The sequence below is a fragment of the Rhizorhapis suberifaciens genome (assembly GCF_014200045.1).
In the GTDB taxonomy this organism is placed as follows: Bacteria; Pseudomonadota; Alphaproteobacteria; order Sphingomonadales; family Sphingomonadaceae; genus Rhizorhapis; species Rhizorhapis suberifaciens.
Genome location: NZ_JACHOV010000002.1, coordinates 170450 through 393842, shown reverse-complemented (window position 1 = coordinate 393842; position 223393 = coordinate 170450). Strand labels below are relative to the sequence as shown.

Sequence of the window (223393 nt, the reverse complement as noted above, 5' to 3'; positions counted from 1 at the left end):
TGTGCTTTGCCCATGATCCACCTCCAAAGAGAAGGAATCACAAATCTCACGCCAGGGGAATCCCCAGCGATTCACATTTCCAATCCGACGCTCTAGGGCAAGATCATGCCCGATTAGCGCCTTATTCGCTTGCCAAAGGGGCACATCTGTTGGCAAGCATCCGCGCCAGCACCAAGGAACCTACGATATTATGAGCAACCGGCAGGACATTTTTGACAGCGTCGCGGCTCAGATCGAACCTTTCAACAAAAAAGGCATCGATTTGACCGAAGGCACCAGCTTTGCTGGCGATCTGGAGTGGGACAGCCTGACGGTCATGGATTTCGTCGCGGCAATCGAAGATGAGTTCGATATCATCATCACCATGAATATGCAGGCGGAAATCGAAACCGTCGGACAATTGGTCGACGCGGTGGCGAAGCTGAGGGGTTGATCAACTCCTCCTCCGTTCGTCCCGAGGCGAAGTCGAGGGACGCAATGCGAGGATGGGCTAAACATGTCTCGACTTCGCTCGACACGAGCGGGAAATTAGAAAACGGATATGACTGACCTTTTCTCCAAATTCGATCCTCTTATCGCCGAACGCGAAGCGCTGCTGGCCACAGGCGTACGCGATCCCTTCGCCATTGTGATGGACGAGGTGAAATCCCCGACCCTCGCGATTATCAAGGGCAAGGAAACGATTCTGCTCGGCACCTATAATTATATGGGCATGACCTTCGATCCCGATGTGATTCAGTCAGGGAAGGACGCGCTTGATAATTTCGGTTCGGGCACGACCGGCAGCCGCGTTCTCAACGGCACTTATCAGGGCCATAAGGAATGCGAAGAGGCGTTGAAGGAATTTTACGGCACCAGCCACGCCATGGTCTTTTCAACCGGTTATCAGGCCAATCTCGGCATGATCTCTACGCTCGCCGGCAAGGGCGACTATGTGGTGCTGGACGCTGATAGCCATGCGTCGATCTATGACGGCTGCTCGCTTGGCAATGCGGAGATCGTCCGTTTCCGCCATAACAGTGTCGAGGACCTCGACAAGCGCCTTGGCCGTCTTCCTGCCGAAGCGCAAAAGCTCGTCGTCCTGGAAGGCGTCTATTCGATGCTGGGCGACATTGCCCCCCTGCCCGCAATGGTCGCGGCGGTAAAGAAACACCCGAACACGATGATCCTTTGCGATGAAGCGCACGGCATGGGTTTTTTCGGTCCAAATGGCCGGGGCGTGTTCGAGGAACTGGGCTGTGAAGGCGACATTGACTTCGTCGTCGGCACCTTTTCCAAATCGGTCGGCACGGTCGGCGGCTTCTGTGTCTCCAACCATCCCAAGTTCGACGTGCTCCGCCTTGTCTGCAGGCCTTATGTATTCACCGCTTCGCTGCCACCCAGCGTCGTAGCGACCGCCGCGACGTCAATCCGCAAGCTGATGCATGCCGCTGACAAGCGGGCGCACCTTTGGGAAAACAGCCGCCGCCTTCATAAGGGTCTCACCGACCTTGGGTTCAAGCTCGGCACGGAAACGCCTCAATCCGCCATTATTGCGGTGATGCTGACCGATCAGACACAGGCCGTGGCCATGTGGCAGGCGCTGCTGGAGCTGGGCCTCTATGTCAACATGGCTCGCCCGCCTGCGACCCCCGCCGGCACCTTCCTCCTGCGTTGCTCCCTATGCGCGGAGCATTCGGGTGAGCAGGTCGGACAGATCATAGAGATGTTCGCAACCGCCGGGCGCTTAGTCGGGTGTATCAACTAGAGACTAATCGGTTCCGGCGTCAAAACGGTATCTTTGCACGAGTCATCGCATAGGCTATGTTGAAAGAAAATCGGAGGAGCGGCACATATTCATCGATGAGCCGAACGCGCGCCTACAAGCGCTGATCGCACGCTTCCTGCCATTGTTTTTCGCGGCAGGGCTTTCGCTTACCCTCGCAGCTCTGCTGTTTTTCGTATCTCAGGCCAGCAGGGAACGGGACAATGCCCTAACGTCTCAGCGGCATAGTTTTGTGGTGATGAACATCGCCCGCGCCCTGGATGCGACCATCTCCCGATCGGAATCCACCCTCGCCCGCTACGTGATCAGCACCGACAAGAATGTCGGCCGCGTCTATCAATCCGAATGGGGCAAGGCGGGACAGCAGCTGGAACTTCTGGCGCGCGAAACACGCAAGGACTCCTCGCAAAGGGCTCTCGTGGCGCAGCTCCGGGATGCCTATCTGCAGCGCGGGCAGGAACTGAACGACATTGCACTGCGCACCAGCTATGACCAGAAAATGGGCTCACTGGCACGCTTTCACCAAGCAGGTCGTGCCCAAAGCCTCGCGCGCATCAACTCCCTTTTAAAACAGGTTATCAAGGCCGAAGAGGCCGTGCTGGAAAAGCGCAGCCAAGCCGTCAGCGATACCGAGATCCGCTCTGAAGCTTTGTCGAGCACCTACCGCATCTTCGGCCTTATCATCCTGGTCGGCGCGCTTGGCATGGGCTGGGCCGCCAATGCCGCGCTCAGCGACCGTCGTCATGCCCGCCGTCTTGCCGAAGCGGAGTCGCTTCGCGCCGCCGATCTGGAAGACGCGGTCACATCGCGCACCCTTGAACTGAAGATCGCCAATGAGGAACTCCATCGCGAAGCCGGTGAACGCGCCGCCGCCGAAGAAAGCCTGCGGCAGATGCAGAAGATGGAGGCTGTCGGGCAGCTGACGGGCGGCATAGCCCATGATTTCAACAATATGCTCGCAGTCGTTGTGGGCGGCTTGGAACTCGCCCGGCGTAAGCTGCATCAGGATCCGGCCCATGCCGAACGCCACATCGCCAACGCGATGGAAGGGGCGAACCGGGCCTCTGCCCTGACCCGCCGCCTTTTGGCGTTCGCCCGGTCCGAACCGCTACTGCCGCAGGTCATCGACCCGGATAATCTCATTTGCGAAATGACCGAGCTTATCGACCGCACAATTGGCGATCAGATCAGGGTCGAAACCGCGCCGGGTACTCAGGGTTGGAAAATATGGGTTGACCGCCATCAGCTGGAAAACGCGATTCTCAATCTGGCTGTAAACGCCCGCGACGCCATGGATGGACGGGGCACGCTCACCATATCCACACGTCAAGCGCAGCTACATGAGGGCGAGATCGGCGAATGCCCTGCCGGCGACTATATCGTGCTGAGCGTCAGGGATACGGGCTGCGGCATGCCGCCAGAGGTGCTTTCGCGGGTATTCGAACCCTTCTTTACCACCAAGGCGGTGGGCAAGGGTACAGGACTTGGTCTCAGCCAACTTTTCGGTTTTGTGGGGCAATGCCGGGGAGAGATCCAGATCATATCGGCGGTCGGCGAAGGCACCGAAGTGCTGCTCTATCTACCGCGTCAACATGTCGTGGAGGAACGGACTGCTGACCTGGTGCAAAATGTGTCCGCCCTGGAACGGGTCGAACATGATGGCGAATCAACAATATTGGTGGTGGAAGACGACCCTCGCGTTCTTTCGGCGACGATCGATGCTCTCATCGATTTGGGCCATCAGCCGATCGCTTGCGATCACCCCTTGAAAGCCGCTGCGTTGCTGACAAGCCATCCCGAAATCCAGCTTATCATTTCGGACGTTCTGATGCCCGATATGACCGGGCCGGAGATGGTGGCCCTCCTCCGCAAATCGCATGCGTCAATGCCGGTTCTGTTCGTATCCGGCTTTGCCGGTGACATTGACGACGCCGCAATGTTCGATGGGTGCCAATTACTGCGCAAGCCCTATACCATCGCCGCGCTTTCAGCGGCCATCGGCCAGGCCCTTAAAGGCCCGGTCAGCGAACGGCGCCCCGAGACCACAGCCGCGGCAACAAGCTGACTGCTCCCAAAAGGGGCCAGCGACGCTGCCACGGCTTGATCCTTATGTCAGTGCCGGCGTGCCGATTTATCTTCCAGGCGAGATAATCGATGCCTCCCGCGAAAGTGAGACTCGCCTTGGCGAGCCGGAGCAGTGTCAGCCGCTTGCCCCGGCGCTGCAATCGACGCCAGAGTCGCGCATTGGCCGCTATTTCGGACTCCGTGTAGGATTGCTCGGGCGCCAGATTGGCCGCCTTTTGCACAGGAGTGGTAAAGCGGCGATAGCGCTCCTCATCGGCGTCTATGATAGAAGCGGAACGCCCCTTTCGCTCTGCCCGTAGCTCTGCATTATAGGTCAGGTCAAATCCGGTGCGCCAATAAGCAAGACCCTCTCCAACCGAGGACCTGACGGCTGGTGCAGCAAGCCTGAACAGAGTGGGAGCTGCCTGCGAGACTGCTTCGATAACGCTTGATCGCGCGGCCTCTTCTGCCACCCACACCAGCCGCGAGGGTTGGGCAAATCGTGCCCAGACCGAGACATTGTCGGCCTTCATGCTGTTCAACCTTGCAAAATCGGCTTCGCTCAACACGGCATATTTGGCGGCCAGTCCTTCATGAGCGAAAGGAAAGACATTGGGAGGGATCAGGCGGTTCGCGGCGGCCAACCAACGTTTGCGATAAGCCGACCGATAATCGGAAACGATCAGGTAGAAGTCGAGCATCAACCCTTCAAGCTGCTGCTGCCTAAGGCACGAACCATAGAAAAGGACCGCTCGCGCCGCGCCGGGATATTGGTCCGCGAGCGCCTTGGCCATCAGTTCGACAAGCGGATTGACCGGCTCGGCTAGCTCCGCTGCGACGAGCGCCGGAAGAGAGGGTTCACAGCTCTTCATGGCTGTTCAGCCTAGCACTGAAAGCATGAAATAGAAGCCTCAGGCGGCGAGGCGCAGGAAAGGCACCGGCGCGGTGGACGTCAGCACGATAGGATGTCCAGGATCCGCCTGGAACAGCTCCCCGTCCAGGATGACGCTGCTATGTTCGCCCTCAATGCGGATCATGTCGCCCCGCTCAAGATGGATGCCGGTCAGCTTCCGTTTTCCTAATTTGCCGGAAACGCTAGCGAAAAGCATCCGGAACAGCGCCGACAGGCTGTGATCCACGGCCATCAGCTTCATGCTGCCGACCGCCTCATTGCTCAACCCCGTGCGCGCGCCCAACAGCAGTCGTTCCAAAGTCGTGACGATCAGCAACGAAAAACGACCCCGCAATTGCCCCTCCCGAATAAGAGAGACTTTTATGGGCCTTGTCTTGGGCGGCATATATTTCCCACTAATCCCTAGCAGCAGCGAAAATATGACCGCCACCGCCGTCAGGAAGTGACTGAGCCCATTGGAAAGTCCCAAGGGATAGATATGGTGGCGACAATATAGGATATAGTCGGCAAGACCCGCTCCGCCCAGGAACATGCCCAGCACTGGCCGGCTTCCCGCTTGGCCGTCCGACAGCGAAATCAGTTCACGTGCCACTACATGGTCATCAAGGCCGGTTTTGGCGAGATCCACGATCCGGTCCAGCGCCTTCAGCGGATCGCCATAGGTGCCCAGGTCCAGGGCAATCAAATTGGTTTTTCCGTTAGGCAGCACTGCAATAGGCGGCACCTTGCCCTTGAAATGTTCGCCCTGATACAATTCGGTCAGCGCTGCCTGTACCGTACCGTCGCCGCCATTGATGACTATCACCGCGGGGTTGACGCGAGCTATAGTTTGCAGCGCGCGCCCGATCTGATCGACATGCTCCACCTCATAGTGGAAGATGTCGGGATGATTGACGCAATGGCTGCGCACACGTGGCAACATGGCACGGTTGCCTGTCGATTTGGGATTGGACAAAAGCGCTACGCAAACCATCGCGGCTGTGCCACCTATCTATATTGTTTCAGCGGCTGAAAAGAGAGCCCCTGAACATAATTCATGACTACCCGGATCGGCCGGGTTTCGTTGCCCACGGAAAACTGCGTCTTGCTCATGCTGGGCTTTTTCTTCATGACCAGATCGCTCAGACTGACATCGGGATTGCCCGAGAAGCCGCCGCCATCCTTTCGATCGCTCTTGCCATTCCCATTCGCGTCGTGCCGGACATAAACAGCATAATTGCCAGGCTTGGGAACAGGAACGCAGACATCTGCGACACCCGAGGAGGGAACTGGCACCTCGACTCGTTCCAGCCACTCACCCTTCTCAAGGAAAGTTCGGCTGTTGCTGGTATAAAGCTGCACCCGAATCTTGCCGGTCCGGCTTTTCAAACCTTCGACCTGAACGAGTACAGCGCTCGCGCCATTGTCGCACATGGCGGCATGCGGACCGATCGCGGCCGCTTCGGCGCCCAGGGGCAGAAACAAGGTGAAAGCGGCAGAAGCTGCCACTGCCACTGATTTCGCCGCAAATTTCAACATGACCAATAGACTCCTGGAAGCTATAGCCCGGCTGACGCTGCAAACCGGGCGGTCCTGTTTGCCCCGCCTAGCGATATGGATAGTATTTGCGGCCAAAACATGGTGACGGGACGACGAGATATTGAAAATGCTTAGCGCCACCGACCGCTATCTCGCTCGGCAGATCGCCTTGCCCCTTCTTGGGACATTGGTTATCGCCGCCATGTTGCTCGTCCTGGACAAGATGCTGCGCCTTTTCGATTTCGTGGCAGCGGAGGGCGGGCCGGTCAGCGTGGTGTGGCGCATGCTGGCCAATCTCATTCCGGAATATCTGTCGCTCGGCATCCCTATCGGGCTGATGCTTGGCATTTTACTGGCATTTCGGCGGCTGGCATTAACGTCCGAACTCGATGTTCTGCGTGCGGTGGGCCTCAGCTACGGACGGCTGCTCCGGGTGCCCTATATGTATGCCATCGCCCTTGCACTGGTGAATCTGGCAATTGTGGGCTTCGTGCAACCTTATGCCCGCTATGCCTATGAAGGGCTTCGCTTCGAATTGCGTTCAGGGGCATTGGGCGCATCGGTCAAGGTGGGCGAATTTACCAATCTGGGAAAGCGGATGACCCTCAGGATTGAGGAAAGCCGCGATAATGGCCGCGATCTCTACGGCATTTTCGTGCGAATCGAGGACAAGAGCGGTCAATCCCTTGCTGTCACCGCGGCTCAGGGCACTTTTCTCGCGACCGACGATCCGGACACGATTATTTTCCGACTGAAAAATGGCGTGCTGGTGCATGAATCGCCGAAATACAGGGCCCCACGCATCCTCAGCTTCAGCTCGCACGACCTGCCTATCGACCTGCCACAGATAGAGGCGTTCCGCGGCCGGGGCGATGCTGATCTTGAATTGACGATACCGGAGCTGGTAAAGGCTGGCAGCGACAGCAATCCCAGCGAAAAACTACGCAACGAAGCCCGCGCCAATTTCCACTTCCGACTGGTCGAGGTGGCAATGATGCTTCTGTTGCCGCTTGCGGCGATCGCCTTTGCAATCCCGCCAAAACGATCAACGTCCGCGCTGGGCGTCTTCCTCTCGATCGTTTTCATAGTGACGTATCACAAGATCAATGAATATGCAGAATCGCTGGGAGCACTTGGCATCATAAGTCCGTTCATCGCGCTGTGGGTGCCCTTTCTCCTGTTCAGCGGCCTTATATTCTGGATGTATCATGTAAGCGCCCATCGGCCAGGAGGACAGCCGATCGGCGCGCTTGAACGTGCCTTTGCAAAGAGCGGGAAGTGGATCGGCAAATGGTTCCGCTTTGGTCGCCGCAAACTCCATCAGGTGACCTGAGCTATGCAGTTGCAGTTCTTTCCATCCAAAACCATGGCCTTCTACATGGCCAAAATGTTCCTGCTCCGCACCTTTGCCGTCCTGGCGATGCTTGTGCTGGTTCTGCAAACGCTCGATCTGCTGGGCGAATCGGGGAAAATTTTGGCTTATCCCGGTAATGGGGATGCGGAGCTGTGGCGTTATATCGGCCTGCGCGTGCCACAAATCGTAGACCGTTTCCTGCCCTTTTCGGTATTGCTCGGCACTCTTATCACCCTCGCGACACTCAATCAGAACAGCGAGGTCATTTCGATGAAGGCGGCGGGTCTATCCGCGCATCAGGTGCTTGCGCCGCTCGTTCTTGCCAGCACGGCCGTGGCGGTCATCAGCTTTGCCTTTGATGAGCGAATCGTCGTGCGTGCCAATGCATCGCTCGACGCCTGGCAGCAGGTGGAATATGGCCCGATTCCTCGGGACAGCGGCGTGAAAACGAACGTGTGGGTACGTGATGGGGGGCAACTGATACAGGCTGGCACCGTGCAAGGACGCGGCACGAATACGCGCTTGGGCGATGTGCGCATCTTCACACGGACCGACAATGTCCTGGGCAGCATCACCAAGGCTCCGGGGGCGCATTATGCCGATGGAATGTGGCAGTTGGAAAACGCCGTGCGCTTCGACGTCGCTCGCGGCACGCAGGAAAGGATCGGTTCCGTACGCGTGGCTCCGGAAGTGCGCCCGGACCAGTTCACGCTGTCGAAAGTCGATCCAGACGGTCTTTCCTTCGGAGAACTGCGCGCCGCCATCAGCGATTTGAAGGACGCAGGAAGGCCTATTCAGTCGCTTGAGGCGAATCTGTGGCACAAGATTTCAGGTCCGCTTTCGGCCATGTTGATGCCGCTGCTGGGTGCGGTTGCGGCCTTTGGGCTCGCCCGATCAGGTAAGCTCTTCATCCGCGCGGTGCTTGGCATGGCGTTGGGCTTTGCCTATTTCGTCGCGGATAATTTCGCCCTCGCCATGGGCAACCTTGGCGCTTATCCGCCGTTGATGGCTGCATGGGCGCCTTTCATCCTCTTCCTGCTGGTGGGCGAAACCGTTCTCGTCCGGACCGAGGAGTAGCGGTTGAGGCGGACCGCACCTAAATATGGCGGTGAAAATGCGCGCTTGTCCTAAAACCGCCTTATTGCGGGATGATAGGCGACAGTTATAAGGAGCGTCCGCCACCCACGTGACGCGCAAAGACGGCAAAGAGGTTTTGACGTGAACACGGCTGACATGCAGCAACAGAGCTTCTGGAAGCGCTCGCATCATCTGGATCGCATGACTTTGCGGGAACTGGTCGTCGCCTATTTCCAATATCCGGCGATCATCGCATATTTGGGCCTGGCGGCTCTATCCGCGGCCGTTTGGGTCTATCGCCCTGCCCCCCTTGTTCCCACATTGGCGTCGGTGGCGATTGCGATCCTGCTCTACCCCCTGGCATGGTACACGCTGCATCGATGGGTGCTGCATAGCAACTGGATGTTCAAGCTTCCTCTCATGGCCGCGACCTGGAAGCGCATTCACTATGATCATCATCAGGATCCCAATCATCTGGAGGTGCTTTTCGGCGCGCTGCACACGACGCTGCCCACCATCGCCATCGCCACGGCGCCGATCGGCTATGCCATTGGCGGCATAGGCGGAGCCGCCATAGCTCTGTCCGCAGGACTCGTCACCACCTGTATCTACGAGTTCTGCCACTGCATCCAGCATCTCTCGTACAAGCCGAAGAACAAAACCCTCGCAGCGATGAAGGCGCGGCACATGGCCCATCACTTTCATGATGAAAAGGGCAATTACGGCATCACCAATTTCTTCTGGGATCGTCTGTTCGGCACCTTCTACGAACGGCATGAGCGGAAGGAAAAAAGCCCGACCGTCTTCAATCTCGGCTACACCGATGAGGTCGCGAAGCGTTATCCCTGGGTGAAGGATCTGTCCGGCGGGGTAGTGGCGACGGGTCATCCCCGGCAACGGGACCGGGACTGACGGCTTCTCATCGGCCCCGAGCTTTGTCCAAACCGCTTAAGTCAACAACAGAACAGAGCTTCGGCAGGCTCAGCCGCTTGGGGGTGCAAGGCCATGAAAACCAACAATATCACCGTCGCACCCGTTTCTTCCAAGACCGATCTCAAGGCTTTCGTCGAGCTTCCATGGGCTATTTACGCTATTGACCCAAATTGGGTGCCGCCGCTGAAGGACGAGGTGTACGGCCTCCTGACGCCCGGCAAAAACCCTTGGTTTGAACATGGCGAGGCGCAATATTTCCTTGCGCGCAGGGCAGGCGAAGTGACGGGCCGTATCTCTGCACATATCGACCATCTTGCCTTGCAGATGCCGCCTGAGCAGGGGATGGGACCGGGCACCGGCAATTGGGGCCTATTCGAAGCGAAGGATGCCGAGAGCGCCGCAGCACTCATCCAGGCGGCGGAGGATTGGTTGCGCGACAAGGGCATGACCCGGGCACTCGGCCCCTTGAGCATTTCAATCTGGGACGAACCTGGGCTGCTGATCAAGGGTCATGACCATCCGCCCACGGTCATGATGGGACATCATCGCGCGGAATATCAAGCCTGGATCGAGGCGGCGCAATACCAGCCCGCCAAACAGCTTCTGACTTATGATCTGGACATTACCCGCAACTTTCCGCCGCTCATCGAACGGGTCGTGCAATCGGGGGAAAAAAGCAGCCGCATCACTATTCGCCGTGTGAACAAGGCGCGCTTCGATGAGGAAGCGGCGATCATCATGCACATCCTCAATGATGCATGGTCGGATAATTGGGGTTTCATTCCACTGACCGACTCGGAGATCGCCTTTGCCGGCAAGAAGTTGAAACCCATCGTCTTTGAAGACCTGATCCGCATCGCCGAGGTGGAGGGAGAGCCCGTGGCCTTCATGATCACCCTGCCGGACCTGAACGAAGCGCTGACGCCGCTGAACGGCTCCCTCTTTCCTTTCGGTTGGGCGAAGCTGCTCTGGTGGCTGCGCGCACCAAAAGTCCGGACGATGCGTGTGCCGCTCATGGGTGTGGTAAAACGCCTGCAGGCATCCCGCCTGGCCAGCCAATTGGCCTTCATGATGATTGAATATATCCGTCGCGACGCCATAACCCGCTTCAATGCCACCCGAGGCGAAATCGGCTGGGTGCTGGACGACAATCAGGGTATGAACGCCATCGCTGATGCAATCGAGGCGAAGGTCAACAAGGTCTATCAGATCTACGACAAGGCGCTGTAGGAACGGCCTTTTCAACATTTTACCGCAGCACGCGTTCGCATCATCCTTGGCCAGTGCCGAATCCGCGTTTTACGACAACCGCATAGCTGGAGCACCACCTTGCGTTTCGATAGCGTTCCATAGCGCCTGAAGCTGAAGCGCTATGGGAGGTACGCTTTCGATATGGCAGACAATCGCACTGTTCTGGGCAAGCTGATAGAACTCGACAGTTTGCGCGGCTTAATGGCGTTGTGGGTTTATCTGACCCACTTCATGTTCCTCCTGGGCGTTGGCAAGTCGGGCATTGCTGGCCTCATCTCGAACGGCAGCATGGCGGTCAGCGTTTTCATGATCCTGAGCGGCTTTGCCATTGCAACGTCGCTGCTCGCCACGCCTCAGACCTATGGCCAATACATGGCGCGTCGTTTCTTCCGCATCTATCCTATTTATCTGGTCGGCCTGCTGTTGGGGTTGGTGACATCCTGGACCTATCCGGATCTGCTGCAATCGCTTGGCTGGGCCGCCGCTTCCGATATCACCCGCATCGCCGCGCGGACGGAGGGAGAATCGCAAGCCTTCTTGCCTCATCTTCTGGGACACCTCACACTGATGCACGGGGCGATACCGGACAATCTGCTCTACGGGTCAGGCCTCAGCTTCAACGGGCCGGCATGGAGCCTGTCCCTGGAAATGCAATTCTATATTGCCGCCCCACTTCTGCTTATGCTGTTAAAGGAGCCTGCGCGCCGGCCGCTTGCCTTTGGCGGAGTTGTGTTTCTGGCATTTGTTGGAAAGCAGCTGTTCACCCCTTATTTCCCACAGGTTCCGTCATTCCTGCCCATAGCGCTCATTTACTTCCTGTTGGGCATGCTGACGGCGCTTTACCTGCCAAAGCTGGCTGAACGGCCTCAGATTTCCCTGGCTTTAGGCGCAGTGCTGATCCTTTTGGCGGCGAGAAGCGGCCATATCCTCTTTGCCCTGCCGCTGGCGGTCTGGGTTGGTACGATCCTCATCTGCTCGCTTCAAGGATGGCCGATGCTAGTCCGCTTGCGAAAATTGATGGCCTGGCGGCCTTTCGTAGCGATGGGCGAAAGCTCCTATGGCTTCTATATCCTGCACTTACCGGTCATGATCGGATGGGGCGCGGTTCTGGAAGACCAGGGCTGGGGCAGCAGCCGGGCGCTATTCGCGCTCGGGCTGCTCCCCACCCTGCCAATCACGCTGATAGCGGCGCATTATTCCTACCGCTATTTCGAAGCGCCCATCAACGCCTGGGCCAAGAGACGCTTTCGCGGAGCCATGCTGCCGCCTGCCCTCACTCCTGTCAGTGGTCGCGCGCTGGAAGGGGCCTGAGGGCCAATCCTCCTGTAATCAAGCACTGGCCACTCATTCCGCTTACCCGCCAACAATTTCCCCACCATTGGGATGCAGGACCTGGCCACTCATATAGCTTGCATCCTTGCAAGCCAGGAACAGAAAGCTGGGCGCCACCTCATTGGGCTGACCTGGACGGCCCATGGGCGTACTTTCGCCGAAATGCTCCACCTTTTCCGGTGGAGCGCCACCGCAAGGATTGAGCGGGGTCCAGATCGGCCCCGGCGCGACGCCGTTCACGCGGATGCCTTTCTTTATCAGGTTTTCGGAGAGTGATCGGGTGAAGGCCGTTATTGCGCCCTTTGTCGAGGAATAATCCAGCAGCCCGCCCGAACCCTTATACATTGTAACCGATGTGCAGTTGATTATGGCCGCGCCGCTTTTCATATGGTCGAGCGCCGCCTGCACCATGAAGAACATGCTGAAAATGTTGGTCTGGAACGTGCGGCGAAGCTGTTCCTCTGTGATGTCTCGAATATCCTCGTCAGGATGTTGTTCTCCGGCGTTATTCACCAAAATGTCCAACCCACCCAGTTCCTTGACGGTTTCCTCGACAGCCGCCTTGCAAAATGCCTTGCTGCCCACGTCGCCGGCTATGGCGATGGCCTTGCGACCTTCGGCCTCGACGATCCGGCAGGTTTCACGCGCATCGGCATGCTCAGACAGATAGACGATGGCGATATCCGCGCCCTCCCTGGCATAAAGCGCCGCAACGGCGCGCCCGATCCCGCTGTCGCCACCGGTCACAATCGCGACCTTGTCCTGCAACCGTCCGGATCCGGGATATCGCGGTTGCCATTCTGGCTTAGGGGCAAGCTTCCGTTCTTCGCCGGGTAGGTCATCTTCATGAATCATGGGTTCGGTCTGGCTCATGAGATCGCATCCTTAATTAGCTGATATGTAAGGCAACGGTTCCCCCCTTGCCTCCGTTCCCAAGAGCCGCGCGGCCTGCGTCAGGCTGAGCTTTGAGGAGGACAATTTTCGGTGAGTTCCAGGAACGAGATCAGCCCGCGTTCGGCGGAACTCAGATATCTGCTGTTCCTGAACCGTTGCAATATCGGGCGGCCGCTCGGCATCGCCGCCGCTTCTATTATGCGTGGATGAACATAGGACTTTTTCGCGATGGGTGGCGTGTTGCCAAGGGCGTCCGCCACCGGTTGCAGCAGGCTTTTCAGTGGTACACGACCTTCGCCAGCGGCGGCGAGCTTTTCATAGGCGATGACGCTTGCCGTCCATGTCCTGAAATGCTTGGCTGAAAATCCGTCGCCCATGGCGGACCGGATATAATCATTCACTTCGGTAGAACTCACGGGCCGCACCTCGCCTACATGGTCCAGATAGGCGAAGAGATGTTGCCCCGGCAGGTCCTGGCACCGTCGAACGATCCGGGCGAGGGGCCGGTCATCGATGCTGATTTCATGCTTGCGGCCCGATTTCCCGACAAAGCGAAGACGAACCGTGGAACCATCGAGCCGCGCATGTCGTGTCCGGAGCGTGGTGGCCCCGAATGTGCCGCTCTGCCGGGTATAATTCTCATTGCCCACGCGGATACCGCTTTCGTCCAGAAGCCGCACCACGGCAGCAACCGCCTTGCGCCGGTCCATGCGAGGGCGCTTCAGATCTCGCTCTACCTGCCGCCGCAATTTGGGCAGCGCTCGTCCAAAGGCGGCGCAGCGGCCGAACTTGTCGGCATCCTGCTGCGCCCGGAAGTCGGGATGATAGCGATATTGCTTGCGTCCCTTGTCGTCATATCCGATCGCCTGAATGTGGCCATTGGGATCGGCGCAGAACCAGGCCCTCCCATAGGCCGGGGGCAGGCCGATCCTGTTCAATCGGTCGATTTCATCGCGGTCGGTGATCCGATTGCCCTTGTGGTCCCAATATCCCCAGCCCAGCCCTGCCCTTTTGCGGGTGATGCCGGGCATGCGATCGTCGGAAAAGCAGAGCATACCGCTCAATTTCCGCCTCCCGCCATTTCGGCGACCATGTCGGCGGCCCTGCGCAGATCTCCGACGAAGCGGCCATATTCCTGCCGTGCATCATCACGTTCCCGAATTCGCAACAAGAAACTTGGATGCACCGTGACCCATGCGAGCCCGCCATCGGGGAGCTTCTGCACCTCGCCCCGAACCTTGCCAATCGTAACAGGTTTACCCAAAAGCGCTCGCGCAGCGGTCGCGCCAAGCGCGATTGAAAGGGCTGGCCGCAAAATTGCGCGCTCCCGGTCGAGCCAGAACCTGCAGGCCTCAATTTCTCCAGCATCAGGTTTTGAATGCAGACGCCGCTTGCCCCGCTGTACGAACTTGAAATGTTTCACCGCATTGGTGACATAGATGCGGGTCCGGTCGATGCCTGCCTCCTCCAGCGCCCGGTCAAAAATCCCGCCCGCTGGGCCGACAAAGGGTCGGCCCGCCAGATCCTCCTGATCGCCCGGCTGTTCCCCCACAAACAGCAGTGGCGCGCGGAGCGGCCCTTCACCAAAGACCGTCTGAGTGGCGTAGCGATAGAGGTGACAGCGCGTGCAATGCGCGGATTCATTGCGCAGCGCCGTCCACTGCTCCTGCCTTTCTGTCACGCTTCCTCTCCGGTTGGCGGACTGCTGAGAGTTCACCTCTGCCAGCACGGCCGCAATATGCCATGTTAGCAAAAACAATTCGGCGGGCTCCTGGCTCCCCCGCCGTAGGGAACATAGCGGCGCATCCGGCTTTGAATGCTTATCCAAACCGTAATTTTCACGGCAAAGGAGATACCTCATGCCTGCGAAATCCAAGTCCCAGCAAATGGCGGCCGGTGCCGCCCTTTCCGCCAAGCGTGGCGACACGAAGAAGGGCGAACTGAAGGGCGCCTCTAAGTCCATGTACGATTCCATGAGCGAGAAAGAGCTGAAAAAAATGGCTTCCACCAAGCAGAAGGGAAAGCCGCAGCATGCATCCGACTGAGATTTGGCAGGAGCACCCCTAAATGGCCGCCCGTGCATATTGGCAGGGACAAATCAGGCTGGCGCTGGTCTCCATCCCGGTCGAAGTCTATTCCGCCACCAAAAGCGGGGCTAAGGTAAGCTTTCGCCAAATTCACGAGCCGTCCGGCAAACCGATCAAATATGAAAAGGTGGTTCCCGGCATCGGCCCCGTTGACGCCGATGAAATCCTTAAGGGCTTCGAATATGAAAAGGGCAGCTATGTCCTGCTGGATCCCGACGAGGTCGAAGCCGTCAAGCTGGAAAGCAAAAAGACATTGGAACTCACCCAGTTCGTCGATTCAAATGAAATCGACGTGCTTTATTATGAGACGCCCTATTACGTAGTTCCCGCCGATGACCTGGCTGAAGAAGCGTTCGTGGTGTTGCGTGAGGCTCTGCGCCGGACCAGGAAGGTTGGCCTTGGCCAACTGACGCTACGCGGGCGCGAATACATCGTCAGCCTGAAGCCATGCGGCCGTGGGCTGGTGATGGAAACATTGCGCTATGCAGATGAAGTCAACAAGGCCAATTCCTTTTTCCGCGACATCGGCGATAGCGAGCCAGATGAGGAGTTGCTGGAACTCGCCGAGGCCTTGATCGAGAAAAAGACGTCGCACTTCAATCCGGATGCCTTCAAGGACCATTATATCGACGCGCTGAAGGAACTTGTCGCCCGCAAGCTGAAGGCGAAAGGCGGCAAGGTAACCCCGGACGAAGAACCCGCGCGACCTAGCGGCTCGAACGTGATCGACCTGATGGCCGCCCTAAAAAAATCCATAGAAAAGCCCGAAGCTGCTGCTCCCGCCAAAAAGTCGGCCACCAGGAAACCAACAGCCGCCAAGCCAAAGGCGGTTCCGGCCAAACCCGCCGCAAAACCTGCAGCGAAGACCCGCAAGAGGGCCTAGCCGATGGCCACCACGGCGGATCCGCTTGCCCTCTACAACGCCAAGCGCGACTTTACGAAGACGGCCGAGCCTCGCGGCAAGCGTGGCGCGGCGAAGGGCAATAGCTTCATTGTACAGAAGCATGACGCCACCCGCCTCCACTGGGACCTCCGGCTGGAAATGAACGGCGTTTTGAAAAGCTGGGCGGTCACGCGCGGTCCCAGCCTCGACCCAGCCGACAAGCGCCTTGCCGTCCGAACCGAGGATCACCCGCTCGGATATGCCACTTTTGAAGGCATCATCCCGGAAAAGGAATATGGGGGCGGCACCGTGATGTTGTGGGACCGGGGCACCTGGGAGCCGGTCAAAGGCAAGAAGGCGAGCGACCTGGAAAAGGGCCATCTCCATTTCATCCTGCATGGCGAGCGCATGAAGGGGGAATGGCTTCTCATCAGGCTGAAGGGCAAGCCCGGTGAAAAGCGCGAAAACTGGCTGCTGCGCAAAGTGGAGGATGAATTTGCAGGCTCGGCGGACCTTCTGACGGGCCGCGCCCTTACCAGCGTCAAAACCGGTCGCACGATGCAGGAAATTGCCGCCAATGTGAAGGCAGCCTCTCCCATCAAGGCATCTACCAAAGGCAAGCGTTCCGCCGGTAAGCTGCCAAAGTTCCGCGCTCCCCAGCTGGCGACACTGGTCGATCACGTTCCACCTGGCAACCATTGGCTGCACGAGCTTAAATATGACGGCTACCGCTGCCTGCTGGCGATTGGCGGCGGGGAAGCGCGCGCCTATACACGCTCCGGTCTCGACTGGTCGGACAAATTTTTAGAGATTGTGACGGCCGCCAAGGGCACCGACGCCGGCACTGCCCTGATCGACGGTGAGATCATCTGGATGAACGCCGAAGGGAAGCCGGACTTTTCCGGTCTTCAATCTTCGTTGAAACAGGGCGGCAGGGGCCTTACCTTCTTCGCCTTCGATCTGCTGGAACTTGACGGAGAAGACCTGTCAAAGCAGCCGAATATTCTTCGCAAGGAACGCTTGCGCGGCATCTTGCCCCAGGATCGCAATTCACCCATTCAATATGCGGAGCATATCGTGGGCGAGGGTGAAAAGCTGTTTCGCGCCATGTGCGACGCCCAGCAAGAAGGTATCGTGTCCAAACGCGCCGACGCCCCCTATTCCGGTCGCCGCACAATGAGTTGGCTGAAGGTAAAATGCACTCTGCGGCAGGAATTCGTGATTGTGGGCTGGACGCCCAGTTCCGCCAAGGCCCGGCCCTTCTCATCTCTCCTGCTCGCTCAGCACGAATCAGGGGGGCTGATTTATAAAGGCCGCGTTGGAACCGGTTTCGATAGCGCGATGCTGGATGATCTGCGTGAGAAGATGGATAAGCTGGCCCGCGACAAGCCTGCGCTGGATGTTCCGGCGGCCGCGCGGCGGGGTGTTCGCTGGATCGAACCGAAGCTGGTGGCAGAGGTGGCCTTCGCGGAATTTACTGCCGACGGGGTGGTCCGGCACGGCAGCTTCCTTGGCCTTCGGAGCGACAAGCCCGCAAAAGAGGTCTCGCCTGAAATGCCTCTCCCCACGTCCGACCTTAGCTCTAGCCCGTCCAGCGTGAAGATCAGCAACCGCGATCGTGTCCTTTTCCCTGGCTCGGACATCACCAAAGGCGAACTTGCCGACTATTATGCGGCCGTTTCTGCCCTCATGCTCTCTGGAATGGCCAATCGCCCGATCAGCTTAGTTCGCTGCCCCCAGGGACGTGCCAAGAAATGCTTCTTTCAAAAACATGACGCGGGCAGCTTCGGTGACCATGTTCATCATGTCGATATCAAGGAAAAGGGCGGTCAGACAGAACCGTATCTCTGCGTCAGCGATGCAGACGGGATCGCCGCCTGCGTCCAGATGGGAACGATCGAATTCCACGGATGGGGATCGGTTGGAACGGACGTGGAAAAGCCTGACCGCATGGTGTTCGATCTCGATCCTGACGAAGGGCTGGATTTTGAATTGGTAAAAAAGGCTGCTCGCGACCTGCGACGTCACTTGTCGGACATGGGCCTTGTCACCTTCCCGATGCTGACCGGGGGCAAGGGCGTGCATGTCATCGTTCCGCTTGCTCCAGATGCCGAATGGCCGCTGGTCACGGACTTTTCAAGGCGGTTCGCCGTCGCCCTGTCGGAGGCGGAGCCGGAACGCTTCACGGCCACCATGTCAAAGGCCAAGCGCAAGGGCCGCATCTTCGTCGATTGGCTGCGCAATCAGCGGGGGTCCACAGCGATCATGCCCTACGCCGTCCGCGCGCGCGATCTGGCTCCGGTAGCCGCCCCGATCAGTTGGGAGGAACTTGGGGAAATCGACAAGGCCTCCCGCTTCACCATCCGCGATGTATCGACGTTGCTTGAACGGTCGCGCAGTCGTGCGCTTACCGGTTGGGGCATCGCCCGGCAGATACTTCCGGGCCATTGAACGGCGCCCGATTATAGGGTCGAGGGAACAAGCGCAATCGGCAGCATTTCTTATCACGCAACCCTATCATGACGAGGAGAGGCCAGATGAAAGTCATGGAATGCATGTCGCGCGATGTCCGCACTGTCGATGCAGAAGAACCGATACAGGAGGCCGCCACCGCTATGGCGGATATTGATTCAGGCATCCTGCCAGTGTCGAAAGATGAAAAGCTGGTGGGAATGATCACTGATCGGGATATCGCCATCCGTGCGATCGCTCGCGGCCGAGGTCCTTCGACTCCAGTTCAGGAGATCATGAGCAATGAGGTGCGTTATTGCTTTGAAGATGAGGATGTGGATGACGTCCTCGACAATATGGCGGACATACAGGTTCGGCGACTTCCGGTAGTCAATCGGGACAAAAGGCTGGTCGGCATCGTTTCACTAAGCGATCTCGCCACCAGCGCCGGTCCGGCGCATACAGGTGAGGCATTGGGCGAAATAGCCCGTCCCAGCACAATTCATTCTCAGTCTTGAAGCCCTGTTGCCTGACCAGCGGTCATTTGCAAAATACAAAGCCTGCTTCCCGCTTCGCATTATCGCGAGAAAGAAAAAAGCGGGAAGAGCGGCCAGTGCTCTTCCCGCTCGCAGGTGCGCAGAGCCTGCAAAAAAGCTACTCTGCTTGAACAGGAGCTTAGGAGCTTTCGCGGCAAAAGCGTGCGGAAAAAGAAGAATAATCGTTATGCACGTGAACGAGAGCTAGTCCCCGCCGCCGCCTATCCACCCTGCGCTGCAAAAGAATTGTCAGGGCCAAAATGCAGTTCTGGACGTTGCGCCATGGTCCGGCATACTAGTCTGCGCAGCCAAATGCTGAAGGGGTCGTTCTTCACGCGCCGATGGAAATATTGGCAGATCGGCACTCGGGGGATTTCAAAAGCCGTTTCCAGAATCTTGAGACCGAATGTTTCCTTGTAGGCATGGGCCACGCGGTGGGCAACAAGCGCAATATATTCGCTATTGGAACCAACGATGTGAGGCAAAATCAGATTATGATGAGTGGTCACCGCTATATTCCGCGTTATTCCCAACGCTTCCATCGCTTCGGCTAATCTGGGTTTCAGGAGCGGAGAAGGGATAGCGATAATCTCCTTTTGTTTGCTGAACTGATGCGCCGTTATCGGACCTTCCAACGGGCAATCATTGGACACGATTACGACAAAACGATGATCATATAGTTTTTGCTGCAGAATATTGGCGGACAGAGCGACGGGAGCGCTTAATACAAGGTCTAAAGTACCGCTGGCGAGTGCCTGCTCCAGCGCATCGCCGGTATATGGCCGACTATAGATGGTGCAATTGGGAGCTTTAACACGCAGCGCATCCAGTAAGGGAACCAGCGTCGCAAGTTCACCGGTATCCCATAAGCCCAAATTAATCTGACGGCGGGCGGTGGTCGGATCGAAGGGGACGGCGCGCAATAACGCCGTATCAGCGTGAGCGACGAAAGCTCCGACCGCCTCGCTCAATTCCAACGCTCTTTCGGTAGGGAGAACACCATCTTGCGTCTTCACGAACAGTTCGTCGCCGAAATAGGCGCGCAAACGGCCTAATGCATGACTAATGGCGCTTTGGCTGCGTCCCAGATCACGGGCCGCTCGAGAGACATTGCGATGCGTCAGTAGGGCGTTGAATACAATGAAAAGATTTAGATCCAGCCCGCGGTATTTTTCAATCATGACCCCCCTCTCGCCGGTACCGCTCGGCGGCTGCTTTTCGGCGCTCCGACCAGACCGCATAGATAGAATAACGCCGATGTCAGGATTTAATAGTGGCTTTCATTATGCGGGCCTTTACTATTGTATCAAATGATAGGGTTATGGAGAGTATGAATCGGATGGAACAGGTCCCGCCCAGCTCGAGCGGCTTCAGCGACAATCCCAACATCAATCTGGTTGAACGGGTTTATGATGAGGTACTGCGCCCTTTGGATAGTGGTGCCGTGGACCGCCTGTTCCTTCCCGACTACATCCAACACAGCCCGCTCGCACCCAGCGGCGCCCAAGCGCTGAAGGAATTTCTCGATTGGGCTAAGCGAACTTCACCACAGGCACAACATCTGGTGAAACGCATATTTGCCGACGGAGATTATGTCATTGCGCATGTGCATGTCGTCATCAACCCTGGCGATCGTGGCAACGCGGTGATCGATATCTTTCGCATTCAAAACGGCATGATTGCTGAACATTGGGATGTGTCCCAGCCGGTGCCCGCAACGTCCCTGAACGATAATGGCATGTTTTGAGGAGAGAATATGAAGATCATTATTACAGGCGCTTCGGGTCAATATGGGCGCTCGGCCGTTGAAAAGCTTGCCCAGCGTTTACCGGTCAGCGACCTCATCCTCATTAGCCGCAAGCCAGAAAGGCTCAGCCATTGGGCCGAGCGCGGCGCACAGATACGCTATGGCGACTTTGATCGCCCCGAAAGCCTGCCAGCGGCCTTTGAAGGAGGCGACCGGATGCTGCTGATCAGCGGTACGCGCGTCGGCAAGCGGGTTGCGCAGCACAAGGCCGCTATTGACGCCGCAGCGGCGGCGGGCGTGAAGCATATCGTCTATACCAGCTTTGTCGGCCTCAGCGACCACAATCCCGCTATCATTGTAAAGGACCATGGTCCGACAGAGGAACTTCTGCGGGCCAGCGGAATGGCATGGACCGCCCTGCGTGACGCGCATTATGCCGACGCGATGATCATTGCCATGGGGCCTAATTTCGTTCGCACCGGTCAATGGATCTCAAGTACGGCGGGAGGTCGCGAAACGCTGGTGTGGCGCGACGATTGCGTGGAGTGCGCAGTGGCCGTGCTAGCCGGCGACGGGCATGAAAACCGGATTTACAACATCACCGGGTCGGAGTTGCTGACATTCCGGGAAATTGCCCAAATGCTTTCAGAGGTGAGCGGGCGCACAGTGGAATATGTGGAGACCGACGACGATGGCATGTACGCCATGTTTGACGCGATGGGGATACCGCGTGAACCCGTGGATGACCAAATCGTCTCGGGAATTTCCTGGAATAGCGACGACATGGTCTCCTTTGAGGCGGCGATACGCGGCGGTCATCTAAGCATCATTTCCAACGACGTAGAGCGCCTGACCGGCCATAAGCCTCGCTCCGTGCGGCAGATGATCGAGGAGAACAGAGCTCTGCTACAGGCGGCTGCGCACCAGCCTGCGAGCATTTGAGCGGGCGGGCCTTCACCGGGGCGGTCCTGGTCTCCTCTCCCGCCCTCAGGTCAGCCTGTAATAATGCAGGCGATTGCCATCCTTCAGGCGCTCGCCCACGCCGATGATCACATGGCGCGTAAGCCAATCATATTCCCCTTTAGCCACTTCGAAAGTCGGGTGGCTGCGCAGATAATATTCTTCATGTGGGACGGGGGGGCCATCCTCAAACGCCCATTTACGAATGCGCGCCATTACATCCGGCTTTCGGCCCCATAAATAACCACGATTGGTGACCAGTATGGGGGTGCCGTTATGGGTTTCCAGCATGTACCGAGCATCGAACACGGCAGTGTCGTCTGGGCGGAAATATGCATAGTCTCCACCGGAATTGGGCACGGCGCGGCCGTTGAGCATGGGTCCCTCCACAGTACCCCCGTCGACATAGACGGCTGATCGCATACCGCCATCTGGATGTGGCAGGATCGTCTGCACCCGCGTGAATTGCAGCGTGACGGAAAAGACGAATTCCAGATGGGGTTTATCCACAGTCGATAAGATATCATTCATTGGCATTTCCTTATTCGGCGGAGGGCTCGCCGCGGCTTCGGTGACCGCGGTGAAAAGCCCGTGCGGCAATAGGCTAGCGGCACTGATGCCCGTCAGCACGGCGCGCCGATCGGTCAACATGTCTTCCCGGAGTTGGAATGCAGCAGCGAATCGAACCCGACGATGAGTGCTTTTGGAGCGGTCATGATCTCTTCCTCTGAAACATGGCATAAGCAATTACCTATCGCCCATGATAAGCAATTGGTTATCTCGGATCACCGCCGTGAACGATACCGCCTGCGCCAAAAACCGAGAATAAAGTTTTTACTTATCATCCGGCAGGCTTTGCCTTATCACCCCCCGCATGGCCAGCGTTACCCTCCGCCAACTGGAAATATTTGCCAGCATTGTGGAGCACGGCAGCTTTCGCGCCTGTGCACGGCAACTTGGCGTGTCCCAGGTCGCGATCAGCGATCATGTGCGCCAATTGGAAGAACGGCTCGGCCACCGTTTATTTGAGCGGGTGCGTGGCGGCTCATCGATCCTTTCTCCCGAGGGTGAGCGCGCTTTTCTGCACGCGTCAAAAGTCTTGCAGGCCAGGGACAAGCTTATCGAGGAGATGACGGGCAAGCGACAACCTACCCGCCGCCGAAAACTGGTGATCGCCGCCCACAGCTATATCTTCCGCTATTTTCAGGAAGCGCTGGCGCAATTCGAAGAAGACCACCCTGAAATCGGCATAGAACTCGATCTCGACACTTTCACGGCCGTTCCCCTTGCGGAAAAAATGCAAAGTCGCGCTGTTGATATAGGCTTCTTCTACGCCTTGGAGCCGCCTGCCGAGATGGAAACGATTCTTGTATGGCACGAACCGCTGGCCCTGTTCGTGTCGCAGGATCATATCCTTGCGCAGCAGGAACAGGTCACGGTCGACGACATGCTGAATTTCCCGGTGATCCGCCTCGGGCCGCGCAACCGGCTACGCCTCCTCATTGATCAAGCCATGGCACATGCAGGTCTTGGCCGCTGCTCGGTAGCGACGGAAACGGACAATTACGGCTTAAACCTCACCAATCTTCGAGGCGGACTTGGGTTTGCCTGCATGTTCGAATCATCCGCCGCCGATCTCATGAGCTTTGGGGGGCTCAAGCGTGTCGCATTCATGGGCGATCTTCCAGCCATCGAAGTGCACCGCGCCATCCGTCCGCCGTGGAACAGCGATCCTGTCGTAGCCAAGCTTTTAGCGGCTTTATGACCGACAATGAACGCCACCCCACTCAAGGATAAATACCCCGCAGCATATTTGCATCGCCCACGCGGCATAAGGCTTCAATCATTGCGGCTGTACGCATGTCCACGTTTTCGGCGGCTGCCCGTCGCTGCGTTCGAGCGAGAGCATCCGCCAGGATCGACCGCATACGTGCGTTTACTTCCTCAAGCGGCCACATCAGATTCTGCAAACCCTGCACCCATTCGAAATAAGATACGACGACACCGCCAGCATTAGCCAATATATCGGGCAGCACCACAATTCCCCGATCTTTCAAGATCTCGTCGGCCTCCAAGGTGGTGGGGCCATTGGCGCCTTCGGCCAGCACCCGGCAGTTGATTTTCCCTGCATTGTCTGCGGTAATCTGGTTCTGCAGGGCACAAGGTGCCAGAATCTCGCAATCCAGTTCCAACATCTCCTGCCTGGATATTTTCTCGCCCAACGGGCAGTTCCATAGCAGCCGGTGCTGTTGAACATGATCTTTCAATTTATCGAGCGGCAGTCCATTGGCGTCATACAGCGCTGCGCTCACATCGCTTATGGCAATAATCTTTGCGCCTGCTTTGGCCAGAAAAGTCGCTGCATGTGCGCCCACATTGCCAAAACCCTGTACGACGGCCCGTGCGCCCTGCAACCCGATATTCAATTGCGTACAAATATCTTCGATCAGGTAAACCAATCCCCTGCCGGTGGCCTCATATCGCCCCTGCGATCCGCCGAGCACGATCGGTTTTCCCGTTACCACGGAGGGCACTGAATGGCCGGCATGTTCGCTATAGGTGTCCATGATCCAAGCCATGATCTGCGCATCCGTGCCCATGTCCGGCGCCGGAATGTCTTTGTCGGGACCGATAATGTCGATGAACTGTGAGGTATAGCGGCGCGTCAATCGCTCCAATTCGCTCCAGCTCAGCATGGCGGGATCAACCCTGATGCCGCCCTTCGCGCCACCAAAGGGCAGCTTTGTGAGCGCGCATTTCCATGTCATCAACATCGCAAGCGCCGCCACTTCGCCCAGGTTCACCTCGCCATGATAACGGATGCCTCCTTTGGTGGGACCCATGGTCAGCACATGCTGGACTCGATAAGCAAACACCGTCTCTACATGGCCGCCGCCGTCGCGTTTTAACGGCAGAGCAGCTATTTGTGCCCGCTCGGGAAAAAGCAGCCGCTGGCGGATATTTTCATCGATCCCGGCTATATATGCGGCCTTCAAAAATTGCTGCTGGGCAAGGTGCAACATCGCTGACGACCACTCCGCGCCACGAGCGTGTTTGCGTTCCATCGCATAGTGAATGGACCTGAGCAGAGAAACACCATTTATGGAATCTTTCAGCAGATAGTCCTGCGCCCCACCCTCCACGGCTTTGGCCGCCAAAGTCACATCGTCCATCGCACTTTGAATGATGATGGGCGTTTCCAGCGCATGGGGTTGCAGTCGATAAAATGTATCGAGTGCCGTACTGTCCGGCAGCATCAAATCGAGCAGAATTATGTCAATGCCGCCTTTGCGAATCCGCTCTACCGCATCATTGAGATTCCCCGCGGTCTGCACGTCAAAAATGGGACGCTCCGACCGTCCGAGCAGCCGCTGGATCAACCTGACGTAGAGCGGGTTATCCTCCACCAGAAGAAGGGTGATGTGGTTGTTGGCCATGACGTTCGTCCTTTGCCCAATCGGGCGCATCATCCGCGCGGCTCTATAATTTTTTCTTCTCCCCCGCCCCCGCCTGCCCGATTAACTCCTTCAATACAGCCGTGAGTTGCGCGACTGTTTTGTCCAGCGCGGCAAAGCATTCCTCCGCATCTCGGAGGTCGCCTTCAGCCCCCATCACTTCCAGCCGCATGGCTTCGTCGACTGCATCTCCAACCGCGAAGATACGAGCGGAGCCTTTGATGTTGTGGGCTGCGCGATGCAAGGCGCCCGCGTCACCGCTATTAATGGCTTCGCGGGCCTGCTGCATCATGTCGGGACTGCTCTCGATGAACACTTTCGCCAGCTCGAGGAGCAAATCCTCACTGCCATCGACATTTTCGAGCGCTCGTTCCCAGTCCAGCTTGATCATGGCTCACGCCCTCCTTTCCTACTCATCCCCTTCTTTGTCGACTTCAGTTCGCAAAAGGTCCTCCCGATAGGCATTGAGGGCTGCGTAGAAATCCTCTGACCGAAGAGGCTTGGAAACATAACCATCCATTCCGGCGGCCAAACAACGTTCTCGATCGCCACGCATCGCATGAGCGGTCATCGCGATGATCGGTATATGCCGCCCGGTATCCTTCTCCCTCTGCCTGATGGCGGCTGTCGCCTGAAATCCGTCCATATTCGGCATCTGAACGTCCATCAGCACTAGGTCGAACGATCCATTGGCAAGCGCGGACACCGCTTCCGCCCCGTCCCCGACAACGGTAGCCTCATGACCCCGTCGTTCCAACAAACGCTGTGCAAGCCGCTGATTTACGGCATTATCCTCGGCTATCAGCACTTTGAGCGGCCGCGCATCCGCAACTAAATCTGGGGGCGTATCAACTCCGTCACTTGCAGTAACGCCCAGAACGGCAAAAATGGTCTCAAGCAATTCAGATTGCCGCACCGGTTTCAACATGAAGTGACTTACGCCTATCACCCCGGCACGCCTCACAATGTCATCCTTATGGGCGGAAGAGAGCATGATGATGGCAGGACTACCCAACTCCGGCGCCCCATGGATGGCCTCCGCTACCGCCAGCCCGTCCATGACGGGCATCAACATGTCGAGCAGCACCAATCGATAAGGCCTCCCCTCACCGGCCATTCTGTGTAGCGTCGCAAGCGCGTGCGCGCCACTTTCGGCCACATGCGGCCTCATGCCCCAGCCGCGCAGCATTTCTTCCAAAATGCGGCGGTTGGTTTCATTGTCGTCGATCACCAGCACGGGCAGAGCATGCAGGCTTGGCTGCAACATCTGTTCGTCGGGTACTTCTTCATCAGCGATTTTAAAGGGCAGGCTGAAACGAAAAACGCTGCCTCGGCCCAACTCACTTTCAACTTCGAGCCGCCCTCCCATCAACGCCACCAACTGCGACGCAATGGACAAGCCCAACCCGGTTCCGCCAAATCGCCGCGTGAATGACGTGTCGGCCTGCGAAAAAGCATCGAAAATTACATTTTGCTTGTCAAAGGCAATCCCGGAGCCGGTGTCGCTTACGGCAAAGTGCAACCCCACATGCCGATCCCCTCTTTTATCGACCTGGACGTCCAGAACCACCTCACCTTTTTCTGTAAAGCGGAGCGCGTTTCCGACCAGGTTAACCAACACCTGGCGCAACCGATGCCGATCGCCCATCAGACTATCGGGCGCGTCAAATGCTATATGACAGGCAAGTTCCAAGCCTTTTTCCGCGGCGCGGCCGGCAAAGGCCTGCATGGTATCGGCCAATTCGTCGCGAAGATGAAACGGCGCGGTTTCCAGTTCCAATCGGCCTGCCTCGATCTTGGAGAAATCGAGGATGTCATTGATGAGATGCAGCAGGGAGTCCGCCGATTGGGTAATCATTTGCAGATATTCCCGTTGCGCTGGCGCCAACTCGGTGTCGTTCAACAAATCAGCCGCTCCGATGACGCCGTTCATCGGGGTACGGATTTCATGGCTCATATTGGCAAGGAACTGGCTCTTGGCGCGCGTCGCATCTTCCGCTTTTTCCTTGGCCGTCCTTAATTCCCTTTCCGAAATTTCGAGCTGAAGAGTGCGTTCCTCAAGCTGGCGGTTCAACTGCCGCAGTTCGGCGGTACGCTCTTCAACGATCCGCTCGGTCTTGTGCCGCCGGTTGGCAAGCGACGTGAGATAAATGACCAGCAGCACTGTCACCCCCAAGCCTCCGGCAAGAGCAATCGTTGGTCCCGCAGCAAGCTCGCTGCGCCTGTGACCATATTCGTCGGTCGCAGAGACATAGAGGGTAAACACGCTCCTCCCGACGACGAGCGAACTCGAGTGATAGAGCTTGGCTTTAAAAGCATTATCTAGCGAACCTGGCCTGCCCTTCGATCGGCGGGCGGTTTCGGCTGACAGCAGCGAAAATATGACGCGCCGGTCTGGCTGAGCTGTGGCATCGAGAAGATAGACGTCTACGCCGCTGCTCGGCATCAAATCCATCGAATCCTGCACCACATCGGCGATTCGGACGATAGCCACGATAAAGCCGCGACTGGCGATGCGTCGCTGCTCCTGCGTCATCATCAAAGCGTCTGTGCCTGGGGTATAAATGGGCGCAAAGACAGCCACATAAGGATTGTCCGGGGCTTGACCCTGCAAAGCGATGTGCGCTGCTGCGCTGACCTGTCCGCTGTCCCGCGCCGCGATCAACGCTGCCCGAGCGGAAGGGTCGGTTCCCCAGTCATATCCGGGTTCCTGCGGCGCCGCTCCCTCCGGCACTTCAACATATTCTACGGGAAAGCGGTTATCTGCCACGTTCACGAACTGCACGGCTTCGATGCTTGATACGTCCGCCAAAAGCGCCTTGGCAAAACCGCTGAATTCTTTGCGACCGATATTGGGAGAGGTGTTGTAATAGGCGACGAGAGAGTCGACCAGATTTGTCTCAGAGTCGAATTGCCGTTTCAGGGCCTCAGAACGTTGCTCGGATTCCAGGGAAAATGAAGTTTCTATTGAGGTCTGCTGTTCTCGCGAAAGCCATTGCCAGACAGCAATGGCGATTGCGAGGCTCACCAAACCAGCAATGAACACGACACCATAGCCGCTTATAGAAGGCTTAATCATGCGCCGCCTCCCACATTGCCAGCGGCTCGCCAGGCCTTCGCCTGACTCCTGGCCGTGGCAATCTGCTGAGCAGACATCCTGCCCTCTAGCTGAACCAACGCCTCCGCGGCCGCTGTTCTCGTCCGGCTGATTGACGCACGGCTCCGCGCCAGCCAGAGCCATTTATGGGCCTCGACATAGTCCCGACCAACGCCTTGTCCGGCAGAATATAGCTGACCAAGTTCAAATTGCGCCTCGGGCAAGCCCTGAGCTGCCGACCGGCTGAACCATTTGGCCGCACGCGCGCCGTTCTTCCTTACGCCCCCGCCGAGCTTGTATAGAACCCCAAGGCAATATTGCGCCTGCGCATGACCTTGTTCGGCTGCACGTGTGTACCAACGAGCAGCGTCCAGCAAGTCTTGCTGGACACCAAGACCGCGAAGTAGCATGTCGCCCATCTGAAATTGAGCGGTGGGCGATCCCATCGCGGCGGCGCGGTGAAGCAGTGTAACAGCCTCATCATAATCACGAGGCACGCCCCTGCCGACGCGATAGAGAATTCCTAATTGGGTAAGGGCGGCTACATTGCCTTGATCGGCAAGAGATCGGTAGATGCGTGCGGCCGTAGCATAATCGCCCCTGACCTGCGCCGCCCTGGCGTCGCCATAGGGGTCAGCCCGGGCCGGAGTTGGCACCATCCAGCCCAAGATGAGGGCCCATCCAAGACAAACAAAAAGCCCCGCTGCCAGTGTGGCCGTTTTGCCGGCCGCGCCAGCCTTCGCCCTTTCAGGACCTGCTGCTGTGCTGCGGTCCTCCATGACAGTTCCTCTCCCGGTGAAACGCCGCCGAGAGCTACGATGGGATTCATGTTACCGCAGATGGAGGATGCTTGCTCGTTTTTTGTGTCGTATTTTTGGCTTCGGGCAGGAGTAGAAGCTTTGCCAAGGTGAAAGGGACCGATAGCAAGGCATTTCCGAGAAACAAAAAAGGGCGCCGAACCCGGCGCCCTCTGCATTTCGGTCTTGAACCGCTCAGCCCTTTTTGAGCGTGAGCCCGCCGAACCGCTTGTTGAAGCGGGCAACCTGACCGCCAGCGTCCAGCAGGCGCTGGTTGCCGCCCGTCCAGGCCGGGTGCGAGGTGGGATCGATGTCGAGCGCCAGCGTGTCGCCTTCCTTACCCCAGGTCGAACGGGTCTGGAAGGAGGTGCCGTCGGTCATCTGGACGGTGATGAAATGATAATCAGGATGCGTGTCTTGTTTCATGTCGATTTGCTCCATTGCCGACTGGTTTCCGACCAGCCTGAGGATGCTGAAAAATTCGCGAAGTGCGGCCCCTAACTGGATTTGCTTGCAATGGCAAGCAAAGAGAGCCGCCGACCATGAGATGGCGGCCCTTCCAAATCCCGTCGTCCCAGCGCAGGCGCGCCCCCAGCTTTTCTTATCCAATGCGGTAAAAGACAGCAAGGCCCCTGCCTGCGCTGGGGACGAGAATATCGTTCAGATGAACCGATCCGAGCCTGCCGCTGCCCTTCAGGCCGGAGGATCAGCGATCATGGCGGTGCATTGCGCCTCCGCCATTAACTTACCCCCCACCATCGCTTTGCCTTCAAACTTGCAGATACTGCCGCGCACCTGCGTAAAAGTAACGTGAAAGTCGATCAGACATCCGGGCTCAACGGGCGCACGGAATTTGGCGCCGTCGATGCCCATGAAATACACCAGCTTTCCCGATCCGGAGAGCCCAAGCGACTCCACCGCCAATATGCCAGCGGCTTGCGCGATCGCCTCCACCAGCAGCACACCCGGCATGATGGGCCGATCTGGGAAATGCCCCTGGAAAAACGGCTCGTTGATCGACACCGCCTTGACCGCGTGAATGGATTTGTTGAGCTCCATGCTTTCCACGCGGTCGATCAACAGCATTGGGAAGCGATGCGGCAGCGCCGCCATTACAGCGCGAACGTCCAGCGGGCCCTTGAAAGCCCCTGCATCTACCCCTTCACTCATTGGCGATTACCGGCTGGGCGTGGAAGCGGGCTGTTGCTTCTGCTGGCCAGGCTGCCAGCCGGCCGGCGGCACGATCTGCGCGCTGGAGACCAGAGCGTTGAGTTCGGTGGTCACGGAATCAGTGATATCAACGGTTGGTTGATAGGATACCGTCGCACCAGGCTGAAGCACCAGGTCAACCTTGCGCTTAACCATCGCGGTCTTCAAAGCATCGCTGATCTTCGCCGAAATCTGTTCCTCGACATAGGCCTGAGCCATAGCGATGGGACGGCCAAGGGTGGAAAGCTCCTGCTGAATGGCTGCCCGGCGCTGCTGAAAGGCTTCAATCTTCGGCTGCAGCGACGCAGTGTTGCTGCCTGCGGCTTTCTGTGCCGCCTGAAGCTCATTCGCCTTGGTCTGGAGTTCCGTATCCAAAGTCGTCTTGCGCGCGTTGAATGCGTCGATCTGAGTCTTGTACGTGGTCTGCATCGCGGTCATCGCGTTAGTGAAAGCGGTCGATTTAACCATCGCCTGCTCCAGGTCGGCTACTCCAACACCCAGCTTGGTCTGAGCAGCGGCAGGCGCGGCAATCATCGCAAAACCGGCAATTGGCGCGAGACCAAGTGCCGCGGCCTTTAGCATCATCTTCATCAGAATTGTGTCCCTACATTGAATGTGAACAATTTTGTTTCGTCCCCCGGCTCTTTTAACAGAGCCTTGGCTATATCGATCCTGAACGGGCCGAAAGGCGAGTTCCAGTTGACGCCAAAGCCAACCGAAACACGAGGTTTGAGTGTATCCCCGAGATAGTCTTCCTCGAAATTGCCCCCGGCAAAGGTGAAACCGGTCGGACATGTTGGCTGCTGAGGAGTACCTCCCGCATTCTGTCGTGTCACTGCCCCGCCGGTCGCGGTCTGCGTACAAAATCCAGGGAAGTTCGTTTCGATGGGGTCTTTAAGGCCCGCAACGGCGCCGGCGTCCACGAATATGGAGGGCCGGAGACCCATTTCGCGCGCTCCGGAGCCCAGCGGAATTTCAATCTCGGCTCGTGCCAGATAATAAATTTTGCCGCCCAATGCATCATCTTGGGAATCATTCCCCGACGCCCGCTCATACACACCATCATTATCCGCATCGGTAAGGAAGAAGCGCTTGACCCTGGGGCCGACGCCGCGAATATCGAAGCCCCTGATCTGCGGCTCACCCAGGAAGAAGCGATCGGTCAGCCGCACCTTGTCAATTTCGTTATTCTGATCGTCGAACCGCTTGCCTTCCAGCGAGTGAATATATCCGGCCTCACCACTCAATGAGAAAATGAATCCGCTGCCGATATTCCAGAATTTGTCGGCATCGATGCGGCTCCGCAGATATCTTACGCTGCCGCCTAAACCGGCGAAATCCTGCGAAAATGTAACACTGTGTCCCTTCGTCGGACGAATACGATTGTCGCGAGTATCATAAATCAGCGAATAGCCGAGTGACGAGGTCGTCCGCTTGCCAATAGCGTCACACAGATAGCGGCCTGCAAGGATAGGATCGCATTCCAGATCACCATCACCGTCAACGTCGGAATAAAACTGGTCCTTGTCCAACGTCACATCGTCAAAGCTCAGCCCATAACGCAGCGCCAGCGACATATATTCCGTCAGCGGGACGCCAGCCCGGATCTGGAACCCGGTGGTCGTCTGCTCATAAGTCGTGTTGCGGTCGTTGTTATTGATATAGTTAAAGCTGTTCAAATCACGCCGGAAAATGTCGCCACCAAGCGCGATGTTGCGGTCGAACAGATAGGGCTCGGTGAAGCCCAGCTCGATCGACTTGGAATAGTTGGAATAGTTGACGCTCGCGCGCAGTTCCTGACCTTTGCCGCGGAAGTTGCGCTGGCGGATCGAGGCTGACACGATGAACTTCTCAAGGCTCGAAAAGCCGGCCGAAAGCTGCAACTCTCCAGTCGATTTTTCCTCGACATTGGTTTCAAGCACAATCCGGTCAGGCGCAGAGCCCGGCTTCTGTTCTATCTCCAGCTTTTCCTGGAAATAGCCGAGCGATTTGATGCGATCGGCGGAACGCTTCACCTGGAAGCTGTTGAAAGCGTCGCCTTCATTCAGCCGGAATTCGCGCCGAATGACCTTGTCCTGCGTCAATGTATTGCCGGTAATATCGACCCGCTCAACATAGACGCGAGGCGCATCGTTCACCCGGAAGGTGAGCGACATGGTCAGGTTTTCCTTGCTCCGGTTGAAATCCGGATTCACCTCAGCAAAGGCATAGCCGAACAGGCCCGCCGTCTCGGTCATCGAGTTGACGGTATCTTCCACCTGCTTGGCGTTATACCAGTCGCCTTTCTTCATCGGCACCAGCTTCTCTAGCGTGGCTGCCTGCAGATCGCGAATTTCGCTTTCGACTTTCACATCACCAAATTTATAGCGGTCGCCTTCTTCCACCACATAGGTGATGATGAAGTCCTGCTTGTTGGGCGTAAGCTCCGCCACAGCAGAGATTACACGAAAGTCGGCATAGCCCTCCGTCAGGTAAAATTGCCGCAGCTTCTGCTGGTCATAAGCCAGGCGATCGGGATCATAGCTGGTGCCGGAACTGAACAGGCGAAAGAAACGCGCCTGTTTCGTCGCCATTTCGCTGCGCAATTTACCGTCGGAAAATTTGTCGTTGCCGATGATGTTGATCTGCCGAACCTTGGACTTGGGTCCTTCGGTGATCTCGAAGACGATATCCACGCGATTCTGGTCGAGCTGGACCATTTTCGGGTCGACCGTTGCCGCAAAACGCCCTTGCCGGCGGTAAAGCTCGATGATGCGGGCGACATCGGCGCGCACTTTCGATCGGGTGAATATCTGGCGCGGAGCGAGCTTGATCTCCGGCATGATCTTATCTTCCTTCAGGCGCTTATTGCCTTCCAGAACGATACGATTAATGACCGGATTTTCCTTGATCTCGATAACCAGATTGCCCGCTTCATCGCGGATCTGAACATCGGCGAAAAGCTCGGTTGCAAACAAATCCTTCAATGCAAGGTCAAGGGCCTCACGGGTATAGGGCTGTCCGACGCGCAGTTTCGTGTAGGACAGAACCGTGTCGGGCTCCAGCCGCTGCGCTCCGGTGACGGAGATAGACTTGATCGTGCCCGCCGGCTGCGCCACCGCTGGAGCCTGCCCCGCGGGCGGCGCTGCGGGCGCCGCTGCGGGCGATTGAGCCGGGGACGGCTGAGCGGCAGGAGGCGCAGCCTCTTGCGCCCAGAGCGGGCCGGATGTTCCTGCCAGGATCGTTCCGGTCAGTAGAACAAGGGTAAGACGCTGATTGAAGTTGCCGTTTCTCGTCGCTGTCACGCGTTTTCCACCTTCAAATACAAAAAATCCGGGCTCTGACCGAATTGCCCGGACCCTCCCTGCCCCATGCATGTCAGCCAATCAAGCCGGACAAGCCTTTCCAGACCCCGAAAGACGATAAATCGTTGAACGTAACGAAAAGCATGACTGTCAGCAGCAATGCAAGCCCCGAACGGAACGCCCACTCCTGAACTACAGGGCTGACAGGTTTTCTTTGGATTGCCTCGATCCCGTAAAAAAGCAGATGTCCGCCATCAAGCATCGGGATTGGCAACAGGTTGATGAACGCGAGGTTAATCGAGATAAGGGCCATGAAGAAGATAAAATCTTCAAACCCCCGGCCCGCCTGCTCGCCAGAAATCTGGGCGATCTTCAGCGGACCTCCCAATTCTTCCAGCGACCGGCGACCACTGATGATCTGCCCTATGGTATTGACCATCAAGCGCACAATCGCGCCGGTGCGCTCCACCGCTATGGCTGGAGCCTCCAAGGGCGAAACCTGACGCAGTTCCGATTGCGGACTTTGAATGCCGATCAGACCGATGCGATATTCATTACCGAACCGGTCGACTTCTTTTCTGACCCCAATGCGGACCGGCATCAACTCTACCTCGCCATTCCGCTCAATCGCGAAATGCGCCACTTCGTCAGGCCGATAGAAAACCGACTGCGCCACCTGATCGAACCGGTCGATTTCATGACCGTCAATGGCGACGATCCTGTCTCCGCTCCGCAAACCGGCCTTTTGGGCTGCCGACCCTTCGATCAAGCTATTCACGATGGGCGGCGTGACGTTCTGGCCATAAATCATGGCAAAGCCAGCCAGCACGACAATGGCGAACAGGAAGTTAATGGCGGGACCCGCCACGACAATCAGCGCGCGCTGCCATAGCGGCTTGCCCGGAAAGCATTCCGCGCGTTCATGCGGCGGCAGTTCCAGCCAGCGCGCATCGGGCTGACTCGACCCGTCCATATCGCCCTTGAACTTGACATAGCCGCCAAGCGGGAGGGCGGCGAGCCGCCAGCGCGTTCCTCTTTTGTCGGTCCAATGCGCCAGTTCCTTGCCGACGCCGATTGAAAAGGTTTCCGCCTTTACGCCGAACAGCCGGCCGACAAGATAATGGCCCATCTCATGTACGAAAACGAGAGGTCCGATGACCGCGATAAACGCGACTATGGTCAGCAAAAAGCCGGGACTTTCGGTCAATTGAGCACTTTCTCCAGGATCATGCCCGCCACGCGGCGCGCCTCATGATCGATCATGAAAACATCCTCTATCCCCTGCGGTCCCGTTGGACTGTAGCGCTCCAGTGTTTCGGCCACAATCATGGCAATATCAAGGAAACCTATTTTTCCCTGCAGAAACGCTTCGACAGCCACTTCGTTCGCCGCATTCAATATAGCTGGCGCTGCTCCGTCAGCTTCTGCCGCAGCCCGCGCCAGCCGGATCGCGGGAAAACGCTCCTCGTCAGGCTCTTCAAAATCCAACCGCCCAATCGCCACAAGATCCAACGGCGTGCACGGCGTCTCAAGGCGCTCTGGCCAGGCTAGGGCATGCGCAATAGGAATACGCATGTCCGGACTGCCGAGTTGCGCCAGCGTGGAACGATCGCAAAACTCAACAAGGGAATGGATCACCGATTGCGGATGGACCAATATGCCAAGGCGATCGAGGCCCACGGGAAAAAGATGATGCGCTTCTATTAGTTCCAGCCCTTTGTTCATCATCGTCGCACTATCGATGCTGATCTTCGCGCCCATCGACCAGTTGGGATGCCGGACAGCCTGGGCGGGCGTGACCATCTTCATCTCCTCGCGCGTGAAGGTTCGGAACGGTCCTCCGCTGGCGGTCAGCGTGATGCGTCGCACGTCCTCGATCCGGCCACCGGCGAGACATTGGAAAATGGCGTTATGTTCGCTGTCCACGGGCAAAAGCGTCGCGCCGGAACGACGCACTGCTTCCATCATCAGTACGCCCGCCGACACAAGCGATTCCTTGTTAGCGAGCGCGACCGTCCGTCCCTGCTGCAAAGCCGTCAATGTCGGGCGAAGACCGGCACATCCGACGATGGCTGCCATCGTCCAGTCGGCCTCTATCCGCGCAGCGTCCACCAACGCCTGATCGCCTGCCGCAGCTTCGATGCCGGACCCGGCAAGCGCTTGCCGAAGGGCTTCATAGTGGCTTTCATCTGCAATCACCGCCATTTTGGCGCGGAAGGCGCGGGCTGCGTGGGCCAGTGCTTCAGCGTCGCGATTGGCGGTCAAGGCAACGACCTCGAAAACTTCCGGCTCACGCCCGATGAGGTCCAACGTGGATTGACCCACTGAGCCGGTCGCCCCAAAAATCGAGATCCTCCGGCGCTCCATGATCACCAGCCGCTCGCCACAAGCAAGGCCGCAATGGGGGCGACAGTCACTACGCCATCCAGCCGGTCGAGCACGCCGCCATGGCCGGGAAGAAAACTCCCGCTATCCTTGACGCCTGCTAAACGCTTCAGCCAGCTTTCAAAAAGATCCCCGATCTGCGCCGCCACGGCCAGCAGGCCGCTGGCCGCTGCCAGCCTGACAGGCAAATCGAGTATGCCATGAAGAATGAAGCCGAACAGCAGGGCAGCGGCAACGCCTCCGCCGAGCCCTGCCCAGGTCTTGCTGGGGCTTATGGCCGGAGCAAGTTTTGGGCCGCCAAGGCTGCGTCCGGCAAAAAAGGCCCCGATGTCGGTCGCCCAGACAAGCCCCAAGGCCCAGAACGCCAGAAGCAGACCATGATCATGGCCTCTTAGATAAAGGAGCGCCAGTACCGGCAAGCCGACATAGTAGATCCCCGCCCCCAGTCTCGCCGAACGGCAGATGAGCGATATGAACAGAAAGGCGGCCGCCATCAGGGCCAGCGAAATATAGGACGGTCCAGCCGCAAAAGGCGACAATATCGCCAGCGGCACCGACACCGCGAACAGCGACAGCCGCCGGTCGTTGGGCGACGCATTGGCAAGATCGGCCCATTCCGCCTGCATCAATATGCCGGCCACAGCCGCAAGCAGCCAGAAGAGCGGCCCACCCGCGATCAGGGCAGCCAGGGCAACCGTGATCAATGCGATGCCGATCACGGTCCGCGTCTGCAATTCTCCGCCGGGTCTTTGTCCTGGCTCAGCCATGTTCCATCTCGATCATAGCCCGCCAAATCGCCGTTCGCGCCGCCCGAACTCTTCAAGCGCCTGCGCCAGCGTGTCGCCATTGAAATCAGGCCAAAGCGTGTCGGTAAAATGAAGTTCGGCATAGGCCGACTGCCACAACATGAAGTTGGAAAGCCGCCGCTCGCCCGATGTCCGTATCAGCAGGTCCAATGGCGGAAGGCCAGCAGTGTCGAGTTCGGCAGCGATAGCCTCAACGTCGATCGCGTCCGACGTCAATTCACCCGCCGCCACTTTGCGCGCGACCGCCTGCGCCGCTCGTACAAGTTCGTCTTGCGAACCATAGTTGAGCGCAACGGCCACGGTTGTGGGTCCGAATTCAGCCGTACGCGCTATCGCATCGTCGATCATTGCGACCAGGGACGGTTCCAGGGCGCGGTAATTACCGATTACCTTCAACCGTACCCGATTGGCTTCGAACTCCGCGAGGTCCGCCTGGATGAAATGCCGGAGAAGACCCATCAGGTCGCCGACTTCGGTTTCGGGTCTTTTCCAGTTTTCGGACGAGAACGCATAAAGCGTGAGCGTTTCGAGACCCATTTTCTGCGCGGCGCGCGCTGTGCGGCGAACGGCTTCCACCCCAGCCTTGTGCCCGGCAAAACGGGGAAGCATGCGCTTCTTCGCCCAACGGCCGTTGCCATCCATGATGATGGCGACATGCCGCGCTCCATAGGTTGGCGCGCCGGATGAGCGATTTTGGGTCACTGGAACGAAGCTGTCTTAATGACCAAGGATTTCTTTTTCCTTGGTATGGGCCGCGGCGTCAATATCGGCAATGGTGCTGTCGGTCAGCTTCTGGACTTCGGTCTCCAGCCGCTTGCGTTCATCCTCGCTGATTTCGCCTTTCTTTTCATCAGTCTTTAGCGTGTCCATACCATCGCGACGGACATTCCGAGCGGCGATGCGAGCCTTTTCGGCATATTGACCCGCCAGTTTGGCGAGTTCTTTGCGCCTTTCCTCGGTCAGGTCCGGGATTGGCAGTCGCAGGTTCTGGCCATCGACAATAGGATTAAGGCCGAGACCCGCCGAACGGATCGCTTTGTCCACCGGCCCCACATTGCTCTTGTCCCACACCTGCACTGACAGCATGCGGGGCTCAGGAGCCGAAATTGTCGCGACCTGATTGATCGGCATCATCGCGCCATAGACTTCCACATGCACAGGCTCGAGCAGCGCTATATTGGCGCGGCCAGTGCGCAGGCCCGCAAGATCGCCCTTCAGCGCCTCGACGGCGCCGTGCATCCTTCGTTCCAGATCGGCCTTGTTATATTGGGCCATGTTCAGATCTCCTCATTACGCACAATCGTCGCCGTGCCGTCACCGCTCAGGACCTTGGCCAGATTGCCCGGTTCCCGGATGTTAAACACGACGATGGGAATATCATTTTCGCGGCACAGGGCAACGGCACTGGCGTCCATCACCTGAAGGTTGTCTGTCAGTACGCGACTGAAGCTCAGGCTTTCGTAACGCGAGGCGTCAGGCACCTTCTTGGGATCCGCATTATAGACGCCATCGACGCTGGTGCCCTTGAACAAGGCGTCGCAGCCCATTTCGGCGGCGCGCAGCGCTGCGGCCGTATCGGTAGTGAAGAATGGATTACCGGTGCCCGCCGCGAAGATCACGATCCGGCCTTTCTCCATGTGCCGAACGGCGCGACGGCGGATATAGGGCTCGCATACGGAAGACATCGGAATGGCGGATTGCACGCGGGTTTCATAGCCCATTCGTTCGAGCGCGTTCTGCACTGCTAACGCGTTCATGACCGTCGCCAGCATGCCCATATAATCGGCGCTTGTGCGGTCGAAGCCCTTGGCCGCCGCCGCAAGTCCCCGGAAGATGTTGCCTCCGCCCACGACCAGGCAAAGTTCATGTCCGGCTTCCTTGGCCGCGCCGATCTCGCCAGCCACACGGTCCACGGTTTCCGGATCAATGCCGAACTGGCCGGAACCCATCAGGACCTCGCCTGATAATTTCAGGAGGATGCGGTTAAAGCGCGGGCGAGTCATGCGGGGGAAAATCCGTTGCCGATAATGGAATGGCGCGCACCTTAGTCAGTGCGCGCCATAGTGCCAAGCAGAGTTTTGGCCAGAATTCTTCGTTGTTTCCCGTGCTCCGGCAAAGCAGGAACCCGGAGTCACAGGGGCTGCACGCTTTGTCCTGGGCTCCTGCTTTCGCAGGAGCACAAGGGATTAAGCAGCGCCAACCGCCGCAGCCACTTCCGCCGCGAAGTCGGTCGCTTCCTTCTCGATGCCTTCGCCGAGCTGGAACCGGACATAGCCGGTAAGCGCGATGGCAGTGCCCGCATCCTTGGCCGCCTTTGCAACGACATCTGCGACCGGAGTCTTGTTGTCGATGACGAACAGCTGGCTCAATAGTGCGTTTTCCTTGGCGAATTTCGCTACGGCGCCCTCGACCATCTTAGCGACGATTTCAGCAGGCTTGCCTGATTCAGCAGCCTTTTCCGCAGCAATGGCGCGCTCGCGTTCGATCAGCTCGGCGTCGATATCTTCCGCCTTGAGCGCCAGCGGGAAAGCTGCGGCAATGTGCATCGCAATCTGCTTGCCGAGCGGCTGGAGCACGTCAGCAGGCGCTTCGGACTCAAGCGCTACCAGAACGCCAATCTTACCGAGCCCAGGTGCGGCTGCGTTGTGGACATAATCGACAACCATGCCCTTGCCGACCGACAGTTGAGCGACGCGGCGTACGGACTGATTTTCGCCGATGGTGGCGATGCTGGCCGTCAGCACGTCCTGAACCGTACCGCCCTTAGGGTGCGCCTGACCCAACAGAGCCGCCGCGTCGGCAGCGCCAGTGTCCAGGGCAATCGCCGTTACCGAACGAACGAAATCCTGGAACTGGTCGTTTTTGGCAACGAAGTCGGTTTCGCTGTTGACCTCGACCGCAGCGCCCCGAGCACCGGCGACGGCGACGCCCACCAGACCTTCAGCAGCCGTACGGCTTGATTTCTTCTGCGCGGCGGCAAGGCCCTTGGTGCGTAGCCAATCGACCGCAGCTTCGATATCGCCATTGGTTTCGGCCAGCGCCTTTTTGCAGTCCATCATTCCGGCGCCCGAGCGCTCACGCAGTTCCTTCACAGTGGCAGCGGTAATCTCGGCCATTGTCCGTTCCTTCGTCTTGATCGTTTCAAAATGCAGGGAGGACGCCCTTTGCGGAGCGCCCTACCCGTCAAGCATTGCAATCGCGAAGCCCTCAGGCTTCTGCGGCCAGCGCTTCTTCAGCTGGCGGCTCGGCCATGGCACCGAGGTCAACGCCAGACGCAGCGGCAGCGCCCTGCCCCCCACGCGTGGCAGCAGCAGCAATCGCGTCGCAGTAGAGACGAATAGCGCGGCTGGCATCGTCATTGGCCGGGACTGGGAAGGCAATGCCGCTCGGATCCACGTTCGAATCAAGAATGGCGACGACCGGAATGCCCAGCGTATTGGCTTCCTTGATCGCCAGCTCTTCCTTGTTGGCGTCGATGACGAACATCACGTCGGGGATACCGCCCATATCGCGAATGCCGCCCAGCGAAAGCTCAAACTTGTCGCGCTCGCGGGTAAGCTGCAGCACTTCCTTCTTGGTCAGGCCGTGCGTGTCGCCCGCAAGCTGCTCTTCAAGCGCCTTGAAACGCTTGATCGACTGAGAAATCGTCTTCCAGTTGGTCAACATGCCGCCCAACCAGCGGTGGTTGACGAAATGCTGGCCAGAACGGCGGGCAGCTTCCGCGATCGGATCCTGGGCCTGACGCTTCGTGCCAACGAACAGCACCTTGCCGCCATGAGCGACGCTCTGCGATACGAAATCGAGCGCGCGGGCGAACAACGGCACGGTCTGGGACAGGTCGAGAATATGAATTCCGTTCCGCTCACCGAAAATATACGGCTTCATGCGGGGGTTCCAGCGGTGCGTCTGGTGGCCGAAATGCGCGCCGGCCTCAATCAATTGCTGCATGGTGACGACAGGTGCCGCCATAGTCTTTCTCCTTCCGGTTTAACCTCTGGGAATCTGTGACCGGACGCAAGGTCCGGCACCGGTATGTGGCGATTCCCATGTGGAATAGGCGGGGCCCTTAACGTGCCGAGGCATGAATGGCAAGGGTTGACAGCGGAAAGAAATTAGAACAAAGCATGAACATTGATCTGACGGATCAGTGCTCCTGCATAAGCAGGAGGCCGGAAGATCTTGGTGAACAGTTCGCTAAACCCTGGGCGCTTGTTGTCGCCAATATGGGAGCAGGCTTCACCGAACAGAGAAGGAACGCATATGTTTTCTCTTATGGCTTCACTGCTTTTCGCAATTTCATTTGCCGCCGCCATCACGGTGATGGCTGTCACTTTTGCGGATTATAGGGACAAGATGTTCGCCGCATTAAAGATGCAGCCGCTTCACCGTCAGCCCGCTCTGTGGCGCATGCCGCCGCGGCGTCCGGGCCGGACAGGTTCGCCCCGCGTAATTCGCCAGCCTCGTCTTAGCCGCGCTGCCGCCTGACCTTGGCGTAGCTGGCAATACCCAAGGGAATGAGCGCCAGGTAAAAAAGAGCGACGCCCAGCAGCGTCGGCCATGGCGCGGTGATCAGCGCGGCGCTGAGCAAGCCGACAAAGGCTATCGCTTCCAACCGGATGTTCTTGCGAAGCCGCAGGGAACTCCAACTGAAAGTCGCGACGTTCGAGATCATCAAGAAAGCGATAACGGCTACCCATGGTGCGACAATGTAAGATGCCCGGAAAATTTCCAAGCCAGTGGACAGCCATAGATAGAGCGGAACGAAGGCAAGCCCGGCGCCTGCCGGAGCAGGCACGCCGGTAAGGAACCCGGCAGATTTGTGAGGTTGGTCGTCAGAGTCGATATTCGCGTTGAACCGCGCCAGCCGCAGCGCGCAGCACACCGCATGAGCAAGTGCTATGATCCAGCCGAATTTCGGCAGATTTTGCAGCGACCAAAGATAGATGACCAGTGCGGGCGCGACGCCGAAGGCAATCACATCCGAAAGTGAATCCAACTCCGCACCAAAACGGCTTTCACCTTTCAAAAGCCGGGCGATGCGTCCGTCGAGCCCATCCAGGACACCCGCAAAAATAATGGCGCCGGCCGCCTTTTCCCATTCTCCCCGAACGCCGAACATAATGCCGGTCAGCCCGAAACAAAGGGCCATCGCGGTCACTGCATTGGGCGCGACCTGCCTGAGGGTGATCCCCCGACGAGGGGGAATATCCTCGCCAGGAGCAATCATTGCGACACTCCCAGAACCCCTTGGGCATCGCCCAGTTTCGCCAGAACCGTTTCACCGGCGATCGTTCTCTGCCCCAGCGCCACACGCGGAGCGGTGCCCTTGGGTAAATAAACGTCGACACGGCTACCAAAGCGAATGAGCCCTACACGCTGTCCGTGCGCCACCACGTCGCCAGGTTTGACGAAGGGGACGATCCGTCGGGCCACCAATCCGGCAATCTGGGTAAAACCAATGCGAACCCCATCGACGCGCTCGACCAATATGTGCTGGCGCTCATTGTCCTCGCTCGCCTTGTCAAGATCCGCGTTGAGGAATTTGCCTGCAATATAGATAACGGACTTGATCGTACCGCCGATCGGCGCCCGATTTATGTGCACATCGAACACGCTCATGAAAATGGAGACTCGCGTCATCTCATCATTGCCAATTCCGTCAGCGCCCAGCAACTCGCGGGGGGGCGGCACATTTTGAATCAATGTAATAAGACCATCGGCCGGCGCTACGATCAGGCTTTCATCTACCGGCGTTACCCTGATGGGGTCGCGGAAAAATGCGAGCACCCAGGCCGTCAGAACGATCATGGGCCAGGTAAGCCAAGGGATGAACAGCCAGGCCAACACCGTGATACCGGCAGCAATGGCTCCAAATTTGCGGCCTTCGGGGTGGACAGATGGAAAGCGCCATTTGACGGTTGTGGTTCCGGGCACCACGTAGGAGTTTTCTGAAATCATCGCCGTTCTTTAGGCACTAGGGCGCGCCGATACAACGTCCTCCCTTCAAAGAGGCGCAGATAGCCGACCGCAACCCAGTTTTCATCCTGGGTTCACGCAACGGTTGATCATTTCGTCACCTTTGCCTAGACGCCTTTGCAAATCTTACCCCAGGCATGAAAGCGATAGGCGAATGGCGAAAATCAAGGTCAAAAATCCAGTTGTCGAAATTGATGGCGATGAGATGACTCGCATCATTTGGCAATGGATCCGTGAGCGGCTGATCCAGCCTTATCTCGACATCGACCTCCATTATTACGACCTCGCCGTCGAGGTGCGCGACAAGACCGATGACAAGATTACTGTCGATGCCGCCAATGCGATCAAGAAATATGGCGTAGGCGTGAAATGCGCCACCATCACGCCGGACGAAGCGCGGGTCGAGGAATTCGACCTAAAGAAGATGTGGAAATCGCCTAACGGCACGATCCGCAACATATTGGGCGGCGTGGTTTTTCGTGAACCGATCGTGATTCGCAACGTGCCTCGATTGGTGCCCGGCTGGACTGATCCGATCGTTATTGGCCGCCATGCATTCGGCGACCAGTATCGTGCGACGGATTTTCTCGTTCCGGGCCCCGGCAAGTTGCGGCTGGTCTTCGAGGGTGACGATGGAAAGGTTATCGACGAGGAGGTCTTCCAATTCCCCTCGTCCGGCGTTGCCATGTCGATGTACAATCTCGACGAATCGATTCGCGATTTCGCCCGTGCTTCGATGAACTATGCGCTTGACCGCAACTGGCCGCTCTACCTGTCGACCAAGAACACGATCATCAAGGCCTATGATGGCCGCTTCAAGGATCTATTCGAGGACATCTTCAACACCGAATTCAAGTCCAAGTTCGAAGCAGCCGGCATCGAATATCAGCACCGCCTGATCGACGACATGGTAGCGTCGGCCCTTAAATGGAACGGAAAGTTTGTCTGGGCTTGCAAGAATTATGACGGTGACGTGCAATCCGACACCGTTGCGCAGGGTTTCGGCTCACTCGGCCTGATGACCTCGGTTCTGATGACGCCGGACGGCAAGACCGTAGAGGCCGAAGCGGCTCACGGCACCGTGACGCGACATTACCGCATGCACCAGCAGGGCAAGCAAACGTCGACCAATCCAATTGCTTCCATCTTTGCCTGGACCGGCGGTCTTAAATATCGCGGCAAGTTTGATGATACGCCAATGGTGACGAAATTTGCCGAAACCCTGGAGCGGGTTTGCGTCAAGACCGTTGAGGACGGCCACATGACCAAGGACCTTGCGGTTCTGATCGGCCCAGACCAGCCTTGGATGACCACCGAGCAGTTCTTTGAACAGATACGCGTCAACCTGGAAGCCGAGATGAGCAGCTGGGCCTGATCCCATGACGCCCGCGCGGCAAAAGGTGCGGATAGCGACGGTCCAGTTTCAAGCCAGGACCGTCGCATCCTTTGCCGATTTTACCGCGCGGGTCGAATATTTCGTCAAACTTGCTTCGGATAATGACGCCGACTTTATAGCGTTTCCTGAATTCTTCACGCTTGCGCTGCTAAGCTGCCAGCCACCTTCTCTCGATGTCGAAGTGGACATCGACCGGCTCACCAAGCTGACGCCGGATCTCAGCGCGCTGTTCCAGCGGCTCGCGAAAGACTATGCAATCAATCTCATCGCCGGCACTCATATCAGCCGAGATCATAATGGCGTTCCGCGCAATAGCTGCCATGTCGCGCTGCGCGACGGTTCCTTGCGCCTGCGCCAGAAAATCCATGCGACGCCCAATGAGGCAAGCTTCTGGGGGATCGAAGGCGGGGATAGCGCGGATGTTATCCAGACTGATTGTGGGCCTATCGGCGTTCTCATCTGCTATGACTCGGAATTCCCGGAACTGGCCCGCCACCTTGTCGATCAAGGAGCAAGACTGCTCTTTGTGCCCTTCTGCACGGACAGTCAGCCGGGCTATCTTCGCGTCCGCTATTGCAGCCAGGCGCGCGCCGTAGAAAATCAGTGTCACGTTATCCTCTCGGGGAATTGCGGTAACCTGCGCGGCGTGGCGAACATGGACATGCAATATGGCGTCAGCGCCATTTTGACCCCCTGTGATTTCCCCTTCCCTCGCGACGGCATCGCGGGTGAAGCCACGCCTAATGCCGAAGGGATGACCATTGCAGATATTAACCTCGCCGATCTGGATTGGGTTCGGGAAAAGGGAAGCGTCCGCAATCTTGCAGACAGGCGTAATGATCTGTACGCTACATGGAAACAGTAACAATTTTTAGGATGACAATATGAGATCAATGGTGGCGGCATTAGCGATGTGCCTCAGCTTCAGCCCGGCTCTTGCCGCGGCCGCCGAATCCACTCCCGCTCCCGCCTCCGGACAAAGCGAAACCGAGCGGAACCGCGCCGTTGTCACCGACTTCATGAATATGTTCTATACGCAGAAGAAGGTGCGGGATGCGTTCGAAAAACATGTCGTTGCGGACTATATCCAGCACAATCCCGGAGCTCCCGATGGCCGCGAAGGCACACTGAAGGTACTTGAACCCTTTTTGAGCGCCCAGCCTCAACTCAGCTTCAAGATCCACCGTATCCTCGTGGATGGCGACATGGCGGCCGTGCACAGCGAAATCGTTGCGTCCGCCGGCCAACCAAGCTTCGCCGTCGTCGACATTCTGCGGCTGAAGGACGGCAAGGTTGTCGAGCATTGGGATGTCATGCAGCCGGTTCCGGAGAAATCCGCCAATCCGCATCCTATGTTCTAATCCAATATCCTCACCCCATGGCGGCGGCGCTTAATTCATCCTATTAGTCTGGCATGAATCAACCAAGCGCTCGCCATATATGAAGCCCGTAATCTTCGGCCTCGCTGGCTTTGCTCTCACACAGGAGGAGCGCGCGCTCTTCCAGGACGCAAAGCCTGCAGGCTACATCATTTTCAAGCGCAATGTGGAAAGCCCGGACCAGCTTCGGGCTCTTACTGACGATTTACGCACATTGCATGGGCGCGAAGACGTCCCGATTCTGATCGATCAGGAGGGCGGACGCGTCGCACGAATGCAGCCGCCGCTTTGGCCGGCTTTTCCACCCGCCATCATGTTCGACAAATTATACGATATCGCTCCGACCAGCGCGATCGAAGCAGCGCGATGCAACGCCCAAGCGATCGCAACCATGCTCCGAGGCGTCGGCATCAACGTCGACGCCTTGCCGCTGCTGGATGTACGACAGCCCGGAACGAACGATATCATTGGCGACCGGGCCCTGGGCGCCGAGCCGATGCGCGTTGCCGCGCTTGGCCGCGCAGTGCTCAATGGTCTTCGCAGAGGGGGCGTGTGCGGCATCGTCAAACATATGCCGGGGCACGGGCGCGCGATGGTGGACAGCCATCTGGATCTTCCGGTTGTCGACGCGAGCGAAGACGAGCTGGAGATTGACCTTTCCCCCTTTCGCGCGCTCCATTCTGCTCCAATGGGAATGACGGCTCACATCATATATACCGCTTGGGACCGGGAGTTGCCTTGCAGCCTTTCTCCCACCGTCATCCAGACCATCATTCGCGATCGGATCGGCTTTGACGGTTTATTGATGTCCGATGATCTTGATATGAAAGCGCTGAAAGGGGACATTCCGCAGTTGGCGGCGCAGGTCGTGGCGGCTGGGTGCGATCTGGCTCTCAACTGCTGGGGCCGGATCGATGAAATGCGAGGCATAGCTGAAGCCTTGGGGGATATTCGGCCGGAATCGAAAACGCGGCTGGACCGCGCAATGGCGAGCATTGCCGGCGGGGCCGAAAACCGGCCTTATGAGGAGCTTGTCGCAAAGCGCGACGAGTTGCTGGCGCTCGCATGAACGACTTGCTGGCTGACTGGACGGACCTGGTTGACCGTCCGGCTCTGCCAGCCGGATCGCCCGATGTGCTGACGGTCGAGCTTGACGGATGGGAAGGCCCGCTGGATCTGCTCCTCGCGCTCGCCAGGACCCAGAAAGTGGATTTGCGCGAACTTTCCATTCTGGCGCTGGTCGAGCAATATCTCACCTTCATTGAGGGCGCACGGGAACTGAAGCTGGAGGTAGCAGCAGATTATCTCGTGATGGCCGCTTGGCTCGCCTATCTTAAATCCGGTCTCCTGCTGCCCAAAGATCCGACGGTCGATCCATCGCCGGAGGAGTTGGCGTTGCGGCTGCATTTGCGGCTGCAGCGGCTCAACGCCATGCGAGAGGCAGGCGCTCGTTTGATGGCGCGCAACCGGATCGGGCGTGACGTGTTCGTTCGGCCAGCGCCCGAGGGCCTTCGCACCATTCGCAAGGCCGCCTGGGACGCCTCCCTCTACGACCTCATCTCCGCCTACGGGCAAATGAAGGCGCGGACGCAACCTGCCCTGCACTTTGTCGCCCGCCGCGCGGTCATGACGCTGGAAGAAGCAATCGAGCGGGTTGGACGGCTGGTGGGCGTGCAACTCGATTGGACCAGTCTCGAAAATTTCCTTCCTGAAGGCGCAACCCCGGGCCTTCGCCGCTCTGCGCTGGCCAGCAGCTTTGTGGCAGCATTGGAACTCGCCCGGCAGGGCAGGCTCGATATTCGGCAAGAAGGGATTTTTGAGCCGATTTTCCTGCGAACGGCCAGTCCGCCGGAAGCCGCCGCGTGAACCCGCCCGATGATTTTATCCGTGCCGTCGAAGCTACGCTTTTCGCTTCGGACAAACCCCTGACCCTGGGCGAGATCAGGCAATATGTGGGCGATGAAGGCAATGTGTCGGCCGCGCTTGAAACATTGGAGACTGATTATGCCCCACGCGGCGTCAATCTGGTCGAGCGTGGCGGCCGCTGGCACTTCCAGACCGCGCCCGATCTGGCCCACATCCTCCGCCGGGAAAAGGAAGAGCCGCGCAAGCTTTCCCGCGCGGGCATGGAAACGCTGGCGATCATTGCCTATCACGAACCCGTCAGCCGGGCCGAGATCGAGGCTGTTCGCGGCGTGCAAGTCGCCAAAGGCACCCTGGACGTGCTGATGGAAGCGGGCTGGATACGTCCGGCAGGCAGGCGCGAAGTTCCCGGCCGGCCGCTGACTTATGCCACCACCAGCGAATTCCTGTCCCATTTCGGCCTTGTCAGCCGCCGGGACCTTCCGGGCATGGAAGATTTGCGAGCGGCTGGCTTGCTGGACCCTGTCGATTTGGCGCTGGAAGGACTTGCCGGACAATCCGCGCTGGAAAATGACGGGGAAGAGGCCTAGATAGATGGCTTGTACAAGGAGAATTTGAAATGGGTGGCCTTAGCATCTGGCATTGGCTGGTTGTTGGTATCGTAATTCTGCTGCTGTTCGGGAAAGGCCGTTTTTCCGATATGATGGGAGACGTGGCGAAGGGACTGAAGAGCTTCAAGAAGGGCCTTGCGGATGATGAGGACAATGCTGCCGCCAAGCCGGTAAACCGCATCGAATCCCAAACCGTTCCGGAGAAGCAGGCGCAGCCCGTCACCGACGATCAAAAGCACGGCTGACCATTTAGCCCTGATCCGGATCACAGCACCAGATGTTTGACATCGGCTCAACCGAGCTTCTGCTTATCGCTATCGTCGCGATTGTCGTTATCGGCCCCAAGGACTTGCCACGGGCGCTCTACAAAGTAGGGCAAGTAGTGGGAAAGGCTCGTGGCATGGCACGTCATTTCCGCACCGGCCTAGACGCCATGATCCGCGAGGCGGAGATGGAGGAGCTGGAAAAAAAATGGGCGGCCGAAAATGAGCGGATCATGAAACAATGGCCAACGACCGATGTCGCCGAAGAACTGGCCAAGCCGATAGCTGCGCCTGAGCCGGAAACCGGTGAGATTTCAAAAGTGATTGGCTCATCACCTGCGGCCGAAAAGGACAGCAGCGCCGCATGAGGGATATTGACGACACGCGCGCGCCGTTGCTCGATCATCTTCTGGAATTAAGGCGGCGTCTGATGTGGTGCATCGGCGCGCTCCTTATCTCCTTCGCGGTCTGCTTCTATTTTTCCGAGCACATTTTCGGGTTCCTGGTTCGGCCCTTGTCAGAGGCCTTTGGCGCGGGCCAGGGGCGACTGGTCTATACAAAGCTTTACGAAGCTTTTTTTGTACAAGTGAAGGTCGCTCTGTTCGCGGCCTTTTTTGTCTCCTTTCCGATTATCGCGAATCAGCTTTGGGCCTTTGTCGCTCCGGGCCTTTATGCCAAGGAAAAACGAGCATTTCTCCCTTTCCTGATCGCCACGCCCGTGCTGTTCACGCTGGGTGCGGCCCTTGCCTATTATGTGGTAATGCCCACGGCCTTTCACTTTTTTCTAAGTTTTGAGGGGAAGAGCGGCGGCCTTGATGTGGAGGCATTGCCAAGCACAGACAGCTATTTGTCGCTGGTGATGCAATTCATCCTCGCCTTCGGAATCAGCTTCCTGATGCCCGTGCTGCTGATGCTGCTGAATAAAGCCGGCATCGTGACACGGCAGCAGCTCGTTGGAATAAGGCGGTACATGATCGTGCTCGCCTTCATAGCCGCAGCGGTGTTGACGCCGCCTGATGTGGTATCGCAGTTGATGCTGGCGATTCCCCTGATCCTTCTCTACGAAATCACTCTCATCACCATCTGGTTTACGGATCGAAGAACGCAGAAAAAGGATGACGACATTGTTGTCGCCGAATGATGGCAACGCATTTCAAGCCTTTCTTCCGACTGGTTTTTCGACATAGCTGGCCACAAAGGCATCGGCAGAAAAATACAGCCTATCGCGCGCTTCTGCTGGCAGCATATCCATGAGAAAGTCATCAAAGGCCTTCCGATCAGCTCGGCCACAGGCCGTAAGCAGATCCAGAACCATCATTTCGTCATAGCTTAATTTGGGGCAGCATGGCGGATTGACATATACGGGCTCAGGCCAGACCGAACCCATTTCACTCATCAGGGCCAGAAAGCGACTTGCGGCTCCCTCCGATCCCAAACGGTTTGCGAGTTCCGGACCCGGATCGCGGCCCAACTTGTTGAAAACCACAGCGATGCGCGTTGCTAAGGTGATCCGGGCCTGAGCAGCGGGTAAGCCGCGAATATCGGGTGTGCTGGCAATCAGGTCCAGATCGAGCGGCATGCCAAACTTCCTTCCACCCCCACCCCTTCATGAAAAAACACGCCACCAGCCGCAAGGCCGGCGGCGTGAGTTACAGCGTGCACCCGGGGAGAAGGATGAGACTGGGAAGATGCACGCTGCTTGACGATCCCGCAGGATCATTTATGCTAGCTAATGATATTCACTATCAATAGCAAATTAAAAAACGGTTCGTCATTTCAGGAGCAAGCTTGATGTACAACCTCATTGACCGCCCCGTGACCTCATTGCCTGAAGGCAGCCGCTTCCTCCTGTGGGCGATGCGAGCATGGGTGACTGTTAGTCGCAAAGGCGACTGCCCGCCAGCACGACTCGCTTCCGCCTTCTTGCGCATGTCCGCCATTGAGGCTCTGCCGCATCTTCATATCGCGATGAGCGCCCTGAATTATGATGGTAGAGCACTGCTGGAGTTCCACTGCCTCCATCGCGATCAGATCGGTGACGATGAAGCCGTGCTGTTGCACCTTTGGAGCGATATGGCGGCCGGAAACGAAAGTGTGGCCGTCGCCGTCATTGAACTGCTGGTAAAGGAGGAGGCGGTTATGCCTCTTTTTTCTGCTATCAAGGCGACAATTCCGGGATTTCAAGCGGCTGATCTAAACCCGCAAGTCCCTGCTCTTCCCCATTCCATTACCGGGGACCGTGGGTGATGAGCGACATGACCCAGGCCGCCATCGCCCCTAAATCCGCCTATCACATTGAACGGGTGAACTGGGTGCGCCATTGGAATGATCATCTATTCAGCTTTGCCATAAGCCGGCCCCCATCTTTTCGCTTTCGATCAGGCGAATTTGTAATGCTAGGCTTGCCCGGTGAGACAAGGCCAATTCTGCGCGCCTATTCCATCGCCAGTCCGGCGTATATGGACGAACTTGAATTCCTGTCGATCAAGTCTCCGGACGGGCCGCTGACATCCCGGCTGCAGAAGATAAAGACCGGCGATGAGATTTACCTCGCCCGCAAGGCCACGGGAACGCTGGTCGCCGATGCCCTTAAGCCCGGCAAACGCCTCTTTCTCCTTGCCACGGGAACAGGCTTGGCGCCTTTCCTGTCAATCATTCGCGATGCGGATATCTATGACCGGTTTGCTCAGGTGGTGGTTGTCCACAGCGTGCGGCAAATCAGCGACCTCGCCTACCGCGACGAGCTGAACGGCCTGCTCGCCGGCGATCCGCTGGTGCAGGACCAGGCGCTGGTTCAGCTAAGCTATATTCCGATAGTCACGCGCGAAAACTTTCCCACGCGACAACGGATCACAACGCTTTTGCAAAGCTGCGAGCTGTTTCGCACGACGGCCGGGCAAAAACGTCTCAATCCTTCGTCGGACCGGGTGATGCTCTGCGGCAGCATGGCCATGATCCAAGATTGCCGGACCATATTGGAACGTTTTGGCTTCATCGAAGGCTCGAACGCGCAACCGGGGGATTATGTGATTGAAAAGGCTTTTGTTGGTTGATCAGTATCGCCCATTTTTTCTCGGACCTGGTCCTCGTATCTGGTGGGAAGAAAGGGGTCCACCGCCGTTCATTTCAGGACGTGCGCCAAGTCTGGGAGGGGGGGCGCAAGCTGAAAACAGCATGCCTGTGGGAGCGGCGGCGGACAGGGGGAGCGGACGAATCATTGGGGCTTGAAAATACCGTACCTTTGAGTACGATAATTTATCCTCTCCAAAAAATTTTCTGTCAATACAAACATACTGAAGTACGCTGTAGCCATGAGCAAAAGGGAAGCGCGGAAAAATGAGCGGCGTGCGTGCATATTGGAGGTGGCGCGCCGGTCCTTTTTCGAAAACGGCTATGCTGCAACGACGATGTCTGAGATTGCAGCGAAATTGGGCGGATCGAAGGGGACGCTGTGGAGCTATTTTCCTTCCAAGGAAGATCTTTTTGCTGCCGTGCTGGATGAGGCGACGACAGAATTCAAACAGCAGCTTGTAGAGATTCTCGAGCTGCACGAAGATACACGTTCAACCCTTTTTCGCCTCTGCATTCAGTTTGTCACACGGGTTAGCCGGATTGAGGCGATCAGGCTTCATCGTCTTATACATGGTGAAGGCGGGCGTTTTCCGGAACTGGGCCGCATTTTCTATGAACGCGGACCGAAAAGCGTAAAAGCGATGATCGCCGACTATCTGGATCAATGCATCCAAGAAGGGTCCATTCGCTGTGTAGACACGGCCGTTGCGGCCAATCAACTTGTGGCGCTCTGCATGGCCGGTGCGCACCAGAAAATGCTGCTCAACATTGTCGATGCCGTCCCGCCGGAGGAAATAAGAACGGAGGCCGCAAGCGCTGTCGATGTGTTCCTGCGCTGCTATGCCACCGGAGCCTCAGGCGATTAGGGCGTCAATTGTCGCCAGATGCCTGACAATATCTTCGTTAGGAAGAAATGATCCAAGAAAGCTGTTGCGCGCCAAGGTCGCGACATCCTCCTTCCGCAGCTTTCCACATTTAACCAATGCCTGAAAATTGTCATCGATATATCCGCCAAAATAGGCCGGATCGTCGGAGTTTATCGTTGCCCGCAGGCCCAATTGAAGCATCCTCGAAATCGGATGATTGCGCATATCGTCAACGACGCAGAGTTTAAGATTGGAAAGCGGGCAAACCGTCAGCGTCATAGCCTGACGAGCAAGCCGAGCCACAAGCAACGGGTCTTCGAGTGAACGATTGCCGTGGTCGAGCCGGTCGATGTTCAGCAAGTCCAGCGCCTCCCAGACATATTCCGGCGGCCCTTCCTCTCCGGCATGGGCAACACGGAGCAACCCTGCATCTCCTGCGGCCGAAAATATACGAGAAAATTTTGCGGGAGGGTGACCGACCTCGGAAGAATCCAGCCCAACTCCCGCAATCCGGTCAAAATAGGGCTCGGCTGCCCGGAATGTGGAAAAAGCGTCCTCTTCATCCAGATGACGCAGAAAACAGAGGATGAGCTTAGAACTCAAACCATGCTTTGCCTCGGCCTGTTTCATCCCAGCGAGTAATCCGTCAGCCACAACCGAAAAAGGGATGTTCCGCGTCATATGCGTCTGAGGATCAAAAAAGATTTCGGCATGAACGACATTATCGGCCGCCGCGCGGTCGAAATAAGCCAGCGCAAGATCACGAAAATCTTCTTCCGTTCGCAGCACATCGGCGCCCTGATAATAGATATTCAGAAAATCCTGGAGGTTGGAAAAGCGATATGCCGTCCGAACCTCGTCCACGCTGGCAAAAGGAATATCGACCTTGTTTCGCTTGGCAAACTGGAACATCTGCTCAGGTTCCAGGCTGCCCTCGATATGCAGATGCAGTTCCGCCTTGGGAAGAGCCAAGGCCAGGGCGCTCAAATCGTCCATGATCATCTCTTATCTGGGTTCAAATCATCGCCAGCATAATGGAAGAAGCCGGATGGTCACCGTCATTTCCGGGATAGAGCATCGATTTTTTGCGCCAGGTCTATATCGCGCTTCGAAAGCCCTTTGGCGTCATGAGTCGTCAGCAATATGTCCACACGGTTATAGACATTGGACCATTCAGGATGATGATCCAGTTTTTCGGCCAGCATTGCCACTTGCGTCATGAAACCGAATGCGGCCCTGAAGTCCCCGAAACGGAAACTGCGCCTGATTCCGTCACGCTCCGCGTCGTAAGACCAATCGGTGAGGCCCGACAGGGCGGCGCTTCGCTCTTCCTCCGTCAGCTTGGGCACCATTGTCCTTCTCCTTCTGGACATTTATCACCGCGCGCCTATGGCTTTGAGCATGGCGCGGAACGGGGAAGATGTGGGTATTATCGACGCTGGCGCAAGCCTCCGTTTCCATTGCGTTACATGCGTGCGTGGCGACAGGCTATTGTTTGAAGACATGAATTTCACGCTGGGCGCGGGCGACGCAGTCTTGGTTTCCGGACCCAATGGCGCCGGTAAATCCAGTTTGATCAGGCTGGCCGCGGGACTGCTGCACCCTGCAGCCGGCAGGATCGAACGAGCCGGTCGCGTGGCCATGAGCGATGAAAATTTGGCGTTGGATGTCCGCAAGACACTGAGCAATGCCCTGGCCTTCTGGGCACGCATCGATGGAGCCGACAAGCAGGCCGTGGCAGATGCCATGGCGGCCCTCTCCCTCACTCATCTTTCCGAAGTTCCTGTGCGGATGCTCTCAACAGGGCAGCGCAAACGTGCAATGCTTGCGCGGGTAATGGCAAGCGGGGCACCGCTTTGGCTGCTGGACGAACCGGCCAACGGGCTTGATGCCGCATCCCTGGAACTGCTGGGCGGGATCATGCAAATTCATCTGGCGAGCGGCGGGACGATTTTGGCGGCCTCACACCAGCCTCTGCCGCTCATTTTCACGCAGCACATCCGTGTCGGGGAGCGCCCGTGAATAGCGCGTTTTCGACCGTCCTCCTGCGGGATGCCGGCTTTGCGTATCGCAATGGAGGCGCTTGGCTGCCGGTTGCATTTTTGTTGATGGTGGCGACCCTTTTTCCTTTTGCGGTAGGTCCGGATCCGATGCTGCTTTCGCGCACTGGCGGAGGCGTGATCTGGATAGCGGCGTTGCTGGCGGCGCTCCTGCCCATCGACCGCCTCATTTTGCCGGATCGCGATAGCGGTGTGCTTGATCAGCTTTTATTGCGGGGCATGGCGGATGAGGTCATCGCCGTGGCAAAGCTGCTTGCCCACTGGCTGAGCTTCGGACCGCCGGTCATGATTGCTGCATTGCCCGCGGCGGCCTTGCTGAACATTGATGGCTGGACGCTCCTGCGCCTGGAGCTCGGCTTGGCCCTCGGAACCCCAGCCTTGGCGGCATTGGGCCTGATGGTAAGCGCCTTGACGGCAGGGTTGAGGAGCAGCAGCGCTCTTGCCGGGCTGCTGGCCCTTCCGCTGGCCGTCCCTCTGCTGATCTTCGGCGCTGGATCGCTGGAAAATGAAAGCGGCGCTGCACTGAAATTCCTGGCCGCCATATCATTGCTTCTGACGGGCATGGCCCCGATCGTGGCGGGCGCCGCGCTCAGGGCCGGGCGGGAATAGTTTTCAGCGCGACCACCGCGCCCAAATGGCCGTTGGCAGCAATAACCCTCGGCTTTCTTCCCGAACCGTAAGTTCCCCGCATTCGACCTTTCCGCCCAATGAAGCGAACTCCTGCCGCAACAGCTCGCCAATGGCCAATGCCGATAAGCGGACCGCATAGACTGTAAGGAACAGAAAACGGCTGTTTCGATCTAGCAGCTTGCGGCAATCGGCGATCAGGCCGGGGAGCCCCTCTTCCAATTTCCAAACTTCGCCCTCTGGTCCCCGGCCATATTTGGGGGGATCCAGCAATATCCCGTCATAGCGCCGCTCGCGCCGGACCTCACGCGCAACGAATTTGGCCGCGTCATCGACGATCCAGCGAATAGGCTTGTCGGCCAGTCCAGAAATCTCCGCATTGGCGCGGGCAGCCTGCACCGATTTCTTCGACGCATCCACATGCACCATTTGAGCGCCCGCTGCCGTCATCGCGAGCGTGCCAACACCGGTGTATCCAAAAAGGTTCATGATCTGGGGTTGCGCCACCCCTTGCACTTGCGAACCCATCCAGCGCCAGACCGCGTCCATATCCGGAAAGAAGCCCAAATGTCGGAAAGGCGTACAACTGGCGGTGAAGCGGACGTTTTCCCAAGAAAGCGGCCAGCCTTCGCGTGGGATCGGGCGATCGAAATACCAGCGCCCGCCGCCCTCTTCATCGGAACCGGGAACAAATTCGCCGTCCGCCTGCCAATCGGCGGAGGCGGGCAACCACATGGCCTGCGGCTCGGGCCGGATAAACCGGTATTTCCCGTAACGCTCAAGCTTTCGACCATTGCCGCAGTCGATCAGACTGTAATCGCTCCAGGGCTCTGTGATCATTTGTTGGAGCTGCATCCGGTCCCATTCCGTTCGTGCCGAACAAAGTCTAAACACGCCCTGCAAAGCCGCCACCCCGCGCCTGCGCCCGGGCCATGGCAGTGTGATCCCTAGCCCTTCGGTTTTGCCCGTTCCGCAATATACTCGCTTACCGCGTCGAAGGTCCCCGGAAGCTTTACATAATGCTCCTCGCGCTTGAAGAGGTTGCTTAGACGCGCGGGGAGCGGCGGACGGACACCGGTGGAACGCTCCACGGCATCGGGAAACTTCGCCGGATGCGCGGTTGCAAGCGTTACCATGGGAATTGCCGGGTCAACATCGCTATTGCGGGCGGCGGCGAGGCCTACGGCGCTGTGCGGATCGATGACCTGACCCGCTGCCTCATTGGCCCAGCGCATCGCAATCGACATGTCATCGCCATCCACCCGAGAGCTGGAAAAGAGCTTTGCCGCACCCTGGATCTGCATATTGGTAAGGCGCATTGCACGCGTCGCTTCAAAGCCCTTCATCTGTTCATCCATAGCCCTTCCGTCGCGGCCACCCAGATCGAAAAGGAGGCGCTCGAAATTGCTGCTGACCTGGATATCCATGCTGGGTGTCGCCGTGGGCGTCACCTGGCCCTGGCTGTAATCACCCAAGGACAATGCACGGTGGAGGATGTCATTGACGTTGGTGGCAACTATCAGCCGGGCAACTGGCAGCCCCATTTTTGCTGCCACATAGCCGGCGAATACGTCGCCGAAATTCCCTGTAGGGACCGAGAAGGCAACTTTCCGCTCCGGCGTCCCCAGTCGCACCGCCGCGTAGAAATAATAAACCACCTGAGCCATTAACCGCGCCCAGTTGATGCTGTTCACCGCCGACAGGTCGAAGCGCGTGGAAAACGCTTTATCGTTGAACATCTGCTTCACCAACGCCTGAGCGTCGTCAAAGCTGCCGTCAATCGCGATGTTGTAGACGTTGGGTGCGCGAACCGTCGTCATCTGCCGACGCTGCACTTCCGATACCCGGCCGTCGGGATGAAGCATGAAGATGTCCACCTTCTCCCGTCCGGCCACCGCGTCTATGGCGGCAGAACCCGTATCGCCGGACGTAGCCCCCACGATGGTGATATGCCGATCGGACCTGCTCAGAAACTTTTCGAACAGCAGGCCGAGCAACTGCAAAGCAACGTCCTTAAAGGCGAGCGTGGGTCCATGGAAAAGCTCAAGCAGCCAATGGCGGTGATCAAGTTGCACCAGCGGAGTCACGCCTTGATGGCTGAAGCGGCCATAGGCTTGTGTGCAAAGCTCGCGCAACTCTTCTTCGCTCAGGGACTCGTTCACGAAAGGCAGCATCACCCGCACGGCCGTTTCCACATAGGAAAGACCTGACAGTGCGGAGATTTCCTGGGTAGAGAAACTTGGCCAGTTCTCAGGAAGATAGAGTCCACCGTCGGACCCTAGACCGGCGAGCGTTACGTCCTCGAACCCTAGCGCCGGGGCGCTGCCTCTGCTGCTGACATATTGCATGTGCGCGCGTTAGCGGGCGAACGCGAGGGCGGCAAGGGATTCCTGCACTACCGCCTTCTTAGCGCCAAGGCGTATATTACGGCGGCTATCGTGGCAAAGAGGAACCATTGGATGGCGTAGCCGAAATGGTTGTTGGGAATATCCTCGACGCTGGGCGGCCGCGCGCGCTGCAAACCAGGTGCGGGCTTGTCCGCGATCAAGCGAATGACATGTTCGCTGTCGGGAGCAATGATGCCGCCCACCCTTCCTCCTGTCCAGGCTGGTGAATTCGGCCGTTCGGACCAGCCCATCACTGCTTGCAACTCCGCGCCGTTCGGCGTCCGGCAACGGGCAATATGCACCCAGCCCGACTGCGACCTCTGGTTCCGGCCGCTTGTGCTTCGCCAGCCAAGCACCTTTTCGCAATTGGCAGCCGAGCGGCGAAAAAGTGGAGCTTCATTCCTGTCTACCTCGCCGGGCCAGGCAATCGGCGGCAGGCCCTGGGCGGCGGCGTAGCTTTTCAGAAGATTATTTTTCCAGCTCATACGCTGCAGCTGCCAAACGCCGAGACCGATCATAGTAGCGACAGCAAGGGCGACAATGATCGTCGGAAGAACCGGAAGCCGACGCATCAGGCCTGCACGTCGCTCCCCTGCGGCGGCAACACCGGCTGGAGCCTGCCCTCACGCGCCTGATTACGATATTCGAGGATGAGAAGCGCCGCCTTTGCGACACGAAGCGACCCGACCACAGCGACGGTCGTAAGCGGTATCCAGATCAGCATGTGCAGCCAGAAGGGCGGATGCACCGCCACCTCGAATGAGAGCGCAAGTCCGGTAATGAGTGCGCCCACGATCAGGATCAGAAAGGCCGCAGGCCCGTCCCCGACATTGAACTGCGCAAAATCCAGATCGCATCCGCTGCACCGCGGCGCAAAATGGGCAATATGTTCGCCAAAGAGCGTCTGCCCCCCGCATTGGGGACAGCGCCCTTCCAGGGCTGGCCGAATGATCGGTGCCAGACCCTCAGCCACATTCATCCCCCGTGAACCGGAGCACCCCAGCCGCCCCAGACATAGATGGCGAGGAAGAGAAACAGCCAGACGACGTCAACGAAATGCCAATACCAGGCAGCGGCTTCAAAGCCGAAATGCTGACGCGGCGTGAACTGGCCCTGATAGGCGCGAACCAGGTTCACGATCAGGAAAATGGTCCCGATCAGCACGTGGAAACCGTGGAAGCCGGTCGCCATGAAGAAGGCAGAGCTATAGGTGTTGCCGCCGAATTCGAACGGCGCATGAGCATATTCATAGGCCTGGATCGACGAAAAGAGGATGCCCAGCAGGATGGTGCACCACAGACCTTTTTTCAATCCCTCGCGATCGCCATGGATCAAGGCATGGTGCGCCCAAGTAACGGTCGTGCCCGAGCAAAGCAGAATCAGCGTGTTAAGCAAAGGAAGCTGGAACGCATCCATGACCTCCATGTCCTTTGGCGGGAACTGGCCGCCAATAACATCGGCCATCGACGGAAACAGGGCAAAATCGAAAAACGCCCAGAACCATCCCACGAAAAACATGACTTCAGAGGCGATGAAGAGAATCATGCCATAGCGCAGATGGAGCTGCACCACCGGCGTGTGGTCGCCGGAATGCGCCTCACGGATGACATCCGACCACCAGCTGAACATCGTGAAAAGCACACCGGCAAGGCCCGCCAGGAACACCCAGCCGCCGCCAGCATATTCATGCATCCACATGACGCCGCCTGCTGCCATTCCCAGCGCCGACATCGAGCCGATGAACGGCCAGATGCTGGGCGGAAGAATATGATAATCGTGGGTCTTGGCTCCGGCCATTTTGCTATTCCCTGTCTATATCTTTGATTGGCTCTTAGCTGCCGCCTGCATCCTGGTCCACAGGATAGAAGGTGTAGCTCAAGGTTATTTCCTGGGTATCCTTGTTATCGGGATCGTTCAGGATTTTCGGGTCGACGTAGAAAAGCACCGGCATGCGTATTTCCTGACCCGGCTGAAGCGTCTGTTGAGTGAAACAGAAGCATTGAATCTTCGTAAAATAAGCGCCAGCCTGGCTGGGCGTCACATTAAATGTTGCAGTCCCTGTTACCGGCTTATCGGATAGATTTTTGGCAATGAAGATCGCCATGTCCCGCGCGCCGATGGTCACTCGATCCGTGACGTGTTCGGGATAGAATTTCCACGGAAGCGCTGGGGAGACATTCGAATCGAATCGAATGGACATGGTGTCGCCCGAAGCAATTTCGGCTGGGGCGACGGTCGCCTCTGCACGCTGAGTGGTGCCATTAAAGCCGGTAACCTGGCAAAAAAGGCGATAGAGCGGAACGGCGGCAAAGCCCAGGGCGAGCATGGCAACCGCCAGTAGCCCCGCCAGCATCGCGCTGTTACGTTTCCTGGTAGCAAGAGTAGCCATCAGCTGCCGCCAATCTTGGCCAAAGTGATGAAGTAGAACAGCAACACCAGCACGCCGAGCAGCGCCGCCGTGACGAGCGCACGCGATCGCTGCCTAGCCCGGATCATGTCTTCATCTTCATTCTTCATGCCATTATCCATCGGTCAGCCACGACTGCGCCGAACATCAGGAACAGATACAAGATGGAATAGGCGAACAGACGGCGCTCCGGTTGCATAAGAGCAGGATTGGTTTCGCGACGAAGCGACACTTGAAAGGCAAGAACGGCAAAAACGCCAGTGAGAACAAGCGCGGATATGCCGTAAATGAGACCCGTGAGATCAAGCAGCACCGGCGCCATTGCGGCAATCCCCATAATCGCCGTGTAAGCGAAGATCTGCCTGCGTGTCGTAACTTCGCCCGCTACCACCGGCAGCATTGGAACACCGGCATTGGCGTAATCCGTTCTTACAAACAGAGCCAGCGCCCAGAAATGCGGGGGTGTCCAGAAGAAAATGAGCGCGAAAAGCGCGAGTGGCAGCAGGCCGATGTCACCTGTCACAGCGGCCCATCCAATCAGTGGTGGAAAAGCGCCCGCTGCGCCGCCGATTACGATATTCTGGGGTGTCCGGCGCTTTAGCCACACTGTGTAGACAAGCACGTAAAACAGAATCGAGACGGCAAGGATCGCTGCCGCCAGCCAATTTGTGGCGACGCCCAGAAGAATGACGGAAAAGAAAGACAGGCCGACGCCGAAGTGCAAGGCCGTCTGCCGGTCCATTCTGCCGGCGGGAAGCGGCCGATTGGCCGTCCGCTTCATCTTGACGTCGATATCCGCTTCATACCATTGATTGAGCGCTCCAGCTGCACCTGCACCCAATGCTATGCATAGGATGGCCGTGAACGCCAGAACCGGATGAATAGTAACGGGCGCCGCCAATAGGCCGCATAGGCCGGTGAATACGACGAGCGTCATCACGCGCGGCTTGGTAAGCGCGAGAAAATCGCGCCAATCCGCCGTTACACCGGTCATGCCGCCTGCCATAGGCCTAGTCGCCACAATAAAAAGTCCCGCAGAACCGGCCGCTTGTTACCAAGCGGCCGGTTTTATATGCCCTCAGTCGATTTTCGGAAGCGTTTCGAATTGGTGGAACGGAGGCGGACTGGTCAGCGTCCATTCCAGCGTCGTCGCACCCTCACCCCAAGGATTGCCTTCCGCCTTCCGGCCGGCAAGCAGCGACCAGAAGAGATTAACGAAGAATATGCCCACACCCACGGCCATGATGAGATAGCCCATGGAAGCAATCTGGTTCCAATGAGCGTAAGCCGAAGTGTAATCCGGAATGCGGCGAGGCATTCCGCTCATTCCCAGGAAATGCATTGGGAAGAACATGACGTTCACGCCAATGAAGAAGACCCAGAAGTGGAGCTGCCCCAGAAACTCACTGTACATCCTGCCGCTCATCTTCGGGAACCAGTAATAGAATCCCGCAAAAAGACCGAAGACCGCGCCCAGCGAGAGCACATAATGGAAGTGCGCAACCACATAATAGGTGTCGTGCAGATTGTCGTCCACGCCGCCGTTCGCCAGGACCACGCCGGTGACGCCGCCCACCGTGAACATGAAGATGAAGCCGATCGCCCAGACCATCGGGGTCTTAAAGGAGAGTGAGCCGCCCCACATCGTCGCGATCCAAGAAAAGATCTTAACGCCGGTTGGCACCGCGATGACCATTGTGGCTGCGGTGAAGTACATTTTCACGTTCACGCTCATACCAGTGGTGAACATGTGGTGGGCCCAAACCACGAACCCAACGACACCAATCGCGACCATAGCGTAAGCCATGCCGAGATAGCCAAAAACAGGCTTGCGGCTAAACGTAGAGATGATCTGGCTGACAATACCGAAGCCCGGCAAAATCATGATGTACACTTCGGGGTGACCGAAGAACCAGAAGAGGTGCTGATACAGAACCGGATCCCCGCCGCCCGCTGCATCATAGAAAGTGGTGCCGAAATTGCGGTCCGTCAGCAGCATGGTGATCGCCGCGGCAAGAACCGGGAGAGCCAGCAGCAAAAGGAACGCGGTGACCAGCACCGACCATACGAACAGCGGCATTTTGTGCAGGGTCATGCCCGGCGCACGCATGTTCAAGATTGTAGTGATGAAGTTGATCGCACCCAGGATCGAGCTTGCGCCCGCGATATGGAGGGAGAAAATCGCAAGGTCGACCGCCGGCCCCTGGCTGCCGCTGGTAGAAAGCGGAGCATAGACCGTCCAGCCTGTGCCCGCGCCATTGCCGGTGCCGCCCGGAACGAAGGTTGAACCCAGCAGCAATGCAAAAGCGGGGATCAGCAGCCAGAAGCTTATATTGTTCATCCGCGGGAAAGCCATGTCCGGAGCGCCGATCATGATCGGCACGAACCAGTTACCGAACCCACCGATCATTGCCGGCATCACCATGAAGAACACCATGATGAGGCCATGCGCGGTAATAAGCACGTTCCAGAGATGGTAGGCTTGATCAAGCGTAGCGTCAGGGCCATCGGAAATCTGCGCCCATGCCTGAAGATACTGGATGCCTGGCTCTGCAAGCTCAGCGCGCATCATACCGGAAATCGTACCACCGATAATCCCCGCGACGATCGCAAAGATCAGGTACAAAGTACCGATATCCTTGTGATTGGTCGACATGAACCAGCGAGCGAAGAAAGCCGGCTTGTGGTCCGCGTCATGATGATCGTGGGAATGCGCCTGGAAATCGGCGTGCGTTGCAGTTGTGTCTGTCATGTCCTGCGAACCTTAATTGGAAACTGCGGCCGGCTGGGCGGCGTTTTCAGCGGGAGCGGCTGCGGCTTCGGCAGGGGCAGCAGCAGCAGCCGGGGCCGTTGCAGCAGCTTCAGCACCCTTGGCATGACCACCCTGCGCTGCAACCCATGCATCGAATTCCGCCGGAGGCAGCGCCTCAATGGAGATCGGCATGAAGCCGTGACGCGCTCCGCAAAGTTCCGAGCACTGGCCGTAATAGACGCCGGGCTTGTCAATGGTGAAACTCTTCTCATTGATACGGCCGGGCACCGCGTCTTCCTTCACCCAAAGGGCGGGGACGGAAAAGCTGTGAATCACATCGGAAGCGGTAATCAGGATCTTGATCGGCCGGCCGGCGGGAAGAACCAGGCGATTGTCGACGCCCAGCAATTCAGGCTCACCACGCTTCTTTGCCTCTTCCTTAGGGAGCATATTGGAGACGATTTCCGATATGCCATTGTCAGGATATTCATAGCCCCAATACCACTGATATCCTGTAACCTTGACAGTCAGGGCATCCTTGGGCGCCGGCTTGTACTGACGGGCCAGCAAGTCAATGGAAGGAATGGCAATGCCCACCAGGATCAACACCGGCACCAACGTCCAAATCACCTCGATCAGCGTGTGATGAGACGTCTTCGACGGTTCCGGATTGGCGGCGCGGCGATAACGAACGATCACCCAGATCAACAGCGCCAAAACAAAGAGCGAGATAATGGTGATGATCGGCAGCAGGACGCCATCGTGGATCCAGCGGGCATATTTACCGGTGTCCGTGAACTGCTCTTGAAAAGTGACCTCGCCCGATTGCGGCATGCCGATGCCCTGCACGGGCTTCAAAAGCTGGGAGGCGGGTTTCGCCTCCGCCGCAACCGCCGATTCCGTACCTGCGCCGGACGGGACAGCCACGGCCGGCTGAGGCGCGGGCGCAGCCTCCTGTGCGCTGGCCAGAGCGGGCATGAAAGCCAGCATTCCGGCCAGAAATAGCGATTTCACCATGTTCATAAGCGTCTCGATTTTACCCCGCATATACCGCTGTTTTCGGACGTTCCGGCCCGTTCACAGTCCTGTCATGATTGCGGCGGCTTATAGGGATGGTTTCCGCATGCCTCAAGCACCTAAAAGGCATATTTTCTTTGTGTTGAACTTGCGTACTCGCCCGACTATCAGGCGCGCGTTTGACAGGGGAATGACAAAGACATGAATGATGAAGAGATTTTGGCGGAATTCCGGACAGCGCAGGCGCTTCTGGAGGGTCATTTCATCCTCTCTTCGGGCAAGCGGAGCGGAAATTATCTGCAATGTGCGCGGGTCTTGATGGATCCTGAGCGCGCCGGTCGACTTGCCCGCGCGCTGGCGCAAAAGCTGCCCCGCGAAATCCGTTCCGCCATAGATATGGTCGTAGCGCCCGCCATGGGAGGCGTCATTATCGGCCACGAAATGGGACGGGCGCTTGGTGTAGAGGCCATCTTCGTTGAAAGACCCCAGGGCACCTTCGAACTGCGTCGTGGCTTTGAATTGAAGGAAGGCCAAAGAATATTGATGGTCGAGGATGTGGTCACGACCGGCCTGTCCTCACGCCAGGCCATGGACGCCGTTCGGGAGACTGGCGCGATCGTTATAGCCGAAGCAGCTCTGGTCGACCGGTCGGCGGGTGAGGCAGAGCTTGGCGTACCTTTCTTCCCTCTGGTGTCGTTAAACTTCCCGGTTTACGATCCGGCCGATATTCCCCCTGAGCTTGCCGCGATAGAAGCAGTGAAGCCGGGCAGCCGGAAGATGTGACAGAAATGAACACACCGCGTCATTTGCGCCTTGGCGTCAATATCGACCATGTGGCGACCATCCGCAACGCACGCGGTGGCGATCATCCCGATCCTGTGAAGGCGGCGCTTGCAGCCGCATCGGCCGGGGCCGACGGGATTACGGCGCATTTGCGCGAAGACCGCCGGCATATTCGGGACGAGGATATTTCTGCACTGTTGGCGGCCCTTTCCATTCCCCTCAATCTGGAAATGGCGGCAACCAACGAAATGCTTGATATAGCGCTTCGCCATCGTCCGCACGCAGCCTGCATTGTCCCGGAAAGACGGGAAGAGCGCACGACCGAGGGCGGGTTGGACGCAGTCGGGCAGTTCGATCAACTTTCGCCCGTTGTTTCATCCTTGGCTGAGGCAGGCGTCAGGGTCAGCTTGTTTATTGAACCGGACCCCCGGCAGATTGACGCCGCCATCCGCCTGAATGTGCCGGTGGTGGAGTTGCACACTGGCCGCTATGCACATCTGCAGGGTACGGAGCGCAGCATCGAATTGCGCCGACTGTCCGATGCTGCCGCTCTTGCGACGAAGAACGGCATTGAACCCCATGCGGGCCACGGACTTACGTTCGACAATGTCGGACCCGTTGCGGCGATTCCGCAGCTGGCGGAATTGAACATCGGGCACTTCCTGATCGGCGAAGCGATATTCAGCGGCCTTAAGGAAGCGATCGGGAAGATGCGGCGGCAAATGGATCTGGTACGGTGATTGGTGCCTTCAGATCCTCCCCGGCACGGGGAGGGGGACCGGCCGAAGGCTGGTGGAAGGGGATATCCTCTTGGCGCAGCATTGTGAGGCGAACCCCCTCCACCACGCCGCTTCGCGTCGCGGTCCCCCTCCCCGTTCCGGAGAGGATTTTCGCGTGATCATCGGCCTTGGCTCAGACCTGTGCAGCATCGAAAGAATTCAGGCATCGCTTGACCGGTTCGGCGACCGGTTCGAGGCACGCGTCTTCACCGCCGTAGAAAGAGCCAAAGCAGCCTCTCGCCCGCATACGCAAGCGGGCACTTACGCAAAGCGCTTTGCGGCCAAGGAGGCCTTTTCCAAAGCGGTGGGCACCGGATTTAAATCCGGAGTGTTCATGAAAGACATCGGCGTCGTGAACGCCCCCTCGGGGGCGCCGACACTGCATCTTACCGGGGGCGCATTAGCGCGACTGGAATCGCTGGTTCCAGAAGGATACAGACCGGTTATTCACCTTACGCTCACCGATGATCATCCATGGGCGCAGGCATTCGTAATCATAGAGGCCCTGCCGCTTGGGTAAGGTCAGCCTGAAAGGCAATGCAATCAATGGAAGCGGAAATGGCCGACCTGGAACGCCGGGAAGAACAGCAGCAGCCGAAACAGGCCCACGCAGAGAGCACCGACTGGAAGGCGGAACTTCAAAGCCTCGCCATCCTCATTCTTGCAGTGCTTGGCTTTCATAGCCTGGTTGCCAAACCCTTCTACATTCCTTCGGAATCGATGATGCCGCGGCTGCTGGTCGGCGATCGGCTGGTCGTGAGCAAATATCCTTATGGTTGGTCCTATGTGTCGCCGTCATTTCATCTGCTGCCCTTCATATCGGGAAGGCTGATGGGAAAAACGCCGGAGCGAGGGGACGTCGTCATCGTGACGCCGCGCGGGAAGAGGAGCGACTATATCAAGCGGGTAATTGGCCTTCCAGGCGACGTGCTTGAAGTTCGCGATGGCCAACTCGTCATCAATGGCGTTCCCGTGAGGCAGGACACGCGACCTAACCTTCGCCTTGCCATAGATGCCAATGCGCCGTGCGATGAGGCACAATTTCCTGGACGTCAGACAATTGGGCCGAACGGCAAACCCTTTTGCGACCTGCCGATAAAAAGGGAAACGCTGCCCAATGGCCGCCGCTACGACATCATCGATCTGGGCGATCGAGGTCCGCTCGATTGGTACGGTCCTCTTAAAGTGCCCACAGGCCATTTGTTCTTGATGGGCGACAATCGCGACCGCTCGGCAGACAGTCGAGTCGCTCTGGACGACGGCGGGCTGGGAGGACCAGTGCCCATTGAAAGCATTGGCGGCAGGGCTGAATTCATTACCTTTTCGTTGGATGGAACGGCTGGATGGAATCCGCTGAGCTGGCTTCCGGCCTTGCGTAGCGGGCGCGCTGGTGTAAGCCTGCATCCCGTTACAACTGCAGAGGACAAGGCTGAATGAAGGCTGCGCAAGGTCCCGACGATGACGTCCATGTAGAAGCGCCTGGTCCTTCCGAGCTTTATGATCCGATGTTGCGGCGGGAAATGCAGCGCGCAGCAATCTGGTTCGGAATGGCTATCGCCATAGCTCTTGTGGTGCTGCTCGCCCAACCGATCCTGCTGATCCTGGGAGCGCTGGTGATCACATCCATGTTGGATGGGGGCACAAGGTTATTAGGCCGGATACTCCCGATCGGGCGGGGATGGCGGCTGACAATCGTTATCCTGGCGCTGTTCCTGTTCCTTGGATGGACCATATGGCTGACAGGCTCTCAACTTTCCGCCCAGGCGGCAGCCATGAAGGACATCATCCAGGTCCAAATAGCCCGGATCAGCGCCTTCGCCACCGATCAGGGATTTACCGCGGCGGCGGCTGACCTGAGATCGCTGATCAATCAGATATGGGGTTCGCTGGGCAAGGTCACGGCTGCGGTCAGCACCGCCGTAGGGGCCATCAGCAGCCTCGTGATGATGCTCGTGCTGGCTATTTTCATCGCCGTCGAACCCCGCCTGTATGAGCGAGGAGTCGCCTGGATGCTGCCCATGAGCCGGCGCGCCAATTTCTATAGAACCGCGGACAAGATGGCTTGGACCTTGCGCCGCCTGATGTTCGGCCGCTTGATCGGCATGATGGTGGAGGGGTTCGGCACATGGATCCTCCTGCTGCTGGGAGGCGTGCCGATGGCGGCGCTGCTCGGGGTATTGACGGGTATATTGGCCTTCCTGCCCAATATTGGCGCGATCATTTCCGGCATACTGATTGTTCTGGTCGGCTTTTCCGCGGGGGTCGACACAGGCCTATATGCGATTGCCGTCTACGCCGTTGTCCAGACGGTCGACGGTTATCTGATCGTTCCGGTGGTTGCCAAGCGAGCGGTGGATTTGGCGCCGGCGCTGGTGCTGGGCGCTCAAATTCTGTTTGGTGCGCTTTTCGGGATATTGGGCCTGTTCCTGGCCGATCCCATCGTCGCCATGATCAAGGTGTTCCTGGAGCAACGCTCGAAACAGAATGCCGCCCTGCCAAGCTGAACCGATCAGCCTATTTCTGCCCCACCCCGCAACCGGCTCATCCGCACGACATGGTCGAAAATCGCGGGGTGCAATGGACGTTCGAACTGGCACCCTGCTTCATGCTCGCGGGTCCAAACGACCTTGGCCTTCCGACCATCAAATCCGGGGAGCATGACGTAGATCGTCGAGTCTATTTCAAGCTTGGCGAAGCTCTGTACCCGGAAACCTGTCGGGGAGAGATTGGCCAATCGCGCTTTGAACCAGCTTTCACCCGGCCTTCGAAGCTTGACGGAGATAAGCAAGTTGTGCCGGTCATAAGACCGGTCAGGTGTTTCAGGGAGAGGAAAGCTCTGCGCAACCATATAGCCCATCCGGGTCGAATCTATCGACGCACTGTCCCACATCAAAGTAAGTGGGAAGTTAAGGCTACCCCAAGAATTTTTGAGGCCGCGCCGCTTCGGACGACGGTTTGGGCCGATGGGCGCAAATTATTGGCCGGCGGGAGCGTGGCCTTGCTGCATTTGCTGTTGCATCTGCATCAGTTGGGCTTTGGAGACATAATCCAGCAGCTCGACATCGAAGACCAGAACGCTATCCTTGGGAATAGGACCACCTTCAGGCACATTTGAACCATAGCCGAGTTCTGGCGGAATCCACAGGCGGTACTTGCCGCCACGCTGCATCAGTTGCAGCCCTTCCGAAAATCCGGGAACTACGCCATCGATCGGAAGTGGCGCGCGCTGATTCTGATCGAAGATTTTTCCGTCGGTCAGCATGCCGGTATAGTTGATGAGCGCCACATCATCCGTAGTGGGGCGCTCACCCTGCCCTGCTTCCAACACCTTGTATTGAAGGCCGCTCGTGGTCGTTACAACTCCGTCCTCATCAGCATTTTTGGCCAAAAAGCCCGCCGATGACTTCCCGATCACGCCCTGGGTGCCTGCATAAGCAAGCCCGGCCCCGGCCAGCGCAGCGATGGCGACGCCAAGCCATAGCTTGACAAGCGATCCCTTAGCAATTGGACGCAGGGGAACGGCGGTTATTTCCGACATGGCGGAATGCCTTCAATAATAGAGAAAAAGGAAGCCGAGTCTTACCGAACGCCGTCGCGTTCCGCCCGCTTACGCTCCAGCTTGCGGGCACGGCGGACAGCCGCGGCCTTTTCGCGAGCGCGCTTTTCCGACGGTTTTTCATAATGACGGCGCAATTTCATTTCGCGATACACGCCCTCGCGCTGCAGCTTCTTCTTGAGCGCCCGCAGCGCCTGGTCCACATTATTGTCGCGAACGATAATTTGCATAAGCCAGTCAATCTCCAATCGAACGGTATTGTCCGCCAGCCGCAACGCGTGCTGCCAACGGCAAAACCGAAAGCACATGAACAGGGTTCGTCGCAGCCATAGCTCGCGCCGTATGCCGCGCGCCCTATCAGTAGAGTCGGCTGACTTCAACCCCAAAGCGCTCTAACGCATGCTCTACAACCGGCTTTTTGGACAAATCGTCACCCAAAGGTCACGATTTGGAAAGGTAGCGATGCTTGGCCTCTTTGATCGGCCCTGTATTTCAAGTCGCTTCCCCCTCCCAATAAAAAAGCTCTTGGTCTACGAAAGCAGCCATGACCAAGTTCACCGTCAACGATCGCCCCGTCCAGTACCGAATGGACCCGGACACACCTTTGCTTTGGGCATTGAGGGACGCCTCCAACCTGACCGGAACGAAATATGGCTGCGGCACCGGGGATTGCGGCGCTTGCACCGTCGATATCGATGGTGAAGCGATCCGGAGTTGCCAGATCAGCATTGCCGCGGTGGAAGGACGTTTCGTTACGACCATAGAGGCGCTTTCGCCTGATCGCAGCCATCCCGTACAGCAGGCCTGGGCGGCCGAAAATGTACCGCAATGCGGCTTTTGCCAATCCGGCATGATAATGGCCGCCGCAGTCTTGCTAAAAAAGAACGCCAATCCAAGCGATGCGGATATCGAGGCAGCAATTACTAATCTTTGCCGTTGTGGCACTTACCCGCGCATCCGCGAAGCGGTGAAGCGGGCCGGCAGAATAGCAAGGGGCGAGGAAAGGGTCGCGGCTGCTCCACCCCCAGGCATTGCGCCCGAAGATGCCGCCAAAGTGGTGCCCGCCCTATCGGGTCAGGAGCGTGAATAGTGGCTTCTCCAATTCTTGCTATTTCCTGACTCGCCAGTTCAGGAAACGGTCATTGCAGGGGGCGTAGCCCTGTCTCTACGTGGGGGCCATGAGGGTCCCTGGAGACACTGTAATGAAGAAGTTTTTGCTGACGGCTCTGATGGCTGCTACTGCCGTAACGCCGATTTCCTCGGCAATGGCCCAGCAGCGGGAAGGGCGTGCTGAGCGGCGCGAGGCGCGGCAGGAGCGGCATCAGGAACGCCGGGAGGCCCGGACTGAACGCCGTGACAATCGACAGGAAGCGCGAAACGACCGGCGCGAGATCAGGCAGGAAAGGCGTCAGGAATGGCGACAGGAACGGTCGGAACGATCGCAGGATCGACGCGACGATAACCGCCAACTACGCGAAGCCCGGCGTAATAATAATATTGAACGCAATCGACCCGAGGTCAGGCGCGACCGTGTGGAACAGCGGCGGGATTGGCGCGAAAGCCGGCGCGACGACAAGCAGGATTGGCGGCAGGAACGACGCGACGACCGGCGCGATTGGCGTCAGGACCGTAGGGATGACCGTCGCGACTGGAGAAACGATCGCCGGGACTGGCGCGAGGGTCGCAATGATTGGCGCAACGATCGCCGGCGGGTGGTAAACCGGTGGGAAGGTCAGCGCCGATGGAATAATGATTGGCGCAACGACCGGCGCTATGATTGGCGCTATTACCGCCAAACCCATCGCCACGTCTATCGCATGCCACGCTATTACGCACCCCGTGGCTGGGACTATGGCTATAGCCGCTTCTCGGTCGGCATTTTCCTGGGCGAGCCGCTATATGGCAACAGCTACTGGATCAACGATCCCTGGTACTACCGCCTGCCGCCGGCTTACGGCTCCCTGCGCTGGATCCGCTATTATGACGATGCCCTGCTTGTCGACATGCGGGATGGGTATGTCGTCGATGTGATCTACGATTTCTTCGATTAACGAGCTTCCTGAACTGGCCTTCAGGAAAAAACTGCCCGGGGCGATTTGATCGCCCCGGGCTTTTTCTTTGGCCCTGCGCCAGGCGATCCATCAACTTCGCTCCCTCATCAATTTTTTTTGCTTGGCTGTCCCAATTGTGCGAAATTGGATGAGATAGGAGGACGTTCTTGGCGGGTCATGCTGAACTGGTGAAGCGGCATCGACTGTCCACCCGCCTGTGGCATTGGGTGAATTTTATTTCCGTCACCATCATGCTGATGAGTGGGCTTGGCATATTCAACGCTCATCCACGGCTCTACTGGGGCCACTACGGAGCCAATTTCGACCATGCCTGGCTGGTTCTGGAGCGCTTTCCTGACTGGGCCACCATTCCCGGCCATTACAGCTTGGCGATGTCGCGACGGTGGCATCTGGCCTTCGCGCTGATTTTTGGATTTGGGCTGCTGCTCTATCTGATTTGGAGCCTGTTCAGCCGGCATATCAGCCGCGATCTGTCGATCCGACGAGACGAGATCAGTCCCCGGCATTTCTGGCAGGACGTCAAGGATCATGCCCGACTGCGTTTTCCCAAAGGCGAAGCGGCGCTGCATTACAGCCTCCTGCAGAAACTAAGCTATATAGGCGTCATCTTCATCCTGTTGCCGCTCCTGATATTGACGGGGCTCACCATGTCGCCCGGCATGAACGCAGCCTGGCCCTGGCTGATCGATGTGTTCGGCGGCCGGCAATCGGCACGGTCGCTGCATTTTATCGCGGCGGCGCTGTTGCTCGTCTTCTTCGTCGTTCACATCGTGATGGTCTTTCTCGCCGGCCCGTTCAACGAGGTACGCGCGATGATTACCGGCAAATACCGCGTGCCGGAGGACCGGTCGTGAGCCCGCTGATCACTCGCCGCAATTTGGTCGGCGGGCTTGCTGCCGGCACCGCAGGGCTGCTCGCCGGCTGCGACCGCCTGGCAAAGAATGAAAGCTTCCGCGGCGCGCTCTTTTCTGCTGAAAATATGCATCGATGGGTTCAGCGAACATTGATGGATCGCCATGCCCTGGCCCGCGAATTTCCGCGCGAAGACATGTCGCCTCATTTCCGTTCCAACGGTACGCGCAGCCCCGGCACGCCGGAATATACAGCATTGGCGAAAAATAGGTTCGCCGATTACCGGCTGCAGGTCGATGGGCTGGTCAATCGACCGCTTTCACTGTCGCTGGCTCAACTCCTCCAAATGCCACTCAGAAGTCAGATCACGCGCCATGATTGCGTCGAAGGGTGGAGCGCCATTGGCGAATGGACCGGCGTTCCCTTAAGCCTGCTTCTTCATGCGTCGCAATTGAAGCGGCGGTGCCGATATGTCGTCTTCCATTGCGCCGATTTCATGGGAGGGACGCCTTATTATGAAAGCATCGACCTCATCGACGCCTTCCATCCCCAGACCATCCTTGCCTTTGCCCTTAACGGCAGGCGCCTCGATGTAGCGCATGGCGCGCCTGTCCGGCTGCGGGTGGAACGGCAGCTTGGGTATAAGCACGCCAAATATGTCATGCGGATCGAGGCGGTCGAAAGCCTTGCGCATATCGGCCGCGGCAAGGGAGGATATTGGGAGGATCGTGGGGATTATGAATGGTACGCAGGCATTTGATTGATCTGCCTTTTCGTTTGATTATAGTCGCGGCCCATGAGCTTGTTTGATGTGTTTCTTCGCCGCGTAATCCTGAAGGGAACGCTCACCGTCATCGATCATAAGGGCAAGGCGCAGAGCTTCGGCGAAGCGGTGGCGGGTTATCCCGACGTTACAATTCGCCTGAATGACGCGGGAGCAGCGGGAGCGATCGTCCGCAACCCCGCCTTGGGGGCGGGCGAAGGCTATATGGATGGCCGCTATTCCGTCGATAATGACGATATCATGGGCCTGGTGGAACTTGTGCAGGTAAATACCCGCTGGGAAAGCGGACGCCCGCTCGACCGGCCGGGACTGGTACGCAAATATGGTGGTGCGCTGATCGGCAAGCTCGACCGCGTTAATCAGCGCGCCCGGTCCAAGGCCAATGTCGCGCATCATTACGATCTGTCGGGGCGGCTCTACGAACTGTTCCTCGACAAGGATCGCCAATATAGCTGCGCTTATTTTACCGATCCCGCCAATAGCCTGGAACAGGCCCAGGAGGACAAGAAAGCGCATATCGCCGCCAAGCTGGCGCTACAGCCGGGACAGCGCGTACTCGATATCGGCTGCGGATGGGGCGGCATGGCCCTGTTCCTGCACCAGAAATGCGGGGTCGACGTGCTTGGCATCACCCTGTCGGAGGAGCAGCTGAAGGTCGCGCGAGAGCGGGCCCGAGCGGCGGGCGTCAGCGATCACGTAAAGTTCGAGCTTATCGATTATCGCGACGTGAAAGGCCATTTCGACCGGATTGTTTCCGTGGGCATGTTCGAACATGTGGGCACCCCGCATTACAGCGAGTTTTTCCGCCATTGCCATAATCTGCTTACCGAAGACGGGGTGATGCTGCTGCACACCATTGGCCGTCTGAACGAACCGGGCGTAACAGACGCATGGACGCGGAAATATATCTTTCCCGGCGGTTATTGCCCCTCTTTGAGCGAAATCGCCACCGCCAGCGAGCCTAACAAGCTCATGATTTCCGATGTCGAGGTCCTGCGTCTCCACTATGCGCTGACTCTGCGCGGATGGTACGCGAGGGTAGAGGCGAACAAGAGTGAAATCGTTAGTCTTTATGACGAGCGCTTCTACCGGATGTGGAAATTCTATCTCGCCGGATCGGCTACCGCCTTCGAGCATGGCAATATGGTGGTTTACCAGATCCAATATCTTCGGAATCGGCGTTCCGTGCCAATCACCCGCGATTATATGAGCAAAGCAGAGGCTGCTATTGTGGCGAAGAACTCGCCGGATAAGGCATGATCATCGTGCCGTCCGGCGCGGCTGTAAAAGTCGTCTGAGTCGGATAGGCGAACTCCACGCCCTCCTCCTTGAAACGGCGCAGGATTGTCAGACCGATGGCGTGCCGCAGCTTGTAGACTTGTTCATAGTCGGGGTCGAATATCTCGAACTCCACTTCAAAATCCAGCGAGCTCTGCCCAAAGCCGATAAAGCCGCTGCGAATGAAAACCGCGCCATGGCCAATCACAATTTCTTGCAGAAGACCGGGAATGCGGTCGGCAAGGGCAGGATCGGTTTGATAGATGACTCCAAGCGGAAATTTCATCCGCCGATGGTCTAGACCGGCAAAACTTGTGATTTCCTTCGACAGCAAATTGGTGTTGGAGATGATCTTCCTTTCACCCGTAATGGCGCGCAGGCGCGTGCTTTTCAGGCCGATGCGCTCCACCGTCGCCGTCGTCTGGTCATAGTTGATGGTTTCCCCCCTAAGGAAAGGGCGATCGAAGATGATCGAAAGCGCGGCGAAAAGGTCGGAGAAAATCCCTTGAGCGGCTAAGCCGATGGCTATGCCGCCGATGCCCAGGCCGGCCACAAGGCCAGTGACGTTGACACCGAGATTATCGAGGATGACCACTGCAGCGATGGCAAACAGGGCGACTGTCACCACGATGCGGATGACGCCCATGGCGTTGGCCAAGGTTTCGCCAGAGACGCCATCGCTTGCCCGCCGTTCGAGAACGCCCATTATCAACTCGCGCAGCCAGATGGCGCCTTGCAAGACGGCAGAAATGGTGAAGAGGAAGGCAACCGCCTCGGCAAGGATCGGGGGCGGACTGGTATGGCCGGCGACCAGCTTCGCCGACACCATGATCATGAAGAATTGACCGGTCTTACCGATCACCCGGCCGAAAATCGGAGCGAGGCCGAACGGATCCCTGCGACTACGCAATCGCATGCCCAGGCCGCGGGCCAGACTGAGCAGCAGGTAAATGCCTGTTCCAACAAGTATAGCGAGAAGGATGTCGCCGCTATTGGCGATCACCCACTCGCTTGTACTCCTCCAAAAGGAAGCGAGCTCCGTTTCAACCTTGCTCGCGTGGATGCCCCCTAAGGTCGGGCTTTTATTGGCCATGTAAATCCCTGATATCGCTTGCCGCCCGGTTTTTGACAGCACATGCTGCCAGTCCAGGCCGTCGATGTGCTTTCTTCCTGAGATCCAAGGAAAATGTAAAGAGCCTGGGCGGCGGGCCGTTGTGCTATCGCTGGTAGAGAGCGATTAGACTGGACTGTCAGCTGCAGCCTTCAGTTCTGCAGGCTATGCGCGCTGACCTCGAATATGCGGGAGCAAAACGCGCAGTCGACGTTGATAAGGCCGGTCTCATCGGCCATTTCGGCGCGCTGGTCGATAGGAAATCGCCCGATGACATCGCGAATATGCTCCAGGTTGCAGCGGCAACCGCGCATCAACTCGACGGGGGTGAGGACGCGAACTTCGTCCTCATCATGGAAGAGCCGCCACACAACATCTTCCAGTGGCAAATCGACGCCCGTCAGTTCCGCGTCCGTTAGCGTGGCTGCAAGGGCGTGCACATGCTCCCATTCCGGATGATCCATCCGCACATGAAGACGTTCCCGCCCGTCTTCGCCCTCCGGCAAATGCTGAAGGAGCAAACCGGCGGCGATGCAGCCTTCGCCCGAATCGTGGCGTACGGCTATGCGGACGAAGCTGGGTATCTGTTCTGACTGGCTGAAATAATGCTCTGCGGCGGCGGCGAGCGAAGCACCCTCCAACGGAACGATGCCCTGGTAGCGTTCCCCGGAAACCGCTTGGTCGAATGTGATAGCCAGATAGCCCTTGCCAAAAAGCGCAAACAAGCTGGGATCTGCAGGCTGTTCGGCAAGACGGTCTTCATCGAACTTCACATAGCCGCGCAGTTCTCCTCCCTTGTAGTCGCAGACCAGAAGTTCAACGACGCCATTTTCGGTCTGCGCCTGAATGGTGAGCTGACCGCCGACATCCTTCAGGGTCGCACCAAGCAGTGCGGTTAGCGCCAACGCCTCCGCCAACAGTCGTTCGATGACCGGCGGATAGTCGTGGGCCGAGAGCACTTCATCCAGAACCGGCCCCAAACGCACCAATCGTCCTCGTGCGTGGCGGCCCGTGATCGTGAATCCCAAGACGCGATCAATCTCGACCGACTGCTTATTATTCGGCAAATTCCAAACTCCGTTCGTCCCGGACGATGCTGAGGGACGTTAGTTTAAAGCTAATCAGTCTCGACTTCGCTCGACACGAACGGTGTGGAGATAGGAAGCGAGCGCGAAAACTCAACCAAGCTGGCCAACGGCCCAGAGCAGCACCGACTTCTGGGCATGTAAACGGTTTTCCGCCTCATCCCAGATCACGGATTGAGGACCGTCCAGCACCGCATCCACCACTTCTTCGCCGCGATGTGCCGGCAGGCAGTGAAGGAACTTGGCGTCGGGCTTTGCCAGAGCCATCAATGCCTCTGTCACCTGATAGGGCATCATCGCTTTCAACTTTTCGTCGGCGTGAGCCTGGCCCATCGAAATCCAGGTATCCGTGACGATGATGTCGGCCCCGCGCACCGCCTCCTGCGGGTCTTGAATCATTCGAACATTTGCGCCCATTTTCACGGCCTCAGCGGCAAAGAAAGGGTTCGGCTCATAGCCTTGAGGGCAAGCGACGCGGACATTGAACTTCATCAGACCTGCCGCTTCGATAATTGAATGGAGGACATTATTCCCGTCCCCCAGCCACGCCCATTCCAGTCCCGGCAGGGCCTTTCCATGTTCTATGACCGTCAGCAAATCCGCCATGATCTGGCAGGGATGCGACAAGTCGGTAAGGCCGTTGATCACCGGTACAGTGGCGTAGTGCGCCAGTTCCTCGATCTTGGCGTGATCGTCGGTGCGGATCATGATGGCATCGACATAGCGAGACAGCACCTTGGCCGTATCCGCAATGGTTTCGCCCCGGCCCAATTGCATGGAGCCGCCCTCCATGACGATGCTGGTGCCGCCCAGCTGCCGGACCGCCATGTCAAAAGAGACGCGGGTGCGGGTCGAATTCTTCTCGAAAATCATGCCCAGGACATGGCCGACAAGCGGCTCGTCGGCGTCGGGCGATCCCTTGGGCCAGCCGCTGCGCTTCGCCTTCCGGTCCAAAGCGTCGTTGAGCATGGCGGCGATTGCGTCGCCCCCTGCGTCGGAAAGATTCAAAAAATGTCTTGTCACTTCAATTCCCCCCAAGGGAAATGGAAACAATGGATTAGGAAGCCGGAGCCTCATAATCCTTCGCCGCGGCCGAAAGCTTTTCGATGCACTGGGCGATATGGCTTTCGTCGATGACCAATGGCGGAAGGATGCGAACGACATTGTCGCCGCCCGCCACGGTAAGCAGGCCATGCTTGTCTCGCAAATGAGCCACGAAGGCCCGGCTTTCCGTCTTCATCTTGATACCGAGCATCAGGCCCATGCCACGCACGCTGTCGAACAGTTCGTCATGATTGGGGATGAGCTGTTCCAGACTGGACCGCAGCCGCTCGCTCATTTTCCGAACATGTTCCTGAAATTCGGGCATCAGGATGACGTCCAACACAGCATTGCCCGCCGCCATGGCTAGCGGATTGCCGCCATAGGTCGAGCCGTGCGTTCCGAAAACCATGCCCTTGGCGGCCTTTTCCGTCGCCAGGCAGGCGCCGAGCGGAAAGCCGCCGCCAATACCTTTTGCTATCGCCATGATGTCGGGACGCACGCCATATTGCTCATAGGCAAACAAAGTGCCAGTCCGCATGACGCCACATTGCACCTCGTCCAGCACGAGCAGCAGGTCTTTTTCGTCACAGGCCTTACGCAATCCCTTCAGGAACTCCGGCGTGGCGGGCAGAATCCCGCCCTCGCCCTGAACCGTTTCCAGAAGAAAGCCTGCCGTCTGATCATCGACCGCCGCAAGCGACGCTTCGAGATCGTTGAACCGGACCACCTCGAAACCTGGAAGCAGCGGTTCAAACCCGTCGCGCATCTTGGGCTGATCGGTCGCCGAAATAGTGCCGAGCGTCCGTCCATGAAACGCGTTGGAAAAGGTAATGAGCTTGAACTTTTCCGAATTGCCGTTGGCATAATGATAACGCCGCGCGGTTTTGATGGCGCATTCCAGCGCCTCAGCACCGCTGTTGGTGAAGAACACGGTGTCGGCGAAACTGGCATCCACCAGCCTTTGCGCCAACCCTTCGCCCTGCGGGCTGCCGTAGAGGTTCGACACATGCATCAGCGTTGCCGCCTGCTTCTTGATCGCCTCCACCAGGTGCGGATGCCCATGGCCCAGGATGTTGACCGCGATGCCGCTGGCAAAGTCCAGATAGCGCTCCCCACGCTCTCCAATCAGGTAGCAGCCTTCGCCTCGCACGGGACGCACATTGCACCGGGGGTAAACGGGCATGAGCGGCGTGATCGACATGGGCCTTCCCTTTCTTCGGACGGACATTTGAAACAAAGCAAAAAAGGCGGTCCCGTGCGGACCGCCCATGATGCGCCGTTCATATACAGGCACGACGGGGCGGGGTCAATTGGCGTGGATCGGTGAGATTATTTCAAGCCAGCCGTTCGGGGATTTCATTGGCTTCGCTGATCAGCGTTTCTGCGGTCGCCATTGCTTCCCATGGAAAAACGAACCAGCGCTTGTCACTGGCGCGGTCGATCTCCCTCGACCAATAGCGAACGTCCGCCTGTGAACGGATGTTGTTGATGAGTGCGGCGAAACGGATATTTTCCCGCTCCGCCCCCTGCCCATCCAACTCATTCCGGATGTATAGGAGGGTCGATCCGCTGTCATTGATGTCGTCGATGAAGAGAAGCCTTGTGCCCCTGCCAGTCAGGCGAGCAAGCTTCGCCAGCAGTTCGTCAGCGAAATCGGCGATCCTTGAACTGTGATCGACCGACAGCAGGGGGATTTTCATCCCATGGGAAATGTATACAGCCGGAGCAAGGCCGCCGCGTCCGATGCCGACCACGAAATCGGGCGTCCAGTCATCCCGACGCACGGCAGCCATGATCCGGTGCACATCAGCCAGGAACTCCTCATAGCTGATATAGCTGAGGTCGGGATGCAGGCTGTGGGTCAACTCCGGTCTCCCAAGCATGCGAGGCGGGAGGGAGTGTTTATCGTTTGTAGCGAATTACCGCAATGGCCCTCAAATATCGTGCGCAAAAGTGGTACCGGCTTTGCGCTTGAAACGATGCGAAAACACAAAATGAAGCGCGTGACCCGCATCATATTTAACGCGCTTTAAGCCATGGCTGACCCGGTGCGAAGCTTGTGAGCGGCGCACCGGGCCCCGTCAGTCAAGCAGCGCCATGCGCCAGCGCGGCAAGCAGGAGCAGCGCCACGATGTTGGTTATCTTGATCATCGGGTTGACCGCCGGGCCAGCGGTATCCTTGTAAGGATCGCCCACCGTATCACCCGTCACGGCAGCTTTATGGGCTTCAGAGCCCTTGCCGCCATGGTTGCCGTCTTCGATGAATTTCTTGGCATTGTCCCAGGCGCCTCCGCCACTGGTCATCGAAATTGCGACAAACAGACCGGAAACAATCACTCCGAGCAGCAACGCGCCAAGCGCGGCGAAGCCATTTGACGTTCCGGCCACGGCGGCAATGATGAAATAGACAGCGATGGGCGTGAAGACGGGCAGGAGCGACGGCAGGATCATCTCCCGAATGGCGGCTTTCGTCACCAGATCGACGGTGCGGCCATAATGGGGGCGGCTCGTCCCTGCCATGATCCCCGGATTGTCACGGAACTGAGTGCGGACCTCCTCCACCACCGCGCCGGCAGCACGGCCAACAGCCGTCATGCCAAGCGCGCCGAAAAGATAGGGAAGCAGCGCCCCCAACAGCAAGCCCACGATCACGAAAGGATTGGACAGGCTGAAATCCACTGGTTCCGTCAGACCCAGATCGGCACTGAAGAACTGAAGATCCTGGGTATAAGCGCCAAAGAGCACCAATGCGGCAAGGCCAGCGGAACCGATGGCATAGCCCTTGGTCACCGCCTTGGTCGTGTTGCCCACAGCGTCCAGCGCATCGGTGCGGGTTCGGACCTCATCCTCCAGTCCAGCCATCTCCGCGATGCCACCCGCATTGTCCGTAACCGGGCCATAGGCGTCCAAAGCCACCACCATACCGGCCAGCGCCAGCATGGCGGTCGCTGCAAAGGCAATGCCGATCAGGCCCGCCAGCGAATAGCTGATGATGATTCCGACACAGATCACCAGCGTTGGAAGCGCCGTAGATTCAAGGGAAACGGCAAGGCCCTGGATGACGTTGGTGCCATGACCTGTGACTGAAGCCCGGGCGATGGAGCGGACCGGCCTGAAATTGGTCCCGGTATAATATTCGGTAATCCACACAAGAAGTCCGGTGACAGCCAGGCCGACCATCATCGACCAAAAGAGGTCCATGCCGGTGAAGCCGCCCTCGCCCCCCAGATCGCTGCCGATCGGCGCATCAAGGTCGCCCAGCGTCCGCCAGCTGACATAGTAGAGCGCGGGTATCGACAGGACCGCCGTGGTCAGGAAGCCCTTGTATAGTGCGCCCATGATCGATTGGCTGGAGCCCAGCCGGACGAAATAGGTGCCGATGATGGAGGTGATAATGCACACGCCGCCAACGATGAGCGGCAAGCTCATTAACTGCGTGAGTTCGGCAACGCCCGCATCAACCAGCAGAGCGGTAAGCACCATGGTTGCGCCCACGGTTACGACATAGGTTTCGAACAGGTCGGCCGCCATGCCCGCGCAGTCGCCGACATTGTCTCCCACATTGTCCGCAATGACGGCGGGGTTGCGAGGATCATCCTCGGGAATGCCCGCCTCGACCTTGCCGACCAGATCGGCGCCCACATCGGCAGCCTTGGTGAAGATGCCGCCACCCAAACGCGCGAAGATGGAAATCAGCGATCCGCCAAAGGCGAGTGCGACCAGCGCGTCGATGACGGTGCGATCCTTGACCGTCAGTCCTGCTGGCCCAATCAGATACCAGAAAAACACGGAAATGGCGAGGAGCGCGAGTCCCGCCACCAACATCCCCGTGACCGCGCCGGCCCGGAAAGCCACCGTAAGCCCGCTTTGCAACGAATTACGAGCAGCCTCGGCCGTGCGGACATTTGCGCGGACGGAGATGTTCATCCCGATATAACCCGCCGCGCCCGAAAGCAGCGCGCCGATCACAAAGCCAATGGCGGAAACAATGCCCAGAAAATAGAAGATCGCGATGGCGACGACGACGCCAACGATTGCAATGGTGCTGTACTGACGCCCCAGATAGGCTTTCGCGCCCTCCTGGATAGCGCCGGCGATTTCCTGCATCTTTTCATTGCCCGGCGAGGCCGCAAGCACTTGCCGGCTGGTAAAGAGCCCGTAGAGCACGGCTAGCAAGCCGCACCCTATGGCAATCGTGACAATCGTCATATGTGTTCCTCTCCCCTGTTCTGTTACGAATCCGGAACGCCGGGAAACGCCCGGAATGACGGGGCGGAAGGTATAGGTCAGCGTAATAAGGTCAAGCTGCTAATAGGATAGCTGCAAATAATGCCTGTGCTAGCAGTGCAAGTAACCAAGTTTTGGCGGCACAGGGACGGAGCTTCCGCGATTCGAAAGGGTTAACCCCTGCCCTTCCTCAAATCGGCCTATGATATTTGCCGTAATGGGCAGAGCCGTTCCAGGTGCGACGGCGAAAAGAAGTTGATAATCGTCGCCTGCCGTGGCCGCAGAGAGACGCACCGCCAATTCGTCCGTTCCGCTTGAAAGGACCTCTGGCGAAAGGGGGAGTCGATCAACCGCTATTTCAACATGAAGCCCGCTGGCAACTGCCATTCGCGAAGCATCTATCAGAACTCCATCCGAAACATCCATCATCGCGTGTACCAGCGGCGCAAGTGCCTGCCCGTCCGCGAGGAGCGGCTTCGGACGTCGATAAGCGCGCAGACAAGACGCGGGTTCGCTCCCCCCCCGCCTCGCAAGGGCCAGCCCCAATCCGGCATCGCCTATGTTACCGGTCACACACAAAATATCGCCCGCATGTGCCCCGGCGCGCGAGGGAACGCCGCAAGCCGGTCCTTCGCCAATGGCCGTCAGCGTATAAACGCCCGGCGCTCCCTTGGGCAAAGCTACTGTGTCACCGCCGATGAGCGGCATGGCATGGCTGTCCAGTGCCTCCTTCAGTCCCGAAAGAAAGCCTTTGTCCCAGTCTTCATCGCCCGTCAGCGCATAATTCATCAGACAAGCGAGCGGCCGCGCGCCCTTTGCGGCAAGGTCGGAAAGATTAACCGCGGCCAGTTTCCAGCCGACATCCTCGGGAGGGTCGGTGGCGAGGAAATGCACGCCGGCAACAATAGTATCGCTGGTGAGAACGAACGAAACACCGCCCATCTCGATCACCGCCGCGTCATCGACAAGCCCGCGGGCCGCCTCATGCGTCGCAAGGGCGCGCAAGGCTTCGATGAAGGCGGTTTCGCTGGTCATTGGGAATAATTAGCCTCTGCTGACCTATATCCAACCGGTGGCCCAGAGCGTTGTAATATCAGCTACGCACCTCTTTGCCGATAGCGTCGAGAAGTCCGTTCACGAAACCGCTTTCGCGCTTGTCGTAAAAGGCTTTGGCGACATCGACATATTCGCTGATCACCGTGCCGGTAGGCACATCGAATCGGGCGAGCAATTCGTAGGCACCCGCGCGCAGGATCTGCAGCATCGGCTTGTCGAGGCGCGCCATTGCCCAGTCCTTCGAAAGCTTTGCTTCGATCAACGCGTCGATTTCCGCGCGGCGCTTGTCCACGCCCGCGACAACATCGTCGAAGAAATCGCGTTCCGCCTCCACATAAGTGACGTCCTCGATCGTCTTGCCCAGACGATGTTCATGGAATTCATGCAACAGGACAGGAAGCGGCGTGCCCTCCATGTCCTTTTGATAGAGCGCCTGAACCGCGGCAAGGCGGGCGGCAGAGCGTGATTTTGAACGTTCTTTCATAAATTCCTTATGGCCATCCTGTTGTCCCACGCCGAAAGCAGATGTCTCGGTGCTGTTACAAATGGCTATTTCAATCTTCTTGCCACCGAAGAGGCATGCGCGGGCAGCCCCTCGGCCGTCGCCAGCGCGACTGCTGCCGGACCGATAGCCTTGATCGCCCTGTCGTCCAATTCCAGGAAGCTGGTTCGCTTCATGAAGTCCAGCACCGAAAGTCCGGAGGAGAAACGCGCACGGCGGCCGGTAGGCAGGACATGATTGGGGCCGGCAACATAGTCGCCCACGGCCTCAGGCGTCATGCGGCCCATGAACACGGAGCCTGCATGACGAACCTGGTCGAAAAACGCCTGCGGATCGTCCACCGCCAATTCCAGATGCTCCGGGGCGAGACGGTCGACCAGCGGCAGAGCCTCCGCGAGGTCCGTTACGACCACGATCGCTCCATTGGCGTCCCAGCTTGTGCGGGCAACTGCGCTGGTGGACAGCTCTAGTATCTGCCGGTCGACAGCAGCGGCCACGGCATCGGCAAAGGCGGCATCGTCTGTGAACAATATCGACTGGCTCGTGGGGTCATGCTCGGATTGACTGAGCAGGTCAGCGGCGAGCCATTCCGGATCATTCTTGCTGTCCGCGACCACGACGATCTCTGACGGACCAGCGACCATGTCGATACCGACGACCCCGTATAGCTGCCGTTTGGCCTCCGCCACCCACGCATTTCCGGGGCCAGTGATGACATCGACCGGACTTATGCGTCCAGTGCCGTAGGCGAGGGCCGCGACCGCTTGCGCGCCACCCACACGCCAGATTTCCTCTATGCCCGCAATTTCCGCTGCAGCGAGGACGAGCGGATTGATTTCCCCCTTGGGAGTGGGCGTCACCATCGCAATGCGTTCGACCCCGGCAACCTTGGCGGGAATGGCGTTCATCAGCAGGGAGCTGGGATAAGCCGCACGGCCGCCGGGAACATAAAGGCCCGCCGCATCGACCGCACGCCAGCGCGCGCCAAGTCGCACCCCAGCGGCATCCGTGCTGTCGCTGTCCTGTGGCCTCTGCTTTTCATGATAAGCGGCAATACGTTCCGCGGCGAGCTCAAGGGCTCCTCGCAGCTCTTTGGAAAGACCATCAAGCGCTGCCTTCCGCTCGGCGGCGGTAACCGTCCAGCCACTGACGTTCAGGTCATGGTGATCGAAACGATGCGTGTAATCGGCAACGGCCGCATCGCCTTCGTCGCGCACGCGCCTCAGGATGGCCGAGACATCTCGCGACACATCTTCATCGGCTTCACGGCGCGCGTTGACGAGCGCCGTGAAGGCTTCGGCAAAGCTTGCGTCTTGAGTTGAAAGACGGAGGGTCACAATTAGCCCCTCCCTTTCAGGAGAGGGGTCGGGGTGAGTGCCGTTGCAAGGCAATGGCCAGCAAAGCCGAAATTCGGGCGTGGAAGGGCTCGCTGCGCTCGCCATCCGCCCCTGACCCTTCCCTTGAAAGGGAGGGGAATATTTGCATCACGCTGCATCCCGCGTCTCCACAGCCTTGCGGAATGCCTCAACCAGCGGAACCAGTTCGTCGGACCGCATCTTGAAGGCCGCGCGGTTGACAATCAGGCGAGCCGAAATGTGCATGATGATGCTGGTTTCAACGAGACCATTCGCCTTCAGGGTCGCGCCCGAAGAAACAAGATCGACTATGCGGCGCGACAAGCCAAGGGAGGGCGCAAGCTCCATCGCGCCATTGAGCTTCACGCATTCGGCCTGAATACCCTGGCGTTCGAAATGGCGACGAGTGAGGCCGGGATATTTGGTGGCGACGCGGACGTGGCTCATGGCGCTTTCGTCCTCGGCCGCTAGGTTTTTGGGCTCGGCAACCGAAAGGCGGCAGTGACCGATGTCAAGGTCAACCGGGGCGTAAAGCTCCGAATAGTTGAACTCCTCGACCACGTCGGAGCCAACAATGCCGATCTGCGCCGCGCCATGGGCGACAAACGTCGCCACGTCAAAGGCGCGCACCCGAATGATCGAGACATTGTCCTGGTTGGTCGCGAATTTAAGCGCGCGGCTGTGCTTGTTATGAAAGTCCGCCTCAGGCTCTATACCCACGCGTGCGAGCAGGGGCAGCGCCTCTTCCAGAATGCGCCCCTTCGGGATGGCAATGATTAGCGGCTTTGACATGATGGGACGCGCTTTACTTGGGGGCGCGAAAAAGGGCAACAAGGGTTGCCCTAGATTCTCATCCCCTTTCGCCCCGCCAACTCAACCACATATTGCCAGGCAACACGCCCCGAGCGGCTGCCCCGGACAGTAGCCCATTGCACCGCCTCCTGCGGATCGAAGGGAAGACTATAATGCGCGGCGTAGCCGGAAACGATCGCCAGATAGGCATCCTGATCGATATTGTGGAAACCAAGGCTAAGGCCGAAACGGTCGGACAGCGCCATTTTGTCGTCGACTACGTCGCGCTTGTTGATGGGATCGTCCTGCTCACCCATGTTGCGGGGAACGATGTGACGGCGATTGGATGTGACATAAAGCCTCACATTATCGAGCCGCGCCGTCGCCGAACCCTGCAACAAAGAACGAAAGGCGCGGGCGTCCCCCCCTGCATCGTCGAAGCCGAGATCATCGATGAAAAGAATGAAAGGCCGCTTTTTCCCCCTGAGCAGTGTGAAGAGATCGGGCAAGGTTTTGAGACGATCGGTAGCGAATTGGACAAGTGCGATGTCCTGCCCCTCCTGCTGCAATTTGCCTACAACCGATGATATGCTGACCGACTTGCCAGTACCCCGCGCGCCCCAGAGCAGAACGTCATGAGCCGCATGTCCGGCAGCGAGGCGGCGGCTGTTTTCTAGAAGCTGCAGTTTTTGCGTGTCGATACCAGTGAGAAGATCATAGGGGATTGGGGCAAAATCCTGTATCGGCTGAATGGCCTCTCCGTCCCACAAATAGGCCGGAAATGCATGAAGGTCAGTCGCCGGAGCCGGAAGTGGCGCCAAACGCTCCAGCGCCTCTGCAATGCGGGATAGAAGCTTGTCGGTCATAGCCAGGGGTTTAGCAGATGAACCGCGACATGGTAGTGCGTCTTCATCCCAGCGCCAGCAGTTCATCCGTACTCAGTTCGTAAAGCCCCTCAGCTCCAGCCATAGCCTGTGCCTTAAGCCCAGTGGCTTCAGGAACGATGTGCTTCAGATAATAGCTCGCGGTGACCGCCTTCGCCTTCAGGAAAAGCGCATCACCCTCCCCTCGCGCCAGCATTTCCAGAGCAATGCGCCCTTGTCTGGCCATCAACCATCCGCAAGTCGCGACCGCGACCATGGTAAGCAGAGGATAACTGCCCGCCAGCCGGTCATTCACGCACGCCCTAAGCATCCAATCGACGGCCTCCTCCACGGCATCGACCAAGGTCAAGAGCGCGGCTTCCGAGCTCTCCGTACGGACCTCGGTGAGCAAGGCTTTCAGCTCCGCCCCGCCATTGTTCGTCAGCTTGCGACCCACCAAGTCAGCAGCCTGTATGCCGTTCGTCCCTTCGTAAATTGGGGCGATGCGGACATCGCGATAATATTGCGCGGCTCCGGTTTCCTCGATGAAGCCCATGCCGCCATGCACTTGCACGCCCAGGGAAGCGACCTCGCAGCCTATGTCCGTGCAATAGGCCTTAGCGAGCGGCGTCAACAGATCCAGCCGCTCCTGCGCATTCTCAATACCTACATGAGCGCGGTCCGCCTGCCCTGCGGCATAATAGATCAACGTACGGGCCGCCTGCGTCAGGGCTTTCATCCTGAACAACATGCGGCGAACATCGGGGTGCTCGATAATGGCGACCGGTCCCTCTGACGAACCATCCGCTCGTGCCGACTGGATTCGCTCGGCCGCATAAGCCAAGGCTGCCTGCGTCGCGCGCTCTGCGATCTGAACCCCCTGGCCGCCGACATTCAGCCGTGCCTGGTTCATCATCGTGAACATCGCTTTCATGCCGCCCATCTCGGCCCCGATCATTTCGCCCTTGCAGTCATCCTGATCGCCATAAGACATGACGCAGGTCGGCGAAGCATGGATGCCCAATTTGTGTTCGATCGAGGTGCACCGGACATCATTAAGAGGCCCAAGGCTGCCGTCCTCCTTCAAGCGATATTTGGGCACAATGAAAAGAGATATGCCTTTCGTACCGGCAGGGGCGCCAGGTGTGCGGGCAAGCACAAGATGAACGATATTGTCGGTAAGATCATGTTCGCCAAAAGTGATGAAAATCTTTTGGCCCTTGATGCGATATGTGCCGTCGCCGACGGGAGTGGCGGTGGTGCGGAGCGCGCCTACGTCAGAGCCAGCCTGCGGTTCGGTTAGGTTCATGGTGCCGCTCCATTCGCCGCTTACCAGCTTCGGCAGCCATTTCTCCTGCTGTTCCGGCGTGCCATGCGCAATCAGCGCCTCGATCGCGCCGGGCGTCAGCATGTTGATGAGCGAGAAAGCCATGTTGGCGCTGCCCAGATCCTCCATCACCACCGTGAAGAGGAAAAAAGGCAGGCCCTGCCCGCCGAACGCCTCCGGTCCGTTGATACTGCCCCATCCGTTAGCGACGAAGGCCTGATATGCGTCACGAAAACCTTGCGGCAAGGACACGCTACCGTCCTGCCATTTTGCTCCCTCCAGATCGCCGATGCGGTTTAGCGGCGCATATTCTCCCTCTGCAAATTGAGCCGCCCCCTCTATTATGGCGTCAATCATGTCGGACGTTGCCGCCGCAAAAGCGTTGTGGCCAGACAGTTCCGCGATGCCGGTAACATGATCGAGAACGAAGCGCTGCTCACGCGTTGGCGCTTTATAGTCCATGGCCGGCCAGCCCTTTCGTGCATTTGCGCTTTCGCGTCGGATTCCCCAAAGGTATAGCGTTCGACCGTGAGCAGCTCAATTCCGCCCTTTCCCACGCACATCCGCTCTTACGGCAAGGCCGCGCTTAAGGAAGCGGTGGCGTTGATCCAGGCGGGACAGACGGTCGCCATGCCCACAGAGACCGTTTATGGCCTCGCGGCTGATGCGACCAATGCAGAGGCTGTGGCGCGCATTTACGCCGCGAAGGGCCGGCCAAGCTTCAATCCGCTGATCGTACATGTCGCCTCGATGGACATGGCGCGGCGGATGGCCCGCTTCTCTCCGCTTGCCGAGGAGCTGGCCCTGCGCTTCTGGCCGGGGCCTTTGACCATGGTTCTGCCGCTACGGCCGGAAAGCGGCATTGCTTCGCTGGTGACGGCCGGCCTTGAAACGATCGCACTACGCTGCCCCGCGCATCCTGCCATGCAGGATTTGATTCGGGAAAGCGGCCGTCCTTTGGCAGCTCCGTCCGCCAATGCCAGCGGGTCCATCAGCCCGACGCGAGCCGAGCATGTACTCGTGAGCCTTAGAGGTCAGGTTCCCCTGATCGTCGATGCTGGACCAACCGAACGGGGACTTGAGTCGACCATTGTCGCACCGCAGGAGCAAGCCATCCGATTACTGCGCCCCGGCCCGGTAACGGCGGAAATGCTGGAACAGGCGCAAGGTTGCTCTGTGATCACCGAGGCGGGAGGCAAGATCGAATCGCCGGGGCAGATGCTGAGCCATTATGCGCCTTCAAAGCCGCTGCGGCTCCACGCAGAAGTAGCGCGCGAAGGCGAGTTCCTGATTGGATTTGGCGAAATGCCATGCGACTTCAACCTGAGCGAAAACGGTAATATGGAACAGGCCGCATCTCGGCTGTTCGACGCCCTGCACCAGGCAGACTCGAGCGAGGCCACAGCGATAGCGGTGGCTGCGATAGCTGACGAAGGACTGGGAGTTGCAATAAATGACCGTTTGAAGCGGGCGGCGGCTTAGGCGCGACTCAGACCCGGAGCAATTTTACATCGCCTCTGCAATCAGTTTCGCCGCTTCCTTACCCTGCCAATCCATAGCGCCCAGAACGCGGGCGACTTCCTCACCCTCGGCATTATAAAGCACAGTCGTAGGCAACAGTCCTGATCCATAATGGAAGCCAAACTGGTTTTCCGGATCGAGATATGGCTGAAGCGCGGTGAACTTGCGTTGCTTGAAGAAGGCGTCGACCTTTTCACGGCCCTGGCTGTCCTGTGAAATCACGACCACTTGCAGCTTTCCGTTCCGCTGTACCGCCAGACCGTCCAGCGCGGGCATTTCAATGACGCAAGGGCCGCACCAGGTAGCCCAGAGATTGACGAGCAGCGGCTTGCCCGTGAAATCGGCCAGCGTCACCTCCCCGCCGTCCGGCCCCTGAAAGGCGAAGTCAGGCGCTGCAGTTCCTGCATGGCTTCGATCGATCTTGAAGTTGAAGCCCAGCTCCCCGCCCGGCGTCTTTTCGCCGGTTTGAGCGGCATTCTCTTGCTCCTTGACGCCCGATTGCCTATCGCAAGCCGCAAGTGCAATGGGCAGAGTGAAAAGCAGGAGACAGGCAATTACGGATCGCACGACGGCAGGCTCCAACAGCATGTGGGGCGGGCGCTTTGCGGAAGGCCCGACTTCGGTGATGCGCGAGATAAATGCCTCTATCCCGTTCGACAAGCGTTTGTGGCAGCAGGACATCGCCGGGTCAAAGGCGCATGTTGCGATGCTGGGAAAGCAGGGCATCGTTTCGGCTGAGGATGCCGCCGTCATTGCCAAGGGGCTGGACCAGATAGCCACTGAATATAAGGCGAACGGGGTTCCGGAAGATTTGGACCTTGAAGACATCCATATGCACGTCGAATCTCGACTGGCTGAAATCATCGGTGCCACGGCCGGCCGACTACATACAGCGCGGTCCCGCAACGACCAGGTCGCCACGGACTTCCGCCTTTGGGTACGCGACGCGATTGACATGGTGGATGCCGGCTTGAAGGCTCTTCAGATTTCGCTGGTCACTCGTGCGGAGGCTGAGACCACCAGCGTCATGCCCGGTTTCACGCATCTGCAATCCGCACAACCAGTAACGCTTGGCCATCATCTGATGGCCTATTATGAAATGATCGGTCGCGACCGGTCGCGTTTTGCCGATGCGCGGGCGCGGATGAACCGTTGTCCCCTGGGAAGCGCCGCACTGGCCGGGACGGGATTTCCCATTGACCGCCATGCCACGGCGGCGACGCTGGGCTTTGACGCCCCTACAGACAACAGCCTGGACAGCGTATCGGACCGTGACTTCGCGCTCGATTATCTGATGGCCGCTACCCAATGCAGCCTTCATTTATCCCGGCTGGCGGAGGAGTTCATCATCTGGGCCAGCCAACCCTTCGGCTTCGTGTCGCTGCCCGACGCCTATTCGACCGGCAGTTCGATCATGCCGCAAAAGCGCAATCCCGATGCGGCCGAGCTGGTGCGCGGTCATGCCGGAAGGATCGCGGGATGCATGACTGCGCTCGTGATCACCATGAAAGGTCTGCCGCTCGCCTATTCCAAGGACATGCAGGACGACAAGCCGCCACTGTTCGAGGCGCATGACCTGCTTGGTCTATCCATCGCGGCGATGACCGGGATGGTGGAGAAGGTGACGTTCCGTACGGATCGGATGCGGGCGCTGGCGGAAAGCGGCTTTGCGACCGCCACTGATCTTGCCGACTGGTTGGTGCGGGAAGCAGGCGTCCCGTTCCGAGAGGCTCACCATATCACAGGCCGCGCCGTGAAGCTGGCCGAGACGGAGGCCAAGCCGCTTGCAGAGCTGCCCTTTGAAAGGCTGCAGTCCATAGATGCGCGGATCGATGATCGCGTGTTCGATGTGCTGACCGTCGATGCGTCGGTCGCCAGCCGCCAGAGCCATGGCGGCACCTCGCCCAAACGGGTGGCAGAACAAGTCAAGGCGGCCAAAACTGCATTGGGGATGAAGTGATAAGCAACCTTCTATTTACTCGTCATCCGCGCGAAGGCGGGGATTCATCCCACTACTTGGCGTCTGGCTTTGGACTCAGGAGATGGATCAGCGCTGCCGGGGGAATGACGGTAAAAAGCATAGTTCCAACCCTGGCAGCCCTAGCCCTCGCAGCCTGCGGCAGCCGCACGCCCCTTACGCCGCCCGAGGGAAAAAGCCTGCCGCCCAAGTCGCTGGCCGCGCCGGAAGCTCCGACGCCGGAGGAACTGATGGAACCATCGCCCCAGTCGCGACCAAGCCGAACCGATGAACTTCGCAAACAATCGGAAAAACGCGAACAGGACGAATTTGAGCTGCCGCCACCGGGCTGATACCCTTTTACGATTTGCTGATTTGGCCCTTTAAGCCTTTCTACCCTGGAGTCCCAATGGACCACTTCCAATATCAAGACGGCCTAATGCATGTCGAGCAAGTGCCGATGACGGCCATAGCCGAGGCTGTCGGCACGCCTGTTTATATCTATTCCACGGCTACGCTGGAACGACATGTTCGCGTCTTCAGGGAAGCTCTGGAACCGCTTCCCGATCCGCTCGTAGCCTTTGCCGTCAAGGCCAATCCCAATGGCGCGGTACTGGCGACGCTGGCGCGTCTTGGCCTGGGCGCCGACGTCGTATCGGGCGGCGAGCTGCGGCGGGCGGTTTTCGCCGGCGTCGCGCCTGGCAAAATTGTTTTTTCGGGCGTCGGCAAGACCGAAGAGGAAATGCGCCTTGCCCTTGAACTAGGAATTTTCCAGTTCAACCTTGAAAGCGAACCTGAAGCGGAAATGCTTTCGGAAGTTGCTCTTTCCATGGGCAAGGTCGCAGCGGTCGCCTATCGGATCAATCCCGACGTCGATGCCGGCACGCATGAGAAAATTTCGACCGGAAAGTCTGAAAACAAGTTTGGCATCCCCTATGATCGAGCGATCGCGAGCTATGATCGGGCAGCGCAGTTGGCGGGGCTCGACGTTCAGGGCATTGCCGTTCACATCGGCAGCCAGCTTACCGATCTGGCTCCGCTGCAATCCGCCTTTACAAAGGTCGGCATGCTGATCGAAGCATTGCGCGATGAAGGACATAATATTCGCACGGCCGATCTTGGCGGCGGGCTTGGCGTTCCTTATGATCCAGCCCTGCCCGTTCCCCCTAGCCCCACCGCTTATGGGGAAATGGTGAAGCAGGTAACGTCTGGGTGGAATGTTCGGCTGGTCTTTGAGCCCGGCCGGGTTATCGTCGGCAATGCGGGCGCACTTCTGTCACGGGTTATTCGGGTGAAGCAGGGCGCGACGCAACCCTTCGTCATTGTCGATGCAGCGATGAACGACCTGCTTCGGCCGAGCCTTTACGATGCCTGGCATGACATTCGGGCGGTGAAGCCGCGCGGCAAGCGTGCTGAAGCGACAGTGGTTGGTCCGGTATGCGAGACAGGCGACACCTTCGCACGCAATCGTGACCTGGATGTCGTGAAGCCCGGTGATCTGGTCGCCTTCATGACTGCCGGGGCCTATGGTGCGACCATGGCCAACACCTACAACAGCCGGGCGCTGACGCCTGAGGTCCTGGTATCAGGCGACAAATGGGCGGTCGTAAGAAAACGTCCGCCGATCGAGGCGCTGATCGAAGGCGATGTGATCCCGGACTGGGCCCGGTAAGATGCACAGCCTGCCGCTGTATGTTCGCCTGAAGGATCGACCGGTCATTCTGGTCGGCCAAGGCGAAGCAGCACAGGCAAAGGCGCGGCTGCTGGAGCGGGCGGGCGCGCGCATTGTCGGTGAATCCGACGAGGCGCAACTAGCCATAGTTGCGGTCGAGGACGAGGCGATCGCCCTGGCCGTCATCGGCCAGCTGAAGAAGCGGGGCATATTGGTGAACGCGGTGGATCGGCCGGATCATTGCGACTTTACCCTTCCGGCCATCATCGATCGCGATCCCGTACTGATCGCCATTGGTACCGGAGGCGCTTCGGCGGGGCTGGCGAAGACGATCAGGCAGCGGCTGGAAAATTTGCTGCCTACGAGCCTTGGCCTTTTGGCGCGGAGGTTAGGTGGTGCCAGGGTAGCCATGAAGGCGCGCTGGCCCAATGCGAACGAGCGGCGGCGTGCCATCGATGCGGCGCTGAGCCCTGGCGGACCGCTTGATCCCTTTGCACCCGACAGGCCCGAAGCGGTGCAGGAGTGGCTTGCCCGGCCAGATACAACCACAGTCCCACAGCTGATCGAAATCGTCCTTACCTCGCCTGATCCCGACGATCTCACCCTCCGTTCCGCGCGACTGCTGGGCTGGGCCGACACGATTTACTATGCTCCTGGCGTTCCAGCGGTCATCGTCGACCGCGCCCGCGCCGATGCGGCTCGGGTGGAAACGCCGGCTCCCCCGGCCCATCCCAAGCCGGGGCTGTCGCTCTTTCTGGGATGGCGCGTCTGAAGCGACGGCTGTAACGGACGCCGATGGATGCGTTTCTCACTTCAACAGCGATTGTCGCTCTCGCCGAAATGGGTGACAAGACGCAATTGCTGGCGATCCTGCTCGCCAGCCGTTTTCGCAAGCCCCTACCCATTTCATTGGGAATATTGGGCGCAACGCTTGCCAATCATTTCCTTGCCGCGCTCGCCGGACAGCAGATCGCGAGCCTGCTGGACAGCGAAGCATTCCGCTATGCGGTCGCCGCAGGCTTCATCGCCATGGCGATCTGGACGCTCATTCCCGACAAGATGGACGATGACGGAAACAAACCAGCCCGTTTCGGGGCGTTCGTCACCACCCTTATTGCCTTCTTCATCGTGGAAATGGGCGACAAGACGCAGGTCGCCACTATTGCACTGGGGGCCCAATTCGGCTCCGTCGTCTGGGTCACCACGGGCACAACCCTCGGCATGATGATCGCCAATGTTCCTGCCGTCCTATTAGGGGACACCCTGGTTAAACGCATTCCGATGAGGGTAATGCACCTCGCCGCAGCGGCGCTGTTTCTAGCGCTGGGCATCTGGATGATCGCGGAATTGCAGGGATGGCTGACCGTTAATCCGACTTGAACCGAATCGCTTCAGGACCGAGCGCCAGCATGACGTTGTAGTAGTTCGGGTCCCCGGTCACCTCTCGTCCGAGCCAATCAGGCAATGAGATTGTCTTCTCAGGAACATCCAATTCCACTTCGGCCAGGATTAGGCCGTCGAGTTCGCCGCGGAAACAGTCGATCTCCCACAAAACGCCATCCCGTTGAATGCGCCTGCGCGTCTTTTCAATGAGATTCCCGGTGCGCAGCGCGAGCATGGCCCGCGCATCAGACAAAGGAATGGGATATTCAAATTCCTGACGTACAAGCTCTTGCTTGCAATCCTTGATCGTGATCACGGCTGATGTGCCGTTCAATATGCGAACCCGCACCTGCGCCTTATCGCCAACCGCAATATAGCCTTGAACGATCTCGGTCTCTTTGCCCGGTTCGCTGCGCCAACCGTCCCCCGAAACCAGAAACTTACGCTCGATCTCCTGTCCCATGGGGGTGCTCAATCTCCCCCACGCCATATTTGCCAATAGCAGCCCCAGCGTCTCGCAAGCGCTGTTGGACGTTCCGCGAACAATAACGCACCTTGTCGGAAGGCATCCTGCGCCAATTCTTTCTTGCGGCGGTCCGCCAAGCCGCCAATCAATCGTGTGACTTCCACGCCGCCATAATGCTCCGGCTGCTCAGCCAAGCTTCGTTGCAGCACCGCGAGATCGTGATAATCGCCCAGCAACTCTGCCAGCTGCGAGGTCAGCGTTATATTGGACAGCATCGCCTCAGGCCATATTTCGCGTAGCAGCCGCGCATGATAGCCATGATACTTCACCGCTTTGCGCCACTCATGCATCGGCTCCGGCATAGCATGGGATTTCGCCTCATCCATCGCCTTGTGAGCGCGCCTTAGCACTTGGGCCAGCCCTCCTGAAAATGCGGCATATCCATGGCCCTCGACCACCCACATCTGCACCCGTTGCCGCGCTTGCGTCATGCCGCTGCGGAAGGCCGCAAATATTTCTTCGGGAGCGCCAGGGTCAAGCTGTCGTCTATCTGCAACTAGCCTTTCGCGCACACATGCCATGGCGTCGTCATCTGCATCCTTGACATAATGCGCCATGATTTTGTCGCAGGTCTGGATCAGCACATCCTGATCGCGAAAACCGCCCAAAGTTCTCGCCAAATCGCGAAAGCTGGCATTTTCGTGTTCATATTCGGCAAATCCCGGTCGCACCAGCCGGATCAAGGCCCGCACTTTCTTGCAGCGCTTTCGCACTTGATGGACGATTTTTTCAGAAGTCAGATCGCTATTGCCGATCTCATCCAGGGCAGAGTCAATCTGCCCTAGAGCAACGCGTCTGATCGCACCTTGCGCGCTCTTGTCGCTCGCTTTGAAATGAAAGGACCGGTCCGTCCCCATCATTGCCCGCACCTGTTTGTCGATGCCAATAGCTGATGACCATAGCATTGCATGGACAAGTTGGGGAGTGGGCCGGACTCTCGGTAATCCGCGCCTTCTGCACGGCGATTAAAACAAAGTCCCCATCCGTCGTTTGCATGGCGCACAGCATGCCTCGTTTATGAGGCGGACCACAAAGAGGCTGACATGAAACGCACACGCATATTGGTAGTGGACGATTCGGTAACGATCAGGGCCATGATTGAAACGGTGCTGGAACAGGACCGGCGACTTGATATTGTCGGCATCGCCTCCAATGCAGAGCGGGCGGAGCATTTGATCGCGATCACCAACCCCGACGTCATAACCCTGGACATCAAGATGCCGGGCATGGATGGGCTGGAACTGCTTGACCGGATCATCGCAAGGAAACGTCGCCCGGTGATCATGCTTTCCAGCCTGGCAGTCCGGGGCGAACGCATTCGTGCCGAATGCCTTGAGCGCGGTGCGGCAGCCTGTTTCAACAAATCCCACATCTTCAGCGCCGCCAACGACCTTATTCGCCTGATTCACCAAGCTGCGGCAGGTAAAGTCATTCGCGAAGAAGCCGGAGAAGCGGTTCTGGTCTGAATCAAGCCGCAGGGGCCAGATCCGCTCTCCGCAGGCTCCGTTGCTTCCACCATCGGCGGATCAGACGATTGGCGGGTTGCTCGACCAGGCGGTTGATCATCAACGCGAGAGTCAGCGCCACTGCAATCGCCAGTCCAAAACCACAGCCTGGCGCCAATCCCATCGCGTCCGCCTTCAACATGATGACGAAGCCGATATGCTGGTGGACGAGGTAGAGTGAATAGGAAATGGTTCCGAGCCATAATAGCGGACGCAGGCAAAGGAACTGAAGCCATCCCTTCAACAAGGCGAAGAAAAGCGCTATCAGCGCCACGGCGATCAAAGACAGATCAACGCCATCGAGCTTGAAGCAGGTAAATAACAGCAGCCCCAGAATGGGGACTTGCTGAGCCCAGCTCCGCTTGCCGGACCAGATCCGATAAGCGATGATGCCAATGCCAAAAAAGCAAACATAGCGCAGCAGCAAAATCATCACGATACGCTCAGGAATTTCCGGCATTGCCCACCACAGCCATTTGGCCACCAACCAGCCGGCAAGCAACCATTCCATCCGCTGAAGACCGCATGCCGTCCATAGGGCAAATGCACATATAAAAGGCCAGTTCGACCGTCAGCGTCCAATAAGCTCCATCGACGGCGGGCAGGAATGCGAAGCCCTGAAACATCGTGAAGTTAGCCGCAACCGCGGAGTAGGGAATTTCAAGCGCCCTGATATCACCGAGATATTCAGCCGCCAGCGTCAATAATATGGCCGTCCAATAAGCGGGATAAAGGCGCGCCGCCCGTGCAATGACGAAGTCTCCAGCCGACTTCACCTTTTCCAGCGTGAAGAAGATCGCGAACCCGGAAATGGCAAAGAAAAGATAGACTCGGTAGTTACCTCCAGCAAAGGCGAAAGGCACATGCCCGACCGAGGGGAATAGCTGATGGAAACGAACGCTGTAGTGGAAAATCACCACAGCCAGTGCCGCCAGCCCGCGCAACGCGTCCAGTTCCTGCAATCGCTGCTTTGGCTGCAAAACCAATGTCATAGCCACGCATTGGCCCAACGCTGGTTACCAATCTGGAAATAATGATTGCCGAACCGCAAAAAAGATCAGGTGACAAGACCGATCTCCCGCAACCGCTCCATGAGATAAGCATCGGCCGTGATCGGCTGAGGGTAGCGGTCAGGGTGGCCTTCATCAATGCACTCCGCCATGGTCTCAATCAGGAAATCCGGCCGCAGGTGCAGGAAAAATGGCATGGAATAACGCGAATGGCTGCGGCGTTCGGACGGCGGATTTGAAACGCGATGCGTAGTGGATGGCAGACGATGATTGGTAAGGCGCTGAAGCATGTCGCCAACATTCACCACCAATGCTCCGGCGGGCGGGTTGACTGAAAGCCAATTCCCGCCGCGATCGAGCAGTTCCAGGCCAGCCTCCTCGGCGCCCAGCAACAAGGTGATGAGATTGATATCCTCATGCGCGCCAGCTCTCATGCCTTTGGCATCTGATGAGATCGGCGGATAATGCAGAAGCCGCAATATGCTGTTGCCATCGCGCACGGCATCTTCAAACCAATGGGCCGGCAGCCCTAGATAAAGCGCAATGGCTGAAAGAAGTTGTCCTCCGACCCGATCGAAGTCCCTGAAAAGCTGCTGCATGCAGGTTTGGAAATCCGGCATCTCCGCGGGCCAGACATTCCCCGGCATTCGATCCGAAAACGGATGTCCTGCAGATAGATCCCGCCCGATATGCCAAAATTCCTTCAGGTCGTTCTCATTGGCATTCTTTGCGATTTCCGTCCCGAAAGGCGTATAGCCGCGTTGTCCGCCACCGCCGGAAATATGGTAGTGGCGCTTCACCGCATCGGGCAATGCGAAGAAGGCCTTTGCCATCGCCCAGCCCTGCTCGACCAACACTGGGGCCAGGCCATGATCGCATACCATCGCAAAGCCGAAACGCTCGAAAGATGCCCCGAGAACGCGGGCGAACTCAGGAGTAGCTCCCTCCGCCATGGAAAGGGCGGGAACCTGTTCAAGAATCACGGGCGACATACAGGCTCCTTCTACTTGCGCTATCTCGTAATGGAAAATGCCGATAGATTATGTCGGCAGATATGGAGGCGAGCGCAATGAGCGAACATCGATATTGGCTGATGAAGTCCGAACCGGACTGCTTTTCCTGGGACGATCTGGTCGCAAAGGGCAAGGCCGAATGGGATGGCGTTCGCAACGCTCAGGCCGCAAACAACATGAAGGCGATGAAGAAGGGTGATCTTGCGCTCTTCTACCATAGCCAGACGGGGCTGGAGGCCGTCGGCATAATGGAAGTTGTTGAAGAAGCGAAACCCGACAGCACCGATGATTCCGGGAGGTGGGTGGCAGTCCACGTCGCCCCCAAAAAGAAGCTGCCAAGGGGCGTGTCGCTAAAGGAGATGAAGGCCGATGCTGCGCTGGCCGACATGAAAACGCTGCGTCAGGGACGGTTGTCGGTCGCCCCCCTGACAGCAAAGGAGTTTGAGCGCATTGTGGAGCTTTCAGCGACAGCTACAGCATGATTATCTCGGACTACTCACCCCGTTCTTGTCGAGCGACGTCGAGACATGGTTGAACCTGGCCAGCGTCCCTAGACTGCGCTCACGGCCGGATGACCTCAGGCGACCAATCGAACTTCCTTTTGAACATCCAGCCGTTTCATTTTTTCGATGAATGTGGTCCGCTGCATCGACAGCAGGCGCGCGGCATCAGCTATCACGCCTTCCGCCTTCGCAAGCGCGGCTTCGATATATTGCCGCTCGATATCGGCGAGATGCTGCTTAAGGTCGATGCCCTTGTCATCCAGAGCGCAGTCAGACGTCGTAGCGCTATAACGTGACGGTTCGGCCGCGCTCTGGGTGGTCGGCGCGTTGCTGTAGCGGCGACGGAAGAGGGTATCGACCTGATCGGAGCTAATCTGCATGTTGGGAAAAAGGATGATGGCCCGCTCCACAACATTGCGAAGCTCACGCACATTGCCCCGCCATTCATGCATGAGGAGCCGCGCCATGGCGCCAGGCGTAAAGCCTAGAACGGTGTCAGGCGCGCACATCCGGCGCAGGAAGAATTTTATCAGGGGCGCTATGTCCTCCGGACGGTCTTTGAGCGGAGGGAGTTGAATGGGAAAGACGCCAAGGCGGTAAAACAGGTCCTCCCGGAACAATCCGCGTTCGATCCGGTCTTCCAGATTCTGGTGTGTGGCCGAAATAATCCGCGTGTCGACGTCGATCGAGCCGCTGCCGCCCACTCGCTCGACTTGGCGGGATTCCAGAACTCTGAGCAGCTTTACCTGCATTTCCGGCGGCATATCGCCGATCTCGTCTAGAAAAAGCGTTCCCTTATGCGCGTCCTCGAAGCGGCCCCGCCGCTGCGCGATAGCGCCGGTGAAGCTGCCCTTTTCATGTCCAAACAACTCTGATTCCAGCAGATCACGTGGAATTGCGCCGCAATTGACGGCGATGAATCGGTTTCGTGCCCTCAGGCTTTCGTGATGAATGGCGTTGGCGACGATTTCCTTGCCGCTACCCGATGGTCCTGTGATCATCACAGAGGCATCGGAAGCCGCAACTTGCCGGATCAATTCCCTGACCCTGCAAATCGCTTCACTCTCGCCTATCACAATCTGGTCCAGTGACGCCCCCGCCACCGCATCTGGTTTCCAAGATATCGTCATGTGAGAATTATATTTGCCCCCTGCATGCTCGCATCGAAAACTGTTGCGGACACACTCGTCGTCCAACATCCCGAAAAACTGTTTGTTTGCAACCGCTTTGTAGCCGCTCTGTGCGCGGTTGGGCGTGCAGATGTGCAAACGCACGGCGGGATGAAGCCATTCAGGCGGGTTATTAGTCTATTCGAAGACCATAATTTGTCATTGCGATGACCAAGCGCTTCACCTGCGCCGCGCACTTTGAATTTTCCATTTAATCCGCCGGGCTGTCAGCCGTTCTACCGCCAGGAGAAAAGGGCAAGAGGGCTTCCCAATGAAAAATCTAAGCATATCAGCCAAGATGATGCTGGCCTTTGCCGGTCTTCTGGCCATGATCGCCGGGACCGGGGTTTTCGCGGTCATCAAGATCGCGGAAGTAAACGAATTGTCGGCGCAAATGCGGACACGCTGGCTTCCGGCGACGCAGCTCATTGGTGATCTGCACGCGTACACGTCTCAATATCGGATTGCGCAGAGCGGCGTCGTTATGGCCAGCGATCCGGGCAGCATGCGTAAGGCCGAAATTCAGCTGAAAAACGCCAGTACGGCTATTTCGGGACTATTGAACGACTACAAGCCCCACGTGGCCACTCCGGAGCAGAAGGCGCTCTACAGCAATGTGACGATCAACTGGGCCCAATATGGCAAGTTGACCGGGCAAATGGTCGCTTTGTCCAATGCCGGCGACACCGCGGGTGCCACTGAGCTGTTCAAGGGCGAAGCGCTCGACATGTTCTACATGGTCGAAGACGATATTCTCCAGCTCGTCGATTTGAACGTGAAGGCTGGCAACGCCAACTCCGCGGAAAGCGATGCGATCTTCAAAAAGTCGCGGACAATGATTCTTGCTTCGCTCGGCGCCGCCCTGATCCTGTCCTTCCTGCTCAGCGGGCTGATGATGCGAATCATTGCGCATCCGCTGAAACGTATGAGCCAGGTGATTTCGCGGGTCGTTGACGGCGACCTCGACGTCGAGGTCCCCGGCAGGGAACGCAGCGACGAAATTGGCCAGCTGGCCAAAGCGTTGGACAGCTTCAAGGCACTGTTCGCCGCCGACAAGGAGCGCGCCGAAGCGGAACTGGAACGCAATCGCCAGACTCAGGCTACAATCGACGCCATCGGCGCTGGATTGTCGGCTCTGGCGCAAGGCGACCTTACCTACAAGGTGTCGGACAATGCGTCGGGTCCGCTTGCTAAGCTGCATGTCGATTTCAATGAGGCGGTCAGCCATCTTCTTGCCGCGCTGAGCGAGATCGTCGATGGCTGCAACACCATTCGCATCGGGACAGGCGAGATCGCCCAGGCTTCTGACGACCTGTCGCGCCGGACGGAACGGCAGGCCGAATCGCTGGCACGCACCTCAACAACGCTTGAGCAGTTCACATCGTCGGTCAAACTGGCTGCCGACAACGCCCGCCAGACCAGCGTTCGCGTGGGTAATGCCCGCAAATCGGCCGAACAGGTGGACGCCACTGCCAAGCATGCGATCGAGGCAATGCGTCATATCGAAGCGTCGAGCAACGAAATGAACGCTATCATCTCGACCATCGACGCCCTCGCCTTCCAGACCAACCTGCTGGCCCTGAACGCCGGCGTGGAGGCAGCGCGGGCGGGCGATGCGGGTGCGGGCTTTGGCGTTGTCGCTGCGGAAGTACGCCTGCTTGCGCAGGGTTCCGCGGAGGCAGCAGCCAAGATCCGTGGCCTCGTGGCCACGTCCGGCGCGCAAGTTGCTAACGGCGTAGCGCTGGTGGAGAATTCGGGCGAGGCACTGAAGCAGATCGTGGCTGAAGTGACGCACGTGTCAGGCTTGATGGAAGAAATCGCCACAGCCGCCGAACAACAGGCAAGCGGTCTTCACGAGATCAGCGCGACGGTCGCGTCCATGGATACGGTCACGCAACAAAATGCAGCGATGGTGGAAGAAAGCACTGCCGGCGCACGCAACCTGTCCGCCGAGACCGAGCGGTTGTTTGAACAACTGTCTTTCTTCGAACTGGGCCGGGCCGAAAGGCAGTCTCAGCCGAAACCGGCGGCTAAGGCCGCTTTGCCAAGGCAACACGGAAACCTGGCGCTGAAGACGCAGGAAGACGAATGGGAGGATTTCTGAAGAATGAAGTCAAATTAACCACATCAAAATAGCCGATCTTAATCAACGAACACTAGCACTTCCCCTACTGACAATGGGGACATTATAAGGAAGACGAGGTCACGAATGTCCAAGAAATTGTTTGCCAGCCTGATTGCAGCCGCCGGTGCGGTTGCGCTTTCCACTCCCGCTTTCGCGCAGAGCGCCGATTGGCAGCGTACTGTTGCCAAGCTGGTCGCCGCCAAGCAGACCTATCCCCGCGCCGCGCAAATGCGTGGTGATGAAGGCACGGTCAAGGTGAAGCTGACGGTCGGCGCAGATGGCTCGGTGTCCAATGTGGAGCTGGTCGCTCCCTCGGGCTCGTCGGTGCTTGATCGCGAAGCGCTTGCCCTTCCTGCGAAGGTTGGCAAGTTCCCTGCACCCGCCGGCGGTGCGGCTTCGGTTGTCCTTCCGCTGACCTGGAAGCTGATGTAAGCTTTTAAAGTTCGGAACAGAATGGAACGCGCCTTGGCCACAGGGCGCGTTTTCTGTTGAAGGCAGGGAAATTCTCGCAAATGCACATCATGCTTGCCATTACGTGCGGTCGCGATAGGGAAGCGCAATGAGCCAGAAACACGCCCCCGATCCCGCGCTTCTCGCCAAGGCCGAAACCCTGACCGAGGCCCTGCCCTATATGCAGCGCTATGCGGGCAAGACCTTCGTCGTCAAATATGGCGGCCATGCCATGGGCGATCCGGAACTTGCACGGGATTTTGCTGAAGACGTTGTCTTATTGAAAGCGGTGGGCATCAATCCGGTCGTCGTTCATGGCGGCGGCCCGCAGATTGGCGCGATGTTGAAACAGCTGGACGTCGAATCGGAATTCGTGGACGGTTTGCGCGTCACCGACAGTGAAACAGCGCGGATCGCCGAAATGGTGCTTTCCGGCGCGATCAACAAGGAATTGGTGAGCTGGATCGGCCAGGCCGGGGGCCGCGCGGTTGGCATTTCCGGCAAGGATGGCGGCTTTGTCACCGCCACAAAGGTACGGCGGACGCAGAAGGATCCAGACAGCAATATAGAGCGAATTGTGGATCTGGGCTTTGTGGGGGAACCAAGCCACATCGACCGGAGCCTCCTCGACACTATAAGCGCTGCAGGCATGATTCCGGTAGTCGCGCCGATCGGCATTGGCGAGGATGGGCATACCTATAATATCAATGCGGACACGATGGCGGGCGCCATTGCGGCGGCCATGGGGGCATCACGCCTATTCCTGCTGACCGATGTTCCAGGTGTGCTGGACAAGCAGGGCGATCTGCTAACCGATCTGTCGCCTGCGGACATCGGAACCCTTCGCAAGGATGGGACCATCTCAGGCGGTATGATACCGAAATTGGAAACCTGCGTTCAGGCAGTGGAGGGTGGCGTGGACGCCGCTGTCATACTGGACGGACGCGTGCCGCACGCCATGCTGCTCGAAGTCTTTACCAAACGGGGGGCAGGCACGCTCGTCCGCGTTTGACAAGCGCCTTATCTCTACAATACAGCAAATCCAAACCGGACGGAGAAATCGATGCTGGTCGCGATTATTCAGATCATCAATATCCTGCTCAACGTCATCTGGTGGATCATCATCATTCAGGCCATTCTGTCCTGGTTGATCGCGTTCAATGTGATCAACACCTATAATGATTTCGTGCGCAACATACTCTACGCGCTCGATAAGATCACAGCCCCAATATACCGGCCCATCCGCCGGATCATGCCGGATCTGGGCGCACTCGACCTCTCGCCGCTGGTCGTGCTGCTTGGAATATATATTATCCAGCAGGTCATTTTGCCGCAAATCTATTACGCCGTGGCCTGATCTTTGTCCCGGCCATGGCGCCTGGATAACAAAGATATCATTCTGTCGATCAGGCTAACCCCCCGCTCGGCGGTGGAAGCCATCGGCGGAAGCTGGGAGGACGCTCACGGCGCTTTATGGCTTCGCGCTACAGTCCGATCAGTTCCAGAGAAGGGCAAGGCCAATGCGGCGCTCATAAAATTGCTCGCAAAAGCGCTGAACATGGCTCCTGCGGCGATTTTGCTGGAATCTGGTGATACATCGCGGCTAAAGCGGGTGCGCATTGTTGGCCCGGACGATGCCATCGCGGCCAAGCTCCAGACATTAACAGGTGGTAGATGAAAGTTGGACGAATCATCGATGGAAAAGCCTTTGCCGCACGCTTGCGGGAACAGGTGGCTGGCGGAGTGAAGGCCTTCGCGGCGCAGTCTGGGCGCAAGCCCGGCCTTGCCGTGGTTCTGGTCGGAGAAGATCCAGCGAGCAGCGTCTATGTCCGCAGCAAAGGCAAGGCTACCTTGGCCGCCGGCATGGAAAGTTTCGAATTCAAACGACCCGCGACGATCAGCCAGGATGAACTGCTGGAGCTGGTCGAAGAACTGAACGGCGATGACCGCATCGACGGCATATTGGTGCAATTGCCCCTGCCCAAGCATATTGACGACAAGGCCGTCATAGCGGCGATTGATCCGGCCAAAGACGTAGATGGTTTTCACGTGGTCAACGCGGGCAAGCTTGCGGTGGGTGAAGAGGCGCTCGTTCCGTGCACCCCGCTCGGCTGCCTGATGCTGCTGAAGGACGAACTGGGCGATCTGGACGGACTGGAAGCCGTCATCGTGGGCCGATCCAACATTGTCGGGAAGCCGATGGCCCAGCTTTTGCTCAAGGAAAACTGCACCGTTACCTTGGCACACAGCCGGACGCGCGACCTCGCTTCCGTCGTACACCGGGCCGACATCGTTGTCGCGGCTGTGGGCCAACCGGAAATGATCAAGGGCGACTGGATAAAACCGGACGCGGTTGTCATCGACGTGGGCATCAACCGTGTCGTCGATCCGGTCGAAGGCAAAACCAGCCTGGTGGGCGACGTCGCAACGTCGGAGGCCATGAGCCATGTCCGTGCCATTACGCCGGTCCCTGGCGGCGTTGGACCAATGACGATCGCGGTCCTCTTGCGCAATACGCTGGTGGCTGCCTGCCAGCGAGGCGGGTTACCCGCGCCAGAGGGTTTGTAACTGGGAAATGCCCTAGCGTGACTGATTGGGTGACGGCGGGCCATATCTCTGACCCGTCCAAAAGAGAGCGGGGTAATTACCTCTTCGGCCTGAGGAGACATCAACCTGTTTGAACTCTTCGTCTCTGCCTTCATCACATTCTTTGTGGTCATCGACCCGCTCGGCTGCGCCCCCATCTATGCAAGCGTCACCCGCGAAGCGCCAGCTATTCAGCGCCGCTCGATGGCCATGCGCGCGGTGGGCATCGCAACCTGCTGCTGGGCGTGTTGCTGGCTGCGCTCGCAACCCAGTTTGTCATCGATGGCGTGAAGGCAAGTTTTAGCTGAGCTCTGCCCAAGGATGTTTTCATGACCCAGATCCCATTCACCCAGGTAGACGCCTTTGCCTCCCGTGCCTTTTCGGGAAATCCAGCAGCCGTCATGTCCCTTGATAAGTGGCTGCCTGATCCCGTGTTGCAAGCAATTGCCGCAGAGAACAACCTGGCGGAAACGGCATTTGTCATACCGGCCGCGAATGATGCGGAAGCGGATTATGAGCTTCGCTGGTTCACTCCGCTGGTGGAGGTGGCGCTGTGCGGCCATGCGACGCTTGCCAGCGGCCATGTGCTGATCAAGAGCGATGCAATCCGCTTTCGGACCCGCAAAGCGGGTATATTGGAGGTCCGCCGGACGGCCCAAGGTTATGAACTGGACCTGCCCGCCTGGGAAAGTGCGCCCAAGGATCTTCCCGAGGTCGTGACGGCCATGGGAAGCAAACCCGTGGAAACCCGCTGGCGGGACGGGGGATATAGCTTGCTCATTTATGACAACGAGACGAAAGTTCGGGCGCTTCGCCCCGATTTCACCGCTCTGGGGGAAATGGGCGACATCCTGTTCATCGCGACGGCGCCGGGCCTCAAGACCGATATCGTAAGCCGAGTCTTCGCACCAGGAGCTGGTATAAACGAGGACCCGGTGACCGGATCGGTCCACTGCCTGCTGACGCCTTATTGGACGGACCGGCTGGAACGCGATAATTTCACGGCTTACCAGGCGAGCGCCCGGGGTGGGTATGTGGATTGCCGTCTAGCGGGCGAACGCGCCATTCTGGGCGGACAATGTGTGACGATCATCGAAGGGACATTCTCCCTCTCCTAAATGCAAGGAGAGGGAGAATGGCGAAGATCAAGCCGCGACGTCGCTTTGGGTCACAGGTACGATCTTGATCTCAACGCGGCGGTTCTGGGCCTTACCCTCCGCAGTGGTATTGCTTCCAATCGGCTGTGTTTCACCAAAACCCCGAGTGGCGATGCGCGCGGTTTGCACGCCTTGCACACCGAGATAATTGGCGACCGACTGGGCACGCCGTTCGCTCAGGCTCTGATTATAGGCGTCGGAACCATCGCTATCGGTGTGTCCATAGACGTCGATATAGGTACTTGGATAATCCTTCAGCACCTTCGCCACGTCGTTGAGGACCGGCTGGAACTGCGGCTGAACCTCGGCGCGATCATAGGCGAAGGTAATGCCCGATGGCATGCGCAGCATCAGATTATCGCCTTCGCGAATAACGTCCACGCCGCTCCCTGCGGTTTCCTGACGCAGCTTCTTTTCCTGCGCGTCCATATAAGCCCCGATGCCGGCGCCCGCGACCGCGCCAATGCCAGCGCCCACTATCTTCTCGGTCCGATCCCGCTTGCCGCCAATCAGATCGCCCAGGAAATAGCCGCCGACAGCGCCCGCGACCCCGCCGATCGCAGCGCGGGAAATCCGCTTGTTTCCGGTTTCCGGATTAGTGGTGCAGGCGGCGGTCAGCAAAATTGCGCCCATCGCTCCCGCACCCAGAATCTTGTAACGAATAAGCATTTAATGCTCCTTTTTTCAGCGTTCCTCTGTTGAAGGAGGACCGGCAGGCAACGGTCCTGCAAGTCGATTAGTTCCACATCCGAATTGAACCTGGGATGAGAGGCTTGTTGTGAAATTGAAAGAAACCGGTCAATAAGGCCTGATCATGACCCCCTTTCCGTGGATCGACGTGGCGATCATATTGGCGCTGATCGCGCTCAACGGCTTGTTCGCCATGTCCGAACTCGCCATTGTCTCATCACGCAAGCAGCGTCTTCAGGCCCTGGAAAAGGGAGGGAAGCGAGGCGCACGCACGGCGTTGAACCTGGCTGCGGATCCCGGAAAATTCCTGTCCACCGTGCAAATCGGCATTACGCTTATCGGCATCCTGGCGGGCGCCTATTCCGGAGCAAGCCTGGGCCAGCCTGTGGCCGAGCGAATGGCGCTTCTGGGCCTGAAGCCGGACACGGCTGAAAACCTGGGATTTGCGCTGGTGATCACATTGGTCACCTATTTCTCCCTGATTGTTGGCGAGTTAGTGCCAAAGCAGTTTGCATTGCGCGCGCCAGAGCGCATTGCCGTATTGATGGCCACGCCGATGCTTTGGCTCTCCCGCCTGACGGCCCCCGTCGTATGGATCCTGGACGGCAGCAGCGCTCTCATTTTCCGCCTGCTGGGCATGGATCGTGAATCGCAAAGCCATGTGACGGCGGAGGAACTGCATCTGATCGTTGCGGAGGCCAGCAGATCGGGCGTCATTGAGGAAAGCGAGCGCGCCATTATTTCGGGCGTTGTCCGCCTGGCCGACCGGCCTGTGCGCGAAGTGATGACGCCGCGCACCGAGGTCGATTGGATCGATGCCGACGCCGATGACCTCGCCATCCGCTCCAGGTTGCAGGAAAGCCCGCACACGAGGCTGCCCGTGGCGGAAGGATCGGTGGAAGACATAATCGGCGTCGTTCAGGCCCGCGATATCGTGTCGGCGCAGTTTCGGGGCGAAGCGCTGGACCTGCGCCAACTGATGCGGCGGGCGGAGGTGGTGCCGGACCAGCTCGACGCGATGGATGCGCTGGATCACCTTCGCAAGGCAGAGGTCCCGATGCTGCTGGTCCATGACGAATATGGCCATTTCGAAGGTATTGTGACCCCGACCGACCTGCTCACCGCGATTGCAGGCGAATTTGCATCCGACCAGGATATCGGTTCCGAACCTGCCCTGGTGGAACGGGAGGATGGCAGTTTGCTGATATCAGGCCAAATGCCGGCCGACGCCCTGGCCGATCGGCTGGGGATCACCCTGCCCGAGCACCGCGACTATGCCACGGTTGCCGGCCATGCCCTATGGGTACTGAAGCATTTGCCGCAGGTGGGCGAGCATTTCCATGATCAGGGTTGGCGTTTCGAGATCGTCGATATGGACGGGCGAAAGATCGACAAGCTGTTAGTGAACGAAGAATAACGTCCTCGCGACGAGCCGCCTTATGAACGCTCAACATCCCTGCACTCCCGCAGCGCGGGAGCTTGGGCACAAGGAATACAGCTCTGCTATAGCTCCTGCCGAAGCAAGAGCCCCGAACCTACCGTGCTTCAGCCAGAGCAGGCGTATCCGAAAATCCCCACATCCGCTCTAGATTATAGAAGCTGCGCACTTCCGGGCGGAAAAGGTGGACGATCACGTCACCCGCGTCGATCAGCACCCAGTCGGCGGCTGGCAAGCCTTCAATGCGGGCGATGCGTCCCGTCTGCTGCTTGATGCGGTCGGCAAGCTTGTGCGCCATGGAGGCGACCTGTCGGGTCGAACGGCCTGACGCAATCACCATGTGATCGGCAATGCTGCTCTTGCCTTGTAACGGGATGGATACGGTTTCCTGCGCCTGATCGTCGTCAAGCGACTGGAGCACCATTTGGTGCAGGGCTTCAACAGAAGCGGCGTCATCAGCCGCGTCGTTGGCTGCTAAGGGTTTTGGCAATTTACCTCCTTTGCCGGTGTCGAGAAACGCGTCACACGGTCGCGCAGAACGCGGCCGTTCATGTCATGATGCCAATTTGGGTTAGCCCGCCGTAGCAGGGTTGCCGATCTTGGATCTGGGCGAAAGCGCAAAAGCACAAGCGCCGGCGGTCTCCAATCCGTCCATCTTGTCTTGTGACTGGCGGGCCGGACGAAGCGCCGCAGCCAGCCCATTGCGACGGCCGCACGGGCAGCGCTATCATAGCCCGGACGGGCGATGACTGCAATCGGCATTGTCCGCGCGATATCGCGCCAGCGCCTCCAGTGATGGAATTGCAACAGATTGTCGGCTCCCATAATCCAGATGAAGCGACGTTTCGGGTAGCGGCGAACCAGTTTTTGAAGGGTGTCGACGGTAAAGCGGGTGCCCAACTGCGCCTCTATCGCCGTCGGGTAGATGGGGGCTCCTCTCGCCTGACGTTCGGCCGAAGCTAGCCTAGCCGACAGCGGCGCCATGCCGGATTCCGCTTTCAGTGGGTTACCGGGCGACACGAGCCACCACATTTCGGTCAGTTCCAGCGCCTTCATCGCGAAAAGTGAAATGGCCCTATGCCCGCCATGTGCAGGATTGAAGGAGCCGCCCAACAGGCCTGTCAGGGTCGCGGCGCTGATCTTGTCGGATCGGTACATGCAACCGTCTATCGGGGTTGCAGGTAAAAGTTACAATAAGGATAGGTTGAAACCGGGCGCGCCGTAGAGCACGCCCGGCCACCCTCACCGCTCGACAGCGCGGGTATAGAGGTGCCAGGTGGCATAGCCGAGCACCGGCAACACCACCGCAAGTCCAATGAAGAAAGGCAAAGCGCCCAAAAGAAGGAGCGCCGCAACGATCAGGCCCCAGGTCAGGATGACCATGGGATTGTGCATCGTCACCCGCACGGAAGTTTGCACCGCTTCATAGACATCCGCACGGCGATCTATCAGCATCGGGAAGGACACAACGCTGATGGCGAGCACCACCATGGCGAACATCAGGCCGACCAGATTGCCGATGATGATCATCGCCCAGCCTTGCGGCGTCGTGAACACATCCCTTAGGAACTCGCCAAAGGAGTTCGGGAATATGGTCCAGGCCGACGGCTGCGTCGGCCCCAATGTCGCCGCATAAACGGCCCAGGCGGCCGCCAGCCACAGTACATAGATACCGAATTGAATCGCCGTCAGCGCCGCTACGGATGGCATTGCGGGGCTTCTGAATTCCAGGAAGAAGTGCCGCCAACTGGCGTTCATTCCGCGCTCGCGCCGCCGGGCCAGTTCATAAAAACCGCTTGCGACCGCCGGACCCATTAGCGTCAAACCAGCAACCAAGGGAAAGATGATCGGCAGCAACGCCCAATTGCGTGCAACAGCGATCGCAAAGAAACCGACGATCGGATATATAAAGCCTACGAAGACGAGATCGCCCCGCTTGTCCAGAAAATCATCCCAGCCCTGCCGCAACGAAATCCGCAAATCTCCAAACGTCAATGTGCGTATCCGGGTTTCCGGAATGCCCCTGTCCATATGCGCGTGATGGGTACTGATCATATGTCACCTCTCCGCATGCTGACGGCGGCCCTTGTGAGACCACCTGCAAACCGGCGTGCCATATCTTTTGCGCCCTTGTTCAGCCGGGCGTCTTTTCCGTACCATCAACCATGAACAGCCGGCGTGCCTATCCTACCCCGCACAGGAGGATGGAGCAATGGGCTTACTCGCCGCTTCGGTAACAGGTTACCGCGAAGACCTGCTGCCCTATGGACGGATCTGACCGGTTCCTCGCACGATCCACTTATAAGTGGTCAGCCCCTCAAGCGCGACGGGCCCCCTGGCATGAATTCTCCCGGTGGAAATCCCGATCTCCGCCCCTAGGCCGAATTCGCCGCCGTCGGCGAACTGGGTTGACGCATTCCACATTACGATTGCGCTGTCGACGCTATTCAGAAATTTCTCCGCGGCGGCCGCGTCTTCGGTGATGATAGCATCCGTATGGTGGCTGCTATGAGCATCGATGTGCTCCAGCGCCTCCCCAAGACCGTCGACAATGCGGGCGGATACGATACTCTCCAGATATTCCGTGTCCCAGTCGGCCTCATCCGCAGCCTTTACGCGCCCATCAAGCGCTTGCAGCGCCTCATCGCCCCGCACTTCACATCCGGCCTCCAGCAGCGAAGAAATGATAGGAGCAGGATCGGCGAAAGCCTTGTCGATCAACAGCGTTTCCATTGAGCCGCATATGCCGGTCCGCCGCATCTTCGCATTAAGAACGATCTTCTGCGCCATTTCCGCGTTCGCAGCGGGGTGTACATAGGTGTGGCAGATACCATCGAGATGCGCGAGCACGGGCACCCGCGCTTCTTCCTGAACACGCGCCACCAATCCCTTGCCCCCCCGGGGAATGATGATGTCGATCAGACCGGCGGCCTTCAGCATGGCCCCAACCGCCGCCCGATCGGTAGTGGGCACTAATTGCACGGAGTCGGCGGGCAGCCCTGCAGCTACGATCCCTTCCACCATCGCCGCATGAATGGTCCGGTTGCTTTCAACCGCTTCGGTCCCACCCCGCAAAATGACGCCGTTGCCGGAACGGAGGCAGAGAGCGGCCGCGTCGGCGGTAACGTTGGGCCGGCTTTCATAAATGATGCCAATCACTCCCAATGGAATGCGAACCCGTTGCAGCACCATTCCATTAGGCCGCTCTGTCCGGTCGATAATCGCGCCCACCGGGTCGGCGAGCCCCGCGACCGCCTCCACAGCATCGGCCATGCTTGCGATCCGGCCGCTGTCAAGCTTAAGCCGATCCAGCATTGCCGAAGAAAGCCCGTTCGATGCGGCGTTTTCCATGTCACGGGCGTTGGCTGCGGCAATCTCCTGCGCGCGTTCGCGCAGCGCCTGCGCTGCAAGCCGCAAAGCCTGCGCTTTTTCGGCGTCGCTCGCCTGAGCGAGCACTGCCGCTGACCGGCGCGCACGCTGGGCCATGTTGGAAATAAGCATTTCGGGCGTTTGAGTCATATCGTTCATGATCACGCCCTAACATTTTTGCGCATCGAGCAAAAGACACCCCGCCCTTGTTCAATGCCCGTTCAATGCAGCATCGCCTCATGCGCGCTAAAACTCCCGTGCCGTGCGTCTCCGGTCAGTCGGGCAAACTCGTCATGGGTCAAGTGGATGAGGTTCTTGTGATCGCCGGCTTCCAGATAGACGTCGGACTGACGGTTGATACTGTCATCGACAATCACCGGCACATCATAACCGCCTCCCAGGGCAGGAATAGCCCCCAGAGCACAATCGGGAAAGACACGGTCCAATTCCTCTTCCTCCACCAAATTCGGACGCGAGCCGAATTCTTCCGCAAGGTCGGTCAGAATGATACGGTGATTGGCGGGCAATACCGCTAGCAGATAGCCCTCGTCGGTGTCGAGCAGAACGCCCTTGGCGATCTGATCCGCCGGGACGCGGGAGGCAATCGCGCTCTGCATGGCAGAACTGGTTGGCATGTGCTGAACCACTTCAAACCGGGCTTGCTGCTGCTCCAGATATTGGCGCAAACGTGGTGCGATGGACATGGCAATTCTCCTGCTATCACGCCCTTTCGGCGCGCGCCGGATGCCGAAGCTGCCAAGCGACAGGCTCTTGTACCAATGCCGGCGCTAATCGACTCATCATACGCCTCGAAGCGGCGGGTTGCCAATAGAGAGGGCTGAATAGCCCTTATCCCAGGGGCAACCTAAACCCAAAAAAAAGAGGCGGGACCAGCCCGCCTCTCTCTTCAATTGCCGAAGGTGCGTTGCCACCAGCCTCTTCGTGGCGTGCCCTCGTCGTCGAACTCCTCGCCATTGGCGTCATTGGCCGGCGACGGTTCGGTTTCAGCTACGGAAGGAGCCTCCGCAATAGTTGCTGCAGCCACGGGCTCAGCCTCCGCGACTTCAACTTCCGCCTTTTTCCGCCGCGTCCGCTTGGGCTTTTCCGCTACAGCCTCGGCCCCATCGGCTTGGGGCTCAGCTACCGTCGGAGCCGCTGAGTCAGCCTTGGCAGCGGCCTTGCGACGGGTACGCTTGGGCTTTTCCACCACAGCCGCTTCCTCACCCGCTTCGGACGTGGCTTCGGCGGTCGGAACCTCTGCTACCTCGTCCTTACGCGCGCGCGGCCGGCGGCGGGTTTTCTTGGGTACCGCTTCCGCCTCTTCCGGAGCCTCCGCGGTCTCAACCATAGGCACTTCGGTTTCCGTCTCCATGGGAAGTGTTTCGGTCACTACCTCCTCTAGATGCTGGTCCTCAGGCCCCGCATGCTCGCCTCCGCGCCGACGGCGTCCACCGCGACGGCCACGGCGGCTGCGGCGACGTTCACCCTCGCCTTCACCAGATGTGTCGGTTTCAGCAAACTCCTGACGCTCAGGCGCTTCTTCAGTGTCCTCGACGGCTTCAGTCTGAGCTGCGCCTTCCTGATCTGCATGCGCGGGGGCATCCTCCCGGCGGCCTTTGCGGCCCCGGCGGCGACGGCGGCGGCGACGTCCGCCTTCATGGTCTTCGCGCTCGCCACGCTGCGCCGCATGTTCCTGCTCAATCTCGGCCTCTACCTCTTCGTCCAGTTCATCCTCGACGACCTCCTCTTCGTCTTCGATGATGGGAGCATAGGTTACCACATTGGCCGGTCGCGGACCCGTGGCCTCGACTGACATCCGCGCGCCTTCGGTCTCGCCATCGGGCAATATGGTGATCGTCACCCCATAGCGGGTTTCGATCTCATCAATCTCGCCGCGCTTGTTGTTGAGGACATAAAAGGCGGCTTCCTGGCTCGCGCGCAGGGTAACGATGCTGCCGCGCCCGCGCGCGGCCTCTTCCTCCAGCAGGCGAAGCGCTGACAAGCCGGCCGACGACGCGGTTCGAACAAGGCCCGTGCCTTCGCAATGCGGACATTCACGAGTCGAAGCTTCCAGCACGCCGGTCCGCAGCCGCTGCCGGCTCATTTCCATAAGCCCGAAGCCCGAAATCCGTCCGACCTGAATACGGGCGCGGTCGTCCTTCAGCGCCTCCTTCATGGCTTTTTCGACCTTACGGATGTTGGAGTTGTTCTCCATGTCGATGAAGTCGATGACAACCAACCCCGCCATATCGCGCAGCTTCAACTGACGGGCGATCTCTCGGGCGGCCTCAAGGTTAGTGGCTACGGCGGTCTGCTCAATGCCATGCTCGCGCGTTGATCGGCCGGAATTGATGTCGATGGACACCAGCGCTTCGGTCGGATTGATGACCAGATAGCCCCCCGACTTCAACTGCACCACCGGATGGTACATCGCCGCCAACTGGTCCTCGACGCCAAAGCGCTGGAACAGCGACACGGCATCGGCATATTGCCTCACCCGCCTGGCGTGGCTGGGCATCAGCAGCTTCATGAAGTCCTTGGCAGCCTTATAGCCGTCCTCGCCTTCGACCAAAACTTCCTCGATGTCGCGATTATAGATATCGCGGATGGCGCGCTTGATGAGGTCGCTGTCATTATGAATCAGTGCAGGCGCGGCGGCCTTCAAGGTATTTTCGCGAATTTCGTCCCAAAGCCGCGCGAGATAGTCGAAGTCGCGCTTGATCTCCGGCTTGGTGCGCTGCAGACCAGCGGTGCGGACGATGCAGCCCATGGTGCTGGGCAGCTTGAGTTCCGAAATGATGGTCTTGAGGCGCTTGCGATCCGCCGCATTGCTGATCTTGCGCGAAATTCCGCCACCATGGCTGGTGTTCGGCATCAGCACGCAATAGCGGCCCGCGAGGCTCAGATAGGTGGTGAGCGCCGCGCCTTTATTTCCGCGCTCTTCCTTCACCACCTGCACCAGCATCACCTGACGGCGGCGAATGACATCCTGAATTTTGTAGCGGCGGCGCAGGGCCATACGCTTGTGGCGCAGATCGTCGGCAGCAGCGTCCTTGTTGCGAACTTTGGGCCGGGGCGCAGCTTCACCCTCATGGCCTTCTTCGCCTTCCTCATCCTCCATCGCGGCGGGAGCACCCATGTCTTCGACATCGCCGTCCATTTCCTCCGCCTCGGCACGAAGCGCGGCTTCCTCAGCCGCATGCTCGGCCTCTTCGGCGAGCAATGCCTCCCGGTCTTCCTTCGGGATCTGGTAATAATCAGGATGAATTTCCGAAAAGGCCAAAAAGCCATGGCGATTGCCGCCATAGTCGACGAACGCCGCCTGAAGCGACGGTTCGACCCGCGTGACCTTGGCTAGATAGATATTGCCTTTGAGCTGCTTGTGCTCGGCAGATTCGAAATCAAATTCCTCGATCCGGTTTCCCTTGACGACGGCTACCCGGGTTTCTTCCCGGTGGCGCGCGTCGATCAGCATGCGCATTGTCATTAATGATACTCCATGCGTGGCGGCCCACCGACCCGCGACGGGGCGCCACGCGATATGAAAAAGGCGAACGCGGCGCTTGGCGCCGGTCATCCGCCGGGGTTTGAAGATATGAATGTGCCTCTACTGCAAAGGCATGGCCGGCTATTTCGCCCGGCCGCGACACGCGCATCCATGCACCAAGGCCTTTCGAAAGCCTTTGGGTTATGGATGAAAAATGCCTCATGCAGCGTCAACCTGGTCTGATCGCCATGGAAATAGCGATTCTAAATGCCCGCCACGTCCGGTGGAGATGCCGAGCACCCTATGGCTAGCACCGGATGCGGGAGCGAGCAATGTCTCCGCTAAAATTATTGCGTGGCGATGGAACAAAATGGGGTTAACCGTGCGTTTACCATCCCGCTTTATGGGGGGCACATGACGCAATTCTTAACCCTGCCTTCTCCGGTATCACATCGGCAGAAGGCGACCTTATGAAAATCGGCTGGACCTGGGGGCTGGCGGAACGCAAATATGCGCCCATGTCCTTTCTCCTCGCTTGTACCGCAATGTTGCTTTCCACACCCGCTCAGGCCGGCAGTATCAGCGGCGTGCAGGTTCAGGGCGGCAAGGTAATCTTGCAATTTGACGGCAGCGTGAAGGGAGCCTCCGCGTTCCTCCTGGACAGCCCGCGTCGGATCGCGCTCGACATCGCTGGAGCCCGGCCGGGGTCCGGCGGTGTCGCCGAAGGTCCCATTGCCGCCATCCGACAAGGCCAGTTCGATTCAGCGACAGCGCGCGTTGTGTTCGACCTTGCCCGTCCTGCTGTAATATCAGGCGCGGAATTCGCTCCGGACGGCAGCACGCTGACCCTTTCCCTCAAGGATGCGGATGCGGGCGACTTCCGAATGGCGCTGGCGCGAGGACGCAGCATCTTCAGCACGCCCGCCAGCGACGCCGCCAAGCCTCCCAGGCGCACCCACGGCATAACGATCCCCATCCCCGAACCGGCAAAAGGCATAGACCTCCCGCGCGTGTCCGGACCACCCGATGACAGCCGACCGCTGGTCGTCATCGATGCGGGGCATGGTGGCCATGACCCAGGCGCGCTCAACAAGGAACTGGGCGCACGCGAAAAGGACATCACTCTCGCCGTCGCCAGATCCATCAAGCGCGAGTTGCTGAAATCCGGCCGTGTCCGCGTGGCGCTGACCCGTGACGATGATCGCTTCCTGGTGCTGGAGGAACGCTATGGCATTGCGCGGCGGATGAAAGCCGACCTCTTCATTTCCGTTCATGCCGATGCCGCCGAAAATGAGGAAGCCAAAGGCGCTACCATTTATACTCTGTCGGAGGTCGCCTCCGACCGGGAAGCGGCACGCCTCGCCGCCCGCGAAAACAAAGCCGATATCATCAACGGCATCAATCTTGGTGGACAGAGCAACGACGTCTCCTCGATCCTGATCGACCTCACCCAGCGCGAAACGATGAACATATCGGCGAGTTTCGCCAAGCTGTTGCAAAGGGAAGCGGCACCGTATGTCGCCTTCCGCACCGCCTATCACCGCTTTGCTTCGCTGGTGGTGCTAAAAGCGCCCGACACGCCCTCGGTGCTGCTTGAAACCGGCTATATCACCAACGCCGACGATGTACGGTTCCTTAGTTCGTCAGACGGGCAATCACGGATCGCAAAGGGCGTGGCAAAGGCCGTCGAAATCCATTTTGCGCGGCAATTGGCGCAGAATTGATTTAACGTAAGTGGCTACATAAGCTCCATAAACCGTCCGCCTTTACATCGCATCCACTTCCCCGCTGGCAATCCGCGGAAAAATTGGTAGAGCCAAGCGTGATGGTCGAGGCCGAAGAAACGAATTTGCGGTTCAAGCTGCAACGCAACGCAGGCGGAATCGCTGCTTTTTTCCAGAGAATGTGGCGGAAGTGGTGGTTCAGGCTATTCGCCTGGTCCTTTGGCGCGGCCGTAGCTCTGCTGCTTTTCATCTGGCTGATATTCGCGCGCAACCTGCCCAATGCGGACGCCCTGCTGGAATATGAACCGCCGCTGCCCACGATAGTGCGGGACGTGAATGGCGAACCGGTGCAGAGCTACGCTCGCGAACGGCGCGTTCAACTGCAATATGCCGATTATCCCCCGCTCCTGATCCGTGCCTATATGGCGGCGGAGGACCGCACCTTTTTCCAGCATCATGGCCTGGATTACCCCGGCATTATCGCTGCCGTCATCACCAATCTGACGAGAGGCGGCCGCCCGGTGGGCGCGTCCACCATCACGCAGCAGGTGGCCAAGAACCTGCTGCTCACCAATGAGGTCAGCTATGTGCGCAAGGCGAAGGAAGCCATCCTCGCCTATCGCATCGAATCAGTGATGACCAAGCAGCAGATATTGGAGTTGTACCTCAACCAGATCTTCCTTGGCCGCAATGCCTATGGGGTTCAGGCGGCCGCTCGTGCCTATTTCGACAAGGATGTCGGCGATCTGAAGCTGCAGGAAATGGCCTATCTTGCCATTTTGCCAAAGGGTCCATCCAATTACCGCCCGGAGGTCCATTATGACCGCGCGATCGAACGGCGGAACTGGGTGCTGAATGAAATGCGCAAGAATGGCTGGATCAATCGCGCGCAATATGACGAGGCCGTGGCCCAGCCGCTGGGAGCCGTGCGTCAACAAAGTGCGGCCCGCTTCGAGCGGGTGGGCGGCTATTATATCGAGGAAGTACGCCGCCGCTTGCTGGAAAGTTTTGGGGAAACCGCCAAGGACGGCCCCCATAGCGTCTATGCCGGCGGCCTTTGGGTCCGGACGCCGCTCGACACCGACATGCAGGAACTGGCGCGCAAGGCACTGCGCACCGGGCTCGTCCGCTATGATCAAGGCAAGGGTTGGTCGGGGCCGGTCAACACTATCGAAGTCGACGACAAATGGGCGCAGCGGCTCGCCTCCACCGCTATCGGCATTGATTATGCCGACTGGAAAATTGCGGTGGTCATCAGCAAGTCCGGCAACGGCGCGACCATTGGCTTTGCCGACGGCTCGACCGGAACCCTGCCGGAAAGCGCCGCGTCCATGCCCTATCGCAAGACGGGAGGACCTGCCTTCGATGCGCTTCACACGGGCGACCTGATTGCCGTGCGGCCGCAGGGAAGCGGCTGGCAATTGCGCAACATACCCGGCGTATCGGGTGGCATGGTGATCGAAAACCCCCACAATGGCCGCATCTACGCCATGCAGGGCGGATTTGATTCGCGCCTCAGCTCCTTCAACCGCGCCACCCAGGCGGAACGGCAGCCCGGTTCCACGATCAAGCCCTTTGTCTATGCCGCCGCCCTGGACAGCGGCATGACTCCGGCCTCAATCATCGTCGACGGCCCTTTCTGCGTGTTCCAGTCGGTCCGTCTGGGTCAGAAATGCTTTCGGAACTTCTCCGGCAAAAACGCCGGGCCGCAGACCATGCGCTGGGGCGTCGAACAGTCACGCAACCTGATGACGGTGCGCACTGCTTCCCAGACGGGGATGGATCGGGTCGTCAAGACCTTCCGGAACATGGGCATCGGCGACTATACGCCTTATCTGTCTTTCGCCCTCGGCGCCGGCGAAACCACCGTCGAACGAATGGTCAACGCTTACTCGATGCTGGTCAATCACGGCCGCGAATTGAAACCCAAGGTAATCGACCTCGTCCAGGACCGTCGCGGCAAAGTCATCTGGCCTGAAAAATGGCGACCTTGCGATGATTGCAACCTGCCCGACTGGGACGGAAAGCCGATGCCGCGCTTCCGCCCGTCCGGACGGCAGCTGATGAACCCGATGACCGCATATCAAGTCGTGCATATCGGCGAAGGCGTCATCACCCGCGGCACAGCCCAGCGGCTGCGCGACATGAACCGGCCGTTATTCGGCAAGACCGGGACGACCAATGGCCCGACCAATGCCTGGTTCATCGGCGGATCGCCCGATCTCGTCGCTGGCGTCTACCTCGGCTACGACCAGCCACGTCCGCTTGGTGGTTATGTCCAGGGCGGCAATACAGCGGCCCCGATGTGGCGCCAGGCGATGGAACCCATCCTCGACAAAATGCCCAAGCGGCCCTTCGTGGCGCCCGCCGGAATGCGCCTAGTCCGCATCGACCGCCGCAGCGGCCGCCGCGTCTATGGCACCTGGCCGACGGACGACCCCAAGGCGGCAGTCATCTGGGAAGCCTTCAAGCCCGAAACCGAACCCCGCCGCACCATCCGCCGCGAAGAAATCGTCATCCGACAGGGGACAGGCGAGGAAACGGACGGCTCGGCAGGCCGAAAAGCAAGCGATAGCGACTTCCTGCAACGCGAAGGCGGGATTTACTGATCGGAGACTGCATTCAGCGAAGCTGAAATGACCGTTGAGAGCGGCAATTCACGCCATCTGGCGCAACTTACCTTTAACAGGTAACTCAAAGCAGCCCTGTGCTATGGTCTCGGAAATGATCGTCATCGCTGGCCATGCGAACAAAATCCGTGCCGTCATGTCATGAAGCTTCAACTGCATCACGGCTGGAAGAGGAAAGAAGCCAACTAGGCCTGCGCGCAAAAACAGCTCGCGCGAAGGTTTTTGCTTTGCGATGCGGCGATCGCCAGAGAGAACGCTCCAGCCACCTTCCTTCCCAAGTCGCTCGATCCATCCAGCATCTGGCAGGCTCCCGGTGCCAAACTTATCGCGAATGTGGATAACGTGGTGATCTCCCTCGAAGAGCGCAGCTAGACCGCGGGCGAGACGCGGAGGCAGATTGTTATCGACCAGCAGCTTCACGCAGCTTTGCGCAGACCTAACTGAACTTCATAGGCTAGCGCGTCGCGCACTAACCGCGGCCTTATCTCATAGAGTCGCGCCACTTTCTCTATTGATCCTTCGGCCTTTATCGCCTGAGCCAAAACCGCCGTCGAAATCCCATACTCAGCCACAATAGGACGGCCGAATGATCGCTCAGGGTCGGCAACTATGGTCTTCTTCCCATGAAGTAACCACCAACGCTCAGCACCATCGGGACCGAAATCAAGGTCGGCCAAGCTGGGTTCTACAACGCGCCGGAACACGCCCTGCTTGTGTTTCAGGTCAATAAGCTCGGGTTCATCCAAATCGCGCGTAATCTCAAGGAAAATCAATTTCCCATCAGTTTTGAACTGAGAAGTGGAGAATGGATGGTCTTGACCTATGATCTCGCGCGCGCGGTCCATACAAATGCGGATCGTCGGAAGCCCGATGCGCTTCTTACGGAGCGCGTTAACAATTCGCGTCTCAATCAAATCACGGAAACCGAGCAACACGCCGTCAGATGCCTCAGGGTCATACTGAGGACGCCATAGTGCCGGTTCGTGACGAATTTGCGCATCCTTGTTATTGTGATCATAGCCAAGTAGCCAACGGCGAAGGGTTTGTGCTCCCATCCCCACCATCCTCGCGGCTTCAGGAGCCGTATAGATGCCAATGCCGTAATCTGCCTGTCTCGTCATATGCCCACGTATAACCAGATCAGGCGCTGGCTTCCCACACATAATTTTGAAACAGCGGAAAATCACGAGCCATCTCCGCTTCCGCCTTCCCGCAAAAAGGGGAACCCATTTGTCATTCTTGGGGCGACAGAACTGCAGGCAACTGGGATCCCCGCTTTCGCGAGGCTGACGACAACGGGAATGGCAGCGCCATCTTCAACAGCCTTTGCCAAAGGCGCAAGATGCCTATATCGGACGGGCAAAGCCTTCTACTGGAGAACGAACATGCGCGCCGAAGCGCAGCAACATGTTGATCGTATTCAAGCTGCGCTGGAACTGCTGCGCCGGTTCCTCGATTGGGACCGCGCGCTTCGGCGGCTGGACGAGCTGAACGCTCGCGTCGAGGACCCGACGCTGTGGGATGATCCCCGCCAAGCGCAGGAGGTCATGCGCGAGCGCACCCGCCTCGATCAGGCGATTGGCGCGACCAAGGCCATTCAGCAGGAAATGGACGACACTGTCGAACTCATGGAAATGGCCGAAGCCGAGGGCGACAATGCGCTGGTCGACGAGGGCGTGACGCAACTGGCGGCCCTTGCCGAACGCGCCGACGAGGACAAGGTGAAGGCCCTGCTGGCGGGCGAAGCCGACGGTAACGATACTTATCTGGAAATTCACGCAGGCGCGGGCGGAACCGAAAGCCAGGATTGGGCGGAAATGCTCCAGCGGATGTATATGCGCTGGGCCGAACGTCGGGGCATGAAGGTGGAAGTGGTCGATTATCATGCCGGCGAACAGGCCGGTATAAAATCCGCCACGCTGCTGCTGAAGGGCGAGAATGCCTATGGCTATGCCAAGACGGAAAGCGGCGTGCACAGGCTGGTCCGTATTTCGCCCTATGACAGTTCGGCCCGGCGGCATACGAGCTTCTCGTCGGTTTGGGTCTACCCGGTCATCGATGACAATATCGACATCGAGATCAATGAAAGCGACCTGAAGATCGATACCTACCGCGCGTCGGGCGCCGGTGGTCAGCACATCAACACCACCGACTCCGCGGTACGGATCACCCACGTCCCGACCGGGATCATCGTTGCCTGCCAGAATCAGCGTTCCCAGCACAAGAACAAGGCAGAGGCGATGAACATGCTGAAGGCTCGCATGTACGAAGCCGAGCTACAGCGGCGTGAGGAGGAGGCGAGCGCCACCCATGCCTCCAAATCCGACATTGGCTGGGGTCATCAGATCCGTTCCTATGTGCTTCAACCCTATCAGATGGTGAAGGATCTGCGCACTGGCGTCGTATCGACTTCTCCTGACGATGTGCTTGATGGTGCGCTGGACCCTTTCATGGCCTCCGCACTGTCCCAGCGGGTGACTGGCGAGACCGTCGAAGTGGAAGACGTCGACTAATGCACATAGGGGCGCAGGCTTTATTCGCCTTTGCCATACTGCCCCTGGCTGGCTGCGATCAGTTTATGCCGGATCCGGATCGCAACCGGCCAGAAACCGCGCGTGATTTTCCGCGTGCCGACCGGCCCGTAGCGCTGATAGAATCCACGCGCTGGTCCGATGAAGAAAGTCGCGATCGGGTGAATGAGGCCGATGAGGTAATGGACCGCGCCGGCATCGAACCCGGCATGACCGTCGCCGATATCGGCGCTGGCGAAGGCTATTATACCGTTCGCCTCGCCCGCCGCGTCGGAGACAACGGCCGCGTGCTGGCGCAAGATATCCTGCCAGAGGTGCGCGATAGCCTGGCGATGCGCGTGTCGAGGGAAAATCTTGAAAACGTCAGTGTCAAACTGGGCGCGGGCGACGATCCCAGACTGCCGGAACGCAGTTTCGACCGGATCTTCATGGTTCATATGTATCATGAGATCACCGAACCCTATGCATTTCTCTGGCGTCTTTATCCGGCGCTGAAGCTTTCAGGGGAGGTGGTAGTGGTTGACGCCGATCGGCCCACGGATCAGCATGGCACGCCCCCGCGCCTGCTGAAATGCGAGTTTGAGGCCGTCGGCTACCGTTTGCTGGCGCTCACCCCGAAACCATCGGCCGGGGGCTATATGGCCCGGTTCACTATCAGTGGAAACCGCCCGGCTCCCCAGGATATCATCGCTTGCAGTGTCAAGCGCAAGGATCCCGGAAACAGGCGAGGAACGGCGCAAGAATAGATTCTCGGATGAGTTCTCTGCAACGCATATAAGGAGATCGGCATGGGTGATCTTGTACTTCATGGCTATTCGCGATCCGGCACCTCCTACCGAACCCGCATCGCGCTGAATCTCAAGGGGTTAAGTTACGCTCAGACGACAGTGGATCTCCGGAAGGGCGAACAGCATAGCGCCGCGTACAGGGCTTTAAATCCGCAGGGGCTGGTGCCGGCGCTTGAAACCTCGTCAGGGTTGTTTACCCAGAGCATTGCCATCCTGGAATGGCTGGAGGAAGCCTATCCCGATCCCCCGCTGCTGCCTTCAAAACTCGAAAACCGTGTCATTGTCCGCGCAATGTGCGGAATAGTGGCGTGCGACATCCATCCAGTGAATAATTTGCGCGTATTGCAGGAACTGAAGCACCAATTTGGCGCTACACAAGCCCAGATCGACGGTTGGAGAGCGCGGTGGATCAGCGCCGGCTTTTCTGCACTGGAACTGATGGTGGCACAACATGGCCGCGGCTTTGCCTTTGGCGACACGCCCACATTGGCAGATTGTCATCTGCTGCCCCAGGTCTATGGGGCCGAACGATTCGGGATCGACTTGTCCCCATTCCCCGCGATTGCCGCCGCCGCTGCTGCAGCGAGAGCCGTTCCTGCCATTGCCGCCGCCGATCCGGAGCTTCAGCCCGACGCGGATTGAAGCGCCGTTCAGCTTATCTTGGTGATATGCGGAAAGCGCCCCTCAAGGCGACGCCGCAGCAGGGTTAGCCGAGGCACGATGCTGAGTTTATTTTTGATTTGGTGGGGGGTCGCTCCCACAAAATGCTTTAGCTCCCGGATAAAATGAGATTGGTCGTAGAAGGCCTCGCCGATAATGTCCCGCCAGTCTTCATCGGTTGATGCAATAATGGAGGCCACGCGCAACGCCCGATATTTTCGAGCCAGCAACTTCGGTGGGGCCCCGTAAAACCGATTCGTTAAGCGGGCGACCTGACGTGCGGAAAGGCCAGTAGCTTCAACCAGCGTCTCTAGTCGAGGCGAGCTTTCCCCAGCCAGCCAATGATCAGCCGCCAGCACGAATTCACGCATGGCCTTGCTCACCGGCTGAAAGCGGCTACGGAGAAAGTTCCAAAGCAATTCAATACCATCGTCCGGATTATCGATCTCTCGCAACGTGCCCAGGATGTCGGAATAGTCCGAACAAAAGGTGGTACAGTCGCACAGAGAATCGGCATGATCGCTGGCGTCAAGTTGCGTGAGCGCATACCAGCCCAGCGGCAAGAGTGCCACTCCCAGAGCCTGCAATGGACCATCCACATCAAAATGGATCGAGGACGTGGTAGGTCCGAGCAGACAGACGTTCGGCGTTTCCATCTGGCGGCCATCATGAAAAGTATAATGGCCAACGCCCGACAGCATGAACCGCAACTGCGCAAAATCTGCGCGCGTGGTATCTGTCACATAAGGCAGGTTGGCTGTGAAAAGATATATTGATCCCACCAGTTCCGAGAGGTCGACCGGAGGCTCATAATAACGGAGAGCTACAGTCCCTGCCTCATTGGGGGCGGGATAATCATGCAACATGACAAAGGCCCGCCAAAACCAACAGACAGGCTATGAACTTTTGCGCATGCCGAGTCCTCGCAAAGACACTCGCCACCGTGGCCCCCTATTCTGCGGACCTTAGCAAAATCCGCACCTTAAGACAAAGTTGTGGCAAGTTTTGCAGGTTTTGCAATGTAAAAGAATGGCCTGGGCGGAAATCCGGCCAGGCCATTTAGGAAAAGGTCTCTCAGTCGTCCGACAAGAGCCCTTCGGGTCGCACCTTGCTACTACGATGATTCGGCGGTTGATTTATTGGACAGAATCGACATCGGCTCACTAATTCTGATGCAACTGTGCCACAGTTCCACATAGAAGGCTCGACAATGGATAAAATAGGATGAGCTAGCAAATCAACTTGGGACGGAACAGCACGTTCAGACCCAATTCAACTCCCTCGTTTTACCCTTCCTGTATGACACAACTCATTTCAGGAGATGAATATGGCAGCGCCCTTCTCGCGCGCCCTGATCGCCGCCACGGCGGGCCTTTTGGCTCTTGGCGGTTGCTCAGCCTATGACGATGGCTACGGATATGGTGGCGTATCCGTAGGCTATGGCGCAAGCCGCTATTATGACCCTTGGTATGACGGCTATTACGGCTGGTACGACGGGTTCTATTATCCCGGCAGTGGCTATTATGTCTTTGATCGCCATGGCAAACGGCATCGCTGGAGCGACAATCACCGCCGCCACTGGGAGGGACGTCGGCAGCATCATGACGGACACCGTTCACGTGAATGGCGGGAAGGCCGCCGCGACAATGGACGGGAATGGCGTCAAGAACGCCGCGACGACCGCCGCGAATGGCGCTCGGACCGACGAGAAAATCGTAAGGAATGGCGGGAAAGCCGCCAGGAACAACGGAGCGAATGGCTGCAAAGGCGGCAGGACCGAGGCCAGTTGGGGGATCGCGACCGGTCCGGCCGGATGGAACGACGTCACCGGGACCGCTAATCTCCTTTGGCGGGCCGGCGTCAGGATTTCCTGAGCCGGCCCGCATTTTCCGCAGACCGAAAATTGTATGTAAAGCATACTTCCTTCCCTGATCGGGCTTTGTTACCTTGCCTGCAAAGATCAAAGGAGAAGGAACATGCCGCTAATCTATTATCACGCAGAGCCTGCGGCGAATTCGCTGAAGAGCATGATTCCTTTGAAGGAAAAGGGCCTGGATTTCGAAAGCCGGTATGTCGACCTTCACAAATTCGAACAGCACGAAGCAGCATTCCTGGAAATCAACCCGGAAGGGCAGGTTCCCGTCCTAGTGCACGACGGCAATATCATCACTCACAGCACGGTCATCAACGAGTATCTTGAGGATGCTTTCCCCGAGGCCCCGCCCCTCCGCCCAGCCGATCCGGCAGGCAAGGCGCGGATGCGCTATTGGAACAAGTTCGTCGACGAGCATGTGATGAATTATGTCTCGATGCATGGCTGGCATAGGATGGTGAGCGTGGTCGCTCGCAGCCTGGAGGAGGGCGCATTCGATAAGCTATTGGAGCGCATCCCCCTGCACGAACAGCGGGAAAAGTGGAAAACCGCCCGTTCCGGCTTTAGCGAAGCGGATCTGGCGAACGCCACGCGCAAGATTGAGGCTGCGGTGGACAAGGTCGAACAGCAACTAGCAGGGACGCCGTGGCTTGCGGGCGACATATATACACTCGCCGATATCAATTTCTTCTGCCACTGCGGGATGATGGTGAACCGCATGTTTCCGGAAATGAATATCGCCCGACGCGCTCCACGCCTTGCTGATTGGATCGCCCGCATGAACGCTCGACCGGGCGTTCAGGCTGCGTTGGCGATGCCGGACCACACCGATCCGCGCCTGCGGACCTTCACTGGACATGCTAAATAGGGCGATCAGCCCTGCCCCAACTCCTTGGCTTCCTTATATTTGAGTTCGAGGAACCGATTATGTGTCGCCAGCTTGTCGAGATTGCCCGCAGCTAAATTCTCAGTCATCGATCCAATCTCCCGGTCGATGACCTCCAAACCCTCTACGAGCTGCGTGTCTGGAACTCGCCCATTATGTTCCTGTCGCCTCAGCGGCTCTGGAATATTCTGATAGCCCGCCACCAGCTCCGGCAGATGATCCGCCAGCAGTCGCCGGACCTCAAGGGCTGCCGGCTCGTTCTGATCGATCCGCAGTAATTGCGGAGCCAAAGCTTCAAGTTTCATACCAATTGAATCCACCAGTCGCACTGCCGGCGCTGGCAACGCCTTTCGCTGGCTTTCGAGCCAGATCTCCGTGTGCAGCGGCAGCGTCTTCAGGTCAGCCTGGCTCAGCTTTTCCCTCTTCACCTCCTGCGCGGCCGGAAGCACTGAGAAGAACAATGTGGACAGGATGATCAGGCCCAGCACGATAAGCAAACCGTTAGCACCCAAGGGCGTGACAAAGCCCCATACCGCCGCCGCCGCGACAATTACCAGTGCCGCGATCACGATGCGCCTAACCTTATGCAAGCCGTCGCCAAGCTCTCTGCGGCGGCGTCTTAAGCTTCGCCCCCGAGCGCTATAGCGATGGAGTAGCGCTTCGGCGTCGGCAAGAATTCGGTCGGACCGGCTCATAGGAATTCAACGCACCCGCTCATCACGTTTCCAGCGCACTCAATGGGCTGGTGGTCCCGCCGGTAAGCTGCGCCTGCGCTGCCCCTTCGGCACGAGCGATATAGCCCTTGGACTTTTCCACTTCGGTGGAAAGCGTGTCGACTGTGGTCTTCATGGATTCCAGCGCCTTCAGCTTAAAGGCATCGATACTGTCCATCGTGTCATAGATATTCTGGAACGCGCGCTTCAGCGTCTCCATCGGTATGGTGCTCGACGCCGCTTGCTCATGGATCCGCGCCGTCTGATTCTTCAACATCTCGCCAGTCGAATCGATGATGTTGGCGGTTGTCGTATTGAGCGCTGTGATTTGTTCCAGCACCAGCTTCTGATTGGTGAGCGCCTGTGCCACGGTAACGGCGGTGCGCAATGCCGATACCGTAGTGGTGGACGCCCGGTCGACGCCCTTCACCAATTCGATATTATTCTTCTTAACCAGATCCAGGGCGAGATAGCCCTGTACCGTTACCGCCATCTGCGTCAGCAGATCCTGGCTGCGTTGCCGAACGTAAAACAGCGCGGTTTCCCGAATGGCCTTGGCCTTGGTCGGGTCGGTTGAATCCAACTCCAGCGCTTTTGCCTCCAACCGCGTGTCCATGGTCTTGGAAATATGGATCATCTGCTCCAGCCGTCCCATGGCCGCCCAGAGATTCTGCCGCTCCACATCGACGGCGGCATTGTCCTTGATCAGTTCGTCCTTGCCGCTGGCTAGATTGTTCAGGATGGATCGGATATGGCTTTGCGCGCTCTTGTAGCCGTCGAAATAGTCGCGCATGCGGTTGCCGAACGGAATGAGGCCAAACAGCCTCTTCCTGGCGAACAGGTCGCCCTTGCTGCCAGGGTCCAGATCCTCGATCACGCGGCGAAGCTCGGCAAGGTCAGCGCCGACGCTGTTATCGGCGTCCATGGCTCGGACCGGTCGATCCAGGAAGCGGTTCGATTGCCCGGCGGCATCGGCAATTTCCTTGCGGCCCATATTGACGATCTGATCGACCCGAGCGCCGAATTCCGGACTGCTGGCATCTTGTGCCACCAGGCCCTGGATAAAAACATCGACCTTTTCATCGAGCTTCGACTTCTTTTGGTCATCAATGGGAACCAGCCCCTCGGCGTTTTCCTTGGTCACCGGTGTCACAGGCTCGGGCGGAGTCAGAACAAGACCCTCTTTCTTGACGTCGGTTACGCTGGTCGCCATATCGCTCTCCATCGCAGGGACGTCCGCAATGTGGCGGCGAACGTATCCGGATTCAAGCAAAAAGCCGTATTGCCCGTATAATACAGCTACCGGCGGAGCAAAAACACCGCATGTTCAGCCATCAAATTGGCCTTGGCTGAGCCAGTTTGCCGGTCGCCCGTGAGGAACCATTGTCCCTCGATCCGATAGCCCTTGCCCCTCACCAGTTCACGAAAATCGCTGATCGTTAGATGGTGAATATTGGGCGTGTCGAACCATCTGATCGGCAAGTGCCGCGTCACCGGCATCTTGCCTTCCCACAGCAAGGACATGCGGGAGCGCCAATGAGCAAAATTGGGAAAACTGACGAAGGCCTGCCGGCCAATACGGAGCAAATGGCCTATGACAAGGTCCGGCCGCTTGGTTGTCTGCAACGTCTGGCTGAGGATCGCATAATCGAAGCTGTCATCCTGATAGTAGCCAAGATCGGCGTCAGCATCCCCCTGCACCACAGACAGCCCGCGCGCCATGGCGGCGGCGACATTGGCCGGATCGATTTCCAGCCCGCGTGCATCGGCCCCACGGTCGTCGCGCAAGGCCGCCATCAGCGCGCCGTCGCCGCAGCCAATGTCCAGCACGCGTGCGCCGGGCGCAATATTATTCGCAATAAGCGCGAGGTCGGGACGAAGCGTCATGCTTCCATGGCTCTTAAAAAGCCATCCACAACCCGGTTGAGTTCGGGAACATCGAGCAGAAACGCATCATGGCCAAAGGGGCTGGATAGCTCAACAAAGCTTGCCTCCGCCCCTGCCGCGTTCAGGGCGTGAACGATATTGCGGGATTCAGCGGTCGGATAAAGCCAGTCGGTATCGAAACTGATGACGCAAAAGCGCGCTTTGTTCTTCATGAAGGCTGCTGCGAGGCTTCCGCCATGATCTTCCGCCAGGTCGAAATAATCCATTGCCCGTGTTATGTAGAGATAGCTGTTGGCGTCGAAGCGTTCGACGAAACTGATCCCCTGATGCCGCAAATAGCTTTCCACCTGAAAGTCCGCGTCAAACCCAAAGCTCTTGGCGTCCCTGGCCTGCAGCCGACGACCGAACTTTTCCGTCAGTCCCGCCTCGGAAAGATAAGTGATGTGCGCCGCCATCCGCGCCACAGCCAATCCGGCCGAAGGCGGGTCGCCCACACTATAATAGTCGCCGCTCCGCCAGCGCGGATCAGCCATGATGGCTTGCCGGCCAACCTCATGGAAAGCGATATTCTGGGCGCTATGCCGCGCGGTTGAAGCGATGATGATCGCGGATTCCACGCGTTCAGGGAACAGGCTCGGCCAGTTCAAAACCTGCATTCCGCCCATTGAGCCGCCGACCACCGCGCGAAGCCGGCGAATGTTCAAATGATCGAGAAGCATCGCCTGCGCCCGTACCATGTCCGCAATGGTGATAACCGGGAAGGACATGCCATAGGGCGTCTTATTCAACGGGTTAAGGCTCGCGGGTCCGGAAGAGCCCATGCAACTGCCAAGCACATTGATGCAGATAATGAAATGTCGGTCAGGATCGATAGGCTTCCCTTGCCCCACCATCCGCGTCCACCAACCTTCCTTTCCGGTTTTTGGGTGTGTGGAGGCAACATACTGGTCAAGCGTCAGTGCATGGCAGATGAGAATAGCATTGGAACCCGATGCATCGAGAGTTCCATAGGTTTCATAGGCGAACTCGACCGGGGCCAGGTCCGCACCGCAATCCAGCTTTAACGGCCCCGGCAAAGCAATCTGCCGGGCAAGGCCGAAACGGCTGTCGTTAGAAGGACTGAGCGTCGCCATAAGTCACAGGCGCTAGGGCGGATTGCCTTGGCTTGTCAATGCGGCGGGTAGGGGCGCTTTCGAAACAAGGGGTGCCGCTGCCTTTTGTAAAACTGCCTGTTCGTATTCCCGCGCCAGCGGGAGCCCATCTCCCCGCCTGGTTCAGCTTTAGCTTTTGTGGCGGCTTTGGTTCCTCTTTCGTGGGGAATGACCGATTTATAGTGGGCGGCGGTTGATCGCGTTGATGGCGGCATGCACTCGCGCCTCGGCCTCTTCACGCGGCAGACCTGGAGGGATGGTCTCACCCACATGAAATGTGATGAGGCCCGGCCGCTTCATGAATTTGCCCCGGGGGGATAGCCGCCCGCTGTCCACCGCCACGGGTATGACGGGAACCTTCAGCATCTTGTATAAACCGGCAAAGCCCGAACGCAGCGGGGGCCGTTCGCCATGGGTAGTCCGCGTTCCTTCCGGAAACAGACAGATCGGCCTGCCGTCGGCCAGAGCCTGGGTCGCGGCCTTCATCATGGCTCGCAGCGCCCTTGCCCCTGCCTGCCGTTCCACCGGAATGATGCCATGGGCCACAGCAAGCCTGCCCCAGAGCGGAATTCTGGTCAGCTCCGCCTTTGCCACAATCGCCGGCTGCCGAAAAAGACACAGCATATCGATCGTTTCGAACATGGATTCATGTTTGAAGACGTAAAGAAAGGGGCCTTCGGGCATCTTTCCTATGACTCGCACCTTCTGTCCCAGCAGCACGGTTATGCAAAACCGGTGGAACCAGGCCCAGCTTCGCGCCGCAAAGATCATCGCCGGTTGGCCCAGCGGCAACAAAAGGGACGCGAACGCTACATAAAAAAAGCTCAGCGGATAAAAAATGGCTACATATAAAATCGAGCGGAACAACGTCATGCAGCTTTAAATTCCCAGCAGCCCGGCTGCCCGCCGCAGCAGATATTTGTTATATTCCTTGAACAGCATGCTGAGGCTTGGGCGGCTGCTCACGGCGTCGGCTTCGATCGTGACACCCGACGACAAGGCCTGATCAAGTTCGAACCGCGCCCGGCGCATATGCCAGTCCGTTGTGATGAGCCGGACCGACTTGAACTTGCGGCGCTCGATCCAGTGCGCCGTTTCGATGCCATTGGATCGGGTGTCGACCGCCTCATGCCCCAGCGTCACGCAGCATTCGAACAGTCGCTCTGGCGCATCATAGGCCAGGGCTAGTTCGGACGGGCGCACGTCGCGGTCAACGCCTGAAATCAGCATTGCATGGGCTGCCCTGGCCTCGATAAGCTCCAGTCCGCGTCCGATGCGCCCAGGTGCTCCCGTCAGTACCACAATCGCGTCGGTCTTGCGCGCCGGACCTAGCGGTTGCGGTAGCAGCAAGGCGAACCATGCAAAACCCAGCAGCCAGGCGAGCAGGAGAAAAGAAACGAAACGGCGGATCATATCGACCGCCTCAATGCCCTGAGCACGGTGGATCGCGCCGTCAACATCGCCAGGAGCACCCCGCCTGCCGGCAACAAAAGCAATACGCCCCAGCCATAATCGGGAATGGCGGCGGACTCCATGATATCCGACCCGATGTCCTGCACCAGCATTGCCAGCGCCCCGAGCACCAGCCCGCCTGCGACAAGCCCCAAAAGACCGCCAAACAATGCGTCCAGAGCGATGCGTCGCTGGAAAAGCCGGGCAATCTGGACATCGGTTGCACCCATGAGGTGCAGCACCTCTATAGTCGTTCTATGACTATTATGTGCAGCCCGTGCGGCAAGAACCACGATTGCAGCGGTCGCCAGCATCATCAGCAGCACCAGTGCAACGGCCAGCCATTTTAAAGCTTGCAGCAATTGCGCCAGCGGTCCCAGAAAGGCGGCGTGTGGCTCGACCCTGGAAGAGGGAGCGATGGCGGCGATCGTGTCGCGAAGCGCACCAATGTCGGCTCCTGGCGCAAGATCGAGATCGATCATGGCGGGAATTGGCAGATCACCGCGCAACAGGTCTTCGCCAAGCCAGGGACGTAGCGCCGCCTCCAGCTCGACATTGCTCACCCGCGTTACGCCCCTTATCGAAGGCAGGCCACGAAGCTCAGTCATGACCCTCCCCGCCTGCTCCTCCCTGATCTCCGCATTGGCTTCGACAATCTGCACCGTCGCCCGACCGGCGAGATCGGCTCGTAGCGACCGCGCCGCGTGGTCAAGGCCAAGACCCGCCGCTGCCGCCAAAATAGTGAGGAACATCATGATGGCGATCACCCACGGCATCGGCCCGGAAAGCCGTCCTTCGGGCAGTACGCGCCGGATTGCGACATTCCTGCCGACACTTCGCATGCTCAGCGGCCCTCCTGTACGCCAGAGGCCTGCTGACGCGGCGGAAAACGGAGCGAACCGGTGGGATCGGAAAGACGCCCCTTGTCCAACCGCATCATATGTGCGTCCGGCAAGCGGCTGAGCAGGTGAACGTCATGGGTGGCGACCACCACGGTCGTGCCCAGCTTGTTCAGCGCCTCGAACAAATGCAGCAATCGCTGTGCCATGTCGGGATCGACATTGCCCGTGGGTTCGTCCGCAACCAATATCTCGGGCCTGCCGATGACGGCGCGGGCGATTGCCACGCGTTGCTGCTCTCCACCGGAAAGGGTCGCGGGGCGCGCGCTTGCCCTGTCCGCCAGGCCTACCCAGCCTAGCAGTTCACTGACCGGTGTTTCCAGATCCTTTTCCGAAACCCCGGAAACCCGAAGCGGCAGGGCGATATTGTCAAAGGCGGAAAGATGCGGCACCAGCCGGAAATCCTGAAAGACAACGCCGATACGCCTGCGAAAACCGGGAAGCCGCGCGCGTGGCAGCGTGACGACATCTTCCCCGAACATGCGGATCAACCCCCGGCTGGGCCGTTGCGCCAGATAAAGCAGTTTCAGCAGCGACGTCTTCCCCGCACCGGACGCGCCCGTAAGAAAATAAAATGCACCCTTGTTCAAGGTGAAGTTGACATCGGACAGTATTTCCGCGCCCAAACCATAGCGCAGTCCGACATTTTCAAACTGGACGATGCTGGACAAGGGTCCGCCCGCTCCTTTTTCCACCCCTTAATCATTTACGCCATCGCACAGGGACGCATTGCACGTAAAGCGGGGAAAAGAAGCTGTCCCATCTTGAAAGCTTGCTCTTGCCGCCCAAGCTGTGGTTAGAAGCGGAATGATCCTTGTCTGCCCGCAATGCGCTACGCGCTACATTGTGCCCGACAGTGCTATAGGTCCTGGGGGACGATCGGTCAGGTGCGCCGCCTGCAAACATAGCTGGTTCCAGGAAGGTCCCGTATTGCCGCCTCGCGAGGAAGCGGTGCCCGTGATGGCCGGGGCAGCCGCGGGGGACGTCGCGGCCACCGCCGCGCCTGCAAGCGAAGCAGCCAGCCCGGCGCCGGCTCCGCCCACGATGCATTATGAGCGTCGCGCGCCCGAACCGGAGCCGGTTGTGGACGAGCCGTCGACAAGCAGCTTTGCGCATGAACCGCCATTCCGTGCCCGTCGCAATCCGGCAAAGCTATGGACGTTGGCGGCGGTCGCTTTTGCCCTTGCCATTGCCGCTCTTGGCGGCGCCTTCTATTATTGGGGCACGCCCGGCTGGGCAGTGAATATCGGGCTGTTACCGGAGGCCACTGACCCGGACCTGTTGCTGGATATGCCGCGCAAGCCAGAACGGCGGCAGCTCCCTTCTGGCGACGAATATTTCGCTTTCTCGGGCCGCATCGTAAATGCCAGCGACCGCACCCTTTCTGTTCCCCCAATTTTGGTGGAAATGCGGGACGAGCAGGATCGGCTGGTCTTCGGCTGGACTATCCGTCCGCCGGTCAAGGAACTGGGACCTGGCGATCAGGCGAGCTTTCATGAAAGCCGCATAGACATCCCCAAAAAGGCCAGAAACCTGACCCTTACCTTTGCCGACAGCGGCGCTTGAGCGAACAATTTCCAGCTTTAAGGGAAAATTTGTTCAAGGCCGCCTTTCATCAGTTGCGCTGCCCTATCCGCTTTGCTAATGGCACCGGCCTACCAGATGCCGGCTTGCCCGGCAGTTCTTTGTGTGCGGTCGTGGCGGAACTGGTAGACGCGCAACGTTGAGGTCGTTGTGGCCGAAAGGCCGTGGAAGTTCGAGTCTTCTCGACCGCACCAAACAATCAGAAGCAAACACTGATTTTCGCCCCCGAGGCGCAGGCGGCCTTCGGCGAGGCGCGTATCTATGTGGAGCCTTATATCCCCCATGGCCGACATGTGGAGGTCCAGATCCTTGGCGACGGGACGATCGTCATTCATCTGGGCACGCGCGACTGCTCCATTCAGCGCCAATTGGAGGAGCTCGTGCGCTGCCGGGGGAGCGGCTCCGCGCGCTTGGCGTGCCCTTCCGCGTCTTCACCAATGGCTCCGCCAATCCGCCGGCCGCCTACGCGAAAAGCCTGCGCGCCGCAGGGCTATATGTGCCCGACGATCATATGATGATCGTCGTTCTTCGCGACGATCCGTTTCTGGAAACGCGAATGGCCCGGGTCGCCGGTGCGATCGGGGTCGGGGTAACGACCGGACTTGCAACGCGAGATATTTGGGCTGCCCAAACCTTCGCCAACCGCGCACCTCATGTGATCGATGGCTTTACGCCCCTGTTAGGATTTCTAGGAAATTCAATGCTGAAGTCATAAGGGATAGCGATCATTCAACGACGAACCCCGGCGGGGGAGTGCGTGTGATAAAATGGCCCTTTACGCCTTGCGGCCATTGCCCAAACGGCACGCGGCCATGATCGCTCTCTGCATACAGAACCGCATAGTCGAGGATCGCGCGCGCTGCGTCGGTGTCGGGCGTAAAGCGGCCCAGTATATAGGCGACCTTATCGGGCGCGCGCAGATGCACGGTGCAATGTTCGGTACAGGCAAACAGACATGGCATTTCCTGCACGGCAATGTCGCTATAGCGATCATCGCTTGCCTTCACCTTCCGAAGCGCCTCCACCAGCCTTGCGCCGCCACGCATGCCCATGCCGTCTTCGCGTTCCTCGGCCGAATGGCGGCAAGTGTTGCAGGCGACAATTGCGGGACCGTCTTCAACAGATTTCAACATCGCTTCACATCCATTCTCGATTGTTTGGAAGACACCCGCCGCCCGTCCATCATCGCTCAATCACGCGGTCGGCCAAGGGCTCACGCTGTTGCCAGCCGCGCCGCGCCAGTTCCGGCTTATCGGACATTTCCTGGGGATAGCCGATGCATAGCAGGGCGATCAGCGTCCAGTTATCCGGCGCTTCAAGCAAGCCGGTGACGTAATGAGGATCGAGGATAGAAACCCATCCCACGCCAATCCCCTTTGCCCGCGCCGCCAGCCACAGGCTGTGAATCGCCATGACCGTCGAATAGCGCAGCATCTCGGGCATTGTAGCGATGCCAAGCCGGTGGCCGGCCTGCGGATGATCGTCGGACAATATCGCCAGCAGCTCCGGCGCTTCTCTTATGCCGTGGAGCTTTAAAGACCGGTATCGGGCGCGAAGATCGTCATCTGTATAGAGATTTGCGGCCCGACTGCTCTCGGCATCCACATGATCCGCCAGCCTTTCACGCAAAGCGGCCGAGCGAATGCGAATGAAACGCCATGGCTGGGCATTGCCGACGGAGGGGGCAAGGCATGCCGACTGCAACAGATACTGCATGTCCAACTCAGGCAAAGCCCGACGCTGAAAATGCCGCACATCCCGTCGCCAAAGCAGCAGGGATTCCAGTTGCGCCTGAAAGGCGGCATCGAACAGGGGGACAGAGCCAGCGCCGTTTGATCGGTCGGCGTCAGACTTCATCGCCGTGATTCCTGCGCATCAAATAAACATCCATGATCCAGCCATGCCGCGCCCGCAATTCCGCGCGCCGTTCTCTGATCAGGGCGCTGACGTCCGCTAGTTGGCCGTGAACCAGCGCTTCATGCGGCATACCCAAATAAGCGCCCCACCAGATACTGATTCCCTCTGGGGCCAGCACATCGAAGGCGCAACCGCTGTCGAGCATTACGACCAAGCTGTCGACATCGTCCGGCCAGCCATCGTTGCGCAAACGGCGTCCTGTCGTGATCAAAACCGGCTCGGCCAAAGCATTGAGCGGAATTGCATGAGCTGAGGTGAGCGCCTGAATACTGGTAATTCCCGGCACAACGCGAAGCTGGCAAGGCAGCTCCATAGCCCCCAGCCGCTCGGCAATGCGCAGGGTGCTGTCATAAAGCGAGGGATCTCCCCAGACCAGCAAAGCCAATGAGCCGCCAGTGGGAAGATGTTCCTTGATCTGCCGTGCCCAAGCTTCGGCAATCTCATCATGCCAGCGGTTGACAGCGTCCAGATAGTCCGGGGTTTGCGCCCGCACCGGCAGATCGAACTCCACGACCCGCCTTGGCCCCGTCAGCACCGTTCTGCAAATTGCACGTCGCAGATCGATCAGATCCGATTTCCTATCACCTTTGCAAGGAAGCAGGATGAGGTCGGCAGCGTTCATTGCCTTCACCGCCTCTTGCGTCAAATGGTCAGGATTGCCGGTGCCAATCCCGATGAGGTGAAGGTTGACCAACTGAGTCATGACGCTGGCGCTATCAAGTGAAAGAAAGTGCCGGTCACATGGTCACGACGCGATCCCGTTTCCGAAACGCCCATCCCCTCGGCATCGGTCACGCGGGCGAGCGGCGGATCGGGCTGTTCCAGAATCGTCGAATAATGAAATTCATGTCCGCGCAGCTTATCGCCGGCAGAAAAGCCCGCCATCGGCGCCACAAGTTCAGCGTGCCGATAGCCCAGGTGCATGCGCCGCTGTTCATAGCTGGTGACCAGCCCCAAAAGACCGGCCATGCGGTGTCGCGTGCCGTCCTTGTCGATCAACGCCGCGCCCAGAGCCATGTACCCGCCGCATTCCCCATGCACCGGCCGCGTTTCGGCATGGCGCTTCAAGCGGGCATGAAAATTTTCAGCAGCGGCAAGCCGCCCGGCATGAAGCTCCGGATAACCTCCCGGCAGCCATACCAGATCGGCATCGGGATCAGGCCCCTCATCGGCCAACGGTGAAAAAGGCAGAATCTCCGCTCCGGCGCGACGCCAACCCTCCAGCATGTGGGGATAGACGAAGGAAAAGGCGGCATCCTGCGCCAATGCGATACGTTGGGCGGGAGGGCGCGGCAGAGGGCTAGTCGAGGACGGACTCGGAAGGGCGGCGGCCGCCCTCTTGATAGCGGTCAAATCGGCATGCGCCCGCATGAAGGCGGCATAGTCGGCGATAGCAGCATCCAGGTCGGGATGCTCGGCTGCCTGAACAAGACCCAAATGGCGTTCGGGCAAAACCAGATCACCTCGCCGGGGAAGTGCGCCTAGTACCGTGATTCCAGACGCTTCCATGCCCCTTCGCGCAAGGCGTTCATGCCTGGGACTGGCAACCCGGTTCAGGATCACTCCGGCAAAGGGCAGTTCGGGATCATAATGCGCAAAACCCAAAGCGGTGGCTGCCGCCGATTGCGCCTGACCGGAAACATCGACCACCAGCACCACCGGCCAGCCCATGCGCCGCGCGATCTCTGCGCTGGCTCCGTTACCTACGGCTCCGCGCTGAGCCACGCCATCATAAAGGCCCATCGAACCTTCAGCGACCACAAAGTCGGCATCCGCAGCCTCCGCCGCGATCCTGTCCAGAAGAGCGCCGTTCATCGCCCAGCTATCCAGATTGAAAGAGGCACGGCCACAGGCGACCCGATGAAAGGCGGGATCGATATAGTCCGGGCCGCTCTTGAAGGGCTGCACTGCCAGCCCCTCCTCCGTTAGCGCCCGTAATAGGCCCAGCATGACAGTCGTCTTGCCTGTGCCCGATGCGGGCGCGGCGATCATCAATCCAGGATTGCTCATTCTGGAGCCCTAAAGAAAGAAGAACCCGCCCGGGGTCGAAAGCGGCGGTCATAATCGGGGGCGTAAAGGCTACTTTCGGCAAAGGCTTCTGCCGTCAGTACGCGGCCTACCAGAATTAGCGCGGTGCGCTCCATGCTGTCGGCAACCGCCTCCTGAACGGTCGCAAGGGTAGCGCGCACGATCTGCTGATCGGGCCAACTCGCCCGCCACACCACCGCAACTGGGCAGTCATGGCCATAGGCCGGGACCAGGCTGGAGATCACATGATCGAGATTGTGAATCGATAGATGGATAGCCAGCGTAGCGCCGGTCGCCGCGAATTTGGTCAAGCTTTCATCCGGCGGCATGGTGCTGGCCCGCCCGGGCGTGCGAGTGAGAACGACTGATTGCGCCAGCTCTGGTAGGGTCAGTTCCACCTGAAGCGCAGCTGCGGCCGCGGCGAAGGCAGGGATGCCGGGCGTTACCGTGTACGGCACCCCCATTGCCCGCAAACGACGCAGTTGCTCCCCCATGGCCGACCAGATGGACAGATCCCCCGAATGCAGCCGAGCGACATCGTGCCCGGCGGCATGGGCTGCCCGGATTTCCGCCATGATGTCGTCGAGAGACATAGGCGCACTATCGACAATATGCGCGCCGGGCGGACAGTGGTCCAATATGGCGGCCGGAACCAGCGAACCGGCATAGAGGCACACTTGGCATGAAGCGATCAGATCGCGGCCGCGCAAGGTCAAAAGATCGGGAGCGCCAGGGCCAGCACCTATGAAATGGACGGTCATGAGAGGGTTCCTTGGGCGATGGCACAGCTTGCCATTCGATCGGGCGAAATATGACGGCTAGTGATCAGGCGTGCGCTCGGACCTGCCGCGGCCAGAGCCGCCGCCTCGGCGACGCTACCGGTCGCGCGGGCACCCAGGCTTGCAGCAGATTGAGTTTGGGTGGGCGCTGCCCTCAACGCCTCCTGTGAGACGGCGATCAGCGGCAGGCCCAAAAGCTCAGCCAGAGTGGCAAGCGCCGGAGCCTTGTCGTCCGGCGCAGCGAGCGCGGACACAGGCGGATTTCCTGCTTGCGCCAATGCCAGCGCCGCCCGGAGAGAGGAAAGGTCGGCTGCCTTCCGAAAGCCAAAGCCTGCCACAATCAAAGAACCACGCTCCATTGCACAATCGGATAATGAGCGCGCCAGCCACGCCGGGCGCCGAGCGGAGCAGCTTCGGATAGTTCGATCCGCAGGAGATTGCCGCCTTTCAAGGCATGCCATTGGGAAAGCAGCGCTTCAGATTCAAGCGTCACCGCGTTCGCCACCAAACGGGTGCCGACGGTTAGTCGCGACCACAATATTTCCAGCAATGACTGCGACAAGCCGCCGCCGATAAATACCGCGTCCGGGGCACGGTGCCCTTCCAATATCTGCGGTGCCGAACCAAGGATCACGTTCAGCCGGTCGACGCCCAGCGCCTCCGCATTGGCTGTCGCCCGCGCGGCACGAACTGGATCGCTCTCAAACGCGATCGCCTGTGTCGTGGGATGCGAGAGCAACCATTCGATGCCGACCGATCCCGACCCCGCGCCGATATCCCACAAGGTTTCGCCCGGCCGAGGCGCCAGCGCGGATAGGGTGAGAGCCCGCACCGGTTGCTTGCTGATCTGTCCATCATGGTCGAACAGGGCATTGCTTATGCCAGAAACGCGGGAGAGGACGGCCCCCTCCCCTGCACATTCGATGCCCACGGCAACGGGATGAGCGATATCTTCCCACGCAGGCGCTTCGGCTCTTGTCTCACATATCCGTTCGCGAGGGCCGCCCAGGGCTTCGAGCACATGCAATTTCGATGTTCCGAAGCCGCAACCGCTCAGATAATCGGCGAGTTCAGCCACCGCCTTACCATCCCGTACCAACACAAGCAGACGTTGACCCGGTGCAAGATGTGGGCGTAGCCGCGAAAAGGAAGCCGCGTGCAGCCCCAGACAGGCCGTTTCATCGAGTGCCCAACCAAGCCGGGATGCGGCAAGGCTAAATGTCGAAGGAGCGGGATAAGCGACCCATTCGCCAGGGGTGAGATGCTTAGCGACCACCGAACCCGCGCCAAACCAGAAAGGATCGCCTGACGCCAGCATAACCACCCGCCGGCCCCGGTGCTGCAAAAGCTGAGCAATTCCCTGATCGAAGGGCGCCGGCCATTCCATCGTTTCGCAGGCAATATCCGGCAGCAGCAGCAGATGGCGCACGGCACCTGCCACCAGTTCGGCTTGCGCCAGCGCTTCGCGGCTTGCTAGGGAAAGGCCCGACGGGCCGTCTTCACCCAGCCCTACAATCGTCAGCCACGCCGCATCAGGAGCATCAGACATTCCAAACGTCCTTGTCCTGGGAGGTACTACGGAGGCAAGCGCGCTGGTTGCGGTCCTTGCCCAGCGCAGCATACGCACGACCTTGAGCTATGCAGGACGGGTCGAACACCCAAAGGCGCAGCCGGTGCCGATCCGTATAGGGGGCTTTGGCGGAGCCGATGGCCTCGCGCACTACCTGCGCGACAATGAAGTGACGCATCTGGTGGATGCCACTCACCCATTCGCCGCCACGATCAGCACCAATGCGGTTATCGCCGCGGGTAAGGCGCGCATTGCGCATATCGCCCTCACCCGTCCACCTTGGAGACCCGTCGCCGGGGACCGGTGGCAGGCGGTGGGCAATGTCGACGCGGCGGTGGGGGTCCTGGCGGGCCCTTCGCGCCGTGTCATGCTGGCTTTGGGGCGCATGCATGTGGATGCTTTTGCCACGCAGCCTCAGCATCATTATCTTTTGCGCTTCGTGGATGCGTCTGGAAATACTCCGCTCCTGCCGCATCACAGCCTCGTGGTCGAGCGAGGACCCTTCACCGCCGATGGCGACACGAGGCTGATGCAGACTCACGCCATCGACATAGTGATTTGCAAGAATGCCGGGGGCCATGGAGCCGAGGCCAAATTGATCGCCGCGCGCCGACTGGGCCTTCCGGTGATCATCATCGACCGCCCCGTCCTGCCGCCAAGACTGGAGACGAATGACGTTGAGGAAGTGGTGCGCTGGCTGAATCATGACGCCCACCGGGGGGTATAGAGGATTGAGCCGCCCGGGCGTTCGATCAGCCGAGTCTTGCTGGAACCGATAATCACCAGCGTACGCATGTCCGCCATATCGGACCGCGCATCCGACAAAGGCGTTATCCGCAAACATTCCTGTGGGGTGGTAACGGCACGGGCGAATAGAACCGGACGGTCATCCTGACAAATGTCGCGCAGCAGAGCCAGGGCATTGGTGAACCCCTCGGGTCGCGCTTTCGATCGCGGATTATAGATGGCGATGGCAAAGTCAGCTTCCGCCGCCAGGCGCAAGCGACGTTCGATCAACGCCCAGGGCTTCAAATTATCGGACAGGTTAATGACGCAGAAATCGTGCCCCAGCGGCGCGCCAGCCCGGGCGCTCGCGGCCAGCATGGCTGTTATGCCTGGCAGCACGCGGATGTCGAGATCGCGCCACTTGTCGGGATCAGTCTCCAGCGCTTCGAACACCGCCGCCGCCATCGCGAAGATGCCAGGATCGCCCGACGAAACCACAACTACCTTGCGTCCAGCCGCCGCCATTTCCAGGGCATGGATTGCGCGGTCCACTTCCACCCGGTTGTCGGAACTGTGCAGCGTCAGTCCGGGGCGCGGCATTACCCGGGCGACATAGGGAATATAGCCGACGACGTCTGTCGCCTGCGCCAAAGCTGCCTCAACCTCTGGCGTGGTCAGCGCTTCATCGCCCGGCCCTAATCCCGCAATGGCGATCCAGCCGCTCATGGCCGCCGTCCCTGGCCATGAATCAGCAGGATCGAGAAATAAGGAGCTACCGCGTCGGCTTCGCTCAGTCGCGTGACGCGCTGACCTGCCATGGCCGCATATTCCACCAACCATGCCTCATGATCCCGTCCGGCGGCGGTGACCGCTCGGCGAAGCTTGTCGAGATTGCGGCCGATCTTCATGACCACCAGTGCGTCGGTATCGCGGATACGGCGTGCAAGATTCTCTTCGGGAAGGGTAGCCGTCAGCACCGTGAGCACATCATCGCCCCAGGTCATGGGGATGCCCGTTGCCGTCCACGCGCCCGACATGCCGGTAATGCCGGGCACAACCTCTACCGGCACCTGATCCCAAAGCCGCGTGTACAGATGCATGAACGAGCCGTAGAAAAACGGATCGCCTTCGCACAGGACGACAACGTCCTCACCCGCGCGGGCGAGTGTCGCCAGGTGGCGAGTGCAGTCGGCATAAAATGTCGAAAGGCAACCATTGTAGCGCGGATCGGCCACCGGAATTTCCGTGGTTACCGGATATTCCATGGGCAGTTCGACCACATCGGCGCGCAGCATTCCCTCAACGATCCGCCGCGCCTGCCCCGGCTTTCCGGCTTTGCGGAAATAGGCGACATGACGCGCCCCACGCACCAGCCGGTCCGCCCGGACGCTGAGCAGATCTTGTGAACCCGGACCCAGCCCTACCCCGTGAACCACGCCGGGCTTCATTCCGCACGGCTCGCAATGGCATTGATCGCAGCAACGGTAATCGCGCTGCCGCCCATCCGGCCCTCGACAATGCAGGAGGGCACGGGCTGCGCCGACCACAGTGCCGCTTTGGATTCGACTGCGCCTACAAAGCCGACGGGGCAGCCGATGATTGCTGCTGGTCGGGGACAATCGGGGTCCTCCAGCATGTTCAGCAGGTGAAATAACGCCGTGGGCGCATTTCCAATTGCAACGAGGGCGCCGGCCAGATGCGGACGCCAAAGCTCCAGTGCAGCGGCAGAGCGAGTGTTGGACATCGATTGGGCCAGCTCCGCCACCTGGGGAGCGTGCAGCGTGCAGATTAATGCGTTGTCGGCCGGCAGGCGCGCACGAGTGATGCCCTCCGTCACCATACGCGCATCGCACAGAATGGGCGCACCGTTTTCGAGCGTCGCGCGGGCCACCCGGACAAAATCGGTGGAAAAGTGGATCTTCGAGGCAAGTTCCACGACCCCGGCGGCATGGATCATTCGAACGGCGACCTGTTCTTCATCCGGGGAGAAGCGCGCAAGATCGGCTTCTGCGCGAATGATTCCAAAGGATTGACGGTAGATCGCCGTGCCATCGGTTTCATAGATATGTGGCATCAAGTGGCTCCAAAAAGATTAAGCGTCTGGGCAGCGCTCAGCCCCGACAGGGCGGGCGGCTCCCCAGCACGGGCATGAAAGGCCAAATCGAAAAGACCGTTGCATCCCGTCAGGGTGACATCGGCAGGCTGGGCGCGGGCACAACCCTTTGCGCAACCCGACACGTGCAATCGGCCGGCGATATGGGGCATAAGGCGGTTGGCGATATCACGCGTTTCTACCGTTGCCTGCGGACAGGAGGGTGCTCCGGGGCAGGCATCCACCCGAATCGCAGCGTTGGCAGGATCGTGAACAAAGCCGTCTGCTTCGCCCGAATCGGCACCTTCCAAAATTACTATGCGCCAAGGGGTGATCCGCAACGCCTCTGCGCTGCTGGACAGCATCAAATTGATCAGGGCCTGCGCCTCAATCCGACCGAAGGGCAAGCCATATGCCGCACCACAAGGATGCTTTCCCGGTTGAGAACGCAATGCTGCAGCCGCCGGATATTCTTCTCCCAATGCCCAGTCTGGAAGAAGCGCCTCGTGGCGCGCCATCCGTCCCGCACGGACGCCGCCAGATTCCACAAACCAGTGCGCTAAACCAATAAGGGCGTCGGCTTCTGTCCCAAGGGCAATAGCGACGCCGGTATCGCGCCCGTCCGCCCTCAGGATCAAACCGCCTGATTGGCCCCGCTCAATCCGGAAATCACCAGGATCCTGGCTCAGAGCCGAAGACAGGCCCGCATCAATCGCAAATCCGACTTTTGCGGGCAGTTCCGGCAAATCGTCGAGCCGCTCCATCAGGGCGGTCGCGATGCGTTCAGTTCCATCTCCCGGCACCCAATCGGGCGCGACCAAAATGTTGCGCCTTGCCTCGGTGACAGGATCAGGGTCGACAAGACCGAGATCCACGAGGATGGCAATCAATGCCGGCCAAGCGCTTTCGCTTACGCCGCGAATCTGAAGGTTGGCGCGACTGGTCAAGTCGATCAACCCTGAACCATGGGCCAGGGCGGCTTCACACAAGCCGATGGTTTGAGCACGGGTAAGACGACCCACCCGCGGCCGCACTCGCACCAGCAGCCCGTCTCCGGCCATCATTGGACGCCATGCATTGGGGCACCAGCCTTTGATTGAGGCGCTCATGCGGGGGTTGCTGCTCATGCCTGGCTTTCCAAGCTGGCGAGAATGGAGTTGCGGCGCGTTCGCCACAGCCCGGCTGCGTGCAACGCGGAAAAACCAGCCTGCATGGCCGCCAAAGCACCAGGATTTTCGCGTGTCAGGAAATCGCGCACCTCTTCCCGACCCATGGTCGCGTCATGGTAAAGGTCGATGAGATGCGATGGCACAGCCCCGGCGAGATGGGCAAACATGCCTAGATGGTCGAGCGTTGCCGCCAGTTCGGCTCCGCCACGAAACCCATGACGCATCATGCCCGCCACCCAGTCGGGGTGCGCAGCGCGGGCGCGCACCACACGCGCAATTTCCTCTGTCAGGGTCCGCGCGCTGACTTGCTCAGGATTACGGGCGTCCAGGTGATAGAGGCTGGCCGATCCGCCCGTCACAAGTTGCGCGGCGGCAAACCCCGCCTCATGCGCCGCATAGTCCGCAGCTAGCAGAAGGTCCGTTTCAGGAAGGTCCTGCAAATGAACAAAGGCGTCCGCCGACGCCACGCGAAGCCGCAGGCCGTCAGGATCGAACTGTTCCGACCCCATGTCCAATGCATGGCTGGACGCCGCAAGCCAGGCCCTGCCCGCCGCCAATCGATCCTGCACGCTAAAAGCGCCAGAATCGACGTTCAGGCCATAACTTCCCGGTTGCGGTCCATAGACACGCGGGGCGACGGCGCGGCCGGCAAAGGGGTTCCATTCCGGCGGTTCATCGCGTGCACACAACGCCCGCACCGCCTGTCCGAAGAGCGCGGGAAGCGTCGGAAAGGCGTCCCGGAACAGCCCGGACACCCGCAGCGTCACATCTATGCGGGGACGGTCGAACAGCACAAGCGGCAGAATCTCCACGCCCGACACTCGCTCTGATGTCATATCCCAAACGGGCTTCGCCCCCAATAGATGCAAAGCCATGGCGAACTCTTCGCCCGCGGTTCGCATCGTAGCCGAGCCCCATAGGTCCACCACCAGTCTGCGGGGATAATCGCCATGATCCTGCAAGTGCCGCCGGATGAGTTCTTCCGCCACCTTGACGCCTTGTTCATGGGCCGCGCGGGATGGCACGGCGCGTGGGTCGATAGTGTATAGATTGCGGCCCGTAGGCAGTACATCGGACCGCCCGCGAAAGGGCGAGCCAGACGGACCCGGCGCGATGCGCCGCCCCGCAAGCGCCGTCAGAAGCCCGTTGCGTTCCGCATCACCATGCTCGCCCCGGCCGAAAATATGCAAACCGTCGCCGAACTGGCTTTCCTTCACGTCGCAAACAAACCTGTCGATGCGGGAGATAGCTTCAATCGTCGTGGTGGCGCTGTCGAGACCAAGTTCCTCTTCCAGCCCAAGCGCCTGCGCCTCGGAACGGATGTCGGACTGCAACCGGTTGCGCCGGGCTGGATCAAGTCCGTCGGCATTGGAAAATTCGTCCAATAGCGCTTCTATACGCGCCAGACCCATGCCGCCTTCCGCCACCTTCATCGGCGGCGGCACATGCCCCAGCGTCACGGCCCCGATGCGGCGCTTGGCTTGCGCAGCTTCGCCCGGATCGTTGACAATGAAGGGGTAGATCACGGGCGTCGGCCCCAAGAGTATCTCCGGCCAGCAGGTGTCCGACAGGGCGACCGATTTGCCGGGCAGCCATTCCAGCGTGCCGTGCGCGCCGATATGCAGCAGTGCATCGATCCCCTGCTCCCGCAGCCAGAGATAAAAGGCGACATAGGCATGGCGCGGCAAGCGCGACAGATCATGATAATCATCGCCACGCGTGTGGGGCATGCCGCGCTCCGGCTGCAGCGCAATCGTGACTGCCCCCGCTTGCAATGCCGCGAATATAAATTTGCCGTCGAGGGCTGAGGGGTCGTCCTCGGGTTCCCCCCAAGCCGCGGACAGTTCCGCGCGCAAAGTATCCGGCACGCATTTCAGCGCCTCGCGATATTCCTCCAGCGACCAGCTCAATCGATCCGTCTGAAGCGCAATGGCGAGGTTCTCGCGATCATCCGTTACATAACCTGCGCAAGACAGATCATGCAAAATCGCTTTAGCAGATGCCAAAGCGTCAAGGCCGACCGCATGGGCCATCTGATGGTCCTTGCCGGGATAGGTTGAAAGAATCAGCGCCAACCGCCGTTGATCCGCAGCCTTCTGCCCCAGCCTTACCCAGGCAGTGATCCGTTCGACTATGGCATTGATCCGTGATGGTTCCGCCCGATGCTCCGACCGCGCATATTCCAGATCGGCATCGATGATAGCTGTTTGCTTGAAACTCGCCACACCGGCAAATAGCCGTCCGTCGACTTCGGGGAGCACTATGTGCATGGCCAGATCGGCTGGAGAAAGACCGCGAGATGCCGCTTCCCAAGCTTCGCGCCCGGAAGTCGCGAGAGCGAGCTGAAACACAGGAACGCCAGCAGCGTCGAGGGGGGTCGCCCCATCCTCCCCGCGTGCCGAAAACGCAGTGGCATTAACGATGGCAACGGGAGCAAGCGCCTGCACCCACCGTTCCAACCATTCGCGAGCGCTGGGGTCCTTTAGTGACGGCGCGAACAGCCCCAGCACATCAAAGCCCTTTTTCCTGAATGCGGCATGCAAAACCTCAAAAGGGTGCAGATCGGCTGCCGTCAAATAGGCGCGGTAGAAAACAAGCAGGATTTTTGGCCGGGATGAGGTCAAGGCAAAGGCCGCAGGACAGGTGATACCCTCATCTGCATGCCACGCCCCGACTGTTGCGACTGCATGGGCGCTTTGCACCCGTTCGCTCTCAAGCCCCGTTGCCAGCGCCAGCTTCGTAAGCGCCATTTGCGCCGCGACCTCCCCGCCGGCGTCGCAAAGCTGCGCAAGTTCATGCAGCAGCGGCCCCGGCAGCGTCGAGAACTCATTGAGCCGCGTGTCGATCCTGCCATCGGCGGGCAAAACCGCGAGTGCGATTCCGCGCGTCCTCGCCAATGCCTCAACCTGCTGGAGCCCATAGGCCCAATAGGAAGACCCGCCGATCAACCGGATCAGGATTGCCTTGGCGCCTGACAGCGTCTTTTCGACATAGGTGTCCACTGACAGCGGATGCGTTAGTTCTGATAGGTTGGCGAGGCGAAGGCTGCTCAATGGAGAGCCTGCCGCTTGCGCACGCCGCCACCCAGCCGCGAATGCACCAAGATCGCTGTCGGAAAAAGACAGGACCACAAGATCCGCAGGCGTTTGCCCAAGATCCTTTGGAACCGCCATTTCTTCAAGCCCGTGGGTTTCGCGGAAGATGACATGCATGGGGGCTTAGGCCTCGACAACCTGCCGGATTGCGTCTGCGTCAATATGATCGCGCTCGGCGATAGCCACCAGCCGAGTTATACGCGGCTCGTCCTCACGCCAGAGCCGATCATATTGGCTGCGCACTCGCGCACCCACCGCCTGGACCAAAAGACGCATGGGTTTGCCCGCTACCGCGGCGTAGCCCTTGACGCGCAAGATATTCTGATCCCGCGCCAAGCTCTCGATCCGCGCGGACAGATCGGCAGGGTCGATGATCTGGCCGAATTCCACAACCACGCTGTCAAAATCATCATGCTCATGGTCGCCTTCCCCGTCATGATGCGATGGACGCGCCGCGATATCGTCTTCTGCGGCAGCGCCAAGGCCCAGGATCAAGCGCGGGTCAATCGCTCCCTCTTTCAGTTCTATTACCGGGATCGAGCGCGCTGCTTCGGCAGCAATGACGGCTCGTGCGGCGGCGACGCCCTCTGGCCCTGCAAGATCGGCCTTCGTCAGCAGCACCATATCGGCGCAGGCGAGCTGATCTTCAAACACTTCGGACAGCGGCGTCTCATGATCGATATTGCTATCCGCAGCGCGCTGAGCTTCAAGTGCGTCTAGGTCCGGGGCGAAGCGGCCCGCCGCAACCGCCTCTGCATCAGCCAGCGCGATCACGCCATCCACGGTGACGCGCGACCGGATGTCGGGCCAGTCGAACGCCTTGAGCAGGGGCTTTGGCAGGGCGAGGCCCGATGTCTCGATCAAGATATGGTCAGGGCGTTGGTCCAGATTGAGCAGTTTTTCGATTGTGGGAATGAAATCATCGGCCACGGTGCAGCAAATGCACCCATTGGCAAGCTCGACGATATTTTCGGCCGGGCAATCGGGAATGGAGCAGGATTTCAGGATATCGCCATCGACGCCCAGAGTGCCGAACTCATTCACGACCACTGCCAGCCTGCTCCCTTCCGCGTTCCGGATAAGATGACTGATCAGCGTGGTTTTTCCGGCGCCCAGAAAACCGGTTATGATCGTCACAGGCACTTTATTCAGATCGGACATCGATGATCCCCATGCGCCGGAGCAACGATGGCAGGGGCTTGCCGACGGAAATGTCGGTCAGTACGCGACCCCGGGCGGGCGCAAAAAAAGCGCCCGTTGTCACGTTCCGATGCGGCCCCAGCCGCTCATTCGTCGCTCAGACGGAGGATTACCGTGCCGTGACCAACCCCTGGACCAAGGCAAGAGCGACCAGTGCGCCGGCAGGTCTCCTGGCTCGCGGGTCAAAGCTTGATGCACGGCCTTCCCAGGGTCAGCATCTTCATGCCGCAACCCAGTGGCTGCCCCTTTTTGAAAAAGGAGCGATGTGCATCGCGCTCGCCGCTTACAGTTGCAGGGACAGCCGCGGATTTGGAAGCCAAAGCTTCCGCACCGCATTCCCATTCAAGCCCCTTGTGGGGCACCGGCGCGATCATGAAGATCAATGTTACCCAACCTTCGGATTCAGCTCCTAAACGAAAAACATTTGAATGCAAATTCGCGATAGCATCACGCGGCGAGCGTGACCTCGATCTCATCAAAGCGCTTCCAGCGATAAATGACGAAGCTGGCAATCCAGCAGAAAATGAAAAGGCCGATGATGGCAAAGCCCATGCTGTTGAAATTTTCGCCTAATTCAGCAGCAAGCGTCCACGGGGCACCGGTAAGGCCCAGCTTTTCGCCCAGGAGAGCAACCGCCTCTATGCCGCCGATCACGATGGCGACTATCGCCGAAATCAATGTGATGGTGATGTTGTAGTATAGCTTGCGTATCGGCTTTACGAACGCCCATTGATACGCGCCCATCATGACCACGCCATCGGCGGTGTCGACCAGCGCCATGCCAACCGCGAACAACGCCGGCAGCACCAGAACCGTGCCGATCGAAAAACCGTCGGCCGACTGACTGGCGGACAGACCTAAAATGGCGACTTCCGTTGCGGTATCGAAACCCAGACCGAACAGAAAGCCCAGCGGCGCCATGTGCCAACTGCGGTTGACGAGCCGGAACAATGGTTTGAACAGTCGCGCCAGCAAACCCCTATTGCCGATCAACAGGTCGAGGTCCTCCTCGACATAAACACCCCCTGCCCTGACATGCACGAAGGTTTTCCAGACGGACCGCAGGATAATGAGGTTCATTGCGGCAATAACAAAGAGAAATGTAGCCGAGACCGATGTCGCAATCAGGCCGCCAACCTGCTTGAACTCTTCCAGACTCGTCAGGGCGGCAGTGGTCATCGCAATGGCGACGGCTGCGATCAGAACGATCGCGCTATGGCCGATGGCAAACCAGAAACCCACGGATATAGGTCGCTGACCGTCCTGCATCAGCTTGCGCGTCACATTGTCGATTGCCGCGATATGATCGGCATCGACGGCATGGCGCAGCCCTAGCCCCCAGGCAAGCAAGGCTGTACCCAGCATCACGGGTTGGTCATGAAAAAGGGAAAGCGCCCAAATCCATATGGCGACATTCGCCGCCAGCAACAACCCAAAGAGCCAACTGACGCGGCGACCAAATCTTGAACGGACGGATGGCAGTGGCAGGGCCATTATGAATGCTCCTGGTGAGGAAAGGGGGAATGGGGCGGCCCGCGCCGTCGGATACGCCGCAAGTCGCGGCCCAGCTTTCGAAAGCCCATCCAGCTGCCTGTGGCGCAGACAAACGCCACGGCCGCCAGCAGGGGCAGGATGACGAGGTTGCGCAACAGCCCCGCGCGCAAGCCCGGCAGGTCAAAGCTATGCGGAGCGTTCCACAACCAGCGCTCGGCACGGGACACGCCATCGACCACATGGATCAAGGCCCCCGATTGGGCGTCAATATAGAGGCGCGTACGCTGGGAATCTGAAAGGATCGCTCGCCACACCGGCAGCTTCACCGGTTGTTTATAGGCATAATAATAGGGGTCCTCGGATCGCAGCAGCGTCAGGGAGGCCAGGGGCGGCCCGTTGCGCAAGGCCGCTTCGACTGCCCCATGTTTCAAAATCGCCGGTCGTCCCAGCGCATCGATCCGCGCCATGTGTCCATGCGAGTCCGTTGTGACGAAAAAAATCCGTCCGCCCAGGGGCGCGCTTTCGATACGGACTGTGCCGGGTGGAAGCTGGCGGATATTGCGCAGCGCCTCACGCACATCGGTCCAGTGCATCGTTCCGGTTAAGCGATGCTGCTCCGCTGCACCCGCGTCGCTGTCGAACACGCCCCAGGGGCTTACGGACAACAGCCCGCTAGCCACCCAGCTCAGGGTAATAAGTCCGACGACCAGCCCGGATATATGATGCCACCACCAAAGGCCGCGATAAGGCGATCCAGTCTTCCCATCCCTTCCGCGTCTCAGGCGGGCAATCCCTACCCAAAGTCCCGTGACGGTCAGGAAGCAGCCGGCGAGCGAAGTCCAGATGACGACTTGCGCCCACGCGTGCGGATGCTGTCGCAACATCGTGGGGTACAGCCAGTGGGGTATAGCGCCCAGCCAGCCCCAGAAGCGTTCGAAGCGGGTCGTTTCCTGCACCACCTCGCCGGTCCGGCCAGCGATATAGGCCGTCGCCCCTGCGCTGTCGGTATAGTCGATACGCCAGAGCGGACTATTGTCCCTGAAAGCCTGGACCGTCCATTGATCGACCGTGATCGGCGTCGCTGCCGCTACGGGTCCGGGAATGCCGAAGTTGCGGCCGAAATCACCGCCGACTCTCCGCATGTCGTCCGCGGACAGCGGCTGCACGAGCTTACCAGTGACAAGCTCATAATTTTGCGGAGAGGCGCGCGTCTGCCAGATCGCACGTTGCCCAGCGCTGTCCGGCACCACCCGCAGCACCGGCCGGCCGGCCATCATCTCCACCCGCGCCGAAGCGAGAGCCGTTTGCGGGGCTAGGGCTATGCGGTCCCAGTCTTCCGCGACGGGCAGTTGCAAGGGTGAGAGACCGCGCAACTGTTCGGTCGGTAGAAGCCGGGGATAATCGACATAGAGCATCACGAAGCCGGACAGGCACCAGATGGTCATCAGCACACCGATGACGACGCCCAGCCAGCGGTGCAGGACAAGAATGAGGCGCAGCACCGCGCCTCTCTTCCCCATGGCCGCCGTGGATGGCGGGATAGCAGACCCGTGCATTGTCAGAAACGCATGCTGACCGAAGCGTCGATCGAGCGTGGCCGCCCGAGCAACCACTGCTCGTTATTATAGGTGGTGGTCGCATAATCCTTGTCGAACAGATTATAGATGCGCAGGTTGGCAGCGACGTTCTTGGTCACAGCAAAGGAGATGCCCCCGTCCACCACCGCATAAGCCGGCACCCGGAACTGGTTGGCGTTGTCCGAATAGGTTTTGCCGACATAGCGCAAGCCGACCCGCGTCTGGACCCGCTCGGTGACATCGTAGCGCAACCAGAGATTGGCGGTCTCTTCGGGAATGTTGGGCGGCGTATTGCCGCTAAAAGAAATGCTTCCGCTGAGGAATTCGTCGAACTGAGCGTCGAGGATTGTGCCGTTGGCATCGATCCCAAACCCGCCGGGCAAATCAAGCGTGATTGACGCCTCGATCCCCTTGGCCGAACGCTGCCCGACCTGATCCTGCACTGGCGGAAGACTTCCGGGAATCGTGGCGAGGAGGTTCTTCTTCACGATCCGGTAGGCAGCGAAGGTCGCAAGGCCGCGCCCGCCCATAAAGCTGGCCTTCACCCCGGCCTCTACTTGATCGCCGGTCGTGTGCTTGAACGCCGCCTGTCCCACCGAGAATGTTACAAGCGATCCAAGCGGATCGACGGCGGTCGCATATTGACCGTAGATCGACAGCGTCGAGACGGGCTTATAGACGGCACCTACCCGCCAGGTGACATTCCGCAGCGTCTTGTCCAGCCCCAAGGCTTCGCTTGTCGCGCCGCCCGCGCCGTGGCTGATAACGTAGCGCTTCACATTGGCTCGGTCGAAATTGATGCCCGCCGATACCGACAGATGATCGCTGATCGTCAGGCGATCCTCGGCAAAGAGGGAATATTGGCGCGTACGCGTACGATATTGGGGGCGCACGCCAAACGTGTTGTAATAGAGACCGGGATCGAAGCTGAACGGATCGACGGGCTCTGCGAAACCTGACGGGGGCGAGCCGGAATCGAAATCATTCGAATGCCGGAACTTGATGTTGTTGACGTCGAAGCCGACGAGCAGTTCGTTCTTCAGCACGCCCCAATTGCTGCGGATCGTGACATCGCCCTGGTTGCCGACCTGCGTCTGGTCATGATCGATGCCGAAGAAATCGAAGCGGTCGACTTTTCCGCTGACACCGTTCCAAAAATAACTTTCGAGGTTGCGCCATCTGCGGTCGGTCGTCAGGCGGTAACTGGTGTTGCGAACGGTGATGGTATCGTTCGGGATCCATTCGATTTTGACCGTTGTGCGGTTGTCCTTGTAACGTATCGCCGCGTTGGCGACATTGTAGTTGCTGCGCTTATTTCGATCATCAAGCCGCCCGTCGATCAGCGGCGTCCCGAAATACCGCATCGGCTGCTGGTCGCTATAATCGTCGGACAAAGTGAAGGTCAGCGTCTCGATAGGGCGGAACTGCAGCGATCCCGAGATCGCCAGCCCCTCCGATTTGCCGCGATCAACCCAGCCGTCCGATTGGGTCCGGCTGACGTCGAGCCGGTAGGCCAGCAGATCGTTCACGGGGCCACCGACCCCAGCGCCGATACGCCAGCTATTCTGCGAACCATAGCTGGCCTCCGCCTCAAGCTCGGTCCGCTCGGTGTTGGGCTTTTTGGATATGACATTGACCGCGCCGCCTATGGCGCCCTGGCCATAAAGCACGGACGCCGGGCCGCGCAGCACCTCGATCCTGTCCACTGTCCAGGGATCGGTCGGAAAAGTGACGGTGCCGGCCCCCGGATAGAGGCGGACGCCATCATAGAGGATCATGACCGAGCCCTGGCCGGAAAAGCCGCGCGCGGCGAGGCCAGTGCCGCCATTGCCTGGATTGGCGACCGAACTGATGCCCGTGGCGCGAGTCACTGCATCGACGATCGATAGATCGCCTCGCCTGCGGATCATGTCGCCCGGCAAGGTTTCGACACTGGCAGGTGTTTCAAGGATGGTCAGGCCAAGGCGGCTTCCGGTCTGCGTTGGCGCATTCACCTCGTCATCATGATTGCCGAGCACGAGGATATCGGTCTTGCCCGCAGCTTCTGCGCCAATCTCGGCATGGGCCAATGCAGGCAACAGGAATGCGGCGAGTGCACTGCTGGAAAATAAGATATTGATCACAAAAACTTCCCCCGGCGCCTTGCGACGTGGCGGGGGCGTGCCGTTTACGAACGGTCGGCACGCGCGGCGGCCCGACGCCATAAGCGACCGACGCACGTTCCGATGCGGCCCCAGCCGCTCATTCGTCGCTCAGACGGAGGATTACCGTGCCGTGACCAACCCCTGGACCAAGGCAAGAGCGACCAGTGCGCCGGCAGGTCTCCTGGCTCGCGGGTCAAAGCTTGATGCACGGCCTTCCCAGGATCAGCATCTTCATGCCGCAACCCAGTGGCTGCCCCTTTTTGAAAAAGGAGCGATGTGCATCGCGCTCGCCGCTTACAGTTGCAGGGACAGCCGCGGATTTGGAAGCCAAAGCTTCCGCACCGCATTCCCATTCAAGCCCCTTGTGGGGCACCGGCGCGATCATGAAGATCGAAATATCCGACCTTCCCGGCGGACATAGCGCCCTTCTTTTCTCGTGCCAAGCTACATAGTGAAAAGCCGCTCCGGGCTTCAACTGTCCCGATTCTGAACAAAAAGTTCAGTGCCTATTCAGCGCAACAGGCGCTTACTCTCCTTCCATTCCAGAGGAAGGAGAGGACGAATGTTTAAGAAGCTGCTCATGGCGGCGGCTGTGACGGTGCTTGTCCCTACGGGCACGGCGCTGGCGCATGACGGGGGGCGCTATGGCTATAGCGATTATCGCGGCGGCCACTATTATTATAATGGCGATCGCCGGCACAGCCGCTTGAACAGCTATGATCGAGCGTTGCGCGAACTTCGCTATGCCTATCGTCATGGCTATATCAGCCGCTGGGAATATCGCATGCAGAAGCGCGAGCTGGAGCGGGAACGTCGTTGGGCGCGGCGCGATCGTGACCGCTGGCACTATCGGGATCGGCGCTACGGCTATCGCTGGTAAATCGCCGTTCACATAAGGTGTGTCGCCAAATTCTATTGACCGTCATTCCCGCGCGGGCGGGAATCCATCTCTCGTACCAATCGCTTGGTTTTACGTCCTAAGATGGATTCCCGTCTTCGCTGGCATGACAAGAAATAATTAGGCCTGCTTCGCAACAGTACCCTTCAAAGAAGGGTCATGATGCCACACCCTCGCAGATCACTCCGCCGCGACGACTTCCGCCTTGTCGCTCAGCGGATGCGCCAACCGGCTGACCATTTCCTTCGGACAAACCTGCCAGAAGTCATGCTTGCGCCGGTCCCAATCCTGCAGGATCGCACCTGACCATTTGCTGTCAGTATGGGCGTGATGCTCCTCGACGAGAGCCTTAAGGACATCTTCCCAATGGGCGCTGTCCAGCCGTTGCCACAAGATGCTTTCCGGATTGGCGTGCCGTTCGAAGCTGTCGTCAGTATCCAGGATGAACGCCATGCCGCCGGTCATCCCGGCGCCAAAATTGCTGCCCGTCCGGCCCAGGATAACAGCCGTCCCGCCGGTCATATATTCACAGCCATTCGCGCCGCAGCCTTCAACCACCACTTGCGCGCCTGAGTTGCGGACGGCGAAGCGCTCGCCCGCCTGCCCCGCCGCGAACAGCTTGCCCGCGGTCGCGCCATAGAGCACAGTATTGCCGATGATGGTGTTGTTCTGGCTTTCCAGCGGCGAACTCACCATCGGCCGGACGGAAATGACGCCGCCTGACAGGCCCTTGCCGACATAGTCGTTGGCATCGCCGAACACTTCAAGCCGAACACCCTTGCACAGAAACGCCCCCAGCGACTGCCCCGCGCTGCCGCGCAGGCGGACCTGGACATGACCGTCCGCCAGGGTCGACATGCCGAACTTTTCGGTGATCATCGCGGACAGGCGCGTGCCGACGGCGCGATGCGTGTTGCGCACCGTGTACGTCAGCTGCATTTTCTCGCCCCGTTCGAACACAGCCTGCGCGTCTGCGATCATCTGCGCGTCCAGACTGTCGGGCACCTCATTGCGGAAGGTGGAAAGGCTGAAGCGACGCTCGGCCTCGCTCGCGTCCACCTTGGCAAGGATGGGATTGAGGTCCAGATCGTCGAGATGCTCCGCGCCACGGCTGACCTGCTTCAACAGCTCCGTGCGCCCGACCACTTCGTCCAGGCTGCGGCAACCCAGCCGGGCCAGGATTTCGCGGACTTCCTCAGCGATGAAGGTCATCAGGTTGATGACCTTTTCCGGCGTGCCGGTGAACTTCGCGCGCAGGCGTTCGTCCTGCACGCACACGCCCACGGGGCAGGTATTGCTGTGGCACTGCCGCACCATTATGCAGCCCATGGCGACGAGCGACAATGTGCCGATGCCATATTCCTCTGCGCCCAAAATGGCCGCGATGACGATGTCGCGCCCGGTCTTCAGACCGCCGTCAGTCCGCAGCTTCACACGATGGCGAAGGCCATTGAGCGTCAGTACCTGGTTTACCTCGGAAAGACCCATTTCCCATGGAGTCCCGGCATATTTCACCGACGTCTGCGGCGAGGCGCCGGTGCCGCCGACATGGCCGGACACCAGAATGACGTCGGCATGCGCCTTGGCTACACCCGCCGCCACCGTGCCGATGCCAGCCTGACTGACCAGCTTGACGCAGACCCGCGCGCGCGGATTGATCTGCTTCAGGTCATAGATGAGCTGCGCCAGATCCTCGATCGAATAGATGTCGTGGTGCGGCGGAGGAGAAATCAGCATCACGCCTGGCGTGGAATGGCGGAGCTTTGCGATAAACTCCGTCACCTTGAAGCCAGGAAGCTGGCCGCCCTCACCGGGCTTTGCGCCCTGCGCGACCTTGATCTCGATTTCCTCGCACGCGCCCAGATATTCAGCGGTAACGCCGAAGCGACCCGACGCGATCTGCTTGATCGAGCTATTGGCGTTGTCGCCATTGTCATAGGGCGTGTAGCGGGATTTGTCCTCGCCGCCTTCGCCCGACACCGCCTTTGCGCCGATGCGATTCATGGCGATGGCGAGCGTTTCATGCGCTTCAGGCGAGAGCGCCCCCAGCGACATGCCCGGGGTTACGAAACGCTTGCGAATCTCCGTGATCGCCTCGACCTCGTCGATCGGGATGGATTCCTGCGCATAGTTGAACTCCAGCAGATCGCGCAGATAGACAGGCGGCATGTCGCGCACGCCGCGCGAGAATTGCAGATAGGTTGAAAAGCTGTCGGTCGAGACCGCAGTCTGCAGCAAGTGCATCAGCTGCGCCGAATAGGCATGTGTCTCACCGCCCGCGCGTTGGCGGTAGAAGCCGCCGACGGGCAGGTTGACCACTGCGCTGTCATAGGCGGCCTCGTGGCGGAGCTTGCCGTTCAAGTGCAGCGAGGCATAGCCTTCGCCCGAAATCTTGGACGGCATGCCGGGGAACAGATCGTTCACCAGGGCGCGGCTGAGGCCGACCGCCTCAAAATTATATCCGCCGCGATAGCTGCTTATGACCGCAATGCCCATTTTGGACATGATCTTCAGCAGGCCCTCATTGACGGCCGTGCGATGCCGCTCAAGGCAGCTATCAAGATCCATCTTGCCAAACAGGCCGCGCGCCTGGCGGTCGGCGATGCACGCTTCGGACAGATAGGCGTTCACAGTCGTCGCGCCGACGCCGATCAGCACCGCATAATAATGGGTGTCGAGGCACTCGGCCGAACGAACGTTGATCGAGGCATAGCTGCGCAGACCCTTGCGCACCAAATGCGTGTGTACGGCTGCGGCGGCAAGGATCATCGCCATACCGACGCGGTTTTCGTCGACATTCTCGTCGCTGAGAAATATCTCGGTCCGCCCCTCGCGCACGGCCTTTTCCGCTTCCTCACGGATGCGGGTGATGGCGGCCCGCAACTGCTCTGGCCCGCCCTCAGCAGGGTAAGTGCAATCGATTTCCGCGACCGCATCACCGAAATAGGCTTTCAGCCGTTCCCAGTCGCCGCAGGTCAGTACGGGGCTGTCCAGCACCAGCACGCTCTCGTTCCGGCTGCGGTCCTCCAATATGTTCGCCAGATTGGAAAAGCGCGTATTGAGGCTCATCACATAGCGTTCACGCAAGGAGTCGATCGGCGGATTGGTCACCTGGCTGAAATTCTGGCGGAAGAAGTGGCTGACCGTGCGCGGCTTGTCGGAAATGACCGCCAGCGGCGCATCGTCGCCCATCGATCCAACCGCTTCCTTGGCGTCCTCCACCATGGGCGCCAGAATCAGCTCCATATCCTCCAGCGTCAGGTTGGCCGCGATCTGCCGCCGGATCAGTTCTTCCTTGCTCCAACGAGGCGTGGTGTTGGACGGCGCGGGAGGCAGGTCGTCCAGCGTCTTAAAATTGCCGACCATATCCTTATATGGCCGCTCGGCAGAGACGCGATCCTTGATGTCCCGATCAGTGTAAATCTCACCTTCATGGAGATCGACGGCAATCATCTGTCCCGGACCAAGGCGGCCTTTCCGGATAACCGTGCTTTCCGGCACCAAAACCATGCCCGCTTCCGATCCAACGATCAGCAGATTGTCGGCGGTCTGCGTATAGCGCAGCGGGCGAAGGGCGTTGCGGTCCATGCCAGCGACAACCCAGCGGCCGTCCGTCATGGCGAGCGCGGCGGGGCCATCCCACGGCTCCATGACGGAGGATAGATATTGGTACATCGCCCGATGGTTATCAGGCAGTTCGCTATTGCCCTGCCAGGCTTCCGGCACCAGCATCAGCTTCGTCGTCGGCGCATCCCGCCCGGCGCGGCAGATTGCCTCGAACACGGCATCGAGCGCCGCGGTATCGGAAGCGCCCGCCGGGATCACCGGCTTTATGTCCTCGCTATGCTCACCAAAGGCCAAAGACGCCATCTTGATCTCGTGGCTCTTCATCCAGTTGGTGTTGCCCCGGATGGTGTTGATCTCGCCATTGTGGGCCAGCGTGCGGAAGGGTTGGGCCAGCCACCATTGCGGGAAGGTGTTGGTTGAATAGCGCTGATGGAAGATCGCAACCCGGCTTTCGAACCGCTCATCCTGCAGATCGGGGTAGAAGACCGACAGCGATTCCGCCAGGAACAACCCCTTGTAGATGATCGAGCGGCAGGACAGCGAGCAGACGTAGAAATCATTGATCTGCGCGGCGATGACCTTTTTCTCGATCCGGCGGCGGATGAGGTAGAGGTCCTTTTCGAATTCGGCCTGATCCTGCTCCTCCGGCATGGGGCCAGCGATCATGATCTGCTCGATTTCGGGGCGCGTACGCTGCGCCTTTTCACCGATGACGGACACGTCAACGGGCACCTGCCGCCAGCCATAGATGGTGTAGCCGGCGTCAATGATTTCGGACTCAACGATGGTGCGGCAGGTTTCCTGCGCCGAAAGGTCCGTGCGCGGCAGGAAGACCATGCCGACGGCCAGGCGGTTGGGCAGGGGTTTATGACCGCTATCGGCAATCGCATCGTCAAAAAAGCGGACCGGCAGGTCAACATGGAGGCCTGCGCCGTCGCCGGTCTTGCCGTCCGCGTCCACCGCGCCGCGATGCCAAACGGCCTTCAGCGCATCGATGGCCGAAGCCACTACCCGGCGGCTGGGCTTGCCATCCGTCGCCGCCACGAGCCCAACGCCGCATGCGTCGGATTCGAACTCGGGGCGGTACATGCCGACTTGGGCAAGGCGGAGGCGTTCGGTTTCAGGAACCATGATTCTTTGCTCCCTTGGCCCTGATCACGGGCATAACTTGATCCATCAACTTCTTCAGCTCTTCATCTTTTCTGGCTTCTGCTCGAGCCGCGACACCTTTTTGCCACGCCGCGAAGTCGGGATCGGCCATTAACCCTGGCGCCATTGACACATATTTTCTTCCCACTGGGGTGACGAAAAATGCATTGAGACCGTCCAGTTCTTTGGCCGTGAATGCGCGTGCATAAGCATTGGTATATGCGAACATCAGTTCGGGCGACGTTTCCTCCAAATCCTGGAGGACTAGGTTGCGTTGTCGCTCTACGAATGTAGCGAATATCTGACGCAGTTCCGGCTCTTCCGACAACAATTGGTTGATTTCGGGGTTAGCCTGCATAACACCGGCAATGGAATTGGTCATAAAAGCATCTATAATTTTGGAGAACATTGCCTCACGTTGATCGGCAGGAACAATCAACTCGACAATCACTCTTGCCTTCTCAACCCGAACGGGATCGAGGTTAGAAGATGCATTGATCGTTTCTCTACCCGATGCTTGTGCAGTGGAGCAAAGCGTCAGTAGTACGATCGCTGCCGATGAGGTTAACCACCTCACGCCGCCACTCGCTCTTCTCGCTTCTCCCGCGCCTTCACCTTCAAATATTTATGCATGTGGTCGGTCACATCCCGCCCGTCGCGGATGGCCCAGACCACCAGCGAAGCGCCGCGCACGATGTCGCCTGCCGCAAACACGCCATCAAGCGACGTCATCATCGTGCGGTGATCGACACGCAGCGTGCCCCAGCGAGTGACGGCGAGGTCGTCGCAGCCGAACAGCTTTGGCAGCTCTTCCGGGTCGAAGCCGAGCGCCTTGATGACAAGGTCCGCCTCCAGCGTGAACTCCGTGCCCGGATCGGGCTCGGGCGAGCGGCGGCCGCTCGCGTCGGCAGCGCCCAAGCGCATCTTCGTGGCCTTGACGCCAGTGACGTGCTCCGTGCCCTCGAAGGCGACGGGGGCGGAGAGCCAGACGAATTCGACGCCTTCCTCCTCGGCATTCGCCACTTCGCGCTGCGAACCTGGCATGTTTTCCCGGTCGCGGCGGTAAAGGCACTTCACCGACTTCGCGCCTTGGCGGATGGCGGTGCGGACGCAATCCATCGCCGTGTCGCCGCCGCCGATGACGACGACATTCTTGCCCGCCGCATTGAGGGATCCATCCTCGAACGCCGCAACTTCGTCGCCAAAGCTCTTGCGGTTGGAGGCAGTCAGATAATCGAGCGCCTTCATCACGCCCTGCGTGCCCACGCCCGGCGCCTTGATGTCCCGCGATTTGTAAACGCCGGTAGCGATCAGGATCGCATCATGGCGCTCGCGCAAATCCTCCATCGTGGCGTCGCGACCGACTTCGAAATTCTCGTGGAAGACGATGCCGCCCTCGGCCAGCCGGTCCACGCGGCGCGTGACGACTTCCTTTTCCAGCTTGAAGCCGGGGATGCCGTAGGTCAGCAGGCCGCCCATGCGGTCGTGGCGATCATAGACGTGCACTTCATAGCCTGCCTTGCGCAGATATTCCGCGGTCGTAAGACCCGCGGGGCCAGCGCCGATGATGCCCACCGACTGGCCGCGATCGGCACCCGGGACGAGCGGCTCGACCCAGCCTTCCTTCCAAGCGGTGTCAGTGATGAACTTTTCGACCGAGCCAATGGTGACTGCGCCATGGCCGGAAAATTCGATGACGCAATTGCCCTCGCACAGGCGGTCCTGCGGACAGATGCGGCCGCAGATCTCCGGCATGGTCGAGGTCGCATTGCTAAGCTCATAGGCCTCGCGCAGGCGGCCTTCGGCGGTGAGGCGCAGCCAGTCGGGAATATGATTGTGGAGCGGGCAGTGAGTCGAACAATAAGGCACGCCGCACTGGGAGCAGCGGGAAGATTGTTCCTCCGCCCTTTCCAGCGCAAAGCTGCGCGAAATCTCGCTGAAATCTGCGGCACGTTCGGCCGCGGCGCGCTTTTCCGGATAAGACTGTCCAGTGGCTACGAATTTCAGCATGGGATTGTCAGCCATGTCTCGTCACTCCTTGATTGCGCGGGCCTATAACCTGAACAGCCACGGGAGTCACGGGAATTTTCCAGTTTAGGTCAATAAAACTGTCCTTCTATGGAGCGGCTCATCCTCTTTCCTGAACCCCTTGTTCATCCGAGCCGCCCATAAAGGGCCGATACGGACCTACTTCATCATCAGCCAGACGAGCGCCACGCTTCCAGCAACAATGCGATACCAAGCGAAGGGAGCGAAACCGAACTTGCTAACAACGGCGATAAACCATTTGATCACGATGATCGCCACCACGAAAGAGACAATGAAACCTATTGCTATGGCGGTCCAGTCGTCTTGCCCTAGCGAAGCCCCCGTCTTCAGCAAATCGTAAGCCGAGGCTGCAAGCATGGTGGGGATAGCCAGGAAGAAGCTGAATTCAGCAGCCGTCTTGCGCTCCACGCCCAAGCTTAATGCCCCCATGATCGTCGCGCCTGAGCGGCTGACACCAGGGATCATCGACAGGCACTGCACAATGCCGACACCTAGCGCGGTCTTCCAACTCATCCCTTCAACCAGGAATGTGTGAGGCTTCTTCACCATGCGTTCAATCGCCAATATGGCAATGCCGCCCAGAATGAGCGCTATCGCCGTAATCTCCGGCGTTTCCAGCATCGCCTTCACCATCTTGTAGATAATGAGGCCAATCACCGCTGAAGGCAGAAAGCCCAGTAGGATATTTCGTGTAAAGGCGATTGCCGTCGGATTGGCTCGGCTGAGCCCCTGAAGGACTTCCCAGAAACGTTTCCAATAGAGAACAACAACCGACAGAATCGCGCCAAGCTGAATGACGATCTCGAACGTACCTGAAGCTTTGCTTTCAAAACCCAGCAGCTCTCCGGCCAAAACCAGGTGACCGGTTGAGGAAACGGGAATGAACTCAGTAAACCCTTCAACAATGCCCAGCAGGATGACCGTCCAAATATTGTTATCCATTGGTCACAGCGTTCCTTCCGTTCGCCCTCAGTTGGTCAATGGGCAGTATGTTCTGGGAGGGTCGCGGGGCGTCAGCAGGCTCACCCCCGAACAGAATGAGGCGTCAGGCCGACGCGCCCATGCCAAACCGGCCATGCTTGCGATACTGCACCAACCAGCCCGGAGCGACCGCTGCCAGTGGAGTGGGCTCAATGCCAAAGGTAGGCAGGCCCTTGGAGCCAGCCGACACGACATTGTCATGCTGAAGCATTTTCCATTGGTCGGAGGTGATTGGCGCACCCGGCATCCATCCGGTTAGACTGGCAAGCAGGTCCGCTACACCATCAGGCACCGTGATGAAATTGCGGTGCCGTCCGGTGGCCGAGGCTATCCACCGGTTGATCTCTTCCATCGTCATCACCTGCGGCCCGCCAAGCTCATAGATTTTACCGCCATATCTGCCCGGATGCAGTGCGGCGAGTGCAATCGCGTTTGCAACGTCCGCTACATAGACCGGCTGGAACTTCGTGTTGCCACCGATAATCGGTACGATCGGCGCGGTTCGGATCAAATGAGCGAAACGATTGATGAACTGGTCTTCCGGTCCGAACAGGATGGATGGCCGCATGATCGCCGCGCCGGGAAAGCTTGCCCTGACCCCTTCCTCTCCCTGGCCCTTCGTACGGCCATATTCCGAGTGACTCTGAGGATCGGCACCTATGGCTGAGATGTGAACAAGGCTGGATGCACCCGCTTCCGCCGCGGCTCGGGCCACATTGGCCGCGCCCTCGACATGAACCTTGTAGAATTCACCTTTCAGAACGCCGACTAAATTGATGACAGCGTCGGCCCCTTCGACGGCGCGGGCAAGCGACTCTGCCTTGGTCACATTTGCAGCAACCATCTGGACCTGGCCAAGGCCTCCCAGGGGCCTGATGTGCATGGCGCTGGAAGGATCGCGCTCAGCAACACGGATGCGGGCGCCCGCCTGAAGCAGTTCCTGAGCGACATAGCGGCCAAGAAAACCGCCTCCGCCGAAGATAGTCACCAGCTTGTACTGCATATCTGCCGCGTGCTCCCTGGAATGGCCGCTTTATAATAGCCGTGTGGCTTCCGCCCCCTTGCAACGGAGCGATCTCCTTGACAACTGCAAAGGCGTGGGATGATTCAAAAATTAGCGCAAAGGGCGATTGACAAAAGCCCCCCCTGACCGCTAATCGCCGCCGCCTACCCCGTGCCCAGATGGCGGAATTGGTAGACGCACCAGCTTCAGGTGCTGGCGGTCGCAAGGCCGTGGAGGTTCGAGTCCTCTTCTGGGCACCATTTGTTCTTCCGAGGAGCATCCCGATGGCCGGCTCGAGATCCGGCACGGCGAGCATGTCCTTCCCTACCGAATGTTCGACAAGATCAGGCAGGTGAACCAGGCCGCGATGGTCGAGAACAAGCACCTCGATGCGGCGCTGGCGATGGCCAGGGCGATGCAGGAGCTGCTGCCGCGGAAGCGCAACAACAACGAGCCTTGCCGGCGCTCGCAGGGCATTCACCTGTTTCCCTCGCCCGAGCCCGCGGAAGAAGCCCCGGTGAAGCTTAAGCGCGGGCGCCCTCCCCTTCGCCTGCTCACCCCGATCGAGGCGGCGCAGCGGCTGCTCGAGAGCTGCTGAGGGAGCCCACTGCATGCGCAGCGGGTCCGGGGCTCTCAGACCGCTGGACCTGTGCACCAGCAGGGTCTGCGCTGCGCAATATCGAAGGGCTACGCACAGCCCCTGCTGCATCGAACCGTGACATCTCTATCGGGCGGAAATAGTGTCTTCTCTAAATTGCAGGAACAAAGCCCTCAACACTTTAATCGCTTCTCCGGATGTACGACCCACGGGCGGCGTAACCAACAAGATCGGCCGCCGGCCCGGGTTTGGTTCGGCCCAGGAACCGGTCAATATCTGATTCCGTTATTCCGGCACCAGTGGCAGCGCCTGCCCGGACGAGAGACGCGATACCTGCCTGTGCTCGACGCCAGGCAGGCCGCGCATCAATTCGCGCGCGCCAGGCTACAAGGTTGGGGAAGTCGGCTTCATCGAAGCCATGGCGCGAGAGGTAGGCCGACCATGGGTACATGGCTATGTCAGCGACGGAATAGGATTGCCCCGCCAGCCATGGCACCGCGGCCAGCCGGTCGTCGAAGGTTCGATAGATTTTGGCGGCCTGATCCTTGTACCTGGCCGCCGCGTAGGAATCCGCCTCACTGGGAATGAGCTGGTAGTGGTTCACCTGCCCAAGCATCGGTCCGGCATAGGCCACCTGCGCTACAAGCCATTCCAACGTCGCCCAACGGGCCGCCCCGCATGCGGGAAGCAGCGCCGGCGCATAGGTATCCGCAAGGTAGATCAAAATGGCACCGGACTCGAAAACGACCTGCTCGCCCTCTTGGTTGCGGTCGACAATCACAGGCACTTTTCCGAACGGATTCATCGCGAGGAAAGCCGGGTCCTGTCCCTCGCCGCGCATGACCGCCACATGCTTCACGTAATATTCGGTTCCGCTTTCCTCCAGCATCAACAGGATCTTGAACACGTTTGGACTGGCCGTTCCGAACATTGTAATCATCAGAATATCGCCTAATCACCTGTTGCTGAAAGACCCCCGCATAAGAAGGGCACAGTATAACCCAAAGACCTCACTCCACTGTGGAGATTGCGCCGCTGTTCAGACCCGCTCGATCAGCGTTGCAATGCCTTGTCCAACGCCGATGCACATCGTACATAAGGCGTAGCGGCCGCCCGTGCGCTGGAGTTCGTAGGCAGCGGTGGCGATGAGTCTTGCGCCGGACATGCCCAGAGGATGACCAAGCGCGATTGCGCCGCCGTTAGGATTGACGTGTGGGGCGTCCTCCGGGATGTTCAATTCGCGTAGGACAGCGAGCGCCTGCGCGGCAAAGGCCTCGTTCAACTCTATCACGTCTATCTGTGAGAGCGCGATCCCGGTGCGATCGAGGAGCGCGCGCACTGCGGGGACCGGCCCCATTCCCATCACCCTAGGCGGAACGCCAGCGACGGCCGTACCAACATGACGCGCGATCGGCGTCAGATCGTGGCGCTTCGCCGCTCCCTCGCTCGCGACCAGCAGGGCACAGGCTCCGTCGTTGATACCCGAAGCATTCCCTGCTGTGACCGACCCGTCCGGTGACACCACACCTCTAAGTTTAGCGAAATCTTCGGCTGTGGATGAAGGGCGCGGATGCTCATCTTGATCGATCGTTCGACTACCCGCCTTGGATCGGACAGATACACCAACAATCTCGGCATCAAACCTGGACGCTGCCATGGCGGCGCCCGCTCTTTTCTGGCTACGCAACGCAAACGCATCCTGATCCTGTCGCGAGATGCCAAAGGCTTCCGCAACATTCTCTGCCGTTTGCGGCATCGTGTCTGTGCCGTACTGCGCCTGCATCGCCTCGTTCACGAAGCGCCAGCCCATTGTGGTATCTTCCAGCCTAGCGGTGCGAGCAAACGCACTGGCCGCCTTGCCCATCACGAACGGTGCGCGTGACATGCTTTCCACGCCGCCGGCGATCAGGAAGTCGGCTTCCCCGGCCTTGATGGCCCGCGCCGCGATGCCGACAGCGTCCATTCCCGATCCGCATAGCCGGTTGACCGTCGTGCCGGGAACTTCAACGGGGAGCTGCGCGAGAAGCGCCGCCATCCGCGCGACGTTGCGATTATCCTCGCCGGCCTGGTTAGCGCAGCCCAGAATGACGTCATCGACCGCTGCCCAGTCGACATTGGGGTTACGCGCCATCAGCGCTGCCAGCGGTACGGCCGCCAGGTCGTCCGCGCGAACGGTCGCCAGCGCGCCACCGTAGCGCCCGATCGGAGTACGGATCGCATCGCAGATAAATGCATCGGGCATGGTGACTTTTACCTTCGATTCGTTGATGGTTCAGGCAGCCAGCGAAACGCCCGTGACGGCGCTGCGGCGCAGTCGTTCGGATGCGCGATAGCGGCCGTCGCCTGTTGCGTGATGGAGATGATCGAGAACCCGGACCAGAATATCAGGCCCGATCCTGTCCCCCCAGTCGAGTAGTCCCCGCGGGTAATTGACGCCGGTTTGCATCGCCACTTCGATGTCGGCCGGCGTTGCAATGCCTTTCTGAACGGCGTCAGCGGCCTCGTCGACGAGCAAGGCCAGCGTCCGCATGACGACCATGCCGGGGTAATCGCTTATGACCACTACAGACTTGCCAAGCGACTGGAACAGAGCGGCAGCGCGCTCGATCGCGAAGCTCGAAGCCCGATCTGCTTGCGTGAGGACGATGAGTTCCGTGCTCGACAGGTCGAACGTCAGGTCGAAGAGCACGAGGTTGCGCGGGGCGCCATCGGCTACCCTTTGGCTCGCGGAACGACCGTCTGTCCGTGCAAGATGAACATCGTCCACACGGATGTAGCCGTCTCCTTTTTCCTCAACACTATCAATCCCTTTTGACCGGCATATGGCGATGAGTTCGTGCAAATCCGCGCTGGCTCCCTCAAGGACTAGATTGTGAGGAGCAGGATAATTCGGACAGATAGATGTTGGCGGTGCTGTATCGGCCGCTCCAACATATTCATAGAATCCTCGACCGGACTTTCGACCCAGCCAACCAGCAGCCACCAGTTCCTGCTGCGCCAGTGCCGGGCGATAGCGGGGGTCGCCAAATAACGCGGCGTGGACCGACGACGTCACAGCAAAGTTCACATCGTGGCCGATCATGTCCATCAATGCGAACGGCCCCATGCGAAAGCCGCCGCTGCGCGTGTAGATGAAATCGAGGGTAGCAACATCCGCAACGCCGTTTTCCAGGAGATGAAGCGCCTCCCCATAATAAGGACGCGCCACGCGATTGACGATGAAGCCGGGCGTAGAGCGGACATGGACGGCTGTTTTGCCCCAGTCCCGCGCAGTCGCTGCAAGCACCCCAATGACATGTTGGCTGGACGCGAGCCCGGCCACGATTTCGACCAGCTTCATGACGGGTGCGGGGTTGAAGAAATGAAATCCCGCTAGTCGTGTTGGATCGGAAAGTACAGAACCGATGGCCGTGATCGAAATAGACGAGGTGTTGGTGGCGAAAATGGAACTTTCCGGAACGAGTTCTTCCAACTCTCGAAACACCGCCTGTTTTGCCTCGAGTTTTTCTGCAATGGCTTCGATGATCAGACCGGCATTGCGCAGGTCGGTGATATCCTCTGCTACCTGGAGGCACGAAACCGCGCGATCACGCTCTTCAGAATCAAGGCGTCCCTTGCGTTCAAGCGCTTCCAGCGCCGATGCGACCCGGTTCCTGGCGAGCTTCGCCGCCCCTTCGATAACATCAAAGATGATGACCTGATGACCGGCGAGCGCTGCAACCTGCGCTATGCCCGAGCCCATAGCTCCGGCGCCAATAACCCCCACTGTCGCTGCCTTGGAAATACCGCCCATCGAAATTCCTCGCTCCGCGCTGACCTACTGTTAGATTGAAAGCATGGGATCCCAGCTTTCACCCAATTCAGGAGAGATTGATCGTTCGACGGATGAGCGAAAATCGGATACTATTGGTACGGGCAAGGCGTGAACAACTCTCTTGTCGGCGACGGTCTTCCGTGAGAATATCCGCCGGTCGACGAAGTGCGGATCTTCAACCGCCGACTTGAGATCCGCAACGATTGAACAGCAAACGTCTTTGCCATCGAACATGGCACGCCATGCTTCGGCTGGGCGACTGGCAATGATTTCTGCAACCTTGGCGCGCACCTCGGCCGCTGGCGCGTTTGCCGTGCGAAGTTCTTCGGGCAGTTCAACAAGCTCGCAGAAATTAGCCCAGAATTTGTCCTCGAGCGGAGCTGCTGCAACCTACTGATTATCAGCGGTGCGGTATATCTGATAGCGGGGTGAACTTCCGGTCACCAGCCCCTCGCCTTCTGTCGGCCATTGGCCGCAGCCAAGCCCCTCGGCCAATCCCCAATAGGCGAAGGTAAAGAGGTTCTCCGCCATGGCAATGTCCAGATAGCTGCCCAGTCCGGTCATGTCGCGCTGCCGAAGTGCGAGCAGGATGTTTATCATGGCAGGATAAGTTCCGCCCCCGATATCGGCCGCAAGGATTGGCGGCAGCGCCGGTGCCCCCTGCTGATCTCGCGCAAGGCCCAGGACGCCGCTTTCGGCCATGTAATTTAGATCATGTGCAGCAACGTCCCTTTTCGGTCCGCTCTGTCCCCAGCCGGTAATCGAGCAATAGATAATCTGCGGATTGATCGCGCGAACTTGTGTGTAACCCAATCCCAACCGGTCCATGACACCAGGGCGAAATTGCTCGATCAGAACGTCCGCGCGCTTGATCAGCGGCTCCAGTCTGGCGATCGCCTCGGGCGCCTTGAGGTCGATCTTGATGCTCTGCTTGCCACGGTTGAGCATGACGAAATTGGCGGAACTCTTGCCGAGCTTGGGTTCGTAGGTACGCATCTCGTCGCCACGATCGGGGCGTTCGAGCTTAACTACACGTGCCCCTGCCTCTGCGAGTAGAAGGCTCGCGAGCGGGCCAGGCAGCAAAGTACTGAAGTCAAGGACCAGAATACCATCAAGCGGCTGCATTGTCGTGGCTCCTCCGACTGCGGACGGCGGCAATCTGCGCGCGGCGTGCCGGGTAATAGGCAGCATCGCCAAGCGCATCGTAAAGCGCGCTGGTCACATCATGATGATGCACGATCCCGCTCTCCTCCAGCAGTTCGATCGGACCCTTTGGATAGCCCAGCCCGAGTTTGAGAGTCAGATCCATGTCCGCAGCAGTCGCCAGCCGCGCGTCCAATCGGCTAAGTGCGGCATTGTAATAAGGTCGAACCAGTCGATCGATGATGCGCCCGGGAAAGTCACCACAGACGGCGACCATGAAACCATGTGACTCAAAAAGAGCACGTGCCTGCTCGACGCGGGCGGGGTCCGACCCGGGCTGACGAACAAGCTCCACCAGATTAGTTGGCGGCAGATCGCCCATACGGAAGCGAGCGAAACCGAGCACATCCCCCCCCTCCTCTCCTCGGCTTTCACCGGTATGAACGCCAAGGCATTCGGAACCGAGTTCGATCAGAACGAGATCATATTGGTCGACATCAGAAAGACCGGCGAAAGCCCCGCCAGCCTGGGTTCCCGCAATCACCAGCGTTGCTGCCTTGTCGTCCGACGACAGGAAGGGATCATTCTCCGGAAAGGATCGGCTTTCACCCGCCAAGATCATTTTGTAAGTCATCATCAGGCTCCGAAAATCGCGGTGTTGTTGTAATTCAGAAAGCCGCGCTCCGTCTTGCGTCCCAACCGGCCCGCAGCCACCATCCGTCGTAACAATGGCGGACAACTCGCACGCTTTTCTCCGGTTATGCCGTAGAGTGCCTCACAAAGAAGAATCTGCGTATCAAGGCCGACGAGATCGAGCAGTTCCATTGGACCCATCTTATATCCCAGGGCACCCTTGATCGCCTTGTCTATCTCTTCTGGTTCAGCAACACCTTCTTCGACGAGACGGATTGCGTCATTATTGAAAATTCCGGGAACGAACCACTCCCGGCCTATGCCGCCCAGGCGAGGCCAGCGGTTCGCGGCCACCGCGTTGTCGGCAGCAGCTACACCGGCCATGTCTATTTCGCCAAACTGCTCAAAGCCATCGAGGCCCGCGCGATCGCCGTCCAGCGTCACACACGCGTCGTCCGACTGGTCCAAGACAGGCAAGGCCGCGTCATCGGTGCAGAAGCTCTTGCCCTGACGCCGCAGGATCACAAGGAACATGCCCGCCTCTACGCCAAGGTCGCGCCTGCTCCTTTTGCCTTCAAAAAGCATGAAAATGCCATCGCCAATGCGCGTGCGCTGGAATCGAAGGGCGAGCGGATCTACCTTCGCGCGAGGCGGGGGGTGGTCCTGGCAACCGGCGGTTTTTGCTACAATACGAAGATGCTCAAGGAACACATGCCCTATTATGCCGAATTCGCACCGGCGATGCTGCGCATGGGTTCGATGGGGTGCGATGGAAGCGGGATTCAGTTGGGCCAGTCGGTGGGCGGCAAGACCCATAAATTGGAGAACAGCTTTTACGGCCGCATCATTTCCCCGCCCTCGGCCTTTGTCGAAGGCATCGTCGTCAACCAGCAGGGTCGCCGTTTCTACAACGAGGATGCCTATAATGCAGAGCTCGGCGCCGCCATTGCCGAACAATCCGGCGGCAAGGCGTGGCTCGTTATGGACGGCGAAACATGGCGCAAGCTGCGCAAGCAGATACTGCCCCGGAATGACGGACTTTTCATGATGTGGCACCTGCCGGCGCTGGCCAATATTCTGTTTGGCGGCAGCCGCAAGGGGCGAACACTCGACGCCCTGGCCAAGAAATGCGGAATTGAGGCGGCCGGGCTACATGAGGAAGCGCGGATCAGCCGTGAGGCGATGGCGGCGAACGGGGGCGACCCTCTTGGGAAGTCCGCCGATTACTATCGCGCCTTGGGTGACGGGCCGTACCACGCCGTCAACATGTCGGTCTGGAACAAGTTCATTCTCGCACCTTTTCTGACGCTGGGCGGACTGGCTGTCGACGAGAATAGCGGCGAGGTTCTAGACCAGCAGGGCAATCAGATGCGGGGGCTCTACGCAATCGGGCGCGCCGCAATCGGCATCTGCGCGAACCGATATATGAGTGGGATGTCACTGTCGGACGGCGTTTTCTCGGGCCGCAGGGCTGCACAACATATAGCCTCGCAGACTAATAAGATCTGAGGTTCAGTCGGCGAGGGAGTTTGCTGGAGCCTTTCATATCTGGTGGCAACGCGGCATAGCTGCTGGAGCTTGCCGATGATGAGGCAGCATGACGAAGTCCGGGCGCTGCAGCGATCCTTTCCGTTGCCGAAGATCTTGTTGATGACCGTGGTCATGCCGCGATTGCTGGTGAACTCGAGGCTTTCGAACTCTGGCCCGAACACCCACAAGCTGCGCTCGAACAGCGGCTGCAAGTCTGCGACCTCGTCCATCGTTTCGTCGTGGAGCTTTGCATCCAGTTCAGCGATGAGCTTCAGGCGAGTCTGTATTTCATCGAGTGCGAGCTTGGCGGTGCGCACGGTCCAATCGGTGAGGATTGCATAGAGTTCGTCAAGGGCCCGGCACTTCCTCCCGCACAGCGATGCGCTCGATTAGAAACGGCTGGGTAGCACTGCGTCGGACCTCGAAGGTTACTTCGATGCCGTCGCGCCAAGTGCGCACCAGTCCCAGGGGTTCGGCCCAGTCCCTGCCGCAGGGTCGAAGTCATGGTCCTGGATTCCAAGAGAATTCGAATCGAACAACTGCCGTCGCCGTTTCCCGCTGGCTTGCCTGGGTAGGGGCGGCGATAGACGCCACGTGCGACGCGCTCGAGCCAGCCGTCTCGATCATAGTTGGATGCCGAACTCTTGGCGACGTCATGGGTCCCCAACCATTGCGAGTCGACCAGGAAGCCAGCCGGAACCCGAAGGGGCTCAGTTCGTCATCCCGAACGACCTGAACCCCTGCGCGAGGCGAAATCACCAATCAAGTGAGCTGGACGTGTCCTCCTACTCCGCCGCAATTCCTGCCTTGGCGAACATGTCCTCGCCCTCGTCCTTTACCAAGCCATCGTCATTGGCGCGCACCTTCTTGCGGCGGTCAAAGCTCTCCCACACCTCGTTCCAATTGCCCCTTGTTGCGGCCTTGGAATATTCGGTTGCGCGCGTTTCGAAGAAGTTGGCATGTTCCACCCCGTTCAACAGGGGGGCGAGCCAGGGCAGCGGGTGTTCGTCGATCATGTAGATGGGCTGGAAGCCAAGCTGTCCAAGGCGCCAATCGGCGATATAGCGGATGTACTTCTTGATCTCCTTGGGAGTCATGCCGGGGACCGAGCCCTGTTCAAAAGCCAAATCGATGAAGGCGTCCTCCAGGCGAACGGTCTTCTGGCAAACGTCCATGATATCCTCACGCACTGCCTTGGTAAGGCAATTGCGTTCGTTCACGAAGGCGTGGAACAGGCGAGTGATGCCTTCGCAGTGAAGGCTTTCGTCGCGGATCGACCAAGTGACGATCTGGCCCATGCCCTTCATCTTGTTGAAGCGCGGGAAGTTCATCAGCATCGCGAAGCTCGCGAAGAGCTGAAGCCCCTCGGTGAAGCCGCCGAACATGGCGAGCGTGCGTGCAATATCCTCGTCGGTGTCGACGCCGAAGGTGGCGAGATAATCGTGCTTGTCCTTCATCTCCTTATATTGAAGGAACATGCCATATTCGCTTTCGGGCATGCCGATCGTGTCGAGCAAATGGCTGTAGGCTGCGATGTGGACCGTCTCCATATTCGAAAACGCGGTCAGCATCATCTTGATTTCGGTCGGCTTGAACACGCGGCCATATTTGTCGTGGTAGCAATCCTGCACCTCGACATCGGCCTGTGTGAAAAAGCGGAAGATCTGCGTCAACAGGTTGCGCTCATGATCGGTGAGCTTCTGCGCCCAGTCGCGGCAATCCTCGCCCAGAGGCACTTCCTCCGGCATCCAGTGGATCTGCTGCTGGCGCTTCCAATATTCGAATGCCCAGGGATATTCGAAGGGCTTATACTGCTTGGAGGCTTGAAGAAGAGGCATTGGATTACTCCCGCAGGAAATTAATTGAGAGTTTAGACGGTCGCGTATTCCGGCGAAGGCCGGAATCCGGAAACGCGACCTCCGACCTGGACCCCGACCTTTGCCGGGCTACGTCCCTCTACCACAAGGGCAGGGGGACTAATCACTGACATGCCAGGCACTCATCATAGTTCGTCACTTCCACCTCGATGCGCTTGGCGTCGGGGGTGTTGTCCGCCTCCACGCCGCCGGCAAAGCCCGCACGCTGGACGCTCTTTGACCGCAGATAATAGAGCGACTTGATACCCAACTCCCAGGCGCGATAGTGGAGCATCAGCAGGTCCCATTTGTCCACGTCCGCCGGGATGAACAGGTTCAGCGACTGCGCCTGGTCGATATAGGGCGTTCGATCGGCGGCGAGTTCGATCAGCCAGCGCTGGTCGATTTCAAAGCTGGTCTTATAGGTGTCCTTTTCCTCCGGCGTGAGGAAATCAAGATGCTGAACCGATCCGCCCTTTTCGAGGATCGAATTCCAGACATTCTCGCTGTTCTTCGATTTTTCGATCAGCAGTTTTTCCAGATAGGGATTGCGGATCGAAAAGCTGCCCGACAGCGTCTTGTGGGTATAGACATTGGCCGGGATCGGCTCGATGCAGGCCGATGTGCCGCCGCAGATGATGCTGATCGATGCGGTGGGCGCGATCGCCATCTTGCACGAAAAACGCTCCATCACGCCCATTTCGGCTGCGTCGGGACACGGGCCGCGTTCCTGCGCGAGCATCATCGAGGCCTCATTCACCTTCGCGTTGATGTGTTTGAAGATCTTGAAGTTCCAGCTTTTCGCCAACGCGGATTCAAAGCCCAGGCCGCGCGCCTGAAGGAAGCTGTGAAAGCCCATGACGCCCAGTCCGACTGAACGTTCCCGGCTGGCGCTATATTTGGCCCGGGCCATTTCCGGCGGGGCGCGGTCGATATAATCCTGCAGCACATTGTCGAGGAAGCGCATGACGTCCTCAATGAACTGCTTGTCGTCATGCCACTGGTCCCAGGTTTCAAGGTTGAGCGAGGACAGGCAGCAAACGGCGGTGCGGTCCTGACCATGCTGGTCGCGGCCGGTGGGCAGCGTGATTTCGCTGCACAGGTTTGATGTGGAGACCTTGAGGCCCAGGTCGCGGTGATGCTTGGGCATCATGCGGTTCACTTGGTCGGAGAAGACGATATAGGGCTCACCCGTCGCAAGGCGGGTTTCCACGAGCTTTTGGAACAGCGCCCGGGCATCCACCTTGGCACGAACCGAGCCGTCCTTGGGAGATTTAAGCTCCCATTCGGTTCCGTCGCGAACCGCTTCCATGAAAGCGTCGGTCAGGAGCACGCCATGGTGGAGGTTCAGCGCCTTACGATTGAAATCGCCGCTGGGTTTCCGGATTTCGAGGAACTCCTCGATCTCCGGGTGAGAGACGTCGAGATAGCAGGCGGCCGAACCACGGCGGAGCGATCCCTGCGAGATTGCGAGGGTGAGCGAATCCATGACGCGGACAAAGGGTATGATGCCGCTGGTCTTGCCGTTGAGACCAACCGGCTCGCCAATGCCGCGCACATTGCCCCAATAGGTGCCGATGCCGCCGCCGCGTGAGGCGAGCCATACATTCTCGTTCCAGGTGTTGACGATGCCTTCCAGGCTGTCATCAACGCTGTTCAAATAGCAGCTGATCGGCAGGCCGCGGCCGGTGCCGCCGTTCGACAGCACGGGTGTCGCGGGCATGAACCACAGGCGGCTGATATAGTCGTAGATGCGCTGGGCGTGCGCGGCATCATCGGCATAGGCGGACGCCACGCGCACGAACAGGTCCTGAAAGCTTTCGCCGGGCAGGAGATAGCGGTCTTTCAAAGTCTCCTTGCCGAACTCGGTCAGCAGATCGTCGCGGCTTTCATCCTTCCGCACGTCGAAAAGTTGAGGCCGCACCGTGCGGCTGTTTTCTTCGACGGCCGCCGAAGCCATGGCCTCGGCAAGCTTGGCGGTCGCTTCCTTCGCGACCTTCGCCGGCGCTTCCAGCAAATCGCTTTGATCGGTCATGTCGGCTGCACCTGTTTCCTGTGTCTCTCTGAAATCCATGTTCGCCCCCGATGTTCCCGTTCCGTTCGACTCGGCCGACCCTTTGAGGCAAGCGTTCCGTCTAGCACTTTTTATCAAGAAATAGGACCGCTATTCGCGATCCGACAGAGACAAAGAGGGTGGAGCGCCGGATGGCTCCGTCGCTAAATAACCACAATATATGGGCCATCCCCCTGATCCCTGTACCACTGATAGTGCCACAGATGAGTCACGATGCAAGGGGTAAATAGATGCCTAACGCTTCGTTGCGATATCGTCACGAAATCGTTCCTCGATATTTCTTATGGCAGGACCATGACAACCCAAGGGCTTCTGCGGCTTTGCGCCAAGGGTAAAAATGCAGGCCAGCAATGTGGCGAGCCCGAAAATATTTTTAATCGCCAAAGGGTCTAAGGTGATTGACTTTCAATGAATATTGGAAGGTCCATGCGTCGCCGTTTCGGCAGGACCCTGGAGCAAATTTAGGAACCGCCCTACCCCGCCTCATCCATTCGCAGATGGCGCAACAGCGGGTCGCGGTCGAGATTGCCCGCCTCCTTGATCTCCCGCCGAAGCTCATCGCGCTTCTCATGGATAGAGGCTATGACCGGCCCCATGGCGATGCCCAGGTCCACCAGCACAGCCTCCGAAAGCTGAAGCGAGCTTTCTAGCGTTTCCGGCACGGCGTCTGTTGCGCCTGCCTTATACAGTTCGGCGGCATGATCGGTGTCCCGCGCGCGTGCGATGATGGTGAGATTGGGCACCCAACCCCGTACCCGCTTCGTGATGCGGACAGACAGCACGGGCTCGTCCATTGTCAGGATGAGCGCCTTGGCATAGCCGAGTTGCAGTTTGTCGAGCAGTTCAGGGCGGGAGGCGTCGCCAAAAATTATCGGATAACCATCGCGCCGCGCCTGGGCCACCGCATCGATATCCGATTCCACGGCGACGAAGGCCTGCTGGTGCTTGCGAAGCATGTCCGCGACCATCCGGCCGACCCTGCCAAAACCGATGATCACCGCGACCGGCCGGGCGCCCGGGCCGAGTTCGATATTGGGTTCCTCCGCCGCGCCCATATCCATGCGGCGGGCGATATCATGCCCGACCCGCGCGAGCAGCGGCGTTATGGTAAGCCCGATGGCGGTCACAATCTGCCAGAAGGCCGCTGTGGATGGCAGGATAAGCTGCGCTGCCGACGCCGCCGACAGCACGATCAGCGTCGTTTCGGACGGTGAGGCCATCAGCACCCCGACCTCAAGCGCCGTGGACCTCCGCGCGCCGCTCAGCCGCAGCAGCAATGTGGTCACCGCCACCTTGACCACAACCACTCCCAACACCGCCAACACCAGGCTGGGCCAGTTCGCCACGATCATTCGAATGTCGATGCTCATGCCGACGGTGATGAGGAACACACCGAGCGCCAGTCCCTTGAACGGAGCGGTGATGACCTCAACTTCGCCATGATATTCGGTTTCGGCGATGAGCAGCCCCGCGAGCAGCGCACCCACTATGGGCGAAAGCCCCGCTATTGTGGTGGCCAGGCTAGCCGCGATCACCACCAGAAGGCTCGCCGACAGAAATATCTCCGGGCTTTTCGTCCGCGCGGCCTGCGCAAATAGACGGGGCAGGAAGAAGCGCCCGGCGACGAACATGATGACGACAGTGATGCCGCCCGCCGCCAGGGTTCCGGCAAGACCCGTCCAGCCGCTATCCTGCGCATTGGGGGCCATCGCGCCCAGCGCAAAGATGATGGGAACGATGGCCAGATCTTCAAACAGCAGCATGGAAAAGGCCGACTTGCCCACGGCCGACTGCGTGCCGACCATCGGCATCACCAGCGCCGTCGAGGACAAGGCGAGGGCAAGGCCAAGCCCTACCGCCCCCGCCAACGATTGTCCCATGAGGTGCAGGGCAAGACCGATGACCAGCCCCGACCCGAACAATTCCGCCGCGCCCACGCCGAAAACCAGCGTCCGCATCGACCAAAGCCGCCGGAAACTCAATTCAAGGCCAATGGAGAACAGCAGCAGGATGATCCCCAGTTCAGCATAGGGCTCAATCGCGTGGGGATCCGTTATGGTAATATAATAAAGCCAGGGAAACTGGTCGACAAGCGATCCAAGACCCGCCGGACCTACCAGCATACCCACCAAAATAAACCCGATAACCGGAGTGATCCGAAAGCGCGCGAAAGCGGGAATGACCAACCCAGCCGCGCCCAGTATAACCAGTGCGTCGCTAAAACCGCTGTTGTTTACTTCAAACGCCATAAACTTCTTTAAGCGGCTTTTGACGGGTTTGTCAGCGGCAGATGGTTTTTAGGATAAGAAATGTTTATGGTTGCACGGCGGGAATGGTGATGTGTTCTGCGCGCGGTGTGCTGCCGCACGAACCGACCAGGATGGGCTTTACAGCCTATCAATTGCAGTTGCGTCAAACAGCCAAAACAAGCCTCATGAATTGATTATGCGGGCTTGGTGATAGTCCGCGAATGCGTCGCACGACACGAACCCGGCACTACGGTAGAGCCGGATAGCAGGCTCATGCAGCGGTGCTGTCCCCGTTTCCAGGCTGATCCGTGTGTAGCTGCGTTTGCGGGCCTCTGTGATGATATGGTTCAGGATGGCGCGTCCAACACCTTTTCTTCGTGCCGCAGGAGCTGCACGCATGGACTTTACCTCTCCATGGAAGCCATCTAATTCCTTCAGGGCACCGAAGCCCAATAGTGTGTCAGCCTGCCATGCTGTCCAGAATGTTACGTTAGCTGCCGACAACCCCGAAGCATCAAGCGCGAAAGCATAATCTGCCATCACGGACTGCAATTCTTGAAGATGGTGGGCCAATAATCCACCAACAAGTGGTGAAGCCGGATCGTCCTGTCGTATTTCCATAATTGTTCCCGTCATTCTATTTTGGGCAGTTATCCAACCATGAAAGTTACAAAGCAGCCTGACAAGAATCCATCCGACATCGCAATTCCCGCCCAGGCTCCAAATAGGGTGAATCACAAAAACCACCAAATGGGAATCTCCCGCGATTCAGATTTCAGGCTCGCCGCTCTAGCAGGATCGGTTTCGGCACCCAACTGCGATAAAACTTGCAACTTCTCGCCCCTTTTCGCATTACGCTGCGATGCACAATACACATTGCACGCCTCATGGATAAACCGCACATGAGCGAAACACGAATAACGATGATAGAGGCTATCGCCCGCAAGCAGACTGTCGCGGCGCGTTACAATGGCGACCTCATCAAGCTGGCGCCCCATCTGCTTTTTGAAAGGCATGGCGACCTGTTTGTCAGCGCGTTGAACATGAGCAAAAACTGGCGGACTGACGTCGAGCCGCGACTGGGGCAGTTTAAACTGGCGGGCCTTGTTGCAACAGAATTGCTGGATGAGACATTCGAACCTTTGCCGTCCTACGAGGCAGCGGCACCGCGATCCGATGACACTTTAATCCTGACGGTTTGAAGGAGCACCTCACCCGTCGCCTCCTCGTTTCTGCTCCGGAACGACCGACGAACTAACCCGCCTGTCTAGGACAGCCTAGTTCGAAACCGCCAAGCAATTCTCCCCGGCGATCTTCAGCTTTCCGCAGAGATCATTCGCCTGCCCATTGGAGCCGGCCCGCGCCCGCAGGCGATAGAGCGTCGCGCCGTTGACATCGACGGGGGAAACCGACTTTTCCAGCCCAGCCAGATAGTCGAAGCGTTTGGATAGGGCCGTCCACGCCTGCTCCGCGCCGCTCTGCGTGCCGTAAGCGCCAAGCTGGATCATCGCGCCACCACCGCTACTCATCGCTTTGGCCGGAGCGGGTTTCACTACTGGCGCGGCCTTGGTGTTATCGGCCACTGTGGCCTTTACCTTGGGCGCAGGCGCGCTGGGCGTGGCTGGTTTCTTAGGCGCAGCGCCAGGGCCAGTGACGGGAGCTTCCGGCAACATGCCGGGGTCGAGCTTGCCGCTGCCCTCGACACCTTCGCTGGTGGCGAAGCTGCTATCGCCTTCGCCTTCGAAATGGCGGGCGTCCGGGTCCTCCGCCGGTGTCTTATAGTCACCCTTTGGGGCAGCGATAAGCGTATCGTCGCCATTCTCGGCATTTTTGTTCTGAAGCCAGTAGATGCCGCCGATAATCCCGCCGAGAAAAACCAGACCGGCGAGGATCAGCAGAACGAGACGAACGATGGAGATGCCATCATCATCGTCGCTGTCGTCCACAGCCTCCAGCCAGGGCAGCCTGTCCTCATCCTGGAGGTCCAGGCTGTCGCGGTCAGTATCGGTCATTACTGCATCTCCGAAAGGGCCTTCACTCCCATAAGCGCCAACCCGTTACGAACAATCTGCCCTATTCCTCCGGCGAGGAAAAGCCGCGCCGAAGTAGTAGCAGGGTCATCCGCAATCACCATCCGCAATTCAGTGCGGTCGTTGCCCATGTTCCAGAACGCATGAAATGCCGCGGCAAGATCGTTCAAATAGAACGCGACTCTATGCGGTTCATGGCTCTGGGCAGCGGATTCCACAATTCTTGGGAATTGCGCAGCCAATTTTACCAACGCCAATTCCTCCGTCCCAAGCAGGGACAGATCTGGCGCCACCAAGGCGATGCCCGCTTCCTTTGCCTTGCGTTCCAGCGAACAGATGCGCGCATGGGCATATTGGACGTAGAAAACGGGGTTGTCCTTTGATGCTTCCACCACCTTGGCGAAATCGAAATCCATTTGCGCGTCGGCCTTGCGCGTCAGCATGGTGAAGCGGACGACGTCCTTGCCGACCTCATTCACCACATCGGCCAGCGTCACGAAATTGCCCGCGCGCTTCGACATTTTGACAGGCTCGCCTTCGCGCAGCAGGCGCACCATCTGCACCAGCTTGACGTCGAGCGGCACCTTGTCATTGGTGAGCGCCTTTACTGCCGCGCGAATCCGTTTCACGGTTCCGGCATGATCCGCGCCCCAGATGTCGATCAGTTGGTCGGCATTTTGCGCCTTTTGATAATGATAGGCGAGGTCAGCGCCAAAGTAGGTCCAACTGCCGTTGGATTTCTTGATCGGCCGGTCCTGGTCGTCGCCGAACTGGCTTGAACGGAACAATGGCAGTTCAACCGGCTCCCAATCCTCAGGGGTTTCTCCCTTCGGCGCTTCGAGCATGCCATTATAGACAAGGTCCCGCGCGCGCAGCTCTGCCTCAGCCGCTTCGGGCTTCCCGGCGGCCTGCAGTTCCGCTTCCGACGAAAACACATCATGATGGATGCCGAGCAGCGCCAGGTCGGCCCGGATCATGTCCATCATCGCGGCAACGGCTTCCTTGCGGAACAGGATGAGCCATTCGCCTTCAGGCGAGGCGACGAACGTATCGCCATGCTCGGCGGCAAGCTTTTCACCGACAGGCTTCAGGTAATCGCCAGGATAAAGCCCCTCCGGGATCTCACCAATATTTTCACCCAGCGCTTCGCGGTAGCGCAAGTGCGCGGAACGGGCGAGTACATCCACCTGGCCGCCCGCATCGTTGATATAATATTCGCGGGTGACCTTGTAGCCGGCATATTCCAGCACCGTGGCCAGTGCGTCGCCCACCACGGCACCGCGGCAATGGCCCATATGCATGGGGCCGGTGGGATTGGCCGAAACATATTCCACATTGACCCGCGTGGCCTTGCCCATGTCGGACCGGCCGTAATCGTCGCCCTCAGCATGAATAGCGCCGAGTTCAGCGCGCCAGGTGGCATCGGTCAGGCGCAGGTTGATAAAACCGGGGCCAGCGACCTCCACGTCATCCACTTCGGCGAGCGCGGACAGCTTGGCCGCTATCGCCTCCGCCAATGCGCGCGGGTTGGTCTTTGCGCCCTTGGCGAGCACCATGGCGGCATTGGTTGCAAGATCGCCATGTGCAGGATCGCGAGGCGGCTCCACCGCAACAGCATTGCGGGGCAGACCGGTGGGCAAAGCGCCTTCGGTTTCAAGGGCATCGAGCGCCGCATTCACATGCGCGGCGAAACAGGCGTAAAGTGTCAAAGCAAAAGCCTTTGCATCTGCCGGCTGGCGACAGAAACATGACGCCGCCTAGCCGCTGGAATTCACCGGGTTACATTATATTTTAGCTGGTCCTGGGTCAGGTTGAACCCAATGAGCAGTTCGAAGCTGGTTCGCTGGAGCGCGGCACGCACGGCGGGATCGGACATGGGGTCAAGCGCGGCGTCAGGATCGCCCGCCTTGCGCTCGCGCGTAATGCGTTCCTGAATATCGGCCGGAAGCGTGGCTTGCGACTTGTCGACATAGGATTCCGCCCGGGCCGAAGCGCTGGCGCGATTTTGGCCGTCCTCGAAACGTATGCGGACGGTGCCGACGCGTTTCGACACGACCGCATTGCCGCCGCGCATGACGGAGGAGAAATAGGGCAAGGTCACCTCCCGCGCGCCGCTGGGATCGCTCCTCCGCGCCAGCACATCGAAGGTCGCCTGGGAATAGATCTGGTCGCCGCTGTCATTGCAGGTCGAGCGCAAATTGGTGATGTTCGCCACCACATCGATCGCCCTCGCCTCCCGACTTTCCGGTGGATTGAACAGCGTGACATCGCCTGTATAGTCTGGAATACCGACGGTGGGACAGGCCGAACGCTTGGCAATGACGCCACCGGTGACGTCGAGATCGCCGACCTTGGCGCAGCCCGCCGTGGACAAAAGGACGATGGTGGCGATGAGGGCTTTTTGAACTGACACATTATATCCCTTGCTGAGGCGTTCCGGCTTCTTATCCGGGCCGTTGAACAGGCGCAACCGAAAGGAACCGGCTTTCGCTTCGGCACGGAACAGACTACAGGCTCTTTCCATGACCGATCTTCCGCCCTTGACCATATTGATCGCGGCTCCGCGCGGCTTCTGCGCGGGCGTCGATCGCGCCATCACCATCGTCGAGCGCGCAATCGAGAAATGTGGCACACCAGTCTATGTCCGGCATGAAATCGTCCACAATAAATATGTAGTGGACAGCCTGAAGGCGAAGGGCGCCGTGTTCGTCGAGGAATTGGACATGGTACCCAATGGCGTCCCCGTGGTCTTTTCCGCCCATGGCGTGCCCAAGGCAATACCGGCAAAGGCGGAGGAACGCGGCCTTTCCTACCTCGACGCCACCTGCCCCCTAGTATCGAAGGTGCATCGCCAGGCCGAGCGGCAGGTGGAGGCGGGGCGTCATATCCTTTTCATCGGACATAAGGGCCATCCGGAGGTTATCGGCACGTTCGGCCAGGTGCCAGACGGCAGCATGACCCTGGTCGAAACCGTTCGGGACGCGGAAGCCTATGAGGCGACCGATCCTGAAAATCTTGCCTTCCTTACCCAAACCACGCTGTCAGTGGATGACACCGCGGCGGTGGTTGCCGTCCTGCGACGACGCTTCCCCAATATCATTGCCCCAAAGGGGGAGGATATCTGCTACGCCACCTCCAACCGGCAGGGCGCGGTCAAGGCAATAGCAGATGCGTGCGACCTGGTATTGGTGATCGGCGCGCCCAACAGTTCAAACTCCCTTCGCCTGGTTGAAGTCGCGGAACGCGAAGGTACGCCCGCCCGCCTTATCCAGCGCGCCGCCGACATAGACTTTGCCTGGGTGAAGAATGTCCGCACGCTTGGTCTTACGGCAGGTGCGTCCGCGCCGGAACTGCTGGTCCGCGAGGTTGTAGACCGCCTTGCCACCCATTTCACCGTTACCGAGGAACAGATCGAGACCGCACGGGAGACGATCGCCTTCAAAATGCCTCGCGGGTTGGAGGCGGCATAAGCGCTCATGGCGGTCTATACGCATGTACCAGCCGAAGAGATGGCCGACTTCCTCACGCGCTACGATGCCGGCGAACTCTTGTCTGCGAAGGGCATTGCCGAGGGTGTGGAGAACAGCAATTATCTGGTCGAAACGAGCAAGGACCGGTTCATCCTGACCTTGTACGAAAAACGGGTGGACGAGGCGGACCTGCCCTTTTTCATGGACCTGCTCGACCATCTTGCGTCACGTGGATGCAAGGTGCCGCGCTTCATTGCCGACCGGGAAGGCTGCCAACTGCAACAGCTTTCAGGCAGGCCGGCGTGCCTGATCGAGTTTCTGACCGGCATTTCCGTCACCGAGCCCACGCCTGCGCAAAGCCATGCTGCTGGACGAGCGCTGGGCGAAATGCACGCCGCGGCCGCTGACTTCACTGGGAGCCGCCCCAATGCACTCGATCTTGCGGGCTGGCATGATCTGGCCGACAGGTGCGGCGACCATTTTGACGAGATTGCACCTGGCCTTGGTAGGCGGGTCGCGGACGAACTTGTTTTCATGGACGCTCATTGGCCAGTCAGCCTGCCACGTGCAGTCATTCATGCCGATCTATTCCCAGACAATGTCCTGATGCACGGCAATGAAGTCACTGGCCTGATCGATTTCTATTTCAGCTGCACCGATGTGCGAGCCTATGATGTCGCCGTTACCCACAGCGCCTGGTGTTTCGATTTCGATGGGAAGCATTATCATGGCGACCGCGCTGCGGCGCTGATCAAGGGCTATGATGAGGTTTTCGGGCTCAGCGAGGAAGAGCGGTCCGTCTTTTCCATTTTGTGCCGGGGCGCGGCGCTGCGTTTCATGCTGACCCGGGCTTACGACTGGATCAATACGCCGCCCGGTGCACTGGTGACCCGCAAGGACCCGCTCGCCTTTCTTCGCCGGCTCGATTTTTATGTGGACGCGGATGCCGCGACGCTGCTCGGCGCATGAGCGACTTATCGACGGTCGAAGTCTTTACCGACGGTGCTTGCAAGGGCAATCCCGGCCCCGGCGGCTGGGGAGTGGTGATCCGCTATGGCAGTCATGAGAAGGAATTATCGGGAGGCGAAAGCCACACCACCAACAACCGCATGGAACTGACGGCGGCCATCGAGGCTTTGAACGCCCTCACCCGGCCATGCAACGTCGTCCTGTCGACCGATAGCAATTACGTAAAGGACGGCATCACCAAGTGGATCTTCGGCTGGCAGAAAAACGGCTGGCGAACGGCGGACAAAAAACCGGTCAAGAACGCCGATCTGTGGCAAGCGCTGCTGGAGGCTGTACGCAGGCACAAGGTCGATTGGCGCTGGGTGCGCGGCCATGCCGGACATCCTGAAAATGAAAGGGCGGACCAACTGGCAAGTGACGCGGCCCTTCAAATTGGCCGGCGATAGGGTCGATGGAATATTCTCCGAGTTCAATTTTGCTCGGGTTGCAGTGCGGCTGCAACGGCCAACAACGATCCGGGTCCGACGGTCCGTTAAGTGGGAATTAGACCCGCCCTGCGGTAATTTTCCACAATTCTATCGAAAAGGGAGACGTCGGCCCGACTTCTGGCAGTCAGTTGGGCGCCGGTAATGGCAGCGAAGATGGCGAACGCCCTTTCCTCCGCCAAATTGATACCGACGCTGTCCATGGAAGACAAAAGCTTTGTCAGCCAAGATATGTTGACGTCGGCGAAGGCCTGAACCTCAACCTTCACCGCTTCAGGCAGATCGTGATATTCAGCAGCCATGAAGCCGCACAGGCACATTCGATTGTCGTTCTCCAGCGCCCGGCGAAAAACTTCGGTGTATTTCCGCAAGCTCAGCGTCGGGTTTTGAGATTCCGCCCCGATGCTTTCGAAATGGGCCTGCGCATCCTGCCAATATCGCCGCGCAAGGGCAGCTCCAAGATCACCCTTGGTCGGGAAATGATAATGAATGCTGGCGCTCTTGATACCGACTGCCTTCGCCAACTCGCGGAAACTCAGCCCATTATAGCCATGTGCTTGCACGGTTAGCCGGGCCAGCGCCATAATCGTTTCGCGCGTATCAGACGTCACTAAATAAGCTCCTCAGCGAAATGGGTCGTCCAGCTAAGCCGTCGCTTCGGTCAAGAGCCCCAGTTCAGCGATCATGGCGTCCCGCATGACAAATTTCTTGACCTTCCCGGTTACTGTCGTTGGAAAGGCATCCACAAACTTGATGTAGCGCGGAATCTTGTAGTGAGCGATCTGCCCGCGGCAAAATTCGCGAATTTCGCCATCGTCGAGCATGTTCCCAGGCTTAAGAATGATCCAGGCGCACAGCTCTTCCCCATATTTCATATCCGGCACACCAATGACTTGAACGTCCTGCACTGCAGGATGACGATACAGATATTCTTCGATCTCGCGGGGGTAAATGTTCTCACCGCCACGGATCACCATGTCCTTGATGCGACCGACGATGTTGCAATAGCCCTCCTCGTCCAGCACGGCGAGGTCCCCTGTGTGCATCCAGCCTGCCGCATCGAGCGCTTCTGCGGTTCGTTCCACATCTTCCCAATAGCCCAGCATCACGGAATAGCCGCGTGTCCAAAGTTCGCCCGACACGCCACGAGGGGTCACGCGCCCTTCCGCGTCGACGATTTTCACCTCAAGATGCGGTTGAATGCGGCCGACCGTCGTGACCCGGCGTTCGGGCGTATCGTCTGTGCTCGACTGGAAGCTTACGGGCGAAGTCTCGGTCATGCCATAAGCGATGGTCACTTCCTTCATGTGCATGCGTTCGATCACCTGGCGCATAAGTTCGATCGGACAACTGGCCCCCGCCATTATCCCGGTCCGCAAGGATGAGAGGTCGAAACGGGGAAATTCCGGGTGGTTCAGGGCCGCGATGAACATTGTCGGGACGCCGTAAAGCGCTGTGCAGCGCTCGGCCTCCACGGTTTCCAGGACCGCCCCGGGATCGAAGGCTTCGCTGGGGTAGACGACACAGGCCGCATGGGTGAGGCAACCAAGATTGGCCATCACCATGCCAAAGCAGTGATAGAGCGGAACTGGCGCGCAAAGCCTGTCATCCGGCTGCAGCTTGATCGCCTCTCCAACGAAAAAACCGTTGTTCAGGATGTTATGGTGGCTGAGCGTGGCGCCCTTCGGGAAGCCTGTCGTGCCGCTGGTAAACTGGATGTTGATTGCATCGTCGAACTGCAGCTCTTGTGAAAGCGTGTCGAGCTTCTGGTAATGATCGGCCGTCGCCAGCGTGAGGACATCGTCAAACCGCAGACATCCCTCGTGGGGCTGTTCACCCAGACTTATCACCAAGCGAAGCTGTGGCAGGGCTTGCGCGTTCAACCGCTGCTGTCCTGTCCCGGTCAATTCAGGCGCGAGCTCACGCAGCATGGCGATATAATCGCTTTTCTTGTGGCTTGATGCCGTGATCAGGGCCTTGCATCCCACCTTGTTCAGCGCATATTCCACCTCGGCCGTTCGATAGGCCGGATTGATGTTGACGAGGATGAGGCCCGCCTTGGCGGTGGCATATTGCGTGACCAGCCATTCCCAGCAATTTGGCGCCCAGATTCCCACCCTGTCATTCGGTTCCAGGCCAAGCGCAAGAAGGCCGGCCGCCAAGGCATCGACGCGTTCTTTCAGCTCCGCATATGTCCAGCGCACGCCCTGATGGCGAACGATTAAGGCAAGACGGTCTGGATTGGCTGCACAGACGCAGTCGAAATACCGGCCGATGGTTTCGCCGATCAATGGCTTGGTACTGAGGCCGCTTACATAGGAAGGTTGAGGCATCCATTCGCTCCGAATCTACAATATATTGCGTATGGCCAATAACGATTGCATTGGCCAGTTTGATCATGAGACTGCCGTCAGGCAGGGACCTTTGCGACCGCCCCAACGCGCTCAATCTTGCGGTCTCAAAAAAGCATTGGCAAGGTCAAAGACTGGCGTATCCGTTTGGTTTTTTCTACCGATCCCGAGCGTTGTTCCAAATTATACCATGTGCTGCCGGTAAAAAAAGAAGCAGCAGGAGAGGCAACAAGGCGGCGGCAAAACCAGAAGCCATAGCGTTGACGGAAAAAATCCAGGCCAACGGCGGTGCAAGATGGCTTTGGGGCACGCCAAGCCACTGCAGGAGTAGCTGCATATTATCGGCCGTCCGGTTTATCTCCAAATTGTCCGGGCGATTTCCTTTCATCCAGCGAGCGGGGTTCAACAGGTCCGCGTCCGCAATAACCAGCGCAGTACCACTGGCAAGATGGCATCGGGCGATCAGCCCATCGGCTTGCGTCGCGCAGGTTCTGGAGGTGATGCTGAAACGACTTGCACCGGCGGTAACAAGCAGGCGGCGGTTTAGAAGGACTTTACGGACCGGGCCATCGCGGACTGGTTCCAGCTCCAAGCCCCAATGGGCAAGCAGTGGGTCGAGCAGGCTGGTAACAGGCGGGTTGCGGGGATCGCCAAGCGGAAAGCTGCTGGGCCATGCAAGCAGCGGATCAGCGAGGATGACAACCTTCCCGCCCCCACGGACCCAATCATCCAGCGCAACAAGTTCCCTCGGCTGCATGGCACGAGGATGCGCCAGCAGCAGTTGCTTCGCCCCGGCCAAAGTGTCGCGTGAGAGAAAGTCGATGAAACGTAACTGAAAATGGCGGGAGAGCAAAGCAGCCACCGGATTGAGGCCGTCCTCGCCCCTCAGAATATCGCCAATGGCTCGCCCCTGCATCGGCGCGATGGGAAGCGAGGTCATGATCACAAGCGGGGGACGGAGCGAAGGCACGGGTGAATTCAGCGGCCAGAGATAGGCTCGCGCCGGAATCAGCATCCCTGCCACTAGCATCGCGGCCAAAACAAAGCTGCCTGCTCGCCTGATCCGAAAAAGGCAGTCCACTAGCGCGAGAAGGACGAAATTTGCGACCCCCAGCATCAAGCCGTGGCTCCAAGGCCAATATCGTCCAGCCACACCGCAGAAGATGAGCACCGCCAGCCCCGAACACAGCGCGGCCGCGCCATAGCACCAGCGCCGCCGCTTGCCAGACCTACGCAGGCAGAAGGCGAGCAAGGCGGCAAGGTAAAGGCCGACCGACAGCCAGCGCAGCGGTTCGGCCTGTCCCGTGGCCAGGACACCGCCCAGCACAAGGCCTGCTGGAAAATAGAGCAGGCTGGCAAGAATGACGGCGGTCAAGTCGGGAAGCGGTTGCGCAGGGGCTTGGACGCGTGACCTCGCGGGGGCGCAGGCTTTCATTCCATTCCACTACCGGCCAGGTTCGCGGTCCATTCGCTTGTTGATCGCAGGATTGGGCTCCAGGTCAGGAACCACTTGCCTGGATCTATTATCGTCCGAATTGTCGGGCAATGCGGGAGTAACGCCTAGTTCAGCCAGGGGTTCGGGACCCGGTTCGCCCTCGGGAAGGGCAGTGTTCCCAGGAGCAACAAGCATCGGTGGCGATCCGTCGACCGCCGCATCCTCCCGGATCGCTGCCTTGTTAATGACGATATTCGCAAGACCGACAAGCAATACGACGCCGGCCAGACCGGTGAGCCCGATCTGGATTCTCTGCATCATGTCCTTGCTGCGACTGTTCGGCATCAAAAGCTTTCGCTGGCGTTCGTAAAAGGTCGCTTCAGCTATTCTTCTCCAGCCAGGGCAAGACCGTCAACCCCTTCTCTTGCAGCCACTGCTTATTGTAGAGCGTGGAGAGGTAGCGAAACCCGGTATCCGCCAGGATCGTCACAATTCGCTTGCCCGGTCCCAGTTCCCGTGCAAGCGCCATGGCTCCAGCCACATTAATGCCTGAGGAGAGACCAAGGCAAAGCCCCTCCTTGGCCAGGAGTTCGCGGACCTGCGCCAAGCCTTCCTCATCGGAAATCCGAAATTGCGTGTCGATGGGCGCACCGTCCAGATTGGCCGTGATACGCCCTTGCCCGATGCCTTCAGCGACGGAAGTCCCTTCTGCCTTCAACTCTCCATGGGCGTAATAATTGTAAAGCGCGGCGCCGTGCGGATCGCTAAGCGCGATGGTGACGCTTTCATCCTTCGCCTTGAGACCCAGGCCTACGCCCGCAATAGTGCCGCCAGTTCCCGCAGCACAGGTGAAACCGTCGATGCGGCCGTCCATCTGCGCCCAGATTTCTTCTGCCGTCCCGCAAATATGGGCTTTGCGATTGGCGATATTGTCGAACTGATTGGCCCAGACGGCATTTTCCGTCTCTTCGGCGATGCGGCGGCTGGTATGAACGAAATGGCCGGGGTTGGAATATGGGGCGGCCGGCACGGTCACAAGCTGCGCGCCCAAAGCCCGCAGCGTGTCCATCTTTTCCCGGCTCTGCGTCTCCGGCATGACGATGATTGTGCGATAGCCCTTGGCATTAGCGACCAAGGCCAGGCCGATGCCTGTATTGCCCGCCGTACCTTCAACGATCACGCCTCCGGGCTTGAGCTGCCCCTTCTCTTCCGCGTCATTGACGATGTAGAGCGCGGCTCGGTCTTTTACCGATGCCCCCGGATTGGCGAATTCGCACTTGCCGAAGATGTCGCATCCAGTCGCATCTGAGGGGCCTTTCAAGCGCACGAGCGGCGTATTTCCGATGAGCGCCAGCGTATTCTTGTAAACGGTCATGCTGTCTCTGTAGCGGGAGAGCATGCAGAACAGCAAGCAAAGGAATAGAGGAAGGGCAAAAGTTGAGATTTGCCGTTCATAGCCAGCGCCTAGACTCCATCGCGTTCAGGCTGAACCGGAGCGGGTCCAGATTCATAGTTTTCCGTAATTTCCGGCCGGCAGATGATTCCATCTGCCGTCAAATCACTCTAACAGCCACTTTCAAGCGCATTCTCTACCGCCCGCTGAAGCTGCCGGCCGAAAATGGGCTTGAAGAGCACGCAGGAGGGATGATCTTGCGCAATGCGCTCCATAGTGGACGGCTCACGCGATCCGGTGACGAAAATCACCTTCGACCCAATCTTCTCATGAATAGCGAGCGCCGCATCTACCCCATCTTCGTCGCCCGAAAGCCTCATGTCCATCAAAACCAGATCGGGCTTATGCGCCTCCGCCAGCGCTACGGCCGCCTTGGCGGAGGATGCGATACCACAAATCGAAAAGCCCATATCCTCAAGCTGGAAGCGCAAGCCCTCCGCAATCAGATACTCATCCTCCACTATGAGAGCGCTCAGGGGACGGCCGGTCATTTGCGGTCCGGAGCGGGCAGTATAACTTCGGTCACCATTCCGCCGTCTCTTTTCACGTCCATTTTGCCATTCAGTTGAGCCACCAGGCCCTGTACTATCTTGGTGCCGAGGCCGTTGGTGTAAAGCGTCTTACCGTTAAGCCCATCATGGCCCACGCCGTCATCGGCCACCGTCAGGACGACTTCCCTTGTCCCCTCGTCAATGTTCAAGCTCACCGAAACCTTTCCCTTGCGCTCGGGAAAGGCATGTTTGAGCGAGTTTGTGACAAGTTCGGTTACCAGCAAGCCAAGCGGAATGGCAAAATCCAAATTTACCGTTAGCGGGCAAGCGTCGACGACCAGTTCAATGTCGCCGTCCGCACCTCCATCGACGATATGACCGGACAGTTCTTCAAGGAAAGGCGCGATGTCGAAGGTTTGCAGGTCATGCGAGGTCATGAGTTGCTGATGCACCAATCCCAGCGCGTAAATGCGGCCACGCAGCGCCTGGAGCGCATCCTTGGCCGCGGCATCGTTCAGTTGACGTGCCTGCATCATCACCAAGCCGTCGATAACCTGGAGATTGTTTTTCACCCGGTGATAAACTTCACGCAACAGCAGGTCACGCTGCTTTAAGGCCAAGGTACGCTCTTCCACCACGATCTCTAAATCGGCCTTTGCCACCCGCAGCTCCGCAAGCGTGTCCATCAGGCGATCGTTCGATACCCTGAGGTCGGCCGTACGCTCCTCCACGCGCTTTTCCAGTTCGGCATTCGCCTGCCTCACCTTCTCTTCGCTTTCCCGCAGCAGTTTTTCTGTCCGCTCCTGCTCCTCCACCCTGCCGGAAAGCTCTGCATTCAACAGCCCCAGTTGGGCCGGTGAGGGAAGAGCCAGCAGCTTGGGAACCAGGGGCCAAAGCAGGATCGCAGTGCCGACGGACAAAAGGGCGGTCACCAGCTTGACCAATCCTTCCACGCCATAGGCAGGGACCCAAAGCGTCAGGATCGTCATGAAATGGGTCATCCCGCAGGCAAGGATGAAGCCAACAAACAAAAAGAATACCCACCGATACTCCAAATCCCTTCGGCGCCGGACAAACCAGAACAACGCAAGGGGAATGGAAAAATAGGCAAGGCCGATCACCGCGTCCGAGGCCGCATGAAGCCAGATAAGGCCGGGGGACCATAGCAGGCAGAAGCCATGAGGAGTGAGCCCGGACGGATTGAAAAGCCAACTCCAGATGGTCATGCCCCTTTTTATCCCTTGCACAAGTCCGGATCGACGCCGCCGCTCTGCCGGGGCGGGCGCGGAGACCGTCCATTGGTCCTGATGCAGCCCAACCCGACGAAAATTACATGCCGTCCACATGCCGTCAAGAAACGGAAAAGAGGCGGATCGAACTCCTCCTCTTTTCTGGAGGTTATTGAGCATGCAGAAAAATTTTCTGGTAAATGGATTTTTTCTGGAACCAATGTCGGCGGGCGTCGTTTGGCACCACGGATAGTAAATCTTTTGCCCCCCGCTCTTGCTATCCAACAACATGGGCCCGGAACGCTTTCTCCCCCCCCCCGACGGCGTTCCGGGCTCCAACTGTTTCTGGGGCCTGACAAATACCTTGCGGCTGCGATATGGACCATGCTCATGAAGCTGACTGCGAGCCTGGGCCTAGCGGAACCTTCCCTTGGGATCGAACCATATCATCACGCTTTTGCTGAACGGCGTCCAAATTCCGATCCGAACGCCAATCCGCCGCAATTGCGCGCCGGTCCATTCATTGCAGGTATGAAAAAGATCGTAGCGGCGGGAAGATTCATAAAAAACATCCGAGGGGCCATAGCCTTTCAAAGGCTGTGTGCGGCCCATGGCATTTAACCGAAAATAGCTTTCCAGTTGCCGGGACAGTTGCAGATATTGGCGTCCGCTGATCATAAGCGGCCGCATGTCTGACCCCGGTTGGGGAGCATGGATATGGTCGATGTGAAGCAGCGTGCGTCGACCCGCGACGACCGCCCGCACGGCGACAAGCGGGTCGAGATCGGACCAGCGCGGCGTGTTGAGGTAGAAATTGCGTTCGCCCCAACCAAAGAGCAGATGGCTGGATGCTGCATAGCGAGGATCGGAGATATCCTTCGCGCTCACCAGACGGGTCCAGTCCTGCAATTCATTTCTTACCGGCAGGACCAGGCCGGTATGCACGCCATTGCTGTAGACGAAGATACGAACGCCTTGATGCGGCTCGTTCCATTCAGGATGAGTAGGGACCAGCGACCCGACTAGCGCGGCCGAAAGATAGGCCAGCACCAGAGCCACTGACACCGCCAGGACGGCCGTCAGCTTTCGGGCCAGCGATCTGACCACCTCTTCAATCCGGCTGGGCTGCGCTGCTCTCGAAAAGGCCATTGGAAAATGCTATAGGGCGGGGATGGAGAAGCAAATGGAAAATGGTGCGTCTCCGCAACCGCCCAAAGGCGCCGCAGCGGATTGGACGATTCCCCAGAACTGGTCCCACTATACCGCAGAGGATCACGCCATATGGGATGAACTGTTCGCCCGCCAATCCAGGCTTTTACCCGGACGCGCGACCGACGCGTTCATGCGCGGCCTGGACGTACTTCACTTGACCAGGGCCGGCATTCCCGACTTCGCGGAATTGTCAGAGCGGCTAGGCGCGGCCACTGGCTGGCAGGTGGTGGCGGTTCCCGGCCTTATACCAGACGATATCTTCTTCGATCATCTCGCCAATCGCCGCTTCGTATCCGGCAATTTCATCCGCCGTCGCGATCAGCTCGATTATCTGCAGGAACCCGACGTATTTCACGACATATTCGGCCATGTCCCATTGCTCACCGAACCAGTGTTCGCCGACTATATGCAGGCTTATGGACAGGGAGGATTGCGCAGCCTGCAATATGGCGCGCTGCACCGGCTTGCGCGGCTCTACTGGTACACGGTCGAGTTCGGCCTGGTACGCGAGAATGGCAATCTGCGCATTTATGGCGCGGGCATCGTCTCCAGCCACGGCGAAAGCATATTCGCGCTCGACGATCCCAGTCCCAATCGCATCATGTTCGATCTGAAGCGAGTGATGCGGACCAAATATCGCATTGACGACTTCCAGCAGAACTATTTCGTGCTTCACAGTTTTGACGAACTGTTGCGTCAGACCCTGGCGACCGATTTCGCACCCCTTTATGCCGAGCTCGAAAAGCTGCCCGACATTGAAATAGGAGCGCTGGTAGACGGCGACGACATCATCACCCGGGGCACGCAGGCCTACGCCGCGGCGCGGACGACCTGATCCCGTTTGCCGTCCAATTTTGGGATTTTAGCAGGCATTGCCGATTGCCCCATTTCCGCCGAAATGGTAAATATAAGGCGACGACTCTTCAGGAGATAATTAGGGGACCAAAAGCCGTCAGTCATCTTGACTGGAGGAATGAAAATGCACCGCCATATGTTTGCGGCATGGACTGCCATGTTGCCTTTGTGCCTCGTCTCTGTCCCTGCGAATGCCGATCTCCCCAACAAAAATTGCTGGCAGGCCGACGAAGTTGCGGCCGCCGAGTTGCATAATTTTCAGACGATGTTGATGGTAGGGGCGCTCAAATGCCGTGACCGATCCCCGGCGGCTTTGGAGGGATATAACCGCTTCATGTCCATCAAGCGGGACCTGGTTGTGGCCAATCAATATATTCTGACATCGCACTTCATCCGCAACTATGGCGATTCCAGTGGCACAGGCGCCTTCCGGGATTATGAAACCCGCGTTGGCAACCGTCACTCATCGGCCGATAATCTGGGGCGGTGCGAAGCCATTGGCGCCATGGGCCGCATGGCCGCCAACGCATCCGAGGCGGATCTGAGAGAACTTGCCAGAGTGGTAGGCCAGGAGTCGTTGGAGATGACGTGCCCGACCTTCGCGCAAGCAGATGAAGGGCTTGCTCCCTCCTTTGCGGCAAGCGCCAGCGCAAAGGCTGAACCGGCAGCAGCGCCAGCGGCCGATTTCGCCGGCAATAGCGGAGCCCCCACCTCCGCTGGTGCAGTGGCGGATACAGCAACACCGGCACTCGTCACTGCAGAAGCCGGAACGCAGCCAAAGGTGGTGACAGTGGCCGAAACGCCAGCGCCTGCAGCAGCAGCGCCCACCGCTGCCCAAGCTCTACAGGATGCAGCCAAGGCTTTGGCATTGGCCGCCAGCGCCATGCAGTCAGAGGCTGCCGCTGCGGCAGAAGCGCCTGCACCAAAGACGGCGAACCTTACCAGAACACCCAAATGAGAGGTCAAGGATAAGGCTTCACGCAACGATCTGCGGCAGGACGGCGTCCAGAAGCAACATGCCCGGCTCAAGCACTTTGAGCCGATCGCCCTCAGCGGCGACCAGACCCAATGTTTGGAGCTGTTCGACCGCCCTGCGGTCCACCAGCGCTTCCTGAGCGATGCTGGACCGCTCCGCTATTCTTGCGAGGTCCACACCTTCGCGCAGTCGCAGACCCATGAGCAGGGCCTCGGTTGCCTTGTCCGTCGCTGACAAGGGCGTCAGATTTTCTATGCCATGGCCGCTACGGCCGATTTCGGCAAGCCAGTTCTCCGGCTTCTTCCGCCGCTGGCTCGCCATGCCGCCACGCCGCCCATGTGCACCGGGGCCAATCCCGACATAGTCCTGATAGCGCCAGTAGATGAGGTTATGGCGGCTCTCATCACCGTGCCGCGCATGATTACTGATTTCATAAGCGGGAACTCCGGCCGCAGTGGTGAGGGCCTGAGTAAGCTCAAACAGCGTCGCCGCATGGTCGGGGTCCGCGGGCTTCAGCTCACCCTTGCGCACCAGCGTGTCGAAACGCGTGCCCGGCTCAATGGTAAGCTGGTAGAGCGAAAGATGCGTGGTACCGAAAGAGAGGGCTCGTGTCAGCTCCCGCTCCCATTCCGCTTCCGTCTGGCGAGGCCGCGCATAAATAAGATCGAAACTCACGCGCGCAAAAAGCCCTTGCGCCGCTTCCAGCGCGGCCAGCCCCTCCCGAACGTCGTGAGCCCGTCCGAGAAAATGCAGGTCCTGGTCATCAAGCGCCTGGAGACCCAGCGACACCCGGTTGACCCCGGCGCGCGCGATATCGGCGAAGCGCGCCGATTCGACCGATGAGGGATTGGCTTCCAGGGTGATTTCGATGTCGTCGGCAAATCCCCAGAGTCGCTCTGCCGCAATCAGCAAAGCCTCGACCGTTTGGGGCGGCATCAGCGAAGGGGTGCCGCCGCCAAAGAAGATGGATGAAAGCCGCCGTCCGCCAGTCAGGGCCGCCTCATGCGCCATGTCCTTGAGCAGCGCCTCGCGCCAGGCTTCCTGGTCCACACCTTCCCGCACATGGCTGTTGAAATCGCAATAAGGACATTTGGAGACGCAAAAAGGCCAATGCACATACAGCGCCAGCGGCTCCGTTAGGGCTGCATTCACATTGGATTCCTTCATATGCGTCACCCTATGATCGCAAAGCTTCCGATGGAAAAGCCAATAATGAAGACGCCGGCCGCCCTCGCCCTGTTCCTGGCCCTCGCCCCCTCCCTCGTCAGTCCAGCAGCCGCCCAGCGCTATCCCGACGAGCGGTATGAGGAAGATTATCGCTACTACGGCGATCGAGATGCTGAGGATGAGGCTCCGCCGGTCTATTGGGACGAGGCGCCGGAAGAAGAGCAGCAGCGCGGAGCGAGCATGTTCCGATCCGTACTGCTGAAGCGGCACAATGACGCGCGCCGCTCCGCCGGCCAGCGCCCTTTGCGCTGGAACGCCACTTTAGCGGCCGACGCACAACGCTATGCCAATCAGTTGGCGCGCACGCGGGTCTTCAAGCACAGCCGGGAGCCGCGCGGCGCTACCCCGCAAGGCGAAAACCTCTGGATGGGGAGTTCCGGCTATTTCAGCTATGACGAGATGATCGGGAGCTGGATCAATGAAAAGCGCTGGTTCCGCAGGGCGGCGATGCCCAGGGTCAGCACGACCGGCCGATGGGCCGATGTGGCGCATTACACCCAGATCATCTGGCACAGCACCACCGATCTAGGCTGCGCCATCGCCGACAATCGCAAGGACGAATATCTGGTCTGCCGCTATGGCCCGCCGGGGAATGTCTATGGTCGCGATCCCCTGGGCGGCGACGAACCGCCTAAGCCGACCCGGACGGGCTATTGATGTTGGATCTTGCACATTCTCAGCGCAAATAATCCGCCGCCAGTAACAGCAGCAGCTTCACGTCCAGCGCCATTCCCTCGCTTCTCCGCGCCTTGATATAGCCGGAGACTTCGGCAAGCGGCACGCGATGGACGATGATGTTCTCTCCTTCGGTGCCGCCACCCTTGCCCGTCCGTACAAGCTCGGACGCCCTGAACAGAGTGAAGCTTTCCGACACCATCCCAGGTGAGCTGTAGAACCGGCCCAGATCTTCCATGCGGCCAGCATGATAGCCGGTCTCTTCCTGCAACTCCCGTGCCGCTGCTGCGGCCGGCTCTTCGTCCATGCCATCATCGCCGATGAGGCCTGCCGGCAGTTCCAGGCATCGAGACTTCAGCGGCACCCGATATTGTTCGACCAGCAATATATGAGGCTCATCAGCTGCCTCCTCAATGGCCAGAATAACGGCGGCCTGAATGCCGCGGCTGCGCGAGACATATTCCCATGTGCCTTCGCGTTTCGCCGTGATGAAGCGGCCTTCCCACATGGTTTCGACGGGCTGGGTCATGGGGCTCCTTAAATGAACAGATTATAATTCGATCAGCCGGTCCGGCAGCTCGTTGGGGTTGGTGTCGCCTCTAGGAAAATGTTCCGCCAGCACCATGCCGACGAGCCGCACCGCCTCAGCCATGCCCCTGCCCGGCCGGCCAAGGCGCACCTCGTCGATCAGGGCAATCATCGCGTCGCCCCAGACTTCCGGTTGGACCTTGGCGACAATGGCTTCGTCGGCCACGATTTCCGCTCGATGCTCGTCCAGCGAAAGATAGATCAGAATGCCGGTGCGGCCGATGGTGCGGCGCTCGGCCCCGACCTTGAAGAAGGCAATGGCCTTTCGGCGCACCCGCCGCGCCTTTGTGCGCTTGGGCGTCAGGGCCATGCGCAGCGGCATGATGGCGAGCAGGTAACGGGTCATCAGAAATATGGCGATGAGCAATCCCAGCAAAACGGAAAGTGTCAGCCCAGCCGTCAGTTCCCGCTCCCAGCCTCCACCGAGCATCCCGTGCAGCCGATCCATGAACCAGGCGGGAAACATGGCCACTGACGATAGCATCAGGAAAATGGCCGCCACGGCCCAATGCAGTCCGACATCATGATAGCTGTCGGACCGGTCCGCGACGATGGTGACAATCTCCCCATCGGTCCGTTGTTCGGCCTCAGCCACTGCTGCGGTAACCTCCGCATGCTCCTGCGGCGTCAGCCTGTTCACTGTGCGCATCACCAGCCCCCCGAAGCGCCACCGCCGCCGAAGCTGCCGCCCCCGCCGCCAAATCCACCGCCTCCGCCCCAGCTTGACCCCCCGCTGCCGCCGCCCCAGCCGCCGCCAAGGCCAGGGCCCCAGATAACAACCGGACCAAGTCCGCGGCGGTAACGACGTCCTCCAAAAGCGCGGCCAAACATCGTCGGGAGAATAAAAAAGAGCAGAATTGCGATCCAGAAGAACAGCATGAAGCCGTTCCCAGATGAACGATGCTCCTTGGCCTGCTGTTGCGCCGCCAGCGCGCGAGCGCGCGCTTCGTCCGGCGGCAAGGCGAGCAGCTTACCGATCTCATCCACGCCGGCGACGATACCGCCAGGATAGTCATTATCCTTGAAGCGCGGAATGATCGCATTTTGAATGATGATGCTGGACATCGCGTCCGTTAAAATGCCTTCCAGACCATAGCCGACCTCAATCCGCACCTTCCGGTCGTTGGGCGCAACAATCAGCAGCGCCCCGTTATTCTGTTCCTTTTGTCCGATCCCCCACTGACGACCCAGCTGATAGCCATAATCGGCGATATCATAACCCTGAAGATCAGGCAGGGTGGCAACCACCACTTGCCTGCCACTTTGGTCCTCGATCCCCTTTAGCGTGGCCGTCAGGGCCTGCTCCTGGGCGGGATCCAGAATATTGGCATTGTCGACAACGCGGCCCGTGAGCTTGGGGAAGGTCTGGGCTTGGACGGTGGAAAGCGTGAGGACGACAAAAAGAAGCGCGATCAGGCTTTTAATCCAAAAATCCCGCCTTTGATCATATAGTGCCGCGATCATCATCGAACGCCGGGCCTAGGCCCCGAAGTCCACCTTCGGCGCTTCCTCCGCGCCTTGCGTCGTCGCTTCGAACGGCGTCATGGGCTTGGCGCCATGCACCAGTTTCGCCCCGATCATTTCCGGGAAAGTGCGGATGCGGGTGTTATAGTCGCGCACCGCCTCATTATAATCGCGCCGGGAAACGGCGATCCGGTTTTCTGTACCTTCCAGCTGGCTTTGCAGGGCCAGGAAGTTCTGGTTCGATTTCAGGTCAGGATAAGCTTCGACCGACACGAGCAGGCGGCCGATGGAACGTCCAAGCTCATTCTGAGCAGCCTGGAAGGCCGCAACCTTTTGCGGATCCTGGAGATCATCGGCGCTCACCTGCACGGAAGTCGCCTTGGCGCGAGCCTCAGTGACTCGCGTCAGGGTGTCCTGTTCCTGCTTGGCATAGCCCTTCACCACAGCGACAAGGTTTGGCACCAGATCGGCGCGGCGTTGATACTGATTTTGCACGTCGGCCCATTTCGCCTTCACATTTTCCTCCGACGCCGGCACCGAATTAATACCGCAAGCCGAAAGCGAGATCGCCGCCACCGGGGCCAACAGAGCGTAGGAAAAACGACGATCGGTCATCTCATTCTCCAGCAGGACGTTGCAGTTCCAACCAATGGCTGCAAAATAGGAGGCTGATTGCCTGTCCGCAACAATTGGCTGTACTATTTTTGTAAAACAGCTCCGATCCAAGAGGGGAAGATCAAATGCTGGCTGAATTCCGCAAATTCATAGCGCGCGGCAATGTCCTCGACCTTGCGGTCGCCGTCATCATTGGGGCGGCCTTTGCAACGATTACAAAGTCGCTGACCGACGACATCATCATGCCCTTGGTAGCGGCGCTGTTCGGCGGCCTTGATTTTTCCAACCACTTTCTTGTCCTTGGCGACATTCCCGCGGACTTCAAAGGTTCGACCGCCAGTTATGCCGATCTGAAAGCCGCCGGCGTGGCGCTGTTGGGATGGGGTCAGTTCCTGACCGTCGTCATTAACTTCCTGATCCTCGCCTTCATCATTTTCCTGATCGTGCGGCAGGCGGGCAAGCTTTTTCGCAAGGAAGAGGAAGCGCCCGCAGCTGAACCCCAAGAGGTTGTCCTGCTTAGGGAAATTAGGGATTTGCTGCAAAAATAGGCATCAAGGCGGGCGCAGCCGCCGAAACAAATACGACGGAAAGTGCTTTTCCAGGGAACAAAGCGCGATGGCAGCCTGTTGGTGCGCCTAGCCATGCTCAAATTGGCGGTAACAGGAGGTTCTGACGTGAAAGTCATAGTCAATGGTCTTGCGATTGCCGGTATGCTTGCCCTCGGGGCGTGCGATTCCAAAAAGGAAAACGCCATCGAGAATGCCGCCGAAAACCAAGCGGACATGATGGAAAACCAGGCCGCAACGATGGAAGAGCAGGCGGACGTCACCAATAATGCTGCGACCGCCAATGCTATGGAAAACCAAGCCGACGTGCTTGAAGAAAAGGCAGAGCAAACACGCGAGCAAGGCGAAAAAGCTGCCGATAAGGCCGAAGAAACCGCTCCTCGCTGATTAGCGCGGTTCTTCTCTTTTCGACACTTTTCATTCATTTAAGACGCCCTATATAGGGTGGTGCCGGACCTGTCCGGCTATGGCGATAAATTGTGTCGTGTAATAGGCGCAGCGGACCCGGGGGCAGTACCCGGCGGCTCCACCAGAAAGGGCTTCGTCCCATAGCGAAGCCCGTCCTGACGGGGCCGAACCAGGATAGACGTGTGTTGAAAGACGATATTTTTGCCCGGCCCGAGTAAGCCGTAAAACTGTTCAAAACCTACAAGTGCCAACGATAACGAGGCTCTTGCTCTTGCTGCGTAATTGATGGGCTCACGCCCTGACATTACCCAAAAAGAACGCGGTTGGACCCACCGGGCAACAGAAGCGGATTCCAGCGGTTTGGGGAGCACCGGGCAACAGAAGCTCCCCGCCTGAATTCAGTAAGTCCGTAGTCCCTGCTCAGCCGGGCCCCAGGCTTTCTTCCCCGGTATATTAGACGCTGATGACAGCTTCATCCACATCCTCAAGGACGGAAGTGGAAAATTATCGAGCCCCTTTGCCCTGCCCTCCGGCTGCGGCCATCGGCTGTGGAAGGGGCGGTGCGCCCGAACCCAGGCTCGCCAGATATTTGATCACAGCAGCCCTATCGGCTGGCCGGCGCAGACCCGCAAAGGACATTTTGGTGCCGGGCACGTCCTTGCCCGGAGAGGCGAGGAAGCTGTCCAGCCGCTCATAGGTCCATGTACCTTCATGAGACTTCATGGCGGGGGAGTAGGCAAAGCCGCCATGTGTCGCGATTTTGCGCCCGACTACACCCCAAAGATTGGGACCGATACGGTTTGGACCGCCCTGCTCAAAACTATGGCATGTGCTGCAGACTCTTGCCTTGCCTTCGCCCGCCGTCGCGTCCGCACTGGCGAGCAGCGTTCCAAGGTCCGCCACTTCCTTCGGCGCAGCGGCTGTCGCCACGGCGGGCCGGGGCACCGGCTGGTGTTCGATATCATCCATATAGGCGATCAGGCGGCCGCGCTCGCCCGGCCCCTTCAATCCGCTCGGCCACCCTCGCTGGACCGCAGCCAGATCGACAGCGGGCGGCAGATCGTCGGCGCCCTTGAAGGCCAATTGGCCCGGATAAGTGGTGGGGATCAGCTGGTCCGCAAACCAATCTCCACCCAGGATGACCGCAACCGCTCCTGCCGATGCAATCCAGGCGATTTTCCATGCTTCCCGGTCCATGGCTCAAGCACCGCCGCCAAAGAAGATCGCGCGCGTCCAGAACACATAATCGGACTCGATACTCATGATGCCGACCAGCACGAGCAGCACCAGCGGCGGCACCAATATGGCATAGAGCAACGACAGCCGCTCCCAGGCCATATGCATGAAAATAGTGACGATCAGGCCCGCCTTCAGCAGCATGAAGGCGACGATGAGAGACCAGCGGACAATGCCGTGAAAGTGGAAATAATCCACAAGGTAGGACAGAGTGCTCAGGACAAAGAGATAGCCCCAGATCTTGAGGTAAAGGCCGATGGGATGCTGCTGCCCCTCATGCACTTCCACCTGTGGTCGAACTGTTGCAGACATCTCGTGATTCATGACGCTTCTCTCCGTCACCACAGGTAGAAAAAGGCGAAGATGAAGACCCAGACAAGGTCGACGAAGTGCCAGTACAGCCCGGCGATCTCAACCGCAGAATAATCGCCGCTCCGGTCATAATGCCCGCGCAGCACCTTGGACGCGATGATCAGCAATAGGATGACGCCGCAGGTCACGTGCAGGCCATGGAAGCCGGTGATCATGAAGAAGCTTGCTCCGAATTGCGGCGCTCCCCAGGGATTGCCCCAGGGGCGTACGCCTTCTTGGATAAGCTTGGTCCATTCGAACGCCTGCATGCTGACGAAGGTCGCCCCGAACAAGGCGGTGGCGAACATCAGGCCTGCGGTCTTCTTGCGGTCGCGCCGATATCCGAAGTTGACGGCCATCGCCATGGTGCCGCTGGAACTGATAAGAACGAAGGTCATGATCGCGATCAGGATGAGCGGAATGGATTGGCCTGCGATAGTTAGCGCGAAAACCTCGCTGGCATTGGGCCAGGGGAGGGTCGCCGAAGCGCGCATGGTCATGTAGGAAACCAGGAAGCAGGAAAAGATGAAGGTGTCGCTTAAAAGGAAGATCCACATCATCGCCTTACCCCAATGGGTATGGCGAAAGACTTCCTGATCCGACGACCAGTCGGAGGCGATGTCGCGCACGCCCTGGGACGCGGCTTTATGATATTCCCTTTCCCTTACAACCAACTGCGACATGATAGATCGCTCCGTTCAGGTCGATAGCAACAGTCCCGCCAGCAGGACCCAGATCAGCAGCAGGACATGCCAATAAAGCGTGCACAGCCTGATGCCCGAAAGGGTTGGACGGGCAAGAACCCGCAACCATGCCACCAACCCGCCAGCCAGATGCAGGCCGTGCATCGCCGTCAGAAAATAGAAGAAGGCATTGGCGGGATTGGCCGAGAGATAATAGCCCGCCGCATAAAATTCCCTCCAGAGCATTAGCTGCCCGCCAAGGAAGGCTATGCCGAGCAGCCCCCCTATAATGGTGCCCAGGCGCATCCTCTGCGCGTCACTTCCTAACTTCGTCATGCCCGCGAACGCGGGGATCCAGCTTCTTTGGAAAGTAGCCCTCCTCGCAACTTCCCACGCAACGCTGCTCAGCACCAATATCGCCGTATTCACCCATAGAAGCGCCGGCTCCGGCATCGGCCGCCAGTCGCCTGCACTATGCCCCATTGCCTCATGCACGCCCATACGCATCAGGTAAGCGGCAACAATCAGCGAGAAGATCACGACCATCACGGCGAAATAGACGTAAAGGCCGACGCTCATCGCCATCGGACGGTAGTCAGCGGGATCTGCGAAGCCCTCAACCCCCGGTGTCAGCCAGCTTTTTTCTGTAAGGCGTGAGAACAGGCTCATGATTGCGGCTCATTTTGGGGGATGAAATCGCGATGATGCCCCGGCACGCTATAATCATAGGCCCAACGATAGACCGTCGGCAGCTTCGCTCCCCAATTGCCATGCTTGGGGGGCGTATCGGGCGTCTGCCATTCCAGGCTCGCCGCACCCCAAGGATTGGGATCGGCCTTGGGGCCCCGGAACAAGCTCCATATCATATTGTAGAAAAAGAGGGACTGCGCCGCAAACACCACCATCGCGGCGATGCTGATCATTTCATTGGCGAAATGCGCCGAGGCGGGAATGAAGGCCGTCTCCCCCAAAGCGAAATAGCGGCGGGGGACCCCGAGAACGCCCAGATAATGCATCGGCAGGAAGATCGCGTAGACGCCGATGAAGGTGATCCAGAAATGCGCCTTCGCCAGCGCATCATTCCACATCCGGCCAGTCATCTTTGGATACCAATGATAGATCGCGCCAAAAATCACCAGGATTGGCGACACCCCCATCACCATATGGAAATGCCCCACCACGAAGAATGTGTCGCTTAGCGGCACATCGACGCTCACATTGCCCAGGAACAGCCCCGTGAGGCCGCCATGAATGAAGGTGAAGAGGAAGGCGATGGCAAACAGCATCGGCACGCGCAGGTGGATATCGCCCCGCCATAGGGTCAGCAGCCAATTGTAAACCTTGATCGCGGTCGGAATGGCTATCACCAGCGTCGATGTCGCGAAGAAGAACCCGAAATATGGGTTCATGCCGCTGACATACATGTGATGCGCCCACACCAGAAAACTCAAAGCCCCGATGATGACAATGGCCCACACCATCATGCGATACCCAAAGATATTTTTACGCGCATGGACGCTGATAAGGTCGGACACGATGCCGAACGCGGGCAGCGCGACAATGTAAACCTCTGGGTGGCCGAAGAACCAGAAAAGATGCTGAAAAAGGATCGGACTTCCACCCTCATGATCGGTCGGCTGGCCCATGGACAGCACCGCAGGCATGAAGAAGCTGGTGCCCGCGATCCGATCGAGCAACATCATGATCGCGGCGACGAACAATGCGGGAAAGGCCAGCAGGCCCATGATCGAGGCGACGAAAATGCCCCAGACCGAGCAGGGCATCCGCATCAGCGTCATCCCCTTCGTCCGCGCCTGCAGCACAGTAGTCACATAGTTGAGGCCGCCCATGGTGAAGGCAATGATGAAGATCGCCAGGCTCGCCAGCATCAATATGATCCCATATTGATGTCCCGGCGTCCCCTCCGTGATTGCTTGCGGCGGATAGAGCGTCCATCCCGCCCCGGTTGGCCCGCCAGGCACGAAAAAGCTCGCCACCAGCACCAGAACGGAGAGCAGATAGACCCAATAGGACAGCATATTGACGAATGGGAACACCATGTCCCGCGCGCCCACCATCAACGGGATAAGATAATTGCCGAACCCGCCGAGCAGCAGCGCCGTCAGCAAGTACACAACCATGATCATCCCGTGCATGGAGACATATTGCAGGTAATTTTCGGGCTGGATCGCTGGGAACAATCCCGGAAAACCAAGCTGCAACCGCATCAAGGCCGAAAGCACCAGCGCCACCAGGCCGATTGAAATTGCGGTCACGCCATATTGGATCGCGATAACCTTATGATCCTGGCTCCAGACATATTTGCCGATCCAAGTTTTGGGGTGATGCAGCGGGCGAAGGTCGTCAGCAATCGTCGTTGCCATCAGTTCAGGCTCCCCGTTACCGGTGTCGTGCAACTATCCGAACTCGCCAAAATGGCGGAGATGGAGGACGGCGCGGCTTGCGCCATGACTTCGCTGAAGGTGACTTGATCGCTCAGCCACTTTTCATAGGCTTGGGGCGATTCCACCACCACCGTACCCCGCATCTCATGGTGACCGACGCCGCAAAGCTCTGCGCACAAAATCTCATAGCTCCCGGTCTTGGTGGGGGTCATCCAGAAATAGGTCACGATGCCGGGAACCAGATCCATCTTCGCCCGAAATTGCGGAACGTAGAAATCATGAAGCACGTCCTTGGACCGCAAGACCATCTTCACGGGCTTCCCAATCGGCAGATGCAGTTCGTTGGTTTCCACCAATAGGTCGTCCCGGCCAAATGGATCGCGGGGATTAAGGCCGAAGCTGTTGTCAGGCGTGATGTGCCCCACCGCCGCCGTCCCCAGAACACCGTCAGGTCCGGGAAGGCGGAAGCTCCATTGCCATTGCTGGCCCGTCGCTTCGACAACCGAAGCGTCCTTGGGCACCGTCACATATTGGCTCCAGGCGATAAGGCCCGGCGCCAGCATCCCGGCAATTCCGATAGCCGTCCAGAAGGTCAGCCGCTTTTCCAGCGAGGCATTTTCGGGCTCATAATGGGCGCGGTTTCCGGCTTTGTGCCGGTACTTCCAAAGCGCCCACGCCATGAAGAGGTTCAGCAGGATAAAGGCGACCGCGCAGATCCAGAGGGTGATGTTCAACGCATCGTCGAGCGAACCCCAGTTGGACGCAAGGGGCGTCATCCACCAAGGGCTGACCAAATGGAATATGATCGAACCCAGGACAAGCAAGGCGATGGCTATCGCAACTGGCACAGGCTCTCCCCTCCTATGCGGGCGGGCCATGCCTTGTAGTCCGGCTTTCGCGTCGACTCGCCACGCGGGAAACAACCAACCTAATGTCCCGGCACCATATAGCTAAAATCAATGGGATGAAAGCGGGGGCATATACGGCCTGAACTCGCGCCGACGAGAGCTATCGGGCGGCGCCAAAGTCTCATGCCAGCCCACTATGCCATAACCCGCGCCTTAGCCCTGGCACTTATTGCGATCGACATAGACCCGGCGGTCGTCCTTGACATAGTAGCAGTCGCCCCGGTCGTCCCAATAATAACGACGGCCATCGGAACTGACTGCGCCGATCACGCCGCCGGCCACAGCCCCTGCGGCCGCGCCTTCACCAACGCTGACGCCAGGAATGACGGCGCCCGCGACAGCGCCGCCAGCAGCGCCCACGCCTGCACCGACAGCCGCGCCGCGCAGGGTGCGATTTTCGCTCTGGCAGGCGCTTAAGGACAGGCCCGCGAGCAGCAGCCCTGCTAGGGTGAACCTGTTCATATATATTTCCTCTCCATTTACGATCCGCCACGGCCAGATCTCTGCTCTTGCGCAGGGTTCTACCGGACGCTGTCCGATCAACGGAGGGCGAGGGAAGATCGTTCCACAAATGCCTCCTCATGCTGACGGGTTCCGCGCCGCCCAGGGCAACCTGTCGTGAATCACCCGGCCCGTTGTACAGGGGCGATGCGATAATGGATCGTCCTCTGGCTCTGATGGATAGCGATCTGGACCGGCGGCAATTGACCGTCTACGGCGGTCATTCAAATCGGGCGCACAATCGCATGCATGTTCTGCAGTTGGAATTCTGCGAAGGCGTTGGTGATATCAGTCTAGTTCCGATCTGCAGGTCATTGCTTGGTCATTCTCTCCGGAGACCATGATTCCATCCAGGGGAAAGTCATGAGCCTGCATTCCAGAATTTTGAGGATGATGCTGAGGGCCGTTTCACCCCGCGCCCGCGCAGCGCGCATGAAGCAGTTCGAACAGATGATGCAGATAAAGCCAGGGCTGCGCGTCATTGACCTGGGCGGCAGCACCAAGATCTGGAAATTCGTCGAAACACCGCTCAACATCACCGTAGTGAACCTCGAAAGCCAGCGGATCGACGAGTTCACATATGGGGCCCATCGTTTCACCATCGCCAGGGGCGACGCGACCGATCTCAGGGAATTTGCAGACGACAGCTTCGACCTGGTTTTTTCCAATAGCTGCATCGAACATGTCGGCGACGGCGACAAGCAAGCCGCTTTCGCGCAGGAGGTACGCCGCCTGGCGCCTTCCTATTTCATTCAGACCCCATCCATCCATTTCCCCGTCGAGGCACATACTGGCCTCCCCTTCTGGTGGTATTATCCGCAAGCCTGGCGACAGGCGTTCATCAGGCGCTGGAGGAGACGGCGGCCTGCTTATGGCGAATTCATTGCTGGAACGAGGGTGCTGACCAGGGAAAGGCTCGAAACAATATTTCCCGACGCCGATCTCCATAGCGAGCGCGTGCTGGGCATGGTGAAATCCTACATTGCGTGCAGAGTTAGCCCAGCCCGAAAAAAACCTGCCCCGACCGCGCTAACGGCGAAGAATTCCCGAAGCCCAAGTCTTGTGTGAATGCCACCGGCAGACGCTTCATGCTCCGGCCAGTGAAGATGATTCACTCCGGCTATGCCGGATGCGCCGTTCCGATCATCAGTTTGGCGTCTCGATCATCAGATGCTGGGCAAGACCGGACCGCCAGAGCGTGATACGCTCTCGTCGCCGTGCCTCCTCCAACTTCGACGCGAAGCTGGTGACGGTGCCGCGCATGGCAATGGCATCCTCCAGGGAGCCGTATAGTCCAGCTCCGACCCCCGCAAGCATCGCCGTGCCCAGCGCCGTCGTTTCCACGTCCGCCGGGCGTTCGACTGGAATGTCGAGAATATTAGCCAGATCCTGGGCGATCCAGTCATTGGCGCTCATTCCGCCGTCGATGCGCAGCATGGTCCAACGCGCCCCGTCGGAGGCGAAGGCGGTTTGAAGGTCGTGGCATTGATGGGCGAGCGATTCCATCGCTGCGCGGACGATGTGGGCGCGGCCGGTGCCCTGGCTGAGACCGGTGAGTACGCCGCGCGCATCGGGGAGCCAGTGCGGCGCGCCCAGACCCGCCAGCGCTGGCAGGAACAGGACGCCTCCATTGTCGGGCACGGAGCAGGCTAGATGCTCCGTCTCGGCGGCGTCGCGGATGACGCCCAGCCCGTCGCGCAGCCATTTGATGAGGCTGCCCGCGACGAAGATCGAGCCTTCAAGCGCATAGGTGCGCTCTCCGCCGATCTGGTAGAGCACGGTGCCGAGCAGGCGGTGTTGCGAACTGGCCAGGGTCTTGCCCATATTTGTGAGGACAAAGGCGCCGGTGCCCAATGTCGCCTTGGTATCGCCAGGACGCAGGCAATGCTGGCCTATGGTCGCCGACTGCTGGTCACCCGCGAGGCCGCAGATCGGGATGGCGCGACCCAAGAGGTCGGGAAGGGTCGATCCGAAACGGCCGAGGCTGTCGACCACTTCGGGCAGGACCCCACGGGGCACGCCCATGATGCCGAGGAGATCTTCATCCCAGTCGGCGCCGTCCAGTGCAAGCAGTTGGGTGCGGCTGGCGTTGCTGGCATCGCTGATGTGCAGGCCGCCGGTCAGTTTCCACACCAACCAGCTTTCGACCGTGCCGACGGCGAGGCGGTTCCCCAGCGCCCGCGCATTGGGCACATTGTCGAGTATCCAGCGAATCTTCGTTCCGGAAAAATAGGGGTCGATGACGAGGCCGGTGCGCTGCTGGAGGCGCGGTTCCAGACCCGCTTCACGCAAATCGTCGCAGAAGGGAGCGGTGCGCCGGTCCTGCCAGACGATGGCGTGCGTGACGGGTTGCCCTGTCTGCCGGTCCCAGGCGACGACAGTTTCACGCTGGTTGGTAATGCCGACGGTGGCGATCCGGTCCGCGCCACCAGCTTGCGCGACGACTTCGCGGGCGCAGACGAGCGTCTTGTCCCAGATTTCCGCCGCGTCATGTTCGACCCAGCCGGGCGCGGGATAATATTGCGTCAGTTCCCGCTGCGCCACGGACTGGATCTTGCCGTCCCCCGTGTAGACGATGGCTCGGGTCGAGGTGGTGCCCTCGTCCAGAACCAGAATCAAGTCGCCGCTCACGTCCTCTCTCCCAGATATTTTTCCAGTTCCCCTACCTGACCGGAATCGAGGTACAGGCCAAGCTTGGAACGACGCCACAAAATGTCCTGCGCGCTCCTGGCCCATTCGCGCGCCACGAGATAGTCGACTTCGGCGGCGGTCAGGCCATGGCCGAAATGCTGGCCGAGATCGGCAAGGCTTGCCGTAGTGCCGAGCCAGTCGCGCGCCGTCGTGCCATAGGCGCGAACAATGCGGTCGAGCATATCGTCCGGCAGAAAGGTGTAGGTCCGCCGCAGATCGTCGATCAGCGCGTCGCGTCCGTTCTTGGGAAAATCGCCACCCGGGAGCGGTGCGGTGGCTGTCCAGTCACCGCCTTGCAAGCTGGCGACCAGGGGGACCAGCTTTTCCACCGCATCCTTGGCAAGATGGCGATAGGTGGTGATCTTGCCGCCGAACACTGAGAGGATTGGCACTTTTCCTTCGGCATTGGTATCCAGATCGAAGCTGTAGCCGCGTGTTGCCGCCTCGGGCTTGCCGGAGCCGTCGTCAATCAGGGGGCGGATGCCCGAATAGGTCCAGACCACGTCATCCGGCATGACCTGCCGTTGAAAATAGGTGTTGGTCGCGTCGCAGAGATAGCGAATCTCCTCTTCGCTCGCCTGCACGTCGGACATGGGGCCGTGATGATCGCAGTCAGTCGTGCCGATCAGGGTGAAATCGCGCTGATAGGGGATCGCGAAAAAAATTCGGCCGTCGGGCAGCTGGAAGAAATAAGAAAAGCCATGCTCGAACAGGCGCGGCACGACGATGTGCGATCCGCGCACCAGCCGCATCCTGCGGTCAGTCTTTTCCCCGGCGCGGTCGAGGAGATCAAGGACGGCCGGACCGGTGCAGTTGACGACGGCCCGGGCCGTGAAACGTTCGCCTGCGCTATGGATCAGCCAATGATCGGCTTGCCGCACCAACCGTTTGACAGCAGTGCGGGTGCGGATCGTCGCGCCCCGATCGGCGGCATCGCGAGCGTTGAGCACAACCAGCCGGGCATCGTCGACCCAGCCGTCCGAATAGACGAATGCAGGGCCGAAGCCGGGCTTGAGCGGCGCGCCCGCCGCATGGCGGTGCAGATCGATCGATTGCGTGGCGGCCAGGTCGCGTCGCCCGCCGATATGGTCATAGAGGAACAAGCCGAGGCGTAGCAGCCAGCGCGGCCGCAGTCCCTTCACATGGGGCAGCACGAAACGCATCGGCCAGATGATGTGCGGAGCGATGGCCCAAAGCCGCTCCCGTTCGCTCAGCGCTTCGCGGACCAGAGCGAACTCATAATGTTCCAGATAGCGCAGGCCACCATGGATCAGCTTGGTCGATGCCGAAGAGGTGCCGCCCGCCAGATCGCCGCGCTCCAGCAATAGCACGCGAGCGCCGCGCCCCGCCGCGTCGCGGGCGATGCCGCAGCCGTTGACGCCCCCACCGATAACCGCAATGTCATAGATATCCTGGCTCATGCCGCCTCACAAAACTATCATGCTGAAGCCGATCGCCGTCAGCAACGACACCAGCGTCGCGGCGATCACCGGCATGGCCCCGCGCCACCCCATCTCCATGATGAGGTCGAGGCGGGATCTCATCGCCGTTGCCGTAACCGCCAGAAGAAGAAGCCCTTTGGACAGGACTAGACTGATGTCGCCTACGATTCGGGGAACCGGAAGCATTGAATTGAGCAGAACCACCGCCAGGAACAGCGTGATGAACCAAGGCAGAGCGAGCTTTCTGATCCAGTGTCCACGATTGTCGTCCTGGTCATTGGCCATGAGCATCGACACGGCGGCAACCACAGGCGCCAGCAACGCGACGCGGGACAGTTTGACGATGGTGGCATAGCTGCCCGCCGTGTCGGAAAAGGCGTAGCCGCCACCAATCGCCTGCGCGACGTCGTGGATGGATGCGCCGATCAGGAATCCCGCCTGCCGGTCATCGAAATGCAATGCGGCGGCAAGCAGCGGGTAAAAGGACATGGCAAGCGCACTGGCCACGGAAATCACCACGAGCGTCAGGGCGAACTGACCCTGGCTGACACGCTTCGTCCCCAACACGCCGAACAATGCCAGCGCGGCCGAGGCCCCGCAGATCGCGGTCGCGCCGCCCGCGAGCAGGCCGATGGCCGTTGACTGGCCGGCCAGCCGCGCAACGATTAACGCAGCGGCCATGGAGGCGCTCATAACCAGGAGGAGAGCGATGAAAGGAATGGGACCAAAGCCACCGATCTGCGCAAGCGTTACCTGCGTTCCCAGCACGACGATGCCCCAACGCAGGCAAGTCTTGGACGCCATGTCCAGCCCCTTGTGCGTGCGCGGCTCGCTGGTGATGAAATTGAGCGACAGGCCGATAAGCAGGCCCATCAGGATAATCGGGGCGCCATAATGTTCGGACAACCAAGCCGCGGCGATGCTCGCGATACCGCAGATGGCAAGGCCGGGCGATAGCGCCTTCCACCGTTCCACGAGAGAAAGTCTGGGTGGGGGGCCGTTTTCTTCAGCCAGAAAGATTTCGCCGTACAGATCGCCGGCATAGTCGCTGTTCAAAGGTCCTCACCTTGCAAAACGCATCCTTTTGATGAAGATGCTTGCTGTATGTCCTACGGTGTCATATCCGTGTGTATGGCCAAGCTTGCTTTCGGGCAAGAGGGTAAGCAGGTCCGATTGCAGAAAAGTGACGGCGCGCCGGGCAAGAAGGATGGGAGAGAGGACGAATGACTACCGTGGCCGAGACGGCGACAACCCGCCCCGAAGGCGGAACGCGCGCACAGAATTTGCTGATTGCGCTGATTTTTCTGGCCACTGCGCTCAACTATGTCGACCGTCAGGTGCTGGCTCTGCTCAAGCCGATGCTGGAAGCCGAATTCAACTGGACCGATCAGCAATTCGCCCATTTGGGATCGGTATTCCAGCTGGCCGCCGCCGCGGCGCTGCTGGGAGTTGGTTGGTTCGTGGACCGATTTGGCGTGCGGTTCGCCTATGGACTGGCGGTGGCGGTGTGGAGCATCGCCGGCATGGCTCATGCTTTGGCGGCGAGCGTACAGCAATTCGTGGTCGCCCGCGCCGTCCTGGCCACGGCGGAATCGGTCAACACCCCCGCGGCGATGAAGACGGCGGCGATCTACCTGCCCATTGAGCGGCGTTCGGTCGGCATCGGCATCATCAACACCGCGCCCAATATCGGCGCGATCCTGACGCCGATCATCATTCCGCCCTTTGCCGTCGCCTTCGGATGGAAAGCCGCCTTCATCGTGACCGGTGCGCTGGGCCTGCTATGGCTGGCGGCGTGGCATTTCAATACGCGATCGCTGGCGCCGGCGGAGGCGGCGCGAGCTGACAGGCGTGCGCCGGTGGCGTGGCGCGCGATCCTGAGTGACCGCCGGAGCTGGACCATCATCGGCGCCAAGGCGTTAACTGACCTGGTGTGGTGGTTCGTCCTGTTCTGGACGCCTGACTTCTTTGCCCGGAAGTTCGAGATGGGCCAGCAGTCGCTGGGCTATCCCATCGCCATCATCTTCACACTGGCGGCACTGGGCGCAATCAGCAGCGGGGCGCTATTCCCGATCCTGCTGCATCGTGGGCTAACGATCAACGCGGCGCGCAAGACGGCCATGCTGGCTTTCGCGCTGATTGTGCTGTCGATGCCGCTGGCGCTGGTCGTGCAGAATCCATGGATCGCGGCCATCTGCATCGGCCTGGGGCTATTCGCGCATCAGGGCTTTTCAACCAACCTTTTCGGCATCGCGACGGAGATCATCCCGTCGGCCCGGATCGCTACCGTGATTGCGCTGGGAGCCATTGGCGGGAACCTGACCGGGACCGGGATCATCGAATTTGCCGGATGGTCGCTGGACCACGGGCTTGGCTATGCGCCGCTGTTCGTGATTTGTGGGGGGGCCTATCTGGTCGCGCTGCTCTACATTCACCTGATGCAACCCCGGCTGGTCGCAGCAGAGGAATAGGGATTGCTCCTGTCTTCGGAACGGAATTAGGCCGTGCGATCCGTCGTATGGCATTTTTCCTGCCTCGATAATCTCTCTTGAATGGAAGCAGTTCAGTCCTGAGGCCGGGTTTCGCACCTGGGCCGTGCGTACCCAAGGCATCGTCATTTTTGTGCTCCCGTCCGAGCAGACGAGCAAAAAAATTCCCCCGGTGCGTAAAGCACCGGGGGATCGTCATACGGACCAACGTCCGGCGGGTGCGTGCAGTCACCCAGCCGTCAGTTGAACCGGACCCTGAGATTGACGCCGGCATAGCGATCCGCATCGCGTGGGATCATCAGGCGCTGGCCAGCGCTGGTGTTCAGCAGCACATAGCTATCGTCGAGAATGTTCTTCACCAGGAAAGTCAGGCGATAGCGGTCGTCCGGATCGGAAAAGCCGAGGCTGGCATTCCACAGGCCATAGGGGGCAATGGGGCCGCTTTCGCCCAGATCCGAAAACTGACTGCTGACATGGTGCCAGTCGGACGAAAGGTACATTTTCAACGCACCCAGGTCGCGGTCATAGTCCGCGCCGAGCGTGTAGCTGAACTTCGGCGCCAGCGGCAGGCGAGTGCCGTCGCGGGCGTCGGGCGCGTTTGTCAGCGGATTGGGATTGAAGCGTTTGACGCGGGCATCGGCATAGGCCGCATTGGCGCGCAGTGTCAGCCCCTCGAGCGGCGTCACCGTCGCGTCGACTTCGAAGCCTTTCGACCGGACGGTGCCCGCATTGGTCAGGTTGGTCGTCAACGCACCATTCACCAGAACGAAGTTGTTCGCCTGGAAGCCATCATATTCGACATAGAAGGCTGCCGCGTTAAGCTGGACCTTGCGGTCGAAGAACTGGCTCTTGAAGCCGAGTTCGAAACTGTCCGATTTTTCCGGATCGATTGGCGTCGAGTTGGTGGGCGCGACATGGTTGAAGAAGACGTTGAACGCCGGTCCCTTATAGCCACGCGTGTAGCTGGCATAGGTCATGACATCGGGCGTAACGTCATATTGCAGCACCGCCTTGCCGGAGAAATTATTGGCGCTGGTCTCGCCGCTCGTCAGGTCGGAGCCGTTGCCTCCGGACGCGATCGTGCCGCCCGCGCCGACGCCCAATATGCCGGGGCCAGTAGCGGGCAGACCGGTGGCTGCATTGATGCCCGCCGCGCGGCGATGCCTGTATTCGACATTGTCGTGCGTGTAGCGACCGCCCAGCGTCAGGCGCAGACCGGGGGTAAATTCATAAGTGGCCTGGCCGAACAGCGCCCAGTTGCGGAAGGACACGTCGCTGCGCGAGGTAGCGGTCGGGAAGATCGTGTTGACCGTGTCGTCGAGGTTGCAGGGCCGCGCGCCCGTCACCGGATCAACTGGCAGCGTCGAGGTGTCGCAGGTGACGTCGCTGCGGGTAAAATCCTGCGTGTTCTTCGAATACCAGAGGAAGCCGCCGACCTGATAGGTGAGAGGCTGGTTCTGAGGCGAGGCGAGGCGAACTTCGGCCGACACCTGCTCGGTGTTGACGGTGCCACGGTCATGCAACTCGCCGGTGCCCACGATGGGGCGCGGCAGGAAGTCGCCCTCGCGAATTTCAGTGTTCCGCCAGTTGCGGTAGCCGGTGACGATGCTGAAGGTATGATCGGCGAAGGTGTCGATATCCGCGTTAAGCGTCACGCTCCATTGCCGATCGAGCGAACGCGTGACCAAATTCTGGTTGATGGTGCGGACGTCTTCGCCGCCCCTCGGATCGAAGCCCAACTCGGCGTCCAGCACTGGACCGCGTGACACACCGGTGACTTCGGCGCAGCAATCGTCATTGGCCTTGAAATAATCTGCGATCAGGCGGAGCCGTCCGCCTTCGCCGTCATAGTCGATGAGACCGCGAGCGCCATAATGCTCATAGCCGTTCACCGTGTTCTTCCGACCACCGTAGATATTGGTCAGGTTGCCATCATAATTGCCGTAGAAACCAGTCAGGCGGCCTGTCAGATTCTGGGCGATGGGACCGGAAATCGTCAGGCGGCCACGATATTCCTCGTCCGTAGTAGCGGACATGTTGGCTTCGGCCTCGAAATTGTCCGTGCCACCCTTTGACACGATGTTGACGAGACCCGCCGACGCATTTTTACCGAACAGCGTTCCCTGAGGACCCCGCAGCACCTCCAGCCGTTCGAAATCAACCAGATCGAGGAAAGACTGGCCCGAACGGCTGAGCACGATTCCATCGACAACGGTGGACACACTTGGTTCAGCAGCAATTGAAAAGCTGATAGTGCCGACACCGCGCATCACGATGGCGCTGTTCGCGTTGGTCGTACCCTTCCGGAAAGTCACGGACGGCACGATGGCCGTAATATCTTCAAGGCTCTTGGCGCCCGCGCGGTCGAGCGCCGCGCCGGTCACCGCGGTAATGGCGATGGGCACGTCCTGCACATTCTGCTTAACCTTCTGTGCAGTAACGATAATATCTTCTACTTGAGCAGCGGCGGGTATCGCCGCCAATAGGCCGATCGACGACACTGAAAGCGCCAGCAGCTTGCCGCACTGGATCTGCCTTGCACTGGTTGAAACTGTCATCTTCCCCTCCTGATTCCGTGTGGCGCGATATTACGCGTTGCCGATTGTGAGCCCGGTGTGTCGCATCTTCTTGATTGACTGCTCAACTTATGTCAAGCGGTGTCAGACACGAAGCAGCCCAGCAAGGCTGTGGCTGGACAATGGCCAAGGGAGCGGAGCCAAGGTGAAACTGACACTTGCCGCGCAGGATGAGGGGTTTGTCTGCCTGCTCGACGGGCGAGTCCTACTCCATCACGGACCGGACCGGCCCGCCATCTCCATCGCGCGTGGTTGTCCGCAGGTGGAAATGATTCGCGGCAATTTCCGCATGGAGGATGCACCAGTCGACCGAATGGAACTTCGCGCTGCCCGCATGGACGGCGCACAGGTCGTCCTGTCCGAAAGTGCCGAAAGCGCGCTGGCTGTTCGCCTGCGCATTGAGAAGAGCGGCAACGGCGGCGGCATGATCGTGGTGGAAACGCTGTTGCCAGGCTATGACCGGCTGTGGATTGACCTGGCCGCCGAGGAGGGCGAGCACGTCTGGGGCGGCGGCGAGCAGATGAGCTATCTCGACCTTTCAGGCCGCCGCTTTCCGATCTGGACCAGCGAGCCAGGCGTCGGCCGGGACAAGAGCACCGCCCTTACGCGCTTGATGGACGAACAGGGCAAGGCCGGCGGCGATTATTGGTGGACCAATTATCCGCAGCCGACCTTCCTGTCGTCGCGGCGCTATGCCTGTCATGTCGACAGCGCGGCCTATAGCGTTCTCGATTTCACGGCCCCGGACCGGCACCGGCTAGAGATATGGGAGGGCGCGACGCGGCTCGAATTTTTCGCCGCTTCGGATTTCATCAAACTTGTGGGGCAGCTCTCCAGCCGCTTCGGTCGTCAGCCAGCATTGCCCGACTGGGCAATAAGCGGTGCGATCGTAGGCCTGAAGGATGGCGCCGCCAGCCTGACGCGGCTGGAAGCGTTTATCGAGGCCGGCGCAGAAATTTCCGGCTTGTGGTGTGAAGACTGGGTTGGCATCCGCCAGACCAGCTTCGGCCGCCGCCTGTTCTGGGACTGGTCGTGGAATGCCGAACGCTATCCTGACCTGCCCCGGCACATCGACGCGCTGGCCCGGCGCGGTATTCGCTTTCTGGGCTACGTGAACCCCTATCTGGCGGTTGACGGCAAGCAATATCAGGAAGCGCTGGAAGGCGGGCACCTGGCGCTGCGGCAGGACAGCGACGAGCCTTATCTGGTCGATTTCGGCGAATTTGATTGCGGCGTGGTCGACTTTACCAATCCGGCAAGCATGGACTGGTTCGCCGAGCGGGTGATCGGGAAGGAAATGCTGGATTTCGGCCTGTCCGGCTGGATGGCGGACTTCGGCGAATATCTGCCGGTCGACGTGCGACTGCATGATGGCAGCGATCCGATGCTGGCGCACAACCTCTGGCCGGTGCTGTGGGCCGAAACCAACGCCCGCGCCATCGCTTCGCGCGGACGGACGGGAGATGCGCTGTTCTTCATGCGTGCGGGCTTTTCGGGCGTGCAGGCATATTGCCCGCTCCTTTGGGCGGGGGACCAGTCGGTCGACTTCACCCGGCATGACGGCATCAACACTGTCATCACCGCCGCGCTTTCTTCGGGCCTTGTCGGAAATGCCTACAGCCATAGCGATGTGGGTGGCTATACCAGCCTGCACGGCAATGTTCGCAGCATCGACCTGATGATGCGCTGGTGCGAGTTGGGCGCGTTCAGCCCGGTCATGCGCAGCCATGAGGGCAATCGTCCCGACGACAATGTGCAACTCGATTCCACGCCAGATCTGCTAGCGCATTTCGCGGCGATGACGCGGGTTCATGCCGCGCTCGCGCCCTATGTCCGCACATTGAGCGATGAGGCGGTTCGCACCGGGCTTCCGGTTCAGCGCCCGCTGTTCCTGCACTATCCCGATGACCCGTCGCTCTATGCCGTGCAGGATCAGTTTCTTTATGGCGCGGACATGCTGGTCGCTCCCATCGTCGAGGAAAACTGCTCCGCGCGAAATGTCATTCTGCCCGGCGCGGGCGTCTGGAGGCATTTGTGGAGCGGACGGGATTATCGTGCCGGGACGCACCGTATCGACGCGCCTTATGGCCGCCCCCCGGTATTCTATCGCCCCGACAGTTGCTTCGCTGATATTTTCGTCTCCTTAAAGAAAGGAGATGTGGGGAAACCATGAATGAAAGAACGAATATTCGCGATGTGTCCGCGCTGGCCGGGGTTTCGGTGAAAACCGTAAGCCGCGTGCTCAACGGCCATCGCTATGTCAGCCAGGAAACACGGGATCGTGTGGAAAAGGCGATGAAGGAACTGGATTTCCACCCAAGCATCGCCGCACGCATCCTCGCCGGTACGAAATCCGGACAGATCGCGCTGATCTATGACAATCACAGTCCCTATTACATGAACCAGGTGCAGATGGGCTGCTGGGAAAGCTGCAACGCCGCCGGGGTACGTCTGCTGGCGCAGCCGGTGGATGTGAGTGATCCGACCGTTGGTGACAAGGTACGGGGTCTTATCACGGAAACCCATGTCGATGGTATCATTCTCTCCTCGCCCGTCACTGACTGCGTGCCGGTGCTAAAGATGCTGGAAGGCATGGACATCCCGTTCGTTCGGATCTCGCCTGGGACCAACCATGCCCTTACGTCGTCGGTATTCATGGATGATGCGCAGGCAGCCGATGACATGACCACCTATCTGATCAACAAGGGGCATCGAGTGATCGGCTTCATCAAGGGGCATATCAGCCATATGGCCTCTGAAGAACGACTGTTCGGCTATCGCCGTGCGCTGGATCGAGCGGCCATTCCCTTTGAACCGGCACTCGTGGCGCAGGGCGAGTTCGATTTCGACAGCGGCGTCGCCGCCGCGACCTATTTTCTCTCCGCAAGTCGACGACCGACGGCGATATTCGCCAGCAATGACGACATGGCAGCGGGCGTATTGTCGGTCGCGCACGATCTGGGCCTCAACGTGCCGGAAGACCTGTCGGTGGCAGGTTTCGACGATACGACACTGGCCCGCATGGTGTGGCCGCAGCTCACGACCATTCATCAGCCGACGCGTGAACTGGCCTCTGTCGCGGCGGAGCTGTTGCTGGACATGTCGCAGACCACGCATCGCCGTCTGCCCCACCTGCTGGTCGAACGCGCGTCGGTGGCAGCTCCATCACCCCATTTTTCCTTCTGACAGGACGATTTCATGGATTTATTGCCTACCCCCTCGCTCCGCCGTCCGCTTGGCAAAAGCGGCATAGAGGTTTCGTCCATCGCTTGGGGCAACTGGCGGCTGTGCGGGGAGGATGTCGGCGCCGTCGTGCACATGCTGAATGCTGCACTGGACGCAGGGATCACGCTGGTGGATTCTTCGGATATTTACGGACCGGACAATAATGAGCCCTTCGGCGCGTCGGAAGCGCTGCTGGGCCGGGCGTTGGCGGCGGAACCCGGGCTGCGCGGCCGTATTGAGCTGGCGACCAAGGGCGGCATTTCGATGGGTGTTCCCTATGATTCGAGTGCCCGCTATCTGGCGGCGGCCATCGATGCCTCGCTTCAGCGGTTGCAGACCGACCATGTCGAGCTCTGGCAGATCCACCGGCCCGATATCCTCACTCACCCCGCCGAAATCGCCCGAGTGATCGAGGAAGCGCACAAGGCGGGCAAGATCGGCAGCTTCGGTGTATCCAACTTCACCGTCCAGCAGATCGCCACGATGCAGCAGTTCCTGCCGCTGCAGATTGCGTCGACCCAGCCCGAACTGTCGCCCCTGCGCCTGAACCCCATCGAGAATGGCGAACTGGACCAGGCAATTGCCATGGACATGGCGGTCATGGCCTGGTCGCCCCTGGGTGGCGGCCGTATCGCGCTTCCGGTGACGGAGCGGGAACAGGCGGTGGCAGAGGCGCTGGACGTCATCGCCGCGGATTACGGCGTTTCCCGCACCGCTGCAGCCTATAGCTGGATCATGGCGCATCCCGCGCGCCCGATCCCCCTCGTCGGATCACAAAAAGCCGACCGTATCGTCGAGGCTGTTGACGCGTTCAAGGTCCGCTGGACCCGGACGCAATGGTACGACGTGCTGGTCGCATCGAAAGGAGAGGCCCTGCCATGACCGTTAAGACAACTCCAAATCCGTGCGAAATCAGCTGGTTTTCGGCACTGTGCGACGACGACTATGAATTTCTGGGACAGCCCGATCCGATGCTGGCGTCCAGCTGGGAGCACTGCCGAAATATCGTAATGGAGGCGGAAAAAGGCGGGTTCGACAATATCCTGCTGCCCTCGGGCTATCAGCTGGGCATCGACACCACCATCTTTGCCGGAGCCATCGCGCCGCTGGTGCAACGCATGCGCCTGCTCTGGGCGGTGCGCATGGGCGAGGACTGGCCGCCGCAGCTTGCCCGCCGCATCGCGACGCTCGACCGCATCCTCAATGGGCGGCTGACCGTCAACATCATTTCGTCCGACCTTCCGGGCCAGAAGATGGAGAGCAAGCCGCGCTACCAGCGCACGCTCGAGGTGATGCAGATTCTGAAGATCATGCTGTCGGGCGAACATCTGAAGTATAAGGGCGAGTTCTACGATCTCGACCTGGCGCCGCCGCGGATCGGCACACTGTCGGGCAAGTGTCCGCCGCTTTATTTCGGCGGTCTGTCCGAAGATGCACGCGAAGCGGCCGCGCAGGGGTGCGATGTCTATCTGATGTGGCCCGACACTATGGCCAATGTGCGCGAGATCGTAGGCGACATGAAGGCCCGCGCCGCACGCCATGGTCGCAACCTGAAATTCGGCTACCGTGCCCATGTCATCGTTCGAGAAAGCGAAGAGGAGGCGCGTGTTTATGCCGACCGGCTGCTGTCGAAGCTGGACGCCGATGCCGGGGAAGCGATCCGTCAGAAATCGCTTGATACGCAGAGCGTCGGTGTCACGCGGCAGGCCGAATTGCGCTCAGCGGCGGGCGGCGACGGTTTTATCGAGGATAATCTGTGGACCGGCATAGGCCGGGCGCGGTCAGGCTGCGGGGCAGCAATCGTCGGTAATCCCGACCAGGTGGTGGCGAAGCTGCGCGCCTATCAGGCGGAGGGCATAGATGCCTTCATCCTGTCCGGCTATCCGCACGCGGCCGAGGCCGATCTGTTTGCGCGACATGTACTGCCACATATCGAGCACGCTCCGCTGCACCTGTAGCTTCCGAGGGATGGGACGCACCGTTCGCGAAGCGGTTAATCACACATCGTTTTTGGCTGCGGACTGCCGGAATTGTGGAAATATGAATGACCGGCTGATTTAAGGGCAACTAGCTTCAGTTCGCTTCGACGCTAATCATGCGCTTAACATCTGCATCGTCAATCGCGTTCAGCTTGGCACCACAAATGAACCCCACAGATGAAACCCAAGGCGTGTCTGAACGATAAGTCATTGAGTTTTCAATTAATTTTGAGAATGGCTGGGGCGGGAGGATTCGAACCTCCGCATGCCGGTACCAAAAACCGGTGCCTTACCGCTTGGCTACGCCCCAATATCGCCGACGGCGGGTCATGTCCACCGGGGAGGCGCCCTTATACTCAGGACGCGGCGGCGGGAAAGGGTTTTTTATTGCCCCCTTCCCGCGCAATGTTCAGGCCTGACGGCCGTTGACCAGATCGCTATAGTCCTTCTGCAATTGCAGGGTGAGCGCACCAACCTCGAAATTCCACGGACCGGCCGACTGAACCGGCGTGATCTCCGCGGCGCTTCCCGTCAGGAAAAACTGTTCGAAACTTTCCAGTTCATCGGGCCAGATCACCCGCTCTTCCACTTCAATGCCACGCTTTTTGGCAAGGCCGATCACGGTTTGACGCGTAATGCCATTTAGGAAGCAATCGGGCGTCGGCGTATAAATCTTCCCCTCGCGGATGAAGAAAGCGTTGGCGCCCGTCGCCTCTGCAACTTGACCCCGCCAATCGAACATCAGGGCATCGTCAAAGCCGCGGTCAGCGGCATGATGCTTCGACATGGTGCAGATCATGTACAAACCCGCCGCCTTTGCCTGAGTCGGCGCGGTGTAGGGCGCGGGACGGCGCCAGGGCGCGATGTCCAGACGAATGCCCTTGGCGGCATCCCCGAAATAAGCGCCCCATTCCCAGCACGCGACGGCGACATGGATTTTCGTGCGCTGCGCCGCGACGCCCATTTGCTCCGGGCCGCGCCATGCGACGGGGCGGACATAGCAGTCGGTGAGGTTGTTCGCCTTCATCACTTCGATGCAGGCAGCGTCGATTTCCGCCACCGAATAGGGAATTTCAAAACCCAGCAATTTGGCGCTGTTATGCAATCTTTCGCTGTGCTGCGTCAGCGCGAAGATCTTGCCTCCATAGGAGCGTTGCCCTTCAAAGACGCTGGAAGCATAATGCATGGCATGCGTCAGAATGTGTACGTTGGCTTCCCGCCAGGGCACCAGTTTCCCGTCGAACCAGATCCACCCATCACGGTCATTATAGGGACGTTCATCAAGAGCCATTTGACAATTCCATAATAATGTTACGATCGCGCGCTAATCAGCGCATTAAACTTGCCATGCCTTATGACTTGCGGCAAGATAGGTCAAGATGACTGTCCAAATTTCCAACGCGTCGCCGTTGTTTTTGCGGGAAGACGAGATCAGGCGCGGTGTTGAACTGCTCTATTTCGGCTATTCTAACATGACGCGGGCCATTGACCAGACGCTGGCGAAGCAGGGCCTGGGCCGCGCGCATCACCGTGCCCTCTATTTCATTTCCCGCCAGCCGGGCCTTACGGTCAGCGAGCTGCTGAGGCTGCTGGCGATCACTAAGCAGTCCCTGGGCCGGGTGCTCAACGATCTCATCGAGCGGGGCTATATCGAAACCAGCGCAGGGGTCCGCGATCGCCGGCAAAAGCTGCTGCGTTTGACGTCGGAAGGCGCGAAGCTGGAAGCCGCGCTGTTCCGCGAACTGCGGGAAAAAATGTCAGCCGCTTATGCCCAGGCCGGACAAGGCTCCGTCACCGGCTTCTGGCGGGTACTGGAGGGTCTCATTCCGCCCGAAGACCGCAGCATGGTCGCGGCGCTGCAAGGCCGCGATAGCTGACCTCTTCGCAATGAGCATGGATGACCTTACCCAACTCCGTTCGGTTCATGTCGATCGAAGTCGAGACACGGTCGGCCAAGCCAACGTGCCTCGACTACAAACTTCGGCTGGAAGCCCCGCCCCTGCCAGGGAGACGAGGCCGCTCCCCTTATCCCTTCTGGCCGGTCATGATTTCGATTGACGGCTTGTTCACCGCATCAATCGACCCGTCGGCCATCATCTTCTTGCCCATTGCAAGGGCCTCATCCATCACGGCCTTGTCACCGCTGGTCTGGCTGAGGCCAATAAGCGCAGAGAGCAGCAGGTTGTTGTTGACCGCATCGGTTGGCGCGGCCTTTACAGACGTGCGGGCAAGGTCGGTTGCTTCCTTGTAATAGCCGTTCGCACCCGCTTTGTCCTGCGCGCCAAGGGCCTTGTTGCCTAGCTGCACCAGCATACCCGCCAAGATGTTCCGGTTATTGGGATCGGCCGGGTTGGCGGCGACAATGTCACGCCAATAGGGAACAGCCTCCTGATAGGAGCTGATCGCTGCGTCAAATTTCTGCGTCGACGCCTGCGCGGCGGCGGTCGCATAGAGAGCATTGGCCAGAAAGTTCTTATAATCCTTGTTTTCCGGCTGCGCCTTCACTGCGGCGCGAACCGCCGGCAGCGCTCCTTCATATTTGGCGAGAGCGCCTGCATTGTCGCCTGCCTGCTGCTGCTGCTGGGCGGCGGTGAAGTCGGCGACAGCCTTGTTAAAGGCGGCGATCTGTTCCGGCGTCATTTGACCCGCGGCAGGAGCCTGCCCAGTAGCGGGAGCGGCCTGCGTCGCCGGTTGAGCCGGCGTGGCGGGCTGGGCCTCTTGCGACAATGCCGGCGTTACGAGGGCCATAAGGCTTGCTGTTGCCAGCGTATTAAATGCAAATTTGCTCACTATTCGTCTCTCCATATCAAGAAGCGCGGTCGCAGAGGGAATGCGAGCCGACGCGAAACCTATGCCTGGAAAGGCCAGCGCTACCGGATGTCTATTACTGGGCTAATGCGCAGAAAGTGACGCAATCGTCATATTCCGCCCGCTTCTGTGCGCGAATTTGCGCAGCAAGCGCGTCTTCACCCCACATTTCCGCCTGCCACAACTCATCGAGCTGGGCCGCGTCCCAAATCGCCCCGGCATCCGCCGCACCTTCAAGCAGGGCCAAGCCTGCCACCAGTGATCCCGTCAGTGAAACAATGGGCGACAAACCGGCCAGAAGAAACGACGAATGGCTGGACACCGCAGCCCGAAGCCGATCCAATGTCGCTTCCGGTTGCGGCTGGTGCATGATTCCAGTGACGATGGTAAAGTGAACATCATAGCGATGGAACGCCCAGTCGAGCAGCGGATCCCAAATAGCGGACTGTCGCTCGACCAGCGGCGGCGGTTCCGCCGCGCGATAGCAGAGAAGGTCGCTTTCTCCATAAGCCGCAATTCCGGCGGAGAACGCCGCATGGTCCGGCGCGACCCTGTCGATCGCGGCATTGGCGAGCCCCGTAAAGCGCATCGCACGTGGGTCGATCTCTTCGCCTTGTTCCGCCCATTCGCGGGCGATCCGCTCGGCAAGTCCGGCTGTAGGAGCCATCAGGGGTGCGCGTCCCGGCGTTCGAACCGGCCGCCCGTCAAGCCTTATTCCATAGCCGCCTTCATCAGCGACTGCTTCCGCTTCCTTGTAAAAGCGCTTCATAGATCAGTACCCTAACATTACCGCTCCCCATAGGAGTGCTGCATAATTTGCTTGGCTTATTTGCCGTGATCCCCGCGGTTTCGCTTTCCTTGGCCTCACTCCTCCGGAGGCGTCCGCCACGCACGCGCGAGGATCTTAGGCACCATCAGCGTCTGAAACATGCCCAATGTCGCGATGATCGCGCCCATCAGCTTTGCCTTCTCGCCCGAAACAAAGG

224 protein-coding genes, 3 tRNA genes, 1 other RNA gene, 5 pseudogenes and 2 riboswitches (1 of these 235 only partly in view) are annotated in these 223393 nt (G+C 59.1%); of the genes and pseudogenes, 89 read left to right on the top strand and 144 right to left on the bottom strand.

Going from position 1 to position 223393, the window contains the following annotated elements; translation table 11 throughout:
• Nucleotides 1–190: 190 nt before the first annotated feature.
• From HNQ99_RS04210 to HNQ99_RS04200, 3 genes are all read left to right on the top strand, one after another.
• Entirely contained in the window at nt 191–433 is a 243-nt protein-coding gene (locus HNQ99_RS04210) for an acyl carrier protein (protein ID WP_184474377.1), read from the top strand.
• Nucleotides 434–541: 108 nt separating this feature from the next.
• Nucleotides 542–1747 (top strand): serine palmitoyltransferase, encoded by a 1206-nt coding sequence (gene spt, locus HNQ99_RS04205; protein WP_184474376.1) that lies wholly within the window; start codon nt 542–544, stop codon nt 1745–1747.
• Between the two features lie 256 nt (nt 1748–2003).
• The gene (locus HNQ99_RS04200) at nt 2004–3830 is read left to right on the top strand and encodes an ATP-binding protein (protein WP_246414431.1); all 1827 of its coding nucleotides are present in this window, start codon (nt 2004–2006) and stop codon (nt 3828–3830) included.
• Here HNQ99_RS04200 and HNQ99_RS04195 read toward each other — a convergent pair.
• From HNQ99_RS04195 to HNQ99_RS04185, 3 genes are read right to left on the bottom strand one after another with little or no spacing between them, the layout of a single operon-like run.
• Nucleotides 3787–4701 (bottom strand): hypothetical protein, encoded by a 915-nt coding sequence (locus HNQ99_RS04195; RefSeq protein ID WP_184474375.1) that lies wholly within the window; start codon nt 4699–4701, stop codon nt 3787–3789. The two genes, HNQ99_RS04200 and HNQ99_RS04195, sit on opposite strands and share 44 nt — an antisense overlap.
• A 39-nt stretch (nt 4702–4740) precedes the next feature.
• Complete coding sequence (locus HNQ99_RS04190; RefSeq protein WP_184474374.1) at nt 4741–5715, bottom strand: diacylglycerol/lipid kinase family protein; 975 nt, start codon at nt 5713–5715, stop codon at nt 4741–4743.
• 14 nt (nt 5716–5729) lie between these two features.
• The gene (locus HNQ99_RS04185) at nt 5730–6260 is read right to left on the bottom strand and encodes a DUF2141 domain-containing protein (protein WP_184474373.1); all 531 of its coding nucleotides are present in this window, start codon (nt 6258–6260) and stop codon (nt 5730–5732) included.
• 127 nt (nt 6261–6387) lie between these two features.
• On the opposite strand from HNQ99_RS04185, the gene lptF reads away from it, so the two are divergent.
• The 5 genes from lptF (at nt 6388) to HNQ99_RS04160 (ending at nt 12186) form a co-directional block, all read left to right on the top strand.
• Nucleotides 6388–7593, top strand: coding sequence for an LPS export ABC transporter permease LptF (gene lptF, locus HNQ99_RS04180; protein ID WP_184474372.1), 1206 nt, complete (start codon nt 6388–6390; stop codon nt 7591–7593).
• Nucleotides 7594–7596: 3 nt separating this feature from the next.
• Nucleotides 7597–8691, top strand: coding sequence for an LPS export ABC transporter permease LptG (lptG, locus tag HNQ99_RS04175; protein ID WP_184474371.1), 1095 nt, complete (start codon nt 7597–7599; stop codon nt 8689–8691).
• Between the two features lie 141 nt (nt 8692–8832).
• The gene (locus HNQ99_RS04170; RefSeq protein ID WP_407692297.1) at nt 8833–9603 is read left to right on the top strand and encodes a sterol desaturase family protein; all 771 of its coding nucleotides are present in this window, start codon (nt 8833–8835) and stop codon (nt 9601–9603) included.
• A gap of 93 nt (nt 9604–9696) precedes the next feature.
• Nucleotides 9697–10854, top strand: coding sequence for an N-acetyltransferase (locus tag HNQ99_RS04165; protein ID WP_184474370.1), 1158 nt, complete (start codon nt 9697–9699; stop codon nt 10852–10854).
• Nucleotides 10855–11016: 162 nt separating this feature from the next.
• The gene (locus HNQ99_RS04160) at nt 11017–12186 is read left to right on the top strand and encodes an acyltransferase family protein (protein WP_184474369.1); all 1170 of its coding nucleotides are present in this window, start codon (nt 11017–11019) and stop codon (nt 12184–12186) included.
• Nucleotides 12187–12228: 42 nt separating this feature from the next.
• On the opposite strand, the gene HNQ99_RS04155 is transcribed toward HNQ99_RS04160, so the two are convergent.
• From HNQ99_RS04155 to HNQ99_RS04145, 3 genes and pseudogenes are all read right to left on the bottom strand, one after another.
• Nucleotides 12229–13080 carry an SDR family oxidoreductase gene (locus tag HNQ99_RS04155; protein WP_184474368.1) on the bottom strand — a complete coding sequence of 284 codons (852 nt, stop codon included), beginning with the start codon at nt 13078–13080 and terminating at the stop codon, nt 12229–12231.
• Between the two features lie 80 nt (nt 13081–13160).
• On the bottom strand, nt 13161–14156 hold the full coding sequence (locus HNQ99_RS04150; protein ID WP_184474420.1) for a DNA topoisomerase IB: 996 nt from the start codon (nt 14154–14156) through the stop codon (nt 13161–13163).
• Between the two features lie 5 nt (nt 14157–14161).
• Nucleotides 14162–14833 (bottom strand): annotated as a pseudogene (locus tag HNQ99_RS04145) (UdgX family uracil-DNA binding protein); the annotation flags it as partial.
• A 127-nt stretch (nt 14834–14960) separates the two neighbouring features.
• Here HNQ99_RS04145 and HNQ99_RS04140 point away from each other — a divergent pair.
• From HNQ99_RS04140 to HNQ99_RS04125, 4 genes are all read left to right on the top strand, one after another.
• The gene (locus HNQ99_RS04140; RefSeq protein ID WP_184474366.1) at nt 14961–15146 is read left to right on the top strand and encodes a DUF3008 family protein; all 186 of its coding nucleotides are present in this window, start codon (nt 14961–14963) and stop codon (nt 15144–15146) included.
• 22 nt (nt 15147–15168) lie between these two features.
• The gene (ku, locus tag HNQ99_RS04135) at nt 15169–16071 is read left to right on the top strand and encodes a non-homologous end joining protein Ku (protein WP_184474365.1); all 903 of its coding nucleotides are present in this window, start codon (nt 15169–15171) and stop codon (nt 16069–16071) included.
• A 3-nt stretch (nt 16072–16074) separates the two neighbouring features.
• Nucleotides 16075–18522 (top strand): DNA ligase D, encoded by a 2448-nt coding sequence (ligD, locus tag HNQ99_RS04130; RefSeq protein ID WP_184474364.1) that lies wholly within the window; start codon nt 16075–16077, stop codon nt 18520–18522.
• A gap of 86 nt (nt 18523–18608) precedes the next feature.
• Nucleotides 18609–19040, top strand: a complete 432-nt coding sequence (locus HNQ99_RS04125) for a CBS domain-containing protein (RefSeq protein ID WP_184474363.1) — start codon at nt 18609–18611, stop codon at nt 19038–19040.
• Nucleotides 19041–19279: 239 nt separating this feature from the next.
• Here HNQ99_RS04125 and HNQ99_RS04120 read toward each other — a convergent pair whose 3' ends face one another.
• On the bottom strand, nt 19280–20239 hold the full coding sequence (locus tag HNQ99_RS04120) for a LysR family transcriptional regulator (RefSeq protein WP_184474362.1): 960 nt from the start codon (nt 20237–20239) through the stop codon (nt 19280–19282).
• Nucleotides 20240–20331: 92 nt separating this feature from the next.
• Between HNQ99_RS04120 and HNQ99_RS04115 the strand changes: the two genes are divergently transcribed.
• Both HNQ99_RS04115 and HNQ99_RS04110 read left to right on the top strand, forming a co-directional pair.
• Entirely contained in the window at nt 20332–20805 is a 474-nt protein-coding gene (locus HNQ99_RS04115) for a nuclear transport factor 2 family protein (RefSeq protein WP_322790310.1), read from the top strand.
• Nucleotides 20806–20814: 9 nt separating this feature from the next.
• On the top strand, nt 20815–21747 hold the full coding sequence (locus HNQ99_RS04110; RefSeq protein WP_184474361.1) for an SDR family oxidoreductase: 933 nt from the start codon (nt 20815–20817) through the stop codon (nt 21745–21747).
• A 45-nt stretch (nt 21748–21792) separates the two neighbouring features.
• Here HNQ99_RS04110 and HNQ99_RS04105 read toward each other — a convergent pair whose 3' ends face one another.
• Nucleotides 21793–22296 carry a DUF3237 domain-containing protein gene (locus tag HNQ99_RS04105; protein WP_184474360.1) on the bottom strand — a complete coding sequence of 168 codons (504 nt, stop codon included), beginning with the start codon at nt 22294–22296 and terminating at the stop codon, nt 21793–21795.
• 343 nt (nt 22297–22639) lie between these two features.
• Between HNQ99_RS04105 and HNQ99_RS04100 the strand changes: the two genes are divergently transcribed.
• Nucleotides 22640–23530, top strand: coding sequence for a LysR family transcriptional regulator (locus tag HNQ99_RS04100; RefSeq protein WP_184474359.1), 891 nt, complete (start codon nt 22640–22642; stop codon nt 23528–23530).
• A 22-nt stretch (nt 23531–23552) separates the two neighbouring features.
• Here HNQ99_RS04100 and HNQ99_RS04095 read toward each other — a convergent pair whose 3' ends face one another.
• From HNQ99_RS04095 to HNQ99_RS04005, 19 genes are all read right to left on the bottom strand, one after another.
• Entirely contained in the window at nt 23553–25202 is a 1650-nt protein-coding gene (locus tag HNQ99_RS04095; RefSeq protein WP_184474358.1) for a Glu/Leu/Phe/Val dehydrogenase dimerization domain-containing protein, read from the bottom strand.
• Nucleotides 25203–25245: 43 nt separating this feature from the next.
• Nucleotides 25246–25611 (bottom strand): Hpt domain-containing protein, encoded by a 366-nt coding sequence (locus HNQ99_RS04090; RefSeq protein ID WP_184474357.1) that lies wholly within the window; start codon nt 25609–25611, stop codon nt 25246–25248.
• A gap of 18 nt (nt 25612–25629) precedes the next feature.
• On the bottom strand, nt 25630–28299 hold the full coding sequence (locus tag HNQ99_RS04085; protein WP_184474356.1) for a response regulator: 2670 nt from the start codon (nt 28297–28299) through the stop codon (nt 25630–25632).
• A complete protein-coding gene (locus HNQ99_RS04080) occupies nt 28296–29096 on the bottom strand; it encodes a tetratricopeptide repeat protein (RefSeq protein ID WP_184474355.1) in 801 nt (266 codons plus the stop codon). The genes HNQ99_RS04085 and HNQ99_RS04080 overlap by 4 nt, the downstream gene beginning before the upstream one ends.
• Before the next feature lie 213 nt (nt 29097–29309).
• Nucleotides 29310–29540 (bottom strand): 50S ribosomal protein L31, encoded by a 231-nt coding sequence (rpmE, locus tag HNQ99_RS04075; RefSeq protein ID WP_184474354.1) that lies wholly within the window; start codon nt 29538–29540, stop codon nt 29310–29312.
• Between the two features lie 267 nt (nt 29541–29807).
• Nucleotides 29808–30284, bottom strand: a complete 477-nt coding sequence (gene fabZ, locus HNQ99_RS04070; protein ID WP_184474353.1) for a 3-hydroxyacyl-ACP dehydratase FabZ — start codon at nt 30282–30284, stop codon at nt 29808–29810.
• 6 nt (nt 30285–30290) lie between these two features.
• Nucleotides 30291–30914: an OmpH family outer membrane protein gene (locus tag HNQ99_RS04065; protein WP_184474352.1), complete on the bottom strand. Its 624-nt coding sequence runs from the start codon at nt 30912–30914 to the stop codon at nt 30291–30293.
• Nucleotides 30914–33607, bottom strand: coding sequence for an outer membrane protein assembly factor BamA (gene bamA, locus HNQ99_RS04060; RefSeq protein ID WP_322790309.1), 2694 nt, complete (start codon nt 33605–33607; stop codon nt 30914–30916). Before bamA ends, HNQ99_RS04065 begins: the two co-directional genes overlap by 1 nt.
• Nucleotides 33608–33680: 73 nt before the next feature.
• A complete protein-coding gene (gene rseP / locus HNQ99_RS04055; protein WP_184474351.1) occupies nt 33681–34814 on the bottom strand; it encodes an RIP metalloprotease RseP in 1134 nt (377 codons plus the stop codon).
• Entirely contained in the window at nt 34811–35974 is a 1164-nt protein-coding gene (locus HNQ99_RS04050; RefSeq protein ID WP_184474350.1) for a 1-deoxy-D-xylulose-5-phosphate reductoisomerase, read from the bottom strand. The genes rseP and HNQ99_RS04050 overlap by 4 nt, the downstream gene beginning before the upstream one ends.
• A gap of 2 nt (nt 35975–35976) precedes the next feature.
• A complete protein-coding gene (locus HNQ99_RS04045; protein WP_184474349.1) occupies nt 35977–36759 on the bottom strand; it encodes a phosphatidate cytidylyltransferase in 783 nt (260 codons plus the stop codon).
• Between the two features lie 12 nt (nt 36760–36771).
• A complete protein-coding gene (uppS, locus tag HNQ99_RS04040; protein WP_322790308.1) occupies nt 36772–37500 on the bottom strand; it encodes a polyprenyl diphosphate synthase in 729 nt (242 codons plus the stop codon).
• A 15-nt stretch (nt 37501–37515) separates the two neighbouring features.
• Nucleotides 37516–38073: a ribosome recycling factor gene (frr, locus tag HNQ99_RS04035; RefSeq protein ID WP_184474348.1), complete on the bottom strand. Its 558-nt coding sequence runs from the start codon at nt 38071–38073 to the stop codon at nt 37516–37518.
• A 2-nt stretch (nt 38074–38075) separates the two neighbouring features.
• Nucleotides 38076–38801, bottom strand: coding sequence for a UMP kinase (pyrH, locus tag HNQ99_RS04030; RefSeq protein WP_184474347.1), 726 nt, complete (start codon nt 38799–38801; stop codon nt 38076–38078).
• A 183-nt stretch (nt 38802–38984) separates the two neighbouring features.
• Entirely contained in the window at nt 38985–39914 is a 930-nt protein-coding gene (tsf, locus tag HNQ99_RS04025; RefSeq protein ID WP_184474346.1) for a translation elongation factor Ts, read from the bottom strand.
• A 91-nt stretch (nt 39915–40005) separates the two neighbouring features.
• Nucleotides 40006–40767, bottom strand: coding sequence for a 30S ribosomal protein S2 (rpsB, locus tag HNQ99_RS04020; protein ID WP_184474345.1), 762 nt, complete (start codon nt 40765–40767; stop codon nt 40006–40008).
• Nucleotides 40768–40910: 143 nt separating this feature from the next.
• On the bottom strand, nt 40911–41129 hold the full coding sequence (locus tag HNQ99_RS04015; protein WP_184474344.1) for a hypothetical protein: 219 nt from the start codon (nt 41127–41129) through the stop codon (nt 40911–40913).
• Between the two features lie 134 nt (nt 41130–41263).
• Nucleotides 41264–42025: a CDP-alcohol phosphatidyltransferase family protein gene (locus HNQ99_RS04010; protein ID WP_184474343.1), complete on the bottom strand. Its 762-nt coding sequence runs from the start codon at nt 42023–42025 to the stop codon at nt 41264–41266.
• Nucleotides 42022–42756 (bottom strand): phosphatidylserine decarboxylase, encoded by a 735-nt coding sequence (locus HNQ99_RS04005; RefSeq protein ID WP_184474342.1) that lies wholly within the window; start codon nt 42754–42756, stop codon nt 42022–42024. The genes HNQ99_RS04010 and HNQ99_RS04005 overlap by 4 nt, the downstream gene beginning before the upstream one ends.
• A 172-nt stretch (nt 42757–42928) precedes the next feature.
• On the opposite strand from HNQ99_RS04005, the gene HNQ99_RS04000 reads away from it, so the two are divergent.
• From HNQ99_RS04000 to tatC, 9 genes and pseudogenes are all read left to right on the top strand, one after another.
• The gene (locus HNQ99_RS04000; protein ID WP_184474341.1) at nt 42929–44149 is read left to right on the top strand and encodes an NADP-dependent isocitrate dehydrogenase; all 1221 of its coding nucleotides are present in this window, start codon (nt 42929–42931) and stop codon (nt 44147–44149) included.
• Between the two features lie 19 nt (nt 44150–44168).
• A pseudogene (locus HNQ99_RS03995) lies at nt 44169–45035 on the top strand (carbon-nitrogen hydrolase family protein); the annotation flags it as partial.
• A gap of 19 nt (nt 45036–45054) precedes the next feature.
• Nucleotides 45055–45531: a nuclear transport factor 2 family protein gene (locus tag HNQ99_RS03990; RefSeq protein ID WP_184474339.1), complete on the top strand. Its 477-nt coding sequence runs from the start codon at nt 45055–45057 to the stop codon at nt 45529–45531.
• Between the two features lie 79 nt (nt 45532–45610).
• On the top strand, nt 45611–46618 hold the full coding sequence (nagZ, locus tag HNQ99_RS03985) for a beta-N-acetylhexosaminidase (RefSeq protein WP_184474338.1): 1008 nt from the start codon (nt 45611–45613) through the stop codon (nt 46616–46618).
• Nucleotides 46615–47415: a segregation and condensation protein A gene (locus HNQ99_RS03980; protein ID WP_184474337.1), complete on the top strand. Its 801-nt coding sequence runs from the start codon at nt 46615–46617 to the stop codon at nt 47413–47415. The genes nagZ and HNQ99_RS03980 overlap by 4 nt, the downstream gene beginning before the upstream one ends.
• Nucleotides 47412–48002, top strand: coding sequence for an SMC-Scp complex subunit ScpB (gene scpB, locus HNQ99_RS03975; RefSeq protein WP_184474336.1), 591 nt, complete (start codon nt 47412–47414; stop codon nt 48000–48002). Before HNQ99_RS03980 ends, scpB begins: the two co-directional genes overlap by 4 nt.
• 29 nt (nt 48003–48031) lie before the next feature.
• Nucleotides 48032–48268 carry a twin-arginine translocase TatA/TatE family subunit gene (locus HNQ99_RS03970; protein ID WP_184474335.1) on the top strand — a complete coding sequence of 79 codons (237 nt, stop codon included), beginning with the start codon at nt 48032–48034 and terminating at the stop codon, nt 48266–48268.
• Between the two features lie 32 nt (nt 48269–48300).
• Entirely contained in the window at nt 48301–48654 is a 354-nt protein-coding gene (gene tatB, locus HNQ99_RS03965; protein WP_184474334.1) for a Sec-independent protein translocase protein TatB, read from the top strand.
• Complete coding sequence (gene tatC, locus HNQ99_RS03960) at nt 48651–49427, top strand: twin-arginine translocase subunit TatC (RefSeq protein WP_184474333.1); 777 nt, start codon at nt 48651–48653, stop codon at nt 49425–49427. Before tatB ends, tatC begins: the two co-directional genes overlap by 4 nt.
• 12 nt (nt 49428–49439) lie before the next feature.
• On the opposite strand, the gene HNQ99_RS03955 is transcribed toward tatC, so the two are convergent.
• Nucleotides 49440–49865 carry a hypothetical protein gene (locus HNQ99_RS03955; RefSeq protein ID WP_184474332.1) on the bottom strand — a complete coding sequence of 142 codons (426 nt, stop codon included), beginning with the start codon at nt 49863–49865 and terminating at the stop codon, nt 49440–49442.
• A gap of 212 nt (nt 49866–50077) precedes the next feature.
• Here HNQ99_RS03955 and HNQ99_RS03950 point away from each other — a divergent pair, with 212 nt between their 5' ends.
• The 3 genes from HNQ99_RS03950 (at nt 50078) to HNQ99_RS03940 (ending at nt 52224) form a co-directional block, all read left to right on the top strand.
• Nucleotides 50078–50533 (top strand): hypothetical protein, encoded by a 456-nt coding sequence (locus HNQ99_RS03950; protein WP_184474331.1) that lies wholly within the window; start codon nt 50078–50080, stop codon nt 50531–50533.
• Complete coding sequence (locus HNQ99_RS03945) at nt 50533–51339, top strand: ferredoxin--NADP reductase (protein ID WP_184474330.1); 807 nt, start codon at nt 50533–50535, stop codon at nt 51337–51339. Before HNQ99_RS03950 ends, HNQ99_RS03945 begins: the two co-directional genes overlap by 1 nt.
• Before the next feature lie 258 nt (nt 51340–51597).
• On the top strand, nt 51598–52224 hold the full coding sequence (locus HNQ99_RS03940; protein WP_184474329.1) for a TetR/AcrR family transcriptional regulator: 627 nt from the start codon (nt 51598–51600) through the stop codon (nt 52222–52224).
• On the opposite strand, the gene HNQ99_RS03935 is transcribed toward HNQ99_RS03940, so the two are convergent.
• Nucleotides 52213–53220: an adenosine deaminase gene (locus tag HNQ99_RS03935; protein ID WP_184474328.1), complete on the bottom strand. Its 1008-nt coding sequence runs from the start codon at nt 53218–53220 to the stop codon at nt 52213–52215. The genes HNQ99_RS03940 and HNQ99_RS03935 overlap by 12 nt on opposite strands.
• Nucleotides 53221–53282: 62 nt before the next feature.
• Nucleotides 53283–53576 carry a 4a-hydroxytetrahydrobiopterin dehydratase gene (locus HNQ99_RS03930; protein ID WP_184474327.1) on the bottom strand — a complete coding sequence of 98 codons (294 nt, stop codon included), beginning with the start codon at nt 53574–53576 and terminating at the stop codon, nt 53283–53285.
• 49 nt (nt 53577–53625) lie between these two features.
• On the opposite strand from HNQ99_RS03930, the gene ccmA reads away from it, so the two are divergent.
• Entirely contained in the window at nt 53626–54246 is a 621-nt protein-coding gene (ccmA, locus tag HNQ99_RS03925) for a heme ABC exporter ATP-binding protein CcmA (RefSeq protein WP_184474326.1), read from the top strand.
• Nucleotides 54243–54893, top strand: coding sequence for a heme exporter protein CcmB (locus tag HNQ99_RS03920; protein ID WP_184474325.1), 651 nt, complete (start codon nt 54243–54245; stop codon nt 54891–54893). The genes ccmA and HNQ99_RS03920 overlap by 4 nt, the downstream gene beginning before the upstream one ends.
• 3 nt (nt 54894–54896) lie before the next feature.
• Here the strand turns inward: HNQ99_RS03920 and HNQ99_RS03915 are convergent, their stop codons facing one another.
• The 10 genes from HNQ99_RS03915 to coxB form a co-directional block, all read right to left on the bottom strand.
• Complete coding sequence (locus tag HNQ99_RS03915; protein WP_184474324.1) at nt 54897–55766, bottom strand: class I SAM-dependent methyltransferase; 870 nt, start codon at nt 55764–55766, stop codon at nt 54897–54899.
• A 92-nt stretch (nt 55767–55858) separates the two neighbouring features.
• Complete coding sequence (thrC, locus tag HNQ99_RS03910; protein ID WP_184474323.1) at nt 55859–57259, bottom strand: threonine synthase; 1401 nt, start codon at nt 57257–57259, stop codon at nt 55859–55861.
• 47 nt (nt 57260–57306) lie between these two features.
• Nucleotides 57307–57870, bottom strand: a complete 564-nt coding sequence (locus HNQ99_RS03905; protein ID WP_184474322.1) for an SURF1 family protein — start codon at nt 57868–57870, stop codon at nt 57307–57309.
• Nucleotides 57870–58277, bottom strand: a complete 408-nt coding sequence (locus tag HNQ99_RS03900; RefSeq protein WP_184474321.1) for a DUF983 domain-containing protein — start codon at nt 58275–58277, stop codon at nt 57870–57872. The genes HNQ99_RS03905 and HNQ99_RS03900 overlap by 1 nt, the downstream gene beginning before the upstream one ends.
• Nucleotides 58274–59095, bottom strand: coding sequence for a cytochrome c oxidase subunit 3 (locus tag HNQ99_RS03895; RefSeq protein WP_184474320.1), 822 nt, complete (start codon nt 59093–59095; stop codon nt 58274–58276). Before HNQ99_RS03895 ends, HNQ99_RS03900 begins: the two co-directional genes overlap by 4 nt.
• 34 nt (nt 59096–59129) lie before the next feature.
• On the bottom strand, nt 59130–59687 hold the full coding sequence (locus tag HNQ99_RS03890; RefSeq protein WP_184474319.1) for a cytochrome c oxidase assembly protein: 558 nt from the start codon (nt 59685–59687) through the stop codon (nt 59130–59132).
• Nucleotides 59687–59815 (bottom strand): hypothetical protein, encoded by a 129-nt coding sequence (locus HNQ99_RS16750; RefSeq protein WP_281376760.1) that lies wholly within the window; start codon nt 59813–59815, stop codon nt 59687–59689. Before HNQ99_RS16750 ends, HNQ99_RS03890 begins: the two co-directional genes overlap by 1 nt.
• Complete coding sequence (locus HNQ99_RS03885; protein ID WP_246414422.1) at nt 59812–60699, bottom strand: heme o synthase; 888 nt, start codon at nt 60697–60699, stop codon at nt 59812–59814. The genes HNQ99_RS16750 and HNQ99_RS03885 overlap by 4 nt, the downstream gene beginning before the upstream one ends.
• An 84-nt stretch (nt 60700–60783) precedes the next feature.
• Entirely contained in the window at nt 60784–62457 is a 1674-nt protein-coding gene (ctaD, locus tag HNQ99_RS03880; protein ID WP_184474317.1) for a cytochrome c oxidase subunit I, read from the bottom strand.
• Between the two features lie 12 nt (nt 62458–62469).
• On the bottom strand, nt 62470–63480 hold the full coding sequence (coxB, locus tag HNQ99_RS03875) for a cytochrome c oxidase subunit II (protein ID WP_184474416.1): 1011 nt from the start codon (nt 63478–63480) through the stop codon (nt 62470–62472).
• Between the two features lie 195 nt (nt 63481–63675).
• Here coxB and pyrE point away from each other — a divergent pair, with 195 nt between their 5' ends.
• The 5 genes from pyrE to HNQ99_RS03850 all read left to right on the top strand — a co-directional run bounded on the left by pyrE (nt 63676) and on the right by HNQ99_RS03850 (nt 67540).
• The gene (gene pyrE, locus HNQ99_RS03870; RefSeq protein ID WP_184474316.1) at nt 63676–64257 is read left to right on the top strand and encodes an orotate phosphoribosyltransferase; all 582 of its coding nucleotides are present in this window, start codon (nt 63676–63678) and stop codon (nt 64255–64257) included.
• Nucleotides 64258–64262: 5 nt separating this feature from the next.
• On the top strand, nt 64263–64997 hold the full coding sequence (locus tag HNQ99_RS03865; RefSeq protein WP_184474315.1) for a pyridoxine 5'-phosphate synthase: 735 nt from the start codon (nt 64263–64265) through the stop codon (nt 64995–64997).
• A 154-nt stretch (nt 64998–65151) separates the two neighbouring features.
• Nucleotides 65152–65556, top strand: coding sequence for a holo-ACP synthase (acpS, locus tag HNQ99_RS03860; RefSeq protein WP_184474415.1), 405 nt, complete (start codon nt 65152–65154; stop codon nt 65554–65556).
• A gap of 38 nt (nt 65557–65594) precedes the next feature.
• The gene (gene lepB, locus HNQ99_RS03855) at nt 65595–66473 is read left to right on the top strand and encodes a signal peptidase I (RefSeq protein ID WP_246414420.1); all 879 of its coding nucleotides are present in this window, start codon (nt 65595–65597) and stop codon (nt 66471–66473) included.
• Complete coding sequence (locus HNQ99_RS03850) at nt 66470–67540, top strand: AI-2E family transporter (RefSeq protein ID WP_184474313.1); 1071 nt, start codon at nt 66470–66472, stop codon at nt 67538–67540. The genes lepB and HNQ99_RS03850 overlap by 4 nt, the downstream gene beginning before the upstream one ends.
• A 5-nt stretch (nt 67541–67545) precedes the next feature.
• Here HNQ99_RS03850 and HNQ99_RS03845 read toward each other — a convergent pair whose 3' ends face one another.
• From HNQ99_RS03845 to rpsU, 3 genes are all read right to left on the bottom strand, one after another.
• Nucleotides 67546–67893, bottom strand: coding sequence for a PilZ domain-containing protein (locus HNQ99_RS03845; RefSeq protein WP_246414418.1), 348 nt, complete (start codon nt 67891–67893; stop codon nt 67546–67548).
• Nucleotides 67894–68010: 117 nt separating this feature from the next.
• Nucleotides 68011–68574 carry an FKBP-type peptidyl-prolyl cis-trans isomerase gene (locus HNQ99_RS03840; protein WP_184474312.1) on the bottom strand — a complete coding sequence of 188 codons (564 nt, stop codon included), beginning with the start codon at nt 68572–68574 and terminating at the stop codon, nt 68011–68013.
• Nucleotides 68575–68615: 41 nt separating this feature from the next.
• Nucleotides 68616–68822, bottom strand: coding sequence for a 30S ribosomal protein S21 (gene rpsU / locus HNQ99_RS03835; RefSeq protein ID WP_004208618.1), 207 nt, complete (start codon nt 68820–68822; stop codon nt 68616–68618).
• Between the two features lie 314 nt (nt 68823–69136).
• Here rpsU and HNQ99_RS03830 point away from each other — a divergent pair, with 314 nt between their 5' ends.
• The 5 genes from HNQ99_RS03830 to HNQ99_RS03810 all read left to right on the top strand — a co-directional run bounded on the left by HNQ99_RS03830 (nt 69137) and on the right by HNQ99_RS03810 (nt 73560).
• Nucleotides 69137–69682, top strand: coding sequence for a (2Fe-2S)-binding protein (locus HNQ99_RS03830; RefSeq protein ID WP_184474311.1), 546 nt, complete (start codon nt 69137–69139; stop codon nt 69680–69682).
• 112 nt (nt 69683–69794) lie between these two features.
• Complete coding sequence (locus HNQ99_RS03825) at nt 69795–70643, top strand: RcnB family protein (protein ID WP_246414415.1); 849 nt, start codon at nt 69795–69797, stop codon at nt 70641–70643.
• Nucleotides 70644–70810: 167 nt separating this feature from the next.
• Nucleotides 70811–71518, top strand: coding sequence for a cytochrome b/b6 domain-containing protein (locus HNQ99_RS03820; RefSeq protein ID WP_246414412.1), 708 nt, complete (start codon nt 70811–70813; stop codon nt 71516–71518).
• Entirely contained in the window at nt 71515–72276 is a 762-nt protein-coding gene (locus HNQ99_RS03815) for a molybdopterin-dependent oxidoreductase (protein ID WP_184474309.1), read from the top strand. Before HNQ99_RS03820 ends, HNQ99_RS03815 begins: the two co-directional genes overlap by 4 nt.
• A gap of 36 nt (nt 72277–72312) precedes the next feature.
• Complete coding sequence (locus HNQ99_RS03810) at nt 72313–73560, top strand: SAM-dependent methyltransferase (protein WP_184474308.1); 1248 nt, start codon at nt 72313–72315, stop codon at nt 73558–73560.
• Here the strand turns inward: HNQ99_RS03810 and HNQ99_RS03805 are convergent.
• The 12 genes from HNQ99_RS03805 to HNQ99_RS03750 form a co-directional block, all read right to left on the bottom strand.
• Nucleotides 73526–74671: a mechanosensitive ion channel family protein gene (locus tag HNQ99_RS03805; protein ID WP_184474307.1), complete on the bottom strand. Its 1146-nt coding sequence runs from the start codon at nt 74669–74671 to the stop codon at nt 73526–73528. The genes HNQ99_RS03810 and HNQ99_RS03805 overlap by 35 nt on opposite strands.
• 170 nt (nt 74672–74841) lie before the next feature.
• Nucleotides 74842–75756 carry an Hsp33 family molecular chaperone HslO gene (hslO, locus tag HNQ99_RS03800; RefSeq protein WP_246414409.1) on the bottom strand — a complete coding sequence of 305 codons (915 nt, stop codon included), beginning with the start codon at nt 75754–75756 and terminating at the stop codon, nt 74842–74844.
• Between the two features lie 111 nt (nt 75757–75867).
• A complete protein-coding gene (gene argF / locus HNQ99_RS03795) occupies nt 75868–76797 on the bottom strand; it encodes an ornithine carbamoyltransferase (RefSeq protein ID WP_184474306.1) in 930 nt (309 codons plus the stop codon).
• Nucleotides 76798–76831: 34 nt separating this feature from the next.
• Complete coding sequence (locus tag HNQ99_RS03790; RefSeq protein ID WP_184474305.1) at nt 76832–78019, bottom strand: aspartate aminotransferase family protein; 1188 nt, start codon at nt 78017–78019, stop codon at nt 76832–76834.
• A 133-nt stretch (nt 78020–78152) separates the two neighbouring features.
• Nucleotides 78153–78683, bottom strand: coding sequence for a phosphoribosyltransferase (locus HNQ99_RS03785; RefSeq protein ID WP_246414406.1), 531 nt, complete (start codon nt 78681–78683; stop codon nt 78153–78155).
• A gap of 220 nt (nt 78684–78903) precedes the next feature.
• On the bottom strand, nt 78904–81027 hold the full coding sequence (locus HNQ99_RS03780; protein WP_184474303.1) for a sodium-translocating pyrophosphatase: 2124 nt from the start codon (nt 81025–81027) through the stop codon (nt 78904–78906).
• Nucleotides 81028–81156: 129 nt separating this feature from the next.
• Nucleotides 81157–82080: a thiamine-phosphate kinase gene (thiL, locus tag HNQ99_RS03775; protein ID WP_184474302.1), complete on the bottom strand. Its 924-nt coding sequence runs from the start codon at nt 82078–82080 to the stop codon at nt 81157–81159.
• A 58-nt stretch (nt 82081–82138) separates the two neighbouring features.
• A complete protein-coding gene (nusB, locus tag HNQ99_RS03770; protein WP_184474301.1) occupies nt 82139–82585 on the bottom strand; it encodes a transcription antitermination factor NusB in 447 nt (148 codons plus the stop codon).
• A gap of 65 nt (nt 82586–82650) precedes the next feature.
• On the bottom strand, nt 82651–83940 hold the full coding sequence (gene hisD / locus HNQ99_RS03765; RefSeq protein ID WP_184474300.1) for a histidinol dehydrogenase: 1290 nt from the start codon (nt 83938–83940) through the stop codon (nt 82651–82653).
• Nucleotides 83941–84087: 147 nt separating this feature from the next.
• Nucleotides 84088–84750: an ATP phosphoribosyltransferase gene (gene hisG, locus HNQ99_RS03760; protein WP_184474299.1), complete on the bottom strand. Its 663-nt coding sequence runs from the start codon at nt 84748–84750 to the stop codon at nt 84088–84090.
• 50 nt (nt 84751–84800) lie between these two features.
• Nucleotides 84801–85616, bottom strand: coding sequence for an ATP-binding protein (locus tag HNQ99_RS03755; RefSeq protein WP_184474298.1), 816 nt, complete (start codon nt 85614–85616; stop codon nt 84801–84803).
• A 43-nt stretch (nt 85617–85659) separates the two neighbouring features.
• The gene (locus tag HNQ99_RS03750) at nt 85660–87402 is read right to left on the bottom strand and encodes an acyl-CoA dehydrogenase (protein ID WP_184474297.1); all 1743 of its coding nucleotides are present in this window, start codon (nt 87400–87402) and stop codon (nt 85660–85662) included.
• 66 nt (nt 87403–87468) lie between these two features.
• Here HNQ99_RS03750 and HNQ99_RS03745 point away from each other — a divergent pair, with 66 nt between their 5' ends.
• Nucleotides 87469–88422 (top strand): L-threonylcarbamoyladenylate synthase, encoded by a 954-nt coding sequence (locus HNQ99_RS03745; protein WP_184474296.1) that lies wholly within the window; start codon nt 87469–87471, stop codon nt 88420–88422.
• 24 nt (nt 88423–88446) lie between these two features.
• On the opposite strand, the gene HNQ99_RS03740 is transcribed toward HNQ99_RS03745, so the two are convergent.
• Entirely contained in the window at nt 88447–89049 is a 603-nt protein-coding gene (locus HNQ99_RS03740; protein ID WP_184474295.1) for a TlpA family protein disulfide reductase, read from the bottom strand.
• Here HNQ99_RS03740 and argH point away from each other — a divergent pair.
• From argH to HNQ99_RS03715, 5 genes are all read left to right on the top strand, one after another.
• Nucleotides 89048–90421, top strand: coding sequence for an argininosuccinate lyase (argH, locus tag HNQ99_RS03735; protein WP_184474294.1), 1374 nt, complete (start codon nt 89048–89050; stop codon nt 90419–90421). The genes HNQ99_RS03740 and argH overlap by 2 nt on opposite strands.
• Before the next feature lie 104 nt (nt 90422–90525).
• Nucleotides 90526–90771: a hypothetical protein gene (locus tag HNQ99_RS03730; RefSeq protein ID WP_184474293.1), complete on the top strand. Its 246-nt coding sequence runs from the start codon at nt 90526–90528 to the stop codon at nt 90769–90771.
• Nucleotides 90772–90827: 56 nt separating this feature from the next.
• Nucleotides 90828–92090: a diaminopimelate decarboxylase gene (gene lysA, locus HNQ99_RS03725; RefSeq protein WP_184474292.1), complete on the top strand. Its 1263-nt coding sequence runs from the start codon at nt 90828–90830 to the stop codon at nt 92088–92090.
• Between the two features lies 1 nt (nt 92091).
• Nucleotides 92092–92862, top strand: a complete 771-nt coding sequence (locus HNQ99_RS03720) for a precorrin-2 dehydrogenase/sirohydrochlorin ferrochelatase family protein (RefSeq protein ID WP_184474291.1) — start codon at nt 92092–92094, stop codon at nt 92860–92862.
• 23 nt (nt 92863–92885) lie between these two features.
• Nucleotides 92886–93470 (top strand): TMEM165/GDT1 family protein, encoded by a 585-nt coding sequence (locus tag HNQ99_RS03715; RefSeq protein WP_184474290.1) that lies wholly within the window; start codon nt 92886–92888, stop codon nt 93468–93470.
• Here the strand turns inward: HNQ99_RS03715 and HNQ99_RS03710 are convergent.
• On the bottom strand, nt 93457–93936 hold the full coding sequence (locus HNQ99_RS03710; protein WP_184474289.1) for a CYTH domain-containing protein: 480 nt from the start codon (nt 93934–93936) through the stop codon (nt 93457–93459). The two genes, HNQ99_RS03715 and HNQ99_RS03710, sit on opposite strands and share 14 nt — an antisense overlap.
• Nucleotides 93937–93944: 8 nt before the next feature.
• Nucleotides 93945–94859 carry a CHAD domain-containing protein gene (locus tag HNQ99_RS03705; protein WP_184474288.1) on the bottom strand — a complete coding sequence of 305 codons (915 nt, stop codon included), beginning with the start codon at nt 94857–94859 and terminating at the stop codon, nt 93945–93947.
• Nucleotides 94860–95042: 183 nt separating this feature from the next.
• On the opposite strand from HNQ99_RS03705, the gene HNQ99_RS03700 reads away from it, so the two are divergent.
• Entirely contained in the window at nt 95043–95465 is a 423-nt protein-coding gene (locus HNQ99_RS03700) for a response regulator (protein ID WP_184474287.1), read from the top strand.
• Nucleotide 95466: 1 nt separating this feature from the next.
• Here the strand turns inward: HNQ99_RS03700 and HNQ99_RS16870 are convergent, their stop codons facing one another.
• The 3 genes from HNQ99_RS16870 to HNQ99_RS03690 all read right to left on the bottom strand — a co-directional run bounded on the left by HNQ99_RS16870 (nt 95467) and on the right by HNQ99_RS03690 (nt 97506).
• Nucleotides 95467–95964 (bottom strand): acyltransferase family protein, encoded by a 498-nt coding sequence (locus HNQ99_RS16870; RefSeq protein WP_322790307.1) that lies wholly within the window; start codon nt 95962–95964, stop codon nt 95467–95469.
• Nucleotides 95948–96496 (bottom strand): acyltransferase family protein, encoded by a 549-nt coding sequence (locus HNQ99_RS16865; protein WP_322790306.1) that lies wholly within the window; start codon nt 96494–96496, stop codon nt 95948–95950. The genes HNQ99_RS16870 and HNQ99_RS16865 overlap by 17 nt, the downstream gene beginning before the upstream one ends.
• Before the next feature lie 65 nt (nt 96497–96561).
• On the bottom strand, nt 96562–97506 hold the full coding sequence (locus HNQ99_RS03690; RefSeq protein ID WP_184474286.1) for an isopenicillin N synthase family dioxygenase: 945 nt from the start codon (nt 97504–97506) through the stop codon (nt 96562–96564).
• A gap of 77 nt (nt 97507–97583) precedes the next feature.
• Here HNQ99_RS03690 and HNQ99_RS03685 point away from each other — a divergent pair, with 77 nt between their 5' ends.
• A complete protein-coding gene (locus HNQ99_RS03685; RefSeq protein ID WP_246414396.1) occupies nt 97584–98009 on the top strand; it encodes an EVE domain-containing protein in 426 nt (141 codons plus the stop codon).
• A 95-nt stretch (nt 98010–98104) separates the two neighbouring features.
• On the opposite strand, the gene HNQ99_RS03680 is transcribed toward HNQ99_RS03685, so the two are convergent.
• On the bottom strand, nt 98105–99160 hold the full coding sequence (locus HNQ99_RS03680; RefSeq protein WP_184474285.1) for a sigma-54 interaction domain-containing protein: 1056 nt from the start codon (nt 99158–99160) through the stop codon (nt 98105–98107).
• A gap of 310 nt (nt 99161–99470) precedes the next feature.
• On the opposite strand from HNQ99_RS03680, the gene HNQ99_RS03675 reads away from it, so the two are divergent.
• The 8 genes and pseudogenes from HNQ99_RS03675 (at nt 99471) to HNQ99_RS03640 (ending at nt 105478) form a co-directional block, all read left to right on the top strand.
• Nucleotides 99471–101303 (top strand): methyl-accepting chemotaxis protein, encoded by a 1833-nt coding sequence (locus tag HNQ99_RS03675; protein WP_184474284.1) that lies wholly within the window; start codon nt 99471–99473, stop codon nt 101301–101303.
• A gap of 105 nt (nt 101304–101408) precedes the next feature.
• On the top strand, nt 101409–101756 hold the full coding sequence (locus HNQ99_RS03670) for an energy transducer TonB (protein WP_184474283.1): 348 nt from the start codon (nt 101409–101411) through the stop codon (nt 101754–101756).
• Nucleotides 101757–101883: 127 nt separating this feature from the next.
• Nucleotides 101884–102786, top strand: coding sequence for an acetylglutamate kinase (gene argB, locus HNQ99_RS03665; protein ID WP_184474282.1), 903 nt, complete (start codon nt 101884–101886; stop codon nt 102784–102786).
• A 51-nt stretch (nt 102787–102837) separates the two neighbouring features.
• On the top strand, nt 102838–103131 hold the full coding sequence (locus HNQ99_RS03660; protein ID WP_184474281.1) for a YggT family protein: 294 nt from the start codon (nt 102838–102840) through the stop codon (nt 103129–103131).
• A 3-nt stretch (nt 103132–103134) separates the two neighbouring features.
• On the top strand, nt 103135–103452 hold the full coding sequence (locus tag HNQ99_RS03655) for a DUF167 family protein (protein ID WP_184474280.1): 318 nt from the start codon (nt 103135–103137) through the stop codon (nt 103450–103452).
• A complete protein-coding gene (gene folD / locus HNQ99_RS03650; protein ID WP_184474279.1) occupies nt 103449–104342 on the top strand; it encodes a bifunctional methylenetetrahydrofolate dehydrogenase/methenyltetrahydrofolate cyclohydrolase FolD in 894 nt (297 codons plus the stop codon). The genes HNQ99_RS03655 and folD overlap by 4 nt, the downstream gene beginning before the upstream one ends.
• A gap of 105 nt (nt 104343–104447) precedes the next feature.
• A pseudogene (locus tag HNQ99_RS03645) lies at nt 104448–104591 on the top strand (MarC family protein); the annotation flags it as partial.
• 98 nt (nt 104592–104689) lie between these two features.
• Nucleotides 104690–105478: a PhzF family phenazine biosynthesis protein gene (locus HNQ99_RS03640; RefSeq protein ID WP_184474278.1), complete on the top strand. Its 789-nt coding sequence runs from the start codon at nt 104690–104692 to the stop codon at nt 105476–105478.
• Between the two features lie 27 nt (nt 105479–105505).
• Here HNQ99_RS03640 and HNQ99_RS03635 read toward each other — a convergent pair whose 3' ends face one another.
• On the bottom strand, nt 105506–106186 hold the full coding sequence (locus tag HNQ99_RS03635; protein ID WP_184474277.1) for an OmpA family protein: 681 nt from the start codon (nt 106184–106186) through the stop codon (nt 105506–105508).
• A 145-nt stretch (nt 106187–106331) separates the two neighbouring features.
• Between HNQ99_RS03635 and HNQ99_RS03630 the strand changes: the two genes are divergently transcribed.
• Complete coding sequence (locus tag HNQ99_RS03630) at nt 106332–107624, top strand: hemolysin family protein (protein WP_184474276.1); 1293 nt, start codon at nt 106332–106334, stop codon at nt 107622–107624.
• Nucleotides 107625–107742: 118 nt separating this feature from the next.
• On the opposite strand, the gene rsfS is transcribed toward HNQ99_RS03630, so the two are convergent.
• From rsfS to HNQ99_RS03600, 6 genes are all read right to left on the bottom strand, one after another.
• A complete protein-coding gene (gene rsfS, locus HNQ99_RS03625) occupies nt 107743–108135 on the bottom strand; it encodes a ribosome silencing factor (RefSeq protein WP_184474275.1) in 393 nt (130 codons plus the stop codon).
• Entirely contained in the window at nt 108120–108803 is a 684-nt protein-coding gene (locus HNQ99_RS03620; protein ID WP_184474274.1) for a nicotinate-nucleotide adenylyltransferase, read from the bottom strand. Before HNQ99_RS03620 ends, rsfS begins: the two co-directional genes overlap by 16 nt.
• 84 nt (nt 108804–108887) lie before the next feature.
• Nucleotides 108888–109700: a DUF2189 domain-containing protein gene (locus HNQ99_RS03615; RefSeq protein ID WP_184474273.1), complete on the bottom strand. Its 813-nt coding sequence runs from the start codon at nt 109698–109700 to the stop codon at nt 108888–108890.
• A 207-nt stretch (nt 109701–109907) separates the two neighbouring features.
• A complete protein-coding gene (locus HNQ99_RS03610; RefSeq protein WP_184474272.1) occupies nt 109908–111173 on the bottom strand; it encodes a glutamate-5-semialdehyde dehydrogenase in 1266 nt (421 codons plus the stop codon).
• Between the two features lie 62 nt (nt 111174–111235).
• A complete protein-coding gene (locus HNQ99_RS03605; protein WP_184474271.1) occupies nt 111236–111718 on the bottom strand; it encodes an aminoacyl-tRNA deacylase in 483 nt (160 codons plus the stop codon).
• Nucleotides 111719–111921: 203 nt separating this feature from the next.
• On the bottom strand, nt 111922–114489 hold the full coding sequence (locus tag HNQ99_RS03600) for an Rne/Rng family ribonuclease (protein ID WP_184474409.1): 2568 nt from the start codon (nt 114487–114489) through the stop codon (nt 111922–111924).
• Nucleotides 114490–114971: 482 nt separating this feature from the next.
• Between HNQ99_RS03600 and HNQ99_RS03595 the strand changes: the two genes are divergently transcribed.
• Both HNQ99_RS03595 and HNQ99_RS03590 read left to right on the top strand, forming a co-directional pair.
• Nucleotides 114972–116225, top strand: coding sequence for an N-acetylmuramoyl-L-alanine amidase (locus HNQ99_RS03595; RefSeq protein WP_184474270.1), 1254 nt, complete (start codon nt 114972–114974; stop codon nt 116223–116225).
• Nucleotides 116226–116326: 101 nt separating this feature from the next.
• Nucleotides 116327–118834, top strand: coding sequence for a penicillin-binding protein 1A (locus HNQ99_RS03590; protein WP_184474408.1), 2508 nt, complete (start codon nt 116327–116329; stop codon nt 118832–118834).
• Nucleotides 118835–118882: 48 nt separating this feature from the next.
• Here the strand turns inward: HNQ99_RS03590 and HNQ99_RS03585 are convergent, their stop codons facing one another.
• Nucleotides 118883–119275, bottom strand: a complete 393-nt coding sequence (locus tag HNQ99_RS03585) for a PIN-like domain-containing protein (protein ID WP_184474269.1) — start codon at nt 119273–119275, stop codon at nt 118883–118885.
• On the bottom strand, nt 119272–119976 hold the full coding sequence (locus HNQ99_RS03580; RefSeq protein WP_184474268.1) for a DUF433 domain-containing protein: 705 nt from the start codon (nt 119974–119976) through the stop codon (nt 119272–119274). The genes HNQ99_RS03585 and HNQ99_RS03580 overlap by 4 nt, the downstream gene beginning before the upstream one ends.
• A gap of 264 nt (nt 119977–120240) precedes the next feature.
• Here HNQ99_RS03580 and prfB point away from each other — a divergent pair, with 264 nt between their 5' ends.
• The 3 genes from prfB to maiA are packed head-to-tail and all read left to right on the top strand — an operon-like array spanning nt 120241 to nt 122816.
• Nucleotides 120241–121368 carry a peptide chain release factor 2 gene (gene prfB / locus HNQ99_RS03575; RefSeq protein ID WP_184474267.1) on the top strand — a complete coding sequence of 376 codons (1128 nt, stop codon included), beginning with the start codon at nt 120241–120243 and terminating at the stop codon, nt 121366–121368.
• A complete protein-coding gene (locus HNQ99_RS03570) occupies nt 121368–122132 on the top strand; it encodes a class I SAM-dependent methyltransferase (RefSeq protein WP_184474266.1) in 765 nt (254 codons plus the stop codon). The genes prfB and HNQ99_RS03570 overlap by 1 nt, the downstream gene beginning before the upstream one ends.
• A gap of 42 nt (nt 122133–122174) precedes the next feature.
• Complete coding sequence (maiA, locus tag HNQ99_RS03565; protein ID WP_184474265.1) at nt 122175–122816, top strand: maleylacetoacetate isomerase; 642 nt, start codon at nt 122175–122177, stop codon at nt 122814–122816.
• An 8-nt stretch (nt 122817–122824) separates the two neighbouring features.
• On the opposite strand, the gene HNQ99_RS16860 is transcribed toward maiA, so the two are convergent.
• A complete protein-coding gene (locus tag HNQ99_RS16860) occupies nt 122825–123577 on the bottom strand; it encodes a helix-turn-helix domain-containing protein (RefSeq protein WP_221232546.1) in 753 nt (250 codons plus the stop codon).
• A 584-nt stretch (nt 123578–124161) separates the two neighbouring features.
• Here HNQ99_RS16860 and HNQ99_RS16855 point away from each other — a divergent pair.
• Both HNQ99_RS16855 and HNQ99_RS03550 read left to right on the top strand, forming a co-directional pair.
• Nucleotides 124162–124674 carry a hypothetical protein gene (locus HNQ99_RS16855; protein ID WP_322790305.1) on the top strand — a complete coding sequence of 171 codons (513 nt, stop codon included), beginning with the start codon at nt 124162–124164 and terminating at the stop codon, nt 124672–124674.
• Between the two features lie 136 nt (nt 124675–124810).
• Nucleotides 124811–125575 carry a glutathione S-transferase family protein gene (locus HNQ99_RS03550; RefSeq protein ID WP_184474263.1) on the top strand — a complete coding sequence of 255 codons (765 nt, stop codon included), beginning with the start codon at nt 124811–124813 and terminating at the stop codon, nt 125573–125575.
• Nucleotides 125576–125580: 5 nt separating this feature from the next.
• Here HNQ99_RS03550 and HNQ99_RS03545 read toward each other — a convergent pair whose 3' ends face one another.
• From HNQ99_RS03545 to ftsE, 8 genes are all read right to left on the bottom strand, one after another.
• Nucleotides 125581–126288 carry a hypothetical protein gene (locus tag HNQ99_RS03545; RefSeq protein WP_184474262.1) on the bottom strand — a complete coding sequence of 236 codons (708 nt, stop codon included), beginning with the start codon at nt 126286–126288 and terminating at the stop codon, nt 125581–125583.
• 22 nt (nt 126289–126310) lie between these two features.
• Nucleotides 126311–127519, bottom strand: a complete 1209-nt coding sequence (locus HNQ99_RS03540) for a toxic anion resistance protein (RefSeq protein WP_184474261.1) — start codon at nt 127517–127519, stop codon at nt 126311–126313.
• Nucleotides 127520–127605: 86 nt separating this feature from the next.
• Nucleotides 127606–128193, bottom strand: coding sequence for a methionine biosynthesis protein MetW (metW, locus tag HNQ99_RS03535; RefSeq protein ID WP_184474260.1), 588 nt, complete (start codon nt 128191–128193; stop codon nt 127606–127608).
• The gene (gene metX, locus HNQ99_RS03530; protein ID WP_184474259.1) at nt 128190–129326 is read right to left on the bottom strand and encodes a homoserine O-acetyltransferase MetX; all 1137 of its coding nucleotides are present in this window, start codon (nt 129324–129326) and stop codon (nt 128190–128192) included. The genes metW and metX overlap by 4 nt, the downstream gene beginning before the upstream one ends.
• 195 nt (nt 129327–129521) lie before the next feature.
• Complete coding sequence (locus tag HNQ99_RS03525; RefSeq protein ID WP_184474258.1) at nt 129522–130217, bottom strand: lysophospholipid acyltransferase family protein; 696 nt, start codon at nt 130215–130217, stop codon at nt 129522–129524.
• Between the two features lie 6 nt (nt 130218–130223).
• On the bottom strand, nt 130224–130757 hold the full coding sequence (locus tag HNQ99_RS03520; RefSeq protein WP_184474257.1) for a YdcF family protein: 534 nt from the start codon (nt 130755–130757) through the stop codon (nt 130224–130226).
• A complete protein-coding gene (locus HNQ99_RS03515) occupies nt 130754–131638 on the bottom strand; it encodes a cell division protein FtsX (RefSeq protein WP_184474256.1) in 885 nt (294 codons plus the stop codon). Before HNQ99_RS03515 ends, HNQ99_RS03520 begins: the two co-directional genes overlap by 4 nt.
• Nucleotides 131639–131640: 2 nt before the next feature.
• Nucleotides 131641–132366, bottom strand: a complete 726-nt coding sequence (gene ftsE / locus HNQ99_RS03510) for a cell division ATP-binding protein FtsE (RefSeq protein WP_184474255.1) — start codon at nt 132364–132366, stop codon at nt 131641–131643.
• Nucleotides 132367–132502: 136 nt separating this feature from the next.
• Here ftsE and HNQ99_RS03505 point away from each other — a divergent pair, with 136 nt between their 5' ends.
• From HNQ99_RS03505 to HNQ99_RS03490, 4 genes are all read left to right on the top strand, one after another.
• Nucleotides 132503–133261, top strand: a complete 759-nt coding sequence (locus HNQ99_RS03505; RefSeq protein ID WP_184474254.1) for a zinc-ribbon domain-containing protein — start codon at nt 132503–132505, stop codon at nt 133259–133261.
• Between the two features lie 125 nt (nt 133262–133386).
• Nucleotides 133387–133473 (top strand) — tRNA-Leu (locus HNQ99_RS03500).
• Nucleotides 133444–133794, top strand: coding sequence for an ATP-binding protein (locus HNQ99_RS03495; protein WP_184474253.1), 351 nt, complete (start codon nt 133444–133446; stop codon nt 133792–133794). Before HNQ99_RS03500 ends, HNQ99_RS03495 begins: the two co-directional genes overlap by 30 nt.
• The gene (locus HNQ99_RS03490) at nt 133695–133994 is read left to right on the top strand and encodes an HAD family hydrolase (protein ID WP_184474423.1); all 300 of its coding nucleotides are present in this window, start codon (nt 133695–133697) and stop codon (nt 133992–133994) included. The genes HNQ99_RS03495 and HNQ99_RS03490 overlap by 100 nt, the downstream gene beginning before the upstream one ends.
• Nucleotides 133995–134004: 10 nt before the next feature.
• Here HNQ99_RS03490 and HNQ99_RS03485 read toward each other — a convergent pair whose 3' ends face one another.
• Genes HNQ99_RS03485 through cbiE form a run of 7 tightly spaced genes read right to left on the bottom strand, consistent with a single transcriptional unit; the run spans nt 134005 to nt 139552 of the window.
• Nucleotides 134005–134412, bottom strand: a complete 408-nt coding sequence (locus HNQ99_RS03485; protein ID WP_184474252.1) for a DUF1636 domain-containing protein — start codon at nt 134410–134412, stop codon at nt 134005–134007.
• A gap of 49 nt (nt 134413–134461) precedes the next feature.
• Entirely contained in the window at nt 134462–135136 is a 675-nt protein-coding gene (bluB, locus tag HNQ99_RS03480) for a 5,6-dimethylbenzimidazole synthase (RefSeq protein WP_184474251.1), read from the bottom strand.
• Nucleotides 135126–135890 carry a precorrin-6A synthase (deacetylating) gene (gene cobF, locus HNQ99_RS03475; RefSeq protein WP_184474407.1) on the bottom strand — a complete coding sequence of 255 codons (765 nt, stop codon included), beginning with the start codon at nt 135888–135890 and terminating at the stop codon, nt 135126–135128. Before cobF ends, bluB begins: the two co-directional genes overlap by 11 nt.
• A gap of 5 nt (nt 135891–135895) precedes the next feature.
• Nucleotides 135896–137206 carry a cobyrinate a,c-diamide synthase gene (locus HNQ99_RS03470; RefSeq protein WP_184474250.1) on the bottom strand — a complete coding sequence of 437 codons (1311 nt, stop codon included), beginning with the start codon at nt 137204–137206 and terminating at the stop codon, nt 135896–135898.
• On the bottom strand, nt 137203–137985 hold the full coding sequence (cobM, locus tag HNQ99_RS03465; RefSeq protein WP_184474249.1) for a precorrin-4 C(11)-methyltransferase: 783 nt from the start codon (nt 137983–137985) through the stop codon (nt 137203–137205). Before cobM ends, HNQ99_RS03470 begins: the two co-directional genes overlap by 4 nt.
• Nucleotides 137982–138347, bottom strand: a complete 366-nt coding sequence (locus HNQ99_RS03460; protein WP_184474248.1) for a cobalamin biosynthesis protein — start codon at nt 138345–138347, stop codon at nt 137982–137984. The genes cobM and HNQ99_RS03460 overlap by 4 nt, the downstream gene beginning before the upstream one ends.
• Nucleotides 138344–139552: a precorrin-6y C5,15-methyltransferase (decarboxylating) subunit CbiE gene (cbiE, locus tag HNQ99_RS03455; protein ID WP_184474247.1), complete on the bottom strand. Its 1209-nt coding sequence runs from the start codon at nt 139550–139552 to the stop codon at nt 138344–138346. Before cbiE ends, HNQ99_RS03460 begins: the two co-directional genes overlap by 4 nt.
• On the opposite strand from cbiE, the gene HNQ99_RS03450 reads away from it, so the two are divergent.
• Nucleotides 139551–140300 carry a cobalt-precorrin-6A reductase gene (locus HNQ99_RS03450; protein ID WP_184474406.1) on the top strand — a complete coding sequence of 250 codons (750 nt, stop codon included), beginning with the start codon at nt 139551–139553 and terminating at the stop codon, nt 140298–140300. The two genes, cbiE and HNQ99_RS03450, sit on opposite strands and share 2 nt — an antisense overlap.
• Here HNQ99_RS03450 and cobJ read toward each other — a convergent pair.
• From cobJ to HNQ99_RS03405, 9 genes are all read right to left on the bottom strand, one after another.
• The gene (gene cobJ, locus HNQ99_RS03445) at nt 140276–141025 is read right to left on the bottom strand and encodes a precorrin-3B C(17)-methyltransferase (RefSeq protein WP_184474246.1); all 750 of its coding nucleotides are present in this window, start codon (nt 141023–141025) and stop codon (nt 140276–140278) included. The two genes, HNQ99_RS03450 and cobJ, sit on opposite strands and share 25 nt — an antisense overlap.
• Nucleotides 141022–141747 carry a precorrin-2 C(20)-methyltransferase gene (locus tag HNQ99_RS03440; RefSeq protein ID WP_184474245.1) on the bottom strand — a complete coding sequence of 242 codons (726 nt, stop codon included), beginning with the start codon at nt 141745–141747 and terminating at the stop codon, nt 141022–141024. Before HNQ99_RS03440 ends, cobJ begins: the two co-directional genes overlap by 4 nt.
• A complete protein-coding gene (locus HNQ99_RS03435) occupies nt 141744–142373 on the bottom strand; it encodes a precorrin-8X methylmutase (protein ID WP_184474244.1) in 630 nt (209 codons plus the stop codon). Before HNQ99_RS03435 ends, HNQ99_RS03440 begins: the two co-directional genes overlap by 4 nt.
• On the bottom strand, nt 142373–143518 hold the full coding sequence (locus HNQ99_RS03430) for a cobalamin biosynthesis protein CobG (protein WP_246414391.1): 1146 nt from the start codon (nt 143516–143518) through the stop codon (nt 142373–142375). The genes HNQ99_RS03435 and HNQ99_RS03430 overlap by 1 nt, the downstream gene beginning before the upstream one ends.
• The gene (gene cobN / locus HNQ99_RS03425) at nt 143515–146772 is read right to left on the bottom strand and encodes a cobaltochelatase subunit CobN (RefSeq protein ID WP_184474243.1); all 3258 of its coding nucleotides are present in this window, start codon (nt 146770–146772) and stop codon (nt 143515–143517) included. The genes HNQ99_RS03430 and cobN overlap by 4 nt, the downstream gene beginning before the upstream one ends.
• A gap of 6 nt (nt 146773–146778) precedes the next feature.
• A complete protein-coding gene (gene cobW, locus HNQ99_RS03420; RefSeq protein ID WP_184474242.1) occupies nt 146779–147816 on the bottom strand; it encodes a cobalamin biosynthesis protein CobW in 1038 nt (345 codons plus the stop codon).
• A gap of 182 nt (nt 147817–147998) precedes the next feature.
• A riboswitch (cobalamin riboswitch) is annotated at nt 147999–148236 on the bottom strand.
• A gap of 66 nt (nt 148237–148302) precedes the next feature.
• Nucleotides 148303–149349: a HoxN/HupN/NixA family nickel/cobalt transporter gene (locus HNQ99_RS03415; protein WP_184474241.1), complete on the bottom strand. Its 1047-nt coding sequence runs from the start codon at nt 149347–149349 to the stop codon at nt 148303–148305.
• Nucleotides 149349–150851 carry a PepSY domain-containing protein gene (locus HNQ99_RS03410; RefSeq protein ID WP_184474240.1) on the bottom strand — a complete coding sequence of 501 codons (1503 nt, stop codon included), beginning with the start codon at nt 150849–150851 and terminating at the stop codon, nt 149349–149351. Before HNQ99_RS03410 ends, HNQ99_RS03415 begins: the two co-directional genes overlap by 1 nt.
• A gap of 56 nt (nt 150852–150907) precedes the next feature.
• Nucleotides 150908–153049, bottom strand: coding sequence for a TonB-dependent receptor (locus HNQ99_RS03405; RefSeq protein ID WP_322790304.1), 2142 nt, complete (start codon nt 153047–153049; stop codon nt 150908–150910).
• Nucleotides 153050–153224: 175 nt separating this feature from the next.
• A riboswitch (cobalamin riboswitch) is annotated at nt 153225–153462 on the bottom strand.
• Between the two features lie 170 nt (nt 153463–153632).
• Here HNQ99_RS03405 and HNQ99_RS03400 point away from each other — a divergent pair.
• On the top strand, nt 153633–153950 hold the full coding sequence (locus HNQ99_RS03400; protein ID WP_184474239.1) for a hypothetical protein: 318 nt from the start codon (nt 153633–153635) through the stop codon (nt 153948–153950).
• Nucleotides 153951–154148: 198 nt separating this feature from the next.
• Here the strand turns inward: HNQ99_RS03400 and gltB are convergent, their stop codons facing one another.
• The 5 genes from gltB to HNQ99_RS03375 all read right to left on the bottom strand — a co-directional run bounded on the left by gltB (nt 154149) and on the right by HNQ99_RS03375 (nt 162717).
• Entirely contained in the window at nt 154149–158666 is a 4518-nt protein-coding gene (gltB, locus tag HNQ99_RS03395; RefSeq protein ID WP_184474238.1) for a glutamate synthase large subunit, read from the bottom strand.
• Complete coding sequence (locus tag HNQ99_RS16850) at nt 158656–159261, bottom strand: DUF2059 domain-containing protein (RefSeq protein WP_184474237.1); 606 nt, start codon at nt 159259–159261, stop codon at nt 158656–158658. The genes gltB and HNQ99_RS16850 overlap by 11 nt, the downstream gene beginning before the upstream one ends.
• Nucleotides 159258–160709 carry an NAD(P)-dependent oxidoreductase gene (locus HNQ99_RS03385; protein ID WP_184474236.1) on the bottom strand — a complete coding sequence of 484 codons (1452 nt, stop codon included), beginning with the start codon at nt 160707–160709 and terminating at the stop codon, nt 159258–159260. The genes HNQ99_RS16850 and HNQ99_RS03385 overlap by 4 nt, the downstream gene beginning before the upstream one ends.
• Nucleotides 160710–160871: 162 nt before the next feature.
• Nucleotides 160872–161675, bottom strand: coding sequence for an undecaprenyl-diphosphate phosphatase (locus HNQ99_RS03380; RefSeq protein ID WP_184474235.1), 804 nt, complete (start codon nt 161673–161675; stop codon nt 160872–160874).
• A 103-nt stretch (nt 161676–161778) separates the two neighbouring features.
• Entirely contained in the window at nt 161779–162717 is a 939-nt protein-coding gene (locus HNQ99_RS03375) for a complex I NDUFA9 subunit family protein (RefSeq protein WP_184474234.1), read from the bottom strand.
• A gap of 173 nt (nt 162718–162890) precedes the next feature.
• Between HNQ99_RS03375 and HNQ99_RS03370 the strand changes: the two genes are divergently transcribed.
• Nucleotides 162891–162977 (top strand) — tRNA-Leu (locus HNQ99_RS03370).
• 71 nt (nt 162978–163048) lie between these two features.
• The gene (locus tag HNQ99_RS03365) at nt 163049–163315 is read left to right on the top strand and encodes a hypothetical protein (RefSeq protein ID WP_184474233.1); all 267 of its coding nucleotides are present in this window, start codon (nt 163049–163051) and stop codon (nt 163313–163315) included.
• Between the two features lie 181 nt (nt 163316–163496).
• Here the strand turns inward: HNQ99_RS03365 and HNQ99_RS03360 are convergent, their stop codons facing one another.
• From HNQ99_RS03360 to HNQ99_RS03335, 6 genes and pseudogenes are all read right to left on the bottom strand, one after another.
• On the bottom strand, nt 163497–164255 hold the full coding sequence (locus HNQ99_RS03360) for a glutathione S-transferase family protein (protein WP_184474232.1): 759 nt from the start codon (nt 164253–164255) through the stop codon (nt 163497–163499).
• Nucleotides 164256–164354: 99 nt separating this feature from the next.
• Nucleotides 164355–165557, bottom strand: coding sequence for a 3-oxoadipyl-CoA thiolase (pcaF, locus tag HNQ99_RS03355; RefSeq protein ID WP_184474231.1), 1203 nt, complete (start codon nt 165555–165557; stop codon nt 164355–164357).
• Nucleotides 165558–165587: 30 nt separating this feature from the next.
• Nucleotides 165588–167108 (bottom strand): 3-hydroxyacyl-CoA dehydrogenase, encoded by a 1521-nt coding sequence (locus HNQ99_RS03350; protein ID WP_184474230.1) that lies wholly within the window; start codon nt 167106–167108, stop codon nt 165588–165590.
• 30 nt (nt 167109–167138) lie between these two features.
• Nucleotides 167139–168254 (bottom strand): annotated as a pseudogene (locus HNQ99_RS03345) (CaiB/BaiF CoA transferase family protein).
• Nucleotides 168241–168909 carry a 3-hydroxyacyl-CoA dehydrogenase family protein gene (locus HNQ99_RS03340; protein ID WP_221232543.1) on the bottom strand — a complete coding sequence of 223 codons (669 nt, stop codon included), beginning with the start codon at nt 168907–168909 and terminating at the stop codon, nt 168241–168243. The pseudogene HNQ99_RS03345 and the gene HNQ99_RS03340 overlap by 14 nt, the downstream one beginning before the upstream one ends.
• The gene (locus HNQ99_RS03335) at nt 168909–169289 is read right to left on the bottom strand and encodes a 3-hydroxyacyl-CoA dehydrogenase family protein (protein ID WP_184474403.1); all 381 of its coding nucleotides are present in this window, start codon (nt 169287–169289) and stop codon (nt 168909–168911) included. Before HNQ99_RS03335 ends, HNQ99_RS03340 begins: the two co-directional genes overlap by 1 nt.
• Between HNQ99_RS03335 and HNQ99_RS03330 the strand changes: the two genes are divergently transcribed.
• Nucleotides 169188–170414 carry an FAD-binding protein gene (locus tag HNQ99_RS03330; protein WP_322790312.1) on the top strand — a complete coding sequence of 409 codons (1227 nt, stop codon included), beginning with the start codon at nt 169188–169190 and terminating at the stop codon, nt 170412–170414. The two genes, HNQ99_RS03335 and HNQ99_RS03330, sit on opposite strands and share 102 nt — an antisense overlap.
• 292 nt (nt 170415–170706) lie before the next feature.
• Here HNQ99_RS03330 and HNQ99_RS16930 read toward each other — a convergent pair.
• The 5 genes and pseudogenes from HNQ99_RS16930 to HNQ99_RS03305 all read right to left on the bottom strand — a co-directional run.
• A pseudogene (locus HNQ99_RS16930) lies at nt 170707–171123 on the bottom strand (AbiEi antitoxin N-terminal domain-containing protein); the annotation flags it as partial.
• Nucleotides 171124–171220: 97 nt separating this feature from the next.
• A complete protein-coding gene (locus HNQ99_RS03320) occupies nt 171221–172273 on the bottom strand; it encodes a ribonucleotide-diphosphate reductase subunit beta (RefSeq protein ID WP_184474226.1) in 1053 nt (350 codons plus the stop codon).
• Nucleotides 172274–172415: 142 nt separating this feature from the next.
• Nucleotides 172416–174365 carry a ribonucleoside-diphosphate reductase subunit alpha gene (locus tag HNQ99_RS03315; RefSeq protein WP_184474225.1) on the bottom strand — a complete coding sequence of 650 codons (1950 nt, stop codon included), beginning with the start codon at nt 174363–174365 and terminating at the stop codon, nt 172416–172418.
• Nucleotides 174366–174838: 473 nt separating this feature from the next.
• Nucleotides 174839–176614, bottom strand: a complete 1776-nt coding sequence (locus tag HNQ99_RS03310; RefSeq protein ID WP_184474224.1) for a cation:proton antiporter domain-containing protein — start codon at nt 176612–176614, stop codon at nt 174839–174841.
• A gap of 183 nt (nt 176615–176797) precedes the next feature.
• The gene (locus HNQ99_RS03305) at nt 176798–177361 is read right to left on the bottom strand and encodes a GNAT family N-acetyltransferase (protein WP_322790311.1); all 564 of its coding nucleotides are present in this window, start codon (nt 177359–177361) and stop codon (nt 176798–176800) included.
• 155 nt (nt 177362–177516) lie between these two features.
• Here HNQ99_RS03305 and HNQ99_RS03300 point away from each other — a divergent pair, with 155 nt between their 5' ends.
• A complete protein-coding gene (locus HNQ99_RS03300) occupies nt 177517–177816 on the top strand; it encodes a hypothetical protein (RefSeq protein WP_184474223.1) in 300 nt (99 codons plus the stop codon).
• A 75-nt stretch (nt 177817–177891) separates the two neighbouring features.
• Here HNQ99_RS03300 and HNQ99_RS03295 read toward each other — a convergent pair whose 3' ends face one another.
• The 3 genes from HNQ99_RS03295 to HNQ99_RS03285 form a co-directional block, all read right to left on the bottom strand.
• On the bottom strand, nt 177892–178626 hold the full coding sequence (locus HNQ99_RS03295) for an SPOR domain-containing protein (protein WP_184474222.1): 735 nt from the start codon (nt 178624–178626) through the stop codon (nt 177892–177894).
• Nucleotides 178626–180353: an arginine--tRNA ligase gene (gene argS / locus HNQ99_RS03290; protein ID WP_184474221.1), complete on the bottom strand. Its 1728-nt coding sequence runs from the start codon at nt 180351–180353 to the stop codon at nt 178626–178628. The genes HNQ99_RS03295 and argS overlap by 1 nt, the downstream gene beginning before the upstream one ends.
• Nucleotides 180354–180415: 62 nt before the next feature.
• Nucleotides 180416–181057, bottom strand: coding sequence for a hypothetical protein (locus HNQ99_RS03285; protein ID WP_407692298.1), 642 nt, complete (start codon nt 181055–181057; stop codon nt 180416–180418).
• 109 nt (nt 181058–181166) lie between these two features.
• Here HNQ99_RS03285 and ispH point away from each other — a divergent pair, with 109 nt between their 5' ends.
• Genes ispH through rnhA form a run of 3 tightly spaced genes read left to right on the top strand, consistent with a single transcriptional unit; the run spans nt 181167 to nt 183529 of the window.
• Nucleotides 181167–182114, top strand: a complete 948-nt coding sequence (gene ispH, locus HNQ99_RS03280; RefSeq protein ID WP_184474220.1) for a 4-hydroxy-3-methylbut-2-enyl diphosphate reductase — start codon at nt 181167–181169, stop codon at nt 182112–182114.
• Nucleotides 182115–182120: 6 nt separating this feature from the next.
• Nucleotides 182121–183083, top strand: a complete 963-nt coding sequence (gene thrB, locus HNQ99_RS03275) for a homoserine kinase (RefSeq protein ID WP_184474219.1) — start codon at nt 182121–182123, stop codon at nt 183081–183083.
• Nucleotides 183080–183529 (top strand): ribonuclease HI, encoded by a 450-nt coding sequence (gene rnhA, locus HNQ99_RS03270; protein ID WP_184474218.1) that lies wholly within the window; start codon nt 183080–183082, stop codon nt 183527–183529. Before thrB ends, rnhA begins: the two co-directional genes overlap by 4 nt.
• Nucleotides 183530–183615: 86 nt before the next feature.
• Here the strand turns inward: rnhA and HNQ99_RS03265 are convergent, their stop codons facing one another.
• From HNQ99_RS03265 to HNQ99_RS03230, 8 genes are all read right to left on the bottom strand, one after another.
• Nucleotides 183616–184179, bottom strand: a complete 564-nt coding sequence (locus HNQ99_RS03265) for a TetR/AcrR family transcriptional regulator (protein ID WP_184474217.1) — start codon at nt 184177–184179, stop codon at nt 183616–183618.
• 33 nt (nt 184180–184212) lie between these two features.
• Entirely contained in the window at nt 184213–185901 is a 1689-nt protein-coding gene (locus HNQ99_RS03260; protein ID WP_184474216.1) for an AMP-binding protein, read from the bottom strand.
• Nucleotides 185902–186076: 175 nt separating this feature from the next.
• Complete coding sequence (locus tag HNQ99_RS03255; RefSeq protein WP_184474215.1) at nt 186077–187294, bottom strand: Gldg family protein; 1218 nt, start codon at nt 187292–187294, stop codon at nt 186077–186079.
• Nucleotides 187295–187363: 69 nt separating this feature from the next.
• The gene (locus HNQ99_RS03250; protein ID WP_246414388.1) at nt 187364–187675 is read right to left on the bottom strand and encodes a hypothetical protein; all 312 of its coding nucleotides are present in this window, start codon (nt 187673–187675) and stop codon (nt 187364–187366) included.
• A gap of 58 nt (nt 187676–187733) precedes the next feature.
• On the bottom strand, nt 187734–188729 hold the full coding sequence (locus HNQ99_RS03245; protein ID WP_184474214.1) for a cysteine synthase A: 996 nt from the start codon (nt 188727–188729) through the stop codon (nt 187734–187736).
• Nucleotides 188730–188917: 188 nt separating this feature from the next.
• The gene (locus HNQ99_RS03240) at nt 188918–189298 is read right to left on the bottom strand and encodes a response regulator (RefSeq protein WP_184474213.1); all 381 of its coding nucleotides are present in this window, start codon (nt 189296–189298) and stop codon (nt 188918–188920) included.
• The gene (locus tag HNQ99_RS03235; protein WP_184474212.1) at nt 189295–190524 is read right to left on the bottom strand and encodes a sensor histidine kinase; all 1230 of its coding nucleotides are present in this window, start codon (nt 190522–190524) and stop codon (nt 189295–189297) included. The genes HNQ99_RS03240 and HNQ99_RS03235 overlap by 4 nt, the downstream gene beginning before the upstream one ends.
• A 417-nt stretch (nt 190525–190941) precedes the next feature.
• Nucleotides 190942–191676, bottom strand: coding sequence for a TIGR02117 family protein (locus tag HNQ99_RS03230; RefSeq protein ID WP_184474211.1), 735 nt, complete (start codon nt 191674–191676; stop codon nt 190942–190944).
• 34 nt (nt 191677–191710) lie between these two features.
• On the opposite strand from HNQ99_RS03230, the gene phhA reads away from it, so the two are divergent.
• On the top strand, nt 191711–192574 hold the full coding sequence (phhA, locus tag HNQ99_RS03225) for a phenylalanine 4-monooxygenase (RefSeq protein ID WP_184474210.1): 864 nt from the start codon (nt 191711–191713) through the stop codon (nt 192572–192574).
• A 144-nt stretch (nt 192575–192718) separates the two neighbouring features.
• A complete protein-coding gene (locus HNQ99_RS03220) occupies nt 192719–193552 on the top strand; it encodes a hypothetical protein (protein ID WP_184474209.1) in 834 nt (277 codons plus the stop codon).
• A gap of 18 nt (nt 193553–193570) precedes the next feature.
• Here the strand turns inward: HNQ99_RS03220 and hemW are convergent, their stop codons facing one another.
• Nucleotides 193571–194722, bottom strand: coding sequence for a radical SAM family heme chaperone HemW (gene hemW / locus HNQ99_RS03215; RefSeq protein ID WP_407692296.1), 1152 nt, complete (start codon nt 194720–194722; stop codon nt 193571–193573).
• 60 nt (nt 194723–194782) lie between these two features.
• Here hemW and HNQ99_RS03210 point away from each other — a divergent pair, with 60 nt between their 5' ends.
• A complete protein-coding gene (locus tag HNQ99_RS03210) occupies nt 194783–195454 on the top strand; it encodes a CAP domain-containing protein (RefSeq protein WP_246414387.1) in 672 nt (223 codons plus the stop codon).
• 19 nt (nt 195455–195473) lie between these two features.
• Here HNQ99_RS03210 and HNQ99_RS03205 read toward each other — a convergent pair whose 3' ends face one another.
• From HNQ99_RS03205 to HNQ99_RS03190, 4 genes are read right to left on the bottom strand one after another with little or no spacing between them, the layout of a single operon-like run.
• A complete protein-coding gene (locus HNQ99_RS03205) occupies nt 195474–196001 on the bottom strand; it encodes an NUDIX hydrolase (protein WP_184474207.1) in 528 nt (175 codons plus the stop codon).
• 21 nt (nt 196002–196022) lie between these two features.
• Nucleotides 196023–196709 (bottom strand): TPM domain-containing protein, encoded by a 687-nt coding sequence (locus HNQ99_RS03200; protein ID WP_184474206.1) that lies wholly within the window; start codon nt 196707–196709, stop codon nt 196023–196025.
• Nucleotides 196709–197527: a TPM domain-containing protein gene (locus tag HNQ99_RS03195; RefSeq protein WP_246414386.1), complete on the bottom strand. Its 819-nt coding sequence runs from the start codon at nt 197525–197527 to the stop codon at nt 196709–196711. Before HNQ99_RS03195 ends, HNQ99_RS03200 begins: the two co-directional genes overlap by 1 nt.
• Before the next feature lie 12 nt (nt 197528–197539).
• Nucleotides 197540–198139, bottom strand: a complete 600-nt coding sequence (locus HNQ99_RS03190; RefSeq protein ID WP_184474204.1) for a LemA family protein — start codon at nt 198137–198139, stop codon at nt 197540–197542.
• Between the two features lie 125 nt (nt 198140–198264).
• Between HNQ99_RS03190 and mscL the strand changes: the two genes are divergently transcribed.
• From mscL to ssrA, 3 genes are all read left to right on the top strand, one after another.
• Nucleotides 198265–198687 (top strand): large conductance mechanosensitive channel protein MscL, encoded by a 423-nt coding sequence (gene mscL, locus HNQ99_RS03185; protein ID WP_184474203.1) that lies wholly within the window; start codon nt 198265–198267, stop codon nt 198685–198687.
• A gap of 126 nt (nt 198688–198813) precedes the next feature.
• Nucleotides 198814–199092, top strand: coding sequence for a hypothetical protein (locus HNQ99_RS03180; protein WP_322790303.1), 279 nt, complete (start codon nt 198814–198816; stop codon nt 199090–199092).
• A 23-nt stretch (nt 199093–199115) separates the two neighbouring features.
• Nucleotides 199116–199467: a transfer-messenger RNA gene (gene ssrA, locus HNQ99_RS03175) on the top strand.
• Between the two features lie 150 nt (nt 199468–199617).
• Here the strand turns inward: ssrA and HNQ99_RS03170 are convergent.
• The 7 genes from HNQ99_RS03170 to HNQ99_RS03140 form a co-directional block, all read right to left on the bottom strand.
• The gene (locus HNQ99_RS03170; protein WP_184474202.1) at nt 199618–200310 is read right to left on the bottom strand and encodes a c-type cytochrome; all 693 of its coding nucleotides are present in this window, start codon (nt 200308–200310) and stop codon (nt 199618–199620) included.
• A gap of 3 nt (nt 200311–200313) precedes the next feature.
• Nucleotides 200314–200673 (bottom strand): cytochrome C oxidase subunit IV family protein, encoded by a 360-nt coding sequence (locus HNQ99_RS03165; protein WP_246414385.1) that lies wholly within the window; start codon nt 200671–200673, stop codon nt 200314–200316.
• 14 nt (nt 200674–200687) lie between these two features.
• Nucleotides 200688–201383, bottom strand: a complete 696-nt coding sequence (locus tag HNQ99_RS03160) for a heme-copper oxidase subunit III family protein (protein ID WP_184474201.1) — start codon at nt 201381–201383, stop codon at nt 200688–200690.
• A 15-nt stretch (nt 201384–201398) separates the two neighbouring features.
• Nucleotides 201399–202052: a cytochrome c oxidase subunit 3 gene (locus HNQ99_RS03155; RefSeq protein ID WP_184474200.1), complete on the bottom strand. Its 654-nt coding sequence runs from the start codon at nt 202050–202052 to the stop codon at nt 201399–201401.
• Nucleotides 202049–203767 carry a cytochrome c oxidase subunit I gene (locus HNQ99_RS03150; protein WP_184474199.1) on the bottom strand — a complete coding sequence of 573 codons (1719 nt, stop codon included), beginning with the start codon at nt 203765–203767 and terminating at the stop codon, nt 202049–202051. Before HNQ99_RS03150 ends, HNQ99_RS03155 begins: the two co-directional genes overlap by 4 nt.
• Nucleotides 203767–204636, bottom strand: coding sequence for a cytochrome c oxidase subunit II (locus HNQ99_RS03145; RefSeq protein ID WP_184474198.1), 870 nt, complete (start codon nt 204634–204636; stop codon nt 203767–203769). The genes HNQ99_RS03150 and HNQ99_RS03145 overlap by 1 nt, the downstream gene beginning before the upstream one ends.
• Before the next feature lie 213 nt (nt 204637–204849).
• A complete protein-coding gene (locus HNQ99_RS03140; RefSeq protein ID WP_184474197.1) occupies nt 204850–205158 on the bottom strand; it encodes a hypothetical protein in 309 nt (102 codons plus the stop codon).
• 402 nt (nt 205159–205560) lie between these two features.
• Here HNQ99_RS03140 and HNQ99_RS03135 point away from each other — a divergent pair, with 402 nt between their 5' ends.
• Nucleotides 205561–206265, top strand: a complete 705-nt coding sequence (locus tag HNQ99_RS03135) for a class I SAM-dependent methyltransferase (RefSeq protein ID WP_184474196.1) — start codon at nt 205561–205563, stop codon at nt 206263–206265.
• A gap of 78 nt (nt 206266–206343) precedes the next feature.
• Here HNQ99_RS03135 and HNQ99_RS03130 read toward each other — a convergent pair whose 3' ends face one another.
• From HNQ99_RS03130 to HNQ99_RS03120, 3 genes are read right to left on the bottom strand one after another with little or no spacing between them, the layout of a single operon-like run.
• A complete protein-coding gene (locus HNQ99_RS03130) occupies nt 206344–207828 on the bottom strand; it encodes an FGGY family carbohydrate kinase (RefSeq protein WP_184474195.1) in 1485 nt (494 codons plus the stop codon).
• Nucleotides 207825–209309, bottom strand: a complete 1485-nt coding sequence (locus tag HNQ99_RS03125; RefSeq protein WP_184474194.1) for a glycerol-3-phosphate dehydrogenase — start codon at nt 209307–209309, stop codon at nt 207825–207827. The genes HNQ99_RS03130 and HNQ99_RS03125 overlap by 4 nt, the downstream gene beginning before the upstream one ends.
• 6 nt (nt 209310–209315) lie before the next feature.
• Nucleotides 209316–210386 carry a YeiH family protein gene (locus HNQ99_RS03120; protein WP_184474193.1) on the bottom strand — a complete coding sequence of 357 codons (1071 nt, stop codon included), beginning with the start codon at nt 210384–210386 and terminating at the stop codon, nt 209316–209318.
• Nucleotides 210387–210553: 167 nt separating this feature from the next.
• Between HNQ99_RS03120 and HNQ99_RS03115 the strand changes: the two genes are divergently transcribed.
• Complete coding sequence (locus HNQ99_RS03115) at nt 210554–211801, top strand: MFS transporter (RefSeq protein ID WP_184474192.1); 1248 nt, start codon at nt 210554–210556, stop codon at nt 211799–211801.
• 257 nt (nt 211802–212058) lie between these two features.
• On the opposite strand, the gene HNQ99_RS03110 is transcribed toward HNQ99_RS03115, so the two are convergent.
• Entirely contained in the window at nt 212059–214377 is a 2319-nt protein-coding gene (locus tag HNQ99_RS03110) for a TonB-dependent receptor (protein ID WP_184474191.1), read from the bottom strand.
• 163 nt (nt 214378–214540) lie between these two features.
• Here HNQ99_RS03110 and HNQ99_RS03105 point away from each other — a divergent pair, with 163 nt between their 5' ends.
• Genes HNQ99_RS03105 through HNQ99_RS03090 form a run of 4 tightly spaced genes read left to right on the top strand, consistent with a single transcriptional unit; the run spans nt 214541 to nt 219578 of the window.
• Nucleotides 214541–216568, top strand: a complete 2028-nt coding sequence (locus tag HNQ99_RS03105) for an alpha-glucosidase (protein WP_184474190.1) — start codon at nt 214541–214543, stop codon at nt 216566–216568.
• Nucleotides 216565–217581 (top strand): LacI family DNA-binding transcriptional regulator, encoded by a 1017-nt coding sequence (locus HNQ99_RS03100; RefSeq protein ID WP_184474189.1) that lies wholly within the window; start codon nt 216565–216567, stop codon nt 217579–217581. Before HNQ99_RS03105 ends, HNQ99_RS03100 begins: the two co-directional genes overlap by 4 nt.
• 12 nt (nt 217582–217593) lie before the next feature.
• Complete coding sequence (locus HNQ99_RS03095) at nt 217594–218502, top strand: aldo/keto reductase (RefSeq protein WP_184474188.1); 909 nt, start codon at nt 217594–217596, stop codon at nt 218500–218502.
• Nucleotides 218499–219578, top strand: coding sequence for an LLM class flavin-dependent oxidoreductase (locus HNQ99_RS03090; protein ID WP_184474187.1), 1080 nt, complete (start codon nt 218499–218501; stop codon nt 219576–219578). Before HNQ99_RS03095 ends, HNQ99_RS03090 begins: the two co-directional genes overlap by 4 nt.
• Before the next feature lie 256 nt (nt 219579–219834).
• Here the strand turns inward: HNQ99_RS03090 and HNQ99_RS03085 are convergent.
• Both HNQ99_RS03085 and HNQ99_RS03080 read right to left on the bottom strand, forming a co-directional pair.
• Nucleotides 219835–219909: transfer RNA gene (locus tag HNQ99_RS03085), tRNA-Gln, on the bottom strand.
• 99 nt (nt 219910–220008) lie between these two features.
• Nucleotides 220009–220890 (bottom strand): branched-chain amino acid aminotransferase, encoded by an 882-nt coding sequence (locus HNQ99_RS03080; RefSeq protein ID WP_184474186.1) that lies wholly within the window; start codon nt 220888–220890, stop codon nt 220009–220011.
• 88 nt (nt 220891–220978) lie between these two features.
• On the opposite strand from HNQ99_RS03080, the gene HNQ99_RS03075 reads away from it, so the two are divergent.
• Complete coding sequence (locus tag HNQ99_RS03075) at nt 220979–221476, top strand: MarR family winged helix-turn-helix transcriptional regulator (protein ID WP_184474185.1); 498 nt, start codon at nt 220979–220981, stop codon at nt 221474–221476.
• 148 nt (nt 221477–221624) lie between these two features.
• Here HNQ99_RS03075 and HNQ99_RS03070 read toward each other — a convergent pair whose 3' ends face one another.
• The 3 genes from HNQ99_RS03070 to HNQ99_RS03060 form a co-directional block, all read right to left on the bottom strand.
• Nucleotides 221625–222347, bottom strand: a complete 723-nt coding sequence (locus HNQ99_RS03070; protein WP_184474397.1) for a hypothetical protein — start codon at nt 222345–222347, stop codon at nt 221625–221627.
• A 136-nt stretch (nt 222348–222483) separates the two neighbouring features.
• Complete coding sequence (locus HNQ99_RS03065) at nt 222484–223176, bottom strand: ATP12 family chaperone protein (RefSeq protein WP_184474184.1); 693 nt, start codon at nt 223174–223176, stop codon at nt 222484–222486.
• A 95-nt stretch (nt 223177–223271) separates the two neighbouring features.
• A protein-coding gene (locus HNQ99_RS03060; protein ID WP_184474183.1) for a hypothetical protein crosses the window boundary here: on the bottom strand, nt 223272–223393 show its 3' portion. Its footprint extends 130 nt past the window's final position; only the last 122 of its 252 coding nucleotides appear in the window; its start codon lies beyond the right edge, outside the window — the gene reads right to left on this strand; its stop codon occupies nt 223272–223274.

Excerpts from the sequence above, each read along its gene's own strand:
- HNQ99_RS04095 (WP_184474358.1), bottom strand. The coding sequence starts at position 25,202 with ATGGCCAACAACCACATCACCCTTCTTCTGGTGGAGGATAACCCGCTC.
- HNQ99_RS03310 (WP_184474224.1), bottom strand. The coding sequence starts at position 176,614 with ATGGCGTTTGAAGTAAACAACAGCGGTTTTAGCGACGCACTGGTTATA.
- HNQ99_RS03070 (WP_184474397.1), bottom strand. The coding sequence starts at position 222,347 with ATGGCCCTCGTAACGCCGGCATTGTCGCAAGAGGCCCAGCCCGCCACG.
- HNQ99_RS03945 (WP_184474330.1), top strand. The coding sequence starts at position 50,533 with ATGAGCGACATGACCCAGGCCGCCATCGCCCCTAAATCCGCCTATCAC.
- HNQ99_RS03930 (WP_184474327.1), bottom strand. The coding sequence starts at position 53,576 with ATGGTGCCCAAGCTGACGGAGGAAGAGCGAAGCGCCGCCCTGTCGGGC.
- pyrH (WP_184474347.1), bottom strand. The coding sequence starts at position 38,801 with ATGACTCGCCCGCGCTTTAACCGCATCCTCCTGAAATTATCAGGCGAG.
- HNQ99_RS03240 (WP_184474213.1), bottom strand. The coding sequence starts at position 189,298 with ATGACCGGCCGTCCCCTGAGCGCTCTCATAGTGGAGGATGAGTATCTG.
- HNQ99_RS03825 (WP_246414415.1), top strand. The coding sequence starts at position 69,795 with ATGAAGAAGTTTTTGCTGACGGCTCTGATGGCTGCTACTGCCGTAACG.
- metX (WP_184474259.1), bottom strand. The coding sequence starts at position 129,326 with ATGGCGACGCTCAGTCCTTCTAACGACAGCCGTTTCGGCCTTGCCCGG.
- HNQ99_RS03210 (WP_246414387.1), top strand. The coding sequence starts at position 194,783 with ATGAAGACGCCGGCCGCCCTCGCCCTGTTCCTGGCCCTCGCCCCCTCC.
- HNQ99_RS03245 (WP_184474214.1), bottom strand. The coding sequence starts at position 188,729 with ATGACCGTTTACAAGAATACGCTGGCGCTCATCGGAAATACGCCGCTC.
- HNQ99_RS03520 (WP_184474257.1), bottom strand. The coding sequence starts at position 130,757 with ATGATCCGCCGTTTCGTTTCTTTTCTCCTGCTCGCCTGGCTGCTGGGT.
- HNQ99_RS04065 (WP_184474352.1), bottom strand. The coding sequence starts at position 30,914 with ATGAAGATGATGCTAAAGGCCGCGGCACTTGGTCTCGCGCCAATTGCC.
- nagZ (WP_184474338.1), top strand. The coding sequence starts at position 45,611 with ATGAAGCCCGTAATCTTCGGCCTCGCTGGCTTTGCTCTCACACAGGAG.
- HNQ99_RS03295 (WP_184474222.1), bottom strand. The coding sequence starts at position 178,626 with ATGACCGATACTGACCGCGACAGCCTGGACCTCCAGGATGAGGACAGG.
- HNQ99_RS04050 (WP_184474350.1), bottom strand. The coding sequence starts at position 35,974 with ATGGAGCGCCGGAGGATCTCGATTTTTGGGGCGACCGGCTCAGTGGGT.
- gltB (WP_184474238.1), bottom strand. The coding sequence starts at position 158,666 with ATGGTTCCTGAAACCGAACGCCTCCGCCTTGCCCAAGTCGGCATGTAC.
- HNQ99_RS03895 (WP_184474320.1), bottom strand. The coding sequence starts at position 59,095 with ATGGCCGGAGCCAAGACCCACGATTATCATATTCTTCCGCCCAGCATC.
- HNQ99_RS03160 (WP_184474201.1), bottom strand. The coding sequence starts at position 201,383 with ATGTCGCAGTTGGTTGTAAGGGAAAGGGAATATCATAAAGCCGCGTCC.
- phhA (WP_184474210.1), top strand. The coding sequence starts at position 191,711 with ATGGAAAATGGTGCGTCTCCGCAACCGCCCAAAGGCGCCGCAGCGGAT.
- HNQ99_RS03605 (WP_184474271.1), bottom strand. The coding sequence starts at position 111,718 with ATGTCCATCGCACCACGTTTGCGCCAATATCTGGAGCAGCAGCAAGCC.
- bluB (WP_184474251.1), bottom strand. The coding sequence starts at position 135,136 with ATGAAGTCTGACGCCGACCGATCAAACGGCGCTGGCTCTGTCCCCCTG.
- HNQ99_RS03485 (WP_184474252.1), bottom strand. The coding sequence starts at position 134,412 with ATGTTGAAATCTGTTGAAGACGGTCCCGCAATTGTCGCCTGCAACACT.
- HNQ99_RS03755 (WP_184474298.1), bottom strand. The coding sequence starts at position 85,616 with ATGACCGACAAGCTTCTATCCCGCATTGCAGAGGCGCTGGAGCGTTTG.
- HNQ99_RS03155 (WP_184474200.1), bottom strand. The coding sequence starts at position 202,052 with ATGAGCCTGTTCTCACGCCTTACAGAAAAAAGCTGGCTGACACCGGGG.
- HNQ99_RS03100 (WP_184474189.1), top strand. The coding sequence starts at position 216,565 with ATGAATGAAAGAACGAATATTCGCGATGTGTCCGCGCTGGCCGGGGTT.
- HNQ99_RS04005 (WP_184474342.1), bottom strand. The coding sequence starts at position 42,756 with ATGATTTCAGAAAACTCCTACGTGGTGCCCGGAACCACAACCGTCAAA.
- HNQ99_RS03570 (WP_184474266.1), top strand. The coding sequence starts at position 121,368 with ATGCACATAGGGGCGCAGGCTTTATTCGCCTTTGCCATACTGCCCCTG.
- HNQ99_RS03580 (WP_184474268.1), bottom strand. The coding sequence starts at position 119,976 with ATGACGAGACAGGCAGATTACGGCATTGGCATCTATACGGCTCCTGAA.
- HNQ99_RS03900 (WP_184474321.1), bottom strand. The coding sequence starts at position 58,277 with ATGAATGTGGCTGAGGGTCTGGCACCGATCATTCGGCCAGCCCTGGAA.
- HNQ99_RS03705 (WP_184474288.1), bottom strand. The coding sequence starts at position 94,859 with ATGATGGGGACGGACCGGTCCTTTCATTTCAAAGCGAGCGACAAGAGC.
- HNQ99_RS03170 (WP_184474202.1), bottom strand. The coding sequence starts at position 200,310 with ATGGACCGGGAAGCATGGAAAATCGCCTGGATTGCATCGGCAGGAGCG.
- HNQ99_RS03135 (WP_184474196.1), top strand. The coding sequence starts at position 205,561 with ATGAGCCTGCATTCCAGAATTTTGAGGATGATGCTGAGGGCCGTTTCA.
- HNQ99_RS03630 (WP_184474276.1), top strand. The coding sequence starts at position 106,332 with ATGACCCCCTTTCCGTGGATCGACGTGGCGATCATATTGGCGCTGATC.
- HNQ99_RS16865 (WP_322790306.1), bottom strand. The coding sequence starts at position 96,496 with ATGACATTGGTTTTGCAGCCAAAGCAGCGATTGCAGGAACTGGACGCG.
- HNQ99_RS04190 (WP_184474374.1), bottom strand. The coding sequence starts at position 5,715 with ATGGTTTGCGTAGCGCTTTTGTCCAATCCCAAATCGACAGGCAACCGT.
- HNQ99_RS03260 (WP_184474216.1), bottom strand. The coding sequence starts at position 185,901 with ATGCCTCAACCTTCCTATGTAAGCGGCCTCAGTACCAAGCCATTGATC.
- HNQ99_RS04085 (WP_184474356.1), bottom strand. The coding sequence starts at position 28,299 with ATGATTAAGCCTTCTATAAGCGGCTATGGTGTCGTGTTCATTGCTGGT.
- prfB (WP_184474267.1), top strand. The coding sequence starts at position 120,241 with ATGCGCGCCGAAGCGCAGCAACATGTTGATCGTATTCAAGCTGCGCTG.
- HNQ99_RS03350 (WP_184474230.1), bottom strand. The coding sequence starts at position 167,108 with ATGGGCGGTATTTCCAAGGCAGCGACAGTGGGGGTTATTGGCGCCGGA.
- HNQ99_RS03150 (WP_184474199.1), bottom strand. The coding sequence starts at position 203,767 with ATGGCAACGACGATTGCTGACGACCTTCGCCCGCTGCATCACCCCAAA.
- HNQ99_RS03940 (WP_184474329.1), top strand. The coding sequence starts at position 51,598 with ATGAGCAAAAGGGAAGCGCGGAAAAATGAGCGGCGTGCGTGCATATTG.
- HNQ99_RS03955 (WP_184474332.1), bottom strand. The coding sequence starts at position 49,865 with ATGCCGCTCGATCTGGACCTGATTGCCAGCACACCCGATATTCGCGGC.
- HNQ99_RS03435 (WP_184474244.1), bottom strand. The coding sequence starts at position 142,373 with ATGCCACATATCTATGAAACCGATGGCACGGCGATCTACCGTCAATCC.
- lptF (WP_184474372.1), top strand. The coding sequence starts at position 6,388 with ATGCTTAGCGCCACCGACCGCTATCTCGCTCGGCAGATCGCCTTGCCC.
- HNQ99_RS03315 (WP_184474225.1), bottom strand. The coding sequence starts at position 174,365 with ATGGATTTCAGAGAGACACAGGAAACAGGTGCAGCCGACATGACCGAT.
- HNQ99_RS03090 (WP_184474187.1), top strand. The coding sequence starts at position 218,499 with ATGACCGTTAAGACAACTCCAAATCCGTGCGAAATCAGCTGGTTTTCG.
- HNQ99_RS03300 (WP_184474223.1), top strand. The coding sequence starts at position 177,517 with ATGAGCGAAACACGAATAACGATGATAGAGGCTATCGCCCGCAAGCAG.
- HNQ99_RS03125 (WP_184474194.1), bottom strand. The coding sequence starts at position 209,309 with ATGAGCCAGGATATCTATGACATTGCGGTTATCGGTGGGGGCGTCAAC.
- HNQ99_RS03935 (WP_184474328.1), bottom strand. The coding sequence starts at position 53,220 with ATGGACGATTTGAGCGCCCTGGCCTTGGCTCTTCCCAAGGCGGAACTG.
- mscL (WP_184474203.1), top strand. The coding sequence starts at position 198,265 with ATGCTGGCTGAATTCCGCAAATTCATAGCGCGCGGCAATGTCCTCGAC.
- HNQ99_RS04195 (WP_184474375.1), bottom strand. The coding sequence starts at position 4,701 with ATGAAGAGCTGTGAACCCTCTCTTCCGGCGCTCGTCGCAGCGGAGCTA.
- HNQ99_RS03865 (WP_184474315.1), top strand. The coding sequence starts at position 64,263 with ATGAACACACCGCGTCATTTGCGCCTTGGCGTCAATATCGACCATGTG.
- ispH (WP_184474220.1), top strand. The coding sequence starts at position 181,167 with ATGACCGATCTTCCGCCCTTGACCATATTGATCGCGGCTCCGCGCGGC.
- HNQ99_RS03440 (WP_184474245.1), bottom strand. The coding sequence starts at position 141,747 with ATGAAGCCCGGCGTGGTTCACGGGGTAGGGCTGGGTCCGGGTTCACAA.
- fabZ (WP_184474353.1), bottom strand. The coding sequence starts at position 30,284 with ATGAGTGAAGGGGTAGATGCAGGGGCTTTCAAGGGCCCGCTGGACGTT.
- HNQ99_RS03115 (WP_184474192.1), top strand. The coding sequence starts at position 210,554 with ATGACTACCGTGGCCGAGACGGCGACAACCCGCCCCGAAGGCGGAACG.
- thiL (WP_184474302.1), bottom strand. The coding sequence starts at position 82,080 with ATGACCAGCGAAACCGCCTTCATCGAAGCCTTGCGCGCCCTTGCGACG.
- HNQ99_RS03375 (WP_184474234.1), bottom strand. The coding sequence starts at position 162,717 with ATGCAGTACAAGCTGGTGACTATCTTCGGCGGAGGCGGTTTTCTTGGC.
- HNQ99_RS03970 (WP_184474335.1), top strand. The coding sequence starts at position 48,032 with ATGGGTGGCCTTAGCATCTGGCATTGGCTGGTTGTTGGTATCGTAATT.
- HNQ99_RS03190 (WP_184474204.1), bottom strand. The coding sequence starts at position 198,139 with ATGACCGATCGTCGTTTTTCCTACGCTCTGTTGGCCCCGGTGGCGGCG.
- HNQ99_RS03360 (WP_184474232.1), bottom strand. The coding sequence starts at position 164,255 with ATGATTACAATGTTCGGAACGGCCAGTCCAAACGTGTTCAAGATCCTG.
- cobN (WP_184474243.1), bottom strand. The coding sequence starts at position 146,772 with ATGCATGTCATCTTCCGCGAAACCCACGGGCTTGAAGAAATGGCGGTT.
- rpmE (WP_184474354.1), bottom strand. The coding sequence starts at position 29,540 with ATGAAACAAGACACGCATCCTGATTATCATTTCATCACCGTCCAGATG.
- HNQ99_RS03235 (WP_184474212.1), bottom strand. The coding sequence starts at position 190,524 with ATGACCATCTGGAGTTGGCTTTTCAATCCGTCCGGGCTCACTCCTCAT.
- HNQ99_RS03675 (WP_184474284.1), top strand. The coding sequence starts at position 99,471 with ATGAAAAATCTAAGCATATCAGCCAAGATGATGCTGGCCTTTGCCGGT.
- HNQ99_RS03550 (WP_184474263.1), top strand. The coding sequence starts at position 124,811 with ATGCCGCTAATCTATTATCACGCAGAGCCTGCGGCGAATTCGCTGAAG.
- HNQ99_RS03250 (WP_246414388.1), bottom strand. The coding sequence starts at position 187,675 with ATGATGCAGAGAATCCAGATCGGGCTCACCGGTCTGGCCGGCGTCGTA.
- HNQ99_RS04185 (WP_184474373.1), bottom strand. The coding sequence starts at position 6,260 with ATGTTGAAATTTGCGGCGAAATCAGTGGCAGTGGCAGCTTCTGCCGCT.
- HNQ99_RS03220 (WP_184474209.1), top strand. The coding sequence starts at position 192,719 with ATGCACCGCCATATGTTTGCGGCATGGACTGCCATGTTGCCTTTGTGC.
- HNQ99_RS03195 (WP_246414386.1), bottom strand. The coding sequence starts at position 197,527 with ATGATGATCGCGGCACTATATGATCAAAGGCGGGATTTTTGGATTAAA.
- nusB (WP_184474301.1), bottom strand. The coding sequence starts at position 82,585 with ATGAAAGAACGTTCAAAATCACGCTCTGCCGCCCGCCTTGCCGCGGTT.
- HNQ99_RS03415 (WP_184474241.1), bottom strand. The coding sequence starts at position 149,349 with ATGGCCCTGCCACTGCCATCCGTCCGTTCAAGATTTGGTCGCCGCGTC.
- HNQ99_RS04105 (WP_184474360.1), bottom strand. The coding sequence starts at position 22,296 with ATGAATGATATCTTATCGACTGTGGATAAACCCCATCTGGAATTCGTC.
- HNQ99_RS03380 (WP_184474235.1), bottom strand. The coding sequence starts at position 161,675 with ATGGATAACAATATTTGGACGGTCATCCTGCTGGGCATTGTTGAAGGG.
- HNQ99_RS03710 (WP_184474289.1), bottom strand. The coding sequence starts at position 93,936 with ATGGGACAGGAGATCGAGCGTAAGTTTCTGGTTTCGGGGGACGGTTGG.
- HNQ99_RS03335 (WP_184474403.1), bottom strand. The coding sequence starts at position 169,289 with ATGGCCGGTGTAGCTGCTGCCGACAACGCGGTGGCCGCGAACCGCTGG.
- frr (WP_184474348.1), bottom strand. The coding sequence starts at position 38,073 with ATGGCCCAATATAACAAGGCCGATCTGGAACGAAGGATGCACGGCGCC.
- HNQ99_RS03830 (WP_184474311.1), top strand. The coding sequence starts at position 69,137 with ATGACCAAGTTCACCGTCAACGATCGCCCCGTCCAGTACCGAATGGAC.
- HNQ99_RS03400 (WP_184474239.1), top strand. The coding sequence starts at position 153,633 with ATGTTTAAGAAGCTGCTCATGGCGGCGGCTGTGACGGTGCTTGTCCCT.
- HNQ99_RS03640 (WP_184474278.1), top strand. The coding sequence starts at position 104,690 with ATGACCCAGATCCCATTCACCCAGGTAGACGCCTTTGCCTCCCGTGCC.
- HNQ99_RS16870 (WP_322790307.1), bottom strand. The coding sequence starts at position 95,964 with ATGCCGGAAATTCCTGAGCGTATCGTGATGATTTTGCTGCTGCGCTAT.
- HNQ99_RS03590 (WP_184474408.1), top strand. The coding sequence starts at position 116,327 with ATGGTCGAGGCCGAAGAAACGAATTTGCGGTTCAAGCTGCAACGCAAC.
- HNQ99_RS03385 (WP_184474236.1), bottom strand. The coding sequence starts at position 160,709 with ATGGCTGACAATCCCATGCTGAAATTCGTAGCCACTGGACAGTCTTAT.
- HNQ99_RS03430 (WP_246414391.1), bottom strand. The coding sequence starts at position 143,518 with ATGAGCAGCAACCCCCGCATGAGCGCCTCAATCAAAGGCTGGTGCCCC.
- HNQ99_RS03515 (WP_184474256.1), bottom strand. The coding sequence starts at position 131,638 with ATGCGAAGTGTCGGCAGGAATGTCGCAATCCGGCGCGTACTGCCCGAA.
- HNQ99_RS04000 (WP_184474341.1), top strand. The coding sequence starts at position 42,929 with ATGGCGAAAATCAAGGTCAAAAATCCAGTTGTCGAAATTGATGGCGAT.
- tatB (WP_184474334.1), top strand. The coding sequence starts at position 48,301 with ATGTTTGACATCGGCTCAACCGAGCTTCTGCTTATCGCTATCGTCGCG.
- HNQ99_RS03810 (WP_184474308.1), top strand. The coding sequence starts at position 72,313 with ATGAGCTTGTTTGATGTGTTTCTTCGCCGCGTAATCCTGAAGGGAACG.
- argH (WP_184474294.1), top strand. The coding sequence starts at position 89,048 with ATGTGGGGCGGGCGCTTTGCGGAAGGCCCGACTTCGGTGATGCGCGAG.
- HNQ99_RS04165 (WP_184474370.1), top strand. The coding sequence starts at position 9,697 with ATGAAAACCAACAATATCACCGTCGCACCCGTTTCTTCCAAGACCGAT.
- lptG (WP_184474371.1), top strand. The coding sequence starts at position 7,597 with ATGCAGTTGCAGTTCTTTCCATCCAAAACCATGGCCTTCTACATGGCC.
- HNQ99_RS03165 (WP_246414385.1), bottom strand. The coding sequence starts at position 200,673 with ATGAATCACGAGATGTCTGCAACAGTTCGACCACAGGTGGAAGTGCAT.
- HNQ99_RS03365 (WP_184474233.1), top strand. The coding sequence starts at position 163,049 with ATGTTCGACAAGATCAGGCAGGTGAACCAGGCCGCGATGGTCGAGAAC.
- thrC (WP_184474323.1), bottom strand. The coding sequence starts at position 57,259 with ATGCAATATGTCAGCAGCAGAGGCAGCGCCCCGGCGCTAGGGTTCGAG.
- HNQ99_RS03635 (WP_184474277.1), bottom strand. The coding sequence starts at position 106,186 with ATGCTTATTCGTTACAAGATTCTGGGTGCGGGAGCGATGGGCGCAATT.
- cobW (WP_184474242.1), bottom strand. The coding sequence starts at position 147,816 with ATGTCCGATCTGAATAAAGTGCCTGTGACGATCATAACCGGTTTTCTG.
- HNQ99_RS03540 (WP_184474261.1), bottom strand. The coding sequence starts at position 127,519 with ATGGCGACCAGCGTAACCGACGTCAAGAAAGAGGGTCTTGTTCTGACT.
- HNQ99_RS03720 (WP_184474291.1), top strand. The coding sequence starts at position 92,092 with ATGCACAGCCTGCCGCTGTATGTTCGCCTGAAGGATCGACCGGTCATT.
- tatC (WP_184474333.1), top strand. The coding sequence starts at position 48,651 with ATGAGGGATATTGACGACACGCGCGCGCCGTTGCTCGATCATCTTCTG.
- HNQ99_RS03980 (WP_184474337.1), top strand. The coding sequence starts at position 46,615 with ATGAACGACTTGCTGGCTGACTGGACGGACCTGGTTGACCGTCCGGCT.
- rpsB (WP_184474345.1), bottom strand. The coding sequence starts at position 40,767 with ATGGCGGCACCTGTCGTCACCATGCAGCAATTGATTGAGGCCGGCGCG.
- HNQ99_RS04125 (WP_184474363.1), top strand. The coding sequence starts at position 18,609 with ATGAAAGTCATGGAATGCATGTCGCGCGATGTCCGCACTGTCGATGCA.
- HNQ99_RS03230 (WP_184474211.1), bottom strand. The coding sequence starts at position 191,676 with ATGGCCTTTTCGAGAGCAGCGCAGCCCAGCCGGATTGAAGAGGTGGTC.
- HNQ99_RS03470 (WP_184474250.1), bottom strand. The coding sequence starts at position 137,206 with ATGAGCAATCCTGGATTGATGATCGCCGCGCCCGCATCGGGCACAGGC.
- HNQ99_RS03845 (WP_246414418.1), bottom strand. The coding sequence starts at position 67,893 with ATGGGCTATATGGTTGCGCAGAGCTTTCCTCTCCCTGAAACACCTGAC.
- HNQ99_RS03990 (WP_184474339.1), top strand. The coding sequence starts at position 45,055 with ATGAGATCAATGGTGGCGGCATTAGCGATGTGCCTCAGCTTCAGCCCG.
- HNQ99_RS03610 (WP_184474272.1), bottom strand. The coding sequence starts at position 111,173 with ATGAACGATATGACTCAAACGCCCGAAATGCTTATTTCCAACATGGCC.
- metW (WP_184474260.1), bottom strand. The coding sequence starts at position 128,193 with ATGACGCTTCGTCCCGACCTCGCGCTTATTGCGAATAATATTGCGCCC.
- argB (WP_184474282.1), top strand. The coding sequence starts at position 101,884 with ATGAGCCAGAAACACGCCCCCGATCCCGCGCTTCTCGCCAAGGCCGAA.
- HNQ99_RS03320 (WP_184474226.1), bottom strand. The coding sequence starts at position 172,273 with ATGCCTCTTCTTCAAGCCTCCAAGCAGTATAAGCCCTTCGAATATCCC.
- HNQ99_RS03840 (WP_184474312.1), bottom strand. The coding sequence starts at position 68,574 with ATGTCGGAAATAACCGCCGTTCCCCTGCGTCCAATTGCTAAGGGATCG.
- HNQ99_RS03200 (WP_184474206.1), bottom strand. The coding sequence starts at position 196,709 with ATGCGCACAGTGAACAGGCTGACGCCGCAGGAGCATGCGGAGGTTACC.
- HNQ99_RS04045 (WP_184474349.1), bottom strand. The coding sequence starts at position 36,759 with ATGGCTGAGCCAGGACAAAGACCCGGCGGAGAATTGCAGACGCGGACC.
- tsf (WP_184474346.1), bottom strand. The coding sequence starts at position 39,914 with ATGGCCGAGATTACCGCTGCCACTGTGAAGGAACTGCGTGAGCGCTCG.
- HNQ99_RS03885 (WP_246414422.1), bottom strand. The coding sequence starts at position 60,699 with ATGACCGGTGTAACGGCGGATTGGCGCGATTTTCTCGCGCTTACCAAG.
- HNQ99_RS03700 (WP_184474287.1), top strand. The coding sequence starts at position 95,043 with ATGAAACGCACACGCATATTGGTAGTGGACGATTCGGTAACGATCAGG.
- hisG (WP_184474299.1), bottom strand. The coding sequence starts at position 84,750 with ATGTCAAAGCCGCTAATCATTGCCATCCCGAAGGGGCGCATTCTGGAA.
- HNQ99_RS04140 (WP_184474366.1), top strand. The coding sequence starts at position 14,961 with ATGCCTGCGAAATCCAAGTCCCAGCAAATGGCGGCCGGTGCCGCCCTT.
- HNQ99_RS03620 (WP_184474274.1), bottom strand. The coding sequence starts at position 108,803 with ATGTACCGATCCGACAAGATCAGCGCCGCGACCCTGACAGGCCTGTTG.
- pcaF (WP_184474231.1), bottom strand. The coding sequence starts at position 165,557 with ATGCCCGATGCATTTATCTGCGATGCGATCCGTACTCCGATCGGGCGC.
- coxB (WP_184474416.1), bottom strand. The coding sequence starts at position 63,480 with ATGAACATGGTGAAATCGCTATTTCTGGCCGGAATGCTGGCTTTCATG.
- HNQ99_RS03075 (WP_184474185.1), top strand. The coding sequence starts at position 220,979 with ATGACTGTCCAAATTTCCAACGCGTCGCCGTTGTTTTTGCGGGAAGAC.
- HNQ99_RS04080 (WP_184474355.1), bottom strand. The coding sequence starts at position 29,096 with ATGGAGGACCGCAGCACAGCAGCAGGTCCTGAAAGGGCGAAGGCTGGC.
- HNQ99_RS16750 (WP_281376760.1), bottom strand. The coding sequence starts at position 59,815 with ATGAAGAATGAAGATGAAGACATGATCCGGGCTAGGCAGCGATCGCGT.
- HNQ99_RS03080 (WP_184474186.1), bottom strand. The coding sequence starts at position 220,890 with ATGGCTCTTGATGAACGTCCCTATAATGACCGTGATGGGTGGATCTGG.
- HNQ99_RS03340 (WP_221232543.1), bottom strand. The coding sequence starts at position 168,909 with ATGATGACTTACAAAATGATCTTGGCGGGTGAAAGCCGATCCTTTCCG.
- pyrE (WP_184474316.1), top strand. The coding sequence starts at position 63,676 with ATGAATGATGAAGAGATTTTGGCGGAATTCCGGACAGCGCAGGCGCTT.
- HNQ99_RS16855 (WP_322790305.1), top strand. The coding sequence starts at position 124,162 with ATGGCAGCGCCCTTCTCGCGCGCCCTGATCGCCGCCACGGCGGGCCTT.
- HNQ99_RS03615 (WP_184474273.1), bottom strand. The coding sequence starts at position 109,700 with ATGATCAGTACCCATCACGCGCATATGGACAGGGGCATTCCGGAAACC.
- HNQ99_RS03600 (WP_184474409.1), bottom strand. The coding sequence starts at position 114,489 with ATGCTGATCGACGCGCGCCACCGGGAAGAAACCCGGGTAGCCGTCGTC.
- HNQ99_RS03660 (WP_184474281.1), top strand. The coding sequence starts at position 102,838 with ATGCTGGTCGCGATTATTCAGATCATCAATATCCTGCTCAACGTCATC.
- rnhA (WP_184474218.1), top strand. The coding sequence starts at position 183,080 with ATGAGCGACTTATCGACGGTCGAAGTCTTTACCGACGGTGCTTGCAAG.
- HNQ99_RS04090 (WP_184474357.1), bottom strand. The coding sequence starts at position 25,611 with ATGATCAAGCTGGACTGGGAACGAGCGCTCGAAAATGTCGATGGCAGT.
- rpsU (WP_004208618.1), bottom strand. The coding sequence starts at position 68,822 with ATGCAAATTATCGTTCGCGACAATAATGTGGACCAGGCGCTGCGGGCG.
- HNQ99_RS03095 (WP_184474188.1), top strand. The coding sequence starts at position 217,594 with ATGGATTTATTGCCTACCCCCTCGCTCCGCCGTCCGCTTGGCAAAAGC.
- HNQ99_RS03680 (WP_184474285.1), bottom strand. The coding sequence starts at position 99,160 with ATGACGATATCTTGGAAACCAGATGCGGTGGCGGGGGCGTCACTGGAC.
- HNQ99_RS03670 (WP_184474283.1), top strand. The coding sequence starts at position 101,409 with ATGTCCAAGAAATTGTTTGCCAGCCTGATTGCAGCCGCCGGTGCGGTT.
- HNQ99_RS03715 (WP_184474290.1), top strand. The coding sequence starts at position 92,886 with ATGGATGCGTTTCTCACTTCAACAGCGATTGTCGCTCTCGCCGAAATG.
- lysA (WP_184474292.1), top strand. The coding sequence starts at position 90,828 with ATGGACCACTTCCAATATCAAGACGGCCTAATGCATGTCGAGCAAGTG.
- HNQ99_RS04110 (WP_184474361.1), top strand. The coding sequence starts at position 20,815 with ATGAAGATCATTATTACAGGCGCTTCGGGTCAATATGGGCGCTCGGCC.
- HNQ99_RS03065 (WP_184474184.1), bottom strand. The coding sequence starts at position 223,176 with ATGAAGCGCTTTTACAAGGAAGCGGAAGCAGTCGCTGATGAAGGCGGC.
- HNQ99_RS03950 (WP_184474331.1), top strand. The coding sequence starts at position 50,078 with ATGTACAACCTCATTGACCGCCCCGTGACCTCATTGCCTGAAGGCAGC.
- HNQ99_RS04155 (WP_184474368.1), bottom strand. The coding sequence starts at position 13,080 with ATGAGCCAGACCGAACCCATGATTCATGAAGATGACCTACCCGGCGAA.
- HNQ99_RS03525 (WP_184474258.1), bottom strand. The coding sequence starts at position 130,217 with ATGACGTTGTTCCGCTCGATTTTATATGTAGCCATTTTTTATCCGCTG.
- HNQ99_RS03750 (WP_184474297.1), bottom strand. The coding sequence starts at position 87,402 with ATGGACTATAAAGCGCCAACGCGTGAGCAGCGCTTCGTTCTCGATCAT.
- HNQ99_RS03140 (WP_184474197.1), bottom strand. The coding sequence starts at position 205,158 with ATGAACAGGTTCACCCTAGCAGGGCTGCTGCTCGCGGGCCTGTCCTTA.
- cobM (WP_184474249.1), bottom strand. The coding sequence starts at position 137,985 with ATGACCGTCCATTTCATAGGTGCTGGCCCTGGCGCTCCCGATCTTTTG.
- HNQ99_RS03905 (WP_184474322.1), bottom strand. The coding sequence starts at position 57,870 with ATGCGTCGGCTTCCGGTTCTTCCGACGATCATTGTCGCCCTTGCTGTC.
- ku (WP_184474365.1), top strand. The coding sequence starts at position 15,169 with ATGGCCGCCCGTGCATATTGGCAGGGACAAATCAGGCTGGCGCTGGTC.
- HNQ99_RS03110 (WP_184474191.1), bottom strand. The coding sequence starts at position 214,377 with ATGACAGTTTCAACCAGTGCAAGGCAGATCCAGTGCGGCAAGCTGCTG.
- cbiE (WP_184474247.1), bottom strand. The coding sequence starts at position 139,552 with ATGTCTGATGCTCCTGATGCGGCGTGGCTGACGATTGTAGGGCTGGGT.
- HNQ99_RS03545 (WP_184474262.1), bottom strand. The coding sequence starts at position 126,288 with ATGAGCCGGTCCGACCGAATTCTTGCCGACGCCGAAGCGCTACTCCAT.
- thrB (WP_184474219.1), top strand. The coding sequence starts at position 182,121 with ATGGCGGTCTATACGCATGTACCAGCCGAAGAGATGGCCGACTTCCTC.
- HNQ99_RS03790 (WP_184474305.1), bottom strand. The coding sequence starts at position 78,019 with ATGTCGATCACGCCGCTCATGCCCGTTTACCCCCGGTGCAATGTGCGT.
- HNQ99_RS03685 (WP_246414396.1), top strand. The coding sequence starts at position 97,584 with ATGAGCGAACATCGATATTGGCTGATGAAGTCCGAACCGGACTGCTTT.
- HNQ99_RS03850 (WP_184474313.1), top strand. The coding sequence starts at position 66,470 with ATGAAGGCTGCGCAAGGTCCCGACGATGACGTCCATGTAGAAGCGCCT.
- maiA (WP_184474265.1), top strand. The coding sequence starts at position 122,175 with ATGGGTGATCTTGTACTTCATGGCTATTCGCGATCCGGCACCTCCTAC.
- HNQ99_RS03915 (WP_184474324.1), bottom strand. The coding sequence starts at position 55,766 with ATGCAGCTCCAACAAATGATCACAGAGCCCTGGAGCGATTACAGTCTG.
- spt (WP_184474376.1), top strand. The coding sequence starts at position 542 with ATGACTGACCTTTTCTCCAAATTCGATCCTCTTATCGCCGAACGCGAA.
- HNQ99_RS04210 (WP_184474377.1), top strand. The coding sequence starts at position 191 with ATGAGCAACCGGCAGGACATTTTTGACAGCGTCGCGGCTCAGATCGAA.
- lepB (WP_246414420.1), top strand. The coding sequence starts at position 65,595 with ATGGCCGACCTGGAACGCCGGGAAGAACAGCAGCAGCCGAAACAGGCC.
- HNQ99_RS03205 (WP_184474207.1), bottom strand. The coding sequence starts at position 196,001 with ATGACCCAGCCCGTCGAAACCATGTGGGAAGGCCGCTTCATCACGGCG.
- ctaD (WP_184474317.1), bottom strand. The coding sequence starts at position 62,457 with ATGACAGACACAACTGCAACGCACGCCGATTTCCAGGCGCATTCCCAC.
- HNQ99_RS04150 (WP_184474420.1), bottom strand. The coding sequence starts at position 14,156 with ATGCTCTGCTTTTCCGACGATCGCATGCCCGGCATCACCCGCAAAAGG.
- HNQ99_RS04200 (WP_246414431.1), top strand. The coding sequence starts at position 2,004 with ATGAACATCGCCCGCGCCCTGGATGCGACCATCTCCCGATCGGAATCC.
- HNQ99_RS04010 (WP_184474343.1), bottom strand. The coding sequence starts at position 42,025 with ATGATTGCTCCTGGCGAGGATATTCCCCCTCGTCGGGGGATCACCCTC.
- HNQ99_RS03805 (WP_184474307.1), bottom strand. The coding sequence starts at position 74,671 with ATGGCCAATAAAAGCCCGACCTTAGGGGGCATCCACGCGAGCAAGGTT.
- HNQ99_RS03730 (WP_184474293.1), top strand. The coding sequence starts at position 90,526 with ATGACGGTAAAAAGCATAGTTCCAACCCTGGCAGCCCTAGCCCTCGCA.
- folD (WP_184474279.1), top strand. The coding sequence starts at position 103,449 with ATGAAAGTTGGACGAATCATCGATGGAAAAGCCTTTGCCGCACGCTTG.
- HNQ99_RS04120 (WP_184474362.1), bottom strand. The coding sequence starts at position 20,239 with ATGATTGAAAAATACCGCGGGCTGGATCTAAATCTTTTCATTGTATTC.
- HNQ99_RS03780 (WP_184474303.1), bottom strand. The coding sequence starts at position 81,027 with ATGACGATTGTCACGATTGCCATAGGGTGCGGCTTGCTAGCCGTGCTC.
- HNQ99_RS03505 (WP_184474254.1), top strand. The coding sequence starts at position 132,503 with ATGATCCTTGTCTGCCCGCAATGCGCTACGCGCTACATTGTGCCCGAC.
- HNQ99_RS03595 (WP_184474270.1), top strand. The coding sequence starts at position 114,972 with ATGAAAATCGGCTGGACCTGGGGGCTGGCGGAACGCAAATATGCGCCC.
- ligD (WP_184474364.1), top strand. The coding sequence starts at position 16,075 with ATGGCCACCACGGCGGATCCGCTTGCCCTCTACAACGCCAAGCGCGAC.
- HNQ99_RS04160 (WP_184474369.1), top strand. The coding sequence starts at position 11,017 with ATGGCAGACAATCGCACTGTTCTGGGCAAGCTGATAGAACTCGACAGT.
- ccmA (WP_184474326.1), top strand. The coding sequence starts at position 53,626 with ATGGCGCGGAACGGGGAAGATGTGGGTATTATCGACGCTGGCGCAAGC.
- HNQ99_RS04100 (WP_184474359.1), top strand. The coding sequence starts at position 22,640 with ATGGCCAGCGTTACCCTCCGCCAACTGGAAATATTTGCCAGCATTGTG.
- HNQ99_RS03690 (WP_184474286.1), bottom strand. The coding sequence starts at position 97,506 with ATGTCGCCCGTGATTCTTGAACAGGTTCCCGCCCTTTCCATGGCGGAG.
- HNQ99_RS03890 (WP_184474319.1), bottom strand. The coding sequence starts at position 59,687 with ATGGCTACTCTTGCTACCAGGAAACGTAACAGCGCGATGCTGGCGGGG.
- cobJ (WP_184474246.1), bottom strand. The coding sequence starts at position 141,025 with ATGAGCGGCTGGATCGCCATTGCGGGATTAGGGCCGGGCGATGAAGCG.
- HNQ99_RS03740 (WP_184474295.1), bottom strand. The coding sequence starts at position 89,049 with ATGCTGTTGGAGCCTGCCGTCGTGCGATCCGTAATTGCCTGTCTCCTG.